This is a genomic window from Idiomarina loihiensis (assembly GCF_024584785.1).
Classification (GTDB): Bacteria; Pseudomonadota; Gammaproteobacteria; order Enterobacterales; family Alteromonadaceae; genus Pseudidiomarina; species Pseudidiomarina fusca.
On sequence record NZ_CP074112.1, the window covers coordinates 748,717 to 979,402 of the forward strand.

The following is a 230,686-nucleotide window of genomic DNA, read 5'->3' on the forward strand; positions in this document are numbered from 1 at the left end:
GGAGATTAACGAAGCTTTTGCGATGGTGACCATGTTAGCCATCCAGCAAATGCAGTTAGACCCTGCCAAGGTTAACGTGAATGGCGGCGCCTGTGCGCTTGGGCATCCGATTGGTGCCAGTGGCGCACGCTTACTGGTTACCTTGATCCATGCCTTGAAGCAGCGCCAGTTGTCAAAAGGGATAACGTCACTCTGTATTGGTGGCGGAGAAGCTGTCGCAGTGGCGGTTGAAGTATTCTAACCGCCACCATGGATTAGTTGGATGGGGTTGGCCTTGGCGACGAGGCCAACCAGACTGCGAGTGCTAATACCGCAGCTCCGATGATGAGTCGTGGCCAAACCACAGCTTGCTGCCAGAATAGATAATTAATCAGCAGCCCAGCGGGTATCAGCATATTGTTCATGGTCGCAAGCTGCGCCACATTTACTCGTTTGGCAGCGATGTTCCAGGCCCAATAACCGAGGCCTGAAGCAACTAAACCAAGCCAGGCTAGGATAAACCATTGTAGCGGTTGTTGCGGTATTAGCTGAAAGTTAGCAAAGCTAAGCATCGCAAGGCCGGTAACTAAGGTTGCACCGAAGAAAAATAGAGCAAACAGGTGCAACTGATTACGCTCATCGCCAAGTTCTAAACGCTTGTAGAAAACTTGGCCAGCGGCAAAGCAAAGGTTAGCGGCTTGGATGAGTAAAAAGCCATACCAAAAAGAATCACTTAAGTCGTCGAAACGAATAATGGCAGCGCCAACTACTGCTATTGCGGTAGCAAGCCACCAACGCAGCGGTAACCGACGTCGTTGGTAGAGAAGCTCATCCAGTAAGGTAATATAGAGCGGCGTAAATATAGTAAACAGCAGTACTTCAGGCACGCTTAAGTACAGAAAGGCATGATACAGAAAGAGGTACATCACGCCTATTTGCAAGGCTCCGATAGCCGCTAGTTGACATTGCTTAACTAGATTAATGCGGCGGGGGCGCCATAGTGGAATAAATAATAAAAAGGCTAAGACCATGCGGATAAATACCGCAATATAACCATCAACTTGGCCAGCAAGGAATTCACCAATGAGTGAGAAACTTGCAGCCCATAATAGGGTGACAGCCCAAAGAATCCACATAGTTAACGACCTTGTTGTGGGTTGAGTAAGTTGGTTTGAGAATGAGTCATGTGACTACTCTCGCGATAGTATTGGGGTGAAATCCCCATGGTTTTTTTGAATAATCGTGAAAAATAATAGGGATCATCAAATCCTAACTGTTGACCAATTTGGCGAATAGAATAGGTGGTAGTATCCAGTAATTGGCAGGCTAATTTTACTTTTATTTGGTTGAAAAATCGCATCGGGCTGCTGCCAGTAATTTGTTTGAACTTTTTACTAAAATGATAACGAGATAAGCCCGCAAACTCGGCAAATTCATCCAAACTGATATCCCGATGCGAGTTGTCGTACATGAATCGCTCAAGGGCGCGTAGATCAAAGCCCGCGGGTATCTGCATGGCAGACGTGAGTCGCGGTAACTCGGCGATAATACGTTGTAATAAGCTTGCGGCAACGATCGCCGCAGAGAATTGATAGCGTTGTGTTTGTAAATTGAGCAAATCAGTAACGACAGGAATAAGCTGGCGCCAGCGACTCAAAGTTAGTACCGGTGATTGGGCTGAAAGCGATAGAAAATCAGAGCATTGGACGGCCGCAGAACCGCGAAAATGAGCCCAGTAAATGCTCCATGGTTGCTCATGGTCTGCAGCATAAGCATGCGCTTGCCCCGCTGGTAATAGCAGTAATTGGCCGGCTTCTAAGCTACCAGTGGCATTATGAGTACGGAACCAACCGCGACCGCGATGACAAAATATCAGCAGGTGATCGGTATGCTGCTGGCGTTCAACTTGATGCCCCAAGGCGTCAACGTAATGGCCATAAGCAACGGGATACAAATGTTTCGTCAGTGGATGTTGATCAAGTTGACGAGTCAGTTGCAAGGGTAACACTACCCGCGAACTTCCCGCTGGGAGTGGCCAGGTTGAAGGTTGGCTCATGATAAACTCCATAAATGACAATTTTGTCCATTATTGTGGCAAGATAGTCGATGTTAAAGCAACAAAAAAACCGCCAGAATGGAGTCATTAACCCCATTCCGCAGATTGCGAACAACGAGGTATGAACCATGTCGAAGAAAGTTCCTTTATATATTGATGGTGAATTTGTGCAATCACAAAGTAGCCAGTGGATTGATGTCACTAACCCAGCCACGCAGGAAGTGATTGCTCAAGCACCTTGCGCAACCCAAACCGAGATGGCTCAAGCTGTGGCTAGTGCCCAACAAGCTTTTCTAACGTGGAAAGAAGTTGCCGTGTCTGAGCGGGCCCGGGTGATGATGCGCTATCAGGCGTTACTGAAAGAACATCATGATGAAATTGCAGAGATTTTAGCAAGTGAAACAGGTAAAACCTTTGAAGATGCTAAAGGCGATGTGTGGCGAGGCATCGAAGTGGTTGAGCATGCAGCTAATATTCCATCGTTGCTGATGGGAGAGACCGTAGAGAATGTCGCACGCGGTATTGATACTTATAGCTTTACCCAACCTTTAGGGGTGTGTGCAGGTATCACGCCGTTTAACTTCCCAGCAATGATTCCGTTATGGATGTTTCCGTTAGCTATCGCTTGTGGTAACACGTTTATTTTGAAGCCATCTGAGCAAGATCCGTTAACCCCAACCCGACTTGTTGAATTGTTTGAGCAAGCTGGCGCTCCAAAAGGCGTATTGCAAGTTATCCATGGTGGTAAGGAGCAAGTAGATTTCTTACTTGATGAGCCGGCGGTGAAAGCTATTTCATTTGTAGGGTCGGTTGCTGTAGGACAGTATATCTATCGCCGTGGTACTGAAAACATGAAGCGCGTGCAGGCCTTTGCCGGTGCCAAAAATCACTGCGTAATTATGCCTGATGCTAATAAATCACAAGTGATTAGCAACCTTGTAGGAGCCTCAGTGGGCGCAGCTGGACAACGCTGCATGGCTATCTCGGTGGCTGTATTTGTAGGTTCTGCGCGTGAGTGGATACCTGAAATTGCGGCTGAGTTAGCTAAAGTGAAACCCGGCGGTTGGGATGATCCAGATGCCGCTTATGGTCCGTTAATTAGCCCACAAGCGAAGCAGCGAGTAGAAAATTTCATTACCCAAGGGGTGAATGAAGGTGCCGAATTATTGGTTGATGGACGTAACTGTGACGTTGCTGGTTATCCACATGGTAACTGGGTAGGGCCAACGATGTTTGGCAAAGTCACCACGGACATGGAAATCTATAAGAACGAAATTTTTGGTCCGGTATTATGTGCAACGGAAGTAGACAGCTTGGATGAAGCTTTAGCTATGGTCAATGCCAACCCATACGGTAATGGAACGTCAATCTTTACCGCCAGTGGTGCCGCAGCGCGTAAATATCAACACAATGTTGAAGTAGGGCAAGTAGGTATTAATATTCCAATTCCAGTGCCATTACCCTTCTTCTCGTTTACTGGTTGGAAAGGTTCGTTCTTCGGTGATTTGCACGCTTATGGTAAACAGGGTGTTCGCTTCTATAGCGAAACTAAAACCATTACGGCGCGCTGGTTTGAGAGCGATATCGCCGACGTGAATGGCCCCAATATGACGATTAACTTGAAGTAACAGGACAACGCCATGAATTTTAATTTAACCGACGATCAACAAGCTTTCGTTGATACGGCTAAAGCTTTTGCAGAAAATGAGTTAGCACCTTATGCAGCTCAGTGGGATGAAGAATCCCACTTTCCTGTTGAGGTTTTTCGTAAGGCCGGCGAGATGGGTTTCATGGGCATGTATACCCCAGAAGCAGCCGGTGGTTTTGGCATGAGTCGGTTAGACTCTGCGTTAATTTTTGAACAGCTGAGCATGGGCTGTACTGCAACTACGGCCATGATGACCATTCACAATATGGTGACATGGATGATCGGCTCTTTTGCACAACCTGAAGTGATTGAGCAATGGGTACCGGAGCTAGTAATGGGCCATAAGCTAGGTTCTTATTGTTTGACTGAACCAGGTGCCGGCTCTGATGCCGCAAGTTTACGCACAACTGCCAAGAAGGACGGTGATGAATACGTTCTCAACGGTTCAAAAATGTTCATTTCTGGTGCTGGCAGTACGGATGTGTTGGTGGTGATGGCGCGTACTGGCGAAGCTGGGCCCAAAGGTATCTCGGCTTTTGTAGTACCAGCCGATGCAGCAGGTATAAGCTACGGTAAAAAAGAAGCCAAAATGGGATGGAATGCCCAGCCTACGCGTCTTGTTAGTTTTGAAGATGTACGGATCCCGGCGGCGAATTTGCTCGGCGCTGAGGGTGAAGGCTTCAAGTTTGCCATGATGGGGCTAGATGGTGGTCGTATTAATATCGCGGTATGTTCAGTGGGTACTGCCCAAGCGGCGTTAAATACGGCGACAGCCTATATGCATGAACGCACTCAGTTTGGTAAAGAGCTTGGACATTTTCAGGCGCTGCAGTTTAAGTTAGCGGATATGGCTACTGAATTAGTAGCCGCTCGACAAATGGTGCGTTTGGCAGCCTTTAAAGTTGATGCTAATGATGCTGATAAAACGACCTATTGTGCGATGGCTAAGCGCTTTGCCACGGATGTTGGCTTCCAGGTTTGCAACGAAGCTCTGCAAATTCATGGTGGCTATGGCTACATTAAAGAATACCCTTTAGAGCGGCATGTCAGGGATGTACGGGTGCATCAGATTCTTGAAGGTACCAATGAAATTATGCGAGTGATCATTGCTCGACGATTATTAGCCGATCTAGACCGAGCCATCCTTTAAGGGTGGCTTTGTTGTCTTAGAGGAGAGTGACATGAATTCAGTTGTCTTATTCGAGACGTTACCAGGACAAAACGGCAAGTCTATTGGCGTTGCGACATTAAATTCAGAAAAATCATTAAATGCCCTTAGCTTAGCGATGATTCAGTTGTTAATGCCACAACTCCAGCAGTGGGCTGACGATGATAGCATCGCTTGTGTGGTCTTACAGGGGGCCGGTGATAAAGCCTTTTGTGCCGGTGGCGACATCGTTGCAATGTATCATGCGATGCAGGCGAGTCCTGGAGTTTTGGTTGATGAAATTGCTGATTTCTTTAGTCAAGAATACCGTTTAGATTATGCTTTGCATACTTTTCCTAAGCCGCTTGTAGTATGGGGACACGGTATTGTCATGGGTGGTGGTATGGGGCTGATGAATGGTGCGAGCCATCGTATTGTAACCGAACGGTCGTTGTTAGCGATGCCAGAGGTCACCATCGGTCTTTATCCAGATGTGGGTGCCACACACTTTTTAAATCAGATGCCAGCGGGCTGTGGTTTGTTTTTGGGGCTGACAGGCGCACACATGAATGCGACCGATGCTCTTTATTTAAATTTAGCGGATCATTTTATTGCTAGTGAGCATTATCCGCAGGTATTGACGCAATTACAGAGCATAAAGTGGGGTGACACCGCTGCTTTAAATCAGCAAAAAGTTACCGACGTGCTCTCTCAATTAGCCAAAGCCGATGCAGTGTTGCGCCCAGCCGGACAGGTTGAAAAGCATCAGTTACATCTGCAAAAGCTAACCCAAGGCAATGATATAACCGCCATTGTGGCTGCTATTTTGTCCGATAACAACGATGATAAGTGGTTAACTCGGGCGCGTCAAAATTTAGCAGCGGGTTGTCCGATGACCGCCCATTTAGTATGGAATCAGTTACAACATGGGGTTGATTTAAGCTTAGCTGATTGCTTCCGTCTCGAATTAACCTTGTCGGTGCGGTGTGCCTTACAAGGTGATTTTGCCGAAGGCATTCGAGCCCTATTAATCGATAAAGATAAGCAGCCAAAATGGCGCCATGCAAGTGTTGCAGACGTGCCTGCTGAAGCAGTTGATGAGATGTTTACTGCGCCATGGCAAGGCCATCCGCATCCGTTGGCAGATCTTGGTTAAATAAGATAAAAATGATAAGAACGAGGTTGTTATGGCAACAGTAGGATTTATTGGTTTAGGCAATATGGGTGGCCCGATGGCTGCCAATCTAGTGAAGGGTGGCCATCAGGTTACTGTCTTTGATTTATCAGCAGCAGCTTTAACTGCAGCGGCCGCAGCCGGTTGTGCAACGGCTAGCAGTGCAAGCCAAGCAGCAGAGCAGGCTGAGTTTGTGATTACTATGCTGCCTGCAGACGCTCATGTAAAAGGCGTTTATTTAGGCGAGCAAGGCTTAATTAACCAGTTACCGGAAAATACGTTAGTCATTGATTGTAGTACTATAAGTGCTGCTACTGCGGTAGAAGTTGGAACTGCGCTTCAGCAGCGCGGTATCGAATTTATTGATGCTCCCGTATCTGGTGGCGTAGGCGGTGCTAAAGCTGGCACCCTGACCTTTATTTGTGGTGGTAGTGAAGCAGCAGTGACACGTGCACAGGCAGTTTTACAGCCGATGGGTAAAAATATTTTTCGAGCTGGTGAACTAGGCGCCGGACAGATTGCCAAGATCTGTAACAATATGCTGCTGTCAGTTTTAATGGTAGGTACCTCAGAAGCGCTACAATTGGGCATCGCACACGGTTTGGATGCCGCGGTTCTCTCCGAAATCATGTCGAAGAGCTCCGGCAGTAACTGGACTTTAGATGTATATAATCCATGCCCCGGAGTGATGGATAATGTGCCTTCTAGTCATGATTATCAGGGTGGCTTCTTAGTAGACTTGATGAGCAAAGACCTAGGTTTGGCGCAACAAGCTGCACTAGCCAGTGGTGCTGCTACGCCGATGGGTGCCTTAACCCATAATTTATATCGTAGCTGGTCTCAATTAGGCCACGGTCGTGAAGACTTCTCGAGTATCTTTAATTTTGTAAAAGCCAATAAAAAGTAATGGGAAAAGCATGAATATTTCTGCAAGTACAATTGTGATTACTGGTGGTGCCCAGGGGCTTGGCCGAGCTATGGCCGAGCATTTTGCGGCAGCTGGTGCCAAACTAGCGTTAATTGATATGAACGCTGAAACCTTGGCTGAAGCTTGTGAGCTTTGCACTGCAAAAGGTGCGATGCAAGCGCAAGGCTACGTGGTTAACGTTACCGACGAAGCAGCTGTTGAACAAGCCTTCGAGCAGATTGTCGCAGACTTTGGCGAGTTGAATGTGCTAGTTAACAATGCCGGTATTTTACGCGATGGTATGTTGGTTAAGTGCAAAGATGGCGAAATCACCCACAAAATGCCACTGCAACAGTTTCAATCGGTATTAGATGTCAATCTTACTGGTAGCTTCCTCTGTGGACGTGAAGCCGCTGCCCATATGGCAAAGGCCGGCAACGGTGGGGTTATCATTAATATTTCAAGTGTGGCACGCTCTGGCAATATTGGACAGACCAACTACGCTGCAACTAAAGCTGGCGTCGTGGCGATGACAGTGACTTGGGCTCGTGAATTAGGTCGCTTTGGCATTCGCTGTGGTGCTATTGCTCCTGGCTTTATTGAAACGCCAATGACGGCACAAATGAAACCAGAAGCTATTGAACGCGCTCTGAGTATGGTACCTTTGCGCCGCTGGGGTCAGCCAGACGAGATTGCTCACAGTGCGCGGTATATTATAGAGAATGACTTTTTTAGCGGTCGTGTGATAGAAATAGACGGCGGAGTCAGATTATAAACGAGAAAAAATGCGAAAATTACCCCCATTAAATGCTCTAAAAGCTTTTGAAGCTGCAGCTCGGCACTTGAGTTTTACCCGCGCTGCGGATGAATTATTTGTTACCCAAGCTGCGGTGAGTCATCAGGTGAAAGCGCTTGAAGAGTTTCTGGGGGTACAGCTTTTTCTTAGGCGTAATCGGGCGTTATTACTAACGCCCGAGGGCCAAACTTATTATTTAGAACTAAAAGAACTCTTTGATCATTTAGTTCAAGCTACAGAGCGGGTCAAGTTCGCCAGTCAACGAGGCTCGCTAACGATCTCGTTGCCGCCAAGTTTTGCCATCCTCTGGTTCGTTCCTCGGTTAAGTCGTTTTCGTGAGGCTTATCCTGATATTGATGTTCGTATTCGGGCCGTGGATGAAGTTGATGGCAGCCTGACTGATGACGTGGACGTGGCGATTTACTATGGTGCTGGGAAATGGCCAGGCCTACGTGCTTATAAACTTCATAATGAATATTTAATTCCGGTTTGTTCGCCGCTATTACTCACCGGCACCAAGCCATTGCGTGAGCCGCGCGATCTGCTTAACCATACTCTCTTGCACGACGAAACTCGTAACGCATGGAAAGACTGGTTTAAATTAGTGGGTATTGACAAGAACAAAGGCGACAACGGTCCGATCTTTAGTCATTCTAATTTAGCGTTAAAGGCTGCGGTTCATGGGCAAGGCATTGCTTTGGCTAACAATGTTCTGGTGAAGCCAGAGATAGATGCAGGCCATCTTATTCAAATTTTCCCGGAAGCCTTACCCCGACAGAAATCATTTTACTTAGTTTGTCGTGACTCTCAGGCAGAAGTAGGTAAAATCGCCACCTTCCGTAACTGGTTATTGCAAGTTGTCGAAGAAGAAGAGGATAGTTATGAATAAAGCGCAGCGAGTGGCCGTGCAGCGAGATAACCCGCATGGACACACCCGCATCGTTTTTGCTCATGGCGCAGGCGCCGGATTACAAAGTGATTTTATGCAATTTATGGCTCTAGGGCTGGCGTTGCAGGGCTTTGATGTGGTGCGCTTTAATTTTCCTTACTGGCAGCAGTTTATGGAGTCAGGGCGGCGTCGCCCCCCGAATCCTATGGCCGTGTTAGAGCATACAATGACGACAGTCATTGAACAGTTTGATGATGCTAAGCCATTGTTAGTGTTGGGGAAATCGATGGGAGCACGAGTGGCCTTTCGAATCGCCGATCAGGTTGCAGCGAAACATGCTGTTGCCCTTGGTTTTCCGTTTCATCCGGTGGGTAAGCCGGACCAGTTACGAGTGACAGATTTAGCTAATCATTGTGCCAGCAATCTCATTGTGCAGGGGACGCGTGATAGCTTTGGCAAGCCAGACGAGGTTGCAGGCTATTCTTTACCCGACAATGTCCAGATGCGCTGGATTGATGGTGGTGACCATAGCTTTGAAGCAACCAAACGCAGTGGTCTGGTGCGTGAGCACATGTGGCAACAAGCCATTGATGCAATTATAGAGAGTATTTGAGGTTTTTCATGACAGGAATTGTGGCTTATTGTCGGCCCGGATTTGAGAACGATTGTGCTGCAGAGCTGCAAGATAAAACAGCGATGCTCGGTATCTATGGCTATTGCCAAACACAACCTCAGCAAGGTTATGTGCTGTATGTTTGCCAACCCGAAGAAGCAGATCATCTAGCTAAAAAATTAAACCTAAAAGAATTGATGTTCACTCGTCAGTTTTTTGTGGTGTTGGTGCAGTTAAACGAACTACCTCTGCAAGATCGAGTCGGCGCTATTCAGGTGGCCTTGCTGGATGATGAACTGAGTGAAAAATTCCCAGGGGTAAAACCTGCGGGCGACATCCGAGTAGAAACGCCAGATACCAATGACGGCAAAGAACTATCTAAGTTTTGTCGTAAATTTACCGTGCCGTTGCGACAAGGATTACGCAAAATCGACTGGTTAACGGTTAAAGAAAGTGACCGCCGACCTACCTTGCACGCTTTCTTTTTAAGCAATCAGCAAGTACTTATAGGATATTCATACTCTTTTAATCAGTCGCCTTGGTTGATGGGAATTCCTCGATTACGCTCACCGAGCGATGCGCCGAGTCGTTCAACCCTCAAACTAGACGAAGCTTTTCAAGTTTTTGTGCCAGAGCATGAGCGTGAAGAGCGCATCAGCTCCGGAATGAATGCAGTTGATCTAGGCGCTTCACCTGGCGGCTGGACCTACCAATTGGTGCGGCGCGGAATGATGGTTCAGGCAGTTGATAATGGGCCGATGGCACCGAGCTTATTGGAAACGGGACAAGTAAAACATATTCAAGAAGATGGCTTTAAGTACCGTCCGAAAAAGAAGAATGTAACTTGGCTTGTTTGTGATATGGTCGAGAAACCTGCGCGAGTAGGTGAGTTGATGACCAGTTGGTTGATTGATGGTGACTGTAAAGAGACCATCTTCAATTTGAAGCTCCCGATGAAAAAGCGTTATGCCGCTGTTGCTGAATATCTGACACAGATAAAGCAAGCTTTGGTTGAGCAGGGCAGTGGTAAATTTGAACTACAAGCCAAACAACTGTATCACGATCGCGAAGAAGTGACGGTTCATATCCGTTGGCTATAACAGCTTAGTAAACAGGCTTTAGCAAGAAAAAAGGCGAGGATAAGACCTCGCCTTTTGTGATCCTAAGCGAATGTGCTTACAGACGCTCAATAACCGCTTGAGTAAAGTCCGTAGTACCACCGTTACCGCCTAAATCACGGGTAGTGCGGTCACCACTTGCAATCACGTCTGTAACAGCCGCTAGAATACGCTTCGCTTTATCTTGCATACCTAGGTATTCAAGCATTTGAATAGCCGCAAGAATAACAGAAGTAGGGTTAGCTAGGTTTTGGCCGGCAATATCTGGTGCTGAACCATGCACGGCTTCAAAAATAGCCGAGTTTTCGCCGATGTTGGCACCTGGTGCCATCCCTAAGCCACCCACTAAACCAGCACACAAATCAGACAAGATGTCGCCAAATAAATTGGTTGTTACAATCACGTCAAACTGCTCTGGGTTCATGACCAACTTCATACATACTGCATCAACAATCATCTCGTCAGTTTGAATGCTTGGATATTGCGCCGCTACTTCGCGGGCAACTTTTAAAAACAAACCAGAGGTTGATTTCAAAATATTAGCTTTATGCACGATAGTGACTTTTTTGCGGCCTTCGCGTTGTGCTAACTCATAGGCAAAGCGAACAATACGTTCGGCACCAGTACGAGTGATTTTACTCATAGCTTGGGCTTCGCTACCATCATCGCTTACGACCTGGCCAAGGCCCGAATACATGCCTTCGGTATTTTCACGAACCGTAATGATGTCGATATTCTCGTAGCGAGCTTTCGTACCTTTAAATGAGATTACCGGACGAACATTAGCATACAGATTAAATTGCTTACGCAAGCTTACGTTAATGGATGTAAAGCCTTCACCGACAGGTGTAGTCAGTGGCCCTTTCAAGGTCGCCTTATTGCGAGCAATGGCATCAAGCGTTGCCTGTGGTAATAACTCGCCGGTCTTCTCTAAGGCCGCTAAGCCGGCATCAGCAAACTCATAGGTAAAGTCACAACCAGCTTGGTCGAGGATTTTCAGGGTTGCATCAATAATGTCTGGACCGATTCCATCGCCAGGAATCACAGTAATGGTGGTGCTCATTGGGGGTACCTTCTAAAAACTTTCGGTGAAACTTCTAAGACTAATACGCTTGATTAAATTGGCGGGCATTATAGCAGAAGTACTATGACACTGCGGTGGGGTAGATCATTAAAACGATTGATACTCACTATAAGCGTCAGCTCCCCATGCGATTAAAGCATCGTCCTTGAATAATAACGGAGTACATTCGTCACGGGTGGTAATGCCATCTGATTTAACGTGATGAGTTCGGTAAAAGAGTACCAAGACTTCGCCATCAGCAGTGGCCTTTGCTTCGCTAATATCTGGTGAACCTAACAGCCTGATCACATCACCTTTATCTGCGCCTAAATCTAAGCGACCAATTTGTTTTAGATTAAAAGTCTCACGTTCTTGCCAACTCATATTTTCAGGGTCAGCTTGATATAGATTTAACAGCAAGGCAGCTGCCGCAACATAAATGGCAAAGCCAATTAAAACCACTTTGAGCATTTTTGACACGAGCAGACTCCCTTGGTGTTAAGATATGAAACAGTTAGTACTTAATCAGTAACAACTCGATAGCAAGGATGATACACCGAACCCGGTAGCTTCATCCGGCTTTGCTCGACAAATGCTTGTAATAATACGTCGAGTTTCTTCATCATTTCTTTTTCGCCGTGAATTTCGAACACCCCATGTTGACGAATAGCCCGAATGCCTTCGTCTTTGACGTTACCAGCTACAATGGCTGAGAATGCACGACGTAAGTCCGCAGCTAAGGCTTGCGGTTCTTGATCCGTATGAAGATTCAAGTTACGCACATTATCGTGATTAGGCACGAACGGACGTTGAAATGCTTCATCAATGTGGAGCGTCCAGTTGAAGCAGTACGAATCGCCAGTTTCGCGACGATACTGTTTCACCGCCTGCGCACCTTGCGTCATCGCTTTAGCTACAGCGGCTGGGTCAGCAACGATAATCTGATAAAGCTTGCGTGCTTCATCGCCCAAAGTTGCCGCAACAAAGTCGTCAATAGCTTCGAAGTAGCCACGGCTACTCTCTGGACCGGTAAGCACCAGCGGGAATACCTGACGCTCGTTTTGCGGATGCATCAGAATACCTAGAATATAGAGAAGTTCTTCAGCAGTGCCGGCTCCACCTGGGAAAATAACGATACCATGAGCACAACGTACAAAGGCTTCTAAACGTTTTTCAATATCAGGTAGAATCACCAATTCGTTGACAATCGGGTTAGGTGGCTCAGCTGCAATAATGCCTGGCTCGGTGAAACCTAAATAACGACCATCAGCAATACGTTGCTTAGCATGGCCGATTGTGGCGCCTTTCATCGGGCCCTTCATGGCACCTGGGCCACAGCCGGTACAAATATTCAAACTACGCAGGCCAAGCTCGTAACCTACTTCTTTGGTATATTTATATTCTACTTCGTTAATGGAGTGGCCACCCCAGCAAACAATCACATTTGGATCTAAGTTGGGCTGCACCATTTGCGCATTACGCAAAATATCAAAGACCACGTGCGTTAGCGTATGGGTGTCGGCAGAGTCTAGAGTTTGGGCGTTGTAGCGTTCACCAGTGAAGAGAATATCTCGTAAGACAGCTTCTACCAACTCCTGCATACCGATAATCAATTTGCCATCAACAAAAGCTTCAGCGGGTGGGTTTACTAACTCAAGTTGTACACCACGCTCACACTTGATCACATTGACATCAAAGTCTTTATATTTTTCAAAAATCTCTTCGCTACTATCAGTCGTACTTCCCGCATTTAATACAGCTAAACAACAATTACGAAAAAGTTTATATAATTGTTCGTCACTGGTTTGTTGTAAGCGGTTGATTTCTAGCTGTGACAGTAAGCTCATACTGCCACGGGGTGATATGGTAAATTTCATTCCTTTTCCTTTTCCTTTTTCGTTCTTATCATTACTGCCGGCTCAGGCGGACTGATGTTGGTGTGGTTTCGAAGTCGGATCGAAACGGATTAATGTCGAGTCCACCACGCCGGGTATAACGTGCATACACGGTTAATTGTTCGGGTTGTAGCTGCCGTTTAATGTCCATGAATATACGCTCAACACACTGTTCATGAAATTCATTGTGGTGCCGAAATGACACCAGATAACGGAGCAGCGCAGCTTGGTCGATTTGACGACCGCGATAGCTGATTAACACCGAACCCCAATCGGGTTGATTGGTAATCAAACAGTTCGATTTTAACAGGTGACTGTGTAAGATTTCTGACACCTGCTGCGTTTGTGCGTTCGGCTGCAATAATTCCGGGGCATAGTTGTAGGTATCGATAGTTATATCTTGGTTATCAATACATTGGCCGGGTAAATCGGCAAATGCCTGTTGCTGTGCTTGTTGCACCGTCATTAGTTTTACCTTGACTGGCGCTTGTGCGCAAGCCGATAAATCATGACTAAGCTGAGTTTCCACCTGTTGCCAACTGGCAAAACGACTATCGTTAAAGCTATTTAGATAGAGCTTGAACGATTTTGACTCAATTAAATTTGGACTATTACAAGCTACCCTGAATTCGGCTAAAGCTACCTGTGGCAGCCCCTGTTGATTTAGCCATGACAGTTCATAGCCATGCCAAATGTCGTCACCATGAAAGGGTAACGGCTGGGCTTCTGGTAAGCCGATTGGAGTACGGTTTAGCTGCCTTGGTACCGCTTGCAATAAGCTGGCATCGTAGGCGGTTGGGTACTGAGTGGGTTGCCCGAGATTTAAATGAGCTAGTGGTTGATTCATCGAATTAAATTACCTGTTACACTACTGTTTTTAACGCAGTCGGCCATTGTAGCCTTGGCGGTTGCTAGATGCTAGCAAAATCATTTACCGATAAAACTGATAGAGGGATCATTTGCCATGTTAATGACTACCGCGCTGGATAACTTGTTAGCGCAATATCAAAGTGCCTATGCACAGGCTGGACAACCGCTAGTGGTTGAAGCTAACCCAGATTGGCAGGCACCTATTTATCAGCAACCGCTACAGCAGGATTGGGTGCATTGGGTACCGGTAAAACAAACGCAGCCACTACTCTTTACTGATCTAGCCAATGCGCTGGAGCAGCCGCTGCATGACTCGGTAGAAGCCTTTTACAGCCATTGGTATGCGGCCGATTTAGCCGTCACCTTTGCGGAACACCCGTTACAGCTGCTGCAGAATCATGGCCCAGAAGATGCCGAGCGATTGCAAGCGAATTTAGCCGGACATGTATTGATGAAACGTCGGTTGAAGCAACCCATTACACTTTTCATTGGTTTAGCAGAAGAGTCCGATGATTTATTAATTACGGTAGATAATGATAGCGGTGTGGTTGGGTTGGAGTTTGTTGGGCAACCACAACATCAACAGCTTGCGCCATCTTTGCAAGAATTTATTCAACAATTATCGCCGCGAGTTGTAGACCAATTGATCTGAATCAAGTAATTTGGTGGTTGAAATTTATCCATAAAACGCATGGGGTTTTTCAATGAATCAAACTTATGACTCAGACAAGGTTAATCCAGCGCAATTACGTGATGGACAATTAACTTATTTGGTCGCCGAAGATTTAAAACTCGCAGCGTCATTGTTGTATCAAGCCTATTTTAATGACAGCTTGTTAATGTCGTTATTTCAAGCCGATAAGCCGGATTATGAGAAACGCTTGCGCGCAGCCATTCGCGAAGAGCTCACTGCCTTTTGGGAAGCTAAGCAGCCGATGGTAGGCGTCTTTGATGGCGAATCTTTAATTGGCGTGGCCTGTTTAACCCAGCCAGGGAAAAGTTTTGGTCCCGGTCGTTATTGGCATTGGCGGTTAAAGATGTTGTTGACAGCAGGCTATGTCAGTACCAAACAGCTGATAGAAAAAGAAACCATCATTCAACAACATATTGAAGGTGATGATTATCATATGCTGGCATTTATTGCTGTTAGTCCGCGTTATCAACAGCAAGGATGGGGGGATTTACTCGTGCGAGCGGCGCAATCGATGTTAGCGGACGAGCCGCAGTCACGCGGGATTGCCGTGTACGTGACCCAGCCTCAGCATCTCGCTCTGTTTTATCAGCATGGCTATCAAGACATTACCGAGCTAACGATAGGCAATGTGGTTGGTACTTTGCTGTTTCAGCCGCGAGCTGTCATTACAGAAACTGAACAAGAGGTTAGTCGTGCAGTTTAAAACGTTTGCTGAATTTTATCCCTATTATTTAGCTGAGCATGCCAATCCCAAATGTCGAGCTATGCATTATATTGGCAGTAGCCTGGTGTTGGCGGTGTTGGCTTATGTTTTAATTACCCAGCAGTGGTGGGGATTAGTACTGGTGCCAGTAATAGGCTACGGCTTTGCTTGGCTTGGGCATTTTGTGTTTGAACACAATAAGCCGGCTACTTTCAAATATCCGGCTTACTCATTATTGGGTGACTGGGTTATGTACGGTCAGTTTTTGCAACGATTAGTAGGACTAAAACGCCAGTCAAGCTAATCGGGTAGACGGTAAGCTGGGGTGTTGACCTCAAGTAGGCGCAAGTTCAACATCACCAGTTCGCCTTCATAGCGGCTTTCGCCATCGCTGCTAAATGCAAACTGATAACTACTGCGCCACCCCCAATGGCGTTCAAACCGTGCTGGTCGTCCGGCCTGCCACGCAATATCTAGCAGTTGAAGTTGATGATTTTTACAATAGGCAGCGGCGTAACGTCGGGCCTGTTCAGCTTGGCGTCTCCCTTGCCAAAAGAGAAAAATAATAAACCCAATAAAAATCAGTAGCATGGCATCACTTAACTGCATAACAAGCTTTCCTTGACGCGAATATTCATGAACGAGATTGCTTGATAATAAACTGCTGCCAGGCCGCAGCTACAGGAGCTGGCAACTCAGGTTGCTGCAGTAGCATCAATAGCTGCGTTCTGGTGCTAGGTACTCGTAATAAATCGCTGACGATACCAGCGAACAGCTCGCTAGGCTGGCTCACCGCCAGACGTTGCATAAACTCAAGTAACAGCTCACCTTGGAGTAGGGGCCATAGCCGTGTCGCAAGAATAACCAACTCATCTGCGCTAGCGTGCGGTAGTAATTCAGTCAGGGCCGCCACTAAAGGTAACTCGTTATCGAGAGCAGCGTCTGCCTTATGCGCAACACCAGCCAATGCCCGTAACGTCTGCAATCGCTGCGAGTTTGAAACATCGGTTAGCTTTGGTATCAACTGTTGATACAAGTAAACAGGTGCTTGGCAATGCTCGAGTGCTTCGGCGAGGGCCTTTTGTAAAGGTTCCGGATAATCTAGCCATTGCGCAGCAATGCTGGTGGTTAGATATTGGTCGCTTTCTAGACGCTGACAGACATCGTGGATGCCTTGCAAGCCAAGTTGCTGCCAACCCTCGCTGCTAGGGCTTAATAACTCGCTTTGGGCATGCTCATAATAAATTGAAGGAGGGCGCTGCCAGCGCTTACTTAATTGCGCATGTAGGGCTGCCCGTTTTACTTCAGCTGGAGTAAACAAATAGGCCGATTGCTGCAGTTGTTGTTGCTGCTGCTCAGTTAATGCTCCGCTAATTTGCTGCCCCAACAAAGTAATGACTTGAGTCATAAAGTCTTGTTGTGCAGTTAAGCTGAGCAAACCTCGTTCATCGAGTGGCATACGTAAAAACCACAAGTAAGGCTCAACCTTGCTGGTCGCTAATTTAGGCCAAAACACCACAGCAAACCAAGCCTGATGTTGGGTTGGAAATGGGTAGGGCTGATGCTGTGCACAAATCGCTGTGAATTGTTCGGCGCCCATGGGCACCACCCGCCGTCCCATATCGTACACCACGAAATCACTTTGGCTTTGCTCAAGTAGGTCAGATAGGTAATTGATGGTCATTAAACTTGCAACCTAATCGTTTTTGCTGAAAGATGTCGCCATTATAACGATAAATCAGGTCGTGGAGGTAGTCATGGACCAACGTCAACGCGCTGCGCGCTTATTAGAACGAGTTGAAGCTGAGTTAAACTGTTTAGGATTATGGCAAAATCATCATCCACCTGCGCAAGATTTGGCGAGTACCGAGCCTTTTGCTATGGATACGCTAGATTTTCATCAGTGGCTGCAGTTTATTATGTTACCGCGGATGTGGGCTATTTTAGACTCTGAACATCCATTGCCGCAGAACATTGCCGTGAGCCCGATGGCGACGCATGTTTATCGTGATGAGTTAGACCACCATGATAGTTTAATCACGCTGTTGCGCGAGTTTGATGTGCTTTTAAGTGGTACTGACCCGCTTGCGGATGATGTTTGATGAGCCAAGCTGTTTTACCGTTACCGGTATTATTCGAGGATGACGAGCTCATCGCTATTGATAAGCCTAGTGGGTTGTTAGTGCATCGCAGTTGGATTGCGAAAGAGGCAACAGAGTTTGCGTTGCAGCGGGTTCGTGATCAAATTGGCCAGCGAGTTTATCCGGTTCATCGTTTGGACCGGCCAACCTCAGGTATTTTATTATTCGCTAAATCAGCCGCTAGTGCTCGCGTGATGACTGAGATCTTCAGTCAGCGTCAGATTCAAAAAGGGTATCATGCAGTAGTGCGTGGCTATTTAGGAGATGGCATTCTTGATTATCCACTCAAAGAAGAGCTGGATAAAATAGCGGATGCCCAAGCTGATCCGAACAAAGCAGCACAGGCGGCGGTGACGGCGTACCGTTGCCTACGTCAGGTAGAATTACCATTTGCGGTAAGCAAACGTCATTCGACCACTCGCTATTCGTTGATGCATTTATTACCGCAAACGGGCAGAAAGCATCAGTTGCGCCGGCATATGTCCCATCTGCGACATCCGATTATTGGAGATTCAAATCACGGTGATGGGCGGCATAACAGATTTTTTCGTGAGCAATTTGGTCTGTCACGATTAATGCTTGCAGCCACCTCACTGCAGTTTCCGCACCCAATTACGGAACAGCCAGTTGTTATTGAGTTGGCTGTTCCGAAAGAGTTTGAGCTGATTTTTAATCAGCCGCCCGCAATAGCTCGTTAATACTTACCTTAGCGCGGGTTTGTGCATCGACTTTTTTCACGATGATGGCGGCATACAACCCATGAGTGCCGTCTTTACTTGGTAGTGTACCAGGCACTACCACCGCACCAGCAGGAACCCGACCATAATGAATCTCACCGGTTTCACGATCGTAAATACGGGTGCTTTGGCTGATGTAAACACCCATGGAGATAACGGCTCCAGTCTCTACAATAACGCCCTCGACAATCTCTGAGCGAGCCCCAATAAAACAGTTATCTTCAATAATTGTTGGATTAGCTTGCAATGGTTCAAGCACACCACCAATTCCTACGCCACCTGACAAATGCACATTTTTACCAATTTGCGCACACGAACCTACGGTTGCCCAAGTGTCTACCATGGTTCCGCTATCAACGTAAGCACCGATATTTACGTAAGAAGGCATTAACACTACGTTACGGCCGATGTAAGCGCCTTTACGAACTTGTGCCGGAGGCACTACACGCATGCCTTCAGCACGAAAACGAGCTTCATCGTAACTGGCAAATTTGCTTGGTACTTTATCAAAGAACCGTGTTTCTCCGCCTTCCATGAGACCATTGTCGTTGGTGCGAAATGATAATAATACGGCTTTTTTCAACCATTGATGAACAACCCATTGGTTATCGATTTTTTCTGCAACTCGTAATTCACCCTTATCAATACTGTCAATCACGTGTGCTAGGTCATCGGCTAGGCCGGCGGGCATGTCGGTCGGGCTGATGTTAGCACGTTGCTCAAATGCAGCTTCAATGCGTTGTTGTATGTCTTGCATGGTTTATTCCTTTCTTAGTTAATCATCTAAAGCAGTAATAATTTGTTCTCGTAACTGTTGCTTTTGTTCGTGAGTCAGCGCTTGGTTGCGGCGCGAGGTAACAATAAAAAGGTCTTCAGCTTGTTCGCCAACGGTGGTGATTTTAGCGGCCAAGATATTTAAATCTAGTGTTTGCATAACTTTTGCTACGCGCGCAACTAGGCCGGGTCGGTCGAGCGCAACTAATTCAAACGCTGTACGGCGTGGATTGCGCTCACTGACAAAATCAACTTTGGTAACCACATTAAAATTGCGCAAGCGCCGGGGCAATCGACGTTGGCCGCTAGGTACTGGCTGGCGTTTGCGCAGCACATCGTGTAGTTGTTGTTTCAATGACTCGATATGGCGGCTATCGGTTAATGGTTGGCCATCATGTTGTAACACCACAAAGGTATCCATCACATAACCATCCCGAGTAGCTAAGATTTGGGCGTCGTGGATGCTTAAATTTTGGCTATCAAGCACGGCTGCAACTGCGGCAAAAAGGTGTTCATGTTCCAAATGATAAATGAACAATTCGGTGGTGCCTTGATTGTTCTCGTCACCTAACAAAATGAGAGGTAACTGTTCATCGGACTGCACCAACAAGATGTGCTGTGAATGCCAGGCAATTTGTTCTGGTTGATGACGTAAAAAATAGTCCGCGGTAAAACGTCCCCACAACTCTTGGATTGCTTGTGCTTGAAATCCTGCACTAAGTAGCAGCCCCATAGCATGGGCTTGATGCTGGTGAATGCGGTGACGCATTTCGGTGGCTGCATTAGGTTTATTTTGCGCTAAAAATTGTTTGGTTGCGTGATATAGATTCTCTAGTAGGGTTGCTTTCCAGTTGTTCCACAAGGTGCTATTGGTGGCACGAATATCGGCTACTGTAAGACAATACAAGTAATCTAAACGGGTACTGGTTTGCACCACTTCAGCAAATTGTTTCACCACCTCAGGATCATGGATATCACGTTTCTGCGCAGTTACAGACATCAACAAATGATGGCGAACCAACCATGCAACTAGGGCTCCATCATCAGGCGGGAGCTCGTGTTGTTGGGCGAAATTTAGAGCGTCGCGCTCACCTAATTCTGAGTGATCACCGCCACGCCCTTTGGCAATATCATGAAAAATAGCCGCTAAAAATAATAGCTCTGGCTTATCCATAGCCGCCATTCGTTCTGCACATAAAGGAAATTCATGTTGATACTCTGCATCACGATAGCGATGGATATTTCTCACCAAGCGATAGGTGTGTTCATCAACAGTATAGGCGTGAAATAAATCAAACTGCATTTGCCCGACAATTTGTTGCCAAGGTGGCAAATAATGCGCCATCAACTGATGTTGATGCATCAGTCGAAAGGCAGTTCCAGCGCCATGTGGATGGCGTAATAGTGCTAGGAACAACTGGCGACATTGAGGGTCGCTGCTTAGCGGTTGGCGCAATTGCGTTCGCGCATGCCGAAGCAAGCGTACCGTATGAGCTTGAATATGAGTAATACTTGGATGGTTGGCGATCACTAATAAAAATTCAAGTAAATGCCAAGGGGTATTAAATACGTGATCCTGGATAGCCGCAATACTTTGTCCAATTTGCTCAAACATGGGTTCAGGCTTAGTTAAGCCTTGCTGCTGAGCCTTCTCTTGGGCCCATCGAGAGCAGGGTAAAGGTTGTCGCTGTAATTGCGCATGACTAGCTAAGATATCCTGCTCAAAAAACTGCAAGAGCATATTGTTGAGCTCATTAACCCCGACGACAGCGTTAAAGTAGTCTTTCATCATGGCTTCAACGCTGCGTTTGCCTGGCTCACCATATCCTAGCCGTGCTGCCACCCCTGGTTGATAGTCGAACAGTAATCGATCTTCAGCTTTGCCTGCCTCTAAATGCAAGGCAAAACGGATGCGGGCTAGTAAGTCGTGGTACTCGCGTAGCTCTAGAAGTTCTGCCGCCGTAATGTAGCCATGCTGTACTAAGCTCTCATCGGATTGGGTTTGAAAATGGCGTTTAGCGATCCAACCAATGGTTTGAATATCACGCAACCCACCTGGGCTACTTTTAACATTAGGCTCGAGATTATAAGAAGTGCCATGATAGTGCTGATGACGACTTTGTTGTTCAGTGAGTTTGGCTTGATAAAAAGCGCGACTAGTCCATGGGAATTGCTGTTGAATAAGTAGATTAAATTGCTGTGCGATAGGCTCATCGCCAGCGATCAAACGTTGTTCTAACAGGCTGGTTGCAACGGTAACATCAGCTTCTGCTTGAGTAAGGCACTCGGCGGTGTTACGCACACTGTGGCCAACTTCTAAGCGCAGATCCCACAGTAATTGAATGAGTTCACGTACGGCTTGCTGTTGGGCATCCGTCAAAGGTGATTGGTACAGAATAAGTAGGTCGATATCAGAATAGGGGTGTAACACTCCGCGACCATACCCGCCTACCGCGAAGAGGCACAACTGATCACTGGCGAGACCAAATTGCTGCCAAAGCTGCTGTAGCATAGCATCCATAAATTGGCTGCGATGCTGCAGCAAAAAATCAATGTCGGCAGTAATGAAAGCTTCAGCTGACCAATGTTGGTAGCGTTCTAAGCAATCACGCCCGCTGGCAAGAGTAATAGTGGCGGGCCACTGAGGTGCTGGTGCAGGCGTCATCGCTGTATCTCGCGTTAGGTTATTGCCAATCTTATTTAGTTGGCATGTTTGATCACTCGGGGGAGGTCTTCATCACTGCGCAAGGTCAATACTTCAACTCCATCCTCGGTAACCAGCAAGGTGTGTTCCCACTGTGCACTTAAACTGCGATCTTTAGTGAGTACTGTCCAGCCGTCACGCATCAATTTGGTGTGGCGTTTACCCGCATTCACCATAGGTTCAATGGTAAAGCACATGCCTGGTTGTAAAACATCACCCGTACCGGCGGTACCATAGTGCAAGATTTGTGGTTCTTCATGAAACACGGCGCCAATACCATGGCCGCAGTACTCACGCACAATAGAATAACCATGCTGCTCGGCATGTTTTTGAATGACTGCAGCGAAATCACCTGTCCGCAGACCAGGTTTCACCATGTGAATGGCTTGATAGAGACATTCTTGCGTCACGCGCATCAAGCGCTCAGCCAAAATACTTGGTTTACCTATCACAAACATCTTTGAGGTATCACCATGATAGCCATCTAACTTGACGGTGACATCTAAGTTCATGATGTCGCCGTCTTTGAGAGGCTTCTCGTTTGGAATGCCATGGCACACCACATGATTCAGTGAGGTGCATACCGATTTCGGAAAGCCATGATAGTTTAGCGGAGCTGGAATTGCCCCATGCGCAATGATGTAGTCGTGGCAAATTTGATCGATTTCTGCGGTGGTTACCCCGGCTTTGATGTGGGGTTCAATCATTTCTAATACGGCTGCTGCCAAACGACCTGCAGCGCGCATTTTCTCGATTTCTTCAGGGGTTTTAATTGAAATGCTCATGCTCATGTTTCAGTTAGCAAATGTGGACGATATTCTAGCAGTTTGTAGCGCTTCGGTGAAGCCTAAAACAGCCCTTAAATTGTTGCTAAATGGGGCTGCTTATGTTATAAAGCGCCCGCAATTTCGAATTGCATAACCATTAACTTAAACACACACATACATCGACACATAGCTCGGGGTGCTCGATGCAGCGATAAGACGTTAGCTGCGGATGAGTCGAACTATGGGATGTATGGAGGCATAACCCCTTACAAAGGAAAATAATCATGGCAAACGTGTCTATGCGTGACATGCTGAAAGCTGGTGTACACTTCGGTCACCAAACTCGCTTCTGGAACCCAAAAATGAAGCCGTTCATTTTTGGCGCTCGTAACAAGATTCATATCATCAACTTAGAAAAAACTGTGCCTATGTTCAACGACGCGTTGAACTTTTTACAGCACGTTGCTAGCAACAAAGGCAAAGTGTTGTTTGTTGGTACCAAGCGCGCTGCTTCTGAATCAGTACAAGAAGCCGCGATTAGCTGCAAACAGTTTTACGTAAATCACCGTTGGTTAGGTGGTATGTTGACGAACTGGAAAACCGTACGTCAATCAATCAAGCGTTTAAAAGAGCTTGAAACCATGAGCCAAGACGGTACTTTCGACAAGTTGACCAAAAAAGAAGCGTTGGTTAACACCCGTGAAATGGAAAAACTAGAGAAGAGCTTAGGCGGTATTAAAGATATGGCTGGCTTGCCAGACGTATTGTTTGTTATCGATGCAGATCACGAACACATCGCGATCAAAGAAGCTAACAACCTAGGTATTCCAGTTATCTCTGTGGTTGATACCAACTCAAACCCTGATGGCGTTGATTATGTCATTCCAGGTAACGACGACGCGATTCGTGCAGTACAACTGTACTTGAACGCTGCTGCAGCTGCTATCAACGATGCTCGTGGCGTTGTTGTTGAAGGTTCTGCAGACGATTTCGTTGAAGCTGAAACTGAATAATTTTAAGTCATCTGATTAGAGGACAAGTACATGGCTATTACAGCAGCTCTGGTTAAAGAACTGCGCGAGCGCACTGGCGCTGGCATGATGGATTGCAAAAAAGCATTGGAAGAGACCGGCGGCGATATCGAAGCGGCGATCGAAAACATGCGTAAAAGTGGTCAAGCGAAAGCTGCTAAAAAAGCAGGTCGCGTAGCCGCTGAAGGTGTAATCCTGACCAAAACTGAAGGCAACACCGGTACTTTGGTTGAGCTTAACTGCGAAACTGACTTCGTTGCACGTGACGAAAGCTTCTTAGCTTTCGGTGATAAAGTTATCAACGCGGCTTTTGCTAATAAAGAAACTGATGTTGATGCGCTTAAGGCTACAGCAATCGAAGGCGGCACCGTAGAAGAAGTACGTGAAGCTTTAGTTGCTAAAATTGGCGAGAACATGAACGTTCGCCGCGTGATGACCATCTCTGGTGCTGACGTGGTAGAAAGCTATGTTCACGGCGGCCGTATTGGTGTACTAGTTGCACTTACCGGTGGCGACAATGAGTTAGCTAAAGACATCGCTATGCATGTTGCAGCCAGCGCTCCACAGTTTGTGAAGCCTGAAGATGTATCAGCAGAAGTGGTTGAGAAAGAGCGCGCAATTCAACTAGATATCGCAATGCAAAGTGGTAAGCCACAAGACATCGCTGAGAAAATGGTTGAAGGCCGTATGCGTAAGTTCACTGGCGAGATCAGCTTAACTGGTCAGGCGTTCGTGAAAGATCCAGCGATTACTGTTGCTGATTTGCTGAAATCTAAAGGTGCCGACGTAGTTACTTTCGTACGTTACGAAGTAGGTGAAGGCATTGAGAAGAAATCAGAAGATTTCGCAGCTGAAGTACAAGCACAAATGGCAGCAGCAGCGAACAAGGCGTAATGCTAAGTTCTGTGGCTAAACTGCTAAGTTGTTAATGAAAACCGCATCATGGTTGGCATGATGCGGTTTTTTTATGAGTAACCTAGTTTGGTTGATAAACTAGATTCAGAATATCCAGTTAAAGTAGCAAAAAGCGCTGGACCTAAGGCTGGAATAGCACAACAATAAACACCAATAAGATGGCTGATGAGTAGTACCTAGGCCTATCTCGCAGCTAACTTTAAGTATCTGTTAGTATAACGACCTGAACATGGAGCGAACCTATGACACCAAGTAGCAAACCGAGCTATCGCCGCGTTTTATTAAAATTGAGCGGTGAAGCCTTAATGGGAGATGAGTCTTTTGGTATTGATGCCAAAGTACTTGATCGCATGGCTCAGGAAATTAAAGAATTAGTAGAGCTTGGGGTGCAAGTTGGCTTGGTCATTGGTGGTGGCAACCTATTTCGTGGTGAAGGTTTAGCAAAGGCCGGAATGAATCGAGTTGTGGGCGACCACATGGGTATGTTAGCAACCGTAATGAATGGTTTAGCAATGCGTGATGCGTTGCATCGTGCTTTTGTTAATGCTCGCCTAATGTCGGCAATAGAGCTTAACGGTGTGTGCGATAGCTACAACTGGGCCGATGCTATTAGTTTGCTCAAGTCTGGCCGTGTGGTGATTTTCTCTGCGGGTACCGGTAATCCATTCTTTACTACAGACTCGGCCGCTTGTTTACGAGGTATTGAGATCGAAGCAGATTTAGTGCTTAAAGGAACTAAAGTGGATGGTGTCTACTCGGCAGACCCGGTTAAAGACCCCAATGCGCAACTGTACCGCCAGATCAGTTACGATGAAGTGCTACAAAAACAACTTAAAGTAATGGATTTAGCGGCATTTACGCTAGCCCGTGACCACAATCTTCCTATTCGTGTCTTTAATATGAATAAGCCAGGTGCATTAAGAGCCGTGATTATGGGCGAAGAAGAAGGTACACTTATTGCTAGTGAAAGCATGCTTAACCCCGCATAATCAAGCGTACGAGCAAGACATAAGGAAACTACAACGTGATTAATGACATTAAGCAAGACGCTAAACAGCGTATGGAAAAAAGCGTAGATGCGCTACGTTCACAAATTTCAAAAGTGCGCACTGGGCGTGCTCATCCAAGTATTTTAGATGGTGTGATGGTACCTTACTACGGGGTAGATACTCCGTTAAAGCAATTGGCAAACATCACGGTAGAAGATTCACGTACGTTAGCTTTGACAGTGTTTGATAAGTCATCAGCAGGTGCGGTTGAAAAAGCCATCATGACCTCAGATTTAGGCCTAAACCCAGCTTCTGCTGGTACTGTCATTCGGGTGCCATTACCACCGTTAACCGAAGAGCGTCGTCGCGATTTAGTTAAAGTGGTTCGTAATGAAGCAGAGCAAGGGCGAGTTGCCATTCGTAACATTCGTCGTGATGCTAACAGCGATTTGAAAGACCTACTTAAAGAAAAAGAAATTAGCGAAGACGAAGAACGTCGCGCTACTGAAGAAATTCAAAAGTTGACAGATACTTATATCGCTAAAATTGATGAAGCCTTAGCGGAAAAAGAAAAAGATCTGATGGAAGTTTAAACTGTTGTTTCTATTCCACATTGGTGGAAAGCGCCGTGTCAGGTATACTCACACGGCGTTTTTTCTTGTATGGCGTTATTTATGACAATCACGGACGTTTCGAGTATTCAAATGCCTAAGCACGTGGCAATCATCATGGATGGTAACGGGCGTTGGGCGAAGTTGCGCGGCAAACACCGCACCTTTGGCCATAAAGCTGGGGCTGAAGCGGTGCGGCAAGCGGTGCAGTTTGCACGTAAAAAAGGTATTCAATCGTTAACTTTGTTTGCCTTCAGTAGTGAAAACTGGAATCGCCCGCAACAAGAGGTTTCAGTGTTAATGGAACTCTTTATGACGGTACTAAAACGTGAAGTAAAGAAGTTACATAAACATAATGTACGCCTACGTATTATTGGCGACAAAAGTGCGTTTAGTGAGCGGTTACAGAAACAAATGGCGACAGCAGAAGCCATGACCGCAAATAATACCGCTTTGAATTTAAATATTGCAGCCAACTATGGCGGCCGTTGGGATATTACTGCGGCGGCAAGACAATTGGCGAGTAAGGTGCGTGATGGTGAATTGGATGCTGAGCAAATCACAACTGATTTATTAGCTGAGCAGTTACAATTAGCAGACCAACCTGAGCCAGATTTATTAATAAGAACAGGTGGCGAACACCGAATTAGCAATTTTCTGCTATGGCAATTAGCTTATGCGGAATTTTATTTTAGCCAAGTATTGTGGCCCGACTTTGATGATAAAGAATTTGCAGCAGCAATCGCTGACTTTAGTTGTCGCGAGCGTCGCTTTGGTATGACCAGCGAGCAACTGCAACGGGCTATTTTAGATACTGATGTGACAACCGGGGACAACCTTGCTTAAACAACGTTTACTGACTGCGCTGGTGCTTATACCTGTCGCCCTTTATGCGGTGTTTGCACTGCCATTAACAGGCTTTGCTGTGGCGGTGCTGATATTGATGACAGCTGGGGCGTGGGAATGGGCGCCATTGATGGGGGTCACCAAACGCCTAGGTCGTATCGCTTATACGCTCAGCGTGAGTGTTATTCTGGCGGCCTTGATGTGGTGGGTGCCGGTTGATCAAGTATGGCAGCAAGGCGAGTTAGCGCAGCCACTATACATCCTGATCGTGCTGGGCTGTGCTTGGTGGGTGTTGGCTTTAGTGTTGATATTAAATTATCCACGTAGTCGGCGAGTGTGGTCGCGTACGCGCTCTATCGTGGGCGTATTTGGTTGGTTAACACTGGTGCCTGCTTGGGCTGGCATGCTGGCTATTCGCTCTTTGAATTATGCTGAGCAGCCGTTGTTTGGCGGCTTTGCTGTACTGTTTGTATTGTTACTGGTATGGGCCGCCGATGTTGGAGCCTATTTTGCTGGGGTTCGTTATGGGCGCAATAAACTGATGCCAGCGGTCAGCCCAGGTAAAACCATGGAAGGGCTTCTAGGTGGTATCACCTTGGCTTTTGTGGTGATGATGGTAGTAGCCCATTGGTTAAAGGTACCTGCCGAGCAATTCGCTGGTTATTATCTAGCTGGGTTAGTCACTGTCGTTGCATCGGTGTTTGGTGATTTAAACGAAAGCATGTTTAAGCGCTGTGCAGGAGTAAAAGACAGCGGCAGTTTGTTGCCAGGGCACGGTGGTATTTTAGATCGCATTGATAGTTTAACAGCTGCGTTACCCGTCTTTGCTTTAGCTTACTTATTGTTATTGGCCTAGTATGCAATCTATTACGATTTTAGGTGCCACAGGCTCGATTGGTAAAAGTACCTTAGCTGTTATCAACGAGCATCCACAACGCTTTAATCTCTTTGCGGTGACCGCACATGCTAATGTTGCGGAGATGCTAAGTATTTGTGCACGTTTTAACCCAACCTACGCGGTTATGGTCGATGAGCAGGCTGGTTTAGCGCTACGGCAGCAGCTGTTAGAACAACGTAGCAGCACGGAAGTACTTATCGGCCCTGCAGCCTTGCTTGATGTTGCTTCAGCTAGTGAAGTAGATACGGTGATGGCAGCTATTGTAGGTGCCGCCGGGCTATTGCCAACCTTGGCAGCGGTTAACGCGGGCAAACGTATTTTGCTGGCTAACAAAGAAGCCTTAGTGATGTCAGGGCAGCTGTTTATGGATGCTGTAGCTCGTTCTGGCGCAGAGTTGCTGCCCATCGATAGCGAACATAATGCAATCTTTCAGTGTTTGCCGACAGCAGCACAACAAGCTTTAGGTCAAGCTGATTTAGCCGCTCATGGGGTCAATAAAATCTTGCTTACCGGCTCAGGTGGCCCCTTTAGAGAGCTACCCTTAGCCGAATTAGCCCAACAAACCCCAGCTGCAGCCTGTGCCCATCCCAATTGGAGTATGGGGCAGAAGATTTCTGTAGACTCCGCCACCATGCTCAATAAAGGATTAGAGTATATTGAAGCGCGCTGGTTGTTTAATTGTCAACGCGAGCAATTAGAAGTGGTGGTACATCCTCAGAGTGTTATTCATTCTATGGTAAGTTTTACCGACGGTTCAGTGATTGCACAACTAGGACAGCCGGATATGCGTACGCCAATTGCTTATGGTTTAAGTTATCCTGCACGTATCAGCAGCGGTGTTGCAGCACTTGATTTCTCCCAATTAAGCCAATTAACGTTCAGTACTGCCGAGGCCGCTCGTTATCCTTGTTTAGCCTTGGCTATTGAGGCTTGCTGGCAAGGGCAAGCCGCCACCACCATGCTTAATGCAGCAAACGAAATCGCAGTTGAAGCCTTCTTAGGTACTCAAATTGGCTTTACCGCTATTGCTGAGATTTGTGATAGGGTATTGAACGAAATAGCAGTGATTCCGGTTAGCTCAATTGACGATGTCATTGCCATAGATCAACAAGCGCGACAGGTTGCCCAGCGTTGGGTGGAGCATTATCGGTTATGTTAACAGTGGTTTGGTCGTTAGCAGCGTTTGTAGTAACGCTGGGTATCTTAGTTACTTTCCATGAATTTGGACATTTTTGGGTTGCACGACGTTGTGGGGTGAAAGTCTTAACCTTTTCGGTGGGGTTTGGTAAGCCACTATGGCAGCGGCAGGCTGCTGACGGTACTGTTTATCAAATCGGTGCTATTCCACTAGGTGGCTATGTACGAATGCTTGATGGGCGCGTTGATGAGGTGCCAGAGCACCAGCGTCATTTAAGTTTCAATGCTAAATCAGTACCACAACGAGCTGCCATCATAGCTGCAGGGCCATTAGCTAATTTCATCTTAGCTATCGTGGTGTTGTGGGTGATGTTTTTGCTGGGTGTGCAATCGGTCAAGCCCATTATTGGTGATGTACGTGAGCAGTCAATTGCAAGCCAAGTATCAATTCCGGTGCCAAGTGAAATTATTGCAGTTGATGGTCGCCGTACGGAAGATTGGCAACAAGTTAATTTAGCCTTCGCTAGTGCTTTAGGGCAGCAACAGGTGACTCTAACAGTGCAAGATGAGCGCTTGCGCGAGCGAGACTATGTATTGGATATTGCGGATTGGCGATTATCTGACCAACAAACGCCAACCTTTGTTGATTTAGGTTTGCAGCCGTACCAGCAACGTGTATCGTTAGTACTGAGTTATGTGGCAGAAGAATCACCTGCAGCACAAGCTGATTTGCGCGTTGGTGATAAAATTGTCGAGTTTGATGGAACTCCTGTAGTAGATTGGTCTCAAACCAGACAGCTGATTATGAGTTCGGCCGGGCAGCAAGTAACCCTAAGCGTTGAACGCAATGGGCAACTACTCGCGTTGCCGGTTACCATAGGCAGCCGCGAACTAGAACAAGAAAGTATTGGTTTTCTAGGAGTAGAGCCGACCGTTGCACCTTATCCCGAAGAATATCGGTTTGTGCAACAGTATGGTTTCATAGATGGATTAGTAAAAGGCACCGAACGAACTTGGGAGCTCATTGTACTCAGTGTAAAAATGCTGGGTAAATTGGTTACCGGAGTAGTGTCAGTAAGCAACCTGAGCGGTCCAGTTGCGATCGCAGAGGGGGCAGGGACTTCGGCCAGTTATGGTCTGGTCTACTTTTTAGGGTTTCTTGCGCTTATTAGCGTTAACCTTGGGGTGATAAACTTAGTGCCATTACCCGTTTTAGACGGTGGGCACTTAGTGTTTCTTGCAGTAGAAGGAGTACGCGGTAAGCCCGTCTCTGAACGCGTGCAAGAAGTTTTTTACCGCATCGGTGGCGCGCTTATATTCGCGTTAATGGCAATTGCTATCAGTAATGATATTCTGCGATTGTCGCAATGAAACGACATGTACAACACAACAATTAAGTAGCACAGAATGACGTTGAAACAGCTGTTCTTGAGCGCCCTGGTAGCAGCGGCGGCTCTTCCTGCACATACTGCATACGCACAAAGTGCAACCCAAGGTTCTGAACCCAATGCTTCCGAGCAGAGTGCCAACAAAAATACCGAAACATTTGTCGTTGAAGATATCCGCGTAAGAGGATTACAACGAGTGGCCCTAGGTGCCGCGCTAACTTATATTCCTATTCGTTTAGGTGACACTGTTGATGCGAACGCAGTTCGTAACAGTATCCGCTCTCTTTATTCATCCACCCACTTTGATTACATTGAAGCGAAACGCGAAAATAACACGCTTATTTTTGAGGTGGTGGAGCGCCCAACCATCAGCTCGATAGAGTTTGAGGGAAACAAAGATATCAAGGATGAGCAGCTCACTCAGAGTCTTACTGATAGCGGGATTGTCGAGGGCGAGCAACTAGATCGTACCGTCATCGCAAGCATCGAAACAGGCCTTGAAGATTTCTTTCATAGTGTAGGTAAATACAACGCTAAGGTTGATGTAGAACTGGTAGAGCTTACCCGTAATCGAGTAAGCGTGCGGTTGAACTTTGATGAAGGCGAATCGGCCGAAATTAAACAAATCAATTTAGTGGGTAATAAAAGTTTTACTGATGAAGAGATACTCAATCAATTTGAGTTGAAAGACAGCTTGCCTTGGTGGAATTTTATCGGTGAAAACCGTTATCAAAAACAACAGTTATCAGGTGATTTAGAAGCACTAGAGAGTTTCTATAAAAACCGTGGTTATTTGGGCTTTCAGGTTAAGTCCGTTCAAGTAACGTTAACGCCAGATCGTAAAGGCGTGTATATCACTATGAACCTTGAAGAAGGTGAGGTATACAGCATTAACGAAGTACGAGTGATTGGTGACTTGAAAGGCCATGACGAGATGGTTGAAGCTTTCACCACCATCAAATCAGGTACGACTTATAATGCAGCACAAATAACAGCCCTAGAAGAGGCTATTGCTCGTTTCTATGGTCGTTTCGGCTATGCGTATCCTGAAGTTCGCGCTATTCCTGAAATTCAAGAGGGTAGCAACGAAGTTGACTTGATTTTCTCCGTCAACCCTGGCAAACGCGTCTACGTGAATAGAATTAACTTTATCGGTAACAATGTAACTGCGGATCAAGTTTTACGCCGAGAGATGCGTCAACTTGAAGGGGCTCCACTTAATGAGGCCCAAGTAGAGCAAAGTAAGGTTCGGTTAGAGCGTTTAGGCTTTTTTGAAACCGTAGAAACCAATACTACCAAAGTAGATGGTAGTGATGAGCGTGTAGATATTGATTTTGTGGTTAAAGAGCAGCCGTCAGGTTCATTTAACTTTAGCTTTGGTTACGGTGACTACTCAGGTCTACAAATCGGTGTTGGTGCGTCGCAAGAAAACTTCTTGGGCTCGGGTAACCGCGCTGCGATCAACGTAAACACTAATAAATATAATCGTACTGCAAGTGTTGCTTATACCGACCGCTACTTTACTAAAGATGGCGTGAGCTTAACCGGTAGCGTGTACATGAGCGAGTTTGATGCTGGTAAGTTAGATAACTACATTCGCTACAACAAGAAGCAATACGGTATTAGCGCTAACGTGGGCTTCCCCATTAGCGAAATCCAAAGTTTAAGCTTTGGTGCAACCTATCGTAGCGAAGAAATTAATGATGTTGAAAGTTACGAGCAGATCACGCGGTTTTATAAACCATATGTTGACAAACGTACTCCAAACGATGGGGTGGCTTTTGACATCTACGAACTTACCGCAGCTTGGAACCGTGTGACTTTAAACCGTGGTATGTTCCCGACAGCTGGGTCATCTAACTCGGTGTCAGTTGGCATATCGGCGCCTTTGAGCGATGTTAATTACTTCCGTGTAAACTACGATTATCGCCAGTATTTCCCATTAACTGATACTCATAGTTTTGTGTTTATGACCCGGATGCGGTTAGGCTATGGTAACGGTTATGGTAAAGATGATAACGGTAACGAATATCTGTATCCATTCTATGAGAACTTCCGCGTTGGTGGACGCGATAATTTACGCGGTTTTGAAGCTAACACCATTGGTCCGAAAGCAGTCTATCGTTATACTCAATCCATTCCTGGCTTGCCGCCGGTAGATGGTGGTCCAGTAACGAGTCCGCTGCCCGAATACACGGATACCTTGGCTGTAAGCCAATACTCGGTGGGCGGTAATGCATTGTTCGTGGGTGGATTAGAATTAATTGTACCAACACCGTTTATTTCTGAAGAGAATAAGAATACAGTTCGTACAAGTTTCTACGTAGATGTGGGTAACGTATGGGATACCGAGTTTAATTACGACGATTATGCCAAATTGCAGCTTAATCCTAACTCGTACCCATTAGAGGATTTTAGTAAGCCTAACTCGTTCCGCGCATCTGCAGGTATTTCTGTGCAGTGGATTTCACCGATGGGGCCGTTGACCTTCTCTTTAGGGCGCCCACTGAAGTCAGAAGATGGTGATAAAACCCAGGTCTTCAGCTTTAATATCGGTACCACCTTCTAATTTGAAAAATTATAAAATATATCAAGGAGTTTTATTGTGAATACTTTAATGAAAACAGGTGTTGCAGCAGCGTTACTAGCTACCGCAGTTTTTGCTAATGCAGCAGAAGCACAACAGAAAGTTGGCGTGATTAACGTGCAAGAAGTATTGCAGAACCTGCCACAAGCTCGTGAACTTGAAACCCAAGTTCAAACTGAGTTTAAGAGCCGTATTGACGAAGTTTCTAAACTTGAAAATCAAATGCGCGAGCTACAAGAAAAAGCGCAACGTGATGCATCTATCATGTCTAATCAAGAACGCTTGAACATGCAGCGTGAAATGGAGATGTTAGAAACCACCTATCAGCTTAAAGTAAAAGCGGTACGTGAAGATATGGGTCGTCGTCAAAACGAATTACGCGACCAACTATTGATGGATATCATGCGCAACACTCAAGACGTAGCTACTGCGCAACAGTTTGATCTTGTTCTGCAGCGTTCAGCGTTAGCTTATGCTACTGAAGCATCTGACCTCACTGATGCTGTGATTAAAAAAATGACTGGTGGCAACTAAGGCTATGACGAATCAGACATTGCTGTTACAGCAATTGGCTGAGGCGATTGAAGCTGAAGTACACGGTGATGGTGAAATCACCATCACTGGTGTCGCAACCCTTGCCTCGGCTAAGCCGGGGCAAATTGCCTTTTTAGCCAATGAAAAATATCGCTCGCAGCTAGACACTACCCAAGCCAGTGCCGTGATTGTGGCACCTAATGTGGAGTTACCAGCTGGTTTGGCGGCCCTGCGTACCCGTAATCCTTATGCTGGCTTTGCTAAAGTAGCGCAACTTTTAGATACCACACCAAAACCAGCTGACCATATTCATGCCTCTGCACAAATTCATCCAACCGCAAAGATTGGAGCAAATGTTGCTATTGGTGCTAACACCGTTATCGCTGAGCATGCGGTTATCGCAGATGATGTGGTGATTGGCGTGGGCTGCTATATTGGACCAAGAGTTGAAATTGGTCGGGCAACCCAATTATGGCAACACGTGGTGGTTTACCATGGCTGTGTGATTGGGGAGCATTGTCTCGTGCATGCAGGCACCATCATAGGTGCTGACGGTTTTGGCTGGGCCAATGAGCAGGGTAAATGGGTTAAGATCCCGCAACTAGGACGTGTAGTTATCGGTAACCGGGTAGATATTGGCGCTAGCACTACCATCGATCGCGGTGCGCTAGACGACACTATTATTAGTGATGGCTGTATTATCGATAATCAGTGCCAAATAGCGCACAATGTATTTATTGATGAAGACACAGCCATTGCAGGTTGTACTGTGTTGGCAGGGAGCTGCCGCATTGGTAAGCGTTGCTTAATTGGCGGTGCAACAGCCATCAATGGCCACATTGAAATTTGTGATGACGTGCAAATAAGTGGCTTCTCGATGGTGATTAAAGGTATTTCTGAGCCCGGCGTTTACGCCTCGGGTATCCCTGCTGCGCCTCATCGCGAGTGGCGCCGGAACGGTGCTCGTTACCGTCAACTTGACGAGCTCTTTCAGCGGGTGAAGAAGTTAGAAAATCAGCTAGCTAGTGCTAGCGAGTAAGAGGACCTTGTTTTGTCAGCAGATGGCGCTTTTGATATTAAAGAAATTTTAAGCTTGTTACCGCATCGGTATCCTTTTTTGTTGGTTGATAAAGTATTAGCTTGTGACCATCAAACTCGGATTCATGCGGTAAAAAACGTGAGTGTTAACGAGCCGATATTTACTGGACACTTTCCTGAAAATCCAATTTTTCCTGGGGTACTTATTTTAGAAGCCTTAGCCCAAGCGGCTGGATTACTTGGATTTAAGATAACGGCAAGCACGCCGGGCGCAAAAGATCTATACTTATTTGCTGGGGTGGATAACGCTCGTTTTAAAAAGCAGGTTCTGCCTGGTGACACTATGCATCTGCATGTTACCTTTGAGAAAGAACGCCGCGGTATTTGGGTGTTTAAAGGACGCGCCGAAGTTGACGGTGAGTTAGCCTGTAGTTGCGATATTATTTGTGCAAGAAGAGAAGTTTAAGTGATTCATTCGACTGCGATTGTTGATAAAAGTGCAAAGCTTGGGGCCAATGTAGAAATTGGCCCTTACAGTATTATTGGTGCCGATGTAGAGATAGGTGATGGCACTGTGATTGGGCCCCATGTGGTAGTTAAAGGGCCAACCACTCTTGGTAAAAACAATCGCATTTTTCAATTCTCTTCGGTTGGTGAAGACTGCCAAGATAAAAAATATGCGGGCGAGCCAACTCGCTTAGTGATAGGTGATAACAACATTATTCGCGAATGTGTGACCATCCATCGCGGCACGGTGCAAGATCAAGGGTTAACCCAAATTGGTGATGACAATCTCTTAATGGCGTACGTTCATGTTGCTCATGATTGCATGGTTGGTGATCATGTTATTTTAGCTAATAACACCTCGTTAGCAGGCCATGTTCATGTGGGTGACTGGGCCATTTTAGGTGGCTTTACTGGAGTTCATCAGTTTTGCCATATTGGGGCCCATGCTTTTACCGCAGTAAATTCTGTGGTGGTGCAGGATGTTCCGCCCTACGTGATGGCGCAGGGTCACAATGCTGTTCCTCGTACCATTAATAGCGAAGGATTAAAACGGCGTGGTTTCACCAGTGAACAAATTTTGAATATCAAACGTGCCTTTAAACTACTGTATCGACAGGGGCTCACCGTAACCGAGGCGGTTTCCCAGATGCAAGAATTGAATGCGGCAGAATTAGGTCCACTTATTGAATTTGTGCAACAAAGCCGCCGTGGCATTATTCGCTAACCTAATCAGCATGTTTCGATGATGAGTGAAATGGAAGTGACACAGTCAGCTCCTCTAATTGCAGTGATAGCAGGTGAGCATTCGGGCGATTTATTAGGTGCCGGAATGCTTGCAGAGTTGCGCGTTAAGTATCCTAACGCTGAATTTATTGGGGTAGGTGGTCCGTTAATGCAAGCGCAAGGGCTCACCAGTTTAGTACCCATGGATGATTTAGCTGTGATGGGAATCGCAGAAGTTCTGGGGCGTCTATGGACCCTACTAAAGCATCGCAAACTGCTGGTTCAGACCATGTTAGCACGACGCCCAGACGTGTTTATTGGGATTGACGCCCCTGATTTTAATCTCCCTATAGCTAAACAGTTAAAGCGCCACGGCATCGCCACTGTACATTATGTTAGCCCAAGTGTTTGGGCGTGGCGCCAAGGGCGAATTAAAGGAATTAAAGCGGCGGTAGACCATGTTTTGTGCCTTTTACCGTTTGAAAAGCAGTTTTATGATCAGCACCAGTTAGCTGCTACTTTTGTTGGTCATCCACTTGCTGATAGTATTGCGCTGCATTCGGATAAGCAGCAAGCAAGAGCCGATTTAGATTTGCCTGAGCAAACTCGCATTATCGGGTTGCTACCAGGTAGTCGGAAAGGTGAGATAGCCAGATTAGGGCCACTGTTTTTGCAAACTGCGCAGCAGTTGCAGGAGCAACATCCGAATTGGTTGTTCATTGCTCCGATGATAAGTTCTGCGCGAGCCGAACAATTTAGTCAGCTCATTGCTCGTTATTCACCACAGTTACGCATCCAACTGATTGATGGCCAAGCCCGTACCGCCATGGCGGCTGCTGACGGCTTGTTACTCACCTCAGGCACAGTCACCCTTGAAGCCATGCTTATTAAGCGTCCGATGGTGGTGGCCTATCGGTTTAATTGGTTAAGTTATCAGTTAATTAAACGCTTATTTAAAGCTAAGTATTTTAGCCTACCAAATCTCTTGGCGGATCAAGCTTTGGTCCCTGAGTTTGCTCAACAACAAGCAACCGTAGATAACTTAGCGCAAGCACTAGAGCGGCAGTTAGATCCTGCCAATCAAGCTATGTTGGCGCAAGAATTTACCCAGTTGCATCAACAGTTACAACAGCGGGCAAATCAAATCAGTGCTGCTGTGGTAGCAGATTTAATAGCACAGTCCCCCAAATACCTTTCTAATAAATAGAAAGGTTTGCTGATTAAATTCCGATTATTATTCGATTAGTTGCCAGCTATACTTACTCCGTTATTAACTGTTAAAGCGGAGGATAAGCAGATGGGCTTATTAGTAGATGGAAGATGGCAAGATAAGTGGTACGACACTGATAGCCATGAAGGCGCTTTCGAGCGCAGTGCAGCGCTATTTAGAAATTGGATCAGTAACGATCAGGATGCTGAATTTAAACCCGAGTCAGGTCGCTACCACTTATACGTATCCTACGCTTGTCCGTGGGCACATCGAACCTTAATCTTTCGAAAGTTAAAGGGCTTAGAAGATCATATTAGCGTATCTGCGGTGCATCCATTGATGCTTGAAAATGGTTGGGAATTTAGCTCACAAGGGTTTGGCGATAATCCGTCCGAATCTTTACAAGATCCTTTATATCAACATAACTACCTGTATCAATTGTATCTACAAGCTAACCCGAACTACAGTGGTAGAGTCACAGTGCCGGTATTGTGGGATAAGCAACGTAAAACGATAGTCAGTAATGAGTCTGCGGATATTATTCGGATGTTTAACTCTGCGTTTAATGAACTCACAGGAAATCAAGTAGATTTTTATCCAGATGAGTTAGCTGAGCCGATTGATAGCATCAATGAACGGGTCTACGATCGTATCAACAATGGCGTGTATAAATGTGGTTTTGCGACTAAGGCTCCCGCATACCAGCGTGCTTACCGAGAGCTTTTTGATGAACTTGATACGGTCGAGGGCATTTTAGCGCAACAACCTTTTCTAGCTGGTGACCAAATTACGGAAGCCGATTGGCGTTTGTTTACCACCTTAATTAGATTTGATGCTGTGTATTACAGTCACTTCAAAACCAACCGGCAGCGGCTTATTGATTATCCTAATCTGTGGGACTATGTACGGCAACTTTATCAAGTACCAGGGATTGCCGAGACGGTCTTAATGGATCATATCAAAACTCATTACTACAGCAGTCATACCATGATCAACCCAACCGGCATTGTGCCTGAAGGTCCGGAATTAGACTTTAATCAACCACATTCACGTGGTTCTGTGTTAGGAGCTTAACTATGGCGCACGTTATTACGGGTCGCTACCGCGGTATCCCAGCTCAAGACGGAGCTGGGGTTAAACTAACGCGGGTCATTAATCAGCCGCAACTACGGCATCAGGATCCTTTTTTAATGTTGGATGAGTTTCGTTCTGATAATCCCAATGATTATATTGCGGGATTTCCACCGCATCCGCATCGTGGCTTTGTTACCCTCACTTACATGTTAGCAGGGCGGATGGAGCACAAGGATTCAAATGGCAACACAGGCGTGGTTGAAGCCGGCGGAGCCCAATGGATGAAGGCAGCACGCGGGATCATTCACGCCGAAATGCCAAAGCAAGAAGACGGCCTGATGTGGGGCTTTCAGTTATGGCTTAATCTACCCGCAGCACGTAAAATGGAGGCGGCTGATTGGGCTGATTACCCGCAACATAAGCTGGGCCTAATCGAGCGAGATAACTATGAAATTCGCGTGATTGCAGGTTCATATGAAGATGCTGTAGGGCCCATTCAACAGCCGGAGCAAGAATTTTTGATGCTGGATGTACGCCTACAGCCGAAAGCGGAATTAGAGTTATCCTCGCAGCAGCAACAGACTCGACTCTTGTATGTCTACCAAGGGCAAGTTAGTCTGAATGGCTCGCAGCTAGAGCGCGGTGAGTTGGTCCGCTTGAATGCCACTGATAATCTACAGTTGCAGAGCTCTGAGTTAGCGGGTGTTGTTCTCTTAGCGGGCCAACCCATTGGTGAACCTATCAGCCAATATGGGCCTTTCGTGATGAATTCGCCGGCCGAAATTGAACAAGCGATTCGAGATTACCAAGCTGGACGTTTAACTGGTTAAGCTAGTATTGCCCGGCTATTGCTAAGGAGTAGAAAGCAAGATGATGCGAGTGATTGTACCTAACGCTGCGGGCGAACCCGAGATGATTCACCAGCAACGGCCCCAAGCTGGCGCCAACGAGGTGGTGATCAAGGTTGCCTACAGTGGCATGAACCGTGCTGATGTGATGCAGCTTGCAGGGCATTATCCACCGCCAGCTGGTGCTTCAGAGGTGTTGGGGTTGGAAGTTAGCGGCTGGATTGCTGAAGTTGGAGCCGATGTTCAGCACTTTCAGCGCGGTCAATCGGTGTGCGCATTACTTAGTGGCGGCGGTTATGCCGAGTACGTGGCGGTGCCGGCTAATCAAGTACTACCTCTGCCAGCTGGGATGCAATTACCAGCGGCTGCTGGTATCTGTGAAGTTTTTGCCACCGCTTTCTACAATTTATACATGCTAGCAGCGGCGCAGCCAGGCGAGCATATTTTATTACATGCCGGTGCCAGCGCAGTGGGGCAGGCAGGATTGCAACTAGCCCGTGAGTTTGGTAACCCGACGTTTGTTACTGTTAGCAGTCAAGCAAAGTTAGACCATTGTAAAGGTCTGGGGGCGGCACAAGGCTGGTTGCGCGGTGCTGGAGATTTTACCGAGGCGGTAAAAGCTTGGGGGGGCGCTGATATTATTTTAGACCCGGTGGTTGGTGATTATTTACCAGCCAATCAACGAGTGCTGCGTCAAGATGGTCGATTAGTGGTGATAGGGCTTATGGGCGGACGTTTGGCAGAGTTAGATGCCGCAAGGCTATTAATGAAACGCCAGCGGCTTATTGGCAGCACTTTAAGAAATCAGCCCAATCAAGTGAAAGCAAGAATTATGGCCGCCTTGTTTGACCACGTATGGCCGCTATTTGAAGCAGAAAAACTAACCGCCAATATTGATTCGATACTTCCTGTGGCACAGGTAGGCGAAGCCATCCAACGACTTAAGCATAATGACACTATGGGTAAGTTGGTGTTGGTTTGGTAGTTAATAATTGTTTGATGAAACCAGAAAGGAAAGTGGTGGAGGGGGCAGGATTCGAACCTGCGAAGGCTGAGCCGTCAGATTTACAGTCTGATCCCTTTGACCGCTCGGGAACCCCTCCACACGAGCGCTGCATGATAGCAGATTGAGCCTGCGTGTAAACCGTTAATAGGGTAAAATCTCTATACCTGTCTACAAATGAGCCTTAGTATTCATGATTCCAGCCGCAACAGAAGAACTAATAGAACAATTTTTAGACCGTTTATGGTTGCAGCAGGGCATTAGTAAACACACACGTGCAGCTTATCGCTCAGATATCGTGAATTGCTATAAATTTGTCCGCACTCGGCAGCGCAAAGATTTACTCACGTTGAGCGCTGTCGATCTCGAAGACTTTCTGTTGTGGCGACGCCAGCAAGGTTTTTCACCACGTAGCACTTCTCGTCTTCTGAGCGCTTTGAAGAAATTTTTTCAGTGGGCGGTGCAGCAGCAGCTATGTAGCACTGACCCAACTGCAAAGTTACAACGCCCAAAGCAACCTCAGGCTATCCCCCACAGCCTCTCAGAGCTTGAGGTTGAAGATCTGTTAAATGCTCCCGATACTAGTGATGTGATTCAACTGCGCGATAAGGCGATGCTAGAAATACTTTATGCTACTGGCTTACGCGTAACTGAATTGGTACAGTTAAATGTCGACCAAATAAGCCTGCAGCAAGAGCTAGTAAGAGTGATAGGTAAAGGTAACAAAGAACGTTTAGTGCCCCTTGGAGAAGTTGCGTTAGAATGGTTACAACGCTATTTTGCTGAGGCGCGTCCGGTGCTGTGTAAGCAACCCCATGATTGGGTTTTTGTTACGCGCCGAGGAGGGCCGTTAACGCGGCAGGCTTTCTGGTATCGAATTAAGTATTATGCGCAACAAGCAGAGATTCGGTCGCATTTATCGCCACATACGTTGCGCCATGCGTTTGCAACCCATTTACTTAATCACGGAGCTGACTTGCGCGTGTTGCAAATGTTACTGGGCCATAGTGACTTATCTACCACCCAAATTTATACGCATGTAGCACGCGAGCGATTGCAACAACTACATGCAACCCATCATCCACGAGCTTAATATTTATGAAATTATCTTTTTCTTTGGTAAAACAGCTAGCTGTTCCTGTTGTTGCTGCGGCTTTAATAGCCTGTCAACCCGCTTCTAAAGCTACGTTAGCTGATGGTCAAGAGACCGAATTTAACACGGCCTATCTGGAGCAAATGGGGTTTGTTGTCGAGTCTTATCAAGCAGCACCCATGGGGGGACTAATCGAGGTCATTACCAATCAAGGATTGGTTTATACCAATGCCGATGGGAGCCAATTAATTAGTGGTCGTATTTATGATATTACCGCTGCTGAGCCAGTTAACTTGAGTGATTTGTCACTCAATGCCATGCGCCAACGCGATGTGGCCGCATGGGCTGATTCCACCATAGAATATGCAGCACCGGACGTTAAACATGTGGTGTACGTTTTTACCGATCCTAGTTGTGGTTATTGCCGGCAGTTGCATGAGCGACTTGAAGACTATCTAGCCTTGGGGATTAGTGTACGTTATTTGGCTTGGCCACGGACTGGTTTAACCGGCTCCGCGGCAAAGTTGTTGGAACAAGCTTGGTGTGCAGACGATCAGCGCCAAGCGTTAACGGCGATTAAACAAGATCAAGCTTTGCCCGCAGCTAATTGCGAGGCGCCGATTGCCGATCACTATGCTCTAGGACACAAATTTGGCGTGCGTGGCACACCAGCTTTTGTGCTGCCATCTGGGCAATTAGTGCCAGGGTTGTTGCCGCCACAGCAATTATTAGCGGAGCTAGAACGTTAAGATGCAAGTGCAAATTAAACGTCACCCTGATTTTGACGCTGGAGAACTTAACGCACAGCTACCGCCTTTACTGGCGCAAATTTTGGCGCGGCGGGGCATCACGAACCTAGCCGAGTTAGAATTAAGTGCTAAGCGACTACCTCATTATCGATTGTTAAAAGGGGCAGAAGCCGCAGCCAAGCATTTAGCTGATGCGTTAGAGCAACAACAACGAATTTGTATTTGTGGTGACTTTGATGCTGACGGAGCTACCTCCACAGCGTTGATGGTGTCTGTGCTGCAGGCGTTAGGGGCTGAGCAGGTCTTCTATTTAGTGCCGAACAGATTCGCAGATGGTTATGGTTTATCAGTATCGGTGGTTGAACAAGCTCGGCAGCAAGGCGCTGAACTGATTGTAACGGTCGATAGCGGAATATCCTGCCACGCAGGCATCACTGCGGCAAACCAGTACGGGATTCCTGTGTTAGTGACAGATCACCATTTACCTGGTGACAGCTTGCCAGCTGCTCAGGTGATTGTTAATCCTAATCAGCCCAATTGTGCTTTTCCGAGTAAAAATATTGCTGGGGTAGGGGTGGCATTTTATGTGCTGCTGGCATTACGTGCTGAGTTACGCCAACGTCAATGGCCAGCCGAAATAAATTTAGCCGCTTGGCTAGACTTGGTTGCCGTGGGTACCGTTGCCGATGTGGTTAAACTCGACGGCGTTAATCGAATATTAGTACAGCAAGGTTTGCAGCGAATAAAAGCAGGGCATTGTCGTCCTGGTATTGCTGCTCTTCTGAGCGTAGCTGGACGTGATCAAACCCGGTTACAGGCGAGCGATTTAGGTTTTGCAATCGGGCCTCGAATTAATGCTGCCGGACGACTGGATGACATGGCAGCTGGTATTGAGTGCTTGCTGGCAGCTACCGACACCGCCGCACAATCTTTAGCCCAGCAGCTGGATAGTCTGAATCGAGAGCGACGAAGCATTGAAACAGAAATGCGGGAAGAGGCCGAGCACTATGTAGCTGAATTGGCAACCGATAATACTGAGCTACCATCGTTGTTAGTGTTATTTCAAGCGTCTTGGCATCAGGGAGTCATTGGAATAGTGGCGGGACGCGTCAAAGAGCAGTGTCATCGTCCAGTTATTGCCTTTGCACAAGCTGAAGATGGTTTACTTAAAGGATCAGCTCGGTCTATTGCAGGGCTGCATATAAGAGATTTACTGGAACGGGTACATACCCGTTATCCAGGCCTTATTGAACGTTTTGGTGGGCACGCAATGGCAGCTGGCTTGAGCATTCAGCAACAGCAGTTAGATGCGTTCACTAAGGCTGTAACTGAAGTGGCTTCTGAGTGGCTACAACCGCATCAATTACAAAGAGTTATCTGGTCTGATGGTGAGCTTGATGCAAGCTGCTTACAGCTTCCTTTTGTCCAGCAACTAGAGCAACTAGGGCCCTGGGGGCAAGGCTTCGCAGAGCCTTTATTCGATGGTGAATTTAAAGTGGTTAAACAGTACTTAGTAGGACAAAAACACCTAAAGTTAGTGCTGGAATCACCGCAACGAGTGATCATTGATGCGATAGCATTTCAAGTTGATACTAACCTGTGGCCAAATCCTGCGATTGAGCATATTCATGCTGCCTATCGTATTCAGCTGAATCATTTTCGTGGACAAACTTCGGTACAACTGCAACTAGAGCATTTTACTGCTTTACGGTAGAATATGCGCCCTTTGTTTATATTGATAAGTTTGGATTGCTGCACATGTTTGAAACAAATGCTACTTATGTTGCCATAAAAGATCTGCGCAAACGCAGTGAGTTGCTTCGGGGGTACCTTTGACTACGCTCATAAAGTAGAGCGTTTAGAAGAGGTAAGTCGCGAGTTAGAAGACCCAAACGTGTGGAGCAATCAAGAGCGAGCGCAAGCTCTGGGCAAAGAGCGTGCTAGCTTAGAACAGGTAGTTACAACGCTACAACGGCTTGCACAAGGGTTAGAAGACGTAGAGGGCTTGGTTGACCTAGCGGTTGAAGCTGATGACGAAGAAACCTATCAAGAAGCAGTTGCTGAACTTGAGCAATTAGAACAACAATTAGCGACGTTAGAGTTTCGACGCATGTTTTCGGGTGAACAAGATACCGCCGATTGCTATGTGGATATTCAAGCAGGATCAGGCGGCACAGAAGCCCAAGATTGGGCGAATATGCTGTTACGAATGTATTTGCGTTGGGCTGAGTCGCATCAGTTTAAAACAGAAATCACCGAGCTCTCGGAAGGAGAGGTGGCTGGCATAAAATCAGCAACGGTGCGTATTCAGGGAGAGTATGCCTACGGTTGGTTACGAACTGAAACCGGTGTTCATCGGTTAGTTCGTAAATCGCCATTTGACTCTGGTAATCGTCGCCATACCTCGTTCGCATCAGTGTTTGTGTATCCAGAAATTGATGATTCAATAGAAATTGAGATTAACCCAGCAGATTTGCGTATCGATACTTATCGAGCATCTGGCGCAGGTGGACAACACGTTAACCGAACCGATTCGGCAATTCGTATTACCCATGAGCCATCAGGTATTGTGGTGCAGTGTCAAAGCGATAGGTCGCAACATAAAAACCGTGATGCTGCAATGAAACAGTTGCGAGCAAAGTTATACGAGATGGAACTGCAAAAGCAGTTGGCTGAAAAGCAAGCCCTTGAAGATACCAAATCAGATATAGGTTGGGGCAGTCAGATTCGTTCTTATGTGCTCGATGATGCTCGTATCAAAGATTTGCGTACAGGCATTGAGAACCGAAATACTCAAGCAGTACTAGATGGAGCTTTAGATCCATTTATTGAAGCCAGTTTAAAATCTGGTTTATAACAACGATTCACTTTTAACGCTTTAGAATTCTATTGATTAGTTACAGGAAAAATAACCATGAACGATAAAACGCAGCAAGCACCTGAAGTTGATGTTAATGAACAGATTGCTCAGCGAAAGGCGAAATTAGCTGCTCTGCGTGAACAAGGTGTAGCGTTTCCTAATGATTTTCGTCGTGACAGTTTAGCGGCGGATTTACACGCGAACTATGATCACGTTGAAAAAGAGCAACTTGCTGCGCAAGGAGTTCGTGTGAGTATTGCTGGCCGGATGATGACTCGGCGGATTATGGGCAAGGCGAGCTTTGCCACTTTGCAAGACATGTCAGGCCAAATTCAAATTTATGTAGCGCGGGATAACTTGCCAGAAGGTTTCTATAACGAGCAATTCAAAAAGTGGGATCTTGGTGACATTATTGGAGCCACCGGTACCTTATTTATCACTGGAACCGGCGAGTTAAGTGTTCAGGTTGATGATGTGCGTTTATTAACCAAAGCACTACGACCATTACCCGATAAATTTCATGGTTTAGCTGATCAAGAAATGCGTTATCGTCAGCGCTATCTTGATTTGATTACTAATCAGGAATCGCGTAGAACTTTTATTATTCGCTCCAAAGTAGTGGACTACATTCGTCGTTATTTAAGCGAACGCCAATTCTTAGAAGTTGAAACGCCGATGATGCAAACAATCCCTGGCGGGGCGGCGGCACGTCCGTTTGTAACTCATCATAACGCCTTAGATATGCAACTGTATTTGCGTATAGCACCAGAGCTTTATTTGAAGCGGTTGGTTGTCGGTGGCTTTGAAAAGGTTTTTGAAATCAATCGTAATTTCCGTAATGAAGGGCTATCTACGCGGCATAATCCAGAGTTTACCATGCTTGAGTTTTACTGGGCCTACGCCGATTATCAAGATTTGATGAACCTAACGGAAGACATGCTGCGTGGTATGGCAACTGATATCTTAGGTTCAGCGCAATTTGAAAGCGAAGGCGAGATGTATGATTTCAGCAAGCCATTTGCACGCATGACAGTTAAAGAGGCTATTTTGGCCTATTTACCAGAAGCCTCTGAGCAACAACTTGATTCTTTAGAGCAAGCAACGCAGCTGGCGGAATCCCTCGGTATTAAAGTCAAATCGAACTGGGGCCTTGGTAAAGTTCAAATTGAGATTTTTGAAGAAGTAGCTGAACATCGTTTATTGCAGCCAACATTTATCACAGCCTACCCAGCTGAGGTATCGCCTCTGGCACGTCGTAATGATGCGGATCCATTCATTACGGATCGGTTCGAATTTTTTGTTGGTGGACGCGAATTAGCCAATGGATTTTCCGAGTTGAATGATGCTGAAGACCAAGCTGAGCGTTTCCGGGAGCAAGTTCAACAAAAAGAAGCCGGTGATGATGAAGCGATGTTCTATGATGAGGACTACGTTACTGCATTAGAGCATGGTTTGCCACCAACGGCAGGTGAGGGTATCGGCATTGATCGGTTAGTTATGCTGCTAACTAATTCAGCTTCTATCCGTGATGTATTACTGTTCCCTCACATGCGCCCACGCAAAGGCTAAGAATTAAGTGAATATGCTGTACGTTGTTAGCCCTTCGAAGGGCTAACAACGCAACTTACTCTAACTAACGACTTGGCAGTGCCTGCAACAAATCTGCTAATAGTTCATGTTTGTCCTCAATCCCCGCCGATAGTCGTAATAAATCCGAAGGACAAGGAGTACCAGCGCCTTCAACACTGGCTCGGTGCTCAATTAAACTCTCTACGCCGCCTAAGGATGTTGCACGCTTCCATAACTTGGTATTGGCGGCAACGTGAATAGCAGCGGCTTCACCGCCCACTACCTGTATAGAAAGCATCCCACCAAAGCCGCCAGACATTTGTTTACAGGCAACTTCGTAGCCTGCAAAATTCGGTAATCCTGGATAAAGCACAGCTTTGATTTGTGGGTGTTGTTGTAATTGTTCGGCTAAGAATAAGGCATTCTCACAGGCGGCTTTTACTCGTAGATGTAGCGTACGCATACCGCGCAACAGTTGTGCAGCATCATACGGGCTAGGAACAGCTCCTAGTTGCGCTCGAATACTCCGAATACGTTGCCAATAGGGATGATCAGCAGCTGTAATCAGTGCTCCAGCAATAACATCTGAATGACCATTTAAGTATTTGGTAGCTGAATGCATGACAATGTCAGCACCTAGTGCTAGGGGCTGACTAAGAATAGGCGTCGCACAAGTTGAATCTACTGCAACCCAAGCGTCAGCCTGATGAGCCAAGGCCACAATTTCAGTAATATCGGAGATGGTCCAAAGTGGATTTCCCGGTGTTTCAAGCCATACTAATTTGGTTTTTCCCGGTTGCATAGCTTGCTTGACTAAGTGTAATTGGGTCATATCTACAAAGCTGAATTGTAATCCCCAATCTTTAGCAAAGTTCAGTAACCAATGACGCAAAGCCCAGTACATAATGTGTGGGACTATAACATGGTCACCTGGTTGTAAGGCCAGAAAAACTGAAGTAGCAGCCGCCATACCCGAACTAAACAGCAGCGCTTGTTCACCTTGCTCTAATTGGCAAAGTAGCTGTTCAACCGGCTTATAGGTCGGGTTGTCAGCACGCGAATAAACATTACCAGTAGGGTAACTGTTATCAACGCCACGAATATAGGTTGTCGCTACGTGGATAGGAAGCACCACTCCTTGGCTTTCTTTATCAATAGTACCGAGAGCTTGGGCAACGGCGGTAGCCGAGCTATAGGGATATGAAAAACTGGTCGTTTTAATCGTCACTGGGTTACCTATGAGTCGTCATTTATTAACCAACCATAGCTTATCTGACTCTGTTTAATTCGGCTATATGAATCACTCACTCGTTGCTATATCTAAAGCCACCGGGCAGCCCGGTGGCACGAGCTATACCTACGACGGCCACAACCGCCGTGTTAAGGTGGCGGGCGATGGTGATACCCGCTACTATCTCTACAGCCAGTCGGGGCAGCTGTTATTGAGTGAAGACAACGGCGTTCAAACGAACTACATTTACCTTGGCAATAGGCTTATCGCTGAAGACCGCCAGGCAACAACCACCTTTATCCATACAGATAGGTTGGGCAGCCCGGTGGCACGAACCAACAGCACAGGAGCGGTAGAGAGTCGCCGGCATTACCAACCTTTTGGTGACACTTACGAAGCGCCAAGCGACGACATCGGCTACACTGGCCATAAGTACGATAATGACTTAGGCCTGAGTTATATGCAGGCACGATACTATGATCCAGTTATCGGGCGGTTTTACTCGAATGATCCTGTTGATTTCCTAGGACATGTGCAACACGGTAATCCGACGATGGGATTCAACCGTTATGCGTATGCCTATAATAATCCCTATAAGTACAAAGATCCGACTGGTAAAATTCCATTACTAATTCCTGTTATAATGTTTGTTGCTAAAGAAATTGCGGCAGAGGCAGCTAGTCAAGCAACAGGTGGTGCAACTGACTTTCTTTCTACAAGGCGTATGGCAACAAAGGGGCCAAGAAGCTATATCTGACCTATACCAAAACTAATAAAAGAACTGGTGAAGTTTACTCAGGTAGAACAAGTGGTACTGGCGACCCTATGGAAATTTTGAAAAAAAGGGATGGTAACCATCACAAAAACAAAGATGGATTTGGACCAGCTGAACCGGATAAAGTATCTGAAAATAAAGATGCTATCCGAGGCAGAGAGCAGCAATTGATAGAGGGTAATGGTGGTGCTAAGTCTCAAGATGGTACATCAGGAAATGCTATTAACGGAATTTCAGATAAAAATCCGAACAAGCAAGAATATATAGAAGCAGCGAAAAAAGAGTTTAACTAATTATGGCCAAAAAATTTAAAGAAGGGGATATTTTTGTTATTCCTATGAAAGGTGGTAATTACTGCTTCGGGAAAGTGTTAGCGAATACATGGGGCTTTTTCGATTTTTGTTCAAAAGAACCTATTTTTGACGAAGAGAAATTAAAGTCATCAAGTTATGCATTCCAGATATCCGTAGTTGACGCACCTTTAAAAAATGGACAGTGGAAAATTATCGCTAACATGGATTTAACCGAAGAAGAACGAGTTAAGAAATATTTCTATAAAATGGATAAGCTTAGTCATAAAGTATGGAAGACCCTTACTGGCATTGAAGAGATTCCGACTACTATTGAAGAGTGTTTATCCCTTGAGCTTTGCGCTGTTTATGATCCTGTTCATGTGCTTGAACGGCTTGAGTATTATTTTTCAGGCGAGGATGATCCTAGTATATTATATGATACCAAAATGCTAGAAGAGAAAGGCATATCTACTATGTAAACCTAAGCCTGTCCCTCAATAAAAAAGGACAGCAAAAATTGTTTCAATAAAGCTCTAAATCCAAGCCCCTCCCTCACCATTAACTCGGTGTCGGCGGGGCTTTGGAGAGTGTAAAAATATCTGTGTAAATGGCATTCTTAACAATATCGAAGAAGGATATCAGAATGCCAATATCAGACAAACTCATCGACCAGCTGCTTGACGGCTGTGATTCCCCAGAAGACATCTTAGGCGAAGCCGGCCTACTCAAACAGCTTACCAAGAAGGTGGCAGAGCGGGTGCTAGAGGCTGAAATGGAAGCTCATTTAGGCTACGCACCAAATGTCTCAGCCGGCAACAACAGCGGCAACTCTCGTAATGGTAAAACCAAGAAAACTGTTCGTAGCATCAATGGCGATGTCGAACTAGATATTCCTCGTGACCGTAACGGTAGTTTTGAGCCCAAGTTAGTTCGCAAAGGCGAACGCCAGCTGAATGGATTTGATGAGCGCATCATAGCATTGTATGCGCGTGGCATGACTACTCGTGACATTCAAGCATACCTTGAAGAAGCCTATGGTGTTGAAGTCTCGCCGACGTTCATTTCTCAGGTGACCAACGCCGTCATGGACGAGGTCAAGGCCTGGCAGCATCGTCCGTTGGCAAAGCTGTACCCAGTTGTTTACCTTGATTGTCTAGTCGTTCGCAGCCGTGATTCTGGTGTTGTACAGAATAAGTCAGTGTACCTAGCGCTTGGCATCAACACTGACGGTGAAAAAGAGCTGCTCGGGCTGTGGATGGCCCAAACTGAAGGCGCTAAATTCTGGCTATCGGTAATGAACGAGCTGAAAAACCGTGGTGTAGACGATATCTTCATTGCCTGCTGCGATGGCCTTAAAGGCTTCCCAGAAGCCATTGAGGCGGTTTACCCGAAGACTCAAGTGCAACTTGTGCATTGTGCACCAAATTCGCCACTCTCTGCGGTACGTAAACTGGAAACAGCGCAAGACTATTGCCGCTGATTTAAAACTCATTTATGGCGCGGCTACTCGCGCTGAAGCCGAGCAGGCACTAGAAAATTTCGCCTCGACATGGGACTCTGAGCATCCCACCATCAGTCGCTCATGGCGGGCAAACTGGGAGCGCTTAAGTGTGTTCTTCGACTACCCAGTTGAGATACGCAAGGCCATTTATACCACCAATGCCATTGAGTCGCTGAATGTGTCACTGCGCAAAATCACCAAAACTCGCCGGTCGTTCCCTAACGACGAAGCCGTCATGAAGGTGCTGTACTTGGCCTTGCATCAGGCTTCAAAAAAGTGGACTATGCCCATACGCAACTGGAAGCCAGCGATGGCACAGTTCGAGATTATATATCAGGATCGGATTTAACAGTGAAACCAGCCATTTACACAAAATCTTTTACAGTCTCTATGACAAAAAAGCAACTAATTCTCCAATATGTTTTTTATATTCCCATAGCAAGTGTTCTGGGGGTTGGGGCGATTACTTTACTATTTTATTATAGCTATGGCTGGAGCCTTGAATATGCATTTTCTTGGTTTAAAGTAGCTTCTGTTTTTATAGTTATTTTATTTTACATATTAAATCTAAATGTTCTGATTAAAGTCTTGAAAAAGAAAAATGGCATGTAGCTTAATATATTGAAGGCATAAACCTTTAAATCCAAAGCCTCGCACTCGCGGGGCTTTGTTTTTTCTGGCTCTGGTGGATTTAATTTTGTTTTCAAGGCTGCTGAGCGACTCAGTGAAAAAATCCGTTTGGTGCCAAATTCAATTGGGTGATCTGCTCAGGTGAAAAGCCGTGCCGAAGGAGTTCGAAGTCAATTATTTGCACTTGAGCCTTTTGGCCTTCGCCAATCAATTTATAGCAACTGCCACTCGCTGTAATGATTAATCTTTTGTTTGGAAAAATCTTTTCAACCTTTGAGGTACTGATATAGCTGCCCGGTGAAGGTAGTGTTCAGAATTCTGTGTCATTTCGATAATCTAAGCAAAAAGGACAACACTGCACTGAATCGCTTAACCAGCGTCAACGGCTCAGGTGCTGCGGCAAAGAGTTATGGCTCCTTTGATTACGACACACGAGGCAACATCACCGACAACAGCCATGTTGAGATGAGTTACAACCTAGCCAACCAGATGACCGCAGCGCTTGGCAAGAGTTACAGCTACGACGGTTACAACCGCCGCGTTAAGGTGGCAGGCGATGGAGATACCCGCTATTATCTTTACAGCCAGTCGGGGCAGCTGTTATTGAGTGAAGACAACGGCGTTCAAACGAACTACATTTACCTTGGTAGCAAGCTTATTGCTGAGGAGCGCCAGTCAACAACCACCTTTATCCATTCAGACATGTTGGGCAGCCCGGTGGCACGAACCAACAGCACAGGAAGGGTAGAGAGTCGCCGGCATTACCAACCTTTTGGTGACACTTACGAAGCGCCAAGCGACGACATCGGCTACACTGGCCATAAGTACGATAATGACTTAGGCCTGAGTTATATGCAGCAGCGGTATTATGACCCAGTGATTGGCAGATTCTATTCGAATGACCCGGTTGATATGTTGGGGCATATGCAGCGTGGCAATAATCCAGCGAATGGTTTTAACCGATATGCGTATGCTAATAACAATCCATACAAGTATGTAGATCCTGATGGTGAATTTGGAGTTTTAGGTGTAATAGCTGGTGCAGGGTTTGAAGTATTTTCTCAAGTAACTTCCTCGATGAGTAAAGGTAGTAGCTTTTCTGAGTCCATGTCTAATTTGAATTTAGGTAAAGTAGCTGCCGCTAGAGGAAATATGACTGCAGGTTTTGGTGCTGCAAAAGTAAGCTTGGAATTAGGCTCGAAAACAGAAAGAGCAATAGTTGGTGCAAATGGGGCGGCAATTGCGGGTACTGCTGGTGCCGCTACTGCTGGTATGCGAGAAACTGATATGACAAATGCTGGCGTAGCTAAAGTTGTCGATGGTTTAACCGCTCCGATTCCAGCGGGAAGTATGATAAATGGTGCTTTAGAAAATCCTGATGCGGTTAGCAATGCTTTTGATAAGGCTAAACAAGTTATTGATGATATTAAAAAATAGTGAGCGTGATCTAATTTAGAAGACATGAAAGTTATGAAATATCTAAAAAATTGTGTTTTTAACCCAACGGTGTTGTTATATGCAATGTGCCAGATAATTAGAAAGGGTTATATTACGTTTCTGATTATAGCTGTGCCTGCCTATTTCATGGCGCCGGAAATTGAATTTAAAATTATGTATTTCTTGATTGCCTCTTTCGTTATTCTTGTATTTACATTGCTTGTTTGTTTTATATTAAAGCTGTATGACTTGTCTTCAACTGGTGAATGGAAAAGCTTTTATGCGCTGCCACCCAAAGAAAGAGGAATTGCAATTGGCGACGTAATTTGACAATGAAACTTTGGTGTCAAGTCTTGAATTTTGCCCCTGTATATTAAACAAAAAGGGCACCCATTAAACGGTGTTCTTTTTATCCCCAAACCGCGCAAAACCACCAACAGCCCGATCAGTCACTGCCAGTAGAAGTGATCAGTGTTCACCAGCAGGGCTGTCATTTTGCTGCAGCGCCTACAGGTGGCGGTGCTGCATAAATTGATCTTTTCTGCTGGCAGTGACTGATCAGTTCTGCTGCTCAATACTGCTCAGTCTGCTGTTAGTTTTTGAGCAGGGTACGCTCAAATATAAGATGTTTTAAGTCACGGAAATTATCTGGGATTGGTCCGTCTTGATAGAGAATGTCTGATAGCGGTTGTATCTCGGTGTGCCAGATAAAAGTAACCGTAACTAGAACCAGACACCGACCAAGTAATTGTCGCTGAGGTAGACCTGCTTTTATTCCGTTGCCGCCGTATTATTAAAGCTTAATGCAATATTCCAAGGTAGCAGATGGTCAAGATCATCGCCATCGTTTATCAGTGGCAGTTGCTTGAACAGAGCGATGAGGTAATCCGCCGGCATGAGGCCGTTGGCTTTGGCGGTCTCAACCATACTGTAGAGTATGGCACTTGCTTGTGCACCGCCGCGTGACTTTGAGAACAGCCAGGCTTTGCGCCCGACAACCAGCAAGCTGTGCATCAGTTTTCTCATAGCCTTGATAGCCGTCCACCTGCAATGGCCCCTGATAGCCTTGCAAAAAGTGAACGGGATGTGAGCTACCACGTCCGTCTTGATAGTCGTATAAAACGATATTGGGCGACCTGTCGGGTTTAGGCTTGTCGGTGCCACAACCATACACCCACATGTAGCACTTGGATTTATCCACATCGAGCACATTAACGGTGGTCTCATCGGCCCACAGCGTTGGTTGCTCAAGCAATATCTCATGCATTCGCTGATACAACGGCCTGAGCTTATCACTGACCTTCAACAACCAACGGCTCATGGTTTGACGATTCAGTTCAATACCGAACTGCTTAAATAAGGCTTCTTGACGATAAAGCGGCAAGCCAAACTGGAACTTGGCGCTGATAATTTGCGCAAGCAAGCTTGGGCTGGCTATGCTCTTGGGTAAAATGCTTAGCGGTACCGGTGCGATTTTAATGGTCGTTTCAGTGCCGTGTTTTTCACAAGCACGACAGCTGTATTTAGGTCGCACGTGGCGCAGTACTTTAATGGTTGCAGGAATGAACTCAAGCTCTTCGCTAGTTTCCTCGCCCATACGGTGCAAGTCATGACCACAGCAGTCACAGACTTTATCTTCGTCGCTAATATCGTGCAGCACGTCTTCACGCGGCAATGAAGCATCAATGCTCGGGCGACGTGTTTTTTTACGGGTATAAGTAATGGTTTCGTCGGCAGCGACTTCATCCGCTTCAGGTTCAAGCGATGCTTCAAGTTCGTTAAACAATGAACCTTGGCCGGGCAAGCCTTCCGTACTCGCGGCAAAGCGTTTTTGCAACGATAATTGCCATTGCTCCATCACGTGGCGCAGTTTTTGCTGCAACCCTTGATTTTCAGATTGCAGTTTGAGAACCATCTTTTTCAGGCTCTCAATATCATCTGGAAGTGGCTTGTTATCGTGTGTTTTCATGGGGCGCATTATACCCCATTTATATGCTGTAAACCGCTATTTCAAGGGGTTCTCTTAGACCGATTGGTGATCAATAATCAGCTCTTATGCAGGATCCTTATAAGGCCTTTTAGGATCATGTTGTGCTGCTAAAATGCAGCGGTTGATGGCCTTTCATTAGCGTAATATCAAGGCCTTCGAGTAGCCATTGCCACTGCTGTGGTGACAGGTTTAATACACTGCCGTTGAGCTTGCGTGGCCACTTAAACTTGTTCTTTTCAAGGCGTTTGTACCACAAGCAAAAGCCAGTTTTATCCCAGTACAGTGCTTTGACTTTATCGCGTTGACGATTGCAAAATACAAAGAGCGCACCGCTAAACACTGGGAGCGCCATTTCAGCTTCGACAATGGCACTGAGACCATTAATGCTTTTGCGAAAATCCACCGGCTGTTTGTACAAATAAATGGCTGCAGGCTCGACAAACATCTTCATGCGCCGAGCGACTTCACCAGTTGAGCCAACCACTGCGGCTCAATATGCAGCGGCAATGTCAGTTCAAGCTGACCGTAACGCAACGTCAAAGCCCGATTGCTGTCGTACACAACTTGTTGCGCTTGAACAAAACCGTTATCGTGCTCCTCAAGCAGTTCGCGCCGGCGCTTACAAAAGTACCCGGGGTTTAATGCTCGTTCGGCACAAAATGCTGCTTGAGTTTGGCCACTTTGCTCAAATGCCTCGAACAGCTCAAGCCACTGAGCATGGCTGCGATGGGTACGACTCATAAATCACCTCGTTAGTTGAAACGTGGCGATAAACTAGGCCATCTGCAAGAACATGCCTAGGTGTGGTTGCTGTTACGTGTATGGACTCCTCCTCTTTTGCAAGCATTTTGTTCAATTGCGAGTAGGTACGACTGCCTACGTGTATTCGGTCTCTAAAAAGATGCTGCATCGGTAGGCATCGGACCTTAATGGGCTATTCGCGCACTGATTTCCAAACGCTTACACGAGCTCAAGGCTCTTCGTAACACAAGGAGTTTCTCAGTGCCGGTTCGACCTGTTCGCCATCAAGCAAAAGCTTTGCAATCGTGGTGTTGAGTTTATCCTATTAAAATTTATTTGTTACTTTAGCATCAGATTATCTACTTGCAGCTGCAAGTGTTTCATCATAAACCGTCTCATTGGCGACTAACGCCCAGGCAATTCGGGCCGTTTTGTTAGCCAACGCAACGGTTGCTACGTTAATGTGCTTACGGTTGACCAGACATTTTAACCAATGACTCAGCCCATCACTTTTTCCATCAACATGGCGTAGTACCGATCGTGCACCATGGACAAGCAACTTGCGGAGGTAGCCATCACCGCGCTTGCTAATTCCGAGTAATCGCTCCCGGCCGCCGGTGCTGTGCTGTCTGGGTGTTAATCCTAAAGACGCTGCAAAATCACGTCCTTTTCGAAAAGCTTTGCCGTCACCCAGCGCCCCGGAAAGTGCACTTGCGGTTAATGGCCCAACACCACGCAACGTCATCAAGCGACGCGCAACGGGATCCTTTTGGACATTCTCAGTAATTTTCTCATCAAGACTTTTGATACGGTCATCGAGGTAACGAAGATCCTCCGCCAAACTATTAAGAAGCGTGCGGAAAGTATTACTCAGCCCGTTTTCAGCATCCTCAAGCCATTTTGGTAAAGCCCTTCTCAGTTGATGGATGCCAACTGGCGAAATAACACCATATTCGCCTACCAAACCGCGGATCTGGTTAGCTTTGGCGGTACGTTGCCCCACCAATTCTTCGCGGATGCGATGAGCAGCCTGGATATCTTGCTGCTCTGCTGTTTTGAGGGCTACAAAGCGCATGTTGGGCCGGCTCATTGCCTCACAAATCGCTTCAGCATCAACTTTGTCGTTCTTATTACTCTTTACGTAAGGTTTAACAAACTGAGCAGGAACCAAACGAACATGATAGCCAAGCTTCTGAAGCTCTCGTCCCCAATGATGGGCTGATGCACACGCTTCGATACCGACTGTGCAGCCTACCGGGACCTTGCGGCTCAGCGCGTTTAACCATTTTGTGCGAGTATACTTGGCCTGCCATACAGTTTTACCATAGCGATCTACACCGTGGACGTGAAAAACTGATTTGGCAATATCGACTCCAACACGGATAATATTCATTTGGGCTTCTCCTCATCTCAGTGATGTTTGACTCACTCACCATTTTGGCACATCGACGCCGGTTAGGTGAGGAGGAGTCCATCCCATTGCTTACAAACTATTCGCAATAGTATGATACGCCAGGGCCTTGTACCTAAGGCTGCACGTAAATTTAAGGTCACCACGGACAGTAAGCACAATCAGCCTGTGGCGCCAAACTTGCTGGAGCAAGATTCTACGGCAAGTGCTCCGAATCAAAAGTGAGTTGGCGATATCACGTATTTATTCACTAGTGAGGGCTGGCTGTACCTAGCGGTAATCATCGATTTATATTCACGCTCGGTTGTTGGCTGGTCGATGAGTAACCGAAAGACCGCAACGTTGGTGTGTGATGCTCTGAAAATGGCTTTATTTCGCAGAGGTTTTCCCGAAGGGATCATTGTTCACAGCGACCGAGGTAGTCAATATTGTTCAAACGATTATCGAGATTTAATTAAAAAACATAGACTTACTCAGAGTATGAGCCGAAAAGGAAATTGTTGGGATAATGCCTGTGCCGAAAGCTTCTTTCACTCATTAAAGGTCGAAGCCTTGCAGGACGAGCCCATCATGGATCGAGAAAATATGCGCCGAGCAGTCTTTGAGTACATCGAAGTTGATTACAACAAGACAAGAAGGCATAGTGCTATTGGCTATCTCAGCCCAGAGAACTTTGAATTAAAAAATAGTGCTTAGCAAAGTGTCCACTTTTAGTGGTACGGATCAAAGCACAAGTTTCTCAGGTTATTCCTAGTAGCGGTGGTTGTAGTGGCCCTTCTGACGTGATCGTCATTTGTTAAATTTTTAGTGGAGGGGTACCCCCTCCACTCTTTTTGTGACATTGAGCTTATGAATCATTCTTTTAAGTCTATTTTTACTTTAATGACTATCCTAGTCATTGGGGGGTGTTCGTCTACTGTGGTACCTACACCTAAAGGTTATGAAACAATATATCACGTTGTGGATTTTAAAAATGGGGATGTCGTTGTCACTTCAGCCTTTCAGTCCGAGTCAAGAATGGAAATGACAGGTACAGTAGATCAAAGCTTAGACTTTGTTAAGTTACACTCTTTTAAAAACGATTGGGCAAACATAACATTCACTGTACATAAAGAAAATAGTCATTGCTCTTCTGATTATAGTGCGCTGAGCGGGAACTTGACGAAGACATTCTACAAAGGAATATTAAAGGCTGAAAATCTGGATATAACTATTAATTTCATGCCGTTGAAAAACTTTCTGATTGAAGAGCGCTTTTCGCCTGAAGATGCCTATAATTTCTATTATCCTGTTGATTTCTGCGATCCTGCTGTTTTTCCGAGAGGCGCTATTTACGCCGCCGGAAAAGTAGTTCATGAAGTTTTTCATATTATAGCTTTTCATAATAAAAATATGCATATATCTAGTGAGGACGAAGAAGAAAGAGCAAATATTTTGCAATTTTGTAATGGGGTTCTTTCCGAACATCATGTAGAGTTTTCAGAAGACTATTTTTCTTTGGATTTCGAATTAGAAAGATCGTCTATTATGGCTAATAATTTTAGTAGAACCTACAGAGATTCGGCAATTGGCCGCTTAAGTGCGATGGAGAAAGTACGAAATCATTTGACCTCTGACGTTTCTGATGTTGATTTTTGTGAGAAAGAAGTCAGTAGGATTTTGGTTGATATTTAAGAGCAATATGTTGTTTGGCACAATCAGAAAGCTGCGCACGATAAGGTCTGAGCATTCTAGACACCTTTTATTCTCAAGGAGAAGCTAGGCCCTCTAAAGTAGCTAAGAAAGCTGACTGGGGTCTGTCGGTTTACAACGATTAGCTGAGAAAAACTTCATGGTATTTTCTCTCGACATTCGCGACTTTGACAGGCCCCCATCATTAAAACCACTCGCTGAATGAATTGAGCTGTTCAATTTCCAACGGATGCCACAAACTGCGAGGGTGGCAGATTATTTGAAGCCCGGTGAGGGCAACTCTTGTTATAGTCATCCCGCCAAGCTTCGATTTTTAATTTAGCATCGGTTAGTGATTCGAAACAGAGGCAGTTAAGACATTCATCACGAAAACTTCCGTTTAGTGACACGATATACGCATTGTCAGTCGGCTTGCCTAGACGCGAGAAGGCTAGCTTCACTTTGTTCGCATAAGCCCAGAGGGCTATCATTTGGCCTGCAAACTCGCCGCCGTTTATGCAATAAATACGTGCTGGAGCGCCTCGCTGACGACAAAGTTGGATTAGTGTAGCGACTACATTTCCTAAACGTAATCGAGCCCCAATATCGGCTGCCACACATTCTCGTGGGTATGTATCAACAACGGTCAGGATTGGGAACTTGTTACCGTGAGGAGAAATTTGTGGTTAGACTAATCTTACTGATTTTTTTACTATCGTCGTCTACGGTCAAAGCTGACAATGTTGAAGTGTTTTATAACGGGTTTTGGTCTCATAGCCCTTTTCCAACAACTTTAGAGCGTTTGCGTAAGACTTATTCTTTGCATTTTTCTATACATAGATATTCGATACCCGAAGAGTATTTAGATATTTTAGAAAAAGGCTTCCAACCTAACGAAGATAAATCTCTCTCTGTGGATTATGTATTCTACTTAATCGAGACTAATGACAGTGGTGAGATAGTGAAAGAATTGGCTGGTGGAAATAATATTTTATTTAATTTAACCAACAGTACTTTTAAGCGTTTAAGCGAAGTGGAGAAGAAGAAATTAAATAATTATATTAAGGATATAAGCTGCGACGATTCGGACTTCTTACCATACAAAAAGCTGTAAATATATTGTGAGTCGAAAGCCAGGGTAACCGCATGAGTGTACATTAATTCATCATCTCGTTGAAGCCCGCAGATAATACAGCCTCCAGATATTCGGCTTTCATCCATGCTCGCTTTTGTTTGGCCGGGATACTGCCTTTTGATGATTCTGCGCGCAGCATGTTTGTGATCGTAACTAGAACCACACACCGGCCAAGTAATTGTCGCTGAGGTGGATCAGTTTTATTCCGTTGCCGCCATATTCATGCTCAGTGAGATATTCCACGGCAGTAAATGGTCTAGATCATCGCCATCGCTTATCAGTGGCAATTGCTTAAACAGAGCCATGAGGCAGGGCAAGATCGCAGTTAATCCAGCTAACGGCTCAAATTTTGGCAATGTTCCAAAAACTGAGCAGCGAGCGCGAAGTCACATTGAATTAGAGAATTAAAATTATGGATATAGCACTGCTAGCTCTAGCCAATAAAAGGGCAAATGATCATCTTCTTAAGTGTCAGTTGGATAGGTTGATTGTTTCAAGTATCGAGTTGCGCCTATGCTTCTTGACAGAATCATTTCCAAAAAAAGAAATTTGGTTAACTGTTTCAGGTGCTGCATGGGTCGATGATCAATCAGAAAAAGAGGGTGACTTTTTTTTGCAGCGAGGTCGGTTTTTATCCCAAATTTATATGCTTATGGGGGAAGGTGTAACAAGTGTAGAAGTTCACAAAGACGGACAGCTTTCGCTATCAGTTGGGCAGCAAAATCTCGTTGTAGAACCTGATGAAGAAAGCTTTGAAAAGGTTTGGTCAATTACTCCAGATAACAGTTCTCAGTTCGCCGAGTTTGACTGGTATGTAACTTACACAGACAGTCGTGAGCTACATGTTAAATAGACAACGTTTGAATCCAAAGCAGACAAAGCTCTTCAGCAAATTCACCATCTTTACAGTGGCCAAGTGACTTTTTACCGTCGGGCGTGGTTCGAACAAGGTGATCTGGGTAATCTGCCATTTTGCCATATCGCGTCTGCCCCTGAGCCAGCAACTCACTGCTTAACTTCCCAGATTGGCTATCGCGCTCGACTTCCTCAGACAGGGCGAGCACATCAAGATAAGTCATAACTATTCACTATTCAGATGAGACGGTGCAAGGTTTCGTGTCAATGCGATGCTTGGTGGCAAAAGCCATCAGTTTTGCAGTAAGGCATGAACACACCGCAACGTTGGTGTGTGATGCTCCGAAAAGTAAATTATTGTGACAAAGCCTGTGCCGAAAGCTTCTTTCACTCATTAAAAGTGGAAGCGCTTCAGGACGATCCCATCATAAATAAAAAAGCACAGCTCAGATAGAGTTGTGCCTTTTATCATTATTAAGTCGATGTGGTTAGTTAGCCGTGCTGGTGATTACCGTCAGCATGAACGTGACCATGGTCAAGTTCACTCGGATCTGCATCACGAACTTCCACTACTTCAACGTTAAAGGTTAGTTCAACGCCAGCTAGCGGATGGTTACCGTCAACAGTAACTTCTTCGTCAGCTACGTCGACAATCATTACTGATTGCTCACCGTGGTCAGTACTTGCACGGAATTGCATACCAACGGCAACTTCATTATCACCAAACAGGCTCCGTGGAACTGTCTGAATAAGACCTTCGTGGCGTTCGCCATAAGCGTCAGCAGGGGCAATTTCTGCATCAAACTTATCACCAGAAACTTTGCCGGCTAAAGCGTCTTCTAGTCCTTTAATTAACATGCCACGGCCAAAGATAAACTGGAGTGGTTGACCTTCTTTTGATTGGTCTAGTACGTTTCCTTCTTTGGTTTTCACGGTGTAGTGAATACCAACAACTTTGTCCTGGCTAATTGATTGAGTCATGATTCATCCAAGTTATAAGGCAGTGGGTAAATTTCCAAAAGACTCGCGTCATCATCCTTCAGTCGTAATCGCGTAGATGCTTCAATATCATTGGGCAACACTGCTAATACGTCGAGTTGATGCTTGGCATGGCTCACTGCATTAATTACCGTGCCGGCACGCCGCCAATTGTCGCCAAGCTGCTGTTCTATGGTTGCTCCTGGAGCTGCCATTTCAGCTTGGCCACGAAGACGAAAAAGTGCACGCTTCTGCTTACCCAGATATTTCATCCGGGCTATGGTCTCTTGGCCGATATAACACCCCTTCGTAAAACTAATGCCATTTAATGCTTGAACATTAAGCATTTGGGGTACGTATTCCTGTATTGTACCTGAAAGTAGGGTAGCTCGGCCACGCTCTATTTCCAGGGTATGCCATAGTTTGCTTTCAGAGTTAGTAGGTAAGTCATCTTGCTTACTAACAATCAGAAACTGGTCTGGCTGGGAGCCTAATTGTAATGCCACCGCAGTTTCTGTAGGTGTAGCTGCTTGTAGCGAGTTACTACATAACGGATGTTGGAGCTGTTCCGCTAACCGCGCTGGTGCGGCAGTACCAAATAAACCATAAACACTTAGGTTAGTAGACTCATCGACAATGGTAGTTTGGCTAAACACGCCAAATTTCTGCAATTGAGCTAAAGAGGCCTGAAGTGCAGGTAACGTCGTAATAAGCAGTACACTTTCGTGCCAACGCGTCACGAATAAAGTACTAAGTGCTTTTCCTTTATTGTCACAATGAGCTGCGTATAACCAATTAGAGTCTCCAAGTTGGTTCATGTCACAGGTAAGCTGTCCCTGTAAAAACGTATCCGTTTGTGGTCCAGTTAGAGATACTACACCGTATTCTGGCAATGAAACCGTTACGTATTCTGGGGGAGCTTTGGTAAACTCTGTTGTTAACACGCTAATCACCTCGTTTTCCGCTATTAATGTCAAAGGTGGGGACGAATTATGATTATACAAGTACTTTTTATGGGTCAGAAGGAATCATCATGCAAAAACTTCAACAAAACGCCGAATCTTTAAAAAATAAAAACCGATTACGGTGGGCTTGTCGCCGAGGAATGCTAGAGCTTGATGTGCTATTTATGCCATTTGTAGAAGATGCTTACGATGACTTAGACGCTGCTCAGCAAGAAGCCTTTCGGCGTCTACTAACGTGCGATGATCCGGATCTCTTTGCTTGGTTTATGGGGCATCAAGAGTGTGAAGATAAAGAGTTAGCCGGCATGGTGGAGTTTATTCTGAGCCGAGTAAAAGTTTAGTGGCGCTGCTGCGGCTAGCCCTACAGCCTTGGCGTCGGTTTGCTGTGTCGACTCAGATTTGGGGAGTCGACACAGAGACCGGTAACTGGATGCAACTGGATGATTTAGATCAACGTCAGTGGCAGGCAGCAGCATTGAGTTGGGTCACACCTTGGTTTTTGCTAGTACGGCTACACCAAAGTGACCAGCCGCACCAGCACCGATGGTGGTGGTGCTGGCAAGGCTGGGTCAGCGAGGCTGATTATCGACGATTATCGAGATGGCTGTTGCGGCGGCGTGAGTACAGTGGGTTGGGCATTCGGAAGTAACTCAGGATAGTCTAAGTTGTAATGCAAACCCCGGCTTTCATGACGTGCCATGGCGCAGCGCACGATGAGTTCTGCCACGGTAACCAAATTTCGCAATTCGAGTAGGTTATTACTAACTTTACAGTGGCTATAATATTCGTGAATTTCTTGCTGTAATAACTCAATTCGCCGCAATGCACGCTCTAAGCGCTTATTAGTGCGAACAATACCAACGTAATCCCACATAAATAGGCGCAATTCATGCCAGTTGTGTTGAATAATCACTTCTTCATCAGAATCACTGACTTTACTTTCATCCCAAGCAGGAAGTTGTGTTAATAATTCCATTTGATTAACACGTGCGGAAATGTCTTGTGCTGCCGAACGGGCGAAGACCAAGCATTCTAACAACGAATTACTAGCCATGCGGTTCGCACCATGAAGACCTGTGTAGGCGACTTCGCCGATAGCATATAAGTTATGGATATCAGTACGCGCATTTAAATCAGTCTTTACGCCACCACAGGTATAGTGTGCCGCTGGTACCACTGGCATCGGTTGCTGGGTAATATCAATCCCGAGGCTTAGACACTTTTCATAAATATTCGGGAAGTGTTCGCGTATAAAAGCAGCTGGTTTGTGCGATATATCTAGATACATGCAATCTGCTCCGAGACGCTTCATTTCATAATCGATGGCTCTCGCCACCACATCGCGCGGCGCTAGTTCTGCGGCTTCATGAAAATCAGGCATGAACCTACTACCATCAGGGCGTTTTAGTACAGCGCCTTCGCCTCGTAAGGCTTCTGTCAGCAAGAAAGTCTGCGCGTTAGGGTGAAACAAGCAGGTTGGATGAAACTGATTGAATTCCATATTAGCGACTCGGCAGCCAGCTCGCCACGCCATAGCAATACCATCACCGCTAGCGATATCCGGATTACTGGTGTATTGATACACTTTGGAGGCACCGCCCGTAGCCAATGCCACAAACTTTGCGGCTATGGTTTCCACCTGTTCGGTAACTCGATTCCAGATATAGGCGCCATAACAGCGACCACTGCTACCACCGATATGCTTATCGGTAATTAAATCGATCGCATTGACGCGCTCGACGACCTGAATATTGGGATGTTTTTTAACTTCATCTACTAGGGTGGTTTGAACTGCTTTACCAGTTGCATCAGCAGCATGCAAAATACGGCGATGACTATGACCGCCTTCTTGGGTTAAATGAAAACGAGGTTGGCCTTGCTCATCAGCAACGCGGTCGAATCCGACTCCAAGTTCAATCAGCCACTGTAAACTTTGCTTCGCATGGCGAGTGGTAAACTCTACAGCTGCCGGTTCACATAAACCGGCGCCCGCAATCAACGTATCCTCAATGTGGCTTTCAATGCTATCATTCTCGTCAAAGACGGCAGCAATGCCTCCTTGCGCGTAATAGGTTGAACCTTCAGTGAGAGGGCCTTTAGATAAAACGATAACGCGAGTTTGAGCGGCTAACTGTAAAGCTAAAGTTAAACCTGCAGCACCGCTGCCAATAACTAGCACATCGCATTGATAATGAGCGTGTTGTTCCATAAAGTATGTTGGATATCCGCGTGCAAGACGCTGTGTTGCCAAATAGATAAACCCGATTTTACTCTTTTGAATTTTTTTTGCGAACTTTTTACTCGGTGATAGGTCATAGCTACAGATAAGAAAAACGGGGCCTATCATCTGACGTACCAAGGGGTTGAGGAGAACAAGCTCGGATGAGCGATTTAGATACAGATAAAGCCCTGGTAGAACGAGTTCAACAAGGTGATCAACGAGCGTTTGATTTACTTGTTAAAAAATATCAGCACAAAGTGATGAGCCTAATAGCGCGGTACGTGAAGCAGCCTGCGGATGTGCCAGACGTAGCTCAAGAAACTTTTGTGAAAGCTTACCGAGCTTTGGCAAACTTTAGAGGTGATAGTGCTTTTTATACTTGGCTCTATCGAATTGCTGTAAACACCGCCAAAAATTATTTGGTATCGCAAGGGCGAAAACCTCCTGCGAGTGATGTAGATGCAGAAGAAGCAGAATATTATGAAGGAGCTGGTGCTCTCAAAGACGGAGCATCGCCCGAAAGTTTATTACTGACCGATGAGATTCGTGATGTGGTGATGCGGACCATCGATGGATTACCAGAGGACTTACGCCAAGCGATTCTCCTTCGTGAGATAGAAGGTTTAGGTTACGAAGAAATAGCGATTGAAATGGATTGCCCCATTGGTACTGTGCGGTCTCGAATTTTTCGGGCTCGTGAAGCAATAGACCAGCAGTTGCGGCCATTATTAGAGCGTTAAATATAAGTGCGCAAAATTACTGAGGAATAACTATGTCAGAGCGTCGTTTACAAACTACTTCAGCATTGTTAGATGGTCACACGAGTGATCTTGATGATGAAGTTAGTCCGTTCAGCGCTAATTTCGATGAGGTGTTAGGTGATCCAGAAGCTCATCGAGCATGGCAACGTTATGCCTTTATTGGGCAAGTCATTCGACACCAACAAAGCGACTGTTGGCAAGTAGATATTAGTGCCAAGGTGGCAAGTGCAGTCGCTGCAGAAACTACAGTGAATGTTGAGAAAAAATTAATAGAGCCGAACCTAACTCAAGGTGGTGCATCTGCCAAAGCAGCTATGCGCTGGTTAAAGCCAGCAGCAAGTGTTGCGATTGCGGCAAGTGTTGCGATTGTTGCGGTATTATCGGTACAGCAAACCGGTATCAATGGTCAACTTGAAGCAGAGATACTTGAGCCGACGACACCGGCTTTAGTAACTAACCCCTTTGGCGGTCGTAACCCAGTAAGTTTTAATACTGTGGTACCTAATCAACAGCCGAGTGCGGCAGAAGTTGCTGAGCAGCGCATGCTGTTAGAGGCTTATATGCTAGATCATCAACGACAGTTGAATATTTCGTTACAAGAACAGACGAAAAAAGCTGCGATTACAGAGACCCAACAACCTGAGCCACAAGCGCCACAGAATGATTAAACATGCCTTTGCTGTTGCTCTGCTTAGCGGAGCAACACTTTTGTTTATGCCCGCCGCGGCAATGGAACAACCTAACTTAAACTCAAACGAAGATGCAGTAACTCAAGCTGAGAATATAGGGCAGCACTGGTTTAATCGCATGGCGTCTGCATTACGCGAGTTAAATTTTCAGGCTACGTTAGTGCGTAGTCAGGGACAACGCATGCAGCCTTTACAATGGTCTCATGGTGTTTTAGAAGACGGTCTTGAAGTTGAGTTACTGCAACACCTCAATGGGGCAGACGTCAGAATTTTAAGGTTAGGTAATCAAACCTCTTATTATTTTCAGCCATCAGATCGCTCTTATTTTGTGCAAACAGATATCACACCGGGACTGTTGCCTCGAGCTTTTTATCAATCTTTTTCTCACATCAATGATCACTATCAAGTTGTTGCCGTTGAAGGACACCGAATTGTCGGCCGTATGGCTCAATATCTTCGTCTGGTGAGTAGAGACAACTATCGTTATCACTACGATTTATGGGTAGACAGTGAAACCGGTATGCTACTGCGTTTGCAAATGCTTACGCCACAACGCGAAGTCTTAGAAGAATTGCAACTGACTTCTATCGATCTTCCCGCCGCATCGCCGATTGCATTGCAAGCATTAGAGGGCGTTCAGCGGCCCCCCAGACTATATCACCACCAACAACAAGAGCCCTTACAATTCGGCCTCTATCCACAATGGTTACCTAGTGGCTTTAGCCATCAAGCTCAACATCATCGTCGTCTTTCCAACACCGGATTAGCTACCGATTACTTTCTGTTTAGCGATGGCTTAACTGAGGTATCGATTTATGTTACCGATGGCGATAGTCAGCGTTTACCGGGATTGGCGTTAGAGGGAGTCGACTCGCTCTTTAATACGCAAACGAATGGTTATGCGATAACGGTAGTGGGCAAGTTGCCGGTTGCAACTCTGCAGCGAATTGGCGAGAATATGGCTTTGGGTCAGCCTGATTAATGTAGGTATAAAACATGATTCGTGAACTAGCTGAAGTTATTGCAGTGGATGATACGAGCCTGTTAGTAGCTACCCAACTCAAAACCGGCTGCAGTGGTTGTGCACAACAAAACACCTGCGGTGCTGGAGTGATATCTAAAGCCTTTGCGGACCGCCGAGCGCAGTTTCGGGTGGCTAAACCGATGGGCGATTTTCGTGTTGGCGAACAGTTAGAACTGCTCTTGCCAGAGCAAACCTTAACGCACTTTTCATTACTTATGTACGGTCTACCTATCGTTGTGTTAACTCTACTAGCAATGCTGCTAACTAAGTTTACCAGTTGGCCTGAAGGCTGGATCATTTTGACGGCATTTGCTGGGTTTGGATTGAGTTTTATCAGTCTTAAAAAATGGCTATCACAACGCGATATTCAGATTAACAAGCAGCTAAAAGTAGAACAAATCAGCTGATTTCTCCGAAAATCCTTTGTTACTCGCCGTATTATCAGTATGATCAGCGGTTAATTCGTATTCCTATTTTGTTTTTGCGGGGGCATTAATGCCAGATAAGGCGTTTAAGCAAGCAAATATTCGCAATTTTTCAATTATTGCGCACATTGACCACGGTAAATCAACGTTGTCTGACCGTCTCATCCAGCATTGTGGAGGCCTAACTGATCGTGAAATGGCCGCTCAAGTATTAGACTCGATGGACCTAGAACGAGAGCGTGGCATTACTATTAAAGCACAGAGTGTAACGTTACATTACACGGCACAAGATGGTGAAACCTATCAGTTAAACTTCATTGATACACCAGGACACGTAGATTTCACCTATGAGGTGTCGCGTAGCTTGGCTGGTTGTGAGGGTGCTTTGCTAGTGGTTGATGCAGCGCAGGGTGTAGAAGCGCAAACATTAGCAAACTGCTATACCGCAATTGAAATGGATCTTGAAGTTGTGCCGATTTTGAACAAGATCGATTTACCGCAAGCGGATCCACTGCGGGTAGCTGAAGAAATTGAAGATATTGTGGGTATCGAAGCGATTGATGCGGTGCAATGCTCCGCAAAAACTGGGATTGGTATTGAAGAAGTCCTTGAGCGAATTGTTCGTCAAATACCGCCACCACAAGGAGATCCAGATGCTCCGTTACAAGCGCTCATCATTGATTCATGGTTTGATAATTATCAAGGAGTAGTGTCTCTCGTTCGGGTGAAGAACGGGACGCTGCGGGCCGGTGATAAGATGAAAGTGATGTCTACCGGACAATCCTACCAGATCGATAAAGTTGGCTTTTTCTCACCTAAACCTACAGAAACAGGTATTCTACGCTGTGGTGAAGTAGGCTTTGTGATTGCCGGTATTAAGGAAATTCTTGGGGCGCCGGTGGGCGATACCTTAACCCTTACTAAGCAACCAGCCGATGCAGCACTCCCAGGCTTTAAGAAAGTTAAGCCACAGGTGTACGCGGGCATGTTCCCCATTTCTTCAGATGACTACGAAAACTTTCGAGATGCTCTAGCAAAACTATCTCTCAACGATGCTTCGTTGTTTTATGAACCGGAGAACTCGGCTGCGCTTGGTTTTGGTTTTAGGATAGGTTTCTTGGGCATGCTGCACATGGAAATTATCCAGGAGCGGCTAGAGCGAGAGTATGACATAGATCTTATTACCACTGCACCGACGGTGGTTTACAAGGTTCTAAAAAAAGACGGCAAAGAAGTTAACGTGGATAACCCAGCAAATTTGCCAGCGCTTAACGATATTGACATCATTTATGAACCCATTGTAGAAGCAAATATCTTGGTGCCTCAGGACTATTTAGGCAACGTGATTACTTTGTGTGTCGACAAGCGCGGCGTGCAAACGAAAATGGCCTACCATGGCAAACAAGTTGCAGTAACCTACGAGTTACCTATGGCTGAAGTTGTAATGGACTTTTTTGACCGCTTAAAATCAACAAGCCGTGGGTACGCCTCACTCGATTATCAGTTTAAGCGCTTTCAAGAAGCCGATATGGTGCGAGTGGATGTGTTAATTAACGGTGACAAGGTTGACGCTTTAGCGATGATTACTCATCGCGATAATGCGCAAGGTCGTGGCCGTGAGTTAGTCGATAAGATGCGGGAACTGATTCCGCGCCAGATGTTTGATATTGCGATTCAGGCAGTTATTGGTACGCATGTTATCGCGCGCTCGACGGTAAAACAGTTACGTAAAAACGTTATCGCTAAGTGTTATGGCGGGGATGTTAGTCGTAAGAAAAAATTACTGCAGAAGCAAAAAGAAGGTAAAAAACGGATGAAGCAACTAGGTAATGTTGAAGTTCCGCAAGAAGCTTTCTTAGCTGTACTCAAGGTTGGTAAATAAGACGACATTGGCGTCACGATAAGGAAAAAGCACGAATGGCCAATTTTTATTCGGTGTTGTTGACAATTGTCACCTTGGTGGCAGGTGCGCTCTGGTGGTATGACGCACGTTACAAAAAGCCAGTGCGCTTGCAACGTATTCAAGCTGAAGAGCAACGTTTGCAACAACAGTTGGATGAAGAGGCGCGAGCTCGGATTGCCCCTCAAGGGCGCTTAGCCGAGTTTGCGCAGTCGGTGTTTCCGGTGTTGTTCGTGATACTTATTCTACGTTCATTTATTTTTGAGCCGTTCAGAATACCTTCAGCGTCGATGATGCCAACCATGTTGGCCGGTGACTTTATCTTGGTACAAAAGTTTAGTTACAGCTTACGAGATCCTATTTTTCGCACCGAATTGATGAAAACTGGTACCCCACAACGGGGTGATATTGCGGTCTTTAAATACCCAGGTAACCCGCAACTGGATTACATTAAACGAATCATTGGTACGCCTGGCGACCGGATAATATATCGTAATAAAACGTTATATTTAGAGCCTGCATGTGTTGAGCAATCCAGTGAATGTCCACAAATGCAGGTGATTGAACGGGATGTGACGGCTCAGGATGAAGTTTATTTTAGCCGGTCTACTCCTTTGGTGCGCTACCAAGAGCAGTTGGGTAATGTGACCCACGAAATTCTTATTGATCCAACTATTGCACCACGCACTCCGTATTTTTATCAGCAAGAAGGCACGGCTCCTGATGAATGGATAGTACCCGAAGGACACTATTTCTTTATGGGTGATAACCGTGATAATTCTGAAGATAGTAGATACTGGGGCTTTGTACCAGAGCATTATCTGGTAGGTCGTGCTACTTTTATTTGGATGAGTTTTGAAATGGACCGTAGCCGGAATAGCTGGCTACCGCAATGGGTTCCTACTGGCGTTCGCTGGCACAGACTCGGAACCGTGGAGTAATAAGTGAGTTTACCAAAACCACCTATTCATAAGTTAGAACAAGCGTTTGGTTATCGTTTTAATAATCGTGATCAGTTAGCGCAAGCCTTAACTCACCGTAGTGCGGCGGCGCAACACAACGAACGCCTGGAGTTTTTAGGCGACTCGGTGTTAGGAATTATTATTTCCGAGGCCCTGTTTGAACGCTTTCCGAAAATAGATGAAGGCGATTTAAGCCGAATGCGCGCCACTTTAGTTTGTGGTCGCTCATTAGCTAAGCTTGCCCAGCAATTTGAGCTTGGTAAATATCTGGTGCTGGGGCCAGGAGAAATGAAGAGCGGCGGCCATCGGCGTGAATCTATTCTTGCTGATGCAGTGGAGGCTTTGCTCGGTGCCATGTACCTAGAAAGCGATTTAGTGACCTGTCGTCAAGTCGTGCTGCGTTGGTTTGCTCCTCACTTAGCTGCGATAAAACCTGGCGTCAGCCATAAAGATCCCAAAACGCGATTACAAGAATTTTTACAGGGTCGGCAATGTGCATTGCCGCTTTACGAAGTTGTGGCGACCCAAGGCCAGGCGCACAATCAACAGTTTACCGTGAGTTGCCAAGTAGACGGTTTGGCAGAAGTGGTGCTTGGTACTGGTACCAGTAGACGCAAAGCTGAACAGAAGGCCGCGGCAGCAACGTTAGAGTTGCTACAACACCAGCAGGAACCTGTGTAATGGATGTGACTGAATATCAATCAGAGTCAGCTTTTGTCGCGATTGTAGGGCGTCCCAATGTGGGCAAATCTACCTTACTGAATCGTATTCTTGGACAAAAAATTAGTATCACCTCGAACAAGCCACAAACCACTCGACATCGAATTTTGGGTATCGAAACTGAAGGTGATAGACAAATAGTCTATGTTGACACGCCAGGATTGCATCAAGACGAGAAAAAGGCGATTAATCGACTCATGAATCGCGCTGCTGCAAGTTCTATGAGTGGTGTTGAAGTGGTTTTATTTGTGGTGGAAGCAAATCGCTGGACCACAGATGATGAGATGGTACTTAACAAACTTAAGAAATCTCAACGTCCTGTTATTTTGGTTGTGAACAAGATCGATCAGATAAAGGATAAAAGTAGTTTATTGCCACAGCTGCAACAATTAGCAGCGCGACATACATTTGCCGAGATTGTGCCTCTGTCTGCCGCTACTGGCGATCAAGTTGAGGCTTTACGTAGTTTAGTTCATCAATATGCCAAACCAGGTGTGCATCACTTTCCTGAAGATTATGTTACCGATCGATCATTGCGTTTTATGACCGCTGAAATAGTGCGTGAAAAACTCATGCGTTTTACCGGCGATGAATTGCCATACAGTACGACCGTTGAGATTGAACAATTTCGCACTGCAGATAATGGTACCACCCATATTCATGCGTTGATTTTGGTCGAACGAGAGGGACAAAAGCGGATGATTATTGGCGCTGGTGGCAGTAAGTTAAAAACCATTGGTACTGAAGCGCGAAAAGATCTCGAGCCATTGATTGGTGGCAAAGTCCATTTGCAGCTCTGGGTTAAAGTAAAATCCGGCTGGGCTGATGATGAACGAGCACTCCGCAGCTTAGGGTATGGTGAGGATTAAGCCATGCAACCGGCATATGTGCTGCATCGCTGGCCTTATCAGGATAGCAGCCTACTGGTTGAATTATTTACTCTGCAGCACGGGCGATTTCGGGTTATTGCGAAGGGAGCTAAGCGGCCCAAAAGCCGCTGGCGAAGTATCCTTCAGCCCTTTACACCGTTGCTGGTTGAAACTCGCGGTAAACACGAATTACAAACGCTTGTTGATGCCGAAGCCAGTGCACCAGCCTTTGCGCTGCAGGGGGTTAACCTCTACAGCGGTTTTTACCTTAACGAGCTATTACAACGTCTGACATCAATCTATCAGCCGTTAGATGGGGTGTTTGATGACTATCAGCAAGCACTGCAGCTGTTAACGCAGATGGCCCAAATAGAACCTGTCTTACGTCGTTTTGAATGGCAACTACTGTGTCATTTAGGGCACGGTTTTGATTGGTTTTATGATACTCAGCAACAGCCTGTAGTAGCGAACAGCCATTACTTATTTGTGCCAGAAGCTGGTTTCAGTGCTGTCAGCGCAACACCTCACTCCTATGCCGGTAGCGATTTACTTAAATTAGCTGCTTTCGAATTAAACGATAGTAGGCTACTTAACGTATTCAAACGTTTAATGCGAGAAGCGCTCGCACCCTATTTAGGGCCCGCACCGCTTCGTAGTCGCGAATTATTCATACAGTTGCAAGTAGCGTCAAGCACGGCTAACCAGCCAGTGGTGGCGCCGCTGAGCACAGAAACACCCAAAGGATACACATCATGAGCTTGCAGCAATTTCCCATTTTGTTAGGGGTCAATATTGATCATGTCGCTACACTACGAAATGCTCGTGGCGTCAGCTATCCGGATCCGGTAACAGCAGCTGCGTTAGCAGAACAGGCTGGAGCCGATGGTATAACTATTCACTTGCGTGAAGATCGTCGTCATATCCATGATCGCGATGTTGAATTGCTCGCCCATACTCTGCAAACCAGAATGAACCTAGAAATGGCGATAACTGATGAAATGCTAGCCATTGCTGCAAAAGTTAAGCCGGCTTATAGCTGTTTAGTGCCCGAAAAACGTGCTGAGCTTACTACTGAGGGTGGTTTAGATGTAGCTGGCCAGCTTGCACGAGTAACTGATGCAGTAGCAAGTTTAGCAAGTCATGGCACTATTGCTTCTTTGTTTATTGATGCCGATAAAAAGCAAATTGATGCGGCCAAAGCCAGTGGTACTCAAGTGATAGAGCTGCATACCGGGCATTACGCTGAACAAACGACTGAAGCAGGGCAACAACAAACGCTTCAGCAACTAAGAGACGCAGCTGATTATGCGCATGGTCTTGGTTTACAAGTAAACGCAGGTCATGGTTTGCATTATCATAATAGCGCTGCAATAGCGGCAATTTTACCGTTAGTAGAGTTGAATATTGGGCATGCCATCATAGCTCGCGCGGTGCTGGTAGGATTGGATCAAGCCGTGCGTGACATGAAGCAGCTGTTGCAGCAAGCTCGCATGCAAGCTATCGCAGAGCTGAACTAAAGGATGGCGCAGTTTTATCGGCCTGGTCAAGGGCCGCAGCAGCGAAAACGCAAAGCTAAGCCAAAACCTGCAACTATTGCAGCAGCAGATGTGGTTGGGCTGGATCATTTTGGTCGCGGTGTCGTGCGAAGTGCGCAAGGGGTTAAATTTGTGGCTGGGGCCTTACCTGGCGAAGTTATCGACTACGTTGAGAGTAGCAAGTACGAGGCGGAACTTTTAGCGGTACAGCAATCTAGCCCTGAGCGGCAGCAACCGGCCTGTGAATTCTATCGGCAGTGCGGTGGTTGTGACTTGCAGCATTTGAATGTAGCAGCACAACAGCAGCATAAGCAGCAAGTAGTCACTGAGTTATTGCATAAGTTTGCTGGAATTGATGTCACTGCACAGGCGTCACTGTGGCAACCGACACTTAGCGGCAGCCCGTGGAACTACCGTCGACGGGCTCGCTTAGCAGCTCATTATGATAAAAGTAAACGGCAGCTCACGTTGGGGTTTCGGGCCAGAAAAAGTAAAACCATCGTGCCGATTTCTGAGTGTGCTACGTTAGCGCTAGCGTTAAATAACTTGTTGGCTCCGTTGCGTGCATGCTTAGCTGAGCTCAAACTGGTGCCGTTTTTGGGGCATGTAGAACTCCTTGAAACCACAGCTGAGCCGCTAGTGGTGTTGCGTTTAACTCGTTCGTTGGCAGCCGCCGATAGAGCACGTTTAGTGGCATTTTCAGAACACCATCAAGTGCGCATCGCATGGCAGGATGAGCAGCAGGTACATTTGTTAGATACTGGGCCGCTTCCTCAATACGCAACTTGGCAGGCTAAACTGCAGTTTAACCCAGGAGACTTTTTACAAACTCACCGTGATTTAGCTGAGGCTATGGTCGCCCAAGCTCTGCAATGGCTTGAGCCAGAATCTGGTGATACTATTTTGGAGTTATTTGCCGGTAGTGGCCATTTTACTATTCCGTTTGCTCGCAGTGGGGCTCAGGTAACGGCAATAGAGGGTGTACCTAGTATGGTCCGGCAATTACAGCACAACGCCCACCTGCATGGCGTAGCTGTGACTGCGGCGTGCAGCAACTTAGCCCAGCCCTGGGCGCAAAGTGCAGCAGCAAAGCTATTGCAAGGGCCATTCAACAAGGTGCTGCTGGACCCAGCTAGAGCTGGTGCCGCGCAAGCAGTACAAGAGTTAGTGCGGATGCAACCAGCGCAAATTCTGTATATTTCTTGTGCTCCGGATACCTTAGCGAGGGATGCCGCGACGCTGGTGCAAGGCGGTTATCACTTAAAACAAGCACAACTGGTTGACATGTTTCCGCAGACCCATCACATTGAGGTTATGACACTATTCGAAAGGGAGTAAAGCCGTGGTTTTTGTGCGCAGTACCCATGTTGACAAACCGAGTCAAACGGGCGGGGATTGGTTAGCTCACGTTGACTCTAAGCAGCGTAAGCAAGTGTTAACTGAGCTTAGTCAACAGTTACAACAGCTGTTAGTGAAACAACCTAAAGCTGCGCACATTGAACTGAAAGGTCAAGAAATGGTGGAAATCCTAGCTGGTTTAGGATTGGACCAAGAGACCCTAGTAGCGGCCTTACTCAGCCCTGCCTACGAACTGAAGCTACTGACACCGGAGCAAGTGACGGCGTGGGGTGGTGAGTCCTTATTGCAGCTGATGCAAGCAGTACAGCAGATGCAGAGCATTAGCGCCTTGCAACATTTTCAGCATGGTAAACCTAACGATGCGCAAATAGATAATGTACGTCGCATGTTGCTGGCGATGGTGGCAGACGTACGAGCAGTGTTAATTAAACTAGCTGAGCGTATTTGTTTTTTGAGAGAAGTCAAAGGATTAGACGAAGAAACACGAGTTCTTGCCGCCAAGGAATGCCATGAAATTTACGCGCCACTAGCTAATCGGTTAGGCATTGGTCAACTCAAGTGGGAACTAGAAGATCTCGCATTCAGGTACTTGCATCCAAACACCTACAAAGCTATTGCCAAACAGCTCTTAGAACGACGTATTGATCGTGAAACATATATTCATGATTTTGTGCATCAACTACAGCAGGCACTGCATGATGAATGCGTAGAAGCTACCGTTTACGGACGGCCTAAGCATATCTACTCGATTTGGCGAAAAATGCAGAAAAAGCATCTTAACTTTACCGAGTTGTATGACATCCGTGCAGTTAGAATCATTACCACATCGCTAAAAGACTGCTATGCCGCGTTGGGCGTAGTTCATAGTTTATGGCGTCATATTGGCTCTGAGTTTGATGATTATATTGCCACTCCTAAGGCTAACGGGTATCAATCGATTCACACCGTGGTGCTTGGGCCTGCTGATAAACATGTAGAAATACAAATTCGTACCCAAACCATGCATGATGATGCTGAACTTGGGGTTGCAGCCCACTGGATGTACAAAGAGGGGGCGGCAGTTAGTAAAGGGCAAGGCCTAGAAGAAAAGATCGCGTGGCTGCGCAAATTGTTAGCTTGGCATGATGATATGGCGGGCAACGATGAATTAGTGGCAGAAATTCGCTCTCAAGTATTTGAAGATAGGGTGTATGTATTTACTCCAAAAGGAGAAGTCATAGATTTACCTAACGGCGCAACGCCTTTAGATTTTGCCTATTACATCCATTCACAAGTTGGGCATCGCTGTGTTGGAGCCAAAGTGGATGGCCATATTGTACCTTTTACTTATGCGTTAAAAAATGGCGAGCGGGTAGAAATTCTTACGCAAAAGAATGCGCAACCGCGCCGCGATTGGCTCAATCCTACCAGTGGTTATCTACAAACCTCGCGTGCCCGGGCTAAAGTAGCCACTTATTTCAAAAAGCTTGATCGTGATAAAAATATTAAAGCAGGTAAAGAGCTACTCGAGCCAGAGCTAGCAAAACATGGCATTCCTCTGAGTGCTGCCGAGCAGGTTCTTGAGCGCTTTAATATGACGCACTTAGATGACTTAATTGCCGGCATCGGTGCGGGTGATGTGCGCTTGCAGCATGTGGTAAACCAACTTAAACCAGCCACAGATACAGCGGCCGAGCGCATCGAGCGACTCACAGCCAAACCTGTCAAGCAGCGCACTGGTAAACAGAGCGATGTCACTGTTGAAGGGATTGGTAATCTCCTCGTGCAATTTGCCAAATGCTGTCAACCGGTGCCAGGTGATAGTATTTTAGGCTTTGTAACTCAGGGGCGGGGCGTTTCAGTACACCGCAAGGATTGTGAGCAGTTGCAGCATCTTTTAGACCAACATCCTGAGCGTGCATTGGCGGTAAGCTGGAGTGAACAAAAGCAAGCTAACTATCGAGTTGATTTGCGCCTTATCGCAAATGATCGTCAAGGATTATTGCATGACATTACCAGCGTCTTAGCCAATGAACGTGCTAGCGTGGCGCAACTTGATTCGAAACGAGATGAAGCTAGTGCTTTAGCCAGTATTCGGGTTGGCGTGATGGTAGCGGACCAAGCAGGTTTGCAGCGCTTAGTCAGTCGTCTAAGCCAACTCAAAGGTGTGCATGAAGTGGTGCGAGTGCCAGCTTGATAGGTAAGGAATAACATGAATTCATTTACAGGTGTGCAAGCCTTGGTAACCGTTATGCAACGGTTGCGAGATCCGGTTGGCGGGTGCCCATGGGATTTGCAGCAATCCATGGCCAGCCTCATTCCTTATACTTTGGAAGAAGCATACGAAGTTGCCGCCGCAATTACCGCAGGTGAACCAGCAGCGATAAAAGATGAACTAGGTGATTTATTGTTCCAGGTGGTGTTTTATGCACAGCTTGGCAAGGAGCAGGAACTATTTGATTTAGACGCCATTGCTAAAGCTACAGCAGAGAAGCTCATGCGGCGACATCCGCACGTGTTTGGTGAGCAACAAGCCCTCAGTGATGCCGAGATAAAAGCACAGTGGGAGCAGATAAAAAGTGAGGAGCGTGCTGAGCAAGGCCAAAGCGATAGTGTGTTTGATGGTATTGCAAATAATTTACCAAGTATTTTAATGGCTCAAAAACTGCAAAAACGGGCTGCGACTGTGGGTTTTGATTGGTCTGAGATGGCTCCCGTGATTGCTAAAATAAGGGAAGAATTAGCGGAAGTTGAAGACGAAATTAGAGCTAACGATAACGCAAAAATAGCTGCTGAGATTGGCGATTTGTTGTTTGCGGTGGTGAATTTGGCCCGCCACGCTCAGGTTAATCCTGAGCACGCATTACGCCTGACCAATCACAAGTTTAAACAGCGTTTTCAATGGATAGAAACGCAATTAGCCCAACAGCAAAGACGTCCTGAAGAGTTGAGTTTAGACGAGTTAGAAACCTATTGGCAACAAGCTAAACAACAGTTAAATCACGTTGAAAGTAAGAAATAATTTGTCGGCTATGGGCTACTCGGGTATACTGTTTTCCCGTCTTGAAGCATTTCCCTATCAACCTGACGACTTAGGTTTCGCATGACAACTAATTATATTTTCGTCACCGGCGGTGTTGTATCTTCGCTGGGCAAAGGTATTGCTGCAGCTTCATTGGCGGCAATTCTCGAAGCACGTGGCCTAAAGGTTACGATTCTTAAACTGGATCCTTACATTAATGTGGATCCTGGTACCATGAGTCCCATTCAGCACGGCGAAGTGTTTGTGACCGAAGACGGTGCCGAAACCGATCTGGATTTGGGACATTACGAACGATTTATTCGTACCCGAATGACCAAGAAAAACAACTTTACTGCTGGGCGCGTATACGAAGATATCATTCGACGCGAACGTCGCGGTGAATTTCTTGGCGCTACCATTCAGGTCATTCCTCATATTACCAACGAAATCAAACGTCGTATTGTTGATGGAAGCAGCGATTATGATATCGCTATCATTGAAATCGGCGGCACCGTAGGTGATATTGAATCACAACCTTTTCTTGAAGCTATTCGCCAATTAGCCACTGAAGTGGGTCGCGATCGTACGTTATTTATGCACCTCACCTTGGTACCGTTTTTAGGTGCTGCTGGCGAAGTAAAAACTAAACCAACCCAACACTCGGTAAAAGAACTTCGCTCGATTGGTATTCAGCCGGACATTTTGGTGTGTCGTTCAGACCGTGCGTTACCTGCTACGGAACGGGCTAAAATTGCGCTATTTACCAATGTTGAAGAACGCGCGGTCATTGGCTTGAAAGATGTCGATAGCATTTATAAAATTCCGGCTATTCTGAAGTCGCAAGGCCTTGATGAAATCGTGACCCACAGGTTCCGATTAGACTGCCCAGAAGCAGATTTAGCTGAGTGGGAACAGGTGCTCTATCAAGAATCGAATCCTAGCGGTGAAGTAACCATTGGTTTTGTTGGAAAGTACATTGAGTTGCCTGACGCTTATAAATCGGTGAATGAAGCTTTAGCCCATGCCGGCTTAAAGAATCGTTTAACCGTGAACTTACGCTACATTGATGCGCAAGATATTGAAACTAAAGGTGTTGCTAAACTTGCTGATGTAGATGCCATCATTGTTCCAGGCGGTTTTGGTGAACGCGGAATACTAGGTAAGATCATGGCGGCCCAATACGCTCGTGAGCACAATATTCCTTATCTAGGCATTTGTTTGGGGATGCAGATTGCGCTGATTGAATACGCACGTAACGTTGCGGGTTTAACAGGCGCCAATAGCACTGAATTTGAAGCCGATGCAAAACATCCGGTGGTAGGATTGATCACCGAGTGGATGGATGCCAAAGGTCAGAAAGAATTACGCAATAACAGTTCTGATTTAGGCGGTACTATGCGTTTGGGTGCGCAACCATGTAATTTAGTGCAGGGCACTAAGGCGCGGACATTATACGGTGCCGATGTGATTCAAGAGCGGCATCGCCATCGCTATGAAGTCAACGGTCATTATATCGAGCAATTAGAAGCGGCAGGCTTGAAAATATCAGGTTGGTCACATGATAATCGCTTAGTAGAAATTATTGAAATTCCTACCCATCGCTGGTTTGTGGCAGCGCAATTCCATCCGGAATTCAACTCTACTCCACGTGATGGGCATCCATTATTCCGCGGTTTTATTGAAGCCGCAGGACAGTATCAAAAAGAGCGTCGCGCTTAAGCGTCGCGTGTTATGGCAAAGGAGTATTAAAGATCATGGCAGCAATTAGTCGTATTGTAGCTCGTGAAATCATGGACTCACGCGGCAACCCAACTATTGAAGCAGATGTTTATCTAGACAATGGTCATTGGGGGCGCGCCGCTGCCCCTAGTGGTGCATCAACTGGCTCTCGTGAAGCACTAGAGTTACGTGATGGTGACGCTCACAGATATTTAGGCAAAGGTGTGCAAACGGCCGTGCGAAACGTGGTGGAGCTTATAGCGCCAGCGTTACAAGGCATTGATGCAACGGAGCAAGCTCAAGTTGACCAAATCATGTTAGATTTGGATGGTACTGAGAACAAAGAAAAATTGGGTGCGAACGCTATTTTGGCCGTATCGCTAGCTGTTGCAAAGGCTGCTGCTAGTGCCAAGGGAATACCCTTGTATGCTCATATTGCTGAACTCAATGGTACTGCCGGCAAGTACAGCATGCCATTGCCGATGATGAATATTCTTAATGGCGGCGAACACGCTGATAACAATGTAGATATTCAAGAATTTATGATTCAGCCCGTAGGTGCGAAGAATTTTGCTGAAGGGTTACGTATGGGAGCGGAGATCTTTCATGCGTTGAAAAAAGTCTTGCAGCAACGTGGCTTAAGCACAGCCGTGGGCGATGAGGGTGGTTTTGCGCCAAACTTGGCGTCTAACGAAGAAGCTTTAGCGGTGATTGTTGAAGCTGTTGCCAATGCTGGCTACGAGATGGGGCGTGATATCACCTTAGCCCTTGATTGTGCTGCATCAGAATTCTATCGCGATGGCCAGTATCATCTAAGCGGCGAGGGTAAATCATTCGATGCCGCTGGTTTTGCTGAGTATCTTGATGGCTTGTGTCAACGCTATCCGATTATTTCAATTGAGGATGGCTTGGATGAAAGCGATTGGGCTGGCTGGAAAATCTTGACCGAACGTTTGGGCAGTAAAGTGCAGTTGGTAGGTGATGATTTGTTTGTAACTAACACCCGTATTCTTAAGCGTGGTATTGATGAACAGATCGCAAACTCAATTTTGATTAAGTTTAATCAAATTGGTAGTTTGACTGAAACCTTAGCGGCCATTCGAATGGCACATGAAGCTGGTTTCACCGCAGTTATTTCACATCGTTCAGGTGAAACTGAAGATGCTACTATTGCTGATTTGGCGGTGGGTACAGCGGCAGGGCAAATCAAAACAGGTTCGCTCTGTCGTTCAGACCGAGTGGCTAAGTACAACCAGTTGTTACGTATCGAGGCTGAGTTAGACGGTCAGGCTGCGTATCGTGGTCGTGCCGAAGTAAACGCAAGCTAGCGCATGGGTTGTGGTCAGCGTTTAACTGTCGCAAGCTTGTGAACTCTGCCGATGAGCAATATGAACGAGAATCAACAAGCTGACATTTTCCAGGCGTTGCACGGTGGTTATGTTAATAGCCCCCAAGCCACGCCTGATAAATGGCCTGCGGCAGCTTTCGCTGAACTTTGTAACGCCTTGTACGAACGTGAATTGCAACAACTTGCACAGCAGTTGGGGCTAACGGTTCAGGGGTTACAAAAGCGTTTACGAAGTTTGCCTTACTACATTCAACAAGCGGCGCGTGGCATGTTACAGTGCGGCGCGCCGTTTGTGTTAGATCTCCAAAACGCCTCCTGGCAGGCGCCACAAAAAACAAAGCTGCAGACCGCGGCCAAGCAAACGACTAAACTTAGCAACTGGTTACACAAGCACGCCAAATTAGGCGATGCTGTGGTGATTCATGTGCAAACCCAACATCTACAGAAAGCTGTCTTAGATTCGCTTGATCGTCTTGATCTAGCTCAACAGCGGGTACATTGTAATCATTGGGGATGGTTTGATTTGCAGGGGCAATGGCTGGATCGATTGCCAGCGCATGAAGCGGCTGCAACGGCAATGCAGGCGGTATTAGTCTTGCCTGATAAGTATCATTTAGGGGCAGCTATGGGGGGCCATCAATGGGGCCATAAAGGCAAGTTAGATCCCCGCCCCTTGAGCTTACGTGAGGTACTGCTTGCCACCCGCATTCAGTGGCGGTAACAGCAGTTAGAATGCGCCCCAAAAGGCAACCACACCCGCAATCATCACAATCACTAAACTTAATTTGCGAAACAAAGATTCGGATAAGCGGCTACTGATACGGTGCCCTAGCCAAGAACCACTAATAGCACCAGCCAACAAACAGAGTAAAATAGGCCATTGCTCTAATTGATAGCGTTGTTGCCAGCTAAAGCCAATCACATTAGTTAATGCAAGCAGTAAAAAGAATAAGGTTAGGGTGGCACGAAACGATACCCGGGCGAGACCGTAACTTGTAAGAAATAGCACCACGGGTGGTCCGCCTAAGGTTAAAGCGCCATTACTAAAACCACCGATGGTACCAGCTAATATTTGTTGCCATGGGGCTCCGTTACTTTGCCAGCGTAGGTTAAACCAAAACAACAGGGCGACCAGAATAACTCCACCAGCCATGATCTGTTGTAACAACTGCAAGTTGATTGCGGCTAATAGGTATTGTCCAGCAAGGCTTCCAAGCACGCCGCAGCCAAGCAGCCAAGGCCACTGGCGCCAGGCAATAGCATGTCGTAGCAGCCAGCCTAAATAAAGTGCCATGGCTAGGTTAACTACCGACAGTAGTGGCGTGAGGGTAGAAAGCGGCAGCCAAAGCACCAATAAGGGCACGGCAATCAGGCCGGAGCCAAAGCCAGAAATGCCTTGCAAACAGGCTGCAACAAACATAATCATTAGGATTATCAGATATTCCATAGCTTTTTCATTGGGGTTAGCCGTAAAGGTCGATATACTACCAGAAATTATCTGACAACCTACTAGTTCTAACGGGTTATTCACGTTGCAGGTGGAGGCGAGGATGCGATTGCTAAAACTCACGTTTCTAGTGATTTTAATTGCGCTGCAATATCGTTTATGGTTTGGCAAAAACAGCCTGCCAGATTATTGGAATATGCAAGCAGATGTGCAACGACAGGCCGCTGCCAATGATAAGTTGCGGCAACGCAATCAATTGGTCGCAGCTGATATTGAAGACTTACGTGAAGGCCAAGTAGCGCTAGAAGAGCGCGCTCGCAACGAACTAGGACTGATAAAAAGCGATGAAACATTTTTCCGTTTGGTGCCAGTAAAAACACAACCATGATAGATCACATTCCAAGTATTGCTGCGATTGTTCCAGCGGCCGGTACGGGCCAGCGGATGGCAAGCAAGATCCCTAAACAGTATCTGCAATTAGCTGGCAAAACGGTGCTAGAGCATAGTTTACATGCACTCACACAAGACTCACGGATCTCGAAGATCTATCTTGCTTTAAGTGCAGAGGATACATTTTTCAGTGCACTTCAGTTGCAGTTACCCATTCCAGTCGTACCCGTCGTAGGGGGAGCTAGTCGAGCAGCCTCGGTATTAGCGGGGGTAGAACAAGCACGTCTCGATGGTGTGGCCTATGTGGTGGTGCACGATGCGGCTCGACCATGTTTGCAAGCTGATGAATTATCCAAAGTTATCGATGTGGCGTTAACCCATCCTCAAGGCGCGCTGTTGGCATTGCCCGTAGCCGATACGATGAAGCGAAGTGATGCACAAAACGCGGTGAGGCATTCAGTAAAACGAGAGCATTTGTGGCATGCACTGACACCACAGGTGTTTGCTTTGCAACCTTTACTCAATGCCTTAGTTAGTTTAGGGGTGGATCACCCAGAGCTTACTGACGAGGCCTCAGCGATCGAATTATCGGGTGGCAAGCCGCAGTTAGTGGCCGGTAGGCGCACCAATATTAAGGTGACGCAACCGGGTGATGAGCAGCTTGCCGACATGTATTTAAAGTTTTTTGCGACAGAACGTCAGGGGTAACTATGGGATTAAGTTCTATCCGCATTGGGCACGGTTATGATGTGCATAAATTTGGTGGCAGCGGACCATTAACATTGGGTGGTATTCAAGTACCATACGAACAGGGTCTACTCGCACATTCTGACGGTGATGTGTTACTTCATGCGATTGCTGATGCATTATTAGGAGCGGCTGCTTTGGGCGATATTGGTCAGCATTTTCCTGATACTGATGCCGCTTATGCGGGCGCTGATAGTGCGGGGCTTTTAAGCCAAGTTCTGCAACTGGTTAAACAGCAGGGCTATGGTGTGGGTAACCTTGATGTGACCGTGGTTGCTCAAGCACCTAAATTAGCTGATTATATCAGCGCAATGCGTCAGCGCATTGCTGCTTTGTTAGAAGTCTCCGTAGGCGCGGTAAATGTGAAGGCAACCACCACCGAGAAGCTTGGTTTTGTTGGCCGTAAAGAGGGCATTGGCTGCCATGCAGTGGTGTTGCTACAAGGCCAAATTAATGACTGAGACTAGCTATGATTCATTACTAGGCCCTTATTTACACGGCGTGCCTAACAGCGGTGGGGTGATTAAAGCCGAACCCGAGCATTTTCAGGTGGTTGAAGAGCTCGAACTACCGCAGCAAGATCCACAGTTACAGCAAGGTGAACATCAGTGGCTATGGGTGCGTAAACGTGGCGCAAATACCCCTTATGTAGCGGCCCAATTGGCTAAGTTTGCCGGCGTTAAAGAACGTGATGTGAGTTATTCAGGTCTAAAAGATCGACAAGCCATCACCGAGCAATGGTTTTCTATCCAATTGCCAGGCCAACAACTGTTACCCTGGCATGAGCTCGAGCATCCCGAATTTAGTGTGCTGCAGGCGGTATTACAGCCGCGCAAACTTAAAACCGGTACTCATAAACGCAATCGTTTTACGATTCGAATCGAAGCTATCACGGATGCTGATGCCTTTAACCAACGTTGGCAACAGGTGTGTACGCAAGGGGTGCCTAACTACTATGGGCTGCAACGCTTTGGCAAAGATGGGCAAAACATCAGTAACGCAGTTGAGTGGTTAAGTGGGCGGTTACGCCGGCGCTTAAATAGAACTCAAATAGGTTTGTATCTATCTGCAGCTCGATCATTTTTGTTTAATCAAGTGCTGGCAGAGCGAATTCGACACAACCTTCTGACTCCGTTAGAAGGTGAACCTATGCTCCTCAGCGGTAGTCAGTCATTTTTTATTGCCGAGCAGATTGATGCAGCTTTGTTAGAACGGTTGGCGTCCGGTGACATTGAACTCAGTGGTCCGCTAATGGGCAGTGGCGAGCGTCAACAGATTAGTCAGGCGCAGGCAGCTGAGCTTGAACAGCGAGTCTTTGCACAGTATCCAGAACTTCTTCAAGGTCTTGCGAAGCAACGTTTGGATGGTGGCCGCCGAGCATTGTTGTTGCGCCCACAGCAAGCACAATTAAATTGGTTAAGTGATACGGTGGCAGAAATTAGTTTTGCCTTACCTAAAGGATGCTTTGCAACTGCTCTAATACGCGAATTAGTTACAACGGAATAATTGGTAGGTACCTTAGTTATGATGAAATTATTAGTCAGTAATGACGATGGCGTCCATGCTCCTGGCATTCACGCCTTGCATGAGCGTTTAAAAGACATTGCCCAATGTCGCGTGATAGCTCCAGACCGCAACTGTAGTGGTGCTAGTAACTCTCTGACGTTGCATAATCCGCTGCGTATGCAACAGCTTGCTAATGGCTTCTATTCGCTTAATGGCACGCCAACGGATTGTGTCCATTTGGGCACGAATTCACCGCTAGCCGACGATGTCGACATCGTGGTATCGGGGATTAATGATGGCCCTAATATGGGTGATGACGTACTCTATTCGGGAACCGTAGCTGCTGCAATGGAAGGACGTTTTATGGGATTGCCAGCCATTGCTGTGTCGATGGGCTCGCGTAGTGATGATTATTATGACACCGCAGCACGAGTGGTGGCAGATATCGTCAATCAAATGGCGGATGAACCCCTAAGGTTGGATACCATTTTAAATATTAATGTGCCAGCAGTACCTTATGAGCAATTAAAAGGCATTAAAGTAACGCGGTTGGGGCGTCGTCATCGCGCTGAAACCATGGTGCAAAGTAAAGATCCATTTGGCCGTGATATCTTTTGGTATGGCCCTATTGGTGGTCATCAAGACGATGCGGAAGGCACTGATTTTCATGCCGTGCGTGAGGGTTACGTCTCTATTACCCCATTAAGTTTAGATATGACGGCGCGCAGCCACCAAACCACACTGTCAGATTGGTTAACTAAAACAAGCTCATGATTCAAAATTTTCAAGGGATGGCGCGCCGCTTGGTGGCCCAGCTAGAACGTGAAGGGATTCGTAGTAAACCGGTGTTGGAGGTGATTGAAAAGACGCCTCGTCATCTGTTTATGCCGCAATCGTTGGCGCACAAAGCATATGAAAACACGGCGCTACCGATTGGCAAGGGACAAACGATTTCGCAGCCACTGATGGTTGCATCGATGACCCAGCTACTGATGCAGCATGATTGTAAAAAGGTGTTAGAAATAGGCACAGGGAGTGGCTACCAAACGGCAATCTTGGCCCAATTGGTGGCACAGGTTTGTTCAGTAGAACGCATCGCTGAATTGCAATACCAAGCGAAACGACGGCTCAAGCAACTGGAGCTACATAACGTGAGTATGCGCCATGGTGATGGCTGGTTAGGCTGGCGCAGTAAAGCGCCGTTTGATGGCATTATTGTTACTGCGGCAGCAAGTGAGTTACCGCAACAGTTAATGGCCCAATTATCCGATGGTGGGGTGATGATTATTCCGGTTGGAACGGATAAACAACGGCTAATTGTGGTGCGTCGATTTGGCGATGTTTTTGAGCACAAGGAGTTAGGCGAAGTGAAATTTGTTCCCTTAGTACCAGGAGAACCAGTATGAGGATTTTTGGCTGGCTGTACGACAAGGTATTAAGTTGGTCTCAGCATCGTCGAGCCCCAGCTATCTTAGCGGCTTTGAGTTTTTCTGAATCAGTGGTGTTTCCGATCCCGCCGGATGTGATGTTAGCACCGATGGCGATGACCCAACCTAAGCGCGCTTGGTTTTTTGCTGGGCTAACCACCATCGCCTCCGTTTTAGGCGGGATTGCTGGCTACTGGTTGGGTTATTGGGCGTTTGAGCCGCTGGTGATGCCGCTGGTGGAATGGGCTGGTTATCAAGATAAGTTAGCGAGGGTCACCGCCTGGTTTACCGAATATGGCTTTTGGATTATTTTCATTGCTGGATTCTCGCCCTTGCCGTATAAATTGTTTACGGTAACAGGGGGAATGCTACAAGTGATGTTTATTCCTTTTGTGTTGGGGTCGTTGATTAGTCGTGGCTTGCGATTTTATTTGGTTGCTGCCTTGTTACGTACTGGTGGACCAACAATGGCGCTAAAACTGCGCACTTATGTAGACCGAATCGGTTGGGGAATGGTGTTAGTTGCCATCGCTGCGTATGTGTGGACACGTTAAACAGATCATTGGTTTAAGTGCCTTGGTGGTGCTATTTGGCTGCGCTGAGCCGCCACCACCAGCGCCCGTCAAGAAGCTTTATCATGGCCGCACTGTGCATGATTTTGAAGCGGCTAGTTTGGCTGCTGCTAGCTATCAAGTAGAGCGTGGTGACACGCTTTATTCTATCGCTTTTAGAGCTAACGTGGATGTGCGTGAGCTTGCTCAACTTAATAACATCAGTGAACCTTATCTCATTTTCCCTGGCCAAAGGCTACGTTTAAAAGCCGTTGAAAAAAGTAGCAAAAGCGTTGCTAAGACATCACAGACAGGGTATCGTGATACTAAATTAGAACAAAAACAAAGCAAGCCTGTAACAGCTAAAACTGCGGCAACGCCGGTTGCGAGCAAGCCTCCAGCTACCGTCATAAGTAGCCCAAGTAAAGAGCCCTTTGCGAAAGAGGTTCAATGGCGCTGGCCCGCGACAGGAAAAGTGATTCGTGACTTTTCGACCGCTGAGGCTGGTAACAAAGGGCTAGACATTGGTGGTGATAGAGGTGCTCCTATTTATGCTGCTGCAGCGGGTAAAGTGGTGTACGCAGGCAATGCACTGAAAGGGTATGGGCAATTAATCATAGTGAAACATAACGATGATTATATTAGTGCCTATGCTCACAATCAGACCTTATTAGTACAAGAACAACAATGGGTCAAACAAGGTGAAGTGATTGCCGAGATGGGGGACACTGATGCCGCGCAAGTGATGTTGCATTTTGAAATTCGCTTTCGGGGTAAGTCAGTTAACCCTCGGCACTATTTGCCGCGGGGGTAATAATGAGTCGAAGCCAGGATGAGATTGATGACATTGACGAGCAAGAGCTTGCTGCAATGCAACAATCTGAGCAGGAAGATAACGACGATACGGAATTTGAAGAGATTATTGCAAACCGGTCTCATTATCTGAAAAAAATGGACGCAACTCAGATGTATCTGAGTGAGATCGGCTATTCGCCGTTGTTAACAGCCGAAGAAGAAGTGTATTTTTCGCGGCTAGCACGCAAGGGTGATGCCAAGGCTCGCTGTCGTATGATCGAGAGTAATCTGCGCTTAGTCGTCAAAATTGCACGACGCTATACGAATCGCGGACTAGCTTTACTCGACCTCGTTGAGGAAGGTAATTTAGGTTTGATCCGCGCGGTCGAAAAGTTTGATCCAGAGCGAGGCTTTCGTTTTTCTACCTACGCCACGTGGTGGATTCGACAAACAATCGAACGCGCCATCATGAACCAAACTCGTACCATTCGCCTACCCATTCATGTTGTGAAAGAACTAAACAGCTACTTGCGCGCCTCGCGCGAGTTAGCACAAAGTTTAGATCATGAACCTACGGCAGAAGAAATTGCCGAAAAAATGAATGTTGATGTGGCTGATGTGAACCGGATGTTTCGCTTAAATGAGCGGATAGCTTCGGTTGATACCCCAATGGGGGGCAGCGATAACGATAAGTCTTTGGTTGAAATGCTAACGGCTGATGATGATCATGGCCCAGAAGGGTCATTGCAGGATGATGATACCAAACAACATATTTTAGCTTGGTTAGAAACCCTAAACGAAAAACAACGTGAGGTTCTGGCTCGACGCTTTGGCTTATTGGGTCACGAGCCGGCAACCCTTGAAGATGTTGGCCGTGAAATTGGCCTTACCCGCGAGCGGGTAAGACAAATTCAGGTAGAAGCCTTGCGCCGTTTGCGTGATATGTTGCGCCAGCAGGGCTTAAGTTTAGATTCGTTATTTCATCGAGAGTAACCGTTGTTGCCATTGCGCCAACCAGGTTAAGGCAGCAAGCGGAGTTAACTGATTCACATCTAAGTCACGTAGCGCTTGCTCGAATTCACTAGGTGTCGACGAGCTTGCCTGTGCTGTTTTGATCTCGCGTTCCATCTGCGCAAATAAATCGGCTTGCTCGGTGTTACTTAAAGATTCGTTTACCATACTCTGTTGCAGCTGCTGACGAGCTTCTAGTTGTTGCAAATGCAACCGAGCTTGCTTTAATACGCTAGTGGGCAGGCCTGCTAACTGGGCAACTTGCACGCCAAAACTGCGACTCGCCGCACCTTCACTTACTTTGTGCTGAAACACAATATGCTCGTCATGTTCCGTCGCCTCAACATGCACATTAACGCACCCTGATTGCTGTCCAATGGTTTGAGTTAATTCAAAATAATGGGTAGCAAACAAGGTTAACGAACGGTTGTTATCAGCGAGAGCTTCAGCGCAGGCCCAGGCTAAGGCTAAACCATCATAAGTAGAAGTACCGCGGCCTATTTCATCCATCAACACTAAACTTTGTGCTGTAGCATTGTGTAAAATATTAGCAGCTTCAGTCATTTCGACCATAAAGGTCGAACGGCCTGAAGCAAGATCGTCAGAGGCTCCAATTCGGGTGAAGATCCTATCGATAGGGCCAAAAACAGCTTCTTTAGCAGGCACAAAACAACCGCAATGAGCCATGATGGCTAAGAGTGCTGTTTGACGCATGTAGGTGGATTTACCACCCATGTTGGGCCCGGTAATGAGCAGTAGACGCCGCTCAGGATTGAGTTCAACGTCATTCGCAATAAAAGGCTCTGTTTGCATGCGCTCAATCACTGGATGCCGTGCTTGTTGCAATCTAATTTGAGTTTGTTCTGATAATTGCGGACGTTGGTAGTTATGCGTCAATGCATGTTCAGCAAAGCCACGCAATACGTCTACTTCAGCGACACTTTGCGCTGTTTTTTGTAACGTCACCAAGTGCTCAGCTAGCTGCTCTAATAACTGTTCATAGAGCCATTTTTCACGTGCCAAAGCACGACTTTGACTATTAAGGACCTTGTCTTCGTAGGTTTTTAGTTCAGGAATGATGTACCGCTCGACATTTTTAAGGGTTTGCCGCCGTTGGTATTCTGCTGGGATCTGATTGCTGGCGGCGCGGCTAGCTTCGAGGTAATACCCATGAACCTTGTTAAAGCCAATCTTCAACGTATGAATGCCGGTACGCTGACGCTCTCGCGTTTCGATATGCTGCAAGACATCGGTAGCACCTTCAGCTAACTGACGATAATCATCGAGTTCGTCATCAAAATGGGGCGCAATAACGCCGCCATCTCGTATCAGAAGAGGTGGCGTAGCTACAATCGCGCGTTCTAGTAATGCCGTTAATTCCGGTAGTTCAGCTACGGCTTGTTGCCAGTGGGCTAACGCAGGTGCATCCAGCAATTGCTTTAATTCGGGCAAGCTTTGCAATGCTTGCCGCAATCGAGCGAGATCACGCGGGCGTGCGCTACGCAAGGCAATACGAGTGATGATCCGTTCAAGGTCACCAACCTGGCGTAAGACATGCTTCAGTTCAGCTAATTCGCTATGTTGTAAGCTAGCCACTGCGTCATAGCGCTGTTGCAAGAGTTGATGTTGTCGTAACGGCCGTTGCAGCCACCGTTGCAGCAATCGGCTGCCCATAGCAGTACTGGTATTATCTAAAACATGATAGAGCGATGTTTTCTGTCCACTAAACGAGCGCACCAGTTCTAAATTTCGACGAGTGGCGGCATCTAACATAATCGCATCAGCTTGGCGCTCAGCCACAATCGCAGTAATGTGAGGAAGCGCTGCGCGTTGGGTGCTGCGCACATAACTTAAGATTGCACCGGCAGCCCCGATAGCAGCGGGTAGGTGGCTTACCCCAAAACCATCTAAGTGAGCCACTTGAAATTGACGCAAGAGTTGTTCGATAGCACTGGTGGTTTCAAATTCCCAATCGGGGCGGCGGCGAATGCAACTGCAGGCCAGCTCTCGTTGGCTGAACTCATGGGTGTCTGGATACAGTACTTCAGCTGGTTGCAGTCGTTCTAATTCAGCTTGAAGCTGCTCACGGTCGGCGACCTCCAAAATGCTAAAACGACCGCTCGCCATATCTAAACAAGCAATTCCAATAGGTTCAGCCGGATGGATGGCAACCAGTAACTGCTCAGCATGATCCTTGAGCAGAGCCTCATCAGTAATGGTACCTGGAGTTAGTACTCTGACCACTTGACGCTCGACCGGACCTTTGCTGGTCGCAGGGTCTCCGACTTGCTCGCAAATTGCGACGGACTCGCCTAGTTCGATAAGCCGAGCAAGATAACCTTCAGCGGCATGATAAGGTACCCCTGCCATCGGGATAGGTTGGCCATTGCTGGCACCGCGCTGGGTAAGAGAAATGTCGAGTAGTTCAGCCGCACGTTTGGCATCGGTGTAGAATAACTCGTAAAAATCCCCCATCCGATAGAATAATAAGCAATCGGTATGTTCTGCCTTAATGCGCAGATATTGCTGCATCATAGGCGTGTGTGCGGCGAGATCTTTTGTTATATTTTGGGCATCCGACATGCTTGTTATAATCCGTTCTAAAGTCGTGGTTAGCTGGCGTTTAAACTGAATATGTGTAGCCGCTTTGCGGCCCTCAAGGATAACTAAATGGTACCACAAAGCACAGTTAATTTAGCAGTAGAATTGGGCGCTTGGTTAGAGCAGCGTGGTTGGCGTTGTGTCACCGCTGAGTCGTGCACGGCCGGCGGAATTGGGTATGCTATTAGCACTGTTGCTGGTAGCTCAGCATGGTATGAAGGCGGCTTTATCACTTACAGCAATGCGATGAAGCAAAGCCAGTTAGGGGTAACTTCCTACACCTTAGCAAAATACGGTGCGGTGTCTGCCGAAACTGCAGCAGCAATGGCTCGCGGTGCTTTGACAACCAGTGGGGCAGAGATGGCGGTAGCAGTAACAGGGGTCGCAGGGCCCGGTGGTGGGAGTACCGAAAAACCCGTAGGTTTGGTTTGGTTTGGCTTAGCTTGGCAGGGGGAATGTATTACTTGGCAACAGGTCTTTCCTGGCGATCGGCAAGCGGTGCGATTAGCTACCATTAACGAAGCATTATTAAGTATTAAAAAAATAACTTGATACTGTATAAATTTACAGTACAATCATTTTAAAGCGATTAACAAACGGACACTAGCATGAGCAACGATAAACAAAAAGCACTCGACGCCGCCCTTGGTCAAATTGAACGCCAGTTTGGTAAAGGCTCTATTATGCGCCTTGGCGATAACCACGCGATGGATATTGAATCGGTTTCAACGGGTTCATTAACTCTAGATATTGCCTTGGGTATTGGTGGTTTACCGTATGGTCGTGTCGTAGAGATTTACGGACCAGAATCAAGTGGTAAAACGACATTAACTCTACAAGTAATTGCGGAAGCGCAAAAGCAAGGCAAAACCTGTGCGTTTGTTGATGCTGAACATGCGCTTGACCCCGTTTACGCTGGCAAGCTGGGCGTGAAGGTTGATGAATTACTCGTATCGCAACCTGATACGGGCGAACAAGCCCTAGAAATTTGTGACATGTTAGTCCGTTCAGGTGCGGTGGATGTGGTGATTGTAGACTCGGTAGCAGCGCTAACACCAAAAGCTGAGATTGAAGGTGAAATGGGTGACAGTCATATGGGCTTGCAAGCCCGGTTGATGTCGCAGGCGTTACGTAAACTCACAGCCAACATCAAGAAATCGAATAGTTTATGTATTTTCATTAACCAGATTCGAATGAAGATTGGGGTTATGTTTGGTAATCCAGAAACCACCACGGGCGGTAACGCACTTAAATTCTATGCATCGGTTCGATTAGATATTCGTCGTACGGGTTCGGTGAAAGAGGGCGATGAAGTTGTTGGTAACGAAACGCGCGTGAAGGTTGTAAAAAATAAAGTAGCGCCGCCATTTAAAGAAGCTAACTTCCAGATCATGTACGGCAGCGGTATTTCTAAAGAAGGCGAGTTGATTGATCTTGGCGTGAAACAGAAGATTGTTGATAAAGCAGGAGCTTGGTACAGCTACAAGGGCGATAAGATTGGTCAGGGTAAAGCTAATGCCATGAAGTTCTTGATAGAAAACAAAGCGATTGCTGAAGATATTGAACAACAGATTCGTGAACAATTGTTAGCCAAGCCAGTTAAAGGTGAAAAGCCAGCAAAAGCCGATGATGCTGTTGACGTTATGCTGGATGATGATTTAATTTAAGGTTTTAGCAATAAAATTAGGAATAGCGTCATGAGTTATGCACAAGTTGCGTTAGCACTTGGCTCAGGTGCTGCACGAGGTTGGTCGCACATTGGTGTGATTAAAGCGCTGCAGGACATGGGAGTAGAAATAAACATGGTCGCAGGCACTTCAATCGGCTCCCTTGTGGGGGCCGGTTTTGCTTCTGGTCGCTTAACTGAGCTAGAAGAATGGGTGCGCGGCATGGGGCGTTGGCAAGTTTTTAATCTCCTAGACTATGGGCTAAGTAACGGCGGCATTATTCATGGTGAAAAAGTTTTCAGCCATGCCCGTGAACGCTTTGGCGCAATAGATATTGAAGACATGCCGATTACTTACGGCGCAGTTGCTACCGATTTGTATACTGGAAGAGAGATTTGGTTACGCAAAGGTGACGTGTATGCAGCATCCCGAGCTTCTTGCGCTATGCCAGGTATGTTGGCCCCTTCTGCGGTTAATGGACGTTGGTTAGTTGATGGTGGGTTAGTGAATCCTGTACCAGTATCCTTGTGCCGTGCGCTTGGTGCTGACTTTGTCATTGCAGTGAATTTAAATTCACAACTGAACACCAGCGCCATCGAAGCAAGATCCAAGTATGTAGCGCCTCCTAAAGATGGTGTTGAGCCGCAAGCGGATGTGCATGGGCATAATACCCCGGCCACGACTGAGGCAAGTCATGTCAAGCAGCCATCGGAACAAGACGAAGGTGAGGGGTTTTTCAATAGTTTTCTTTCCACTAGTCAGCACTATTGGGATGCGGTTAAAGAAAAGTTTACCGGTCCTTCGTACAAAGCTCCTGGTATGTTTGGGGTGATGGCAGGCTCTATCGATATCATGCAAGAGCGAATTACTAAAGCACGTTTGGCTGGTGATCCGCCCGATATCCTGATTCAGCCCAAATTAGGGCATATTGGTTTAATGCAGTTTGAAAGTGGTAACGATGCGATCGATATTGGCTATGAAACCACGATTAGAATGAAAGATTACATCATGTCTGAGTTGGAGCTTTTTGCCCAGCGACGCGGTTAGCGGTTCAAGTTTTTAAACAGTTATAAAAAAGCCAGCGTTTTAACGCTGGCTTTTTAGATTTGGAACCTTAGGTTCTATTATTTGTGTTCAGTAATGACGGCTTCCATTTTAGCGAAGGTTTGCTGTAAATCAGCACTTGGCTCAGCTGTCATTGAGCTAACAATCCATACCGCTAACGAGCTTAGGATAAAGCCAGGGATAATTTCGTAAACAAGGCTACTAAGCGTTGCTCCGTCAGCTAATACCGGTGCGTAAATCCAGAATAAGACAGTACCAGCACCCACCAGCATGCCGGCTAGGGCACCATGACGATTCATTCTGCGCCAGAACAAGCTCATAATAATGACTGGACCAAAGGCCGCGCCAAATCCTGCCCAAGCGTTAGCAACGAGACCTAGAATGGTATTTTCAGGATCCCATGCTAGCGCAATAGCCACCAATGAGACTAACAACACCGAAATACGGCCTACGGTTACTAGTTCTTTGTCACTGGCATCGCGGCGCAAGAAAGCTTTGTAAAAGTCTTCTGTAAGCGAGCTTGAGGTAACCAGCAGTTGCGATGAAATGGTACTCATAATAGCTGCAAGAATTGCAGCCAATAAGAAACCCGAAATTAATGGATGGAACAAGAATTGCGAGAAGATAATAAATATAGTCTCAGCGTCATTAAGTACCATTTTAGTTTCAGTAACATAGGCAATACCTACAAAGCCGGTAACCATAGCACCAATGATAGAAACAAACATCCAGCTGATACCAATTCGGCGTGCGGTAGGAATATCCTTCACTGAGCGGATTGCCATAAAACGGACGATGATGTGCGGTTGACCAAAATAGCCTAAGCCCCATGCTAGCAATGAGATGATACCCAGCCAGCTGAGCTGATTCACCAACGGGTCTTTTGCGGCATCTTTAAATAGTTCAAGGTAGTCAGGATTCATCGATTCGACGGTGTGGGTCACAGCGGTCATACCACCTAAATCGAAGATTGCCACGATTGGCACCAGTACCAAGGCGACAAACATGATGCACCCTTGTACAAAGTCAGTCATGGAAACCGCTAAAAACCCACCGAACAGGGTGTAGGCACAAACCACGCCGGCTGTTACCCATAAGCCTAAACTGTAGTCCAAGCCAAATGCGGCACTGGCAAAAAGTTTACCGCCAGCAACTAAGCTAGCCGAGGTATATAAGGTAAAGAAAACAATGATGACAATCGAAGAAAACACCCTTAAAAAGCGTTTTCGGTCGTCAAAGCGATTGGCAAAGTAGTCCGGAATAGTGATGGAGTCGTTAGCAACTTCAGTGTAAGTGCGCAATCGCGGTGCCACGACAATGTAGTTTAAGTAGGCACCAATAAGTAAGCCTACGGCAATCCATAGTTGCGATACCCCAGACACATAGATAGCGCCTGGCAAACCCATCAGCATCCAGCCACTCATGTCTGAAGCACCAGCAGATAAAGCTGTTACTCCTGGGCCTAAACTGCGCCCCCCCAACATGTAGCCGGAAACATCGGCCGTCGATTTTTTATAGGCATAAACACCTATGCCCAACATAACGATGAAGTAGAGCGCTAGAGATATTAGCGTACCTGTTTCCAAAGTTTTACTCCTGTGTTGTTGTGTGTTTAAGCGCTTTGTTTAATAGTTCTGACTGCAACAGCATACGCGTTAGCTGATGTTGCGGATTATGGATAAGCGCTTCTGTCGTTCCAAACTCAATCATTTTACCACGATGCATTATTAAGATCTTGTCTGCAACATGTTTCACGATCTCCGGCGAATGAGAGACGAAAATGAATGAAATACCCATGTCTTCTTGAAGATCTAGGATAAGGTTAATGATTTGAGCTCTAATCGATGGGTCCAGTGCTACGAAGGCTTCATCAGCCACAATGATCTGTGGTTCGAGAATTATTGCTCGGGCAATGCACACCCGCTGTTGCTGCCCCGTGGATAGCATGTGCGGATAAAAATGATAATGATCGGGCAATAAGCCGACTTTGCTTAAGGTTTGTAGCACGTGTTCGGTTTGTTGTGCGAGGTTCCAATTGGTGTTGAATTTAAGTGCTTCTGAAAGCTGCTTACCTATGGTTAACTGCGGATTTAACGATCGCATCGAATCTTGAAAAATCATTCGAATATCGCGGCAGCGCTGGCGGTAGTTATGGGGATCAAGACGTTTGCCGTGCAGCCAAATTTCGCCATTAGAGGGCACGTCCGCACCAGCAATCAGTTTTGCGATCGTCGATTTGCCAGAGCCTGTTTCTCCCATAATAGCAAGCGTCTCGCCTTTGTTGAGGCTAAAACTAATAGGCTCAAGAGCACAAATCCTGCGACCTGGTAGCCACCCTTGCTTTTGCTGGTAATACTTACAAATAGCATGTACCTCAAGCAATTTAGTCATCGCGATTGCCCTCAATTAACGGAAAGTGGCAGGCGTATTGATGTTGTCTACTTTTTTCTAAGCGCGGCTGATGAATACAAGCTTTACGAGCATACGGACAACGCGGGCCTAGGCGACAACCGATCGGCATGTGTTGTAAGGTTGGGATGGCGCCTGAAAGCGTTGGTAACCGTGTCTTTGCTGCGGAGGTTTGGTTGTAAAGACTCATCTCAAGCATAGCTCGAGTATAAGGATGGTAGGGTTCAGTCATCAATTTTTCTGTTGGCCCCGTTTCCATCAATTGCCCGCAGTAAACTAAACTCATACGCTTACTTTCTGGAATAATCGAGGTTAAATCTTGAGTTATCATAAGAATCGACATGCCTTGTGAACTCAATTTGGCTAGCAAGCGATAAATCTGATTGCGAGTACCTGGCTCCATCGCGGTAGTGGGCTCGTCTGCAATAAGTAGTTTAGGATTGTAGGCGATAGCCATGGCAATACTCACTTTTTGAGCGATGCCATCGGATAATTCAAAAGGATAGCTGTTCATCACCGCAGCGTGATCCTTGATACCAACGCGATGCAGTAAGCGTTCTGCGCGCACGGTGCGGGAAGCTTTGCGGCGCAAATAGATACCTTTTAGCTCGCTGGCGGGGATGGTTTCACGCAGTTGGTCACCCACCTTACTGTTGGGATCTAAATAGCTGCTGGGATTTTGGAAAATCATCGCCATATCCCGCCCAGTTACTAGCCGGCGCAGGCTAGGGCTTAGCGCCAGCAGATCGTAATGACGCCACCAAAGACGGTCGGCGGTAATTTTCCAGCGCGGATTAATAAACCCCATAACGGCTTTAGCCAAGAGACTTTTACCAGAACCAGATTCGCCTACAAGGGTATGAATTTCGCCTTCAGCAACTTGCAGGCTAAATTTATCCAGCACTTTAACCAAGCCGGAGCTGGTCTGTAACTCAATGGTTAAGTTGCGAATATCAAGTAACGTTTGGCTCATGAATTACGTATCCGTTCTTGAATGGCGGCTCGCACACTATCTCCTAGTACATTGATAGAGAGCACGGTTAAAAACAAGGCTAAGCCGGGCAATACCATGGTCCAAGGCGATAAATAAACTTGATCTAAGCTACGTGCCAGCATGGTACCCCATTCTGGCGCCGGTGCCTGCACGCCAAGCCCCAAAAAGCCTAATGCCGCAATATCTAGTATAGCGGTAGAGAGTGCAAAGGTGATTTGCATCACCACCACCGAGGTAATATTCGGAAAAATCACTCGAGTAAGCAGGTACCAGCGTGTGCAGCCATTGAGTTTTGACGCAACCACGTACTCTTTGTTGCGCTCTTCATAAAAGGCATTGTGCACGCTATGAATAAATTGCGGAATCAACACTAAGGTGATAGCTATCATAACGTTATGTAGAGCAGGGCCTAGAATGGCAATAATCACTAGCGCTAACAGTAACGATGGAATGGATAGCAGGACATCTAATAAATGATTGAGGGTAGAAGATTGCACACCTTGGCTCATGCCAGCCCAAGCACCGATACTGATGCCAATCACTGCTGCCAATAAGGTAGCTAACAGGGGATAACCAAGGCTGTAAACAGAACCATGTAGCACTCGGGAAAGTAAATCTCGACCCAAGTCGTCGGTACCAAACAGAAATCGAATCTGTCCCTCGGCGTGCCAAGCAGGAGGTTGCAGCACATGATCTGAAAATTGAGTTTCAGAACTGAATGGACTGACCAGAGGCGACAACACCATCAGCACCATGATGCCGGCAAAAATATAAAAAGCTACCATCGCAAAGGGATTAGCAGTGATGTGTAGCCATAATTGCCGCAGTGGACTAGGCTCGCGGTGTTGATAATAAATACTAGTGTTCGGCATGTTGTTCTTTCCTTACTTGCGGATACCGCCATGCATGCAATAGCTCAACCAGCACATTAACTAGCAGAATTAAGCTTGCTAACACTAAAATACCTGCCTGCATAACCGGGTAATCGCGCTCATAAATGCTTTTGACTAACCAACTGCCGAGGCCCGGCCAATTAAAAATAACTTCAGTAATAATGATGTTTGTCATTAACACACTAAATTGCAGGCCCAATTGACGCACTACTGGTTGCAGGGCATTAGGAATAATGTGTCGGAATAAAATACGGCTATCAGCTAAACCACGAGCTCGTGCCGCTTTAATGTAATTTTGTTGCAGCACATCGAGCATGGCATTGCGCATAATACGAATGAGCATAGTCATCGGCATTAACGACAATACCAAGACCGGCAACCACAAGTGGGCTAGGGCATCAATAAATGCTGCTGGGCGGTAGGGCATATCACTGCGCCAGATATCCCAAAGAATCGAGCCACTCTGTAATTCAATATTATAAAGTGGATTAATTTGTCCTGAGATGGGACTCCAGCCCAGCTTGACAGCAAACAACAGAATAAAAAGTTGTGCTAACCAAAAGACCGGAATGGAATAAGTACTTAAACTCAATCCCATAATCACGCGATCGAGAGGTCCTCGTTGCTGTAATGCCGCATATATGCCGAGTGGCAAGCCTAGTAATAATGCCAGCGCCATGGCTAATAAGCCAAGCTCAAGGGTTGCGCCAAACAGCGGTTGTAATTGAGCAAAAACGTCTGTTTGACTGGCTAGGGAGTTGCCCCATTGCCCGGCCAAAAGATGGTCAATAAACCCCACATATTGCTGCAAAATACCGCTATCAAAACCACGTGCGTCAACCGCTTGCTGGTAGGCGTAGCTGCTCTGATCACGGATTCCGGTCATGTTGGTGAGGGGATCACCAGGAAACCAATAATTCAGTGCAAACACAAATAGGCTTAACAGCCACAGCGTAATGATAAAAAGAATGAGTCGGCGTAAACTATAACGGAGCATCGGTTAGCCTCCGTGCCTTGCGAAAACTGAGGCCGCCATACGGGGGTAACTCAACTCCTTGAATATCAGCGCGATGGGCTTGAAACCGCAATGAATTGGCAATGGGCACCAGCGGGGCTTGTTGCATCACGTAATTTTCAATCTGTTGGTAGAGTTGTTTACGTTGCTGCGGTTCAGTCTCAGTGATGGCTTCGACCAAGAGCTGATCAAATTCAGGATCGCACCATTGGGTCCGATTGTTACCACTGCGGGTTGCCGCACAACTCAAGATGGGGCGGAAAAAGTTATCCGGATCGGCATTGTCAGCCACCCAGCCAATCAAAACGCTATCATGCTCTCCGCGAGCCAGCCGTTGCCGAAAGGTATTCCATTCGTAACTGATAATATCTGCCTGCACACCAATACGAGCTAAATCTGCTTGCATAAGTTCGCTCATACGCTGTGCATTAGGGTTGTAAGCACGTTGTACCGGCATCGCCCAAATATTCATGCTAAATCCGTTGGGGTAGCCCGCTTGTTGTAGTAGTTCAATGGCTTTAGCTGGATCGTAAGGATAGGCTTGGGGTTCAGCGCTATAAGCCCAAGACGTCTCTGGTAGCATGCCACTGGCGAGCCGGGCTTTACCGCCGTAGATGTTCTGGATAATGGCAGGACGATTAATCGCATGAGCTAAGGCTTGACGCACCAAAGGATTATCAAAAGGGGGGCGCTTGGTATTAAAGGCCCAAAACGACAAACTTGGGTTCACTGCGCTAGCTACTTCAATTTCAGCTTGCGTATCAAGCTGAGCTAATTCGTCAATCAGTGGATAAGGAATGACGTCACATTCGCCGGTCAGGAGTTTCAACATCCGCTTATTGGCGTTGGGAGTAATCACATACACTAACTGAGTGATATGCGGCTGCGAGCGCCAATAGTCGGGATGGTTACGATAGCGAATAACAAAATCTTTACGAAATTCATCAAACACAAAGGGACCGGTGCCGATAGGAAGCCTATCGATATCGCTTGGTGTTCCTTGAGCGAGCAGCTGAGCACCGTATTCGGCTGCTAAGATCACATTAAAATCAGTAGCTAAGTTGGCTAAAAATGAACTATCCGCTTGGTTCAACCAGAAATCAACGGTGTGATCATCGACGCGTTCTACTCGTTTAATTAAGCGCATTAAACCGCTGGAGCGAAAAAATGGGTACCGGCCGCCGCCAACGTCATGATAGGGATGTTGTTCGTTGAGCCAACGGTTGAAACTAAAAAGTACATCATCAGCGTTAAACGGACGACTGGGCTGGAACCATGCAGTTTGATGAAAAGCTACCTGCTGTCTGAGCTTAAAACGATACCTGGTACCTTGGTCGAAGGCTTGCCATTGGGTTGCTAACGCGGGAATAAATTGCTGTTGCTCAGCGTCATAATCAATCAGCCGATCGTAGAGTTGCGCCGAGGTTGCATCAACGGTGGTGCCGGAAGTACCTAACTGTGGATTAAAGCTCTCTGGATTACCCTCAGAACAATACACCAAGCCCTCACTTAACGGGGCCGGTAGTTGGTTATTGTCATTACATGCGCTTAAAATTAAAACGCTAGTAACTGCGGTAAGCAAACATACCGGTTTAAGGAACACGCTAACCTCAACTTTCTAGTAGTTGGTACTTTTTTAAGTAGCCACGTAATTGATGATAGGTTAAACCGAGCAATTCTGCGGTTTTCTTTTGATTAAATTGCGATTGCTGTAGCGCATGCTGCAATAGACTGACCTCAAAGTCAGCACTAACCTGTTTAAAATCGATGTTGCCGCAGTTAAAGTCGGGCAGGTTAGAGTCGGACATGTCTTTACTGCTAGGCGGCTCGGCGGTAGTGTCTGTAACATAGTCAGTGCTTGCTGGTGGTTGCTTATCCGTTGCTGATGGCGACGCCCCGGGATTTGTTCGATGGGCGGCAGCTTGCGGTCGATAAGGACTGGCAAAGGGATCAATAATAATCTGCTGTACAGGAATCTGGCCGCTGCCGAGCCGATATACCGAGCGCTCCACCACATTCTTAAGTTCACGCACATTACCAGGCCAATGGTAATCGAGTAGCGTTCTGCGAGCTTGTTCAGTAAACCCACTGAACAACTCATAACCCAACTCGCGCGCCATTTGAATGGCAAAATGCTCAGCTAGCTGCAAAATATCTTCACGTCGCTCACGCAGCGGTGGCAGGGTAATCACGTCAAAAGCTAAGCGGTCGAGTAGGTCGGCGCGAAACTTACCTTGTGCAGCCAATGTTGGCAAATCTTCATTAGTGGCAGCGATGAGCCGAGCATCAACGCGCACTGTTTTACTGCCGCCAACCCGTTCAAATTCTCCATATTCAATCACCCGAAGTAACTTTTCTTGCACTAACGTGGAGGTGTTGGCTAACTCATCAAGGAATAGGCTACCCCCATCGGCGCGTTCAAAGCGGCCTTCGTGGCGCTTTTGTGCACCCGTAAAGGCGCCTACTTCGTGTCCGAATAATTCACTTTCGAGCAGACTTTCACTCAGCGCGGCACAATTAAGCTTGATGTAGTTTTGTTGCCAGCGTTTGGAGAGGTAATGCAGTCGCGCTGCTATCAGTTCTTTACCGGTACCGCGTTCACCAATGATGAGAACGGGCTTATCTAACGGCGCAACTTGCGATACATGTTCTAATACCGCAAGAAAACTATTGGCTTGGCCGAGTAAATTATCGGCATCGCGAAACCGGCTCATATCAGGCACCACTCATTATTGTTGTTATTGGTGAAATTCACTAATTATTAGTGTATTTGATAAATGCTGCAGGTCAAATTTAATTGATGTCAGAATGTTTTATCATTACTAATCAATGTGTTACTTGAAATATAAAAAGTTGGCACGGTATCTGCATTACTTTTTACTGAGTAGACAAACTGACAATCCCACACTGATTTAACTAGTGATGAGTATTTTCGACAATTAATGAGGAATTAACAATGGGTATCTTTTCACGTTTTACAGATATCGTAAATTCAAACTTAAACGCATTACTGGATAAAGCTGAAGATCCGGAAAAAATGGTACGTTTAATCATCCAAGAAATGGAAGACACCTTAGTTGAGGTGCGTTCAACTTCAGCCCGCTTAATTGCGGAAAAGAAAGACAGCGAGCGACAGTTGGCGCGTGTTCAAAATGAAGTCAACGAGTGGCAAAACAAAGCTGAATTGGCGTTAAGCAAAGATCGTGAAGATTTGGCTCGATTAGCGCTAACCGAGAAGCAAAAGGCCAGTGCTGAGGCGGCAAGTTTGCAAGGCGATGTGAATCGTGTTGAAGAACACTTGCAACGCCTGAGCGAAGAAGTTGGCCAACTGCAAGAAAAACTAGCCGATGCCAAAGCTCGGCAGAAAACCATTATCATGCGGCAACGAGCGGCGAGCAGTCGCTTGGAAGTAAAAAAACGTATTGATAGCGGTAAAATCGATGATGCAATGCTACGCTTTGAGCGCTATGAAAGTAAAATCGATGACCTAGAATCGCAAGTTGAAGCTTATGATTTAGGTAAGAAAACGCTTCGTGATGAGTTTGCTCAATTAGAAGCAGATGACAAAATCACTGATGAGCTAGAAGCCCTAAAAGCAAAAGTAAAAGAACAAAAATCAGCGGACTAAGAGAGCCCGTTGATGCCTTTAGCTGGGCCGGGCTGGTGCGACAATAACGCATCTAACGGTTCAGCTTATTAACCAAATAAAACGAGATCAGACACAATGGATTTATTAGCTTCTTTAATTTCTGCGCCAATTATTATTTTTATGGTGATAGTGGCGCCTTTGTGGATCATCATGCACTATCGCAGCCAGCGTAAATTGAACGAAGGCCTATCGCAGCAGGAATTACTGCAATTGCAAGAATTGGCCCATCAGGCCGAGCGTATGCAAGAGCGTATTAAAACGCTTGAAGCTATTCTTGATGCCGAGGCACCTCAGTGGAGAAACCGAGTATGAGTGACCTAAGCAAACGGGGACCCTTAGCGCGCAGCAAAAAGGACGCCAAAATCTCGGGCGTTTGCGCAGGTATTGCCGAGTACTTCAACATTGAAGTCTGGTTGGTGCGGCTGGTTGCAGCTTCCTTCCTGATTTTCAGTGGTACGTTAGCGGTTATCGTCTATTTTGTGGCCTATTTTATTATGGACGAGAAAAAAGCGGACGATAAAGCGGCCCATACTGTTGAAATAAAAACTAAGGTTTGGCAAGGAGGACAACCTCCGCAGCGAGCTTTTCATGAAATCGCAAAAGAGTTTAATGAACTTGAGCAAAGCTTGCAGCGGCTAGAGGGTTATGTCACCTCTAATGCTTACAAAATCGACCGCGAATTAAAGCAGCTGTAAGTTTTTCGTTACGCCTGAGTTTGATCCACATCAAAGTTCAGGATTGCCATAAGGCAGCCTCGCATGCACTCTTGTGGGCAACAACAAGAGGATGTTCTGCTTTATGTGCACCAATAATAAACACAAGCACTGGCAGCCAGCGACGGTCACTATCCATGGTGGTAAAGCCAAGGATGAACACGGTGCGCTGGTCAGCCCTTTATATCAAACAGCGACTTTTGCCTTTGCCAATACTGCGCAGGGGTCAGCACGCTTTGCTGGTGAAGAGCCAGGTTATATTTACAGCCGTTTAGGCAATCCAACCATTACTGAACTAGAACAGCGAGTGGCAGCGCTAGAGGACTATCCTGCTGCCGCGGCAACAGCAACGGGAATGGGGGCAGTATCAGCGGCGATGCTGGCGTTTTTGCAACAGGGCGATCATGTGCTGGTATCCGATGCTATCTACGGCTGCAGTTTTGCCTTGTTCTCGCATCTGTTTACCCGCTTCGGTATCGAGGTGAGCTTTGTTGACATGGCCGATTTAGAGCAGACGGCGGCAGCCATGCAAACGAACACCAAATTGGTCTTTCTCGAGTCGCCGGTTAATCCTCATCTGAAAGTGATTGATATTGCAGCGGTGGCAGCGATTGCCCATGCTGGCGATGCTAAGTTAGTGGTCGACAATACTTTTATGACCCCGTTACTGCAGCAACCACGTCGACAAGGTGCTGATTTAGTCTTACATAGCGCCACTAAGTATTTGAATGGCCATGGCGATGTCGTGGCGGGCATCGTTTGTGGTAGTGCTGAAGATATTGAATTAATCAAACTAACCACCTTAAAAGATATGGGCGCGACCATGAGTCCGCACGATGCTTGGTTAATTTTGCGTGGTTTAAAAACCTTAGATGTGCGGATGCAACGTCACTGCGAAAATGCACAGCAGGTTGCTGAGTATCTGCGTGATCATGCTCAAGTGCGTGAGGTTTACTATCCTGGATTTGCTGATCATCCAGCTCAGCAACTGATGGGGACACAAATGCATGGTGCCGGGGCGGTGATCGCATTTGAATTATGCGGTGATATCAACACGGCACGACAATTTTTAGATAGCTTACAGCTGATTACAATCGCGGTGAGTTTAGGTGATGCAGAAACCCTCATTCAGCATCCCGCCTCAATGACCCATTCGCCCTATACACCAGAGGCAAGAGCGGCGGCCGGTATCACCGATACCTTAGTGCGGATATCCGTTGGATTAGAAGCTGTTAGCGATATTTTGTCTGACCTAGAGCAGGCGTTCACACAGTTAACTACAGGGGAGCACCAACATGGGTAAAACCAGTCAGTACGTGTCGCGGCAACCTGATGAGCACGGCATCATTGCGTGGAGCGATGAAGATAATGCGGTTTGGCATGATTTGGTTAAACGCCAATTAGAGATCATTCCAGGCAAAGCTTGCGATGAATTCATGCATGGTCTTGATTTATTGCAGTTGCCGCAAGATCGGATCCCACAATTGCACGAAATAAACCAAGTTTTAGAGGCAACAACCGGCTGGCAGGTAGCACAAGTACCAGCATTGATTCCTTTCGATGAGTTTTTTCGGTTATTAGCCAATAAACAATTTCCGGTAGCCACTTTTATTCGTACCCGCGAAGAGTTCGACTACTTACAAGAGCCTGATATCTTTCACGAGATTTTTGGCCATTGTCCGCTGTTAACAAATCCAGCGTTTGCTCACTTTACCCATCAATACGGAAAACTTGGCCTTCATGCTAGCCCCAAAGAGCGGGTTTATTTAGCAAGGCTCTATTGGTTTACGGTAGAATTTGGATTGCTCAATACCGCTGATGGCTTACGTATTTATGGTGGTGGCATTTTATCGTCACCAGGTGAAACCGAATATGCGTTGTACAGTGACCAACCAGAGCGTAAGCCTTTGGCACCGCTAGATGCGTTACGGACACCGTATCGTATTGATATCATGCAACCTATTTATTACACCTTGGAATCCACTCAACAGCTGTTTGATATTGCGCAGTTAGACATCATGGCATTGGTGCAAGAAGCGATGGAGCTTGGTTTGTTTGAGCCTAAATTTCCGCCTAAGCCAAAAACTGAAGTGGCCTAAGTTGTTTTAAGAATTATTTTATTAATACAGTGAATTGAGGAAGTTATGTCTGATTTACACCAGCAAAAATGTGAAGCCTGTAACGCCAATGCACCTAAAGTTAGCGATGCAGAATTAGCCGAATTAATGCGTGCAATTCCTGATTGGACACCGGTAGTTCGAGATGGCGTGATGCAATTAGAGCGGCAGTTTAAGTTTAAGAACTTTAAACTGGCGTTAGCCTTTACCAATCGGGTTGCTGATATTGCCGAAGCAGAGTTTCACCACCCAACCTTAATTACCGAATGGGGTAAAGTAACCGTGGTATGGTGGACTCATGCCATTCAAGGCTTACACAAAAACGACTTTATTATGGCTGCCCGTACCGATACGGTCTTAGCCGAGTAAACCAGCCCAGCAGTCTTATTGTTGCGGCAGTACGCATATTTTAAAGCTTGGTACTTATAGGGTACCAAGCTTTTTTTGTGTATACTTTGCTTTACATTTGCTCTAACGGTCGGCTTGCCACTATCGGGTTGCTGATCCTAGATCCACTGCGCATGGGTACATGCATTCATTGCAGTGACATTATCGCAACAACCATTACTACAACAGCGGGTAAATGATGCGGCTAGAAATTACGTGTGATGATCGCCTGGGTATTGCACAAGATGTGTTAGAAATATTGCGCAATTATGAAATTGATTTGCGTGGTATTGAGGTGGATCCGAAAGGTAAGATCTTTCTAAACTTTCCGGAATTAGAGTTTAAAGATTTTCAGCATCTGATGCCTGAAATAAGGCGTATCGCTAATGTGAAAGATGTTAAAACAGTCGCCTTTATGCCCTCCGAGCGCGAACATTATGAGTTCAAGCTGTTACTGAATACGCTGCCGGATCCTATTTTGTCACTCGATAGTCGCGGCGATATTGATATTGCGAATGACGCCGCGCAGCGGATTTTGGGTGATAGTGGTAAGACGCTGTTAGGAAGTAATATTAGTCATTGGATCAGCGGCTTTAACCTGCTGCGTTGGCTAGAGAAGCAACCGCAACAAGCCACGGTGCAGCAAATCAGTGTCAGTGGCGCAAAATATTTTGCCGATTTATTACCCATCTGGATCAGCGACGAGCAAGCCAAACAAAACTTTGCTGGCGCTGTGATGACCTGCAAACCACAGCCACTCGCCGAGCAATGGCAGCGTAATGTATCAGCGGACGCATTTAGTCAGCTGTTAGGCGAACACAGCAGTATGAAACGACTGATCAAAGAAGCGTCTCGGATGGCTGAATTAAATGTGCCTTTGCTGATCCAAGGCGAAACTGGGGTGGGCAAAGAGTTGTTGGCTCGTGCCTGTCATCAGGCCAGCAAACGTGCTGAGCAACCCTTCTTGGCGATTAATTGTGCCGCGTTACCTGACAATGTCGCTGAAAGCGAACTCTTTGGTCACGGCAAGGGGAGCTTGGGGCCTTATACCGAAGCTAAGAAGGGTATTTTTGAGCAAGCCAACGGCGGTACTGTGCTGCTAGATGCAGTAAGTGAAATGTCCAATGGACTGCAGGCTAAACTGCTGCGCTTTATTCAAGATGGACGTTTTCGTCGAATTGGTGAAGAACAAGAAGTGACCGTAGATGTACGGATAATTTGTTCAGCCCAAGATGACTTGCTAGAGCAAGTAGAAAACGGTCGTTTTCGTGAAGACCTGTTTTATCGCCTTAATGTTTTGTCGTTGCACGTGCCCCCGTTACGAGAACGCAAAACAGATATTCCGTTATTAGCTGACCAATTTACCGTACAAGCATGTCAACGTTTGGGGCGAAGTTTGATTATGGTAAGCCGAGCGGCTCGGGAGCGACTGCAACAATATGCATGGCCAGGTAATGTACGCCAACTAGAGAATGTGCTGTTCCGTTCGATCTCGATGGCAGAGGGAGACAGCCTTGATGCTGATGATTTGCAATTGCCGAGTACCAGTAACTTGGCTGATGCGGTCACGGTAGATTTAGAAGAGGGTAGTTTAGATGAAGCGGTGAAAAAATTTGAAAGTACGATTTTGCGCCGACTTTATCCAAGCTATCCCAGCACCCGTCAATTAGCCAAAAAAGTAGGCCTTTCGCATACGGCGGTAGCGAATAAATTACGCGAATACGGGATCGGAAAAAACCGTAAAAAGAAACCGTTGTAAATAAATCTTTACTTGGGATGTCGGGTTTTGTATCAGAATGCTGACAGCAAGCCCGATAAAGCTATCTATTCTTTGATCTGTATCAATAACTTTACAAAACTATCGGGTTGCTGCGTCGCAGCTAATATCACCTCGCTGCTAGCGTAAGTAGCTATTGTTGCGCATAGTAAAGACCTAATAAAAGCACGCTATGGCATAGTTAGTGATGCTTTATCTTCGAAACTCTAGAACAACAATCAAGGAACTAGCATGAGCGATATTCATTATAATCCACTGCAAACTGACGGCTTCGAATTCGTGGAGTACACAGCCCCTGATGCTGAAGGCATTGCTGCTTTAAAAGACCTGTTTGGCAAGTTGGGTTTTACTGAAGTTGCTAAACACAAACGCAAGCAAGTATGGTTGTTTAAGCAAAACGACATCAACTTTTTAATCAACGCTGAGCCAGGCGGTCAAGCGGAAGAGTTTGCCAAAGCGCACGGTCCGAGTGTGTGCGGCATGGCGTGGCGAGTTAAAGACGCAGAACATGCAGTTGCCCATGCGGTAGCCAATGGTGCGAAGCCATTCCAACGTAATCTAGCAGCCGGAGAAGAAGACTTCCCAGCAGTTTATGGCATTGGTGCTAGCGTCTTATATTTTGTTGATAAATTTGGCGAAGACAGCATCTATGCCACAGATTTTGATTTCTATGATAACTGGCAAGCGCAAATGCAAGAGCACGCTGCAGGCCTTTATGAAGTTGATCACCTAACTCACAACGTGTTCCGTGGCAATATGGATACTTGGGCTGGTTTCTATGAGCGGATCGGTAACTTCCGTGAAATCCGTTATTTCGATATCGAAGGCAAGCTAACGGGTCTCTTGAGCCGTGCGATGACAGCACCTTGCGGTAAAATCCGGATTCCAATCAACGAATCACATGATGATAAATCACAAATTGAAGAATACTTGCGCGAATACAAAGGCGAAGGTATTCAGCATATTGCGTTAACCTCAGATAATATCTACAAGACAGTACGTGATCTGCGTGCCATTGGTATGGACTTTATGCCAACGCCAGATACCTACTATGCGAAAATTGATGAGCGCGTAGAAGGTCACGAAGAAAATGTTGATGAGTTGCACGAGCTGCAAATTCTCATTGATGGCGCGCCAATGAAAGACGGTATCTTGCTGCAGATTTTCACTCAAACAGTAATTGGTCCGGTATTCTTTGAGATTATTCAACGTAAAGGTAACGAAGGCTTTGGTGAAGGTAACTTCAAAGCTTTGTTTGAATCTATCGAAGAAGATCAAATTCGTCGTGGGGTATTAAGCGATGCGTAAATGGATCAGCTTTCCGAAACAAGTAGGTACGGCTTCTAAGCAAGCTCATGCAGACTTTCCGGAGCAAGCGATCTATGAACGCGAAGTAGGGCGCAGTGGGTTCTTTGGACCCGCTACGCACTTTCATCATCGCCATGCGCCAACCGGTTGGAGTGAGTGGACCGGCGAGCTGCGCCCACGCAACTTTGATTTTAATCAATTAACCCAAGTAGCCACTGAATCGCCGTGGCAGGTGCCCTTATTGTTACACAATGCGCAATGCAAATTCCGTATTTGGCACTGTTCTCAAAAGATGCCATTTTTAGTGCGTAACGCAGATGGTGATGAACTTTTGTTTATCCATGAAGGGCGCGGTGAATTATTTTGTGATTACGGCCATATCACTTTAGAAAAAGGTGATTACTTCTCGATTCCACGATCAACCTCATGGCGGTTAGAGCCCTTAGAACCCATGCAAATAGTGATGATTGAGGCGACTAACAGTTCCTATCAATTGCCTGAGAAAGGTTTGGTGGGTAATCACGCTATTTTTGATCCTGCTTGCTTGGATACGCCTGATATTGATGCGCAATTTAAAGCGCAATACAGCGAAGATAGCTGGCAAGTGCAAGTCAAAAGACACGAGCAAATCTCAGTCATTACCTATCCATTTAATCCGTTAGATGCAATTGGTTGGCATGGTGATTTGGCTCCAGTCAGAATTAACTGGCGTGATATTCGACCTTTAATGAGCCATCGCTATCACTTACCGCCATCAGCACATACCACTTTTGTCGCCGATGGTTTTGTGGTCTGTACTTTTGTGCCACGGCCGATTGAATCCGATCCGGGCGCATTAAAAGTACCGTTTTATCATAACAATGATGATTACGACGAAGTGCTCTTTTATCATGAAGGAGACTTCTTTAGTCGCGACAACATTGATAAAGGCATGGTGACTTTTCACCCCGCCGGGTTTACCCACGGTCCACATCCAAAAGCGTTTCAGGCCGGCTTAGAATATCGTAAGAAATTTACTGATGAAGTAGCCGTGATGCTAGATACTCGTAACCCATTACAGATGGGCGATGTGTGCGCAAGTGTGGAAAACCCAGATTACGTATATAGCTGGAAAGCTAAAGACGAGCAAAAGGCAACTTAGACGATGAAATTTGCAACTTATAGAAATGGAACTCGCGATGGCCAATTGATGTTGGTTAGCCGCGACTTGAGCAAAGCCGTAGCAGTACCCGCGCTTGCTGCAACCTTACAAGAAGTGTTGGACGACTGGGATGGCATTGCACCGCAATTAGAGAAGGTATATCAGGCATTAAATGCCGGCGAGCTGAGTGATGCGCAAGCCTTTGATGAACACTTATGTGAATCGCCATTGCCACGTGCTTACCAATGGGCTGATGGTAGTGCTTATGTGAATCATGTGGAGTTGGTACGTAAGGCTAGAAATGCTGAAATGCCACCAAGCTTTTGGACTGATCCTTTAATGTATCAAGGGGGCTCTGATGACTTCTTGGGCCCTAAAGACGAGATCAGCATGGCTGATACTGCTTGGGGAATAGATTTTGAAGGTGAAGTTGCGGTTATCACCGACGATGTCCCTATGGGAGTTAGTGCAACCGAAGCAGGCGAATACATTCGCTTGTTAATGCTAGTGAATGATGTCTCGTTGCGTGGCTTGATTCCGAATGAACTGGGCAAAGGTTTTGGCTTTTTTCAATCGAAGCCATCATCAGCTTTTTCGCCAGTTGCCGTAACTCCCGATGAATTGGGCGCAAATTGGCGTGACAATAAGGTGCATTTGCCATTGTTGAGCTACTATAACAACAAGCCATTTGGTAAACCGAATGCCGGTGTCGACATGACCTTTGATTTCGCTCAGTTAGTTGCCCATGCAGCGAAAACTCGTCATCTCGGAGCTGGTGCTATTATCGGATCTGGAACTGTGTCTAATAAGCAGGGTACTGATCACGGTAGCGCAATCGATGAAGGTGGTGTGGGCTACAGCTGTATCGCTGAAGTACGCATGATAGAAACCATTCGCGATGGCCAGCCTAGTACCGGGTTTATGCAATTTGGTGACACCATCAAAATTGAAATGATTGATGCAGATGGGCACAGCATTTTTGGTAGTATCGACCAAGTTGTAGTGCAATACGACCCAGCTGCAGAATAACAGCGGAGTTAAGCATGGAACTCTACGGCTACTGGCGCTCAAGCGCCAGTTACCGGGCGCGGATTGCGCTCAACTACAAGCAAATTGACTATCATTATATTCCAGTGCATTTAATTAAAGAGGGTGGTCAGCAACACAAACAAGCTTACCGCCAGCTTAATCCTAATGGCTTGGTGCCTACCTTAGTCGATGGCAAGGTGATTTTGCATCAGTCGTTGGCGATCATGGAATATCTTGAAGATACTCATCCACAGCCTTCATTGTTGCCAGGTAATGCGCAGCAGCGGGGTGCTATTCGAGCACTAGCACTGGATATTGCAAGTGAGTTGCAGCCGCTCATTAATCTGCGTGTTCAGCAGTATTTGAGCCAGCAATTAGAGGTTTCAGATAACGCTAAGCAAGCTTGGTTACAGCACTGGTTTAAACAAAGTTTTCAGGCGTTTGAACGGAACCTAGAAGAGGTCGCCGGTGTTTATTGTGTGGGCGACCAGTTCTCTATGGCTGATGTGTGTTTGGTACCGCAGGTGTATAGCGCCCAGCGGTTTGGCATAGCGTTAGATGATTATCCCATCATGATGGGAATTTATCAGCGTTTGCTTGAGTTACCGTGTGTTGCAGCGGCACATCCAAGTAAACAGCCAGACGCCGAAGTTTAACTGATACTGTAACAGTTTTATCGCATCTTATTTATGCCCAGCTCGTATCTTGCTGGGCATTTTGCTTTAATGGGCTGATAACTCAGGTTTCATTCCCAATGGCTAGGTTAACAAGGAAACAATAATGAAAACAAAAGTAGCAATTGCTATTGCCGCAGCCTTGCTTTCGGCTGCTTGTGCAACCACCACTCCTACATCCTCTACAGCTGCGACGCAGGTCACTCCAGCGGTGTTAGCAACAGCACCTAATAGCCAAGCTCAAGTAGGGCAAGAGCTTACTTTAAAGCAGATTATGGCGGACCAAGATTGGGTGGCGCGGTCACCAGAAAGTGCCTATTGGATGCTAGATGGCAGCGGTGTGCTGTATCAGCAAAAACGTGCCGGCTCACAGCTACGCGATTGGTTTCATCAGCCGCTAACTAAAGCTGCTCATCAAGTACCTCTTGAGCGTCTCCATAACTATGCCTATAACGGTGGCGTTTATAATCAGGATCGTTCCCTGATTGCCTATACGTTTGAAGGTAATATCTTTGTTAAGCAGGTAGTTAACGGTGAAACCAGCCAGTTAACTCGTGATGAAGCGAGACAAAGCCAATTACAGTTTCTAACGGACGGCCGGCTAGCTTATCGCCAAGGTAATGACTTTTTTGTGGTGGATGTTAATACCGGCAAAACTGAGCAAATTGCGAGCTTAGTTAGTCAAGATAAACCACAAGCGAATCACGCACCAAAAGATTTTATTGCACGCGAGCAACAGCAACTGATCGAGTTCGTCCAAGTAGAACGTCAGCAGCGCGCTGAGCGTTTTGCCCAGCAACAAGAGTTACAACAAAAAAATCCTTCGTTGGCGCCCGAATCCTTTTATCTGGGCAAAGGTAAGCAACTGGTAGCAGCGAGCTTGTCGCCAGCCGGTGATAAAATGATCGTAGCTATTAGCGATCCGCAGCAATGGCGGGCTGATGGCGATATTATGCCAAACTATGTGACCGAAGACGGACGTGTGGCAGCAGAGTCGGTGCGTGCACGGGTAGCCGATGCTAAGCCGGTAGAGCATCAGTTGTTGGTGTTAGATTTAACCAGCGGTGAGCAAACCCAGTTAACTTATAATTCGTTGCCCGGTTGGAACGAGGATGTGTTGGCGGCAGTGCGAAAAGAAAACTATGCCGCTGAAGGAAAAACCTATACGTCTAAAGAACAACCACGACCGATTACTTTAATGCAAGATTGGGGGTGGCAAGCTGGCGCCGTTCGTTGGACCCAAGATGGGCAGCATGCGGCAGTGATGCTAGAAGCTTGGGATAACAAGGACCGCTGGATTGCTAGCATTGATTTTGCTGGTAAAAAACTAGTGAATCAAGAACGCTTGCATGATGAAGCTTGGATTAACTACACCCATAATGAGTTTGGTTTCTTACCCAATAGCGATACCTTGTGGTTCCAGTCTGAAGCAGATGGTTATGCACATTTATACGTCAAACCTTTAACTGGTAAGATCAAGCAGTTAACTCAAGGTAGCTTTGTGACGGAAGACCCAACGGTGAGTCACACGGGTGATTATATTTATTTTAGTGCCAACCAACCGCACCCAGGCAACTACGAAGTTTTTCGGGTGAATACAGCAACCGCAGAACTTGAGCAGCTAACTCGCTTAGGTGGTATCAATAATTATGAATTAAGCCCCCAAGAAGATAAGTTACTAATCAAACACTCATCGGCCCTGCAGCCAGAAGAGCTCTATGTGCAAACATTAGACGACGCGGCCCAGCCAGAGCGATTGACGACAACGGTCACTGATAGTTTTATGGCCTTTGATTGGGTTGCTCCAGAAATTGTGCCGATACCATCGAGTCATGTTGATCATCCTATCTATACCCGGGTGTATTACCCCAAAGATTATGATGCAAATCGTGCTGAAAAATACCCGGCCGTAGTCTTTATTCACGGCGCCGGCTATTTACAAAATGCCCATGCTGGCTGGTCAGGTTATCAACGTGAATTTATGTTCCATACCTTTTTAACCCAGCAAGGGTATGTGGTATTGGATTTAGATTATCGTGGTTCTAAAGGATATGGTCGTGATTGGCGTACAGCCATCTATCGGCAGATGGGAACACCTGAAGTAGAAGATTTGGTAGATGTTGTGAATTGGGCTGGTGCTAATACTAATGTTGATGTTGAACGCATGGGTACCTACGGCGGCTCTTACGGTGGCTTTTTAACTTTCATGGCACTGTTTAAAGAGCCAGGGTTATTCAAAGCCGGTTCAGCGTTACGACCTGTCAGTGATTGGGCTCATTACAACACAGGTTATACCTCGAACATTTTGAATTTACCGGATGATGATCCTATTGCGTATCGTCGTAGCTCGCCGCTTTATTTTACTGAGGGGCTTCAAGATGCATTATTAATCAACTCACCTATGGTAGATGATAATGTCTTCTTTCAGGATAGCGTGCGCGTAGTTCAGCGCTTAATTGAGCATGAAAAAGAAAACTTTGAAACCGCTATTTTTCCGGTCGAGCCTCATGGTTTTCGTCAGCCTTCAAGCTGGTTAGATGAATACCGCCGGATCTTTAAGTTGTTTGAAGACAACTTAAAATGATTGAAGCAGGGCTAACCTAATGCGTTAGCCCGCTAGCTAAATCAAGAAAGCCAACAAAAAAGCCGCAATCGATGATGATTGCGGCTTTTTTTAGGCCTGAGCGAACTCGCTCTTAATGAGTGTGTTCGCTACAGCCTTGTGACTTACTGTGTTTTACTCATTGGCGCAGTAATCACACTTTTAGCTTCTGCAAAACTCGCAACTCGAGCATCTTTCGTAAAAGCTACACGATGGCTGTTATCTGACGCCTTTAATGGCTGATAATCACCATCACGAGCTACCGCAGCAGCTTTCGCCATAGCAGCGCTCGTCATCTTGCCTCGCACAGCGGTAGCTACAGGTGCTTCTGGTGCAGCCGGAGCTTCTACTTCAGCTTTAGCCGCTGCCTCTGCTTCAACTTGAGCTGGTGCTTCAACAGTTTTTGCTTCAGCAGGAGCTTCTACTTCAGCTTTGACCGGTACTTCTGTTTCCGCAGGAGCTTCTACTTCGGTTGTAGCCGGAGCCTCTGTTTCAGCAGGTGCTGCTACTTCAGCTTTGACCGGAGCCTCTGTTTCAGCAGGAGCTGCTACTTCAGCTTTGACCGGTACTTCTGTTTCAGCAGGTGCTTCTGCTTCAACAGGAGTTTCTACTTCTGTTTTAACCTGTGCTTCTGTCTCAGCTGGTGCCGATTCTACAGGAGTTTCTGCTTCGGTTTCAGCCACAGCTTCTGCTTTAGCAGGAGCTTGTTCTTCTGTTGCAGCCGGTGTTTCTGTCTCAGCAACTGCTGCTTCCGCAGGAGCTTTTACTTCAGCTGTAGCTGCTTCTACAGGAGCCTTTTCTTCGCTCGGAGCCGCTGCTTCAACGTGAGCTGTAGCTGCTTGCGCTTCTGCTGCAACCGCTGCTTCTGCGGTAGAATCAGTACCGTTTTCTGTTTGCTGGGCTTGTTCGGCTTTACGACGTTGGCCCGCTGCGCGTTGATGACGCGGTGAACGACGGCTGCGATTGCGCGGCGCGCGTTCGGTTTCAGTCGCTTCGCTATCGCTAGCATCAGTTGTAGAGGTCGCTGACGGATCCGTTGTTTCAGCTGGGGTTGCAACATGGCCGTCATCAGCTGTTGCTGTGTCGGTTGCAGTCTTAGTGCCACTGTCATGAGCTTGGTTATCGCCACTAGGACTGGTCACGCTCGCTGTTGCTAGTTCAGCGTTTTGCGCTGTGGCAGCTTGAGTCGTGGTCGCTGCACCATCAACATCGCCAGTACTAATACGTACAGAACGCTCTAACTTACGGCGCTGACGGCGTTGTTTTGGTGCTGCCGGCTTAGCTTCTGTTGGCGCTTCGTCATGATTAACAGCTTCTGCGGTAACCGCTTTGTTGACGTCAGTATTTGCCTGGTCGTTGTTTTTATTGCGATTACGACCACCACGACTGCGACGATTACTACGCTCTTTTTGACCATCACTGGCTTTACCATCATTTGCTTTAGCGGCATCAGCTGGCTTATTGTCTTTGCTTTGCGTGGTTTTTGCCGCCGCATCTTTGTGCTCATCATCGGTGTCGCGTGAACGTGAGCGGTTATTGCGACGACGGTTATTGTTACCGCGATTATTACGACGGTTATTATTAGGACGGCGCTGTTGCTGTTGCTGCTGCTTTTGCTCAGCTTCGTCCGAGTCGCTGCTAAACAAACTAGCCAACCACTTACCTAATCGTGACAATAAACTTGGGCCCGCAGCTTCCGCTACTGGGGCTGGGCTGGCAGCTGCAACTGTTGGTGCTGGTGCTGCCGGTGCCTGTAAGCCTTTTAAGGCAGGCTCTTCAAAGCTTGGCTTGTCTTTATTCAAGACAACTTCGGTGGTGGTGTGGTCTGGCTTCTCGATTAAAGTGAAGCTATTAGCTTCATCTACTTCATCATTACGTAAACGCTTCACATCAAAATGGGGCGTTTCTAAATGAGGGTTAGGAATAACGAGCACAGAAACGGTATGGCGTTTTTCGATATCTACGATAGATTGACGTTTTTCATTCAATAAATAAGTAGCTACTGTAACAGGCACCTGAGCTTGGATCTGAATGGTATTATCTTTCAGAGCTTCTTCTTCAATCAAGCGAAGAATAGATAATGCCAAGGATTCGGCCGAACGAATCGTGCCATGACCACTACAACGCGGACAAACATGGTTAGACGCTTCACCAAGTGATGGGCGCAAACGTTGCCGTGACATTTCTAACAAACCAAAGCGCGAAATTCGAGTCACTTGGATACGAGCGCGGTCTTGCTTTAAGCTATCGCGCAAACGATTTTCAACTTCACGTTGATGACGAGTAGGGGTCATATCAATAAAATCAATGACAACCAAACCACCGACATCGCGTAAACGCAGTTGTCGTGCAATTTCTTCGGCCGCTTCTAAGTTGGTTTGAAAAGCCGTTTCTTCAATATCGCCACCTTTAGTAGCGCGAGCAGAGTTGATATCAATCGAGGTAAGTGCTTCAGTTGGATCAATGACGATTGAACCGCCCGATGGCAACCGCACTTCGCGCTGGAAAGCTGATTCTATTTGGCTTTCAATCTGATAATGATTGAATAGCGGCACGTCACCTTGATACATTTTAACGCGGCTGACGAAATCAGGACGGATTAAAGTGACATGATCACGAACCATATCGAAGACTTTCTGATTATCAATCAGAACTTCACCGATATCACGGCGCAGATAGTCGCGAATCGCACGGAAGACAACATTGCTTTCTTGGTGAATAAGGAACGGAGCAGGGCGCGCATTGGCTGCTTTTTCAATAGCATCCCAATGGTGTAGCAACACGTTAAGGTCCCACTCAAGTTCTTCTTGCGACTTGCCAACGCCCGCAGTACGTACAATTAACCCCATGGATTCAGGTAAGTTTAGGGCATCCAATGTGGCTTTTAATTCTGACCGTTCTTCACCTTCAATACGGCGCGAAATACCACCAGCACGTGGGTTGTTTGGCATTAACACCAGATAGCTACCGGCTAATGAGATAAAGGTCGTTAGAGCTGCGCCTTTTTGCCCGCGCTCTTCTTTATCTATCTGCACAATAACTTCTTGGCCTTCTTTAATAACATCTTTGATGTTAGGGCGGCCAGAGAAAGAGTAACCACTAGGAAAGTAGGTTTTGGCAATTTCTTTAAGGGGGAGGAAGCCGTGGCGCTCGGCACCATAATCTACAAAGGCGGCTTCTAAACTGGGTTCAATTCGGGTAATTTTACCCTTATAAATATTAGCTTTCTTTTGTTCGTGACCAGGGCTTTCGATATCTAAATCGTACAAGCGTTGGCCATCAACGAGGGCAACACGCAATTCTTCTTGCTGTGTTGCATTGATCAGCATTCTTTTCATTAGTTGTGACTCTTTATAAGGCCACAACCCAGCACGACTGGCCTAAGCCATCGCCATTTCAGGTTTGAATTGTAGTTTGCCAAACTCATAACATATTGAGTTCTGGCTACTCCCGTTGTGTTGTTACATCAACACCAACGTGAGTTTTGCAATTGGTTACCAAGCCGAAATGCGCTTGTTATAAGTCGTACTGCGTTGCAGCACTGGTGTTACTAAAGTGATTCGATTCAGGGGCGGGCGCGCTGGTTTCAGCCTTTCGCTATAAATCAAAAAGGAGGACTAACCTATCTTCCGTGCCGCCAACTTCTCGAAACCCAATTGACCGATTTTCTTTATCGGATGCAATCTGGACTAAATCGTAAGCTGGGGTGGACTCGTTAGTACTAACGCAGCTCCGCTCAAATCACGCGTAAAAATATGTTTGCCTGTTTTACGAGCCATCAGAATTCAGCATGATGACCACGTACCGCGCTCAATCAACCGGTGCGGATTTTTCCGGTATCCGATTGTCGCATAAAAATTGGTGCAAATACAAGATGAACATTGTCAAGGGTTAGTGCTAAAATCCGCATCCTATGACAGAGACAAACCAAACTTCGCAGGTGCGCCTGCAAACAATCGATGCCGACTATGCCGGTCAGCGAATTGATAATTATCTTATTGCGCAGTTAAAAGGGGTGCCCAAATCGTTGGTGTACCGAATTTTGCGCAAGGGAGAAGTGCGGGTAAATAAAAAACGAGCCAAGCCAGAATATAAGCTTCAAGCTGGGGATATCGTAAGGATTCCGCCTGTTCGAGTGGCTGAAGCAAACCCGTTACCATCAGTTCATTTAGACCGCGTGCAAGCATTGCAAGAACAGATCTTGTATGAGGACGATATTTTGTTGGTGATTAATAAGCCAGCAGGATTAGCCGTTCATGGTGGCTCGGGGTTGCAGTTTGGCCTGATTGAAAGTTTGCGGGCCTTGCGTCCTCAAGCTAAACAGCTAGAACTCGTACACCGGTTAGATCGTGATACCAGCGGCTGCATACTTATCGCTAAGCGCCGCTCGGCACTGCGCCATTTGCATGAACAATTGCGCAGCAAAACCATGGATAAACAATATTTAGCGCTGGTGCGCGGGCAATGGCAAGAGCATGTTAAGTTTATTGCTGCCCCCTTGCAGAAAAACACCCTCAAGTCTGGTGAGCGAGTAGTTCGGGTTGACGCCGAAGGTAAGCCTTCGGAAACTCGATTTCGGGTGATCGAGCGCTTTGGGCAGAAAGTTAAAGCTCAAGTGCAGGCGAGTTGCACCTTGGTTGAGGCGTCACCTATCACCGGCCGTACCCACCAAATTCGGGTGCATGCTCTGCAAGCAGGCCACCCCATCGCCTACGATGATAAGTACGGTGATCGTGAATTTGATCAGCAACTGCAAGGCTGCGGGTTGAAACGATTATTTTTGCATGCCCATCAGCTTAGTTTTCAGCATCCACAAACACTTAAAACGATCACAGTGAATGCGCCGTTGGATCATCAGTTGACGCAAACCTTGCGTGCCCTAGGTGGAACCAAATTCGTATGAAGTATCCGTTAATCATAGTGGACTGGGACGGTACCGTAATGGACTCCGTTGCTCGTATCGTCGCCTCGATGCAAGCCAGCGCCAGAATTCTCGAATTACCGGTGCCGTCAGTGGCCGCGGTCAAAGATATTATTGGTATTAGTTTACAGCCAGCCATCGAAAAGCTATTTGGCCGTTTTACTACGGAGCAAATGGTGCGTTTTACCGATGTTTATCGGCAACAGTACGTGGTCGATTGCCAAACCCCGTCGCCACTTTTTGCGGGAGCATTAGCCACTTTGCAGCAGTTACGGGAGCAAGGCTATCAACTTGCGGTAGCAACCGGTAAAGCTCGTCAGGGCTTGGAACGGGCTTGGGATGAAACAGCTACGCGGCAATTATTTGATTTTTCGCGCTGTGCTGACGAAGCTAAATCCAAACCCGACCCAACCATGCTGGTTGATATTTTAACTGCCGCCAAACGTCAGCCTCACGAAGCCGTAATGATTGGGGATTCTATTCACGATATGCGCATGGCTGCTGCTGTTAATATGCCACGTATTGGGGTGGGCTTTGGCGTGCATGATGCCGCTCAGTTACAACCTTATCAACCGCTCGCCATCATTTCGCAGTGGCCGGATTTGTTAGCGCACGTGTAAGGCAGTCAGACTGCAAGATCATCAAGCAAGTTTAAGTGAGACCCGATATGAACCTAGTCTTAGCCTCCACCTCACCTTTTAGAAAAGCACTCTTAGAAAAAATCATTCCTACCTTTACGGTTGCCGCACCAGAGGTGGATGAAACGCCGCTAGCCGGCGAAACAGCACCGGCGTTAGTAGAGCGCTTAGCCCAAGCAAAAGCCAAAGCGTTGGCGTCTCAGTATCCTCAGCATTGGTTGATTGGTTCTGATCAGGTCGCGGTGGTCAATGGTGAGATTGTTGGCAAACCTCACACGGTGGCTAATGCAATAAAACAGCTTCAAGCCGCGCAGGGTAAATCAGTAACTTTTTATACTGGGCTAGCTCTTTATGATAGCCATACCGGCGCTATGCAAAGTTGCGTAGAACCTTTTGTAGTTCACTTTCGCGAGTTAAGTTTAGCTGAAATTGAGGGCTATATTGCGCTGGAGCAGCCATTGCGCTGTGCCGGTAGCTTTAAAAGCGAAGGCTTAGGTATTAGCTTGTTTGAACGCTTAGAAGGGGATGACCCTAATAGTTTGATTGGTTTGCCATTACTGCGCTTGCTGCAGATGTTACGGCAGTGGGGTTATAATCCATTGACCAGTACATTTTAAAAATGCGAAAATCACTTGTGTTCACTAGGCGAATCCTTTAACATTCGCGCCCTATGCAGAAGGTTCGAGTACCGATTACGGTCGATCCGGTTAAAAGTGCCGGCAAACAAGTTTCTTATATCGGATTAGTTCCGGGGAAGAGTCTTGCGCGTTTGCAAGAGCTGTTATTAGAGCCGATGTCTGATGTTGATGTATCATTAAGTTTTGATACGGATGCACAAGGCATCAAACGGTTAACGGGTCATGCTGAAGTTACTGTGTGTGTTGCTTGTGAACGTTGTTCAGATGCAATGCAATGGCCAATTTCATGTGATTTTGTTTATGCTCCGATAACGAAGCGGCAAAAGGCCACCGAGATGCCGGAAGAGTACGAACCGATTGAGCTTGACGAGCTGGGCGAAATTAATCTGCATGCCTTGGTCGAAGATGAATTGATGTTGGCGTTACCCGTGGTCATTAAGCACGATGAGCGCGAATGTCGGGTAGATAGTAAAGCAATGCAATGGGGCAAGATTGATGATGCTCCAGCAGCAAAAGATAATCCTTTTGCGGTATTGCAGGAATTAAAGCGTAAATAAACTTAGGAGATAGCGTAAATGGCTGTACAACAGAATCGGAAAAGTCGTTCGAAGCGCGACATGCGTCGTTCTCACGATGCACTGAGCGGCCCTACACTGTCGGTTGATTCTACCTCTGGTGAAACGCATCGTCGTCACCATGTAACAGCTGATGGTTTCTACAAAGGCCGTAAAGTAATTAACAAGTAATAGTGACGGAAGTGAGGCTATGGCCACACTGACACTAGCACTTGATGCAATGGGGGGCGATCATGGCCCCTCAGTTGTTATTAGCGCGCTTGCACAGGCGCTAACAACATTTCCTGAGGTTCACTTTATTGTCGTTGGCGATGAAGCAGAACTGACGCCTTTATTGCAACAGCAACAGCTGCTGCAACACCCTCAAATTACTCTCAAGCATGCCAGCCAAACGGTCACTATGACCGACAAGCCGGGCTACTCTCTGCGTGCTAAACCAGATTCATCCATGCGCGTAGCACTCGAATTAGTTGCTAATGAAACAGCGGCAGCCTGTGTGAGTGCCGGAAATACCGGCGCCTTGATGACCAAAGCCTACTTTACCTTAAAGACCTTGCCAGGCATTTTAAGGCCAGCCTTGATGTCGGCGATTCCTCAACAGCAGGGTAAATTAGCTTTTATGCTTGATTTAGGTGCCAATCCTGTATGTGATTCAGACACCTTGTTTCAGTTTGGGGTGATGGGTGCCGAAGCCGCGCACCAGGTCTTAAAAATCGAGCGCCCACGGGTAGCTTTACTGAATATGGGTGAAGAAGAAATCAAAGGTAATGACGTGGTAAAAGCAACGGCTGCCTTGTTACAAGCTTCTGAACACATCGACTACATAGGTTTCATTGAAGGCGATGATTTATTTTCTGGCAAAGCAGATGTGATTGTTTGTGATGGTTTTGTCGGCAATATCGCTTTAAAAAGCTGTGAAGGCTTAGCTGATTTATTGCTCGATAATATCAAATCAAACATTAATGCTCACTGGTTAACTCGTTGGTTTGTTAAGCTTTTTTACCAGCGCCTGCAAAAATCATGGGATTGGCTGAAGCCCGACCACTATAATGGTGCAAGTCTGATAGGATTACGTGGCGTTGTGATTAAAAGCCACGGTGATGCCAATGCTCGTGCATTTTTTAGTGCCATTGAGCAAGCTGTGGAAGAAGCACAACGGGATCTACCTGGGCGAATTCGCGACCGAGTAGAGCAAGTTCTGTTAGCACAGGAATAAATGTTACATGCATGCAAAGATTGTAGGCACTGGGCATTATTTACCAGCTCAGCGTCTCACTAATGCAATGCTGGAAGAACGTGTGGACACCAGCCATGATTGGATTGTTGAGCGTACCGGTATTCATGAACGGCGCGTAGCTACTACCGCAGAGAGTGTGGTAACCATGGGGGCAGCCGCCGCTCGATCGGCTCTTCAACAAGCTCAAATGAGCGCCGATGATTTAGATCTTATCGTGGTGGCCACCACCTCTGGTGAACGAGCATTTCCTAGCGTAGGCTGTGAAATCCAAGCAGCACTCACGCACCGTAACGTACCCGCTTTTGATGTGGCTGCGGCTTGTTCAGGCTTTATTTTCGCCTTAAGTGTGGCGGATCAGTACATTCGTGCCGGTACTTATCAGCGCGTTTTAGTGATTGGTGCTGACGTGTTATCACGCTTGTGCGATCCTGATGACCGCAATACTATTGTGCTGTTCGGTGATGGTGCCGGCGCCGTCGTGTTGCAAGCTAGCGATAGCGCTGGGATTGTGTCGACCCATTTACATAGTGCCGGTGAATTTGCAGACTTACTTGGTGCCAACCATCCGCGCCGTCATCAGCCAGAGGCGTTAAGCGAAGCCTGGATGTACATGAAAGGCAATGAAGTCTTTAAAGTAGCGGTAAACAAATTAAGTGAGCTGGTTGGCGAGACGCTAGCAGCGAATCAATTAACGGCTAGCCAATTAGACTGGTTAGTTCCTCATCAAGCCAATATGCGCATTATTAAAGCTACCGCAAAGAAGCTACAGATGCCCATGGAACAAGTGGTAACGACCTTAAGTTACACCGGTAATACGTCGGCGGCATCGGTGCCAATAGCGCTGGATGTAGCAGTTCGCGATGGTCGTATCCAACGTGGGCAACGGCTACTGCTAGAAGCTTTTGGTGGCGGTTTTGCTTGGGGCTCAGCGTTAGTTGTGTATTGATTATCATCAGAATGAAATAAAAGGATAGCATGATGCGTGCTTATGTTTTTCCCGGTCAGGGGTCGCAAACTGTAGGTATGTTAGCAGAGCTTGCGGCTGAGTTTCCGCAGGTCGAGCAGACCTTTGCTGAAGCCAGTGACGTGCTTGGCTATGATTTGTGGCAGTTAACCCAGCATGGTCCGGCCGAGCAACTGAATGAAACGCAGCGCACTCAACCAGCGCTGTTGGCTGCTAGTGTGGCTTTGTATCGGGTGCTGGTAGCCCAAGGTGTGGCGGTGCCAGAATTCATGGCCGGACATAGTTTAGGTGAATACTCAGCGCTGGTTTGTGCTGGGGTGATAGAGTTTACTGATGCGGTGCAATTGGTGGCTCATCGTGGCGAGTACATGCAGCAAGCAGTGCCAGCTGGGGTAGGTGGCATGGCAGCGATCATCGGGTTAGATGATGCCGCTGTAATAGCTGCCTGCCAAGAAGCAGCCGGAGACGAGGTGGTGGCCGCAGTTAACTTTAACTCGCCAGGCCAGGTGGTTATTGCCGGCCATGCTGCGGCCGTAGAGCGTGCCTCGGCAGCCTGTAAAGAAGCAGGAGCAAAGCGAGCGTTACCGTTGCCCGTCAGTGTGCCATCCCATTGTCAGCTGATGCAGCCGGCCGCCGAGCGTTTGGCAGTGGATTTAGCAGCGCTGACGCTGCATCAGCCGCAAGTACCGGTCATCAACAACGTTGACGTGGTAGCTCCGCGTGAACCCGATGCTATTCGTGATGCCTTAATTAGACAGCTGTATTCGCCCGTACGCTGGACTGAGACTATCGAAAGTTTAGCAGCGCAAGGCGTGACTGAAGTGTACGAAGTGGGTCCAGGTAAAGTTTTAACGGGCTTGATCAAACGCATTGATAAAAATCTGCAGACAGACGCGCTCAATACCATCGATAGTATGCAAAGCGTCATAAAAGGAAGCAACCATGAGTGAATTATTTAAATTAACGGGACAAGTGGCGTTAGTCACCGGCGCGAGTCGCGGTATTGGTAAGGCGATTGCTGAGCAATTAGTGGCGCAAGGTGTAACTGTGGTAGGTACAGCAACGACTACGGCCGGTGCAGAAGCTATTTCTAGTTATTTAGGTGAGCACGGGGTTGGCGTCGCATTAGATGTCACCGCAGATGAAAGCGTGGCTAGTATCTTAGCTTTCATTGATGAAACCTATGGTCAACTTGATATCTTAGTTAATAACGCCGGCATTACCAAAGATAATCTGCTGATGCGAATGAAAGAAGATGACTGGGATAGCGTTTTAGACACCAACTTAAAGTCTGTGTTCAGACTCAGTAAAGGGGTGCTACGCGGTATGATGAAGCGTCGCCATGGTCGTATTATCAATATTTCTTCGGTGGTGGGTACCACGGGTAATCCGGGCCAGGTGAATTACTGTGCAGCCAAAGCTGGAGTCGTCGGCTTTACTAAATCATTAGCGCAAGAAATTGCGGCTCGCGGAATTACAGTAAATTGCGTGGCGCCAGGTTTTATTGATACTGATATGACAAAAGCGCTGACAGAAGATCAAAAACAAGCTATTTTTAGCAATATACCAGCAGCAAGACTGGGTAAACCAGAAGAAATAGCTGCAGCCGTGGTGTTCTTAGCATCACCGGGTGCAGCCTACATCACCGGTGAAACAATTCATGTTAACGGTGGCATGGCGATGGTGTAACAAGCCAGTTAGTTCAAGTAAAGTTGTGCTTAAGGGGTACGACCTCTCGGGTAAAGCGCAATTTTTGCTTTATTAATGGCGATGCATTCACTACACTAAGCCCAATTTTGAACGGGTGACCTAAATTTCAAGGGACATACAATGAGTAATATCGAAGATCGCGTAAAGAAAATTATTGTTGAACAACTAGGTGTTAAAGAAGAAGAAGTGAAACCAGAAGCTTCTTTTGAAAATGACCTAGGTGCTGACTCACTAGATATCGTTGAGTTAGTTATGGCTTTAGAAGAAGAGTTTGGTACTGAAATTCCAGACGAAGAAGCTGAAAAGCTGAAAACTGTGCAAGCAGCAATCGATTACGTGAACAATCACGCAAACGACTAAGTTCTAAGCAAGCGCAGAGGCGGAATGAAAATTCCGCCTTTTTTTTGCATGTGGATGAATGGCCAGCCCCTTACTCAAACTTCTCTAGACCGTGGTCTACAATTTGGCGACGGACACTTCACTACGTTAGTTATTCAGGCCGGTACGATCCAGGCTTGGTCGTCTCATTGGCAACGCCTTCAGTACGCCAGTCAGCAGTTACGGATGCAACTACCCAGCGCCGATGAAGTGCTGCACTTACTGCAGCAGATTGCCCAACAACATCCTCAGAGTGTCATCAAAATTATTATAACTCGTGGCGCAAGTGCTCGCGGTTATCGCTTAGATCACCAAGCTAGGGGCCACTGGTACGTGCAGCGCTCAGATCTACCACCTTGGTCAGCACGCCCGTTACGAGTGGCGTTAGCGCATTTTAAGTTAGCGCAGCAGCCTATGTTAGCTGGTTTAAAAAGCTTAAACAGATTAGAGCAGGTGTTGCTTAGCGATGAATGTGAACAACGTGGTTTTGATGATTTATTAGTCACAGACACACAAGCGAACATTATTGAAGCAACCAGTAGTAATATCTTTTGGTATGATGGTAAGCAATGGTGCACACCGCGCTTAGAGCAAGCTGGAATTGCCGGTGTGGTAAGAAAACAATTGATTGATAAGCAAATCATTGGCAAGGTAAAGCTTACTAAACTAAGGCCCGCAGAATTAGCGCAAGTAGAACAAATGTTCGTGTGTAATTGTGTGTTAGGGCCGCGGCCAATAGCCGCTATTGATGGCCGAATGCTAGCCATGCCAGAGTTACCAAAGGAACTTAATCAGTGGGATGTAAACGCCTCGTTATTGCTAGCTTAATTGCTTGCCTGCTTGTGCTTGCTGGGGGCATTGGTGCCTTTGGTTATGGTACTTGGTTGCTTAAACAACCCTTAGGTTTAGCAGATGACGTGTTGCTGGAAGTTAAGCCAGGTACCCATGCGCGTAGTCTGTTGCATCAGTTACAACAACAAGGTGCGCAGCTTGAAGTCACTCCAAGTTATCTAGCAAGTCGCATCTTGGTTACTCCGCATCATTTACAAGCTGGGGTTTATGCGATTACGCCAACACATACCTTGCAGCAAGTATGGCAAGAGTTGCAAGCCGGTAAACAACATCAATTTCAAGTGAGTTTGATCGAGGGGATGACGTTGCAGCAAGTGTTGGCTCGGTTGCAAGCAAGTCCATATTTAGCCAGTGAGCCGTTGCAGCAATTGGCCGCGAACGACGGTGAGGCTTTGTTAGCTTTGCTAGGACGTGAGCTTGGCCGCGATTATCAGCACCTGTTTGATGAGATTCCGGCAACGTTGGAAGGCTTGTTTTTTCCGGAAACCTACCATTATCGCGCCTATACCTCTGCGCTTGATATTTTGCGGGCTGCGTACGATAAAATGCAGCAGCAATTAGCACAAATTTGGCAGCAACGAGACGCTGATTTGCCCTATGCAAATGCTTATGATTTGCTTATCATGGCATCCATTATTGAAAAAGAAACAGGGATCACTGGCGAGCGAGCTACTGTTGCTTCGGTGTTTGTAAACCGTTTGCGTTCCGGCATGCGGCTGCAATCGGATCCAACAACAATCTACGGCATCACTGAGTTTGATGGTAATTTAACCCGAGCTCATTTGCGCGAACACACAGCTTATAACACCTATCGGATTAAACGTTTACCACCAACGCCAATTGCTATGCCAAGTCGGGCGAGTTTGTTAGCAGCGGCCCATCCCGCCTCAACGGATTATTTTTACTTTGTTGCGGACGGCTCTGGCGGGCATGTTTTTTCCAAAACCTTAGCCGAGCACAACGCCGCGGTAAATCGCTATCAACGCCAACAACCCTAGGCTATAACGGAAAGCTATGAACGGAAAATTTATTGTAATTGAGGGCCTAGAAGGGGCCGGTAAGAGTACCGCAATAGCTTGTGTGATGGCTTATCTACAGCAACACAAGCTGCAACCTGTAACGGTACGCGAGCCCGGTGGCACCCCGCTAGCTGAGGCGATTCGAGATTTAGTGAAGCAGCAGTGGCAAGAACAACTCACTGCAGAAACAGAATTATTACTGATGTATGCCAGTCGTTCGCAGTTGGTGGCCAATGTGATCAAACCGGCGCTAGCGCAACAACAATGGGTCGTTGCTGATCGCCATGATCTGTCCTCACGGGCTTACCAAGGGGGTGGGCGCCAGCTAGGTGATGCTAAGCTTCAAGCATTAAAAACCCTTGTCTTAGGTGACTTTGCGCCAGACCTAACATTACTCCTAGATATCGACCCTCAGGTGGGACTGCAGCGAGCGCGCAGTCGTGGTGATTTAGATCGCATCGAGCAAGAGCATGTTAGTTTCTTCGAGCGAACGCGGCAACGCTATCTGGAGATAGCTGCAGCAGATCCTTCTATTAAGGTGATTGCTGCAGAGCAATCCATCGAGCAAGTGCAACAGCAAATCATTGCTGTACTTGATGAGTATCTTGTTCAGTTGGGGTTACGCTAGATGAGTGCGCCTTGGCTACGTATACCTTGGCAGGAGCTGGTGCAGGCTCAACGCCAACAACAATTGAGTCATGCTCATTGCATTCCGTGGCAGCCAGCGTTAGGCACGGACGTGTTTATCGATGCCTTTATTGCGTTGCTACTATGCCAGCAGCCAAGCGGTAAGGCCTGTGGTACCTGTAAAAGTTGTTTGTTATACAAAGCTCATACTCATCCCGATTACCATCAGGTAGACGTTGCCGAAGGTAAAACGACCATCGGCGTTGATGCTATCAGAGCGCTGACCGAAGCGCTGCAAGGCACAGCAACCCAGCAAGGCAACAAGGTTGCTTGGATTCAGCATGCCGACAGGATGACTGTAGCGGCGGCGAATGCGTTGTTAAAAACCTTAGAAGAGCCAACTGCCAACACCTATTTGATTTTGAGCCCAGAACGCACCAGTCAGTTATTACCGACGTTACGTAGCCGGATGCGACTTCATCGCTTTTCTTCACCGGCGCTGGCAGATTTACAAGCGTGGCTTGAACACCAATTACAGCAACCCTTGAGCAAGGCGCAGCAGCAATTGATGCAGCGTTATGCGCAGGCACCCTACACAGCATTGGCAAAGGTGCAAGCAGGCAACGATGACAGCGTAGCTGAGCTTGAACTCCTGCTACAAGTACTGGCGGGTCAGGGCAGTTGGCCGCTACTTACCAAGGGCAATTGGCTGGGCTATCTAGATGCCAGTGCCAAGCTGTTACAAGAGCTTATTCGAGTAAGCCAAAGATTACCTGAACAACGTTTGAACTATCCAGAGCTGCAGCAACAGCTAACCAGCTTATTGGGCGTAAAGGGCTACTCGGTTAGTCAGCTAAACCAGTGGCTGCACCTATGCTATACTTTGCGTCAGCAAACAGAGCAGCAACCAGGCTTGAATGGCCCGTTATTATTACAACAACAGTGGTTATTATGGACTTAGAGCAGCGACCGATAGAATCACCTTTGGTGAAAAAACGCATTGTGTTGAATTCAGAGGCACAACTGCGCCGTTACTATATGCCTTTTATCAAAGGCGGAGGCATGTTTCTTAATACCGATGAGCCACTCGGTATAGGCGATGAGTTTTTGCTCGAAGTTCGCCTGTTCGGTGAGCACAACTCAGTGCTAGTTAAAAGCAAAGTTATATGGTTGGCGCCCTCTAAGCCTAGCCGCCCTGAACAACAAGGGGTAGGGGTGCAATTTGTTGACGATAAAGCCATGTTAAAAAACATGATTGAGTCAAAGTTAGCTGCCATCAGTGATACTGCACTAGCCACTGCTACCATGTAGCCCTTGTAGCTGATGGCTATTTGATTAAATAATAAACACACCGTTATAGGAGTCCTTGTGTTTATCGATTCACACTGTCATTTAGACAAAATTGATTTAGCCGACTTTGGTGGCGATTTCGCGCAACTAATAGACACGGCTCGCGCCGCCCAAGTTGAACGTATGTTGTGTATTGGCGTTACTCTCGAAGAGTTTCCCGCTATGGCTGAGCTGGTGGCCGATTATGAAGATATTTACCTAAGTTGTGGTGTGCATCCCTTGTATGTCGCTAAACACCCCTTGCAGCAGCATCTACTGCGTGATTTAGCCAAACACGAACGAGTTGTAGCTATTGGTGAAACCGGCTTGGATTACTATTACGATGCCGACAGTAAAAAGGTACAGCAAGAGAGCTTTGCTTATCACATTGAGTTAGCTAACGAACTTCACAAGCCATTAATTATCCACACCCGCGATGCTCGTGAGGACACTTTAAGTATGTTAAAAGAGGGCGGTGCTGAGCGTTGTGGAGGTGTGCTGCATTGCTTTACTGAATCGTTAGAAATGGCGCAGCGAGCCATTGATGAACTGGGCTTTTACATTTCAATTTCAGGCATCGCATCGTTTCGTAGTGCGACTGAGTTGCGTGAAGTGGTTCAAGCTATTCCGTTGCAACATCTATTAATAGAAACCGATAGCCCTTGGTTAGCGCCGGTACCACATCGGGGTAAACAGAATCATCCTGCGCTAGTTGCGGATGTGGCAAAATGTGTTGCCGACATCAAAGGTTGCAGTTTAGCTGAAGTTGCGGCAGTGACTAAGAATAATTTTTTCAAGTTATTTCAAGGTGCTAATTAAGGATTGTGTAAAAATCCAGCTAAAAGTTAGCAAATGTAGAAAATTTGTCTACACTCAAATCATGAGTTCCTTTTAGTTTTAGCGCACGGCTCAATCCCTTGAGCCATTCCCCTTGCTCGGGACAACCTTGGATTGGTCCCGAGCATTTTTTTGTCTGCAATCTACTGCTTGCAAATCGAATTAAGCGGTTAATTCACCGCGTAAATTAGTTTCTAGTAGGGTATTAATCTGAGTCTGACTTAAGTTTTGCGATAACAAATAATGTAACTTCGTCAGTGCTGCTTCAATGGTCATATCATGGCCACTGACCACTCCCACTTGGGCTAAGGCATTGCCCGTCGCGTAACCCCCCATGTTCACCTTACCTTTAAAGCATTGGGTACAATTAAGTACTACAGTACCAGCCGCAATAGCGCGCTCTAAACTAGCCAGTAAAGCTGGATCTTGTGGCGCATTGCCAACCCCATAACTTTGCATGATAAGAGCCTTTACGGGCTGCTGAAGCATGTTGTCAAAGATCGCAGCCGATATGCCTGGGTAAAGGGTAACCACGCCAACTGGCTGAGGCGTTACTGCGGTTAAGCGCAACGGCTCATTCCCTAAGGCTTGGATTTTGCCCTCTTGCAGGGTGATTTGAATGCCGGCCTTTAATAACGGCGAAAAGTTGGGTGAGGCAAATGCGTTAAAGCCATTCGCATCGGCTTTGGTTGCTCGATTACCTCTGAACAGGGTGTTGTTAAAAAATAAACCAACTTCATGAATGGGATAATTAGCTGCTATGTACAAAGCATTTAATAAGTTGGTTTGACCATCTGAGCGCAACGCCGCGAGCGGTATTTGCGAACCGGTAATAATCACCGGTTTAGCCAAATTTTCGAACATGAAGGAGAGGGCTGATGCGGTGTAGGCCATGGTATCGGTGCCATGGAGGATCACAAAGCCATCGTAAGCTTGGTAGTTGCGTTGAATGTCCTCAGCAATATGAAGCCAATCAGCGGGCGACATGTCAGACGAGTCCATGAGCGGCTGGTATTCGTGAATGGTGAAATTGGGCATTTCGTCACGAAAGAATTCCGGCATATTGTGTACGCATTCTGTTAAAAAGCCAGCCGCAGGGACGTATCCCTGGGCTGACTTTTGCATACCTATCGTGCCGCCGGTATAGGCAACATAAATATTTTTTTTAGTCATTTAGTTTAGTTTGCATAACTCACACAAAGCATACACACCGTTCGGGTCATTGAATTTAGAGGTTACTTCAACTTCTTCCCATAAGCTGTATAGCTGCGCTTTAAGTGGATTCTGCTCGGTGCTGCGAAGTTCGCTAGGAACTAACAAACTAGCTTGACCAAACAACTCTTGCATAAATTGCTCACGTGGACTCAGATCATTGCTCACGGTCACCACGTCGTAGTCACTGACACCCGCTCGGGTGGCCGCAGCGCTAATGGCATCATCAAGTTCACCTAATTGGTCAACTAAACCCAACTCTTTGGCTTTGCGCCCGGTCCAAATCCGCCCCTGAGCCACCTCGTGCACGGCATCGTAACTCATGTTGCGACTTTCGGCTACCATCCCAACAAAATCACGGTAGAACTTTTCGATGGAAACTTGCACTAGATAGCGGCCGTTATCATCGATACCACGAGTAATATCTAATACCGGCAAATCTGTGGTGTGGTAACCATCGTTGTACACGCCAAATTCGTTTAGCGCTTTTTCGATGGTAAAGAACATACCAAAAACGCCAATCGAACCAGTAATGGTGGTAGGAGTGGCCCAAATCTCATCGGCGCTAGCGGCAATCCAATAACCACCTGATGCAGCAACCGAGCTCATTGAGGCAATCACTGGGATGCCTGCTTTTTTCAGTTCTAGCACCTCTTGGCGAATCACTTCTGAGGCAAAGCCACTGCCGCCTGGGCTATCAATACGCAACACCACAGCTTTGGTATCTTCGTCTAGGCGTGCTTTACGCAGTAGGGCAGCGGTACTATCTCCGCCAATACTACCAGGTTTGGCTTGGCCATCAGAAATAACACCACGAGCTACAACAATGGCAATTTCTGCCTTGTCTTTATGTTCGCTGCTGTCCTCTAACTGCTCCGCTTGACCGTTAAGAGCAGCTAAATATTGTTCGTGGTTGATTTGACGCCAGCTCTTTTCATCGTCATCAAGGCCGGTAATTCCAATCATTTCAGCACGGAATTGTTCACGACTGTAGAGAGCGTCAACTAATCCAGTATTCAGGGCTAGTTGCGCCATATCATTGTCATACTGAGTCAGAGCTTGACGGAAATCATCCATCTTGCCACTTAGCATCAATGGGCTGATTGAACGTAATTGGCTTAGGTCATCCATGTAGGTGTCCCACAACTCGTCATACAACTCTTTGTTCGCGGCTAGCGCTTCATCAGACATATCGTTGCGGGTGTAGGGTTCTACCGCCGACTTAAAGGCACCCACTTTAAAGACATGAGCAGTAATGTTGAACTTCTCTAAGAAATCTTTGAAGTAGAGATTGTAGCCACCAAAACCTTCGAACATCATCGACCCGAGTGGGTTCAAATAAATGGTATCCGCATGGGCTGCCACATAATATTGGTTTTGAGTGTAATTATCGGCATAAGTTACTACAGGTTTACCAGCACTGCGAAAATCAAGTAAGGCCTGGCCCAAGGCTTGCATTTTGTTACTGCCGCCACCAGCGAAGTTACTCAGATTTAACTGAATACCACTGATGCGATCATCAGTTTTAGCCTGTTCGATGCTTTCTAACACGTCAACGAGTAAGACTTCAGGAAGTTGACTCCCGCCACCGAAGGCTTCATTAAAAAACTGGTCAACGGGGTCGACCCAAGTTTCTTCTTCAACCAAGATACCATTCAGTTGCAGCACCAACATGCCATTTTCAGGTACCTTAACTTGTTCTTCCTCAGCGACAAGTAGCCCTAAAACTAAAATTAAAACAAGAAAAAATACCGCATTGACAATCAACTTTCGGAAAAAGTTGATCAATCCAAATAGCTTTTTAAAGACTGAAGCAATCCCGCTCATATAAAATGTTCCTACTCTAAATTAAGACTTACTACGAAGATTACAGCAGATTTTTTAGAGAAACTAGTCAGACAATGTAACAGAGCATGATCATTTGTTAAGCTATGCATTATTTAGCGCTGCAGCAGCACATTATTAGTTGAATCTAGGAGTCCGAGGACACCATGCAAGCCATTGAATTATTAACGACTCGTTCATCTATGCCTCGGTTAGTTGCACCTGGGCCAACTCATGAACAATTACAATTGATGTTTCAGGCCGCTTGCAGAGCACCTGATCACATGGCCTTGATGCCGTATTCTTTTACGCTTTATCAAGAGCAGGGGCGCGCTAAGTTGGGCACAATATTTGCCAGTGCCGCAAAGGCTCGCGAGCTTAATGAAACGCAAGTGGCACAAGCCCAAGAACTGCCTTTGCGAGCACCTGCAGTGATTATGGTAGCAATGCGGGCACAGCAACACGACAAAGTACCGCGCGATGAGCAACTGGCCTGCGCTGCCTGCGCCACCTTATTGCTGCAGCAAGCTGCGTTCGCACAAGGGTTAGGGGCCATCTGGCGTACTGGATGGTTAGCCGAAGATGAGGTGGTTAAAGCTCAACTTGGCTTAGCGCCAGCCGATGCTATCGTTGGCTTTTTATACGTTGGTACGCCAGCGGTCGCTACGCCCATCAAGCCTGATAAAGATTGGCAGAGTAAAGTTGAGATAGTGGAGTAATAACTTAGGCTCACAACGAACAACGCCGAGGGGTTACTCGGCGTTGTGACAGCAGCAGCTACTTAAACGGGTAGCCCAATAGCGTCTTAGAAATCAGCGTTTTTCGGAGCCCGCGGGAACGGGATCACATCACGGATGTTACCCATTCCAGTAACATAGGTGACCAAGCGCTCAAAGCCCAAGCCAAAGCCGGCATGAGGAACTGTGCCGTAACGGCGTAAATCACGGTACCAACCGTAGTGCTCAATCGGCAAGCCCATCTCTTGCATGCGCGTATCAAGGCGATCTAAGCGCTCTTCACGGGCGCTACCACCTATAATTTCACCAATACCTGGCGCTAACACGTCCATGGCTGCGACGGTTTTGCCGTCATCATTTTGGCGCATGTAGAATGCTTTGATGTCCTTCGGATAGTTCTTCAGAATAATAGGCGCACCTACATGTTCTTCAGCTAAATAACGTTCGTGCTCAGATTGTAAATCCATGCCCCATTCAACGGCGTACTCAAACTTCTTGCCACAATTTTGCAAGATTTCGACCGCAGTGGTGTAATCCATGTGCACGAACTTATTGCTCACCACATGCTGTAAGCGATTAAGGACATCCTTATCCACCCGTTGCTGGAAGAAGGCCATGTCATCGGCTCGTTCGCTCAATACCGCATTGATACAGTATTTCAGCATATCTTCAGCTAAGTCTGCGATCTCGTTAAGATCGGCAAAGGCTAGCTCTGGCTCAACCATCCAGAATTCCGCCAAGTGCCGGCTGGTGTTTGAGTTCTCGGCACGGAATGTGGGGCCGAAGGTGTAGATTTTAGATAGTGCACAGGCGTATGTTTCACCGTTAAGCTGCCCTGATACTGTCAAAAAGGTTTCTTTACCAAAAAAATCCTTACTGAAATCAACATCACCTTGTTCAGTGCGTGGTAAGTTGAGTAAATCTAAGGTAGATACTCGAAACATCTCGCCAGCGCCTTCGGCATCTGAGGCGGTGATGATTGGCGTGGCAACCCATAGGTACCCACGTTCATGAAAGAAACGATGAATTGCTTGCGCTAAACAGTTGCGAACACGCATCACTGCACCGGTGATATTAGTACGTGGGCGTAAGTGAGCAAATTCACGCAAATATTCCATCGAGTGCGGTTTGGGCGACATCGGATAGGTGTCAGGATCTTCAACAAAGCCAAATACTTGTACGGCTGTAGCTTGCAACTCGAAAGATTGACCTTTGCCCGCAGATTCAGCCACCGTACCTGTCACCGCAACACTACAACCGGTCGTGAGTTTTAACACGTCATTGTCGTAATTATCGAGTTGATTTGGAACTACAGCCTGAATTGGATCAAAACAAGAACCGTCATGCACATTGATAAAAGAAATTCCTGCTTTTGAATCGCGGCGGGTACGAACCCAACCACGAACAGTAACTTCTTCACCAACGGCAATTTTCCCCGATAAAACATCGACAATGGTAGCGCAGGACATGGGCCTAAAAACTCCGTTTGTTGAACAAATAAAAAGATAGTGAGTTAACACATCACAAATAGACCGTTATGTTACCTTGCTTTGCGTCAGACTCAAGCGAAAATCAACGCCTTTCTACCTGTTTCACGATTTCTTGCATGGCAAGGGTTAAACAAGCAAGTTGTTCGGGGCTAATAATGAAGGGTGGCATGATGTACAGCAATTTACCAAAGGGTCGGATCCAAGCCCCATGAGCAACGGCAATACGCTGGGCTTCAGCAACATCTAAGGGGGCTTGCATCTCAACCACACCAATAGCTCCGAATACTCTGACCTCAGCAACGCAGGCATATTGTACGAGATGCGCTAATTGTTGCTGCAGCGATTGCTCTATTTGAGCTATTTGTTGCTGCCATGGCGACGCCAATAGGAGTTCAATGCTGGCACAAGCGACCGCACAGGCGAGTGGGTTAGCCATAAACGTCGGGCCGTGCATAAAGGTACCGCCTGCGGGTCCATGGCTGATGGTGGTAGCAATGTCAGTAGTGGTTAATACGGCTGCAAGCGTCATGTAACCACCGGTTAAGGCCTTCCCTAAGCACATAATATCGGGGCTGATTGCAGCATGTTCACAAGCAAACAGGGTGCCAGTGCGGCCAAATCCGGTAGCAATTTCATCGGCAATCAACAACACCTGATAGTGGTCACAGAGTTCTCGGATTTTGCGCAAATAGTTTGGATGATAAAAACGCATACCGCCAGCTCCTTGCACTATCGGTTCGAGGATAACCGCGGCCAGTTCCTGCTGATGTTGCTGTAACAGGTGCTCGATGGCGTCGGTTGCCGAGTCTTGCCACTGCTGCGTAGGGGTGATCTCAGGGCGGGGGGCAAATAATTGCTGACGTACACTATTTTGAAAGAGCCCATGCATACCATTTACCGGATCGCACACCGACATCGCCGCAAAGGTATCGCCATGGTAACCACCACGGATGGTAGCTAAACGATTTTTCTGTGGCTGTTGCCGTGCCACCCAATATTGCACAGCCATTTTGATCGCAACCTCCACCGCAACTGAGCCTGAATCAGCAAGAAAAACCTGTTGCAATGGTGCTGGGGTAAGTTCCACTAGTTGTTTACAGAGAGCAATGGCTGGGGCGTGGGTAATACCCCCAAACATCACATGGCTCATGTGCTGCAATTGGTCACTGACGGCCTGATTGAGCCGTGGATGATTGTAGCCATGAATTGCTGCCCACCACGAAGACATGCCATCAACCAAATGACGGCCGTCGCTGAGGATTAGCTCGCAGCCTGTCGCTGCTTCCACAGGATAGGTAGGCAGCGGCTTGGCAAATGAGGTGTAGGGATGCCAGATATGTTGCTGGTCAAAAAGTAAATCCGCCTGACTAATTTTGGTCATTAATTCATCACTTGTTATTTTAACGGTAATTATTAAGTTGACAGTTTAAAATGTCGAAGTAGGCTATGCAATAAGTGAATGAGCTATTGGATATTAGAGCGAGAGTTATGGCAGCTAGTGATGCAGTTAGGCACGATTGGAGTGCAACCGAGTTAGAGCAGTTATTTGAATTGCCTTTTAATGATTTGCTGTTTCAAGCACAGCAAGTTCATCGGCGTCATTTTGACGCTAATGCGGTGCAGGTTAGTACCCTGTTATCGATCAAAACAGGCGCCTGTCCGGAAGATTGCAAATACTGTCCGCAAAGCGCCCATTACCGCACTGATGTCGACAAAGAACGGTTGTTGGCAGTGAAAAAGGTTTTAGCAGAGGCAGAGGCAGCAAAAGCAGCTGGAGCCAGCCGTTTTTGCATGGGAGCCGCTTGGCGTAATCCCAAAGATCGTGACATGCCATACTTAATTGAGATGATTCAAGGAGTGAAACAGCTTGGGTTAGAAACCTGCATGACGCTGGGGATGTTAACGCCCCTGCAAGCTAAATCGTTACAACAAGCAGGGCTGGATTATTACAATCATAATTTAGATACCTCACCAGAATTCTACGGTGAAATTATAACGACACGAACCTATCAAGACCGCTTGGCTACGCTACAACATGTTCGTGATGCCGGCATGAAAGTCTGTGCCGGCGGCATTGTTGGCATGGGTGAGAGTCGGCATGATCGCGCTAGTCTTATTAGCCAGTTGGCACAGTTACCACAGCATCCTGAAAGCGTACCTATCAATATGTTGGTGAAAGTTAAGGGAACGCCTTTTGCTGAGCTGGAAGATCTTGATCCTTTTGAATTTGTGCGCACCATTGCGGTTGCTCGAATTGCTTTACCCACCTCCTTTGTGCGTTTATCAGCTGGCCGGGAGTCGATGCCCGATACCATGCAAGCTTTATGTTTTATGGCTGGTGCTAACTCTATTTTTTATGGCGAGCGGTTATTGACTACGGCCAATCCGGGTACTGATAGCGATCAGGCCTTGTTTCAACGGCTTGGCATCAAACCGCTACAACATACCGATTATGCGGATGAAGTACACCAAAGCGTGATAGCCGATGCGATTCAAGAGCAACGCCAACCTACACTCTATTATCCGGCTAAATAGGAGCAGGTGGCAAGATGCATCGGCAGGTAACTGATGCGCTGCAACACGCAGCATGGCAGCGCCAACAGCAACAACGTTGGCGTCAACCGCAAGTGCGACCTCAAGGGGTGTTGCTCGCTAGTAATGATTATCTAGGTTTGAGCGAACACCCCCAAGTTATTGCTGCCTACCAGCAAGCGTTGCAGCAATATGGTACGGGTAGTGGTGGTTCGGCGTTAGTGTGCGGCACCCAATCGCCGCATCTTTACTTGCAGCAACAATTAGCTGACTGGTTGGAGCGCGATAATGTCTTACTGTTTAGCAGTGGCTTCGCGGCCAATTTTAGTACCTTGCTGCAGCTTGGCAAACTCTACCACAAAATCCATGCCGACCGCTTAGCGCATGCCTCCCTCATTGATGGCATGCGCGCAAGTGGGGTGCGCTGGCAGCGTTTTGCTCATAATCAGTTGGCGCCTTTGCTGCCTGAATTAACGGCGACAGATCAAGCGCACTTAGTCGTTACCGAGAGTGTCTTTAGTATGGACGGCGACAGTCCCTGTTTAGCACAACTGCGGCAAGTGGCGGAACATGCTGATCTTTATGTCGACGATGCGCATGGTCTCGGCGTGGTTGGTGCCGATGGTCGCAGCATTGGTGGGGTGATGAATCAACGCCAATTGCCGCTGCTGATGCTGACCTTTGGTAAGGCGCTGGGGGTAGGCGGTGCAGCAGTGTTAGCGCCCACAGCTGTGATTGACTATCTTCATAATCATGCCCGAGAGTACATTTATTCGACGGCAATAAGTGCGGCGCAAGCAGCAGCGGTGAGTGCCGCAATTAAGCTGGTGCAAGCGTCAGAAGGAAGTTCGTTGCGCCAGCGCTTGCAAGAAAATATCGCCCATGTCTCTCGGCTCGCAGCTGAGTACGGCATCCCCCTTATGGCTGCCCCCAATACGGCCATTCAACTGGTGCCGGTGGGGACCGATAGCAAAGCATTGCAGCTGCAACAACACTTACGCAATCGAGGTTTTGTCGTGGCGGCGATTCGTCCGCCCACGGTGCCGCCAGGGCAAGCTCGGCTAAGACTAACCCTAAGTGCCAGCCATACACCGGCGGTGCTGACGCAATTGATGCAGGAGCTAGCCCAATGTCTGCAGCATTAACGCCCTTGCCGAGCCTGGCTCTAACGGCGGGTAAGCAGCAAGTAGCGCAACGTTTTGGTCGAGCGGCTAAGTCGTATCAACAGCATAACGAGTTACAACAACGTTGTGCGCAGCAGTTACTTCAGTTGCTGCCAGCCAAGGTAGGACAAGTGATTGATTTAGGCTGCGGTCCCGCGGTAAACACCATGGCTTTGGTGGCCCTGAGCACCGGTTATCTTGGCGTAGATATTGCCCCAGAGATGATTGCAGAAGCGCAACGCCAGGTTCGCAGCGTTGAGCATCAACACACCGCAGTTAATTGGCTGATCGCCGACGCTGAATCTTTACCCTTGCCTGCTGCCAGTGTGGATACTATTTTTGCCAATTTATCGTTGCAGTGGGTTGGCGATTTGGTAGCCACCATCAATCAATTTCATGCTCTGCTGCGTGCGCAAGGCTGTTTAGTCTTCAGTACCTTACTAGAGGGCTCGATGCAGCCCCTTGGAGCAGAGCTACAAGTCTTGCAAGGTGGGCAATGGAGCCACCGGCAATTCTATAGTGAAACCGAATTGCAGCAATTATTAGCCGCTTTACCCGGTTGGCAGCTTGAGTTTAAACGACTCCCAGTGACGATCATGAATGATTCGGTGCTGGCTATGTTGAAAGACTTACAGGGGATAGGGGCCACCTACCGTGGCGACGTCAATAGGTGGCAGCACCAGGCGCAGTTGCCGTCCGTGCTAAGTAAGTCTAAGTTACAGGCCCTGCAGGTTAACATGGCTAAGTATCGCAATGAGCAAGGCCGGTTGCCTCTACACTGGCAAGTGGCGCTAGTGAAAATGACCAAACAGACAGATTGATAAGAGCCAACCATGGATAAATTGTTTATCGCAGGAACCGATACTGACGCTGGTAAAACTGTGGTTAGCGTGACCTTGTTGCATGCACTACAAGCACAGGGCCGGCGTTGTCTCGCACTAAAACCGGTAGCCGCTGGTGCTACCTGGCGGCTGCATGAAGGCCAAGAGCGTTGGATGAATGATGATGCCGAAGCTTTGCAGCAAGCGCTGGCAACAACCTCTCATCAGCAAACCTACGACCAAGTTAACCCTTATTGTTTTGCAGATCCTATCGCCCCCCATATCGCTGCCGAGCATGCGGAACAAGAGTTAGTGTTGGCTGATATTTTGCAGCATATCAGAACATTAGAACAGCTGCCGGCTGAAATCCTAGTGATTGAGGGGGCCGGTGGTTGGCTCGTTCCTCTTAATGCGCAGCAGAGCATGGCCGATATAGCGGTGCAGTCTGGTGCCCAAGTGATATTGGTGGTCGGGTTAAAGCTGGGCTGTATCAATCACGCGCTACTTACAGCTGCGGCCATTAGCGCCAGTGGTGCTCATCTGGTTGGCTGGGTGGCCAACCAACCGCAACCGCAGCCGATGGTAGAACAAGCCGCAAATATCGCCAGCTTAGAGCAGCGCCTATCAGCACCTTGTTTAGGCGTTTTGCCCTATTGTCCGACTTGGCGCCAAGGGCACTTGGTTGATTACTTAGCAACGAGCCAATTACTGCAGTCGCTGTTGGCCGCCAATTCAAGCTTGTCGCCTGCTAAGAAGGCATAGCCAGGATGCGGTCCTAACAGTTGCATGGTGTCGCCAGTAACTTTCAAGGCAGTGCCTTCTTTGATCGCCAATACCGGTGTTGCAGGATCAACCAGCATAAATTCAGCCAAGCGTTGATCACGGGTTTCACCATGAAAGCCAGGGGCTTGATAGTCACTGTAATGAGGGTTTAATTGAAAAGGTACCAACTGCAGGGCCTTAAACGATGGCGGCTCGATGATCGGCATATCGTTGGTGGTACGAATAGTAAGCCCGGCAATGTTGGCGCCAGCACTCCAACCTGCATAAGGCATACCGGCAGCTACTTTATTAGCAATAAGCTTGAGTAAGTCATGTTGATAGAGCCGATTGAGCAACTGAAAGGTGTTACCACCGCCAATCATGATGGCACTGGCTTCATACACGGCTTGTTGTGGATGACTAAAGCTCTCAATGCCTTCTAGGGTAAAGGGTAAGTCCGCCAAGGCTGCCGCTACTTTGGCCGTGTAGGCGGTATCACCCAAGCCAACCCCCGCATAGGGTATAAACAACACTTTACTGGCGCTGGCAAAATGTTCGCGTAGCCAAGCTTTGCTGTGTTCTAGATAATCCGTTTGGCCAGCTTTTGAGCTACTCATTAATAAAAGTTTTGAGTGATTTGCCATGTGAGTACTCCGACAGCGTTAAAAGATACGCTATAAGCTAACAGAATTGACTGAAAAAAGCAGTTAAAGACCTTGTTTTTAGATACTTTTAACCCTATAACAAGGCTACGCTCAGGCAATTTTGTACGGGTGTTCCGTAGGATTTTATTAGAGGTAAATTCAGTATGTTGCGGATTGCATTATTTCTAGCCACTAACCTTGCCATTTTGTTGGTTTTGGGTGTGGTCATGAATGTTCTTATGCCAGCTTTAGGTGTTGATACCTCGGGTTACAGCGGTTTGTTGATCTTTGCTGCGGTCTTCGGCTTTGGTGGCGCCTTTATCTCATTGGCTATGTCAAAGTGGATGGCGAAACGCGCTGTCGGTGCACAGGTGATTAGTCAGCCTCGCAATCAAACAGAGCAATGGTTATTACGAACCGTACAACGGCAAAGTCAACAGGCCGGAATTCCGATGCCAGAGGTGGCCATCTATGATTCGCCTGAGCCTAATGCATTCGCAACCGGAGCCAGTAAAAAAAGCTCGCTCGTTGCGGTAAGTACCGGGCTTATGCGCAATATGACCCAAGCCGAAGTGGAAGCCGTACTAGCCCATGAGATCAGTCATATCGCCAATGGCGATATGGTTACTTTGACCCTCATTCAAGGGGTGGTAAACACCTTTGTTATTTTCTTTGCACGGGTAATTGCGGGCGTGATTGATAATGCAACTCGCAGTAATTCTCAGAATGGTCAAGGTTTAGGTGGTATTGCCTACTTTGCTATTGTGATGGTGTTAGAATTGGTCTTCGGTATTTTGGCCAGTATCATTGTCATGTGGTTTTCACGTCAGCGCGAATTTCGGGCCGACGCTGGCGCTGCCAAACTCGTCGGTGCGCATAACATGGTGGCAGCGCTGCGCCGCCTACAAGGTGCCCCAGAGTCAACTCTGGATGGTTCTATGATGGCGTTCGGTATTCAAACCAAACGCAGCTTTAGTGAATTATTTATGAGCCATCCACCGTTAGCAAAACGTATTCAAGCCTTACAACAAGGCCGTTAATCATTAATAGGAAAGAGAATGACGCATTGGAGTGCCCGTAGCTGGCGGGATAAACCAATTCAGCAGCAACCGCAGTATCCTTCGGCGCAACAATTGCAGCAGGTAGAACAGCAATTAAAAAGTTTTCCGCCGTTGGTCTTTGCCGAAGAAATTCGAGCCCTACGCAAACAGTTGGCCCAAGTGAGCTTGGGCCAGGGCTTTTTGCTGCAAGGTGGCGATTGTGCCGAGAGTTTCAGTGATTTCACTGCGCCGAAAATCCGCGATACCTTCAAGGTGATTCTACAGATGGCGATCGTCATGACCTTTGCTGGCTCATGCCCGGTTACCAAGGTTGCTCGTATGGCTGGCCAATATGCCAAACCGCGCTCTAGCGACACCGAGATCCAAGACGGCGTAGAGCTGCCGATTTATCGCGGTGATATTATTAATGGGGTTGATTTTAACGAGGACCAACGAATTGCTGATCCGCAACGGATGTTGCAGGCTTATCATCATTCAGCTGCAACTTTGAATTTATTGCGTGCTTTTGCGCAGGGTGGTCTTGCTGATTTGCACAAGGTGCATAAATGGAATATGAGCTTTGTGGCAGCTAATCCACTGAAAGAACAATATTTACAAGTAGCGGAACAAATTCAATCAGCGCTGAAGTTTATGGAAGTGTTGGGGATCACCTCGGCTACTAATGCCACCATTCACGAAACCCAGCTGTTCACTTCGCATGAGGCTTTGTTATTGCCGTACGAAGAAGCCTTAACCCGTACCGACACGCTTACTGGGTTGCCCTATGATTGCTCGGCTCACATGGTTTGGATTGGCGAGCGCACGCGTCAATTAGATCACGCTCACGTAGAGTTTATGCGTGGCATTCATAACCCAGTCGGTGTTAAAATAGGTCCAACTACCAAGCCTGATGATGTGATCCGATTGTTGGATGTGCTTAATCCAGAGAATGAAGCCGGCCGGATGACTTTGATCACCCGGATGGGGGCGAATAATCTGGCCGAAGCATTGCCGCATCTGGTGCGCAAAGTGAAAGCCGAAGGCCGTCATGTGGTGTGGTCGAGCGATCCTATGCATGGCAATACGGTGAAGGCTGATAACGGTTTAAAAACTCGTAACTTTGATGCGATTCACCAAGAGTTGCGACAGTTTTTTGCCGTGCATCAGGCGGAAGGCACTTACCCAGGCGGGGTGCATTTAGAAATGACGGGCGAAGACGTTACCGAGTGTACCGGCGGCGCTTATCAAATCAGTGAAAAAGACTTAACACAGCGCTATCGCACCCAGTGCGACCCGCGGTTAAATGCGGATCAAGTGTTAGAGTTAGCCTTTTTAGTCGCTGATTCATTGAAAGAAGCGCGCCAAGGTCGCGGTTAAATTTTTTGACATTTTCGAGGTTAAAGCAGTATATGTCACAGGCACAGGTTGAAACTACAGAGCAAGTTACTGAATTTTTTAATAACTTATGGCAAGACTATATTAAGTTAACGCCATCTGCAGCAAAGGTTCATGAAGTACTGGGCAAAGGTCGTGAAATTATTAATGACCATGTTGCCTTTCGTACCTTTAATATCGCACCAGTACGCTTAGCAACGTTGGCTCAGCACTTTGAGGCAATGGGCTATCAAGCTTGTGAAGATTATCATTTTGAGGCCAAGAAGTTGGTTGCTAAGCATTACGAGCATAGCAATCCGGCGCTACCTAAGATCTTCATTTCAGAGTTGTTAGTGGAAGAATTCTCTGACTCGCTGCAAACCATTGTGCGCAATCTGGTTGCGCAAATTGATCCGGCAGCCGTGGCCAGCCCAGACTTCTTGTATTCGGGTGCCCATTGGCAAATCAGCAGTGCTGACTACGAACAGCTCTTAGCTGAGAGTGAATATGCAGCTTGGATGGCGGCCTTTGGTTATCGCGCCAATCATTTCACCGTAAATGTGAATGAGTTACCTGATTATCAATCGCTCGAGCAAGTTAACCAAACTTTGAAAGAAGCGGGATTTAAATTGAATACTTCAGGCGGCGAAATCAAAGGCTCAAAAGAAGTGTTTTTAGAGCAGTCGTCAACGCTAGCAGACCATACGTTAGTGCGCTTTAGCGATATGGAAAAAACCATTCCTAGTTGCTTTTACGAGTTTGCTAAACGCTACGAAATAGCTCCCAACCGCCTTTATACCGGCTTTGTTGCTGCTTCTGCAGATAAAATCTTTGAAAGTACCAACGCGCGTACCGAACAAGAAATGTAAAGCGTCATAAATAGCAAGACACCGGGTTAAAACCGGTGTCTTTCTATATTGGTCTCGGCCAAAATTTTAGCGGCGATCTCTTCTACCGAAAAGCGCGTTGAATCCAAAAATGGAATGGCTTCACGGCGGTACATTTTTTCTACTTCCTGCAATTCAAATCGACACTGCGGCAATGACGCATAGGTGCTTCCTTCACGGCGCTTGCTGCGTATTTCGTGTAACCGTTGTGGGTCTAAGGTTAAACCAAATATTTTATGACGATGGGGTTTTAACACCTTAGGCAGTTGCAAGTTTTCCATATTGTCATCTTCGGTTAACGGATAGTTCGCCGCTTTAATGCCATAATGCAGGGCTAAGTATAGGCTGGTAGGGGTTTTACCGGTACGAGAAACGCCCAGCAGAATGATATCAGCCTCGTCGTAATTCGCGACGTTACTACCATCATCGTTAGCTAGACTATAATTCACCGCATCAATCCGAAAATCGTAGTTTTCGCGCACGCCTGTGTCCTCTTGAATACCATGGGTGCGATGGGTTTTGGGTTGGGCTGGAATACCAAGCTCTTTACTGAGGGGCGCCACAAAATAATCTAGGAAGTCGTAGCAGCTGCCTTGGCTCGACATGATGATACGTTTAATGTCGATACTGACAAAGGTGTGAAAGATGACAGGACGTTCGCCAGAGTCGGCGTAAGCCTGATTAATTTTATTGACCGCAGCCGTAGCTTTCGCTTCTGTATCAATAAAAGCAAGGGTCTTATGAACCACTTTTAAAGGAAACATCGACAGCATAGCGCGACCAAAAGCCTCAGCGGTTAGCGCCGTACCGTCTGAGATGTAAAAGATTGTGCGCATAAAGGGCAAATTCCTAGCAGATAAAAGTACATAAGATGTTAACTTGTTGCCCCCCAGTGTGTAAAATATAAAGCCATTCGGACAGTTACAAAAATGTAACTGTGTCACGCCTAAAACCTCACGAGGAACTCAACGTGCAGAACAACGTACAAGACTATGTGCTTTGGTATGATCAGCTAGGAATGAATGATGTCGGCCGTGTTGGCGGTAAAAACGCTTCTTTAGGTGAAATGATTAGTCACCTAGCCGGAGCCGGGGTCGATGTGCCAAACGGATTTGCAACCACAGCAGAAGCTTTTAACGAGTTTCTCGAGCAAAGTGGGGTAAACGAACGTATTCACGCAATTTTAGATACGCTCGATACCGATGATGTTAAAGCCTTAGCTGAGGCGGGCAAGCAAATTCGCCAATGGGTGATTGAAACGCCATTTCAGCCTGAGTTAGACCAAGCGATTCGAGCTGCCTATCAGGATCTGAGTGGTGGCAACGCTGAAGTTAGTTTCGCGGTGCGTAGCTCAGCTACGGCTGAAGATATGCCGGATGCCTCGTTTGCCGGCCAACAAGAAACCTTTCTAAACGTACGTGGTATTGATGCCATCATGGAAGCCATCAAACACGTATTTGCATCGTTATTCAATGACCGCGCTATTTCTTATCGCGTACACCAAGGCTATGACCACCGCGGCGTTGCTCTGTCAGCCGGGATTCAACGTATGGTGCGCAGTGATATCGCTGCCTCTGGGGTGATGTTCTCGATTGATACTGAATCAGGTTTTGATCAAGTGGTCTTTATTACCTCCTCTTATGGTTTGGGCGAAATGGTTGTGCAAGGTGCAGTCAACCCAGATGAGTTTTATGTGCATAAGCCTACGCTGAAAGCGGGCCGCAAAGCAGTGCTGCGCCGTAACCTTGGCAGCAAAAAAGTGCAGATGATTTACTCAGATGCAACCGCTCACGGTAAACAAGTGAGTATCGTTGACGTAGCACCTCAGCAAGCCCAACAATTTTCGATTAGCGATGCCGAAGTTGAAGCCCTTGCAAGACAAGCCGTTATTATCGAGCAGCATTACGGCCGTCCAATGGATATCGAATGGGCTAAAGATGGTATTGATGGCAAACTCTATATCGTTCAAGCACGCCCAGAAACGGTGCAGTCGAATAAAACCGGTCAAGCACTAGAGCGTTACGCGCTGAAAACTAAGAGTAGCGTTGTGGCCGAAGGTCGTGCCATTGGTCAAAAAATTGGCGCTGGTGTGGCTCGCGTGCTCACCGATATTTCCGAAATGGATAAAGTACAACCTGGTGATGTTTTAGTAACCGACATGACTGACCCAGATTGGGAACCTATTATGAAGCGGGCGGCGGCGATTGTAACCAATCGTGGTGGCCGTACCTGTCACGCAGCTATTATTGCGCGCGAGCTAGGTATTCCGGCAGTGGTGGGTTGTGGTGATGCCACCGATCGCATTGCCGCTGGTAGCGAAGTCACTGTGTCCTGTGCCGAAGGTGATACCGGTTACATTTATTCAGGCGCGTTAGATTTTGCCGTAACTACATCTGATGTAGGTGATATGCCAGCGTTGCCATTAAAAATCATGATGAACGTGGGTAACCCAGACCGCGCCTTTGACTTTGCTAGCTTGCCGCATGCGGGCGTTGGCTTGGCACGGTTAGAATTCATCATCAATCGAATGATTGGTGTGCATCCTAAAGCCTTGCTGAATTTTGATCAGCAAACGCCTGAATTACAAGAGCAAATTCGCGGCTATATGGCTGGTTACGAGAGCCCTCGTGAGTACTACGTGGGTAAGCTTACTGAAGGTATTGCGACCTTGGCGGCGGCATTCTCACCTGAGCGGGTGATTGTTCGCATGTCTGATTTTAAATCTAATGAATACGCTAATCTCGTTGGCGGCCGCCAGTATGAACCGCACGAAGAAAACCCCATGCTTGGTTTCCGCGGGGCATCACGCTATATCTCAACGGAATTCCGTGAGTGTTTTGCGATGGAGTGTGAAGCGATCAAACGAGTGCGCGATGAAATGGGCCTTACTAACGTTGAGGTGATGATCCCGTTTGTGCGTACCTTAGAGGAAGGCCGTAAAGTCATTGAACTCTTAGCCGAGCAAGGACTGGTGCAAGGTGAGCGTGGCTTACGAGTGATCATGATGTGTGAATTACCATCAAATGCCTTACTAGCGGATCAGTTCTTGGATATTTTTGATGGTTTCTCTATCGGTTCTAATGATTTAACTCAGTTAACTTTGGGCTTAGACCGAGATTCTGGCGTGATTGCTCATCTTTTTGATGAGCGCGATGAAGCGGTAAAAGCCATGCTAGCTATGGCTATTCAAGCGGCTAAGCGTAAAGGCAAATACGTGGGGATCTGTGGCCAAGGCCCTTCGGATCATGCGGATTTTGCTGCTTGGTTGGTTGAGCAGGGGATAGATTCAGTGTCATTGAATCCTGATACTGTTGTTGAAACTTGGTTGTATTTAGCGGAACACCACGGTTAAGCAGGCTTCAATAGCCTCAATAAAGGAACAGTGCGCGTTATGGTTCAAGTAGTTAACGAGTTACCTAGTTATGCAGCCTATGAACGGCGTCAACAACGCATACAAAGTGTTTATCAGGCCTACTTATTAGAACTAGAACGCGCCCAGTTTGACGGCGATATAGATGGTTCCTACAGTGGCCGCTTAATTGCGGCTACTGATAACAGCGTCTATCAACAATTGCCGCAAGCGGTGCTGTATCCTCGGACGCAAGCAGCACTGCAACAAGCCTTTCAACTGGCGCAGCAAGCTGCGTTCAGAAGTATTCAATTTACGCCTCGAGGCGGCGGTACTGGTACCAACGGGCAGTCGTTAACGGCTGGCATTGTTATCGATTTAAGCCGCTACTTTAATCAGGTGTTAGAGATTGACCCAGAACGAGCCTGGGTACGCTGCCAAAGCGGTGTGGTTAAAGATGCGTTAAACGACGCAGTGCGACCCCACGGGTTTTTTTTCAGTCCTGACTTATCCACCAGTAATCGCGCCACGATTGGCGGCATGATCAATACCGATGCCTCCGGACAAGGCTCATTAGTGTATGGTAAAACCAGTGATCACATCTTAGAGTTGCGTGCAGTTTTACTTAATGGCGAGGTGCTACACACAGCGCCAATAAGCCTGCAACAAGCGCAAGAAAAGGCTCGTGGAGAGAGCTTAGAAGCTGCCATTTATCGCCAAGTTCTAGCGACTTGCGTTGATAAACGAGCTGCTATATGTGCAAAATTCCCGCCTTTAAATCGATTTTTAACCGGCTACGATCTCAAGCATTGCTATGATGAAGATCGCCAACTCATTGACCTTTCCAGGCTTTTAGCCGGCTCTGAAGGAACGCTTGCGATCATCGTTGAGGCTAAACTGAACTTAACCTTGATTCCGCAGCACAAGGTGTTGGTTAATGTTAAGTATGATGATTTTCAATCGGCTCTGCGGCATGCCCCAGCCTTAGTGCAGGCACGTGCTACTTCAGTGGAAACCATTGATAGCAACGTTTTAGATTTAGCCCGCAATGATATTATTTGGCATCAAGTTGCTAGCCAATTAGAAGATGTTGCCGATAAGCCGATGCGCGGCATTAATATGGTTGAATTTACTGCGGTTGCGAAAGCGGATATCGATGACAAAGTAGCGTCTCTTTGCCAGCAGCTTGAGCACTTGATCGCTAACCAAGCAGAGCGGGGCATTATTGGTTATCAGGTTTGTGCCGATGGCAAGAGTATTCAAAATATTTATGCCATGCGCAAGAAAGCAGTCGGTTTGTTAGGGGCTACCAAAGGTCGCCGTAAACCCGTTGCTTTCGCGGAAGATACGGCAGTCCCGCCCGAGCATTTGGCTGACTTTATTTTAGAGTTTCGTGCCATTCTCGATCGCGAGCAATTGCATTACGGCATGTTTGGCCACGTCGATGCGGGAGTGTTGCATGTGCGTCCAGCGCTCGACATGACCAATCCTGATGACGAGCAGCTACTAAGAAAAATCAGTGATCAAGTAGCCGCACTAACCGCCAAGTACGGTGGCTTGATGTGGGGCGAACACGGTAAAGGCTACCGCTCTGAGTATGCGCCAAAGTTCTTTGGGGATGAACTCTATCAAGAACTACAGAAGCTCAAAGCTGTATTCGACCCTGATAATCGTCTTAATCCAGGCAAAATTTGTACCCCGTGGGGAACCTCAGCGAGTTTAGTATCCGTCGATGCTACCAAACGTGGTTTTTATGATCGGCAAATTCCCATTCATGTGCAGGAGAGTTATCAGCCGGCGCTGAACTGTAATGGCAACGGCTTATGTTTTAACTACGATGCCGATTCAGCCATGTGTCCGTCATTTAAAGCCACCGGCGATAGACGTTTTTCACCTAAGGGTCGTGCCACGTTAATTCGTGAATGGCTGCGACTTAACGCCGAACACGGGTTTGATGCAAGCCAACCACCAGCTGCCAAATGGCATCCCATGAAAGCTGTTACAGGGGCCTTTGCGGATGATTTTAATCACGAAGTAAAAGCTGCGATGGATAGCTGTCTAGCCTGTAAAGCTTGTGCTAGTCAGTGTCCGGTAAAAGTTGATGTGCCAGCGTTTCGGGCGCGGTTTCTAGAGTGGTATCACCATAAATATCGGCGTCCAGCTAAAGACTTCTTAGTGAAACAAGTCGAGACGTTGGCCAGTGGCTTAGCGCGAGCGCCGCGGTTAGCAAATTGGCTGACTCACAATGGTTTCAGCAGATGGGTAACTAAGCGTTGGTTTGGCTATGTGGACGCACCTAAATTGTCGGTACCTACGCTCCATAAGCGTTGGCAACAACGCCAATGGTTGAGCATGGATGAGCAGCAATTGACCGCGCATGTGACTACCTTGACCAGCGCACAGCGCGACAACATTGTGGTTGTGGTGCAAGACCCTTTTACTAGTTTTTATGAAGCAGAACTGGTGGAGGCATTTGGTACGTTAGCCAGCCATCTTGGCTTTCAGCCGATCTTGTTGCGCTTTGCCGGTAACGGTAAGGCCCAGCATGTAAAAGGCTATTTAAAAGATTTTGCTAAAACTGCAAACCGTGTAGCAAAACAGCTTAATCACGTTAGTCAACTGCAGTTACCCATGGTAGGTTTAGATGCATCTACCGTACTTTGTTTACACGACGAATACCGTAGCGTGCTCACTGAGCCGCTAAACTATCAGGTGCAATTGAGTCAAACTTGGTTGCTTGATGTGCTGCCCAGTAGGGTGGAGCGGGTAGCAGTGGCTACGCCTAACTTAGATTTGCAATTGCTCACCCATTGTACCGAGCAAACCGCCATGCCTAAGGCTGCTAGTGAATGGCAACAAATTTTTGCGCTATGGCAGATACCTTTAGCGATGGCTAACACGGGGTGTTGTGGTATGGCCGGAACCTTTGGCCATGAAAGCAATAATCAAGCTATTAGTACCAAGCTGTACGATTTGAGTTGGCGTAACAAGGTTGAGCGAGAGGTGGTAACTTTGGCGACGGGTTTTTCTTGTCGTAGTCAAGTAGAACGCCACAGCCCCAGCAAGCGGGCATTACACCCGCTGCAGTGGCTAGCAGCAAACTGCAGGTAATTAACCTGCAGTTTTAGCGGCTTTCGCGTTAGCGATAATTTCTTGTGCCATTTGATCTGCGATTTGTCCAGTTGGACGCTTCTCAGCTGCTGAACGGGCAAAGATCTTATCTAGCGTATCGTAGATGTCACGCACACGCTGGTCGGTTTCAGCGCGGCTCATGTTAGCAGCTTCGCTACAAACGTGAATCACACCACCGGCGTTAATAACGTAATCTGGTGCATACAGAATGCCCATATCCATCACCACCTGGTCGTGGGCTGGCGTTGCTAACTGGTTGTTGGCGCTGCCAGCAATAACCTTGGCTTTGATTTGTTTCAGAGTATCGTCATTTACGGTGGCACCTAGGGCACAAGGTGAATAGACATCAACATCTAATCCATAAATTTCGTCTAAACCAACAACAGTGGCATTCAGCTCTTGCGCTGCACGGGCACATGCTTCTTCATTAATATCGGTAACGAACAGCTGTGCGCCTTCTTTATGGCAATATTCAGCGAAATCGTAGCCTACCGCGCCCAAGCCTTGCACAGCAATTTTTAAGCCTTGTAGATTATCACTACCGAATTTATGTTTAGCTGCCGCTTTAAGGCCTAAATAGGTACCTAGTGCAGTGTGAGGTGATGGATCACCGGCTTTCTCTGCGGTTCCTGCGACAAAGTTAGTTTCTTCAGCAACGTAGGCAATATCGCTGGTACGGATATTAACATCCTCAGCAGTGATATAGCGGCCACTTAAAGAATTAACGAAACGACCATAGGCACGCATTAACTCAGGCGTTTTAATGGTTTTAGCATCACCAATAATAACTGCTTTACCGCCGCCTAATGGCAACCCGGCCATCGCACTTTTATAAGTCATACCGCGCGATAAGCGCAGCACGTCGGTTAATGCTTCAGCTGACGAGGCGTAGTTCCACAAACGGGTACCGCCCAAGCTTGGGCCTAAGGTGGTGTCGTGGATAGCAATAATCGCTTTTAAGCCGGTTTCTTTATCATGACAAAACACGACTTGTTCGTGTTGGTCGAACTCTTTGTGTTCGAATAGAGACATTCTAGGTAATCCTCGTTCATCCCAAAAATTGCGCGAACAATATCACTTTGCTAGGTATTTCACCAGTGAATTGCGGAAATAAAACGTTAACGTAAACGTAAACTTTTGCAACCAAATATTACCCAGTTGAAATGATTGCGTTTGTAACAAATCTGCGTAGTATTGTTAGGGTAGGTAGCCAGCACAACTCCGATCAGTGATAATCTGAGTTGCTAGTTCACCTAGTGAACGTCTAACAACAAATTGATAAAAACAGACAAAAGGACCAAGCAGTATGGCCGAACCATCAACCCCACAATCTCCGGATCAGTTAACCGACGAGCAACGTACCACTTGGGTACGTGAACACTTTCAAGCGGCCAATAAATTTCTTGCGGAACAAGGCATCATTACTGAGCGCGTGCTAACCAAAGAAAGTCGTTACATTGCCCCTATTGTGGCCGTGTGGAAATTCCAAACCCAAGACAAAAAAGAAGTTTGGGTGATTAATGGTGACGTACCCACGGATTTAGCCGCTGGCAAAAATGCCAAAGACGCGCGCGATGCAACGCGTCATTTTTCGTTACAATGGCAAGTAAAAGCGGAAGTTGTAGCTCATCAAGCGCAAGGCGACCGGCAACAACTTAACTATGCTAACTACTTAGTGAACCGCGCTGAGCAGTTGTATGATGTGTTTGAAGACGAAAAATTATGGCAACAGCACGCTTAAGCGTGCTGTTCGTCGGTATCTTCGTCGCTCGCATCAACTAAGTAAAATACGCCCATCTGTACAAGCTCACTCAGTAGCTGTAAGGCTGCTGGGTGTTGCCAATCCAAGTCACTGGTTGTTGTTAACTCAGTTAATTCTAAATCTTGCCACTGTCCCGCTAAATATTCAGCAAAAGGCCGGTTGGCATCGGTTAAGGCAAGTTGCTCGCCGTTGCTGTAACAATGCCCATCGGGACCCAACAGAATACGAGCACCTGGCGTGCGACACAGCAGCAGGGGTTCTTGGTTAGCCAAGCAAAACTGTAATTCCTCTTCGCTCGGGGCAGCTTCTGGTTGAGGTAACGGACGCTTGCTGGTGGATAATACCGCCATCAATGCGCTATCCCATTCCAACTGGGTGAGTTGGCTGAGGGTAAATTCACGTAAATGGTCTAAGCGACTTTGGCTCACTTGATAGGGAGCTCCGTAATCATCGCTGTGGGGATCACGGTAACGAGCTAATTTGGCTGAACTATTTAAGAGATGATCACAGACTGCAGTGGTTAATTCAGCGCTATTTTGTGCCCGAAATCCAACCGAGTAATTTAGACTAGGTTCCAGAGCAATGCCTTCATGCGGGCAACCCGCAGGAATATAAAGCATATCACCCGGTTCTAAGACAACATCAATGACCGCCGTAAAAGGCTGTGCGAGCTGTTTTAAATCTGGATGAGGGCAATGTTCTGTGGCGCCAATAACGCGCTCGCCAACACGCCAATGGCGACGACCTTGCCCTTGAATGATGAAAACATCGTACTGGTCTAGATGTGGACCAACACCGCCACCTTCAGTAGCGAAACTAATCATCACATCGTCAATGCGCCAATCCGGTAAAAACCGAAACGGAGCTATCAGCTGTTGCACTTCAGGAATCCATTCATTTACGGATTGCACCAGTAAGGTCCAACCCGATTCACCAAACGCATCATAAGCCTCGAAAGGACCATGAACCACATTCCAGTTACCTTGGTGATTCTCAATGATGCGCGAATCAACCGCTTCTTCGCAGGCTAAACCGGCTAGTATTTCTGCTTCCACCAAATCTTCAAAGTCAGCAAAAGCCGCGCGAAATAAACGCGGCCGTTGTTGCCAATCTTGCTGTAAGAATTCAGTTTTATTCAGATTTAACGTGAGTGCAGCGACATCACTCATGCGTCTAACTCGTCAACGAAAGCAATCGCACGACCAATGTAATTGGCCGGACTGAGTAATTTAAGTTCTGCTTTGACCTGCTCAGGCAAGGCTAAAGAGTCGATAAATGCGGCCATAGCAACTTGATCCACACGCTTACCGCGAGTGAGTTCTTTGAGTTTTTCGTACGGCTTTTCAATACCATAACGACGCATCACGGTTTGAATAGGTTCGGCTAGAAGCTCCCAGTTTTGATCTAATTCAGCAGCTAGTTGCGCCGTATTAACTTCTAGTTTGCTGATGCCTTTCAAGCTCGCTTGATAAGCAATAAGTGCGTAGGCAAACCCAACCCCAAGGTTACGTAACACGGTAGAGTCGGTAAGATCACGTTGCCAACGGCTGATTGGAAGTTTAGCGGCTAAGTGTTGGAACACGGCATTGGCTAAGCCCAAGTTACCCTCGGAGTTTTCAAAATCAATGGGATTCACTTTGTGCGGCATGGTTGATGAACCCACTTCGCCAGCAATAGTGCGCTGTTTAAAGTGGTTAAGAGCAATGTAACCCCAAACATCACGATCAAAATCAATCACAATGGTATTGAAGCGCGCTACGCAATCAAACAATTCAGCAATGTAATCGTGCGGTTCAATTTGGGTGGTATAAGCGTTAAAGGTTAAGCCAAGTGAGGTCACAAACTGTGCTGCAACTTGATGCCAATCAACATCCGGATAGGCCGCCAAATGAGCATTGTAATTACCTACCGCACCATTGATTTTGCCGAGTAATGGCACTTGTTGAAGCTGTACCAGCTGACGTTGTAAGCGCACATACACATTGGCCATTTCTTTACCCAAGGTGGTTGGGGTGGCTGGTTGACCGTGGGTACGCGCCATCATGGGAACACTTTTATGCTGCTGTGCTAACCCTTTAATGGCCTGAGTTAGTTCAGTCATAGCCGGCACCATCACAGTCGTTAGCGCATCTTTAAGCATTAACGCGTGAGATAAGTTATTGATGTCCTCAGAGGTGCAGGCAAAGTGAATAAATTCACTGACCGCTGCTAGTTCAGCGTGGTCCGCCACTTGCTCTTTAAGGAAGTACTCGACCGCTTTTACATCATGATTGGTGGTACGTTCGATTTCTTTGACACGTTCGGCATGCTGTTCGTTGAAGTTTGCTAACAACTGTTCTAGGAATTCGTTGGCACTAGCAGATAGCGCAGGGACTTCGGCAATGGCTGGGATAGCGGCTAACTGCTGCAACCAACGAACTTCTACAATCACACGTTGGCGAATTAAACCGTATTCACTAAAGATGGGACGTAACGCAGCGGCTTTGCTGCCATAGCGACCATCTACGGGTGATAGGGCAGTTAATGCAGTTAAATTCATCATGCTTGGGGCTCCGAATGCTCACGAATATCGCGAAGTAATTGTTGGGCAACGCGAACCATACGCTGCCGCGAGAAAATAAATTGTCGACGTTTACCACCGTATTGACGCCATAATACTGTATTGCGAATAGCAGCCAACAGCAGGGCTCGGATCATGTGTTGGGCGCTAGGTTGTTGTAGTACATCCTGCTTGCCACTGATTTTTAATGGCGGCCCAAGAGGCGAGATAACATCGCTGTAAGTACCAGCCATACTGGTAATCACTGTATCGTCAGAGAACTGGAACTGATGCCGTTGGCGACCAATATGGGCTAAGCGCTCGCCTAAGGTCTTCAATGCTGCTGGATTTTTGTTGAGCTTGCGCTCCAGCGCTAGCACTCCTACCATGTAGCGGGTAAGTTCTACATCTTTATTCCGACTAGGCCCAATTTGCAGCAGCAGATACTCAAGTCCCAACTGCAAATCAGCCGGTTGCGGATACAAGTCAGTGAAGTCGGTAGGGTTTTGATTGAGTACGCTATCTAGCACGGTTTTGGCGAAATGGGGCTGGCGAAAACTACCAAACCGTGCCATTTGTTTCACTAACGCAATCGCTTGCGCAATGGCTGCAAGAGCAAGTACTCGGTGTTGCCATGCATTCACAGCAACACCTCGTGGTCAGCTAAACGAGCTTCAATAATGCCACCACCTAAACAAACCTCATCAGCATAAAATACGGCTGATTGGCCAGGGGTAACCGCTGCTACCGGTTGGTCAAATACCACTTGCATCCGGCCATCAGGAAGAGGCGTTACAGTACAAGGAATATCTTGCTGGCGATAACGGGTCTTCACCACACAGGTGAACGGCTGTTGCCGCTGCTCGCGGTCAACCCAATGCAGTTGCCCGGCAACTAAGCCTGTTGAATACAAGCGCGGATGATGTTTACCTTGGGCTACGACCAAGATGTTACGCTGCACATCTTTATCAACCACGTACCAAGGCTCGTCGCCAGCATCTGCTAACCCACCTATGTGTAAGCCTTTACGCTGCCCTAAGGTGTGATACATCAAGCCTTCGTGCTGCCCTAAATGGTGCCCATCAACAGATTCAATGGGGCCGGGTTGAGCCGGTAAATACTGCTGCAAAAAATCTTTGAATTTGCGCTCGCCAATAAAACAAATTCCGGTAGAGTCTTTTTTGTCTGCGGTTACTAAGCCTTGTTGTTCCGCAATTTTGCGTACTTCCGGCTTTTCTAGTTCCCCCACCGGAAACAGCGTTTGTGCAACATGGCTGTGGGCAAGAGTGTACAAAAAGTAACTTTGGTCTTTGTTGCTATCGAGCCCGCGTAACAGCTGAAATTTACCTTCATGTTCCCGGCGCCGCACATAGTGCCCAGTAGCAATGTAATCAGCATCCAACGCAACCGCAGCAAATTCTAAAAAGGCTTTGAATTTGATTTCTTTGTTGCACATGATGTCCGGGTTAGGGGTGCGGCCGGCACGATATTCCGCCAAAAAATACTCAAACACATTATCCCAGTATTCAGCGGCAAAATTAACGGTATGTAACGGTATGCCTAAGGTTGCACATACAGCTTCAGCATCGGCAAGATCACTGGCGGCGGCACAATACTCGTCGGTATCGTCTTCTTCCCAGTTTTTCATAAACAAGCCTTCTACCTGATAGCCTTGCTGCATTAGCAAGTAGGCAGAAACAGACGAATCCACACCGCCGGACATTCCGACGATAACTTTGTTACCGGCTGCAGGGTTTGCAGGGCTGGTAGGGGCATGCAGGCTAGCTGACATCGTGGTGTTAGATCCTAACGTTATACAAGAAAATTAATGGTGCTATTTTACCACACCGGAGGCTCTTCACGCCACTCACCTGGCTGCATTTGACGGAGCAAGAAGGGGCCAATACCGGCGCGAATAAGACGTAAGGTTGGCAAGCCCACGGCTGCAGTCATGCGGCGTACTTGGCGGTTGCGGCCTTCGGTGATTTTTAGGCACAACCAACTATCAGGTACACTCAGGCGTTCGCGCACAGGTGGGTTGCGCGGCCATAGGTTTTGCGGCTCTGGCATGACCATGACTTCTGCCGGCAAGGTTATCCCATCATTTAATTCTACGCCTTGGCGCAGTTGTTGTAACGCTTCAGCCGTTGGTTCGCCTTCTACCTGTACCCAATAGGTTTTCTGGAGTTTCTGGCTAGGGTGGCTTATCTTATGCTGTAACACGCCGTCATTAGTTAGTAACAATAGGCCTTCACTATCCTTGTCTAAGCGTCCAGCCGGATAGACATCGTTATGGGGGATTAAGCCCTTTAAGGTTTGTTCATCGGCGCTACCGGAAAATTGGGAAAGCACCCCGTAAGGCTTGTTTAAAAGCACTAGTTTCGGGTTGGCGGTGCGCGGTCGAGCCGCAGCGCCTGAGTTGGGACTGCGCTTGCGTGAACGTCGACGAAAGGTTGCCGAAGCGGGTTTTGCGGTTGCCATAGGAATATCCATTACAGTACTTAAGGCTGATTATCGATATGGATTATCGCACATTTGCTAACAATTAGGCAGGTGGTTCGGCTATGGTATGGTGAGTTCTATTCACCTATAATGCATGCTTGATTCGAACAACAGGATCATTTCAGCACTTACAAGGAGAAAAATAACGTGGCTGATTACCCCAAAAATCCAAATTATGATGTTCCCCCTGGTGATTTTGCTGCGGCGCTACGCGGTGAAAAAAGCTTTGCGATAGGTCAATTATTGCAACGTGCGTGGGATATCACTTTACGCTCATTACCGATGTTATTGATAGCAGGGGTGGTGGTTATTTTAATTAGTATGGTTGTTGGTAGCTTGGTGGAAGCACTGTTACCTACTAGCGATGTTGTGGTTGACGATTCTGGCGAAGTGAATTGGGCCAGTATTAGCTGGACCAACATCGTACTTTCAAACTTGATCAACCAAGCCATTCTAGCTCCTTTTGTTGCTATGCTAGTGCTTATTGGCTTACGTAACGGTGCTGATTTAAAAACGAACTTTGGCCAACTGAAGCAAGTTTTCGCGTCTACTCCACAATTGGTTTTGATTGTTATAGTGACCACTGCGATCATGGTAGTAGCGGCTGCTACTTTGGTCTTTTTAGGTTCATTCGTGAGTATGGTGCTAGGCTTTACGCTGATGGCATTAGTTTTGATCTATTTTCAAATCGCCTTTACCTTGGCCGTACCTTTGGTATTAGACCGCGGATTAAGCGCATGGCGAGCCATCATTGCATCGCTACTGGTGATCAATAAGCAAATGTGGCGCGTATTAGGTTTATATTTGGTGATGTGGATTATTATGTTTATCTCTGCGTTACCGTTGGGCCTAGGCTTATTATTTACTATTCCTATGTTGTACAACCTAAATGGCGTGTTGTATCACACCCTGATTGGTTGTGCGGCAGCAGAAGGACAAGCTGAAGTGGTAGTGAATGACCATCAATAATGCTTGATCAACCACTTATGTTGGTTTTACGACAGCCCCATCTGCAGCGCCGGTGGGGCTTTTGTTTAACAGACTGATAAACCTAAACATGGAGTTTTCATGCGCAAGTTATTTTGGATCTTAGTTGCAGTTGTGATAGCTGTCGCAGTGTGGTTGCCAACACAATTACATCAAGTTACATCAAGCGAACAACTAAGCAAGACAACAGCAGGGCAGGCGCTGTTAAATGTGCCTGTAGTCACCCAAGTACCAGATTTTAGTGGGTACGCAGATGTACGCGACAAGAAAAAAGCTTTTTTTGCCTTTTTAGCACCTTTGGTACAGGCAGAAAATGCCCAAATAGAACTCGACCGCGAGCGTATCTTGGCTTTGCAACAAAAATCCCAATGGAGCGCAAAAGAACAAGCTTGGTTGTTAAAAATAGCTGATGACTATGGTATTGATGGCGATATTGAACAGGCCAACGAATTATTTGAGCTGTTATTGCGCCGTGTCGATTTGGTACCTGAAACACTGGTGTTAGTTCAAGCTGCAAATGAATCCGGTTGGGGAGCTTCTCGATTTGCGCAGGATGCTTTGAATTTATTCGGTCAATGGTGTTTTACCAAGGGCTGTGGCTTGGTGCCCGATGCCCGTGCCGATGAAGCCCGGCATGAAGTTCGCAAGTTTGCTTCAGTGAATGCCTCGGTGCGCAGTTATTTGCGCAATATCAACACTCATCCAGCGTACTTTGATTTACGCTCACTACGCGCTGAGCGACGTGCGCAAGGCCGCGATGTACGAGCTTTAGATTTAACGCCAGGGTTACTGAGCTATTCAGAACGCGGGGAAGAGTATATCGCTGAGTTGAACGCCATGATTCGGGTTAATCGGCCAATCATTATGGATGTGTTAGCTAGTGGCAACGCCGCCGTAAACGACGACGCTGCCCCTCAGAATACGGATACTGTTAGTTCACCATCCGCACCTGAATAACACCAAGACTACTGGCCGCATCGTTAGCATCGCTAGCGCGGTCAGTGGTTTCGCTATCATCGCTATCGCCACGGTAATTTAGAAAGGTTGTTGGAGTACTGTGATCAAAGGCAGTATCACCATCTTGATTAGCTTCGCCGGTGGCAACAATATTTTTAAAGTCATGCAGCTTAGCATCGGCTAAATGAGATGGCACCACGTTCTGTAACGCACTGAACATACTTTCAATTCGGCCTGGGTACTGTTTATCCCAGCTCTTAAGTAATTCTTTAATGACTTTACGCTGCAGGTTTTCTTGGCTGCCACACAAATTGCACGGAATAATCGGAAAGGCCATCTGCTCAGCATATTTGCTGATATCTTTTTCGCTGGCATAAGCTAATGGACGAATCACCACGTGCTGACCATTGTCGCTGACTAACTTAGGTGGCATTGATTTCATGGTGCCGCCATAAAACATATTGAGCATCATGGTTTCTAGCATATCATCACGGTGATGCCCCAGTGCAATCTTGGTAGCACCTAACTCTGAGGCTACCCGATACAAAATACCGCGACGTAGACGCGAGCAAAGCGAACAGGTGGTTTTGCCGGCCGGGATTTTTTCTTTTACGATACTGTAGGTATCTTCTTCAATGATGCGAAAATCCACGCCTTCGTTAGCTAAATACTCGGGTAAAATATGCTCAGGGAACCCCGGTTGCTTTTGGTCTAAATTCACCGCAATGATGTCAAACTTGATAGGAGCAATACGCTGCAAAAAGCGCAAAATATCGAGCAAGGTGTAGCTATCTTTACCACCCGATAAGCACACCATAACGCGATCGCCATCTTCGATCATATTAAAGTCGCTAATAGCTTCGCCCACTTTGCGACGTAAACGTTTTTGCAATTTGTTGAAGTTATACTGCTGCTTTTTCTCTTTGGCAGTATTGCTTGCTGCGCTCATAAGTACCCTGTGTTGCATTGGCCTAACAAAAATTGGCGGCGATTATACCTCAACTGGCGACACAAATCCTTCCGGTTTTACTGCCAACAAATCACAATTAATGGTTTGAATAACATGTTCAGCAGTATTACCAAGTAGAGCGGCTCTAAAACCGGTACGGCCAATGGTTCCAAGTACCACCAGTTCGGCATCTAGCTGCTCTGCAAGTTCTGGAATAACCTGTTCGGGCAAGCCCTCTAAGACATGTTGCGCGCTTTCAGGAATACCATAAGCACGAGCGTGCTCAGCTAATGCGAGACGGTGATTTTCTTCAATAGCTTGCCGGTAGTTGGTGGTGTCAAATTCGGGAATTTCTGCGGCAATAGTGATGGGCGCGCCAGGGTAAGCATTGACCAAGTGAACTTCACTAGATAAACAGCCGGCAAACTTTTGTGCTGCTTCAGTTACCCGTTGATTCAGCGACTGATGATGTTGATGTTCACCGGTGGTGTGGATAGCGGCCAGTACTTTGCCTTGCTCTGGCCAGTCATGTTCTTTTACCAGCAGCACGTGGCAAGGTGCTTTACGTAACAAATGCCAATCCGTAGGGGTAAAAAATAAGGTAGCGAAGCCGTCCCGCACATGGGTTGCTTTTACAATCACATCATGTTGCCCCTGGATGGCGGTTTCGATAATGGCTTCAAAGGGACGGTTATGCCAGACTACTTTGATTTCGATCGCGATATCGCGAGTATTATAGTCTTCGAGCAAATCAGCTATCCAAGCTTTACGATCCGCAATCAAACTATCTCGCATCACATTGCGTTCATCAGCTGCAAGCATCGTGGTCATTTCATAGGAGAAATCATAAATGGATAGCATGATAGTCATGCGGGCACCACTTATTCGAGCAAGCTGTAGGGCTCGATTGAGGGCCTTTTGTTGTTGATGTTCAGGATCTAACACCACCAGAATATTAGCAACGCAACTCATAGCACTATCTCCAAGCTGTCATGGCGAGTTGGAACTCGGTATTTTTAACTTGCTTTGAGTTTAGCTAACAATAACTTAAACATCCATGTCATAACGCATGCTAATGCAATATTCCCAGTTGCCGTAGCGCAATGATGGCAGTCCAAGCTGCGTATAGGATCATAATGATCCCCATCAGTTGTTTGAAACCTTGTGATTTAAGAAACGCCTGCACCGCTTGACTGAACCAACCAAACGCAACCATCGCAGGCAAGGTGCCTAGGCCAAATAGCGCCATATAGAGTGCACCTTGGCTGGCAGATCCGCTTAAGGCTGCCCAACTGAGGGCGCTGTAAACTAACCCACAAGGTAACCAGCCCCAAAGCATGCCGGCCAAATAGAGTGCAGGCATGGATTGAGCTTGGCGAAATTTGACGGCAACCGGTTGTAACGCACGCCACAAGGGTATTCCTAGCTTTTCTAGGCGTTGCAAGCCAAGCCACCATCCGCCTAAATAAAGGCCCAAAACCAATAAAAAGAAGGCAGCAAGCAAGCGTAAGTAGACCAGTCCGTCGGGCATATTTTGCATGATTTGGCTGGCAGCCGCACCGATGATAGCTCCAGCGATAGTGTAGGAGCTAATACGCCCAGCATTGTAGGCTAACAGTCTAGGTAGGGAGGCGTTGCCACTGAGCGCTCCGGCAAGCCCGCCACACATCATTAAACAATGCCCGGCACCAGCTAAGCCCATCAGCAATGCTGCAACAGCATCAATCTGCATCTGGCTTATCCGATGGCTGTTGAGGCTTGGCAGCAGACGCAGCTTTGGGGCCGTCATCATCAAGCAAAACATTCATGCCTTGGCGCTCGAGATCTTCGAATTGGTCACTGCGCACAGCCCATAAGAAGATCCCGACGGCAATGATGACAAATAAAATCGCGATGGGAATAAGTACGTATAAACTATCCATAATTATCGATACAGCCTTAATGAATTAAGCAACACAATAAGCGAGCTAACCGACATACCAATGGCGGCGATGTAGGGGGTTACCAGACCAAACATAGCAACTGGCAATATACCGACATTATAAACCAACGCCCAGATGATATTTTGTCGCAGGATGGTCCGGCTCTTGGCCGCTATGTCAACAAAGCTTAACACCGCACTAAATTGATTACGCATCAGTACCACATCAGCTGCCGTTCGCGCTAAATCAGCGGCATGGCCAAAGGTGACTGAAATATCAGCTTGGGCTAAAACTGGCCCATCATTGATGCCATCACCAATCATCATGACCGGATGCTGCTGTTGCGCCTCACTCACATAGGCGAGTTTATCTGCGGGTAGACAGTTAGCTTGTACTTCTGTGATTCCTAATTGTTGTGCTATGGGTTGTGCCAGCTCTAATCGATCACCGGTTAACATCACTACCTTGAAGCCGGCTTGTTGCAGACGGGCAACACCTATTTGTGCATCGCTGCGAAGCTGATCGCCAACCTGATACTCGGCCCACACCCCAGCCACACTGGCTAAGAACACCTGCGCCTGAGGTAAATGAGGCTGATACTCGGGGTGCCACTGCTGAATAAAAGCTAAGCTGCCCAAACGTACCGATTGGTTCTGCCAAATACCTTGCAAGCCAGCACCAGTGATGGTTTCTACTTGGCTAACTTGGCATTTCGTAGTGGTTAACTGGCGTAACGGTTGTGCTAAAGGATGTTCACTGTAGTGCTCTAACGCCTGGGTTATGGCATGCAGCTGATCACTCGCATAGGGGCTACAAGGAGCAACATAGCTCTGTTGTAGTTTAAACTCACCGCTAGTTAAGGTGCCGGTTTTATCAACAAACACAGTTTTGACTTGCTGCAGTACTTGCAATACATCGGCGTTGCGTAACAGCACGCCGGATTTATTTAATTTATGAATGGCTCCAGTTACAGCGGTTGGTGCGGCCAAGGCTAGGGCGCAAGGGCAGGTGGCAACTAACACCGCTAGGGTTACCCAAAAGGCTTCAGCCGGATCAATCCAGGTCCATATAAGAAACGTAAGTGCCGCCATAATAAGTACCTGTACGACAAACTGATTGGCCAGGCGTTCAGCTACTTGGGCTAGTTTAGGTTTGCGTGACAGCGCTAAATCTTGTAGGGCGATAATACTAGCCAACACGGTATCTTGTTGGATCGCAGTTACTTGTAATCTAGCCGTCTGCTGCTGGTTGATGCTGCCAGCCAGCATGGTCTCACCCCTGTGCTTTTGTACCGGTCGACTTTCGCCCGTAAGCACACTTTCGTTCACTAATGCGGTGCCGTCCAACAGGGTACCATCAGCCGGTAGTGTATGGCCCGAGAGTACGCGAATCACATCACCCGGGTGTAACTGACTGACTGGAACGGTCTCAATCTCACCATCAGCGCCTTCACGGTCCGCCACTGCTGGCAGTAATTTAATTAAATTGGCAGCAGCGCTGAGCGCTTTTTGTTTGGCTAATAATTCTAAATAGCGTCCAACCAATAAGAAGAAGGTGAACATGGCTACGGATTCAAAATACACCTCACCTTGATGAGTGATGGTGGCATAAGCACTGGCCCCATAAGCACCAAGCAGAGCAATACTAACGGGAACGTCCATGTTGGGCCGCTGGGCTTGAATACTGCGCAGCGCGCTTAAATAGAAAGGTTGGGCGCTGTAGAGCAATACAGGCGTGGCGAATAACAAACTAATCCACCACATAAATTGCTTCAAGTTTTCGTCAAATTCCGACAGCACCCCGAAATACAAGGCAACTGCTATCATCATCACTTGCATGGTGGCTAAACCAGCCACTCCAAGCCGATTAATAAAATAGCGGCGTTTACGTTTGAAATCTTGCTCTTGGGTGGCGGATTGAAAGGGTAGAGCGCGGTACCCTAATTGCGCAATTGCTTGTAGCAAGGTACTTAATTTAACCTGTGCTGGCACCCAAGTAATATGCACACGTTCAGTGGTTGCGTTCACTTGTGCTTGCACAACGCCGGCGATTCGAGCTAAGTGCTGTTCGATAAGCCAAGCACAAGCCGAGCAGGTCATACCTTCTACAGACAGTGTCATGCTGCGCGATTGATCATCATGAGTGCGAGTAAATTGTTGTTGTAATTGCTCGTCATCATAAGCGCTAAGTTGCTGCAGTTCTTCTGGCACCAATGGAATAGCGAGGGGATTACTGGTATCACGATATTGATAAAAGTGCAGTAGGTTTTGCTGCGCAATGGTCTCTGCGACCGCCTGACAGCCATAACAACATACGGGACGTTGTTGATCAGCGATAACCACTTGATAGCCACCATCATCAGGAAGTGGCTGCAAGCAGTGAAAACAAAGCCCCGGAGGGGCTTCGGGAAGCACTTTGCTCATGCGGTTAGACGCCGTAAGTTAAGGGTTCAAGCACGATGGTGCGATAGGCTGGTAGATTTAATGATTGCGATAAACGCCAGCTATCATCAAATGGCGTGATGGTGATGGTCCATTTACCGGCTTCAGTTGCGGGTAAATCACCTTTAAATACGCCTTGAGCGTCGGCTGTTAACACTTGCGAAAAGTCTTTATCTGATTGCGTACTATGATAAAAATTAACCGTGAGTGCGGTTAATTGCTGCGGCTTATCGCCACGGTAGCGCAGGGTGAATTGCTGATCCACCTGATTAAAATCAAATTCAATTCCTAATGCTTGAGCAGCTTGTACACGCTCTACTTCAGCGTTAATGCCTCGTCCTTTCTTATAATAATCATCCACCACCATAGGATTGTCGCCATATCGAGCGGCAATGGTCAGGGTGATAATCATTGCAATAATCACTGAAAATGGCAGTGACATCAGAAACCAGGGCCAGAACTGCTTGTACCAAGGTTTTTCCATAGGTTAGACACCTCCACAAGGTGGTTAAAATAAAAAACCCCGCAGGAGCGGGGTTTTTCGATTAGTCCTGCGACAGCCCGTAAACGTACGCGCTAATAACGTGTATCTTATCCTCTCCTAGAATATCTTTCCAGGCAGGCATCACACCGTTACGACCGTGACGTAAGGTTTCTTCGATAGTTTCTTGTGAATTACCGTACAACCAAATGTTGTCAGTCAGGTTAGGTGCGCCTAAGGCGTAGTTACCTTTACCATCTTGACCATGACATGCGGAACAAATCACAAAGTTTGCTTTACCTGCCGCAGCAAGTTCTGGGTCAACTTTACGACCACTTAAACTTAATACGTAGTTGGCTAATTCTGTAATTTGTTTATCGCTAAACTGGCCTGCGTAAGCTGGCATAGCACCACGGCGGCCAGCAATCAAAGAATGCTTGATGGCATCTGGTGAACCGCCATATAACCAATCATCGTCCGTTAGGTTAGGGAAGCCTTTGCCACCCATCGCGTTAGAACCATGACATTGTGCGCAGTTTTGTAAAAACAAGCGCTGGCCAATCTCGGTTGCTTCCTCATCTTGCGCTAGCTCTTCAATTGGACGAGCTGATAATGCCGCAAAAATTGGTCCGTAGGTTTCATCTGCGTAATCCACTTCACGGTCATACTGTACGATTAGACCTGCTTCGCGATTAGCCTTGGTGGCTGCTCGAGACTCTTCTAATGACAATACTTCTTGGTTAGAGCTGGTCCAACCCAGTAAGCCGGCAAAGTTACCCAAACCTGGATACAACGCTAGGTAAACAAAACCCCACACGATAGTGATCCAGAACAGAATCATCCACCAGCGCGGTAGTGGGTTATTGATCTCCACAATACCGTCGAACTCGTGGTCCATCAGTTCGCCTTCTTTGATGTGGGTATAATTTGACATGTTCCAACGCAACAGCCAGATAATACCAACCAAGAAGGCCAGTGTTAGCACGATTATCCATGCACTCCAGAAGCTACTCATTATTCTTAGACTCCTGTTTAGTACTCTTATTGGTTGTGGTTAATTCATCTTCGTCAAAGATTGAATTGGCAGCCTCATCAAAGCGCTTCTTGCTACCTTTGCTATAAGCCCACCAAACCACACCGATAAACAGTACGAAAACTAAAACGGTGTAAAAACTACGCCAAGTGATGTAATCCATCTTACTTAGCCTGTGTCAAGCCAGTTCCTAGTACCTGCAAATATGCAATCAAGGCTTCCATTTCTGTTTTACCTTCAACTGCAGCTTTGGCACCGGCGATATCTTCGTCGGTATAAGGCACGCCGAACGAGCGGAATGTTTCAAGTTTCTTCGCAGTTAACTCACCGTCTAAGGTGTTTTCTGCTAACCACGGGAATGCAGGCATATTTGACTCAGGCACCACATCGCGAGGATTCATCAAGTGAACATAGTGCCACTCATCACTGTAACGTCCACCAACTCGCGCTAAGTCTGGACCAGTACGCTTAGAACCCCACAAATGCGGATGCTCCCAAACGTGCTCACCAGCAAGTGAGTAGTGACCGTAACGTTCAGTTTCGGCACGGAAAGGACGAATCATTTGGCTATGGCAGTTGTTACAGCCTTCGCGAATATAAATGTCACGACCTTCCATTTCTAACGCGGTGTAGGGCTGAAGACCTAACACTGGCTCGTTAGTTTGCTTTTGAAACAGCAACGGGGTGATCTCCACTAAGCCACCGATAGAGATGGCAATAGTCATGAGAACGGCTAACCAGCCAACGCGCTTTTCAACAAATTCGTGTTTTACGTTCTTGCTCATAAGTCGACTCCTTACGCTGACTGAGGTGCAGTGTGTGCTGGAGCTGGCTCAACATCGAGAGTCTCGACGGTTGGAGAACCGGCACGGATGGTGCGATAGCAGTTAACTGCCATCAAGATCATCCCAGCAACAATGAACAGGCCACCGACAAAGCGAATGAACCAGAACGGATAAGAGGCTTCTACGCTCTCTACGAAGCTGTAGGTAAGAGTACCATCAGCTGCGTTTACTGCACGCCACATCAAGCCTTGCATCACCCCTGAAATCCATAGCGCAACAATGTAGAGAACCACACCAATGGTATGCAACCAGAAGTGTACGTTAATCCATTTTACGCTGTGCATTTGGGTTTGGCTCCAAAGGCGTGGAATCAGGTAATACAATGAACCGATAGTGATCATCGCTACCCAGCCTAAAGCACCAGAGTGTACGTGGCCTACCGTCCAGTCAGTGTAATGCGATAGGGCATTTACTGATTTGATTGCCATCATCGGACCTTCGAAGGTCGACATGCCGTAGAATGACAAAGAGACGATCAGGAAGCGCAAGATTGGATCGGTTTTCAGCTTATGCCAAGCACCTGACAAGGTCATGATACCGTTGATCATACCGCCCCAAGAAGGCACGAACAGAATCACCGACATCACCATACCTAACGACTGTGCCCAATCTGGCAACGCAGTGTAGTGTAAGTGGTGCGGGCCGGCCCAGATGTACAAAGAGATAAGGGCCCAGAAATGAACCACCGACAACCGGTACGAATACACCGGACGCTCAGCTTGTTTAGGAACGAAGTAGTACATCATACCTAAGAAGCCAGCCGTCAATAAAAAGCCTACCGCGTTGTGGCCATACCACCATTGCACCATCGCATCCACAGCACCTGAATAGAGGCTGTAAGATTTGGTTAGTGACACTGGTACTGCCATGCTGTTCACAATATGTAACACAGCGATAGTTACGATAAAGCCACCGTAGAACCAGTTAGCTACATAAATGTGCGAGGTACGGCGTTTTACCAAAGTACCAAAGAACACAATGATGTAGGCTACCCAAGAGAGGGCGATCAGAATGTCGATTGGCCATTCTAATTCAGCGTACTCTTTAGTAGAGGTTAGGCCTAGTGGTAACGTAATAACCGCCAAAACAATAACGGTTTGCCATGACCAAAATACAAAGGAAGCTAGCTTGTTCGAAAATAAAGCTGTCTTACAAGTCTTCTGGACAATGTAGAACGATGTTCCCATCAGGGCCGAAGTACCGAATGCGAAAATAACCGCATTAGTGTGCAACGGACGAAGACGAGAATACGTTAGCCAAGGGGTATCAAAATTTAGTTCAGGCCAGATCAGCTGAGCGGCAATAAATACGCCCAGTGACATGCCAATGATTCCCCAAATTACAGTCATCACAGCAAACTGCCGGACGACCTTTAGGTTATATTCAATTTGTTGTGGATTCGTATGGCTCATTTTTGGATTCCGCGTTGATGCTCTGATTTAAGGAGACAGAGTAACGTGATAATAATTAGTTGCTAGCAAGCTACTGAGTAAGTAGTTTGAGTAGCGATGCCATTTTACGGTCATTAACCAAAAAAATACAGGTCAAAACCGAGAAAAAATCAAGCCTTTCGGGCGCTTGGTGGAAATTTGACCAGTTAAAAATACCCTTTAACCAAGGTAGATTATACCCGTATGAAAACTAAGGTCTTTATTTTCGTGGTTTGCAGCATGGTGTTCTTGTATGGCTGCAGCGACAAAGTGCCACAGGTTCAGCATAGCGCAGATACAAAAATCTTCCATCAAATTGATCCAGATCAACCTATGGTAGAGCAGCCTATCCTTATCCAGTTGACCTTGCCAGAGCAGGTACAGCCGCAATTAAGTAAAGTTACGGGAGTGAATATGTATATGGGAGCGATTCCATTAGTTTGGCAGCAACAAACGCAGACTCGCTGGCAGGCCGAGCTGTTATTGGGCGCTTGTGCTGAACCTCTGATGCAATGGCGGGTGACGGTACCGCTAATAAATGGCGAACAACAGCTATCACCTTACGTATTCGAATTCAGCACCAAGCAGCATTAATGCGCGACACAAGCACAAGTTATTTTTAAGACACTAATTGAAACAATTAAGCGATTCATAGCCAGCTTTTGCATGCTATATTGGCTTAGTGATAACGCAATAATCAAAGGATTAGACCTATGTCCATAGCCTTAGTTTGGATAATCATTGGAGTTATTCTCATTCTATCAGAACTCATGCTAACCAGCGTCATTGCAGTGTTTCTGGGGATTGGGGCGATAGTTACTGGGCTACTTTTGCATTGGGGTTTGATTGATCAAATCGCAACGCAGTTTGCAGTTTTCGGAATCGTGAGCTTGGCTCTTTTATGGTTGGCGCGAGGCCGGATAAAACAGTGGTTTTCCGGTTATACGGCAGATGAGGACGAATCCAAACCGAATTTTCAACGCGATATCGGTGCTCGGGTTACGGTTGTGAAAGGGTTTCGTCATGGTGCTGGCCGGGTAACTCTTAATGGGGTGCAGTGGGATGCTTTTTCTGAAGATGAATTAGAAGCAGGTGATACCGCATGGGTGGTAGCCAATGAAGGTATCCAGTTGACGGTACAAAAAGAAAAGCTAAAACGAGCTGCAGCAGCTAACACTCATGGCGAACAATAAAAACCGAAAAACAAAAGCCTAGTGATAAGAAAGTTTGCGGCGGTAAATCGATACTAGAATTAAAATTAACGAGCGAGATAACTACATGAACGAATCTATTATAAACGTCAATTCGGTACTAGCGCTTGGTTTTGCGCTGGCCGCCATCATCATTATTCTGAAATCGGCGCGCATTGTGCCGCAACGTTCTAATTTTGTCATTGAGCGCTTAGGGAAATACAACCGAACTTTAGATTCTGGTTTCCACTTCCTTATTCCTTTTATCGACAAAGTAGCCTACCAGCACACGTTAAAAGAAGAAGTGATTGACGTAGAACGCCAAGCCTGTGTTACCCGCGATAACATCCAAGTAGGCATTAATGGTGTCCTTTATATCCAAGTGGTTGATGCGCACAAGGCAAGTTATGGCATTAACGATTACCGTTATGCGGCGTCTCAGCTAGCACAAACGACCATGCGTTCTGTAATTGGCCAGACGGATCTTGATAAAACCTTTGAAGAGCGAGCGCAAATTAACGAAGTGGTAGTGCAAGCATTAGATGAAGCGGCCGCGCCATGGGGTATCAAAGTCTTAAGATATGAGATTTCTGATATTGAGTTGCCGATGAGTATTAAAGATGCATTAGAACAACAAATGCGGGCTGAACGAGAACGTCGAGCCGCTATTGCGAAATCTGAGGGTGAACGCCAGGCGATGATTAACGTTTCAGAAGGTCACAAGCAAGAAGTGATCAATTTGTCTGAGGCGGAAAAACAAAAGCAAATCAACGAAGCCGAAGGTCGTGCGCAAGAAATCGAGCTGATTGCCACTGCTACTGCGGAAGGTCTACGTAAAATTGCCGCAGCAATCCAAGAGCCAGGTGGGCAGGATGCGGTTAGCTTGCGGGTTGCTGAACAATATGTGAAAGAGTTCGGTAATTTAGCGAAAGAAACAAACACCTTAATCTTGCCGGCACAGCTTGCAGATATTGGTGGTGCGGTGGCTGGATTAACTGAAATCATCAAGAAAAAATAATTAGTTACACTTATAAAACTTTGGGCGTAAAGAAAAGGCCGTTCATCGAACATGAGCGGCCTTTTTTGATCAAATTTGTTCAAATAAGACTATTCGTAAACTGACACAATTTTGTAAAGGACACAGGGAATGCGGTTGTTAACCAAAACCAGCTTAATAGTAAGCACCATTTTACTCTTGCAGGGGCTACCAGCTCAGGTACAAGCCCAGCAATGGGGTGGTGATCGTGCTGCAGTTGTATTAACGGAATCGATTGGTTTTGAACGCATTCAACGTCGTGTTGACGCCGTCGGTTATGCTGAAGCAGTGCGCTCAGTGGCGTTGTATCCCGCGGTTACCGATGAAGTTAAGGCGGTCAATTTCAAGCCTGGCGATCGGGTAGAACAGGGTGCTGTGTTGGTTCAACTAGACGATAGCCGTGAACAAATCGCCTTACAGCGAACGCAGATTCAGTTAGCGGATGCTGAACGCACCGTAGAACGGCTGCAAAAAAGCCGCGCGCAAGGAGCCGTGCCGCAGAGTGAACTTGATGATGCTATCACAGCCCGCGACCTGCTTGAGATTACCTTGAAAGAAATTGCCGACGAAATTAACGACCGCCGCGTGATTGCTCCTTTTAGTGGCGTTGTTGGTATCACTGACGTTGAAGTTGGCGATCGCATAAATCCACAGACCTTAATCACCACCATTGATCAGCGTGATCGGCTGTTTGTTGATTTTCGCGCGCCTGAAGCAGCCATGGAAATGCTCATGAACCAGGCAGAATTGTTCGTGCGCCCATGGAATGCCCGAGAAGCCGCTTATCCGGCTGACATCGTAGAGATTGATTCTCGGATCGATGCCACCAACCGAACTTTGCGGGTTCGGGCGGTGATGGATAACAGTAACGATCAGTTCCGGCCGGGTATGAGCTTTCGAGTGGCGCTAGAAATGCAAGGCGACAGTTATGCTGTGGTACCAGAAGCTGCGCTGATGTGGAGTGCCGACGGCGCCTATGTGTGGCTGAACAAAGATGGCAAGGCCACTCGCGTTGATGTGGATATTCGGCAGCGTCTCGCTGGCCGAGCCTTAGTTGATGGAGCGTTACAGTTAGGTGACGAACTGGTGGTTGAGGGCGTTCAGGCATTACGTCCAGGCCAAGCCTTAAACCCACTGAATAAAGAGGCGGCACAGCCATGAAATGGACCCCGCAACTCAATGATCTCCCGTCGTTATCAATCCGCCGGCCGATTTTAGTTATTGTTCTTAATTTACTTATCATCATTGCGGGCTATGCAGCTATTAATGGCGTTGAAGTTCGCGAACTTCCTGATGTAGACCGACCGTTATTGACCGTTTCGGCAAGTTTCCCAGGTGCTGCACCAGAAACTGTCGATACTGAAGTTACCAGTCAGCTTGAGGGCGCTGTCGCTCGAGTGAGCGGCGTGAAGTCGATACGAGCGTCGAGCGAAGAGGGTAGCTCACGCATTGTGGTTGAATTCAGACCCGGTGTGGATCTTGATGATGCCGCCAACGAAACCCGTGAATCTGTGAGTCGAGTACAGCGGATGTTGCCGGAAGAAGTTGAGAATGTTGCCATTATTAAAGCTGATAATGATTCTCAAGCTGTGGTAAACCTCTCCGTTTCTAGCTCGACGCTGGATCTTGAAACCCTCACGGAACGCGTCGAGACTGACATAGCTCCAGCTTTTTTAGGGGTTCCTGGTGTTGCCGATGTGCGCCTTAACGGCGATCGGGCGCGGGTGTTACGGGTTATTTTAGATCCGTTACGTTTAGCTAGTTATAACCTTGCCGTTACCGATGTTTCGCAAGTTTTACGACAAGCTCCGTTTGATGTACCCGCGGGTAGCTTAAAATCGACGGATCAACAACTTATCGTGCGAGCAGATGCTAGCTCAGTTACTGTTAAAGATGTTGAAGATATCGTTGTTCGTGGCGATACCCGAGTTGGTGATGTTGCTACGGTTTATTTTGGCCCCGCGGATGCAGGTAGCATGGTGCGCCTTGATGGTAAGCCTGTGCTTGGGGTTGGTATTATTCGGCAGGCTCGCTCTAACACCATTGAGATCTCTGATGAAGTGTTGGCTCTCGTCGAAAAACTCAAGGTTCAGTTTCCTGAACTCGAAATTGAAGTCACCTCAGATGACGCCAAGTTTATCCGCAGCTCAGTAGAAGAAGTCTTTGTTTCTCTTGCTTTAACTATCTTACTAGTGGTTGCCACCTTGTGGGTGTTCATCGGTTCAGGCCGAGCAACCATTGTGCCTTCTTTAGCTATTCCGGTGGGCCTCATTGGTTCTATCGCAGTGATTTGGGCACTAGGTTTCTCCATCAATATTTTGACCTTGTTGGCGTTGGTGTTGGCAACGGGCTTGATTGTCGATGATGCCATCGTGGTATCCGAGAATATTCAACGACGCCGCACCATGGGGCTGGGCGCTCGCGCTGCCGCAGTGGTTGGTACTCGTGAAGTGTTCTTTGCGGTTATCGCTACGACTGCAGTGTTAGTAGCGGTGTTCGTTCCTATTGCTTTTTTACCTTCGACAGCGGGGCGCCTATTCCGTGAATTTGGCGGGGTGTTAGCAGCCGCAGTCATTATCTCATCGTTTGTGGCGCTATCATTAGTACCAGCTTTGACCGCCCGGTTACCGCTTAAAGAAGAAAAACAAGCGAATAAGTTGCAGCAATGGGGCGGGAAGCTTCGTGATGGCTATGCCAAAACCCTTCATTTTGCATTAGATAAGGCTTGGTGGGTGTTCATTGCTTGTACTTTGATTGCAATTTCAGCGGTATGGTCGTACAGCAATGTAGATAGTGAATTAATGCCATCAGAAGACCGTGGCACCATTCGTATCTTCGCCCGTGGCCCTGATGGTGTTGGGATTGATTTTATGGACCGCCAAGCGCGGCAAATGGAAGAAATTCTATTGCCATACGTCAACGGTGGCGATGTCGATAGTATCAATACAACCGTAGGGCAGTGGGATCCAAACCTAGTGTTCATCACCGTACGGTTAACGGATTGGGAGCAGCGCGAGCGTTCGCAACAAGATATCATTAATGAAATAAACGGGCCGCTGACCAATATTCCTGGGGCTCCAGCTCGCGCCTTCGGTTCTAATAGCCTTAACCTGCGTGGCCAAGGTGGTGGTTTACAAGTGGCGTTAACGGGTGAGGACTACCAAACCATTTTTGCAGCTGCGAAGAAATATACCGCACGCATTCAAAAAGATTTACCAGAGGTTGGTTTTCCGCGAATTTCGTATCAGCCTACGCAGCCGCAGTTACGGGTCAATATTGATCGCAAACGCGCAGAAGAGCTCGGGGTGCCGCTGAGTGACATCTCGACGACATTACGCGCCGCGATTAATGGCGATAATGTTGCCGATTTGAACGTGGGCGATCAGTCCGTGCGGATCATTCTGCAAGCACAACGCAGCCTGATTAATGATCCTTCCGATTTAATGAATCTTTATGTGGGGTCATCAGCGTCAGGTTTAGTGCCTCTTTCAAGTATTGCGACCATTTCAGAAGAAGGTGTTGCCGCAGACCTTGGCCGACGCGCACAACGGCGTGCTATCGAGATTGACATGCAGTTACCAGAATCCATGCCGATCGAAGATGTGGTTGATAAACTAAGACAATTAGCAGCTGAAGAATTGCCGAGTGGGATTGGTTTAGTGATGTTAGGTGAGGCGGAAGCTTACGAAGAAACCGAACGGGAAGTAGCCTTAACTTACATCTTGGCCTTTGTTATCGTCTTTCTAGTACTAGCAGCGCAGTTTGAAAGTGTGAATAGTGCCGTAGTTGTCATGGCCACAGTACCTTTTGGCATAGCTGCAGCCTTGTTTGCGTTGTTTGTGACGGGTACCTCAATCAATATTTTCTCGCAAATCGGTTTAGTTATGTTGATTGGCTTAATCGCGAAAAACTCCATTTTGCTAGTTGAGTTTGCGGACCAACTGCGCGACCACGGACAATCCGTACGTGAGGCAGTCGAAAATGCTGCGGCAATTCGTTTGCGGCCGATTATGATGACCTTGGTATCTACCTTGCTAGGCGCATTACCACTGATCCTTTCCATGGGTGCAGGGGCTGAGGCCCGTAATGCTATTGGTTGGGTCGTCTTTGGTGGCTTGGCTTTTGCTGTGGTATTCACTTTATATTTAACGCCGGTTATGTACCTAGCTATTGCACGTTTCACCAAACCACGTGCTGATGAAAGTGATCGTCTGGCTGATGAAATGGAAAAAGCCGGGGAGTTGTAATCACTTAACGGCTCACTATCGAAAGTTTATAAAAGCCTCGCATTGATGCGGGGCTTTTTTTTGAATAGCGAAAACAAATCGATGAACACTAAGAAGCGCCCACCAAGAAACCCAAATAACGCTACCGGTGCTAGATGAATTTTAGTTGCAGGGAGATAAGTTACAGAGAGGTGAGTTGCTATCATTAAGTTTAATGAAGCTAAGGATGAGAGTTTTAATTAGCTACATTTGCCAGGCCTGCAAACTAATCTGAAAAGCTATGAACTCTATGTGGAGTAAAGCGGATTTAAATTCAGAACTAGCTAAGAATCTTGTAGAAATGTAAGTCATCACATCTTGTTAAAGATAATAATAATCGTTGATTTAACATAATATACATTATACGCAATCATATAATCATGAAGATGGCGGTAGATTTCTTTCCTTTGGCATTACCGCCTTATTCGGCGTTCAACAAGCTGAATAAGGCCAAGTTAGAAACCTTTGGTTACGGTTTTTCGGTAGCTTGCTGCTTGTTGGTTTTAGCTCTCTCACCTAGTATTCGTTATTGAAAATTTAACGACATCTCAATTTAAGGACGATTCATGAAAGCTTGGTTTAAGAATGTGATTGGCGTTGCTATGGCAGTGACTTGTAGCTCTAGCTTGTTGTTTGCGCCTAGCGCTCAGGCTGATTTGTTTTATCAAATTAGTGGCAAGGATTTGACTCAACCATCTTATTTGTATGGCACCATGCATATGCTCTGTCAGGATGACTTCTACATAGATCCAAGCGTGACTGAAGCTTTTGCTAAAACTGAGCAACTGGTGCTAGAAATTGATTTAACGGATCCAGCCTTGGCGCAGGTCTTTCAACAGCATTCTGCGCAGCCCGATGCACAGTACTTAAGAAAGTTTTTGAATGCTGAACAGCATCAACAGATGAATCAATACTTTGTTGATAATTTAGGCGCTGATTTAACTCAGGTTGGCCATTTACGGCCGTTTATTTTAACCAGCTTGCTCTTACCTATGCAGTTGAACTGTCAGCAACAGGCATCCTATGACGGTTATTTCGCTGAACAAGCTCAACTTGGTGGGCATACCATTGCTGAGCTAGAAACACCTTTGTTTCAATTAGATCTATTTAACCAAGTACCTGTTGCTGAACAAGTTAACTGGTTGTGGGACATGATTTCAGACCCTGCAAGCTCGCAAGCCGAGATGCAGAAACTTAACCAGCTTTATATCCAAGGTGACGCTGACAAATTATATGCCTATACCGTGGCTCAGCCTGAATTTGCTGAATATGAAGCGCTATTACTGAGTGACAGAAACCGTGACTGGGTGGTAAAACTACCGCAAATGATGGCTACTAAGCCAAGTTTCATCGCGGTAGGTGCGGGTCATTTAGGCGGTGATCAGGGTGTGGTTGCCTTGTTGCGCGAGGCTGGTTATCAAGTGCAGGCAATCAAAGTTGAACGCCCTACTACTAACTAACACTTAAAGTCTCTACAAATGCGTCGCAAACGCTAACAAACATGGTCAGTTACCCCTTATTTCGGCTATCATAGCTGTCTATAAAAGGAGAACGGCAAATTATGCGGATTGCGGCGCAAGCTTTACAACCAAATCTCACCGAATGGGCGGCACAACGTCCGGTCACTTCAGCTCCTAACCCTCTCATTGGGCAACAGCGAGCGCTTCATGCGATTGAGCAAGCGTTAAGTATTTGCGGTCGTTACGCCCATGGTTTTATTGTGACGCCAGCTGGCTTACGGGCCTTAGATGTGTTGGCCGAGTTACCTACGCAACAAGGCTGGCAAAGCGCTCATAGTCAACGCGATTGGCTCTATGTGGCTAATCCGGATTCAGCTAACCAGCCATTATGTATCGACGTAAATGCCGGCCAAGCAGATAGCTTTGTCATCAAGCTATGGGAATTTCTACAAGCCGCCGTGAATGTTCGACAACCGTTGCTTGAATATATGCTGGAAACCTTTACCAGTGCGCGGGTAAAGCACTATTTAGAGCTCATTTCAGACAAAACTTTTGACGATCTGCCCGGTGCTGAACTTGCTACTATATTAGTACGACAGCCGGCCCAGCCAGAGCCTTTTACTTATTGCGACAGAGTTACCGATGCGAGTTTGTTTGGTAGTATTCGGCTTCAATCCGTTGAAGGAACCATTTCTTCTGATCTGCATTTAATTGAGCCCGGCGCCTTGCTGCGTGCTAATGGTGGCGTGCTGGCCATTGATGCCGAAGAGCTGTTCTTGCAGCCCGGCTTGTGGCGCAAATTAAAATACGTTCTGCGCACCAGTATGATGCATTGGCAAGCACCAGGCGAAGCTCACATTGCAGCTTATTACCAGCCAGAACCTATTCCTGTGCAGCTGAAAGTATTGTTATTAGGGGATCGTGATATTTACGCCCAATTACGCGAAGTAGACCGTGATTTTGATAACCTATTCCCTTATTTAGCGGACTTTTCATCTCATTATTCGCTAGCTCAAGCTCCCCTAGCCCCTTATTTTGACTATTTAGCTTATGTTGAGCGTGAGGCTGCGGTACGTCCATTAGCGCCTGATGCTATTGCGCCCTTGTTAAAGTTTGCGACTCGTCTGACTGATTTTCAAACAGAGTTAACACTAGACACTATCGCCTTAATGCAATTTTTGCGTGAAGCCAATGGCATTGCCGCCCAACAACAGCAGCAACAGATTAGTGCAGCACACCTTGAACAAGTGCTTGAACAACGCAAGCAGCGTGATGGCTACATCGCTGAGTTGAGTCGCCGCGCTATCTTAGAAGGTCAAGTCTACATTGAAACCAGTGGTCAGGTTATCGGCCAGATCAATGGATTAACCGTGGTTACTGCGGGTGGGTCTGAATTTGGTGAGCCAAGCCGGATTACGGCAACCGTGCATTACGGTGACGGCGATATTATTGACATCGACCGAAAATCAGAGCTCAGTGGTAGTATTCATACCAAAGGGGTGATGATTTTAAGTGCCTATATAGCCAATGTATTCGCTCGCAATGATGCTATGAGTCTGTCGGCTACCATTGTATTTGAGCAGTCTTATCACGAAGTTGATGGCGATAGTGCCTCTTTGGCTGAGCTTTGCTGTCTGCTGTCGGCACTAGCTGAGGCTCCTATTGAGCAAGGCTTAGCTATTACCGGCGCAGTCGATCAATTTGGTCGAGTACAAGCCATCGGCGCCGTCAACGAAAAGATAGAAGGTTATTTTGCGCTTTGCCAAGCGCGTGGACTAACCGGCAAGCAAGGCGTCATCATTCCTCAAGCCAATTTAAGCCAGCTTAATCTTGATCATGAAGTGATTGCTGCGGTAGCTGCCGAAAAGTTTCATATTTATGCCGTTGAACACGTTACTGCAGCCTTAGAGTTATTGACCAACGAGCCGCAGAAACAACTATACGCTAAGATAGAACAACGACTTAGCGAACTACAGCATATAGAAAAACCCACGTCATGGTGGCAACGCTGGTTTTAAATAAAGAACAAATCGGACTTGTTAAGCGTACAAGTGTTCGCTAATCTGAGCGGGTATTTGCGAACACTTATTCTTTAGCTGTAATAAAGGTCTTTATGAAACAGTCTAGCTTCACCCGCGAAGAACTTCTGGCATGCGCTCGTGGCGAAATGTTTGGTCCCGGCAATAGTCAGCTCCCTGCCCCGAATATGTTGATGATGGATCGGGTTTTAGAAATTACTGAAACCGGCGGTGCCTACAACAAAGGCTACATTCATGCCGAGTTAGATATCAACCCAGATCTATGGTTTTTTGATTGCCATTTTATTGGTGATCCTGTCATGCCTGGTTGCTTAGGTTTGGATGCCATGTGGCAACTTACTGGCTTTTTCTTGGCCTGTTTAGGTGGCCCCGGTCGTGGTCGCGCGTTAGGCGTTGGCGAAGTGAAGTTTACCGGTCAGATTCTACCTACGGCGAAAAAAGTCACCTATCACATCGATATGAAGCGTGTGTTGAAACGTTCATTGTACATGGGTATTGCTGATGGTCGCGTCGAAGTGGATGGCAAAACTATCTATACTGCAAAAGATTTGAAAGTAGGTTTATTTACAGACACTTCCACCTTTTAAAAGGTTAGTGTCTCGTCCTGCTAAAAGAAAGCCCGCTCTTATGCGGGCTTATTTCATTCGGCTTTATTGTAGCTGTTTCTGATGAGGACGCATCAGCGGAACAGACCAACGCCACGAGCTTCCATCGCATCGCGCCAACCGCCTAGCCACTGAGATCGAACATCCTGGTTTTGATAAGGACACAGTTCCTTAGAACGACCAGATACTCCGGCTTTGAACCCCTGTGCGTGAGCACGTTCGAGGCGATCGCGTTTTTGTCGTTTCATATTTACCTTCCTCGTCCAATTGTCGTTTTTGATTTATGACAAGAGCATGACGTTTTTTTGACTGCTCTCCCTTTAATAGATAGCAACTTAATCAGGGAGTTCAAGCTAAAAAAATGGCGTAATATCATCGTTACCGTTAAGTTGATGATATTACGCCAGTTTGTCAGAAGGCTTTACTTAGAAGATTATTGCCAGTTAAACCTTGATTAAGCGACGAATAGTAATAAGGCCACCAATCAAGAACATAGCAATCAAGCCAAAAGGAGATGTGGCAGCGCCTTCACGTGTAATTATCTCATCCTCAGTAGAGCAACCTGTAACCTCGCCTGCGGCTGTATCCAGCTTCAGCGTCGCATAGACATTACGAGTGTAGGTATCACCCTCTTCTGTGGTTTCTTCGATGGTCGTTAACGCGGTGGCCAAGATTTGATTATCTTCGTTGATATCGTCTGCCGACACTATGTAATAGTCCGCACTGCAACCAATAGCATCATTGAGGTTGATAAAACCAACATCTGGTTTATTTAAGTCATAAACAAAACCAACTCGACGGCGTTCGGCGTTCAGGGTGTAATCGATTTCACCTGAGCCCACCACTAAGCCTTGATTGTTGATGGCATTGGGATAGGTGCTTGAACCCTCGAAAAAGCCTGGTAACTCAGCGAAAGTTTCAGCTTCTACATCATAGATAAAGCCAATAGCGCGACGTACCCCTTGGATGGTACGAATCACAAAACCCGTTGCCTGATCTTCATCGTTGATGGCAGTCGCCGAGCCCCAAATGTATTCCTCATCTGTCGTGATCGCTTTAGTTTCGCCATTTTGGTAAACCACTGGCATTTTAATCCGGTTGCCCGGTTGTTCTACGTCGTTGTAGTAAGTCCAGCTTTGGCCTACCGCAATGCCGTTGTTGTTGACTGCATAAGCATAAGCAGACCAGTAGGCTCCATCATCTTCTGAACGCTCACGCAATGGCGGATACAGAGTTTCTGAAATAACCTGGCCTTGGTCATCAAGTTGCCACACGGCTGCATGCATATCGTAAAGAGAGCCATTAGCAGTAAAAGAGCCGCCTAAGGCTGCTTCGCGCTGAAAACCGTACCAAAGATTCCAAATACAGGTATAAACGGCGCGATTGGACGCTGGGGTAAAGTCTTCAATACAAGCATCTACTCGCTCTTGAGCAGCTGGGAATAACGCCACACTAGCGTTACCTACGGCTAAATTGGTGTCATTGATGGCAAAGATTTGTGCTTCACCACCTAAGTATTCCTGCTCTGGCGGCGCAATTAAGCTGTAATTAGTGCCATCAAACCACAAACCACGACTGATGTACTCACGCTCAGCAAAGTTTAACGTGATGGGGTCTGGCATCTCGCCACCCTCTTCAGCTGGTTCAGGTTGATACGTGTGATCAAAGCGAGTGTAAGGCGCAGATGCCCAACCTACTCTCACGTTATTGTTATTCAAACCTAAAAAGGCATGATCCGCTGATTTTTCTTGGCTTGATACGGCCCCGTCGGTACCGTTGAGTAAGCCATGAAACAGGATATCTTGACCGTTATAAGTTCCAGCAAAATCAGTAGCAATACGCAACTCAGCACTATTTGCATTCTCTCGATCAGCCAGCACTTGAACGAGTCCCCAATATTGGGCCTCAGTTAAGCTATCGGTGGCAGGATCAAAATCTTCATCTAAACCGATATAGCCTTTTAAGTTATCGGTCATAAGATCAAAATCAATCTCGGTGTTAGCAGAAAAGCGACCATGTAAGGTGATCAACCCACTATCGTTGATATTGCGCGGAAAACTAGCCCGAACTTGACTGTGCGTTTCTGGGAGTACGGTAAAGGTGTAGCTATCGGCCATAGCTGCGGCACTAAAACTACTGCTTAATAAACCGGCTACTGCCAGCGTAAGTGCTTTGGTTTTAAACTGTTTCATAAGGAATTCAATGACTCTCTTGTTGTAAATTTTCTAATTCGTCCCAGCGCTCTAGCGCGGCCATAAGTTCTTGTTCTAATTCGCCTAATCGCTCTAATACCGGCGCAGTAACTGAATGCGGCTGAGTAAAAAAATCAGCCTGACTGGTTTGTTGTTGCAAGTGCTCTTGCTCCTGCTCTAACGCTTCAATCCGTTGCGGTAATTGTTCTAATTCACGTTGCAGCTTGTAGGATAACTTTTTACGCGGCGCAGCTGAACCCTTGTTAGCAGATTCTTTACTTGCCGCAGTGCTGCTACTACTTGCAGATGCTGCAGGCTGTGACTTGCTGGCAGCCGAATTAGTTCCCGCAGTTTGGCTTAAATAATGATTTACTTCGGTAAAGCCACCCACGATTTCGGTTACTTTACCCTCACCTTCAAATAACAGCACGCTTGTCGCCGTATTATCCACAAATTCACGATCGTGGCTGACCAAGATTACCGTCCCCTGATAATCTGCCACAATTTGCTCTAACAGCTCTAAGGTGTCGATATCAAGGTCGTTGGTAGGTTCATCCAAGATCAAGAAATTACTTGGGGTTAAAAACAGTTTGGCTAATAAAGCTCGGTTACGCTCTCCGCCAGATAAAGCTCTTACCGGCGTTCTGGCTTGTTTAGGTGAGAATAAGAAATCTTGTAAGTAGCTCAGAATATGTCGAGTTTTACCATTGTAGGTAACATCCTGCTTACCATCACCTACGTTTTCAGCAATGGTTAGATTAGGATCTAGTTGCGCTCGATGCTGATCAAAATAAGCGACTTGTAAGTGAGTCCCTAGCTTGATCTGCCCGGAATCTGCCGCTTGTTGTCCCAGCAAAACTTTGATCAACGTACTCTTGCCGCAACCATTCGGTCCTACCAAGGCAACCTTGTCACCGCGTTGTAAGGTAAACTCAAACTGGCGTAGGATGGTTTTATCACCGAACGCTAAATTAACATCACTGCCATCAAACACCAGCTTGCCTGATTTACTGGCTTCCTGCACAGCTAACTTGGCCGAACCTTGCTGTTCGCGGCGTTGCGCACGTTGTTTTCGGAGCTCTTTTAACGCCCTGACGCGGCCTTCATTGCGAGTCCGCCGTGCTTTAATGCCCTGACGGATCCAGGTCTCTTCTTGAGCCAGTTTTTTATCAAACTCAGCGTTGTGAGTCTCTTCAACTTCCAACTGATGTTGCTTGAGCTCTAAGTAGGCATCGTAACTACCGGGATAACTATTTAATTGGCCCCGATCTAAATCAATAATACGAGTTGCTAGATGACGAATAAAGGCCCGGTCGTGGCTGATAAATAGCACCGCACCACGAAAGTCTTTAACCCGCTCTTCTAACCACCGCACCATTTCTACGTCGAGGTGGTTAGTAGGCTCATCTAACAGCAACAAATCAGGATTGACCACCAGTGCACGGGCTAATGCTACCCGTCGTAGCCAACCGCCCGAGAGCGCCGCCATGGTGCTATCGGCAGGTAGTGCTAGCTGCGTTAACACTTGTTCTATGCGGGTTTGTAACTGCCAGCCATCGGCCGCTTCTAAAGCGGTCTGTAAGCGCGCCAAATCATTCATGATTTGGTCACTATCATGCTCCTGTTCGAGCTGTTGCAGGGTATGGTGATAATCTTTAAGTAAATCGCCCACCTCAGCTAAACCTTCAGCAACATAATCGTATACCGACTGCTCTGAGTTTGCTGGTGGATCTTGCGGCAATCTAGCAACAACCGTATCACCGACCAATTGCACTGCCCCGTCATCGAGCTGCACTTCGCCGTCGATAACCTTGAGTAGCGTCGATTTACCGGCACCGTTACGGCCCACTAAACAGACCCGCTCGCCTGCTTCAATGGTTAGGTCAACATGGTCTAAAATGGCATCGTTGCCAAAGGCTAATTGCGCATTCTGAATTCTTACAATATTCATGCTATTAAAAAATCCTCAAGTGCTGTTGCAAACGGCCAACGTAACTCGGCATCGTCGCTAGCGCGCACTAATACAGGGATCAACCAAGCGTACTCTGCTAGTAGCTCGGGTTGTTGGGTAATATCAACCACATGCAGACGCCAGCCCGTTGCTGGTGACTGAACCGCTTGCTGCATGGCTTGTTCAACGAGCAGCTTAGCTTGGTCACACAAAGGACAATGAGGTTTGCTAAGCAGATAATAGTCAGCCACTGTGGCGTACCTTGAACAAATGGTGAATGCCTTTGTGGCGCTCAAAATCAGCAGAAATAGAGCGCTTGGTTAGGTCTTCTGCAACCAAAAAGGCTTCAGCTAAAGCCTCGTTATCAAGCTTGAATTTGCGTTTGTTGTTGGAAAACAAAATCACCCCGTCGTCTTTCAACAACCGTGCTGCTAGTTTTAACAATTGCACGTGGTCACGTTGAACATCTAAAACATCATCCATCCGCTTAGAGTTTGAAAACGTGGGCGGATCGAGGAAAATCACGTCGTAGCGCTGCTGTGGCCGTTGTTCTCTAAGCCATGCAATACAATCAGCTTGAATAAACTGATGGGCGCGCGTGTTGAGCTTGTTGAGGTGGAAATTGCGTTCGCCCCAGGCCAAATAAGTTTTAGATAAATCGACTGAAACCACCTCTTTAGCACCGCCCATTGCGGCATGCACCGATGCCGAACAGGTGTAGGCAAACAAATTCAGAACACTCTTATCCGCACTGATTTTACCTAATTCTCGGCGTGCCCAACGATGATCTAAAAATAGCCCTGTGTCTAAATAGTCACTCAGATTCACCTCAAACTGCACGCCGTATTCATGCACTATCCGAACTAAGCCACGCGGGGTCTGTTTTTGATATTGCTGTTTACCAGCCTGCCGTTGCCGCACCTTTAAGGTCATGTTTTCAGCTTTAAAAGGCAACTCAGAGGCTAAGGTATCGATTAAAAACCATAATCTATCTTTAGCTACCGCCGGCGGAATGTCTTTCGGCGCTGCATATTCTTGAATCACAATACAATCATCGTAGACATCAACGGCTGCATTGTATTCTGGAAGGTCGGCATCATACAGACGCCATGCGTTAACCCCTTCTTTTGCCGCCCATTTTTCTAATTTTTGGTAGTTTTTCCGTAATCTGTTGGCAAGGTCGTTTGATTGCGTTTGGGTAAATTCAGGTTGCTCTACGGTTAAGTCGTAAGTAGCCAATAAAGTCTCAATGGCACCGTTAAACAACTTGTATTTGCGTTGACTACGTAACTTAAGACGTTTTAAGAGAGTTTCATCACCGGCTAGAACCGCCACTTGCCAACCGGAAAACTGTTGCCGTAATTGCTGACCAAAACGACGATACAACAGCAGCGTTTCAACTTCTTCGCCAAGCCGCTCACCATAGGGTGGATTACAAATAAGCAAAGGTGCGGTGTGTTGTTCTGCCGCATTTACGGCCGGTTCTGCATGCTCCGCATCCCCTACTTGCCAGTCACATACATGGCTTAATCCCAACCGTTCGGCATTTTGTCGGGCAATCCCCAGCATGCGTGGATCATTGTCGCGTCCGTAAAACCTAGCGCTAGGCTCGGCGATAGCTTCGGCAAAACGCTGCTCTGCTTGCTCACGCACTTGTAACCACAAGCTGTGTTGGTGCCCCATCCATGCTTGAAAGCCCCAATAGCTGCGCTGTAAGCCAGGCGCTAACTGATAACGAATCATTGCTGCTTCAAGTAGTAAGGTGCCCGAACCACAGAATGGGTCCATGACTACTTCAGTTGTGGTATCAACACCCGCACGAATCACCACCGCCGCCGCTAAGGTTTCACGTAACGGTGCAGCACCCTGCTGTTGCCGATAGCCACGTTTATGCAGGCTCTCACCCGCTAAATCTAAATACCAAGTAAGCTTATCTTTATGTAAGTGAGCATTAATACGAACGTCAGGCTCTTTGCTAACTGAAGGTCGTTGGTTTAATTGTTCTCTAAAGCGATCCACAATACCGTCTTTGACTAGCTGCGCACCAAATTGCGTGTGGCGGATATCTGGATGACGACCGCTGAAATCAATTAAGAACGTATCTTCAGGCGCAAAAACCTGTTCCCATTCAGTTTGGGCAACGGCCAATGGAATGTCTTGGGCTTGCTTGACGAAGCATTCGCCCAATTTTAATAACACTCGATTCGCTAACCGAGTCCACAGGCACACTTGATAGGCCTGCTCTAAGGAGCAGTCGAACCAGCAGCCGCCAGCTGTTTGGCGCACTTGGGTAATACCCAACTGGTTCAGTTCATCAAACAATAAAGGCTCGAGACCTTTGGCGCAGGTTGCAAAAAGTTGCAGAGTTGCCGACATGAAAATAATCACTTATTAAGAAAGATAGAAACAGATTATACCGAAAGATGAGGCTGCTGTATTGCTCGATATGGACGTAAAAGCAGCAATCAAATCAATATCGGTTAATAACTAAGCGAACGATTCAACGGGGGCTTGCGTTTGCAGAACTAACTCTATACTATGCACTTCATCGGACGCGGGGTGGAGCAGTCTGGTAGCTCGTCGGGCTCATAACCCGAAGGTCGTAGGTTCAAATCCTGCCCCCGCAACCAATTCCTTACTTGATTTTTCCGACTATTCCCGGTCAACAATAATCCAATTCTTATCCAGCTGTTGCCCTGCTAAATAGGGTTGTGGTAACTGTTTCAGATACTCGATAAGAATATGCTGAATTTGATCTGGGCTGCTAAACACTATCTGACTGCCATCTAATCCGGCAAAATCACCACCGCCATTAGCGCGATAATTATTGGTTACGACCAAGACTTCTTCCGTTGCTATCTGATCGAGGATGGTGATGCGCTGACCTATGGGTTGACTCACATTAATCTGGTACTTGATGCCGGCAATCGTATCAAAATTATAAGAAGGCACTTGGCTCTCAACCCAACTGTATGGCTCTTCGTTACTGCCTACTTTAAGCGCGGCCGCGCTGATTTCTAACCATTGCTGTAGTTGTGCCACCGATATTTTGACAACGTCCAAAGTATTGGGATATCGATATAAATTACCCACATCGCCGATGGTAACTGGGCCTGCATTGATAAAAGTAAACTGCTGTTGCGCGGCCTCCTCTGCTGAGGTTGCGGCAAAAAAAGGAGCCGCAGCACTCAGTAATGGCAACCGTTGCCATGATTGTTCGGTGCTAGTGGAAGACTCATCGGCCAAACCATCTAGATAACGCTCCACATACCACCGCTGAGCATCATGCAAGAGTTGCATGGCGGTCGTGGGCTGTAACCGTGATAATTGATGTGATAATGCTACCTCTGTATGCCCAATGGGTTGCTTCATATAAGCCAAAGTAGCTTGATCAGCCTCTGCTAATAACGCCTGAATATTTGTGTCTGGAGTTGCCGCCGCAGCTCGTAAATGACTCTTACTGCGACTAACTTGCCAACCTTGTTGCTGCCACTGTAAATAGAGATCTATCACGCCAAGGTACTCGCCTTGTGCACCAGGCTGCGATGCTGCAACACCATGAATGGTGCCGGCTTCGCTATCTACGTCAGGATTTAATTGGTAAGCATCAGTACCGGGGAATAACTCATGCTGATGGCCAAATGCGATTGCATCTACGCCGTCAATTTGCGCAAGCGACCAAACATCTTGCTCACTGCTATGGGTCTCGCGAGAATTTTTCGGCAACCCCGTATGAGCTGCGATAATGATCACCTCGGCTCCTTGTTGTTGGGCCTCTTGCACACTTCGCTGGGCTGCTTCATACATCCCCTCTACCGCAACTTGATGCTGTAAATAATGGGCATCCCACTGCATGATTTGCGGCGGTAGTACCCCAATCACTGCAACTTTAACAGCTGGTAACGATGCCTGTGCAGGCTGCTTTTCTAACATCACCCAAGGCGCAATCTTTAATTTATTCTTGGCCGCTTCGGTCAAGGGTTTAAGATTGGCGCTAAGCAGCGGAAAATTTGCACCAGCATAGGCTTGGGCAAGGTAATCTAGACCGTAATTAAATTCATGATTGCCTAAGTTGGCCACATCAAACTGCAGGGCATTCATCACTTGAGTGAGTGGCAACGGCTGTTCGCTAGCTGCTGCGGTTACCATCCAGTCCGTCATAGGACTACCTTGGATGAGATCACCGTTATCAATTAACACATGCAAGTCTGCTTCCGCCCGGGCTTCTTCGATGACCTTGGCTAAGTGTGCATAACCTGCTGCTACTGGTTGTTCGGTAAAGTAATTTTTCCCGATAAATTGGCCATGAACATCGCTGGTACTGAGAATACGTAAATGGAGGCTAGGTGCAGCAGCACTGCTGGTAGCTGGTAGTGTTGGTGTGGCTAACGCATGGCTCGGGGTTAACACCAGACTGATTGCACTGGCTAACAAAGTAACAGTTGCAGCAATATGACCGGGTAATTTCATAGGTTACAGACTCAACTAGCTTAACAACAGGAGTAAGATGACGCCTTTAGGCTAACCGCAGAGTAGGACTACCGTCAGCATGAGTTTCATGAGGGCCTCGTTGTAAACGATTAATCATGACCTTGAACACATCAAACTGGCGTAATGTTTTCACATCGGATAACACAAATTCTGCTCCCAACACCATGCATTCAGCAAATTCACCATCTTGCTGCAACACCACACAGAGCCCTTGTTGCAGCCCCGAATTAAGCTGTACTAGGGCCCCGAGTTTTAGTTCTTGTTGGGTTTGTTCGGCGATTAAAGCTTCTTGAAAATACCAACTCTGAGGCAATTGTGGCCGCCCAAAACGCTGGATAATCAGTAAATTCAGCCCTGCGGCCTGTACCCAGTCTGAGTTACAAGGTTGCTGAATGCTTGTCTCAATAAGTGGGCTAACTTCTTCTAAACATTCAGTAAACTCTTGAAACAACTGAGCTTCATCGGTTGTTAGGCTCGCTTGCAAGGGGTACAAAGGAATCAGTCTACTGGCTTTATAAGGGCATAGGTGTGCTGTGCCAGACTCAAGCTGGATACCGAGATGCTTTGTTGCTGGCTCACAGAACCATTGCCACTGGATATTTACGTGCACGTTCAACCTTGTCGTTATCGTTATTGCGAGTGAACTTTGACTATGCTTTATACCATAAAGAAATCTGAGATTGTTTACAAGTCGTTTACGATAGTGCGGATCAACTGCGGTCCATGGTAAATGAAGCCGGTGTACACTTGCACCAAGCTTGCTCCTGCGGCTAGTTTTGCTTGAGCTGCGGCCGCGCTATCGATGCCACCAACGGCAATGATAGGTAGTTTACCCTGAAGATGTTCTGCTAGTTGCTTAACTACGGCCGTGCTCGCATCAAATAGCACTTTGCCACTCAAGCCCCCTGCCTCATCGGCATGCTTACAGCCGACTACCGCGTCCCTACTGAGAGTTGTGTTGGTCGCTATAACAGCATCTATCTGATGTTCTATTAAGGCAGCCGCCATCGCTGCAATGCCGTCGTTATCAAGGTCAGGCGCAATTTTTACTGCCAGTGGCACATAACGGCCGTGTTCGGTGGCGAGTTCTGCTTGAGTTTGTTTCAAGCTGGCCAGCAGTTGATGCAGCGCATCGCCATGCTGATAGGCGCGTAAGCCGGGCGTGTTTGGCGAGGATATATTGACCGTAATGTAGCTCGCAAAAGCGTAAACTTTGCGCATGCAATGCACATAATCGTGCACGGCATCAGCTTCTGCTGTAGCTTTATTCTTGCCTATATTAATCCCCAGCACCCCCTTGAACTTCGCTTTTTGCACTTGCTCAACCAAGTAATCAACGCCAAGGTTATTAAAACCCATGCGGTTGATAATGGCCTCACGTTCAGGGATCCGAAACAGACGTGGCTTGGGATTGCCTTCTTGCGGTTTTGGGGTAACTGTACCGACCTCGATAAAACCAAATCCCATTTGTGCAAAAGCATCAATGCACTCGGCGTTTTTATCAAGACCTGCCGCTAAACCTACAGGATTAGGAAATTCGATGCCCATCACTGTTACAGGTTTAGCTTCAACTTGTTGTCGCCAAAACCACGCCAACGGAGTGTTGGCGTAGCGTTTAAGTAACCCCAAGGTCAAATCATGTGACTGTTCAGCATCTTTGCTGAACAGCCACTTACGCAAGATCCCGTACATAGGCTTAAGCTGCCGACGTACAGTTTTGATTGAGTAACATCAGCTCTCGTAAGGCGACGGAGAACTTAGCAAACTCATGAGTTTTGGTGGTACGGAAATCTGATAGCATCACTAACCAACGGTCTACAAAGACTTTATTGGCATCTAACCAAGCCGCTAACACATCAAGGCTATCTTGCGCTTCGTCACTACCGTTCAAGACGCTCATGGTTAATGAACGCTGTTGCCAATCCAACTCTTCGCGGAACGCAGCACGAGCTAGAGCTTGCCAGTGGTTATCAACCGGCTGACTGTTAATTTGCTCCAAGAACCAATGCAAGGACACTTGCGAGCCTAAATTAAAGTAGGCTTTCGCTACGCTAGCTTCACTGCGTCCTGTTTGTTTAGCCACGTCGGCAATATCCAGCGCCGAGAACAAGGTGGACAGAATAGCAACTTGTTTAGCAAGATCTGCTGGTACGCCTTGCGCTTGTAGCTTATCAATGTCTTTCTGAATAGCATCACGCTCTGCTGGAATAACGTAATCCAGCACATTCTCCCGCAAGTCATTAAAGCTGTCTTGATAGAAATCAATGTGCGCTTGAATGTTACCTAGTTCAGGATTTGGATGGCGCAAGAACCAACGTGTAGCACGACGCACAACCCGACGGATCTGGAATAACATGCTGTTCTGCACATCGGCAGGAATTTGGTTGTTACCTGCTTCAATGGCTTCCATTAGACCACGCAAATTAAAGCATTCACGCGCAATCACGTAGGCGTTTGCTACTTCAGCAACAGTAGCCCCGGTCGCGTCTGCTTTGCGATAAACAAAGTTCGGTCCCATATCGTTAACGATATTATTGGCTAAACGCGTAGCAATAATCTGCGCCCGTAATGGGTGATTTTGCATTGCCTCAGCATAGGTTTCTTGCAACGGCTTAGGAAACGCATTAATCAGTGAACGCGCATGGAAAGGGTCATCCATAATAGCGTCATCGACCAATTGATCTTTCAATACCATCTTGCCATAGGCAGTGATCACGGCTAATTCAGGACGGGTTAAGCCCTTATTGAGCGCCTGACGTTCTGCCAATTCATCATCATCCGGTAAAAACTCAAGTGCACGGTTAAGTTGCCCTTCACGTTCTAGGTGATAAATAAAGCGCTGCAATTCTTTAATCTGATCGGCACCACGAATGGCTGTAACGGAAATTGATTGCGATTGACGGAAGCAATCTTTAATCACGATTTGCGCCACTTCGTCGGTCATGTCGTATAGCAACTGATCGCGTTGTTTTCGGGTCAAATCGCCGTTGGCAACCAAACCATTCAACAAGATCTTGATATTAACTTCGTTATCCGAACAATCAACGCCACCTACGTTGTCAATCGCATCAGTATTGATACGACCGCCGTTACGAGCGTATTCGATACGTCCTAATTGGGTGAAACCTAGGTTACCGCCCTCGCCGACAATCTTAGTGCGCAGTTCACCACCGTTCACCCGTACCGCGTCGTTAGCACGATCACCAACATCACTGTCGCTTTCTTTGCTGCTCTTAACGTAAGTACCAATACCACCGTTCCAAAGTAAGTCGACGGGCAAAGTTAAGATGGTTTTAATCATCTCAGTTGGCGTCAACGACTTTTTCTGAGTGTTAAATAATTTTTTCATTTCTGGCGTTAATTCAATGGCTTTCGCACTGCGCAAGAAAATACCACCACCAGAAGAAATTAACGAACTATCGTAATCGGCCCAGCTTGAACGCGGTAACTTGAACAGGCGCTCACGCTCGGCGTAGCTGCTTGCCGCATCCGGATTTGGATCCACAAAAATGTGCATGTGGTTAAAGGCTGCAACTAAGCGCGTATGTTTGGATAACAACATACCGTTACCGAACACATCGCCAGCCATATCGCCGATACCTACTGCGGTAAAATCAGTGGTTTGGCAATCAACCCCAAGTTCACGGAAATGACGTTTCACAGATTCCCATGCACCACGGGCTGTGATCCCCATTTTCTTGTGGTCATAACCTACAGAGCCACCAGAGGCAAAGGCGTCACCCAACCAAAAGTTGTATTCCGCTGAAATACTGTTAGCAATGTCAGAGAAAGTCGCGGTTCCTTTATCGGCCGCAACCACTAAATAAATGTCGTCTTCATCATGACGAACTACGTCTTGTGGTGGTACAACTTCACCGTTAACAATGTTGTCCGTGATATCCAACAAGGCACGAATAAAGGTGCGGTAACAAGCCTTACCCTCTTCGAAAAAGGCTTCCCGCTCTTCTGGTAAGTTTTTACAGAAGAAACCACCTTTGGCGCCAACCGGAACTATCACAGTGTTCTTAACTTGCTGCGCTTTCACCAAGCCGAGAACTTCTGTACGGAAATCTTCACGGCGATCTGACCAGCGCAAGCCACCACGAGCTACTTTGCCACCACGTAAATGCACCCCTTCTACGCGAGGTGAATACACAAAAATTTCGTACTTAGGTAGCGGCAATGGCATTTCAGGAATAAGTTCAGGCATAAACTTAACCGAAATGTAGGGTTTTTCGTTGCCAGAGGCATCAGCTTGGAAGAAGTTGGTTCGCAGTGCAGCCAAAATCAGCTCAACGTAACGACGAATAATACGGTCGTCATCGAGGTTGGCTACGTTTTCTAGCTCAGAAGCAATACGCGTTTCTAAGGCTTCGATTTTCTTCGCGCGGCTCTTCTCTTTCGGTTCAAACTTTGTATAGAACAGCTTAATGATCAATTTGGCAATCAGTGGGTATTTCCCAAAGGTACTTTCAATGTAGCTCTGGCTGAAGGTCGTACCAATTTGACGCATGTATTTAGCAAACATACGTAAAATAATCACTTGGCGACCTGTTAGACCTGCGCTTAGTACCAAACGGTTAAAACCATCATCTTCATAGTGACCGTCCCAAACCTTCGCAAAGGCGTCTTGGAACAAATCACGACTGGCTTCAAGGTCGAGCTTGACGTTGTTGTGCAACATCTGGAAGTCTAACACCCAGAATAGATTGCCGTCGGTCGTTTTAATCTGGTACGGGCTCTCACCAATGATCCGCAAGCCGAAGTTTTCTAACATCGGCAACACATCAGACAAATGAATCGGCTCGTCTTTATGGAACAGTTTTAAGCGAATTTTTTTACTGGTTTCGTTCTCTTCGCGTGAACGATAAAACAGCATGCCTAGTTTGTGTTCGTCGTCTAGGGCTTCAATCTGCTGTAAATCGGCAATAGCAACCGATGGCAAGACGTCCTCTTTATAGGCCCGCGGGAACGCATTGGCATATTTTTTATTCAGCTCGTTAGCGCGACCTTCACCGAAGGTGCTACTTAAAATGCGCTCGAAGTTATCTTCCCAAGTGCGCGCTGCTTCAACTAAGTTTTGCTCAAGTTCTTTCACATCAATGTCCTGTACGTGCTCGCCAATGCGCACGGTATAATGAGTTCTAGCTAGGGAGGACTCAGAAAAATAGGTGGTAAAGTCAACTTCCGCAGTGCTGTGCAACGAGGTTGCTAAAATCTGCTGGGTCTTTTGACGTAATAAGGTGTTGTAGCGTTCTTTCGGTACAAACACCATGCACGATGCAAAGCGACCAAAAATATCTCGACGGACAAACAACCGCGTCATATCGCGCTCTTGCATCTGCAACACGCCCAGCCCTACTTCAAGCAGGTCGTCTTCATTTGCTTGTACAATCTCATCGCGCGGATAGGTTTCAAGAATATTCAATAACGCTTTGGCTGCGTGTGAGTTAGGTGCGAAACCTGAGGCTTCCATCACGCGTTTAATCTTATCGCCAACTAATGGAACATCACGCGCGCTGTTGTTATAGAAACTGCTAGAGTACAGACCAATAAAACGATCTTCACCAATCACTTTGCCGTTGTCATCAAAGCGCTTAATGCCAATGTAGTCATTGTAAGCTGGACGGTGAACCTTAGACTTGGTATTGGTCTTAGTTACCAATAACAAACTATCGTCAAAAGTCATGTCACGCGCTACTTCTGGTAAAGATGATACCAAGCGTTCTTTGTTAGTGGCGCTTTTGCGCATCAAGCCAAGGCTGGATTCAGTTTGTTGGCGAATGATGTAGTCACCTTCAATCGGCACTAAGTCGTAACGACGATAGCCCATTAAGGTAAAGTTATCTTTGGCTAACCAACTTAAAAACCGCTGTGCTTCTTGCAGTTCTTGTTGACTACCAGGGTAATTAATCTTGCTTAAGTCTGCGGCCAGTTCGGTCAGTTTGTTACGCATTGGCAACCAATCACCTACCGATACCGTCACTTCTTCCATTACTGCAGCTAATTCTTTTTTCAGCGTTTTGATAGCGTCGGCAGAGGCTTGACGATCCACTTCAATCAGAAATACCGTATCGACTTCGTTATCATCGTTACGAGTACCAGCCTTAAGCAGTTCGTTGATTTGGTTTTGCTCATTTCGTTTATGGCTAATTGGCAAATGCAGTAGCAAATGCGAGGTGATACCCAAGCGCGTTAAAGCCATGCGAATGGAATCAACCATAAACGGCATATCTGATTGAATGATTTCAATAATGGTATGCGCAGATTCCCAGCCGTGGCGCGCCACTTCTGGGTTATAGATTTTAATTAAGGCTTTTTTACCGGGCGTGTATTCGTTGAAGCTGTGCCACAATCCCATCACCGCGCCGTACATGTCGCTGTCATTTCGCAGCGCCAGATCATCCGGTGAGATATTTCTATATAACCTCAACGCAAAATCTTTGATTAAGTCGGCTCGATCGGTAGCTCTGTGTTCAATCAGATCGGCCACCTTCTGCAAAATAACGGGGATCTGGCCTTCGCCAAACGCATTCATGCTAGTGTCCTTTTAACGTGATGAGATATAACGATGTGGTTCTACCCTCTGGCACCGCCAGCCGGTAAAATCACACAGCGAAATAATTCATATTATTGTCGGACATTTAGCTAGGTTATTCAATCATTATAAAGCACAAAAAACAGTGTTCAGACCACGAATTTCGCGGTCTGAACATGTTTATCCAAAAGCTTTGCATGATTATTACAAAGGCTGCGGCTAGGCCTGCATATCAGGAGCCAAACTACTGCTAATTTTCTCGGCCAAATCAGGCGCTAAATTTGGCAATTGTTGCAGCTCTTGCAGATGACCAAGCAGCAGCTTTTGACGTTGCTTATCGAACCGTCGCCATTGAGTGAATGGCGTGATCAGCCGCGCTGCCACTTGAGGGTTTTTACTGTTCAAGTAACGGATCATGCTCGCAACCACTTGGTACCCTGCTCCATCAGCTTGATGAAAAGCCAGCAGATTGCGACTGAAAGTAGCTAACAACGCATAGACACGATTCGGGTTATTTCGATTAAAACGCGGATGATCAACCAGCTCAGCTACCCGTGCAACAGTGCCCGCCACAGGTGCACTAGCTTGCACCGCGAACCATTTATCTAAGACCAAAGGATCATGTTGCCAGCGCAACTCAAATTGCTCTAATAAGTCGCTGGCACAAGCTAATTCTAAGTGCGTTGCAATTTGCAGTAACGCCTGCTGACTCGTCATATTGTCGGCATGGCAAAAAGCTTGGCTAATCTCATTATTGAAAGCTTCAGGATCGTTCAATGCCAAATAGTAGGCAGCTAGATGCGTGAGGCTGCGCTGCGCTATAGCCTCGGCGGTTAGTTCATAGGGTTGACCTTGCTGTTGTTGCCACCAGGTGGCTAATTGCTCCGCCAAGGCTGCCGCAATCGCTCGTTTTAATTGCTCACAAGCCAACCCAATCAAGGCAAGCGGAATATCCTGCGGATAATGCTCGGCTAATTCTTCCGCGGCCGGCGGGGTCAAAGCTAAGGCTTTTAGCGCGGGGTCGAGTGGTGCTGCCAGAAGCTCTTGTAAGGCCTGACTTACTTCCGGTGGCAAGCTGACTAGCCCATCTTTAGCTACTGCTGCTGTGAGCAAATCTAGATACATCTGTTGGGCGGCTTCCCAGCGCGTTACTTCTTGTTCTGCAGACCCCAACAGTACCGCTTTGTCAGCAAAGCTTTGGTTGTATTCTAAGCGCACCGGCGCACTGAAGTTCTCTAATAAAGCCAGTATGGGGCGCTCGTGTAATCCGGTTATCGTCAATTCTGCCGTGGCCTCGGTGAGCTCAAATAAATAACTGCCCGATTCGTGCAGTTGCAGCTCAGGATGGGTTAAGTTAAGACGTTCGCCGCGGCTTGAATAGGCACTTAACAATACCGGGATATGTACCGGTTGTTTGCTAGTTTGCCCCGGCGTAGCTGGTGTGTGTTGCGCGAACGTAAGCCGAAGCTGCCCCGCCGCCTGAGCGCTCGCTGGAGTATAGTTTTCTGTTACTCTAACAACTGGAGTACCAGCTTGACTGTACCAGTTTTTAAACCGAGTTAAATCGCACTGATTAGCCGCAGCCATCGCCGCAATAAAATCATCACAGGTCACGGCTTGGCCATCGTGGCGCTCAATATAGCACTGCATGCCCGCTTGAAATCCCGTTTCACCAAGCAAGGTGTGTAGCATCCGGATAACCTCGGCCCCTTTGTTGTACACAGTAACTGTGTAAAAGTTATTCATTTCAATAACTTTGTCAGGCCGAATCGGATGCGCCATAGGGCTAGCATCTTCATTGAACTGATGACTACGCATCACTCGGATAGCTTGGATCCGATTAACCGCCCGCGAGCCTAAATCGGAGCTAAACTCTTGGTCACGAAAAACCGTTAAGCCTTCTTTTAAGCTCAGCTGAAACCAGTCTCGACAGGTAATTCGATTACCGGTCCAGTTATGAAAATATTCATGGCCAATAACCGATTCAACATTCAAAAAGTCTTGGTCAGTTGCAGTTGCAGCATCAGCTAACACATAACGTGAATTGAACACGTTAAGGCCTTTATTCTCCATTGCCCCCATGTTGAAAAAGTCCACGGCGACAATCATGTAAATATCTAGATCGTACTCAAGCCCAAAGCGTTGTTCGTCCCACGCCATGGAGTTTTTCAAGGCCTGCATCGCATAATGAGCCCGCGCTAAATTGCCGGGGTCGACAAAGAGCTGCAACAACACTTGCTTACCAGAACGAGTGGTAAAATGGTCTTCCAGTAACTCAAAGTTGCCAGCCACCAAGGCAAACAAATAAGCTGGTTTAGGAAAGGGATCGTGCCAGGTAACCCACTGCTGGCCTGCGGCAGTGGTACCTGAGGCCTGAGGATTACCGTTACTTAAGAGATAAGGATACTGTTGCTGATCGGCGTAAATGGTGGTAGTAAAAATCGCCAGCACATCTGGCCGGTCAAGATAATAAGTAATACGCCGAAAACCTTCCGCTTCGCATTGAGTACAAAAACTACCATTGGTCTGATACAAACCTTCAAGCGCAGTATTATTAGCAGGGTCAATTTCAGTGACCACCTCCAGTTCAAACGCTTGTTCTGGAACCTTTGTTAGCACCAGTTGCTGGGCGTCAAGTTGATAATCGTTGGCGTCTAAAAGTTCACCGTTAATACTCACTTCAAGTAGCTTTAATTGTTCGCCATCAAGGCATAGTGGCTGCTGTTGGCGCTGCGGATGAACTTGCATGCGGTTATGCACGCGGGTGTGATGAGGGTCGAGATAAAAGGTTAGTTCAACAGTACTGATAGAAAAGTCCGGAGCACGATAATCGCTCCGGAACTTAGCTTGTTTCTCACTCATAGGGAGTACACACCTCGTTAGGCTGTGGTTGGCTTGGCCGTTTGCTCTAGGCGCAAAATTTTAATACCGGTGTAACCGTAGAATAGCGCAATCAATGGGGTTATCCAGTTAAAGAACGCAAACGGGGCGTAAATCCATGGGCTGACACCTAGAGCACCCATCATGAAGGCACCACAAGTGTTCCACGGGATTAATGCAGAGGTTAAAGTGGCGCTGTCTTCTAAAGTACGAGACAACACTCGTGGGTCAAGCCCACGCCGCTCAAATTCTTCGCGGTACATGCGCCCGGGTAAGACAATCGCCATGTATTGGTCTGCGGTGAGTACATTGGCGCCAAAACAAGTAAATAGCGTAGCTCCAATCAGGCTTCCTACCGACTTCACATACCCTAAAATACCAGCAACTAGGCGTTGCAATAGGCCTAGTTTCTCCATAATGGCACCGAAGGTCATGGCACTTAAAATCAACCATACGGTATTTAGCATGCTTGACATGCCGCCACCGCTAAGAAGATCGTTCAGATCAGCTGAGCTGGTTTCAATTTTCACCCCATCAGTAAGTGCAAGCCAAACAATTTTCAGGGTCGCAACATAAGAATCGTCCCCTTCTGCGAGCTTACTGATCATTTCTGGTTGAAAAATAACCGCCCAAAGGCCGCCTAACAAGGCACCAAAAAATACCGTGGGTAACGCTGGCTTGCGGGTGGCTGCTAGATATAACAAAACTAGCAAAGGCACTAACATTAACCAACCAATGTTAAAGGTGTTTTGCAGTTCTAGCTGCATTCTTTCTAGCTGGAGTAAGCTCACTGAAGTATCAGCGTTGAAGCCTAAGATTAAGAAAATAACCAAGGTAATGGCAAAGCCAGGGCCCGCCGTAAGCGCCATGTACCGAATGTGCACAAACAATTCAGTGCCAGCCACAGCTGGCGCTAGATTAGTGGTATCTGACAAAGGTGACATTTTGTCACCGAAATAGGCACCAGAAACAACAGCACCAGCGGTAATAGCTGGTGATAGGCCCATACCTGCCGCAACCCCCATTAAGGCTACCCCGATAGTGGCTGCGGTCGTCCATGAGCTGCCTATTGCTAACGAAATAATGCCACACATCAACGCACTAGCAGCATAAAACCAACTAGGATCAAGCAGCTCTAAGCCGTAATAAATCATGCTAGGCACGGTGCCGGCTAAAAGCCAAGTACCAATAAGCGAACCCACGGCCAGAATAATCAAGAGCGCGCCAAGGGCTACCGAAATCCCCTCTTTGATGCCATCTTCGATTTGTTCCCAGCTAAAATGGTTGTAAAAACCGATGGCAATAGCAACGCCGGCAGCTATCCAGAGTGCAATTTGGTTTGGTCCATAAGATGAATCTTCGCCAAAAAGATACACTGAACTGGCTAGCATGATAATCAATACCACGAGCGGCGTGGCAGCTTGCAGAACACTCGGCGAACGGGTTCCGTTAGATGGGGTGTGTTGCATAAATATTCTCTATTATTTTTATCGTCTACTCACGATTGCGTGAGCTAGGCTTATGTTCTAGTCAGACTAATGATAAACCAGCTCGGACTAAGATCATATTCTTGTGTGCTGTCATCAGGCACAATCAAGCTACCATTCACCTATTTCTAGCCTCGGTCACTGCCCATTAAAAAAGCCGCAAAAAGCGGCTTTCTATGGGGATATCAATATATTAGCTAGTTTAGTTAGCAGCCATCTTCGCTTGATCTACTAACCTAAACGCCAATTCGACTGTCTCTTCTAAGTAAGGATCTGGCGCCTCTAAATCGGTCGGAATTTCGTCAATTTTCTCAACCGGCTCCTGTCCTAAACGCTGTAAACGTTCATTAGCACGGGCAAGGTTTCGAGCTTTGTCGGCCGCTTCTTCCGCTTTCCTTTCCGCCAGTACCAAGCTTACCCAAGTTTTTTCTTTCTCTTGTTGATAGCGTTCGATATCAGCAAAAATATAATTAAACTCTGGGTTTCCTTGAATCTGTTCATCGAGTTGTTGCTGCAGCGTTTTAAAATCATAACCACGAATGCTATGGGTAGTTTGATATTTAGCTGGGGTAATTTGATCCCACGGCAATGCGTTTTCTTGCGAACTCTCACCAAACTCTTCAGCATCAATGATGGATGGATACTCTAAATCAGGTTGTACCCCTCGTAATTGCGTGCTGCCACCATTAATTCGATAAAACTTAGCCATGGTGTATTGAACGCTACCTAAAGGCTCGTCATAAAAATCAAACGGCCGTGCAATCCCACGATGTTGTTGTACTGTGCCTTTACCGTAGGTATTTTCACCCACAATCACCGCTCGGTTATAATCTTGCAGAGCGGCGGCAAAAATTTCCGAGGCAGACGCACTGTAGCGATCAACCATCACTACCATAGGACCATTGTAGAAAGTTTTACCATCGCGGTCGCCGTTGACTTCTTTCCGACCGCTACCATCGGCAACTTGTACCACAGGACCTTGGTCAATGAATAGTCCCGTCAAACTGATAGCTTCAGCTAACGAACCGCCCCCATTGCCACGCAAATCGATGATTAAGCTTTCCACATTCGCTGCGGCAGCTTCCTCTAATAACGCCACTACATCAGTGGTGAGGTTATTGTAAAAGCCCGGAATGGTAATCAGCGCGGTGGCCCGACCATCGTACTTATCATCCGTAGATTGCTTGATCTCAATCTTGGCAGCACGGTCTTCAAGTTTTACCTTATCGCGCACAATCATCACTTCTTTGGGCGTGGCACTGGCGCTTTGGTTCGCTTTAAGTACTTGTAGTTTAACCGTAGTACCTTTGGGCCCTTTAATCAGCTCCACCACATCGTCAAGCCGCCAGCCAATCACGTCGACAAAGTCAGCATCGTCATCATCACCCTGAGCCACGCCAACGATCTTATCATCTACGGCCACTTGCCCGCTCTTATCAGCGGGTCCACCAGGAACTAAACTGCGGATCACCGTGTAATCGTAATCCGCTTGCAGTACGGCCCCTATTCCCTCTAGGGAAAGGTTCATGTTCTGCTCAAACCGCTCTGAATTTACCGGTGACAAATAGCTGGTGTGCGCCTCGACACTGCGTGCAAAGGCATTCATTACCGTTTGGAAGACATCTTCACTTTTGGTTTGAGTTAAGCGTTTTAGGGCGTTGTTGTAGCGTTTACCAAGCGTTTCAACAACTTCAGGCCATTCTTTACCCGCCATGGTTAAGTTGAGCGCATCGTATTTAACCCGCTGACGCCACAGTTCATCCAACTCAGTTGCTGCTGCAGGCCAATCCGCATCTTCACGCTGAAAATGATACTTGTCACCCGTTTCAGTGAAATCAAAGGGGTGTTCTTCGTCTAACAAGGATAACGCATGGGAGTAGCGTTCAAAGCGCCGCTGCAAAGACTTCTGATAGAGCGAAAATGCTGGGCTAAGTTTGCCTGAATCGATCATGTCATCAAACAGCAACCGATATTCTTGGGCCTGTTCAATATCGGTAGCCAGTAAAAACATTTTATTGTAATCAAGCATTTCTAAATAACGCTCAAGAATTTGCTCTGAGAGTTCGTTATCCAGTTCCATTTGCTTGAAGTGATAGCGCGTAAAAAAGTTTTTCACACGTTGGCTAGCTACGCCATGCTGAGCTGCTGGTGCTAACTCAGGCAGTTCGTCCAGTTGATGTGCCGGTGGTAAGGCAAGCGCTACATGGCTTAACGATAAACCAATAAATACTGCAATCGCCTTTCGTGTGAACCCTTTTTTACTCATACTTACTACTCCTGCTTGGCAACAAATACTGCGGCAACGTTAACTTTGACCGTTAAGCCGTTTTGAAGTTGCACATGCACATCGTTTTTGTCTAGTTCAGTAATACTGCCTGGAATAGGTGCAACGCCGGCTTTTACATGCACAGCTTGACCTACTTTAAGTGCAGCTACTGTCGTTGCCGCTAACTGCGGTTGTGCTGCTTTAGCCGTGTTACTTGCGTTGGTGCTGCTGGCACTTGCTGCAGCCGGCTTCCGAGCTGGACGCTTAGCCCGTGCCTGCCGTGCAGCATTTGCTGGTGCGGCTTTTGGTGCTCGGCTACGAGGCTTTTTGTCTGCCTCTACTTTACGTTTCGCCGCTGCACGCTCTGCTGCTGCCGCTTTGGATGCCGCTAACGTTTCTTCGGCATGTTGTTGATGCTGCTCTTCTACAATACCCGCTGGCTTTCCATCTAGATCAACCCGTTCAACGCCAGCTTTTACGGTACGTAGGTAACGCCAGCTGTTGGTATAGTGGCGTAAGGCAATACGCAAACGCGTTTTGCTTACCGTCTCATCATCATCTAAACGTGCGGCAAGGTCATCAAACACTCCAATTTTTAGAGGTTTTGCATCTCCTTCCGCGTAAAAGCAGGCCGGAAACTTTGCCGCTAAATAAGCGATCACGTCTTTAGTTTTGGATAACTTACTTGCGGTTTGGTTTTCTTCAATATGGGTCATCTTCGTCAATATCCTGCTGGCGTACGTCCGCCAGTTGCTCCGTTATATAAGCCTGCATTTCTTCACTGTCTAGCTCCAGCAAGGCTGGGTTTTCTATCCATTCAAAAAGTACACGGCGTACGACTTCTTCAAGCTGCGCTAAAGTGTCGGTTTCTTCACTAAAGTCGACAATATAGTGCAGCATTTCGTTTAATTGATCCGTTGCAGTTTCTTCGTCACCTTCAAAAAACTGCATATCCTGTTGACTAACTAAATACGCATAAATATCAAATTCGTTATACATGGTTAGCCTTATGTTTTCGTAACCTAGGCGCTAGGCTGCAACTGTGACCAGTCTAAACTCTCAATAAATCGGCCTAACTCGGTTAATCCAGCCGCATCAGCTGGACTGAAACGAGCCACACTAGGGCTATCAATATCCAACACCCCTACCACCTGATCCGCTACGATTAAAGGCACTACTACTTCTGAATTAGAAGCAGCATCACAAGCGATATGTCCAGCGAACTGGTGAACATCTTCTACCAGTTGGGTTTGCCGCGTTGCTGCGGCAGCTCCACAAACGCCCTTACCAAAGGCAATACGTAAGCAAGCTACTTTACCTTGAAATGGCCCCAACACCAACAACTCAGGCGCCCGCGTTAAATAAAAGCCGACCCAATTAACATCGGCTAAGGTCTCGTTAATAAGGGCTGACAGGTTGCTCAAGTTGGCAATCAGGTCGGGTTCATCAGCGGTAATGGCTTTAGCTTGCTCAATTAACAGCTGATAGTCTACAAGGGTTTGACTCATAACAGTGTTATTGCCTTAGTTATCATTGAGTGAAAAGCTCGCAATGGTGCCAGCTCCAGTTAAATCGGCCTTCATCTCGCGCTTACTGCGTGTGACTAATTGCCCATCTGAGCCAATCCGAAATGGCTCATCCGATGGCCGGTAGCGCGCCTGATAGGCCATCACGAGTTGAATAGAATTAGCACGTTGCTCTTCTGAAAGCTTAGCACCATCGGGCCAACGGCCTAATTCAACGGCTTGCAACAAACGCTCAAAAGTTTCCGGGGTAATACTGGCGAGAAGTTCGTCAAACTGCATGACTAACGCTTCCTTTTCAAGAACAATAATCGAACGCGGTTAAGCACAAACCACACCAAGCCAACAATCATAGCACCATATGCTGCGCTCGACTGCCAACTCTCGGGATGAGGTTGCTGAATGAAAAAATACGTAAAGGCAGCAATTGCGATCAATAACGCAAGCATAGACTGGCCTAATATTTTATCTTTTTTAGCTTGTAATAAGCGCTCTAGCTCGCGATTACGTTGCTCCGGAGTTGCACCTGCCACCCGAAAATCACAATGGGGACAAGTGTCTGCTTTGTCGGACATGCGTTTGTTACATGACGGGCATTCTATTAACGCCATGGGTACCTCAATTTTCAGCAATCTAAGTAGGCAATATAAGGGATCTCAGAGTAAATTCAAGCATTCCCCAGAGTTTGCGGACAAATAAAAACCCGCCGCAGCGGGTTTTTACTCAATCAATGGTTACTTGTCAGATTGACTGCCATTTTTTTCGGCTTCAAAATCCTGCCAGTAAGCCTTCACCGTATCTTTCATCTCGCGTCTGAGTAACACCAAACCAAATAAGTTAGGTAGGGTCATCAACACAATTGCGACGTATGAAAGTGTCCACACCAAGGTGGTATCGGCAAACGAGGCGACAAAGAAGCCAGCCACGTACAGAATCCGATAAGGCATGACACCACGCTGTCCAACCAGGTAGACCACCGCCCTATCACCGTAATAGGACCAAGCAATGGCAGTAGAAAACGCAAACAGCAGCAAACTGATAGGCACAATGTATTCACCTGCATCACCTAAGAAGCCACGCCCAAAGGCCTTGGCGGTAAGTGCTGCTGAGTGAATCAATGAATCACCAAAAATTTGGATATCTTGTTTGCGTAAGGCGCCATTATCGATTCTAAGGACACCCGTGTAGGGGTCTTCACCAGCTACAATAAAGCGCACGTTTTCTGCAACCGAGCGCGCATGCAAAATGGTAAAGCCATTACTCACAGGTTTACCATTAGCGACTTCAATCGTACCTGTGTACTTCTCAATAGTATTTTCAGAGGTACCATTTAAGTAATGGTATAAGGCTTGGCGATCCGCTTGAGTGGTATCGTCATAGTGGCCGGCCACGATTTCAAGGTCAGTACGAGAGAACTCATTTGTATGCTTCTCTGACCAAACCCCGGACGACAAGATCACCAAACCGGTTAAGGTACAGATAACTATGGTGTCGATAAAAGGTTCTAAAATGGACACCATGCCCTCAGATACAGGTTCGTCGGCGCGCGCTGCTGCGTGGGCAATCGGAGCTGAACCTTGACCTGCCTCGTTTGAGAACAAGCCTCGGTTTACCCCGCGATTAAAGGCGTAAGCAAAGGTCGCACCTAAGAAGCCGCCAGTAGCTGCTGAGCCAGTAAAGGCATCGCTGAAAATGGCTGCAAACGAAGGCCCAATCTGGTCTAAGTTAAATAAAATAACACTTAGTGAACCTATGATATAAAGCACGCCCATGATGGGCACAATTTTTGAGGTCACTGCAGCGATACGTTTAATGCCACCGATGATAACCATGGCTAACATGATGGCCAAAATACCACCCGTTAACATAGGTTCGATACCAAACGAGGCTTGCATGCTTTGCGCAATGTTATTTACTTGCGGCATGTTGCCAGTACCGAAAGAGCTGATAATGGTGGCTATCGCAAAAATCACGGCCAACCACTTCATGTTCAAGCGACGGTCCATAAAATACATAGGGCCGCCAGCCATGGTGCCATCTTCAGTTTGTACCCGGTATTTGTGCGATAAAGTTACCTCAACAAATTTAGTGGTCATCCCCAAAAAGGCAGTGATCCACATCCAGAACAAAGCTGCTGGACCACCTAAAAAGATAGCTAGGGCCACACCACCGATATTACCAGTACCGACCGTACCCGATAACGCGGTTGATAAAGCTTGAAAGTGCGTGGTATCGCCTTGTGCACCCTTTTTATCAAATTTTCCCGTGACCACTTTCCAGGCATGCCCGAAAAAACGGATTTGTGGAAAGCCCAAGTAGAGCGTAAAAAACAAACCTACACCCAACAGAATATATGGGAAATAGGCTGCCGAACCTAGATAGCTATCTAGTAGCAGTAAGAAATTATTAATTGCTTCCAAGGTGTCCCCCTAGCGTTATTATTGTTGTTGTTCGCTTTTAAGCTAGCTTGCGCGACTTAGTCGCGCAAGTTATTTGCGATTGAATAAATCGCACTTAATACATCGGCACCTAACTGCTGGCTACGATTAGCAGACCAACCGAAATCAGCATCAGGTAAATCAGCATTATCTTTAAATGGCATTTCTAAGGTAAAAGCTAAACAGTTAAAGCGTTCTGCCACCGCATTACTCGCTACGGTTAAGTTAGCTTCACCTGGTTTATCCACCTCATAGCCAAATTTAGTTTGAAACTCTGGCGTAATGTTCAGTAAGGTTTGCTTAAATTGCTCACCTAATTTATCCATCTGCTCATTATAGCTTGGGATGCCTTCTGAACCGGCCAAAAAGTTATAGGGTAGATTTTCATCACCATGAATATCCAAATACAAGTCTACCCCACTTGCTGCCATAGCTTGTAGTACCAAATAAACCTCAGGGCTACGCTCTAGGCTTGGCTCTGCCCACTCACGGTTTAAGTTTACGCCGACGGCATTGGTACGCAAATGACCACGCACACTACCATCTGGGTTCATGTTAGGCACAACATAAAAGACGTTGTCTTCTAATAACCGTCGCGCGGTTCCATCTTCATCATCCAGTAAGCGACTTAGCAGGCCTTCTACGAACCACTCGGCCATAGACTCACCAGGATGCTGACGTGCGGTAATCCAGATAGCCTTTTTATGGTCGTCCGGTTCGCCAATCACCAGCAGATTCATATCACGACCATCAAGGGTTTGGCCTAACAGCACGTGTTGGCATTCAATACTTTGTTGCGCCCACTGTACCAAGTCTTGGTGACGCTCATAGGAGTATGGTGTGAAGTATGCAAAATAAACGCTTTCTTGGTCCGGCGCGAAGCGGATCACCAGTTCTTTGCCGTTGTATTCGGTAGGTACCCGGAACCAGTTTTCGCGATCGTAGGATGCGACGGCACCGTAATCTTTCCAGCCATCAGGGTAAGCTGAAGTACCGGCGTTGGTGATGGTCATCACATGCTCAACACCGGGTTCACCGTAGAGCTTAAAATGGAACCATTGATAAAAATCTGATTGGTTATCTTTGCGAATCGCTAACTGAATATTGTCTACTGAATTAGCTTCGATAACCTCGATATTACCGCTATCAAATTGGGCCGTAATGAACATCGCGTTCCCCTTTTTTATAATGATTAGAGTCGCCACAACCTGGGTTTCATCGGTTGCGGACAAAATAAAAAGCGCCTATCGGAAGGCGCTTTTGCATGGATGTATTGCTATTTAGGTAAGTTCAGCAGTTGCTGACCAGCCATTTGCTCAGCTACACGAACAACCTGACAGCTGTAGCCAAACTCATTGTCATACCAGACGTACAGAACCGCACGGTCTTGGTCAACAATGGTCGCTTGTGAATCAACCACACCTGCGTAACGAGAGCCAACTAAATCGGTCGAAACAATCTCAGTTGAAGCGGTGAAATCGATTTGCGCTTGCAACTCTGAATGCAATGCTTGGTCACGCAAGAAGGCATTCATTTCGTCTTTGCTGGTCGACTTGTTTAAGTTCAAGTTCATGATCGCCATAGATACGTTTGGCGTTGGCACTCGAATCGCATTCCCGGTTAATTTACCGGCTAATTCTGGCAGCGCTTTAGCAACAGCTTTGGCCGCACCGGTTTCGGTCAACACCATGTTTAATGGCGCTGAACGACCACGACGGTCAGCTTTATGATAGTTATCAATAAGGTTTTGGTCGTTGGTATATGAGTGCACTGTTTCAACGTGACCATTGCGAATACCAAACTCATCATTAACGACCTTCAATACTGGCGTAATGGCGTTTGTCGTACAGCTGGCAGCGCTAACAATTAGATCTTCTGGCAAAATGTCGTCATGGTTCACACCATAGACCACATTCTTGATGCCGCCTTTGGCTGGTGCTGTTAACAAGACTTTTTTCACACCTTTTGATTTCAAGTGCAAGCCTAGGCCAGCTTCATCTTTCCAAATGCCGGTATTGTCGATCACGATGGCGTTATCGATTCCGTATTGGGTGTAATCAATTTGGTCTGGACCGTCTGAGTAAATCACTTTAATGCTGGTGCCGTTGGCTTTGATGGCACTGTTTTCGTGATCAACAGTAATAGAACCATTAAATGGACCGTGAATAGAATCGCGACGCAATAAACTGGCACGTTTTTCTAAATCACCGTCACGCCCGCCACGCACAACAATAGCGCGTAAACGCATTTTATTATTGCTGCCGTTACGCTCAATTAATAACCGTGCTAGCAGGCGACCAATCCGGCCAAAGCCATACAGCACCACGTCTTGCGCTGTAATTTCATCAGCTTTGTCGATGATGTCTGCGAGTTCGCGTTGCAGGTAGGCTTCAATGCTGTCGCCCTTTCCCGCATCTTTGTGCAAATAATTGTAAGCTAACTTACCCAAATCAACGCGCGCTGGCGCCAATTGCATTTTGCTTAAAGCTTCAATGAATGGAAAGCTTTCGCGCAACCGTACTTTCACCCCTTCGTGGCGACGAATTAACCGATGCGCTTTGATGATGTTAATGGTGTCAACGTTTAATAACGAGCGGCCATAGACTAAGATCTCCACCCCGTAATTACGGTATAGACGACCAATTAAAGGCTGCATCATTTCTGCGTATTCTTGGCGTTCCTGCCAGCTCTGTAAAGTCAGATCCTGTTGCTGATCACTCATGAGGTTACCTTTATGTTGAGTAAATTTGACGGTTGCGTGAAAAATTGCTGGCTATTGTACTTAAAACCTGCGCCAAGCGCCAGAATCTATGTTACCTAAGGTTTAACGTGATATAATTCTTAAGCTTATCACTAAGGAGTACTGTCATGTTACGTCGTACTAAGATCGTTACCACGCTCGGTCCTGCCACCGATTCCCCTCACGTTTTAGAGTCTCTGATTAAAGCTGGCGCTAATGTGGTGCGTTTAAACTTTTCTCACGGTAACGCGGCTGATCATCAGCAACGTGCTGCGCAAGTTCGTGAGATTGCACAAAGCCTGGGCGTTCATGTGGCCATTTTAGGCGATCTACAAGGCCCGAAAATTCGTGTCGCAAAATTTGCAGATGGTGCGATTACGCTAGATGAAGGTGATGTTTTTGTACTGGATGCCGAACTCGACAAAAACGCTGGCACCCATCAGCGGGTTGGCATTGATTATAAACAACTCCCTGCAGATGTAGATGTTGGCGATATTTTGCTGCTCGACGATGGTCGTGTTCGGTTACAAGTTGAAGATGTTTCTGGCAATCAGGTCACCACCACTGTCTTGGTGGGTGGCAAATTATCGAATAATAAAGGCATCAACCGCTTAGGTGGAGGCCTGTCGGCAGCAGCACTGACTGATAAAGATTTAGAAGATATTAAAACCGCGGCAGCCATAGGGGTAGATTATCTTGCGGTGTCCTTCCCTCGTACCGGCGCCGACATCAATCAAGCGCGCACACTATTGCGCGATGCCGGTGGTGATGGCTTAATTTGTGCCAAAATTGAACGAGCTGAAGCCGTGGCTTCCGATGCTGCATTAGATGACATTATTCGCGCTTCTGATGCCGTGATGGTGGCCCGTGGTGATTTAGGCGTTGAAATTGGCGATGCTCAATTAGTGGGTAAACAAAAGCGCATCATTGAGCGTTCACGCCAACTCAATAAAGTGGTGATTACAGCTACGCAAATGATGGAATCGATGATAGAAAACCCGATGCCAACGCGAGCTGAAGTAATGGACGTAGCTAACGCGGTGTTAGACGGCACCGATGCAGTGATGCTATCTGCCGAAACTGCCGCCGGTAAGCACCCAGTCGCTACGGTCAAGGCGATGGCAGAAATTTGCTTGGGCGCTGAAACTCACCCAAGTGTGGTGATTGACAATACTGATTTAGAAGAAACCTTTTCCAGCATCCAAGAAGCGACCGCCATCACCGCCATGTATGCGGCTACTCACTTAACTGGAGTCAAGGCGATTATTGCGCTTACAGAATCAGGCTCAACGGCAAAATTGATGTCACGTATCAATACCGCTCTGCCGATCTTTTCACTATCTCGGCATGCCAGCAGTCGAGCCCGTTGTGCGCTTTATCGTGGGGTCTACCCGATTAACTTTGACTCAACCCAAAGTGAACCCCATGAGTTAGTGCATGACGCGATTGAACAGGTGAAAAAGCGTGGCCATTTAGTCAGTGGTGATTTGGTTATTTTAACCCACGGTGATGTGATGGAATCCGTGGGCTCTACCAATACCTGTAAAATTATCGAAGTACGCTAACGCGGCGCTTGGTTTGGTATTAAATAGCGTCGCTGCTAACCTCAGCGGCGCTATTGGTAATAGCGGACAATGCCATCAATATCATCCAAATAGCCATCTATTTTTCTTAATAAATGACGTTTTTGCTTAGCATCCATGCTAGCGTAAATAGCTAGCACCAAATCCGTAGTTAACACCCTGTTGGCCTCAATACTTTGCTGCAACTCGTCACTACGTAATTCATGTGGTGAAAACATCAGTAACTTTAACTGTTGCTCAAAGTCTTGCTGTTGTGGGTAGTCGACTAACAGCAAAAACTGTGCTTGCCACTGCATGCTATAAAGCAGCCATTGTTGTTGATTATCCACCCGTTGCGCTAGCCATTGACGCAATAACTGTCGCTGCTCGCTATTGACTGACCCCAGCCAGGTTTTGATATTTTTCTCAGCCCGCTGTAAGCGTCGTTGCGGTTGGTCTTCTTGTTGACGCTCCTTAAACTCCTCTATTTGCTGCTGCTGACGTTGCTCCAAACTTTCTCGTAGTTGAGCTCGTTCAGCATCATTAAGGCGAGGTAGGAGTGACTGAGCATGCGGTTCTAATTGCTCTAAAATACGTTGCCAAGCTTGCCACACAGCCTCATAGCTGGTGTCTAAAAAGGCCGCATCCACTTCATCGTTGGCAATAGCGGTACGAATTTTTGTTAATTCTTGGTGATAACGAGGCATTTCTTCACGGGCGTGCCATTGATGCAAATCAGTAATCACCTGATCCACATCACGTTGCAATTCTGGCCGCAGTTCGACAATGCTACTCAATTGCCATTCGATGATGGTATCGGCGAAGCGGTAACCTAACTGAGTTGAACAGCCTACCAAGAACGTCAGCATGGCTAGTAGGGTAAGCTTTTTCAACATAGGTTTTCAGCCTCAGGGGTTAAGAATGAGTTTTTTTATTCTATCCTTATAACTACGACTTACTTTCAGCTCTTTACCATTACGTAAAACGATGTGGTATTCGCCATTTTGACGACTACAGAGCTTTTCTACGTGTTCCATATTAACAATGGCCGAGCGATGAATCCGTTGAAACCGTTGCGGGTTTAATTCTTCTTCAAGCTCTTTCATGGTGCGTCGTAGAATATGGGTTTCATTGCTAGCGTGAATACACATGTAATCCCCCGCCGCATCTACCCACTCGATTGAGTTGATGGCTACGCGAGTTATTTCACCACTTTCTTTGATCGCAATATGCTCAGGATAGCGAGCCACGTTAACGTCATCACCACTGGCTAGACGTTTAAGAATATCTTCACAATCTTCGCCGGTAGCATCAGCTAACAAATTAAGAATACGCTGCTGTTGCTGTTCTTGTTCACGTTGCTCGAGATTTTTTTCAATCCGTTTAATACTTTGTTCTAAGCGCTCGTGGTCAACAGGCTTTAACAGATAATCGATGGCTCGCACTTCAAAAGCTTTAATCGCGTATTGATCGTAGGCTGTGACAAACACCACTAAGGGCATCTTAAAACCACTAGCTTTAACCTCACGCAATAACTCAAAGCCATTCATACTCGGCATTTGAATATCTAAAAAGACCAAGTCAGGTTGTTCTTCGCCAATCATGGCCAGCGCTTGCCGTGCACTTTGGCACTCGGCTAACAATTCAATCTGGTCAAAGGCCTGTAATCGCACCACCAGCCCGCGGCGGGCCAACGACTCGTCATCAACTACCAAGGTGCGGATTTTTTGCGTCATGATTCAACCTGCTCAAATGGAATACGAATTTCTACGCGTAAGCCCTGCGGCTTATTCTCTGCTAATGTAAAGGAGTAATTCTTTCCATACAAGGCCTGTAAGCGTTCACGAGTATTGACTAACCCCACCCCGCCTTGTTTCATCATGTCTTTAATGGGCTTTTTACTTCCCGGTCCGTTATCTGCAACGCTAATCAGTAAATCCTCACTAAACCTTTGTGCCTTAACGATAATTTCACCGCCATCTTCCATTTTGCCAATGGCGTATTTAATCGAATTCTCAATTAAAGGTTGTAACATTAAACTAGGCACCAGCGCCTGTTTAACTTCGTCATCAATGTCTAAAGATACTTTTAGACGCTCATCAAAACGCACCTTCTCAATATCCAAATACAGCATCAAAGCCTCAATTTCGCGCTCGAGTGGTATTTTCTTAATGGGTTCGTTATCTAAGCTAAACCGAAGAAACAAACTTAGCTTTGACATCATCCGGTTAGCTAGCTCATTCTCTTTCACCAAAATGAGCGTGGAGATAGCGTTTAAGGTATTAAACAAAAAATGCGGATTTAATTGGTAGCGCAACATCTTTAACTGCGCTTGGTGCGCCATTGAAGTGGCTAATAACGCCTTTTGTTTTTCTTCTTGCAGCATTTGGTAATACTTGATGCCAAAATACAGGCCGCTCCAACTCAACATAATGTAAAATTTAGCGATGGTATTTTTAAAGTAAAACCAAGGGCTATCAGGCCTAAAACCAAACTTATAGATTTCCCAGTAAGTCGCGTTATCAATCACAGCCCACAAAGCCGCTGAAACATAGGAAGCAGCTAGCACCACCACGATCAACAGCCAGGGCGTAGCATCCCAAATACGTCGGTACAAATAACGTAACGGAACCGTAATCAGAAACCCCGCGTAAGCACCTAATAATAATATCAGGACGTAAATGTCGCGCATTTCATGCATTAACGAGCCAATATAATGCACTAAAGCATAACCACTCCAACCGGCTGCTTGTAGCACCCAGAAAAAGCGATTACGATCTTCAAGTAGCGATTTCCAAGTCTGGTTCATAACGCCCCTGTCACTGTATGTCATTGCCTCAATTATACCTATTTAGCAAGATAAAGCGGTGCTATTTATCGCACTGCGAGAGCTATATAGCGCCTATCCCTCGTGTTACTATAACGTCATTCATAGTTGGCTAGGCGTTGGCCCTGCTATTGTTGGCAATTCATGAGGTGTGTATGTTGCAGTACCGAATTTGTGTAGATAATGCCGCCGCTCATCAATTTCGAGTGGCGCTAGATATTCCTGTCACTGGCCCGGGCGCCCTAACCTTGCGTCTACCGGCATGGATACCTGGCAGCTACATGATTCGCGACTTTGCCCGCAATCTAAGTAAAGTGACTGCGCATCAGGCCGGTCACGCCGTTGCCATCGACTTAGTGGATAAACAAAGCTGGCGTATTTTTCCGCAACAAGCTGGCACGGTAACCGTTGAATATCAGGTCTATGCTTTTGATTTATCCGTTCGCAGTGCTTACCTAGACCAATTTTTTGGGTTCTACAATCACTCAAGTTTATGCCTAGAAGTGGTCGAACTGTCCGAAGAGCCCTGCCAGGTGGCAGTATCTGTGCCTGCGGGTTGGCGCCTTGCAACCGGTATGCCACGCCTGTCTGGTAGCCATTTTGCTGCGGGTGAATTTCGCGCCGAAAATTATCAGGCACTGATAGACTATCCGGTGTTGATGGGCCCGCTTAATATTCATGAATTTATCGCCGGCGGCGTGAAGCACGCACTCGTCTTGGCCGGGCGTGAATTCGCCGATAGTGAACGTATTTGCGCAGATTTAGCCGCGATCTGTGAATATCAAATCGCCATGTTTGGCCATCAACCGCCGTTCCAACAATACCTCTTTTTAACCATGGTGGTCGGGAAAGGTTTTGGCGGCCTCGAGCACAGTAACTCCACCGCCCTGCTCTGCAGCCGTAAAGACTTAGCCAAACCCAACAAAGCTGTAATTGATAACGATTACCGCACCTTTTTAAGTTTATGCAGCCATGAATACTTTCATAGCTGGAACGTAAAAACTCTGAAGCCGCGCGAATTTCTGCCTTATCAATTGCAGCAAGAGCAATACACTAAGCAGCTTTGGTTCTACGAAGGGATCACTTCGTATTATGACGACTATGTTTTGCACCAAGCAGGTTTAATCGATCAAGCGACTTATCTCGCTCTACTAGGTGACACCATTGCACGTGTTTATCGTGCTGCCGGAGTGACCAAACAGTCGGTTGCAGAGTCCAGTTTTTATGCTTGGACTAAGTTTTACAAACAAGATGAGAACTCGCCCAATAGCATCGTCAGCTACTATGCTAAAGGGGCATTAATAGCCTTATGCTTGGATCTTAAGATCCGCTTAGCTAGCCAACATCAACTTAACCTAGGCTTGGTGCTGAAGGATTTTTGGCAAGCCTATGGGGCCACCTCACTAGGTACAGAAGAAACAACCTTTGTTGATTTTGTAAATCAGCAGTACGCCATTCAGTTGGCGGGGTTTATCGATGCTGCTGTGTATGGCACCAGTGAACTACCTCTAGCCGAATTACTGGCGGAGTTTGGTGTGAGCCTGCTTACAGCCGCCAGCGCCGATGACAATAGTGTGGTCGGTAAGGCCGTTACGCCAACACACTCAGTGTCTTTAGGCGCCAAGTACAAAGCCACTAGCGCCGGCTTAGAACTGCAAACAGTGTATGAGCATGAGGCAGCTCAGCAAGCAGGTTTAAGTGCCTTAGACAGGATTATTGCGATAGATAACTTGCAGGTCACTGATGCCACCCTAAAAGAGATGTTCGAGCGCTACCAACCAGGACAAACAGTAACGGTGCATGCTTTTCGGCGCGATGAGTTATTCAGTACTGAATTAACTTGGCAAGCGCCATTGCAATGCAACAAGGTACTCAAGGTAACCAACCCACAGTTATTACAGGGGTGGTTACGCTGAAAAGCGCAGATGAACCATCACTCTGCTTGAAAATGCTCAAGGGCCAGGGCTGGATCTAAACGCTCATGGCCCCAGTTAATTCGCCAATCGAGGTGAGGGCCAGTAACCCGGCCGGTGGCACCAATATCAGCAATATGCTGGCCCTGCTCGATGTTATCACCCACTTTGACATGCAATTGATTGAGATGGATGTAAGTGCTGGTGATGCCAAATCCGTGATCAATAATCAGGGTACCGCCAGAATAAAATAAATCGGGCTCAGCTAATACCACCTTGCCTGGCCAAGGCGCTTGCACCGGGGTGCCGGTGGGCGCGGCAATATCTAACCCATAATGCGGGTTGCGTGGCGTTCCGTTAAATATTCGCTGGCTACCATAAACGCCGCTAATCCGTCCTTGTGCTGGCATTATCAGCGGCTGTAAATAATCTTCACGGGTACTGCTTACGGTACGCGCCAACCAGACTTTCTCGGCTTCTTTACGAGTACGCTGTTGCTGCTCTGGGTTAGGAGTAACCGTGCGTTGGGGAACGCCGTCAACGCGATCAATCTCATAGTCGCGCGCGCTTATCTGTAACTCTAAGACATGCTGCTCACCGTTAGCATGTTGTACGGTAAGGGTTTGAGAGCCGTTTGTATCACGACCAAAACCAAACACCACATGGCCACTGTTACTGACACTTAGCACTTGTTGATTTAACCAGACCTGACTAGTCGGTTGAGTTTTGCCTATGATGAGACCACCCGAGCGAAGGGCTCCGCGTAGTTGAATGCCCTTGCTGCTGGCTTGTCCTTTATTACTGTCACTGATCACCAGCACCGCATGACTGCTGTTGAGCCCGGCTAGGTTTGTCGAGCTAGCAGCAACCGGCTGCGTTGCTGCCAAAGCGAACATGGAAGCTAGCGTCGCTAACGCCAGTAACAGCGGCTGCCGACCGAACTTAGGCATAACCAATTGCTCCTTTGCCAACCCCTTCGAATCCAGTCACTTTAACTGCACAATCGGGATGTTGCTGTTTTACCGCTTGGGCTAAATAGGTGGCAATACACTCGACCGTCGAATCCGTTGGGATCAGATAATTTTCCGCTACCGGCACGACGAGTTCAAACAGCCCTTGATCAGCCGTGTAGCTGTAGCCGATATGGGAAGCTGGAGTCACGTCCGTAGCGCTTGGTGATAACTGTAACTGCGCAAGCTCAACCACATCTTCAGTCGAGCCTAAGTAGATATCTTGCCATTTGGCTGCCCATTGCTGTTCTAGCGCTTCATCACGGTTGCCATCAAGGGCAATAAAGAGCCGCGAGCGGTGGCCATGAGCAATCCTTTGGCAATTGCCGTCATGCTTTTTTAACCCGTGGGTGTAATGATAAAACGCCCCTTCGATTTGTTCTGGTCTCAGCAATAATTCTAAACCTTGCACATTATCGGGTAATTCACGCTTAATCACCGCGCGTAAATAATCGGTAACAGTGGCCATGGTAACAGCTTCAGCGTCAATAAAAGCAAAAGCATCAGCAGGACAAAACAAATGAATTGAAGCTTGTTGCGGGCGCAAAAAATCAACCCAATAACTATTACCATCGGCGTGATGATGTACACGGGTAAACGAATGCTCAGCAGGCACAGCTAACTTATGATCAACAGCACCATCTATAATGCGTTTGATCTGTTTCTTTACCCGTCCAAAATCTAATACCATGGATTGCTCGTTAAGCGAGCCATCTAGAATAATATCAACAATCCAACTTTCTCCCACCATTCCCCGCTCTGGGCACAGGTAAGAAAAATCAATCACGGTCAGATCGTTTACAAATAACTGCATATAGACATCAACTCTTAAAAATAGTGAGCTTAAGTTAGGCGAAAAACGCCATGCTACTAAGCTTAGTAAGGAATAATTTGGTTACTCGCAATGATATCATAGCTGGCTGTTAAGCCTTATAAAAATAGTGCAAATTAAAGCTGCCACCAATCCCAAATTAGCTTCAGGCTCAATAATACTAGCGCTAAGCCCATGAGCCTATCGAGCCAATGGCTGTATCGCCAAAGCTTGCGGTAGAAAGGTCCCCAGGTAATCGCGGTGGCTAACGCCATAAACCATAAACCAGTAGCTATGGCCATATAACCGCCGTACCCGATTTTTACCCAAGTTGGTGTGGCTGGATCGATCACGGTCGAGAATAACGCTAAAAAAAACAGCGTGGCTTTAACATTCAAGCCATTGGTTAAAAAGCCTACCCGAAAAGCTTTACTTGCACTGACTTGGCTGGCCCTGCTGGTAAACTCTTCGGTACTTGGCATAGCGCCGCGAGGCTTAGCTTGTAACGCTTGCCATCCTAACCAACCTAAATAAATGGCACCCACCCACAATAAGGTTGCGTACAGCCATTGGTATCGATGAATTAATAACGCCACCCCTAACACTGAATAAGCAATATGCAACAGAATGCCGGTACCTATACCGACAGCGACCCAACGGCCAATACGGCCACCAAAACTAATACTGTAGCGAGTGACGACTGCAAAATCAGGCCCTGGGCTAGCTACCGCCAGAAAATGTAACACTGCAATAAGCAAAAACTCATTCCAATAGATTGCTATTTGATTCATTATGATTTACTTTTAGTTAATTGAATAATAACTCTGGCATGCTTATGAAATCGCAAAAACAGCCTTCTCTCAATGCGTTACGTGTATTTGCTGTGGCAGCTACGGCTCCATCATTCAAGCATGCAGCGCAGCAACTTAATGTTTCTCAATCCAATATAACTCGACAGATACAGGCACTGGAAGAGCAGCTTGGCACACGTTTGTTTCAACGTGATAATCGCGTGCATGCGTTAACTGCTGCTGGGCAAGCAATTGCGGCAGATGTTAGCCAGTTATTTAATGAGCTTGACCGCATCATTGAGCGCGCCCGTAACTTAAGCTATACCGAGCATACGACCCTAAAACTTGCCGTGCCAGAGAGCTTTTTGCGGTGGTGGCTATCGGCCCGCCTGGCTGAGTTTTATAGTCTTTACCCTCACGTGCAATTGCATTTTACTACCATCCCTTTGTTTCCGGAACCGGGCAGTAGAGCTCATGTTATTGCCGAGTTACAACATGAGTCCTTAGATATAGCCATTCATTACGGTCCGTTAAAAGATAAGACCATTCAACAACAGGCCCTGTATCAACCTACTTATCGCGCTGTAAGTGCCATCGACAGTAGCACCGCTTGGGCCTCACGGTTATGGCATATTGATGTAAATGCGCCTTATTGGGCGCTATTTAAACGCCAACAACCCGCTTTAACCAAACAACTGCAGTTGCGCCCCGTAGGAAACAGTAACATCGCTATTGATTTAATGGCTGGTAGTGATCAAGTAACCCTACTAGATAGCTTGTATTTGCAACATCCCCAGTTGCAGGAGTTTAGCCAAGCGCCGGAACTAAGCGTGCAATTACCTGATGCTCTCCAACTGGCGGTGAAACAACGTCAACGCCAGCCGGTCGCTGTGATTGCCTTTACTAAGTGGCTCCAAAGCCGATTACACAAAGGTTAACCCTAACCTTGTGTAGGTGGATAACGCTCTGCCAAGCTAATACTATCGCCGGTGTGGGTAACGACACGGGCATGGCGCCGAGTGAGTTCTCGAGGGTCAGCAACACCACAAGAGTGCGCGATGATATTAACGCCGTATTCAAGATATTTGTGGTAATTCGCAACTCGGACGCTTTTATCGGTTGGATCTAGGCCCTTCTGCAAGCTCTTATTGTGAGTGGTGATGCCGGTCGGACAGGTATTTTTATTGCACTGCATCGCTTGAATACAACCCAGCGAAAACATAAAGCCGCGAGCTGAGACAATAAAATCCGCACCAATGGCAAGCGCCCAAGCAACATCGGCGGGCGTGATCATTTTTCCAGAAGCGACCACTTTAATCCGATCTTTGAGCCCTGCTGCCATTAACTTATCAACTAAAATCGGTAAACTTTCAGAGAGTTTTAATCCGACATAGTCCATCAAAGGTTGTGGTGCAGAACCAGTACCGCCATCAGCACTGTCAAGCGTAATAAAGTCAGGTGCAGAGGCTGCTCCGCGGGCATGAATAGCGGCAATCAATTCATCGATCCAAGTCGGGTCGCCCATCACAAACTTAATCCCCGTTGGCTTACCGGTGATGTCACGAACGCGCGCGATAAAGTCCAGTAATTCTTCGTTATTACTAATTTCAGGATGACGATTGGGACTAATTGAATCTTGGCCAACAGGAATACCGCGGATGTCTGCAATTTCTTGATTGACCTTAACCCCCGGCAAAATACCACCTTTACCAGGTTTAGCGCCTTGGCTGAGCTTAATCTCAAACATTTTAACTAGGTCATGGTCGGCAATCTGCTTGAGACGTTGCTTACACAATTCTCCTTGCTCAGTGCGAACGCCATATTTTGCGGTACCTATCTGAAATACTACATCGGCTCCGCCAACTAAGTGATAAGGGCTCAGCCCTCCTTCACCGGTATTAATCCAGCAGCCTGCTAATTTGGCACCTTTTGATAACGCCGTAACCGCAACCGGTGATAGCGCCCCATAGCTCATCCCTGAAATATGAAAATAGCTGGTTGGCGAGTAAGGATGAGGGCATTCTGCGCCAATAGTCACCGCCATGGGCTGTGTTTTCTCTTCTTGCTGCCGCGGGTAGGCACTATTGGCAAAAATGATGGTGCTCTGCTTGGTTAAGTCTCGGGTAGAGCCAAAGGCGAGCGTTCTATCAGCATTTTTAGCGGCTCGATAAACCCAGCTACGTTGGGCTCGATTAAACGGCATTTCTTCTCTATCCATGGCATAAAAATACTGGCGAAAGAATTCACCTAAGTGTTCAAACAGGTAGCGAAACCTGCCAATAACCGGGAAATTTCTGCGAATGGTGTGTCTGGTTTGGGTCTTATCAATAATGTAGAGAACGAGTAACCACAACGCGCCTAATATAAGCACCAGGACAAATCCGGCTACCAGCCATTGGGCTATCATTAACAGCGTGTCGAGGCCGTTATAGGTTGTTTCAGTCGTGGCTGGCGTCACCGTTTGCAGGGTTAATAACATAGTTCACCTAATGCGTTCGTAGAAGATGCTATAACCATATAAAAAGCCCTCGTATTTAGCGAGGGCTTTTTACTCAACTAGACCGGATATTTCGCTCGTTTGTGGTGCAGAGCTTGAAAAACATCAGCAAAGGTATTTACTTGTGGATACAGCCTTACCGATTCTCCCGTCGCCGCCATGATGTGCAGCGAGGTAATCACTCCAGAAAAAGTCTGGGCGTCGGCATCACCGACCCACAGTACATCGCGTCCTGATGCTTGCATCGTGGCAGCTAGATCGCCGATGCGTGCGCTGGCTAAATCTTGCGGCTGAATCACGGGCAACAAGTCAGCTGGTTGCATCACATAGCCTACTTGTAATTCGTGCCAAGGCAACTGTAATAAGTTTGCAATAGCTAGGGTTTGCCTGCTACGCAAATCGCTGCTCATGATAATACCACTCACCTGGTTATCGGTACCTAGCACTACTGCATACCGCGATGCCTGCTTGCTCAACAAAGCTTCAGCTTCGGGTAACAACAAAGACTCGTTAATTCGTAACACCGATGGCGCTTGCCACTGCTCAACCACAGCCGTTGCTGGCTGATGCCAATCTAGCACCGCCGGCGCTGCGTAAACTGCGGCTGGTAAAAATGTCGCGCTGGTGGCTGTAGCCCAGCGTAATGCATGAAAATCTGCCATAACTAACCTCGTTGCTGATAACAGCACTTATTGAATTGAATGTTTTTATGGTGCGAATAAAAAGTCAACCAACAACGGGCGGAGCTCTGGCTTTATAGGTTTGGTAGGTTTTTTGGTAGGTAGTAACAATGACAGGGGTAAGTTGAACTGCCCCAGTCGGGACCAGGGTTGGCCGAATAACGTTCGGTAACGCCGGGTCGGGCTCGTCTAACGACAGCAGCTCTTGATGAACACTGGTCGAATTAACATGGCTAGCAATGGCCTGAGACTCAAGTTGATAGCCGTCAGCGGTCTGTACTTGCGCATGTGGCGCAAACCAGAGCAAGCTCACGATGAGGGCTAAACTGAGTAATCGAATGGCGACCATGGGGTTCCTAAGTTGGACAAACTGCATCTTAACTTAAGATAAGGTCGATTGGATCAATAAACAAGATATATTTCAAAAAAAGAAGTGGTGCCCGGGGCCGGACTTGAACCGGCACGCTGTTACCAGCGAGGGATTTTAAACCATGCTGCACAATCAATTAAAACAATGACTTGCGCATTTTATTTGGAAGATGTTTGCAAATAATTGACTTTTAATGTGTTGATATATAACGAGCCAGTAAGTCTATCTTCCATCAATTTTAGCTTAAATTTTGAACAAAAAAAGGCCGACCGAAGTCGGCACTTTACTCTCGCAAAGGACGTGGCTCGCCCTGGTTAAATACTGCAGCTAAACGCCCTTTTGCGCAATCCTAAAAAGTTGTGCGAAATATCTTACACTGACGGCCAATGCGCATCATCCGTATAATTCACATCCAACAGGTCGCTACGCTCAAGAAGTAAGTTGCAGGCGCTTCGGTGTGCATTGATGCAATCAATGCAATCCTGGGCTTCTGCGGCGCTATAAATACCCAATGCGGCATTGATTTGGCCAATAGGGCTCCAGTGCTTTGTGATGCGCTTTTCGCACTCATCGCGCACGCCGGCATTGGCTCGCTCTAGTTCGTATTCCTTTTGACTATGCACGGCCTCAATCGCTTCGTCGTCCATGCCTAAGTTGCGCATATAGGCGATATCGGTGTTGGTATAGGTATTGCCTTGGTAGATGTAGGTAAACATGGTTATGTCCTCACAGTGTTAATTCAGGGTGTTCGCGCTTGAATACGGCCTTGCCTAATACAAGCCGGCGAATGGTGTATGACTCAGCGTGCTGCGCGTGGCCTAGCCAACTGGCAATGCGGCGCTGAATATCAGGGTGGTTGATTTCCCCGCGTGCGTACTGTTTGCGCATCTGCTCCATGCGTTTGGCCATGCGCTTCACTGACTCACGCCGTAGGCGTCGGTGTGTGGTCCACTTGCTGTTGCGATATGGGTTGTTGCTGCACGTTATACCTCATTGTTCGTTAAGCTGCGCTCTCGCGCAGCCCACAGGATTCAAGACCAAGACATCAAGCGACAAAAGCGGGGCGCAACCCGACGTAGCTGATCGTTTGCGAGCGCAAAAGGCCCAGATAGCGCGCGGCGAGGCCAGCACTGCTGCCACTGTACCAACCGCCGCCACGAAACGGGAAACGCTCGCCATAGTTACGTATGTAGAAATAGCCTTGCGGGCTGATTCCGGCGGGCTCAATCATAAGGCGCTTCATCAGCTCATTACTCACGTAAGCGCCAGAGGTCGCCATGCTCGACCATGGGTTGATTGAGTTGTACGCTTTGTTAGCGTCTGTATCAGGGTCTGCATCGCCGTAGTTCGTCACTGCATCCGCCAATTTAGGCTCGCCAACATTGGAGCTTGTGCCAGTGCCAGTGCTTGGTGAATCGAAAAACGCCTGTTGCGCGACCCAGTTGGCCTCGCCGAGGTCGAAGTCGTTATCTGGTGCGCAAATGACTTGGCCGCGCACGATTTTGAGCAAGTCCGTCCACTCCCACACATTACCAACAAGGTCAGCAATGCCAAATGGTGAGCCGTCATGTCGCCATGCGTCGGGGCCAGAGCCGTTTAAGATGCGAGCAGTGCCAGAGGTATCACCCGCAATGCCACCATCTTGGCGGCGGCCTACTTCATGCGTTGCATCGTGTGCACGGCCATAATTGGTGTTGCCGCGCGGTTGGTAGCCGTTCGCCATGCACCAAAGGGTGATAGCAGCCCATTCGTGCTCGCTCTTTAAGTGCCAGCCTGGGCCATTGGCCATGCACGCCGCTTTGGCGTTGTCATAGTTTATGCTAGTGGTTGGGTCGAGTCCTGGTAATGACACGACTTGCCCGTTGTGTACGCGACCTTGGAAGCAGCCGATAAAGATTTCAGATTTTTCGACACCTCCTTTCAGGAATGCAGTGGCCACACCGGTGCCGAATGGGTTCCCGGCAAAGCCAAGGTCTTCGTAGCGGAACTTGTACACTGGGAACATGATGCTTGGGTCGCCATTAGCGTTGTACAGCACCGTGTTCTTGCCTTGGGTAGCGAGCTCAACTTGCTTGCGCAGCGTGTCCGGAATGAAGTTCAAGCTGCTTAAGCCGGCTACCTTTTTAATGAGCGTTGAGTCAGTGCCTAAGACAGCTTTTAAGCGGGCGTTATCGACTAGGCTTGCGTCAGCTTCACCGACGGCTTTTGTCGCTGCGCTGCCAAGGCCCAGTTTGGTTCGCCATGCGGCCGCGTCAGCACTGCCCAAGGCTTCGGCTGAAAACTGGCTCACGCCCTGTAAAAATGTCTCGATGCTCTCACCGGCGGCACTGGTTGCGTCCGTGGCGGCATTGAGTGCATCCACGGCGGCATCAAACTCGGCAGCTGTCTTAGCGATGATAGCGCGACGGCCATTGTCGGTGACGTTTGGCCAAGGCTCCATCAACTCAATTTGCGTGGCGGTAGCGCGCTTGACCACTACGGGTAAATAGCCGGCTACGAATAGCAAGCTTAGCGGACGGATTAGCGACAGGTCATCGCCGGTGGTAACGTCAACAAACGCATTGTTGGCTGTGACGTTGATGGATGTTGCAGTCCAGTACATGGTTTATGCCTCTTCGGTTATAAGTGATAAACGCTGATTGCCGTTCGGCAGCAATGGCGTGGTGTTATTAGTTACTTCGAGCCGGTAGGTTCGAGAGCTTGTTGTTTGTAGATTGTCGGTATAGGTAAAGCTGCCGTTTAGGCTCCAGCTTTCTATTTTTTCAGGGCCTTCCTGTATGCATCTGTATGAACCTGAGACTGCTTGCGTGGCCACGAGAATCTCTCCACCAGACGTGGCTCGATAGAGCTTAAGCGTTGCTGATGGGTTTGGCGGTGCTGGGTTCGGGCACAGGCCTGATGTTAGACCTGTTGAGCGTGACGCACTTAGTGAGCATTTAATTTCAATGATGCCGCCGTTCGAGCCAAATGGCCCAACGGTAACGTCGGTGTTGCCGAGCTGTGATGATTGCACCGCGTTCTTGAGTGTGCCGGCAGTGATTGAGCCGCCGAAATAAGCTTGGCCGGTTGCGCTCAAGTACGTGATAGCGTTGGCTTTAGTGAGTCCGTCAAACTTCACCGTGCCGTTGCTGCTGTTGTAGGTGTAGGTGTTTTTTGGTCCGTACCACTCAATCAGGTCATTCGGTCCAAATGGCGTGGCCGTCGTAATCTTCATGTGGCTTGCGCCCACCATTTGGATTTGCCCAGACATGATGACCGGAGCGTTGAGTGATGTGCCGGCAATGAGCTTATCGCCTGCAATGGTGTCCGTAGCAATAAGTGAGCCGTGGAGCATAATTGCAGGCGCGACCCAGTTGCTACCATTGTATTGTCGGGCTTGTGAGTCAGTTCCATCCGTGCGAGTTTGCACGAATATATCCAGTGGCACAGGGGCTCGTCCGACAAGGGTGGTAAATCGGCTGTTGGCCGTTGCAGTTACCCAAGAGATTGAGCTATAGGTTTGGCCGTACATGCCCGCGCCCGGGAGGCCATTTGTACCATCAGTGCCAACATGCTTAACAAATATACCTGTGACCGGCAATGTAGGCTGCGTCTGACTTTCGTAGAAAGTAACCCAAGTTTTACCAGTAGCATCAAAGCTTTGATTTGATCCAGATGAATCAGTTGCGTATATGGGCCAGATGCTTTGACCCGGAGAGCCGTCGTTACCGATGAACTGCACGAATGTTGCACTTATTGGTAGTGTAGGTACTGCCCCAGTGTACTCGTAATAATTGATAAACTTACGAGTGCCTGCCGTCAGTGATTGGTTATTACCCGCAGCATCATCTGCGTAGACAACAAGGACAGACACACCATTATTACCGTTATCGCCAACGTGTTTAACGAAAGTCGCTGTAACAGGCAATGTAGGCTGATTAACAGACTCATAGAAAGTAACCCAAGTTTTACCTGATGGGTTAAAAGATTGGTTAGCTCCAGTTTCTGTGTCTGCATATATAGGCCAGATGCTTTGAGCAGGTTGACCATCTTCACCAATAAAACGAACAAAATCAGCAGTAACAGGCAATGTAGGAGCAGTAGATGTATATTCGTAGTAATTAACAAACTTACGGCTTCCTTGAATAAACGATTGGTCTGTTCCAGAGCTATCCATTGCATAAATAACAGCTACTGAATTACCATCCTGACCACGAATATCATCAAGCGTATTCACCTGGTGGCCATCACCGAGAATCAGTCGTGCTTTGATTGCCAGAACGCCGGCGGCAGCATCGAGCCAGAATAACGGGATGAAAGCCCCCTCGCTGTCCACATCACCAATACGAGTTTGACCGGCTATAAAGTCGAGTGAGCTTTCAAGGCCTGTGTTGCGGTTGAGCATGCCGCTAATGCGACCTGCGTTGTCGGTCAGCATTGAGCCGATAGCGGTGAGTTGGCCATCATCATCGACGAACGCCTGGGCCAGTTGTGACACGCGCGCATAGCTGCCATCTTCGGTTTGCACTTGCACGTTGCGTAACGCTTCAGCAAGTGGTGCTGTTATCCATGTGCCGCCGGCATCTTCGCAGGCTTCACGGGTTTCGTGACCCGTTGGTGAGTCGTTTAATTCGCAATATCCAATCCGGGCGTTGAGCAGGTCAAGCGCATTGGCTGTTGCTTTACGTGTGGCGTCGGTACCAGCGCCTAAGATTTGCGATTGCAGTGATATACGAGCCTGTGTGAGCGCAGCTTCAGCATTACTGATAGCGGTAAATGCTTGGTCTACGCGCGCCTCTAGTGCTTCAGCTTCTTGCGCAGTGACGGCCAGCAGTTTAAGCGTTTCATTGGCAAAGGCTGACAGCTCAGTACTTTGCGCCTGCAGGTCGCGTCGAGCGGATGCCAGGCTGATACGGGTATTGGCAAGCTCTTGACCTTGTAAGAATCCTTGATACGCCTCAAGCACGGCGGCAACCGCGTTTTCAGCATCAGCGATAGCATTTTGCGTGGTCGAAATCACCTGATTACGAATGCGGCCATTGGCGGTATCCACTTCACTCATTGCTTGGTTTGCTGTTTGCGCAGCATCTTGCGCTTGACCCTCAACGTCATCAACACGGTTGTTAATCGTCTGCACGATTTGCGTAATAGTGCCCGTTTGGCCATCGATGAACACAGCGGCCGCGTTCGCTTTGGCAATGGTGCCATCTTCGGTCAGCGTCGTGTAAGTCGCCTTGATTTGTGCGTATGACTCAATCGCGTCGAGGGTCTGCTCAACATTGCCGAACGTGACTGTATTCTCGTTGTAGTGCTCTGAGGTTACGCGCAGGTTAATTTGCGCCTCAAGGCCATCAATCGCGATGAACGCATCGTTGACGCGGTATTCGACTTGTTCAAGTTGCTGCATGGCCGCATCGGGCTTGCCGATGGTGAGCGACTTCACACGGAACTCATCCGCAGCGGATGCGCCAAGCTCAATGCGCATGCCGTTAATCATGCCGGCATAGGTTTCAAGACCTCGGAAGTCCACGTTGCGCACGACCAGCTCGCCGGCTTCGACTGCATCAATGATGCCAGGGTAAGATTGAGAGCCGCCACCATCGAAATAGACAATGACTGTACCGCTCCAGCCGGTTCCAGCTAAGCGCTCAACCTCAACGCGCAATACTGGATTCTCTGCTGCATCATAGAAAAGGCGCGTATTCTCAATGTCGCCGTGGGTCAGCTCAATGGCGTTATTCACTGGCGCAATGGTGCCTGTGACTGCTTCCCAATGTTGCGTCGAGTCAAAGAAGTTAAACGCGTGCGCAGGCTGCAATGCACTAATGGAGCTTGCGACAATAGCTGTCGCACGAGCCTCAATCAGACCAGGTAATAACGTCAGTTCGCTCGATAAATTCTCAACAGCGCCCTCATTCAGTGAAATGCGCTCAACGGCCGCATTGATTGAGCCGTCAATGCCATCCATTCGCAATACCGCTTGCGTAAATGCGCTGTCGGTATAGCTGTACGCGAGATTAGTGATTTCGCCCGTCTCTGGGTTGACCTCAACCACGGCGCCAATCAGGCGTTCGCCACTGCGTTGCCGACGCTCCATTTCGAGGCGCGCGGCTGACTGGTTCGCGATGGCCAACATGGCCTGCATGTCGCTCGCTGTGCGGTCAATACCCTCGGCGTTGAGCATGTAGCCAATGTTGCGCGTTGACGCCACTAGCTCATCAATGCTTTCTTCGGTGCTATCGATACGGCCCGCTTCTTCATCAATGCGCTGATCAATGCCGGTCAGCGTGTCATTGATGCCCTGGATGACTTGAGATTCAGGCAGGAGTGGGTCGATTTGCTCCGGCACTTTCGTTGTGGTGAATGTTTGTGACACCCAAGCAGACTGGCCAAGCGGGTTGATTGTGCGAGCATAAAACGTGTACTGGGTTTCTGGTACCAGACCAGGTTGCGATATGGACGCGCCCCGCCCGATGACATTGGTCGTATCACCAAAAGCGAACTCGAACATGGTGCCAAGACCGATGCCGGCAAGCACGGGTTTACAGGTCGCTTCCCAGTTGCCGGCAGTGATCAACAATTGGGTTGGTGCAGACGGCTGATTTAACGTGATGGATACCGTTGCTGGCGCGCTTAAACGCTCAAAACGGTTCTTTGCGTATATCTCAATGGAGTACTGCCCTGCATCAAGTCCGTTGATATCTTGGCGCATCTGCACGCTTGAGCTCGCCACACTCGAGTATTCAACCACAGTGGCGCTATCTTTGACCAATCGTATGATGTATTCGCTCACTGCGCGCGGCACAGGGTGCGACCATTCCACGAAGCCTTGACGGTGCACGCTCACCGCATCAAGTGTAAAAGCAACCGATTCTGGCGGCTCCGGCACGTTAAAATCGGGCAAGTTTGTGTTTGGTGTGATATCACCCTCGTTGGGCACCGTGCTATCTGAATAGAGTAGTGGCGATTCTTCTTCAAGCAGTAAGTTCGTTATTTTCTTGCGGCGGTCAAAATCCCATTCAGCAACGATAAACTCTTTATCAATACCCTCATTTGGCAAGCTGATGCGCACCGTTTTGCCCGCAAGCGCTGACAACCCTTTACCCTTACACGGAAACTCAATGCGCATACCTGCGCGGTTACGCTCCATGTGGTACTTCATGAGGCGCTGCGCCATAGTGCTTGAGTTAGTAAAGCTCAGCTGCAGGTCATCTTCGAGCTCCATGCCGTCTGATGCAATGTAACCAGCATTCTTGTGCACTGGCGCATCGGTCGGTTGATATCCCTTTTTAGGGTCAACAAAGCTAGCGCGCACTAAGTTGACGCGGTCCCGCAACTCACGGTGTGGTGAGATTTTAATAATGTCAGCGGCATCATTCTCGGTCAGCGTGAGCGTGGCCAGACCGTGGTAGCTCGCTGTCTGCAAATAGATTTTACCGCCGCGTCGATACGGCTTGCCGCCGCACGACATGAGTAATCGCTGCAGTACGCTTGGTGGGCTTTCGTCATACATCCATGTGCCGTTGGCGGTGAAGCGTCTCTCGTAATGTGAGGCGCCGCCTGCGTCTTGGTATTCGACCTCTTCGTCACAGATGTTTGCCTGCTCAACAATGTGAGCCAAGTCGAATTTGTTCAGTGACAGCTTTTGAAAGCCTTTGAAGCGCACATAATCAAGCGCGCACAGAATGCTGTTGTTACTCCATTCCCACGTCAATGGGTCATCAGCTCGATGTGGGCCATCACCGCCAACTGTGGTGTCTTTGCGTGGGTCGTAAACCTTGGCGCCTTTCACCTTGAATGTGACGTTTTGCAGGCCACCAGACATGGCGTCAGGGTCAATCGGGATATAAACAACCGCATAGGCCACACCATGCCCAATATGGTCATCGGTCCACCCTTCGCAATGAGATTTGGCATGCGCTGATGCAACAGTTTGCGTGCCATCATAGATATGAGCAACGCAGCCAGAATGCGGTGGGTTCCCGTTGATTTCATAAAGCGAGGCCGACTCAATATTGTGGCCCGCCAGTGTAATGACGCACACGTGCACGTCTTTATCACCCTGCTTCGTGCGTCCATAGCCTACCAATGAACCAGAAACAACCTGCTCACCGTAAACACCACGCCTTGGCTGCAGCGGTTGCGTTGTCATCGTTTGAGCTGCAGTTATATTCTCTTCGACACTTGGCATTTCTGGCTTGATAGCGTTTTGCAAGGCGAGCACGCCAATGCCAACGATGATGCCGACTGTTACGCCATATACCACACCTGCTGCAACACCAACGGCTACCGCCGCTATGACCATAGGCATTATTTAGTACTCCATGCTTTCACAATCCACGATGGCGGCGCTTGAACAAGGCCGTTCTCACCGACCACCCAAGCAGCGTTAAAATGAACGCCTGCGGTTAGCTGGCCTTCGTAGTCAATCAATAGGATGTCACCACGCTCAGGCAGCTTGGTCGCTTTGGGCTCACCTAGCTTGGCGCTAAGCACATCATCAACGCTTTCATAGCCAAGGCGTTTAAGCGCTCGATAAGCACCAAGCTCAGTTTTGTAGCGACCACGAAACTCGCTCGCCAAATCTTTATCACAAAGCGCTATATAGGCATCTGCTGCAAATAAACAGCAATCGTGCTTACCCCACTCGAACGGCATGAGACGCCGCTCTTGTAGTAAGCCAATTAAGCGTGTTGACCAGTCACGTACTCGCATTACTTCATTTTCCTCGCATCAGGTGGGTGCTTTGAGCCACCGCCGCTACCACCGCCGCCAACTTTATTGCCAGGCACTTCGCTATCAATGCCTTTAGCGATGATTTCGACTTGGTTAAAAAACTTATCGCCTGGGTGTAGGGATTGCTGCGCTTCATCCGTCATTCGGGCGTTCTGAACTGGTTGGCTCCATCGTTCCCACCAGTCCGACAAGCGCAAGTTCACGGTGAATGGCTTGCCCTTCATGACGTGGGCGTTAGCGATGAGGCCATCAAATAGGAGCGCTCCGCCGGCAATGCGTCGGTCTTCGTCAAGGGCTACTAGGTGAATGCGCGCATCACCGCCTATTGGGTCCTCGTGAACCACATCTGCAAACAAAGTGATGTCATCAATGCGCATGGTTAAATCGAGCGTATTCGCACCGCGTGAGGCGTTTTCTTTGAAGCGACCGATTTGCGCAAGCTCACCAATACCCTTGTAGGTTTGACCGTTGTAAATTCTGTCGCCCACGCCCGTATGGGCACGCACCCACCCGCTTGGAAATTCCAGCTCACCGAATAGCAACAAGCGCTTTTCTGGTGTGGTTTCAATTAACTCACTGATGCTTGGGTCTTCAAATCTCATACGTTCAAGGCCTCAATGAATTCAAGCTGAATGCCGCGCACAATCTTCTTGTTACCTGCCCAGGTTGGCAGGCTGTTTGGGTTCTCAATGCGAAAAGCGCCGCGCGGGTTCGTTGTGATAAGTGGCTCACCAAAATCAATGGGTTTTCTGATTTCTGGTTGCACGCGCAAGGTTGCGCGGCCAGTTGCGTCCGCGGTGGCATCCTCGGTGAGCTTTAAGAGTTGATTGCCGATTTGAAAGCGGTCACCGGCCTTAGCGAATAGTGCGTTAACCGGTGCGCCATTGATGGGCAATGCGTTGCCGTAAGCGTTATCCTGGTCGCACGCAAGACTGGATGAGTTGAGTAGCGCGTTTTCGTGCGCGGTGTCACGGATCATGGTGACGCCAACATGGCCGCGCAGTGATGCTAAGTAAGCATCAAGAACGCGAAACTCTTCGCGCGTGAGAAAGTTAAAGGCTAGCGTACAGCGCCACTTATCGCCGGGCTCCTCCCACACTTCTTCAACCTTGTTATAAGGCGAAAATAGCAGCTCGGTCGCAGTCATTATTTGGAAGCCGGAACGAGACACCGGCAATTCAGGAAACTGGGTAATCATTGGCATCCCTCAACATCATGTATGGGGATTGTGTATGGCACGGGCAGAATCAACCACCCGTGTTTTTTCCGATGCTTACCCGCCCTTCGCTCTTAAGGTCTGGTAAATCCGACCGCCAGATGAGAAGTCATCAATCAATTCGGCTTTAAAGCGCTCATTTGCGGCAGTTACAGCTTGCTCGACTTCCTCACGATTGCCGCCGGCTCCGCCCTCGAATTTGAACTCATTGAATATCTCAATCCTTGTTCCGCCACTGCCACCTGAGGCAACACTGCTTCCCTGTTGATTTTGTCGTTTAATGTGATCAACTAGGAATTCAAAATTC

General features: G+C 47.2%; 216 protein-coding genes, 2 tRNA genes and 4 pseudogenes (2 of these 222 running past the window's edge). 130 read left to right on the forward strand and 92 right to left on the reverse strand.

Going from position 1 to position 230,686, the window contains the following annotated elements; translation table 11 throughout:
• Positions 1–241, forward strand: partial view of a thiolase family protein gene (locus tag KGF88_RS03440; protein ID WP_153826103.1) — the end only. The gene continues 938 nt to the left of window position 1, outside the view; 241 of the gene's 1,179 nt are visible here — the last part of the coding sequence; the start codon falls outside the window, past its left edge; it ends in the stop codon at positions 239–241.
• A gap of 13 nt (positions 242–254) precedes the next feature.
• Here KGF88_RS03440 and KGF88_RS03445 read toward each other — a convergent pair whose 3' ends face one another.
• The gene (locus tag KGF88_RS03445) at positions 255–1,115 is read right to left on the reverse strand and encodes an EamA family transporter (protein WP_153826104.1); all 861 of its coding nucleotides are present in this window, start codon (positions 1,113–1,115) and stop codon (positions 255–257) included.
• Between the two features lie 2 nt (positions 1,116–1,117).
• On the reverse strand, positions 1,118–2,035 hold the full coding sequence (locus KGF88_RS03450) for an AraC family transcriptional regulator (RefSeq protein ID WP_153826105.1): 918 nt from the start codon (positions 2,033–2,035) through the stop codon (positions 1,118–1,120).
• 128 nt (positions 2,036–2,163) lie between these two features.
• Here KGF88_RS03450 and KGF88_RS03455 point away from each other — a divergent pair, with 128 nt between their 5' ends.
• The 8 genes from KGF88_RS03455 to rlmM are packed head-to-tail and all read left to right on the forward strand — an operon-like array spanning position 2,164 to position 10,309.
• Positions 2,164–3,663, forward strand: coding sequence for a CoA-acylating methylmalonate-semialdehyde dehydrogenase (locus KGF88_RS03455; RefSeq protein ID WP_153826106.1), 1,500 nt, complete (start codon positions 2,164–2,166; stop codon positions 3,661–3,663).
• 12 nt (positions 3,664–3,675) lie between these two features.
• Positions 3,676–4,833, forward strand: coding sequence for an acyl-CoA dehydrogenase family protein (locus KGF88_RS03460; RefSeq protein WP_153826107.1), 1,158 nt, complete (start codon positions 3,676–3,678; stop codon positions 4,831–4,833).
• Positions 4,834–4,864: 31 nt separating this feature from the next.
• A complete protein-coding gene (locus KGF88_RS03465) occupies positions 4,865–5,986 on the forward strand; it encodes an enoyl-CoA hydratase/isomerase family protein (RefSeq protein ID WP_153826108.1) in 1,122 nt (373 codons plus the stop codon).
• Between the two features lie 31 nt (positions 5,987–6,017).
• Entirely contained in the window at positions 6,018–6,911 is an 894-nt protein-coding gene (gene mmsB, locus KGF88_RS03470; RefSeq protein WP_153826109.1) for a 3-hydroxyisobutyrate dehydrogenase, read from the forward strand.
• Between the two features lie 10 nt (positions 6,912–6,921).
• Complete coding sequence (locus KGF88_RS03475; protein ID WP_153826110.1) at positions 6,922–7,686, forward strand: SDR family oxidoreductase; 765 nt, start codon at positions 6,922–6,924, stop codon at positions 7,684–7,686.
• 10 nt (positions 7,687–7,696) lie between these two features.
• Positions 7,697–8,596 carry a transcriptional regulator GcvA gene (locus KGF88_RS03480; RefSeq protein ID WP_110075252.1) on the forward strand — a complete coding sequence of 300 codons (900 nt, stop codon included), beginning with the start codon at positions 7,697–7,699 and terminating at the stop codon, positions 8,594–8,596.
• Positions 8,589–9,209: an alpha/beta fold hydrolase gene (locus tag KGF88_RS03485; RefSeq protein WP_153826111.1), complete on the forward strand. Its 621-nt coding sequence runs from the start codon at positions 8,589–8,591 to the stop codon at positions 9,207–9,209. The genes KGF88_RS03480 and KGF88_RS03485 overlap by 8 nt, the downstream gene beginning before the upstream one ends.
• A gap of 8 nt (positions 9,210–9,217) precedes the next feature.
• Positions 9,218–10,309 (forward strand): 23S rRNA (cytidine(2498)-2'-O)-methyltransferase RlmM, encoded by a 1,092-nt coding sequence (gene rlmM, locus KGF88_RS03490; protein ID WP_110075250.1) that lies wholly within the window; start codon positions 9,218–9,220, stop codon positions 10,307–10,309.
• A gap of 76 nt (positions 10,310–10,385) precedes the next feature.
• Here rlmM and KGF88_RS03495 read toward each other — a convergent pair whose 3' ends face one another.
• The 4 genes from KGF88_RS03495 to queF form a co-directional block, all read right to left on the reverse strand.
• Positions 10,386–11,390 carry an isocitrate dehydrogenase gene (locus KGF88_RS03495; protein ID WP_110075249.1) on the reverse strand — a complete coding sequence of 335 codons (1,005 nt, stop codon included), beginning with the start codon at positions 11,388–11,390 and terminating at the stop codon, positions 10,386–10,388.
• 108 nt (positions 11,391–11,498) lie between these two features.
• The gene (locus KGF88_RS03500; RefSeq protein WP_110075248.1) at positions 11,499–11,861 is read right to left on the reverse strand and encodes a DUF3192 domain-containing protein; all 363 of its coding nucleotides are present in this window, start codon (positions 11,859–11,861) and stop codon (positions 11,499–11,501) included.
• Between the two features lie 50 nt (positions 11,862–11,911).
• Positions 11,912–13,267: a nucleotide 5'-monophosphate nucleosidase PpnN gene (gene ppnN / locus KGF88_RS03505; RefSeq protein WP_153826112.1), complete on the reverse strand. Its 1,356-nt coding sequence runs from the start codon at positions 13,265–13,267 to the stop codon at positions 11,912–11,914.
• Between the two features lie 31 nt (positions 13,268–13,298).
• Positions 13,299–14,132 carry an NADPH-dependent 7-cyano-7-deazaguanine reductase QueF gene (gene queF / locus KGF88_RS03510; protein WP_110075246.1) on the reverse strand — a complete coding sequence of 278 codons (834 nt, stop codon included), beginning with the start codon at positions 14,130–14,132 and terminating at the stop codon, positions 13,299–13,301.
• Between the two features lie 117 nt (positions 14,133–14,249).
• On the opposite strand from queF, the gene syd reads away from it, so the two are divergent.
• The 3 genes from syd to KGF88_RS03525 are packed head-to-tail and all read left to right on the forward strand — an operon-like array spanning position 14,250 to position 15,856.
• On the forward strand, positions 14,250–14,807 hold the full coding sequence (syd, locus tag KGF88_RS03515) for a SecY-interacting protein (RefSeq protein WP_110075245.1): 558 nt from the start codon (positions 14,250–14,252) through the stop codon (positions 14,805–14,807).
• Positions 14,808–14,859: 52 nt separating this feature from the next.
• On the forward strand, positions 14,860–15,552 hold the full coding sequence (locus tag KGF88_RS03520) for a GNAT family N-acetyltransferase (protein WP_153826113.1): 693 nt from the start codon (positions 14,860–14,862) through the stop codon (positions 15,550–15,552).
• Entirely contained in the window at positions 15,476–15,856 is a 381-nt protein-coding gene (locus tag KGF88_RS03525; protein WP_153826114.1) for a DUF962 domain-containing protein, read from the forward strand. Before KGF88_RS03520 ends, KGF88_RS03525 begins: the two co-directional genes overlap by 77 nt.
• Here the strand turns inward: KGF88_RS03525 and KGF88_RS03530 are convergent.
• Together KGF88_RS03530 and KGF88_RS03535 are read right to left on the reverse strand one after the other, a co-directional pair.
• On the reverse strand, positions 15,853–16,161 hold the full coding sequence (locus KGF88_RS03530; protein ID WP_110075242.1) for a DUF3301 domain-containing protein: 309 nt from the start codon (positions 16,159–16,161) through the stop codon (positions 15,853–15,855). The genes KGF88_RS03525 and KGF88_RS03530 overlap by 4 nt on opposite strands.
• A gap of 25 nt (positions 16,162–16,186) precedes the next feature.
• On the reverse strand, positions 16,187–17,236 hold the full coding sequence (locus KGF88_RS03535; protein WP_153826115.1) for a DUF3549 family protein: 1,050 nt from the start codon (positions 17,234–17,236) through the stop codon (positions 16,187–16,189).
• Positions 17,237–17,309: 73 nt separating this feature from the next.
• Between KGF88_RS03535 and KGF88_RS03540 the strand changes: the two genes are divergently transcribed.
• Together KGF88_RS03540 and truC are read left to right on the forward strand one after the other, a co-directional pair.
• A complete protein-coding gene (locus KGF88_RS03540) occupies positions 17,310–17,654 on the forward strand; it encodes a YqcC family protein (RefSeq protein WP_110075240.1) in 345 nt (114 codons plus the stop codon).
• Positions 17,654–18,391 carry a tRNA pseudouridine(65) synthase TruC gene (gene truC / locus KGF88_RS03545; protein WP_153826116.1) on the forward strand — a complete coding sequence of 246 codons (738 nt, stop codon included), beginning with the start codon at positions 17,654–17,656 and terminating at the stop codon, positions 18,389–18,391. Before KGF88_RS03540 ends, truC begins: the two co-directional genes overlap by 1 nt.
• Here truC and dapD read toward each other — a convergent pair.
• Genes dapD through map form a run of 3 tightly spaced genes read right to left on the reverse strand, consistent with a single transcriptional unit; the run spans position 18,363 to position 22,693 of the window.
• Positions 18,363–19,187, reverse strand: coding sequence for a 2,3,4,5-tetrahydropyridine-2,6-dicarboxylate N-succinyltransferase (dapD, locus tag KGF88_RS03550; RefSeq protein ID WP_153826117.1), 825 nt, complete (start codon positions 19,185–19,187; stop codon positions 18,363–18,365). The genes truC and dapD overlap by 29 nt on opposite strands.
• 18 nt (positions 19,188–19,205) lie before the next feature.
• The gene (glnD, locus tag KGF88_RS03555) at positions 19,206–21,869 is read right to left on the reverse strand and encodes a [protein-PII] uridylyltransferase (RefSeq protein ID WP_153826118.1); all 2,664 of its coding nucleotides are present in this window, start codon (positions 21,867–21,869) and stop codon (positions 19,206–19,208) included.
• A 35-nt stretch (positions 21,870–21,904) separates the two neighbouring features.
• A complete protein-coding gene (map, locus tag KGF88_RS03560; protein ID WP_153826119.1) occupies positions 21,905–22,693 on the reverse strand; it encodes a type I methionyl aminopeptidase in 789 nt (262 codons plus the stop codon).
• Positions 22,694–22,959: 266 nt separating this feature from the next.
• Between map and rpsB the strand changes: the two genes are divergently transcribed.
• From rpsB to KGF88_RS03645, 17 genes are all read left to right on the forward strand, one after another.
• Positions 22,960–23,688 (forward strand): 30S ribosomal protein S2, encoded by a 729-nt coding sequence (gene rpsB / locus KGF88_RS03565; protein WP_110075235.1) that lies wholly within the window; start codon positions 22,960–22,962, stop codon positions 23,686–23,688.
• A 30-nt stretch (positions 23,689–23,718) separates the two neighbouring features.
• On the forward strand, positions 23,719–24,600 hold the full coding sequence (gene tsf, locus KGF88_RS03570) for a translation elongation factor Ts (RefSeq protein WP_110075234.1): 882 nt from the start codon (positions 23,719–23,721) through the stop codon (positions 24,598–24,600).
• A gap of 263 nt (positions 24,601–24,863) precedes the next feature.
• On the forward strand, positions 24,864–25,610 hold the full coding sequence (pyrH, locus tag KGF88_RS03575) for a UMP kinase (RefSeq protein WP_153826120.1): 747 nt from the start codon (positions 24,864–24,866) through the stop codon (positions 25,608–25,610).
• Between the two features lie 71 nt (positions 25,611–25,681).
• On the forward strand, positions 25,682–26,203 hold the full coding sequence (gene frr, locus KGF88_RS03580) for a ribosome recycling factor (RefSeq protein ID WP_153826139.1): 522 nt from the start codon (positions 25,682–25,684) through the stop codon (positions 26,201–26,203).
• An 81-nt stretch (positions 26,204–26,284) separates the two neighbouring features.
• Positions 26,285–27,067 carry a polyprenyl diphosphate synthase gene (gene uppS, locus KGF88_RS03585; protein WP_202912495.1) on the forward strand — a complete coding sequence of 261 codons (783 nt, stop codon included), beginning with the start codon at positions 26,285–26,287 and terminating at the stop codon, positions 27,065–27,067.
• Positions 27,060–27,923: a phosphatidate cytidylyltransferase gene (locus KGF88_RS03590; RefSeq protein WP_153826121.1), complete on the forward strand. Its 864-nt coding sequence runs from the start codon at positions 27,060–27,062 to the stop codon at positions 27,921–27,923. Before uppS ends, KGF88_RS03590 begins: the two co-directional genes overlap by 8 nt.
• Position 27,924: 1 nt before the next feature.
• Positions 27,925–29,124 carry a 1-deoxy-D-xylulose-5-phosphate reductoisomerase gene (gene ispC, locus KGF88_RS03595; RefSeq protein ID WP_153826122.1) on the forward strand — a complete coding sequence of 400 codons (1,200 nt, stop codon included), beginning with the start codon at positions 27,925–27,927 and terminating at the stop codon, positions 29,122–29,124.
• On the forward strand, positions 29,118–30,473 hold the full coding sequence (gene rseP / locus KGF88_RS03600; RefSeq protein ID WP_153826123.1) for a sigma E protease regulator RseP: 1,356 nt from the start codon (positions 29,118–29,120) through the stop codon (positions 30,471–30,473). The genes ispC and rseP overlap by 7 nt, the downstream gene beginning before the upstream one ends.
• Before the next feature lie 36 nt (positions 30,474–30,509).
• On the forward strand, positions 30,510–33,059 hold the full coding sequence (gene bamA / locus KGF88_RS03605; RefSeq protein ID WP_110075227.1) for an outer membrane protein assembly factor BamA: 2,550 nt from the start codon (positions 30,510–30,512) through the stop codon (positions 33,057–33,059).
• Between the two features lie 36 nt (positions 33,060–33,095).
• Positions 33,096–33,611, forward strand: a complete 516-nt coding sequence (locus tag KGF88_RS03610; RefSeq protein ID WP_153826124.1) for an OmpH family outer membrane protein — start codon at positions 33,096–33,098, stop codon at positions 33,609–33,611.
• Between the two features lie 4 nt (positions 33,612–33,615).
• Positions 33,616–34,650: a UDP-3-O-(3-hydroxymyristoyl)glucosamine N-acyltransferase gene (gene lpxD, locus KGF88_RS03615; RefSeq protein ID WP_110075225.1), complete on the forward strand. Its 1,035-nt coding sequence runs from the start codon at positions 33,616–33,618 to the stop codon at positions 34,648–34,650.
• 12 nt (positions 34,651–34,662) lie between these two features.
• Entirely contained in the window at positions 34,663–35,115 is a 453-nt protein-coding gene (gene fabZ / locus KGF88_RS03620; RefSeq protein WP_110075224.1) for a 3-hydroxyacyl-ACP dehydratase FabZ, read from the forward strand.
• A complete protein-coding gene (lpxA, locus tag KGF88_RS03625; RefSeq protein WP_110075223.1) occupies positions 35,116–35,880 on the forward strand; it encodes an acyl-ACP--UDP-N-acetylglucosamine O-acyltransferase in 765 nt (254 codons plus the stop codon).
• Positions 35,881–35,910: 30 nt separating this feature from the next.
• On the forward strand, positions 35,911–37,086 hold the full coding sequence (lpxB, locus tag KGF88_RS03630) for a lipid-A-disaccharide synthase (protein ID WP_153826125.1): 1,176 nt from the start codon (positions 35,911–35,913) through the stop codon (positions 37,084–37,086).
• Between the two features lie 90 nt (positions 37,087–37,176).
• Positions 37,177–38,163: a glutathione S-transferase family protein gene (locus tag KGF88_RS03635; RefSeq protein WP_153826126.1), complete on the forward strand. Its 987-nt coding sequence runs from the start codon at positions 37,177–37,179 to the stop codon at positions 38,161–38,163.
• 2 nt (positions 38,164–38,165) lie between these two features.
• Positions 38,166–38,993: a pirin family protein gene (locus KGF88_RS03640; protein ID WP_153826127.1), complete on the forward strand. Its 828-nt coding sequence runs from the start codon at positions 38,166–38,168 to the stop codon at positions 38,991–38,993.
• Positions 38,994–39,033: 40 nt separating this feature from the next.
• A complete protein-coding gene (locus tag KGF88_RS03645; protein WP_202912496.1) occupies positions 39,034–39,996 on the forward strand; it encodes an NAD(P)H-quinone oxidoreductase in 963 nt (320 codons plus the stop codon).
• Positions 39,997–40,029: 33 nt separating this feature from the next.
• Here KGF88_RS03645 and KGF88_RS03650 read toward each other — a convergent pair.
• Positions 40,030–40,114: transfer RNA gene (locus tag KGF88_RS03650), tRNA-Tyr, on the reverse strand.
• Positions 40,115–40,207: 93 nt separating this feature from the next.
• Between KGF88_RS03650 and xerD the strand changes: the two genes are divergently transcribed.
• The 5 genes from xerD (at position 40,208) to lysS (ending at position 46,285) form a co-directional block, all read left to right on the forward strand.
• Complete coding sequence (gene xerD, locus KGF88_RS03655) at positions 40,208–41,107, forward strand: site-specific tyrosine recombinase XerD (RefSeq protein WP_110075220.1); 900 nt, start codon at positions 40,208–40,210, stop codon at positions 41,105–41,107.
• 5 nt (positions 41,108–41,112) lie between these two features.
• A complete protein-coding gene (locus tag KGF88_RS03660) occupies positions 41,113–41,856 on the forward strand; it encodes a thioredoxin fold domain-containing protein (protein WP_153826128.1) in 744 nt (247 codons plus the stop codon).
• A gap of 1 nt (position 41,857) precedes the next feature.
• Complete coding sequence (recJ, locus tag KGF88_RS03665; protein WP_153826129.1) at positions 41,858–43,570, forward strand: single-stranded-DNA-specific exonuclease RecJ; 1,713 nt, start codon at positions 41,858–41,860, stop codon at positions 43,568–43,570.
• A gap of 44 nt (positions 43,571–43,614) precedes the next feature.
• Positions 43,615–44,713 (forward strand): peptide chain release factor 2 gene (gene prfB / locus KGF88_RS03670; RefSeq protein ID WP_110075217.1). Its coding sequence is split into 2 segments (ribosomal slippage): positions 43,615–43,689 and positions 43,691–44,713, totalling 1,098 coding nucleotides; the frame shifts between segments, so codons are not numbered across the junction.
• A 57-nt stretch (positions 44,714–44,770) separates the two neighbouring features.
• Entirely contained in the window at positions 44,771–46,285 is a 1,515-nt protein-coding gene (lysS, locus tag KGF88_RS03675) for a lysine--tRNA ligase (RefSeq protein WP_153826130.1), read from the forward strand.
• 64 nt (positions 46,286–46,349) lie between these two features.
• Here lysS and KGF88_RS03680 read toward each other — a convergent pair whose 3' ends face one another.
• Entirely contained in the window at positions 46,350–47,513 is a 1,164-nt protein-coding gene (locus tag KGF88_RS03680; RefSeq protein WP_257119963.1) for a trans-sulfuration enzyme family protein, read from the reverse strand.
• Positions 47,514–47,580: 67 nt separating this feature from the next.
• Between KGF88_RS03680 and KGF88_RS03685 the strand changes: the two genes are divergently transcribed.
• The 7 genes and pseudogenes from KGF88_RS03685 to KGF88_RS03715 all read left to right on the forward strand — a co-directional run bounded on the left by KGF88_RS03685 (position 47,581) and on the right by KGF88_RS03715 (position 52,482).
• Positions 47,581–48,273, forward strand: coding sequence for an RHS repeat-associated core domain-containing protein (locus tag KGF88_RS03685; protein ID WP_153826131.1), 693 nt, complete (start codon positions 47,581–47,583; stop codon positions 48,271–48,273).
• A 68-nt stretch (positions 48,274–48,341) separates the two neighbouring features.
• Positions 48,342–48,584: a hypothetical protein gene (locus KGF88_RS03690; RefSeq protein ID WP_153826132.1), complete on the forward strand. Its 243-nt coding sequence runs from the start codon at positions 48,342–48,344 to the stop codon at positions 48,582–48,584.
• A 2-nt stretch (positions 48,585–48,586) separates the two neighbouring features.
• A complete protein-coding gene (locus tag KGF88_RS03695) occupies positions 48,587–49,063 on the forward strand; it encodes an immunity 26/phosphotriesterase HocA family protein (RefSeq protein WP_153826133.1) in 477 nt (158 codons plus the stop codon).
• A 164-nt stretch (positions 49,064–49,227) separates the two neighbouring features.
• Positions 49,228–50,434: pseudogene (locus KGF88_RS03700) on the forward strand (IS256 family transposase).
• Positions 50,435–50,436: 2 nt separating this feature from the next.
• Positions 50,437–50,697, forward strand: a complete 261-nt coding sequence (locus KGF88_RS03705; RefSeq protein WP_153827389.1) for a hypothetical protein — start codon at positions 50,437–50,439, stop codon at positions 50,695–50,697.
• A gap of 324 nt (positions 50,698–51,021) precedes the next feature.
• A complete protein-coding gene (locus KGF88_RS03710) occupies positions 51,022–52,152 on the forward strand; it encodes an RHS repeat domain-containing protein (protein ID WP_153827388.1) in 1,131 nt (376 codons plus the stop codon).
• 33 nt (positions 52,153–52,185) lie between these two features.
• On the forward strand, positions 52,186–52,482 hold the full coding sequence (locus KGF88_RS03715; RefSeq protein ID WP_153827387.1) for a hypothetical protein: 297 nt from the start codon (positions 52,186–52,188) through the stop codon (positions 52,480–52,482).
• Between the two features lie 441 nt (positions 52,483–52,923).
• Here the strand turns inward: KGF88_RS03715 and tnpC are convergent.
• The 4 genes and pseudogenes from tnpC to KGF88_RS03735 all read right to left on the reverse strand — a co-directional run bounded on the left by tnpC (position 52,924) and on the right by KGF88_RS03735 (position 56,276).
• A pseudogene (gene tnpC, locus KGF88_RS03720) lies at positions 52,924–54,121 on the reverse strand (IS66 family transposase).
• Positions 54,122–54,236: 115 nt separating this feature from the next.
• Entirely contained in the window at positions 54,237–54,593 is a 357-nt protein-coding gene (gene tnpB / locus KGF88_RS03725; RefSeq protein ID WP_153827386.1) for an IS66 family insertion sequence element accessory protein TnpB, read from the reverse strand.
• Positions 54,590–54,883 carry an IS66 family insertion sequence element accessory protein TnpA gene (gene tnpA / locus KGF88_RS03730; protein WP_153827385.1) on the reverse strand — a complete coding sequence of 98 codons (294 nt, stop codon included), beginning with the start codon at positions 54,881–54,883 and terminating at the stop codon, positions 54,590–54,592. The genes tnpB and tnpA overlap by 4 nt, the downstream gene beginning before the upstream one ends.
• A gap of 355 nt (positions 54,884–55,238) precedes the next feature.
• Complete coding sequence (locus tag KGF88_RS03735; RefSeq protein WP_153827384.1) at positions 55,239–56,276, reverse strand: IS110 family transposase; 1,038 nt, start codon at positions 56,274–56,276, stop codon at positions 55,239–55,241.
• A 93-nt stretch (positions 56,277–56,369) separates the two neighbouring features.
• On the opposite strand from KGF88_RS03735, the pseudogene KGF88_RS03740 reads away from it, so the two are divergent.
• Positions 56,370–56,990 (forward strand): annotated as a pseudogene (locus KGF88_RS03740) (IS3 family transposase); the annotation flags it as partial.
• A gap of 153 nt (positions 56,991–57,143) precedes the next feature.
• Positions 57,144–57,968: a hypothetical protein gene (locus tag KGF88_RS03745; protein WP_162014477.1), complete on the forward strand. Its 825-nt coding sequence runs from the start codon at positions 57,144–57,146 to the stop codon at positions 57,966–57,968.
• A 233-nt stretch (positions 57,969–58,201) separates the two neighbouring features.
• On the opposite strand, the gene KGF88_RS13910 is transcribed toward KGF88_RS03745, so the two are convergent.
• Positions 58,202–58,645 (reverse strand): integrase core domain-containing protein, encoded by a 444-nt coding sequence (locus tag KGF88_RS13910; protein ID WP_162014484.1) that lies wholly within the window; start codon positions 58,643–58,645, stop codon positions 58,202–58,204.
• Between the two features lie 2 nt (positions 58,646–58,647).
• Here KGF88_RS13910 and KGF88_RS03750 point away from each other — a divergent pair, with 2 nt between their 5' ends.
• A complete protein-coding gene (locus KGF88_RS03750; protein ID WP_146204116.1) occupies positions 58,648–59,079 on the forward strand; it encodes a hypothetical protein in 432 nt (143 codons plus the stop codon).
• A 43-nt stretch (positions 59,080–59,122) separates the two neighbouring features.
• Here KGF88_RS03750 and KGF88_RS13915 read toward each other — a convergent pair.
• Positions 59,123–59,242, reverse strand: a pseudogene (locus KGF88_RS13915) (ISAs1 family transposase); the annotation flags it as partial.
• Between the two features lie 270 nt (positions 59,243–59,512).
• Between KGF88_RS13915 and KGF88_RS03755 the strand changes: the two are divergent.
• A complete protein-coding gene (locus KGF88_RS03755) occupies positions 59,513–59,953 on the forward strand; it encodes a hypothetical protein (RefSeq protein WP_153825719.1) in 441 nt (146 codons plus the stop codon).
• Here the strand turns inward: KGF88_RS03755 and KGF88_RS03760 are convergent.
• The 3 genes from KGF88_RS03760 to ygfZ form a co-directional block, all read right to left on the reverse strand.
• On the reverse strand, positions 59,946–60,179 hold the full coding sequence (locus tag KGF88_RS03760; protein ID WP_153825718.1) for a hypothetical protein: 234 nt from the start codon (positions 60,177–60,179) through the stop codon (positions 59,946–59,948). The two genes, KGF88_RS03755 and KGF88_RS03760, sit on opposite strands and share 8 nt — an antisense overlap.
• 268 nt (positions 60,180–60,447) lie before the next feature.
• Positions 60,448–60,936: an FKBP-type peptidyl-prolyl cis-trans isomerase gene (locus tag KGF88_RS03765; protein ID WP_110075195.1), complete on the reverse strand. Its 489-nt coding sequence runs from the start codon at positions 60,934–60,936 to the stop codon at positions 60,448–60,450.
• Positions 60,933–61,877: a tRNA-modifying protein YgfZ gene (ygfZ, locus tag KGF88_RS03770; RefSeq protein WP_257119964.1), complete on the reverse strand. Its 945-nt coding sequence runs from the start codon at positions 61,875–61,877 to the stop codon at positions 60,933–60,935. The genes KGF88_RS03765 and ygfZ overlap by 4 nt, the downstream gene beginning before the upstream one ends.
• 89 nt (positions 61,878–61,966) lie before the next feature.
• Here ygfZ and KGF88_RS03775 point away from each other — a divergent pair, with 89 nt between their 5' ends.
• Entirely contained in the window at positions 61,967–62,239 is a 273-nt protein-coding gene (locus KGF88_RS03775) for a succinate dehydrogenase assembly factor 2 (protein WP_110075194.1), read from the forward strand.
• Between the two features lie 44 nt (positions 62,240–62,283).
• Positions 62,284–62,547, forward strand: coding sequence for a hypothetical protein (locus tag KGF88_RS03780; protein ID WP_153825716.1), 264 nt, complete (start codon positions 62,284–62,286; stop codon positions 62,545–62,547).
• Here KGF88_RS03780 and nadB read toward each other — a convergent pair.
• Entirely contained in the window at positions 62,491–64,107 is a 1,617-nt protein-coding gene (gene nadB, locus KGF88_RS03785; protein WP_153825715.1) for an L-aspartate oxidase, read from the reverse strand. The two genes, KGF88_RS03780 and nadB, sit on opposite strands and share 57 nt — an antisense overlap.
• 173 nt (positions 64,108–64,280) lie before the next feature.
• Here nadB and rpoE point away from each other — a divergent pair, with 173 nt between their 5' ends.
• From rpoE to KGF88_RS03865, 16 genes are all read left to right on the forward strand, one after another.
• On the forward strand, positions 64,281–64,859 hold the full coding sequence (rpoE, locus tag KGF88_RS03790) for an RNA polymerase sigma factor RpoE (RefSeq protein ID WP_153825714.1): 579 nt from the start codon (positions 64,281–64,283) through the stop codon (positions 64,857–64,859).
• 32 nt (positions 64,860–64,891) lie between these two features.
• On the forward strand, positions 64,892–65,548 hold the full coding sequence (locus KGF88_RS03795) for an RseA family anti-sigma factor (protein ID WP_110075191.1): 657 nt from the start codon (positions 64,892–64,894) through the stop codon (positions 65,546–65,548).
• Entirely contained in the window at positions 65,541–66,551 is a 1,011-nt protein-coding gene (locus KGF88_RS03800) for a MucB/RseB C-terminal domain-containing protein (protein ID WP_153825713.1), read from the forward strand. The genes KGF88_RS03795 and KGF88_RS03800 overlap by 8 nt, the downstream gene beginning before the upstream one ends.
• A gap of 14 nt (positions 66,552–66,565) precedes the next feature.
• Positions 66,566–67,000 carry a SoxR reducing system RseC family protein gene (locus KGF88_RS03805; RefSeq protein WP_153825712.1) on the forward strand — a complete coding sequence of 145 codons (435 nt, stop codon included), beginning with the start codon at positions 66,566–66,568 and terminating at the stop codon, positions 66,998–67,000.
• An 88-nt stretch (positions 67,001–67,088) separates the two neighbouring features.
• Positions 67,089–68,900 (forward strand): translation elongation factor 4, encoded by a 1,812-nt coding sequence (gene lepA, locus KGF88_RS03810; protein WP_153825711.1) that lies wholly within the window; start codon positions 67,089–67,091, stop codon positions 68,898–68,900.
• Positions 68,901–68,935: 35 nt separating this feature from the next.
• A complete protein-coding gene (gene lepB / locus KGF88_RS03815) occupies positions 68,936–69,859 on the forward strand; it encodes a signal peptidase I (protein WP_110075188.1) in 924 nt (307 codons plus the stop codon).
• A 3-nt stretch (positions 69,860–69,862) separates the two neighbouring features.
• Positions 69,863–70,561 (forward strand): ribonuclease III, encoded by a 699-nt coding sequence (rnc, locus tag KGF88_RS03820; protein WP_110075187.1) that lies wholly within the window; start codon positions 69,863–69,865, stop codon positions 70,559–70,561.
• Positions 70,561–71,469 carry a GTPase Era gene (gene era, locus KGF88_RS03825; RefSeq protein ID WP_110075186.1) on the forward strand — a complete coding sequence of 303 codons (909 nt, stop codon included), beginning with the start codon at positions 70,561–70,563 and terminating at the stop codon, positions 71,467–71,469. The genes rnc and era overlap by 1 nt, the downstream gene beginning before the upstream one ends.
• Positions 71,470–71,472: 3 nt before the next feature.
• Positions 71,473–72,225 carry a DNA repair protein RecO gene (gene recO / locus KGF88_RS03830; RefSeq protein ID WP_153825710.1) on the forward strand — a complete coding sequence of 251 codons (753 nt, stop codon included), beginning with the start codon at positions 71,473–71,475 and terminating at the stop codon, positions 72,223–72,225.
• Positions 72,222–72,986, forward strand: coding sequence for a pyridoxine 5'-phosphate synthase (gene pdxJ, locus KGF88_RS03835; RefSeq protein ID WP_153825709.1), 765 nt, complete (start codon positions 72,222–72,224; stop codon positions 72,984–72,986). The genes recO and pdxJ overlap by 4 nt, the downstream gene beginning before the upstream one ends.
• Before the next feature lie 3 nt (positions 72,987–72,989).
• A complete protein-coding gene (locus KGF88_RS03840; RefSeq protein ID WP_153825708.1) occupies positions 72,990–74,342 on the forward strand; it encodes an rRNA adenine N-6-methyltransferase family protein in 1,353 nt (450 codons plus the stop codon).
• Positions 74,343–74,346: 4 nt separating this feature from the next.
• Positions 74,347–76,539, forward strand: a complete 2,193-nt coding sequence (gene relA / locus KGF88_RS03845) for a GTP diphosphokinase (RefSeq protein WP_162014476.1) — start codon at positions 74,347–74,349, stop codon at positions 76,537–76,539.
• Positions 76,540–76,554: 15 nt separating this feature from the next.
• The gene (gene mazG / locus KGF88_RS03850; RefSeq protein WP_153825707.1) at positions 76,555–77,364 is read left to right on the forward strand and encodes a nucleoside triphosphate pyrophosphohydrolase; all 810 of its coding nucleotides are present in this window, start codon (positions 76,555–76,557) and stop codon (positions 77,362–77,364) included.
• Positions 77,365–77,445: 81 nt separating this feature from the next.
• Complete coding sequence (locus tag KGF88_RS03855) at positions 77,446–79,083, forward strand: CTP synthase (RefSeq protein ID WP_110075180.1); 1,638 nt, start codon at positions 77,446–77,448, stop codon at positions 79,081–79,083.
• A gap of 35 nt (positions 79,084–79,118) precedes the next feature.
• The gene (gene eno, locus KGF88_RS03860) at positions 79,119–80,411 is read left to right on the forward strand and encodes a phosphopyruvate hydratase (protein ID WP_153825706.1); all 1,293 of its coding nucleotides are present in this window, start codon (positions 79,119–79,121) and stop codon (positions 80,409–80,411) included.
• 60 nt (positions 80,412–80,471) lie between these two features.
• Entirely contained in the window at positions 80,472–81,152 is a 681-nt protein-coding gene (locus tag KGF88_RS03865; RefSeq protein WP_153825705.1) for a hypothetical protein, read from the forward strand.
• A gap of 6 nt (positions 81,153–81,158) precedes the next feature.
• On the opposite strand, the gene KGF88_RS03870 is transcribed toward KGF88_RS03865, so the two are convergent.
• Positions 81,159–81,878 (reverse strand): sulfite exporter TauE/SafE family protein, encoded by a 720-nt coding sequence (locus KGF88_RS03870; protein WP_153825704.1) that lies wholly within the window; start codon positions 81,876–81,878, stop codon positions 81,159–81,161.
• A gap of 103 nt (positions 81,879–81,981) precedes the next feature.
• Here KGF88_RS03870 and ftsB point away from each other — a divergent pair, with 103 nt between their 5' ends.
• Genes ftsB through rpoS form a run of 9 tightly spaced genes read left to right on the forward strand, consistent with a single transcriptional unit; the run spans position 81,982 to position 88,287 of the window.
• On the forward strand, positions 81,982–82,266 hold the full coding sequence (ftsB, locus tag KGF88_RS03875; RefSeq protein ID WP_110075176.1) for a cell division protein FtsB: 285 nt from the start codon (positions 81,982–81,984) through the stop codon (positions 82,264–82,266).
• A complete protein-coding gene (ispD, locus tag KGF88_RS03880; protein WP_153825703.1) occupies positions 82,263–82,976 on the forward strand; it encodes a 2-C-methyl-D-erythritol 4-phosphate cytidylyltransferase in 714 nt (237 codons plus the stop codon). Before ftsB ends, ispD begins: the two co-directional genes overlap by 4 nt.
• Positions 82,977–82,978: 2 nt before the next feature.
• Complete coding sequence (gene ispF, locus KGF88_RS03885) at positions 82,979–83,476, forward strand: 2-C-methyl-D-erythritol 2,4-cyclodiphosphate synthase (RefSeq protein WP_110075174.1); 498 nt, start codon at positions 82,979–82,981, stop codon at positions 83,474–83,476.
• Positions 83,469–84,521, forward strand: a complete 1,053-nt coding sequence (truD, locus tag KGF88_RS03890) for a tRNA pseudouridine(13) synthase TruD (RefSeq protein WP_162014475.1) — start codon at positions 83,469–83,471, stop codon at positions 84,519–84,521. The genes ispF and truD overlap by 8 nt, the downstream gene beginning before the upstream one ends.
• Positions 84,522–84,539: 18 nt before the next feature.
• Entirely contained in the window at positions 84,540–85,295 is a 756-nt protein-coding gene (gene surE, locus KGF88_RS03895) for a 5'/3'-nucleotidase SurE (RefSeq protein ID WP_153825701.1), read from the forward strand.
• The gene (locus KGF88_RS03900) at positions 85,292–85,927 is read left to right on the forward strand and encodes a protein-L-isoaspartate(D-aspartate) O-methyltransferase (RefSeq protein WP_153825700.1); all 636 of its coding nucleotides are present in this window, start codon (positions 85,292–85,294) and stop codon (positions 85,925–85,927) included. Before surE ends, KGF88_RS03900 begins: the two co-directional genes overlap by 4 nt.
• Complete coding sequence (locus tag KGF88_RS03905; RefSeq protein WP_153825699.1) at positions 85,924–86,502, forward strand: YqaA family protein; 579 nt, start codon at positions 85,924–85,926, stop codon at positions 86,500–86,502. Before KGF88_RS03900 ends, KGF88_RS03905 begins: the two co-directional genes overlap by 4 nt.
• Complete coding sequence (locus tag KGF88_RS03910; protein ID WP_228759431.1) at positions 86,471–87,313, forward strand: peptidoglycan DD-metalloendopeptidase family protein; 843 nt, start codon at positions 86,471–86,473, stop codon at positions 87,311–87,313. Before KGF88_RS03905 ends, KGF88_RS03910 begins: the two co-directional genes overlap by 32 nt.
• A 2-nt stretch (positions 87,314–87,315) precedes the next feature.
• Positions 87,316–88,287 carry an RNA polymerase sigma factor RpoS gene (gene rpoS, locus KGF88_RS03915; protein WP_110075168.1) on the forward strand — a complete coding sequence of 324 codons (972 nt, stop codon included), beginning with the start codon at positions 87,316–87,318 and terminating at the stop codon, positions 88,285–88,287.
• Here rpoS and mutS read toward each other — a convergent pair.
• Positions 88,270–90,888 (reverse strand): DNA mismatch repair protein MutS, encoded by a 2,619-nt coding sequence (gene mutS / locus KGF88_RS03920; RefSeq protein WP_153825698.1) that lies wholly within the window; start codon positions 90,886–90,888, stop codon positions 88,270–88,272. The two genes, rpoS and mutS, sit on opposite strands and share 18 nt — an antisense overlap.
• Before the next feature lie 87 nt (positions 90,889–90,975).
• Here mutS and KGF88_RS03925 point away from each other — a divergent pair, with 87 nt between their 5' ends.
• From KGF88_RS03925 to KGF88_RS03935, 3 genes are read left to right on the forward strand one after another with little or no spacing between them, the layout of a single operon-like run.
• Complete coding sequence (locus tag KGF88_RS03925) at positions 90,976–91,458, forward strand: CinA family protein (protein ID WP_162034525.1); 483 nt, start codon at positions 90,976–90,978, stop codon at positions 91,456–91,458.
• A 56-nt stretch (positions 91,459–91,514) separates the two neighbouring features.
• Complete coding sequence (gene recA / locus KGF88_RS03930) at positions 91,515–92,573, forward strand: recombinase RecA (protein WP_110075165.1); 1,059 nt, start codon at positions 91,515–91,517, stop codon at positions 92,571–92,573.
• Between the two features lie 30 nt (positions 92,574–92,603).
• Entirely contained in the window at positions 92,604–93,620 is a 1,017-nt protein-coding gene (locus tag KGF88_RS03935; protein ID WP_153825696.1) for a patatin-like phospholipase family protein, read from the forward strand.
• 77 nt (positions 93,621–93,697) lie between these two features.
• On the opposite strand, the gene putP is transcribed toward KGF88_RS03935, so the two are convergent.
• Genes putP through pspF form a run of 7 tightly spaced genes read right to left on the reverse strand, consistent with a single transcriptional unit; the run spans position 93,698 to position 101,663 of the window.
• Positions 93,698–95,224: a sodium/proline symporter PutP gene (putP, locus tag KGF88_RS03940; RefSeq protein ID WP_153825695.1), complete on the reverse strand. Its 1,527-nt coding sequence runs from the start codon at positions 95,222–95,224 to the stop codon at positions 93,698–93,700.
• Between the two features lie 4 nt (positions 95,225–95,228).
• Positions 95,229–96,029 (reverse strand): ATP-binding cassette domain-containing protein, encoded by an 801-nt coding sequence (locus tag KGF88_RS03945; RefSeq protein WP_110075162.1) that lies wholly within the window; start codon positions 96,027–96,029, stop codon positions 95,229–95,231.
• Positions 96,022–97,020, reverse strand: a complete 999-nt coding sequence (locus KGF88_RS03950; protein ID WP_110075161.1) for an oligopeptide/dipeptide ABC transporter ATP-binding protein — start codon at positions 97,018–97,020, stop codon at positions 96,022–96,024. The genes KGF88_RS03945 and KGF88_RS03950 overlap by 8 nt, the downstream gene beginning before the upstream one ends.
• Entirely contained in the window at positions 97,017–97,913 is an 897-nt protein-coding gene (locus KGF88_RS03955) for an ABC transporter permease subunit (protein ID WP_110075160.1), read from the reverse strand. The genes KGF88_RS03950 and KGF88_RS03955 overlap by 4 nt, the downstream gene beginning before the upstream one ends.
• On the reverse strand, positions 97,900–98,931 hold the full coding sequence (locus KGF88_RS03960; protein WP_153825694.1) for an ABC transporter permease: 1,032 nt from the start codon (positions 98,929–98,931) through the stop codon (positions 97,900–97,902). The genes KGF88_RS03955 and KGF88_RS03960 overlap by 14 nt, the downstream gene beginning before the upstream one ends.
• Positions 98,918–100,552, reverse strand: coding sequence for an ABC transporter substrate-binding protein (locus KGF88_RS03965; RefSeq protein ID WP_257119965.1), 1,635 nt, complete (start codon positions 100,550–100,552; stop codon positions 98,918–98,920). Before KGF88_RS03965 ends, KGF88_RS03960 begins: the two co-directional genes overlap by 14 nt.
• A 7-nt stretch (positions 100,553–100,559) precedes the next feature.
• Positions 100,560–101,663 (reverse strand): phage shock protein operon transcriptional activator, encoded by a 1,104-nt coding sequence (gene pspF, locus KGF88_RS03970; protein ID WP_153825693.1) that lies wholly within the window; start codon positions 101,661–101,663, stop codon positions 100,560–100,562.
• 242 nt (positions 101,664–101,905) lie between these two features.
• Here pspF and pspA point away from each other — a divergent pair, with 242 nt between their 5' ends.
• The 12 genes from pspA (at position 101,906) to KGF88_RS04030 (ending at position 114,328) form a co-directional block, all read left to right on the forward strand.
• A complete protein-coding gene (pspA, locus tag KGF88_RS03975; protein WP_153825692.1) occupies positions 101,906–102,577 on the forward strand; it encodes a phage shock protein PspA in 672 nt (223 codons plus the stop codon).
• Positions 102,578–102,673: 96 nt separating this feature from the next.
• Positions 102,674–102,910 (forward strand): envelope stress response membrane protein PspB, encoded by a 237-nt coding sequence (gene pspB, locus KGF88_RS03980; protein ID WP_110075156.1) that lies wholly within the window; start codon positions 102,674–102,676, stop codon positions 102,908–102,910.
• Positions 102,907–103,293, forward strand: a complete 387-nt coding sequence (pspC, locus tag KGF88_RS03985) for an envelope stress response membrane protein PspC (RefSeq protein WP_153825691.1) — start codon at positions 102,907–102,909, stop codon at positions 103,291–103,293. Before pspB ends, pspC begins: the two co-directional genes overlap by 4 nt.
• A gap of 103 nt (positions 103,294–103,396) precedes the next feature.
• Positions 103,397–104,614 (forward strand): methionine gamma-lyase, encoded by a 1,218-nt coding sequence (gene megL, locus KGF88_RS03990; RefSeq protein ID WP_153825690.1) that lies wholly within the window; start codon positions 103,397–103,399, stop codon positions 104,612–104,614.
• Positions 104,607–105,410 (forward strand): phenylalanine 4-monooxygenase, encoded by an 804-nt coding sequence (gene phhA / locus KGF88_RS03995; RefSeq protein ID WP_153825689.1) that lies wholly within the window; start codon positions 104,607–104,609, stop codon positions 105,408–105,410. The genes megL and phhA overlap by 8 nt, the downstream gene beginning before the upstream one ends.
• Before the next feature lie 45 nt (positions 105,411–105,455).
• Positions 105,456–105,797 (forward strand): 4a-hydroxytetrahydrobiopterin dehydratase, encoded by a 342-nt coding sequence (locus KGF88_RS04000; protein ID WP_110075152.1) that lies wholly within the window; start codon positions 105,456–105,458, stop codon positions 105,795–105,797.
• A gap of 217 nt (positions 105,798–106,014) precedes the next feature.
• Positions 106,015–107,574: a transcriptional regulator TyrR gene (gene tyrR, locus KGF88_RS04005; RefSeq protein ID WP_153825734.1), complete on the forward strand. Its 1,560-nt coding sequence runs from the start codon at positions 106,015–106,017 to the stop codon at positions 107,572–107,574.
• Positions 107,575–107,823: 249 nt separating this feature from the next.
• Positions 107,824–108,900, forward strand: a complete 1,077-nt coding sequence (gene hppD / locus KGF88_RS04010; RefSeq protein ID WP_153825688.1) for a 4-hydroxyphenylpyruvate dioxygenase — start codon at positions 107,824–107,826, stop codon at positions 108,898–108,900.
• Positions 108,893–110,041 carry a homogentisate 1,2-dioxygenase gene (locus tag KGF88_RS04015; RefSeq protein WP_153825687.1) on the forward strand — a complete coding sequence of 383 codons (1,149 nt, stop codon included), beginning with the start codon at positions 108,893–108,895 and terminating at the stop codon, positions 110,039–110,041. Before hppD ends, KGF88_RS04015 begins: the two co-directional genes overlap by 8 nt.
• A 3-nt stretch (positions 110,042–110,044) precedes the next feature.
• Positions 110,045–111,070, forward strand: coding sequence for a fumarylacetoacetate hydrolase family protein (locus KGF88_RS04020; RefSeq protein ID WP_153825686.1), 1,026 nt, complete (start codon positions 110,045–110,047; stop codon positions 111,068–111,070).
• Positions 111,071–111,084: 14 nt separating this feature from the next.
• Positions 111,085–111,726: a maleylacetoacetate isomerase gene (maiA, locus tag KGF88_RS04025; RefSeq protein ID WP_153825685.1), complete on the forward strand. Its 642-nt coding sequence runs from the start codon at positions 111,085–111,087 to the stop codon at positions 111,724–111,726.
• 124 nt (positions 111,727–111,850) lie between these two features.
• Positions 111,851–114,328 carry a S9 family peptidase gene (locus tag KGF88_RS04030; RefSeq protein WP_153825684.1) on the forward strand — a complete coding sequence of 826 codons (2,478 nt, stop codon included), beginning with the start codon at positions 111,851–111,853 and terminating at the stop codon, positions 114,326–114,328.
• Between the two features lie 143 nt (positions 114,329–114,471).
• On the opposite strand, the gene rne is transcribed toward KGF88_RS04030, so the two are convergent.
• On the reverse strand, positions 114,472–117,684 hold the full coding sequence (gene rne, locus KGF88_RS04035; RefSeq protein WP_202912494.1) for a ribonuclease E: 3,213 nt from the start codon (positions 117,682–117,684) through the stop codon (positions 114,472–114,474).
• A 575-nt stretch (positions 117,685–118,259) separates the two neighbouring features.
• Between rne and rluC the strand changes: the two genes are divergently transcribed.
• The 16 genes from rluC (at position 118,260) to KGF88_RS04115 (ending at position 130,053) form a co-directional block, all read left to right on the forward strand.
• Positions 118,260–119,249: a 23S rRNA pseudouridine(955/2504/2580) synthase RluC gene (gene rluC, locus KGF88_RS04040; protein ID WP_153825682.1), complete on the forward strand. Its 990-nt coding sequence runs from the start codon at positions 118,260–118,262 to the stop codon at positions 119,247–119,249.
• Positions 119,246–119,887, forward strand: a complete 642-nt coding sequence (locus tag KGF88_RS04045) for an HAD family hydrolase (RefSeq protein ID WP_153825681.1) — start codon at positions 119,246–119,248, stop codon at positions 119,885–119,887. The genes rluC and KGF88_RS04045 overlap by 4 nt, the downstream gene beginning before the upstream one ends.
• Positions 119,888–119,934: 47 nt before the next feature.
• Entirely contained in the window at positions 119,935–120,522 is a 588-nt protein-coding gene (locus KGF88_RS04050; protein WP_153825680.1) for a Maf family protein, read from the forward strand.
• Positions 120,523–120,575: 53 nt separating this feature from the next.
• Positions 120,576–121,100: a 23S rRNA accumulation protein YceD gene (yceD, locus tag KGF88_RS04055; protein ID WP_153825679.1), complete on the forward strand. Its 525-nt coding sequence runs from the start codon at positions 120,576–120,578 to the stop codon at positions 121,098–121,100.
• Between the two features lie 18 nt (positions 121,101–121,118).
• Entirely contained in the window at positions 121,119–121,289 is a 171-nt protein-coding gene (gene rpmF / locus KGF88_RS04060; RefSeq protein ID WP_026862145.1) for a 50S ribosomal protein L32, read from the forward strand.
• 19 nt (positions 121,290–121,308) lie between these two features.
• Positions 121,309–122,334, forward strand: coding sequence for a phosphate acyltransferase PlsX (gene plsX / locus KGF88_RS04065; RefSeq protein WP_110075141.1), 1,026 nt, complete (start codon positions 121,309–121,311; stop codon positions 122,332–122,334).
• Positions 122,335–122,341: 7 nt separating this feature from the next.
• Positions 122,342–123,301, forward strand: coding sequence for a beta-ketoacyl-ACP synthase III (locus tag KGF88_RS04070; RefSeq protein WP_153825678.1), 960 nt, complete (start codon positions 122,342–122,344; stop codon positions 123,299–123,301).
• A gap of 29 nt (positions 123,302–123,330) precedes the next feature.
• Complete coding sequence (fabD, locus tag KGF88_RS04075; protein ID WP_110075139.1) at positions 123,331–124,269, forward strand: ACP S-malonyltransferase; 939 nt, start codon at positions 123,331–123,333, stop codon at positions 124,267–124,269.
• A complete protein-coding gene (gene fabG, locus KGF88_RS04080) occupies positions 124,262–125,008 on the forward strand; it encodes a 3-oxoacyl-ACP reductase FabG (protein WP_110075138.1) in 747 nt (248 codons plus the stop codon). Before fabD ends, fabG begins: the two co-directional genes overlap by 8 nt.
• A gap of 141 nt (positions 125,009–125,149) precedes the next feature.
• Positions 125,150–125,389 carry an acyl carrier protein gene (gene acpP / locus KGF88_RS04085; RefSeq protein ID WP_110075137.1) on the forward strand — a complete coding sequence of 80 codons (240 nt, stop codon included), beginning with the start codon at positions 125,150–125,152 and terminating at the stop codon, positions 125,387–125,389.
• A gap of 24 nt (positions 125,390–125,413) precedes the next feature.
• Positions 125,414–126,235, forward strand: coding sequence for an aminodeoxychorismate lyase (pabC, locus tag KGF88_RS04090; protein ID WP_153825677.1), 822 nt, complete (start codon positions 125,414–125,416; stop codon positions 126,233–126,235).
• Positions 126,202–127,257, forward strand: coding sequence for an endolytic transglycosylase MltG (mltG, locus tag KGF88_RS04095; RefSeq protein ID WP_162014473.1), 1,056 nt, complete (start codon positions 126,202–126,204; stop codon positions 127,255–127,257). The genes pabC and mltG overlap by 34 nt, the downstream gene beginning before the upstream one ends.
• Before the next feature lie 16 nt (positions 127,258–127,273).
• A complete protein-coding gene (tmk, locus tag KGF88_RS04100; protein ID WP_153825676.1) occupies positions 127,274–127,906 on the forward strand; it encodes a dTMP kinase in 633 nt (210 codons plus the stop codon).
• The gene (locus KGF88_RS04105; RefSeq protein WP_153825675.1) at positions 127,907–128,866 is read left to right on the forward strand and encodes a hypothetical protein; all 960 of its coding nucleotides are present in this window, start codon (positions 127,907–127,909) and stop codon (positions 128,864–128,866) included. It begins immediately after the preceding gene.
• Positions 128,857–129,216 carry a PilZ domain-containing protein gene (locus KGF88_RS04110; protein ID WP_162014472.1) on the forward strand — a complete coding sequence of 120 codons (360 nt, stop codon included), beginning with the start codon at positions 128,857–128,859 and terminating at the stop codon, positions 129,214–129,216. The genes KGF88_RS04105 and KGF88_RS04110 overlap by 10 nt, the downstream gene beginning before the upstream one ends.
• 57 nt (positions 129,217–129,273) lie before the next feature.
• Positions 129,274–130,053, forward strand: a complete 780-nt coding sequence (locus KGF88_RS04115; protein ID WP_162014471.1) for a TatD family hydrolase — start codon at positions 129,274–129,276, stop codon at positions 130,051–130,053.
• A 180-nt stretch (positions 130,054–130,233) separates the two neighbouring features.
• Here KGF88_RS04115 and ansA read toward each other — a convergent pair whose 3' ends face one another.
• Together ansA and sppA are read right to left on the reverse strand one after the other, a co-directional pair.
• Complete coding sequence (ansA, locus tag KGF88_RS04120; RefSeq protein ID WP_153825673.1) at positions 130,234–131,244, reverse strand: asparaginase; 1,011 nt, start codon at positions 131,242–131,244, stop codon at positions 130,234–130,236.
• Positions 131,245–133,110, reverse strand: coding sequence for a signal peptide peptidase SppA (gene sppA, locus KGF88_RS04125; protein WP_153825672.1), 1,866 nt, complete (start codon positions 133,108–133,110; stop codon positions 131,245–131,247).
• A 164-nt stretch (positions 133,111–133,274) separates the two neighbouring features.
• Between sppA and KGF88_RS04130 the strand changes: the two genes are divergently transcribed.
• On the forward strand, positions 133,275–133,826 hold the full coding sequence (locus KGF88_RS04130; RefSeq protein WP_153825671.1) for a nitroreductase family protein: 552 nt from the start codon (positions 133,275–133,277) through the stop codon (positions 133,824–133,826).
• 86 nt (positions 133,827–133,912) lie between these two features.
• On the opposite strand, the gene asnS is transcribed toward KGF88_RS04130, so the two are convergent.
• Both asnS and bioA read right to left on the reverse strand, forming a co-directional pair.
• Positions 133,913–135,313: an asparagine--tRNA ligase gene (gene asnS / locus KGF88_RS04135; protein ID WP_153825670.1), complete on the reverse strand. Its 1,401-nt coding sequence runs from the start codon at positions 135,311–135,313 to the stop codon at positions 133,913–133,915.
• A gap of 103 nt (positions 135,314–135,416) precedes the next feature.
• On the reverse strand, positions 135,417–136,715 hold the full coding sequence (bioA, locus tag KGF88_RS04140; protein ID WP_153825669.1) for an adenosylmethionine--8-amino-7-oxononanoate transaminase: 1,299 nt from the start codon (positions 136,713–136,715) through the stop codon (positions 135,417–135,419).
• A gap of 107 nt (positions 136,716–136,822) precedes the next feature.
• Here bioA and bioB point away from each other — a divergent pair, with 107 nt between their 5' ends.
• From bioB to bioD, 4 genes are read left to right on the forward strand one after another with little or no spacing between them, the layout of a single operon-like run.
• Entirely contained in the window at positions 136,823–137,869 is a 1,047-nt protein-coding gene (gene bioB / locus KGF88_RS04145) for a biotin synthase BioB (RefSeq protein WP_153825668.1), read from the forward strand.
• A gap of 14 nt (positions 137,870–137,883) precedes the next feature.
• Complete coding sequence (locus tag KGF88_RS04150) at positions 137,884–139,011, forward strand: aminotransferase class I/II-fold pyridoxal phosphate-dependent enzyme (RefSeq protein WP_153825667.1); 1,128 nt, start codon at positions 137,884–137,886, stop codon at positions 139,009–139,011.
• On the forward strand, positions 138,996–139,850 hold the full coding sequence (locus KGF88_RS04155) for a methyltransferase domain-containing protein (RefSeq protein WP_153825666.1): 855 nt from the start codon (positions 138,996–138,998) through the stop codon (positions 139,848–139,850). The genes KGF88_RS04150 and KGF88_RS04155 overlap by 16 nt, the downstream gene beginning before the upstream one ends.
• 12 nt (positions 139,851–139,862) lie before the next feature.
• Entirely contained in the window at positions 139,863–140,612 is a 750-nt protein-coding gene (bioD, locus tag KGF88_RS04160; RefSeq protein WP_153825665.1) for a dethiobiotin synthase, read from the forward strand.
• On the opposite strand, the gene pepE is transcribed toward bioD, so the two are convergent.
• Positions 140,537–141,256: a dipeptidase PepE gene (pepE, locus tag KGF88_RS04165; RefSeq protein ID WP_153825664.1), complete on the reverse strand. Its 720-nt coding sequence runs from the start codon at positions 141,254–141,256 to the stop codon at positions 140,537–140,539. The two genes, bioD and pepE, sit on opposite strands and share 76 nt — an antisense overlap.
• 164 nt (positions 141,257–141,420) lie before the next feature.
• Here pepE and htpX point away from each other — a divergent pair, with 164 nt between their 5' ends.
• Genes htpX through KGF88_RS04180 form a run of 3 tightly spaced genes read left to right on the forward strand, consistent with a single transcriptional unit; the run spans position 141,421 to position 144,539 of the window.
• Positions 141,421–142,296 (forward strand): protease HtpX, encoded by an 876-nt coding sequence (gene htpX, locus KGF88_RS04170; protein WP_153825663.1) that lies wholly within the window; start codon positions 141,421–141,423, stop codon positions 142,294–142,296.
• 18 nt (positions 142,297–142,314) lie between these two features.
• Entirely contained in the window at positions 142,315–143,673 is a 1,359-nt protein-coding gene (locus tag KGF88_RS04175) for a class II 3-deoxy-7-phosphoheptulonate synthase (protein WP_153825662.1), read from the forward strand.
• 32 nt (positions 143,674–143,705) lie between these two features.
• The gene (locus tag KGF88_RS04180) at positions 143,706–144,539 is read left to right on the forward strand and encodes a DUF1338 domain-containing protein (RefSeq protein ID WP_153825661.1); all 834 of its coding nucleotides are present in this window, start codon (positions 143,706–143,708) and stop codon (positions 144,537–144,539) included.
• Between the two features lie 26 nt (positions 144,540–144,565).
• Here the strand turns inward: KGF88_RS04180 and ppsR are convergent, their stop codons facing one another.
• On the reverse strand, positions 144,566–145,393 hold the full coding sequence (gene ppsR, locus KGF88_RS04185; RefSeq protein ID WP_153825660.1) for a posphoenolpyruvate synthetase regulatory kinase/phosphorylase PpsR: 828 nt from the start codon (positions 145,391–145,393) through the stop codon (positions 144,566–144,568).
• Between the two features lie 134 nt (positions 145,394–145,527).
• Between ppsR and ppsA the strand changes: the two genes are divergently transcribed.
• Both ppsA and ydiJ read left to right on the forward strand, forming a co-directional pair.
• Positions 145,528–147,909 carry a phosphoenolpyruvate synthase gene (gene ppsA / locus KGF88_RS04190; RefSeq protein WP_257119966.1) on the forward strand — a complete coding sequence of 794 codons (2,382 nt, stop codon included), beginning with the start codon at positions 145,528–145,530 and terminating at the stop codon, positions 147,907–147,909.
• 39 nt (positions 147,910–147,948) lie between these two features.
• Positions 147,949–151,017: a D-2-hydroxyglutarate dehydrogenase YdiJ gene (gene ydiJ / locus KGF88_RS04195; RefSeq protein WP_153825659.1), complete on the forward strand. Its 3,069-nt coding sequence runs from the start codon at positions 147,949–147,951 to the stop codon at positions 151,015–151,017.
• On the opposite strand, the gene KGF88_RS04200 is transcribed toward ydiJ, so the two are convergent.
• Positions 151,018–152,070 (reverse strand): Glu/Leu/Phe/Val dehydrogenase dimerization domain-containing protein, encoded by a 1,053-nt coding sequence (locus KGF88_RS04200; RefSeq protein ID WP_110075118.1) that lies wholly within the window; start codon positions 152,068–152,070, stop codon positions 151,018–151,020. It lies immediately after the preceding gene.
• A gap of 274 nt (positions 152,071–152,344) precedes the next feature.
• Here KGF88_RS04200 and KGF88_RS04205 point away from each other — a divergent pair, with 274 nt between their 5' ends.
• Entirely contained in the window at positions 152,345–152,779 is a 435-nt protein-coding gene (locus KGF88_RS04205) for a DUF4826 family protein (RefSeq protein ID WP_110075117.1), read from the forward strand.
• Here KGF88_RS04205 and KGF88_RS04210 read toward each other — a convergent pair.
• Genes KGF88_RS04210 through KGF88_RS04230 form a run of 5 tightly spaced genes read right to left on the reverse strand, consistent with a single transcriptional unit; the run spans position 152,776 to position 157,820 of the window.
• Complete coding sequence (locus KGF88_RS04210) at positions 152,776–153,969, reverse strand: cupin domain-containing protein (protein ID WP_153825658.1); 1,194 nt, start codon at positions 153,967–153,969, stop codon at positions 152,776–152,778. The two genes, KGF88_RS04205 and KGF88_RS04210, sit on opposite strands and share 4 nt — an antisense overlap.
• Positions 153,966–155,339: an adenylosuccinate lyase gene (purB, locus tag KGF88_RS04215; protein ID WP_153825731.1), complete on the reverse strand. Its 1,374-nt coding sequence runs from the start codon at positions 155,337–155,339 to the stop codon at positions 153,966–153,968. The genes KGF88_RS04210 and purB overlap by 4 nt, the downstream gene beginning before the upstream one ends.
• Positions 155,339–155,983, reverse strand: a complete 645-nt coding sequence (gene hflD / locus KGF88_RS04220; protein ID WP_153825657.1) for a high frequency lysogenization protein HflD — start codon at positions 155,981–155,983, stop codon at positions 155,339–155,341. Before hflD ends, purB begins: the two co-directional genes overlap by 1 nt.
• Positions 155,980–157,131: a tRNA 2-thiouridine(34) synthase MnmA gene (mnmA, locus tag KGF88_RS04225; protein WP_153825656.1), complete on the reverse strand. Its 1,152-nt coding sequence runs from the start codon at positions 157,129–157,131 to the stop codon at positions 155,980–155,982. Before mnmA ends, hflD begins: the two co-directional genes overlap by 4 nt.
• A 47-nt stretch (positions 157,132–157,178) precedes the next feature.
• Positions 157,179–157,820: a pseudouridine synthase gene (locus KGF88_RS04230; RefSeq protein WP_153825655.1), complete on the reverse strand. Its 642-nt coding sequence runs from the start codon at positions 157,818–157,820 to the stop codon at positions 157,179–157,181.
• A 168-nt stretch (positions 157,821–157,988) separates the two neighbouring features.
• On the opposite strand from KGF88_RS04230, the gene KGF88_RS04235 reads away from it, so the two are divergent.
• On the forward strand, positions 157,989–158,810 hold the full coding sequence (locus KGF88_RS04235; protein WP_110075113.1) for a hypothetical protein: 822 nt from the start codon (positions 157,989–157,991) through the stop codon (positions 158,808–158,810).
• Between the two features lie 99 nt (positions 158,811–158,909).
• A complete protein-coding gene (locus KGF88_RS04240) occupies positions 158,910–159,785 on the forward strand; it encodes a glucosaminidase domain-containing protein (protein ID WP_110075112.1) in 876 nt (291 codons plus the stop codon).
• On the opposite strand, the gene ttcA is transcribed toward KGF88_RS04240, so the two are convergent.
• From ttcA to ccoN, 10 genes are all read right to left on the reverse strand, one after another.
• Positions 159,760–160,734, reverse strand: a complete 975-nt coding sequence (gene ttcA, locus KGF88_RS04245) for a tRNA 2-thiocytidine(32) synthetase TtcA (protein WP_110075111.1) — start codon at positions 160,732–160,734, stop codon at positions 159,760–159,762. The genes KGF88_RS04240 and ttcA overlap by 26 nt on opposite strands.
• A gap of 42 nt (positions 160,735–160,776) precedes the next feature.
• Positions 160,777–161,706 (reverse strand): universal stress protein UspE, encoded by a 930-nt coding sequence (gene uspE, locus KGF88_RS04250; RefSeq protein ID WP_153825654.1) that lies wholly within the window; start codon positions 161,704–161,706, stop codon positions 160,777–160,779.
• A gap of 100 nt (positions 161,707–161,806) precedes the next feature.
• The gene (locus KGF88_RS04255) at positions 161,807–162,466 is read right to left on the reverse strand and encodes a sulfite exporter TauE/SafE family protein (RefSeq protein ID WP_228759430.1); all 660 of its coding nucleotides are present in this window, start codon (positions 162,464–162,466) and stop codon (positions 161,807–161,809) included.
• Positions 162,456–162,656, reverse strand: a complete 201-nt coding sequence (gene ccoS / locus KGF88_RS04260; protein WP_110075109.1) for a cbb3-type cytochrome oxidase assembly protein CcoS — start codon at positions 162,654–162,656, stop codon at positions 162,456–162,458. Before ccoS ends, KGF88_RS04255 begins: the two co-directional genes overlap by 11 nt.
• A gap of 2 nt (positions 162,657–162,658) precedes the next feature.
• Entirely contained in the window at positions 162,659–165,079 is a 2,421-nt protein-coding gene (locus KGF88_RS04265; protein WP_153825653.1) for a heavy metal translocating P-type ATPase, read from the reverse strand.
• A 4-nt stretch (positions 165,080–165,083) separates the two neighbouring features.
• Positions 165,084–165,581, reverse strand: coding sequence for a FixH family protein (locus tag KGF88_RS04270; RefSeq protein ID WP_110075107.1), 498 nt, complete (start codon positions 165,579–165,581; stop codon positions 165,084–165,086).
• A gap of 61 nt (positions 165,582–165,642) precedes the next feature.
• Complete coding sequence (gene ccoP, locus KGF88_RS04275) at positions 165,643–166,593, reverse strand: cytochrome-c oxidase, cbb3-type subunit III (RefSeq protein WP_153825652.1); 951 nt, start codon at positions 166,591–166,593, stop codon at positions 165,643–165,645.
• On the reverse strand, positions 166,586–166,774 hold the full coding sequence (locus KGF88_RS04280; RefSeq protein ID WP_110075105.1) for a cbb3-type cytochrome oxidase subunit 3: 189 nt from the start codon (positions 166,772–166,774) through the stop codon (positions 166,586–166,588). Before KGF88_RS04280 ends, ccoP begins: the two co-directional genes overlap by 8 nt.
• Position 166,775: 1 nt before the next feature.
• Positions 166,776–167,396 carry a cytochrome-c oxidase, cbb3-type subunit II gene (ccoO, locus tag KGF88_RS04285; RefSeq protein ID WP_153825651.1) on the reverse strand — a complete coding sequence of 207 codons (621 nt, stop codon included), beginning with the start codon at positions 167,394–167,396 and terminating at the stop codon, positions 166,776–166,778.
• An 11-nt stretch (positions 167,397–167,407) separates the two neighbouring features.
• On the reverse strand, positions 167,408–168,868 hold the full coding sequence (ccoN, locus tag KGF88_RS04290) for a cytochrome-c oxidase, cbb3-type subunit I (RefSeq protein ID WP_110075103.1): 1,461 nt from the start codon (positions 168,866–168,868) through the stop codon (positions 167,408–167,410).
• A 222-nt stretch (positions 168,869–169,090) separates the two neighbouring features.
• Here ccoN and KGF88_RS04295 point away from each other — a divergent pair, with 222 nt between their 5' ends.
• The 8 genes from KGF88_RS04295 (at position 169,091) to fabA (ending at position 179,463) form a co-directional block, all read left to right on the forward strand.
• Positions 169,091–169,480, forward strand: a complete 390-nt coding sequence (locus tag KGF88_RS04295) for a hypothetical protein (RefSeq protein ID WP_153825650.1) — start codon at positions 169,091–169,093, stop codon at positions 169,478–169,480.
• A 119-nt stretch (positions 169,481–169,599) separates the two neighbouring features.
• Positions 169,600–170,079 (forward strand): NfeD family protein, encoded by a 480-nt coding sequence (locus KGF88_RS04300; protein ID WP_153825649.1) that lies wholly within the window; start codon positions 169,600–169,602, stop codon positions 170,077–170,079.
• 85 nt (positions 170,080–170,164) lie between these two features.
• On the forward strand, positions 170,165–171,094 hold the full coding sequence (locus tag KGF88_RS04305; RefSeq protein ID WP_110075100.1) for an SPFH domain-containing protein: 930 nt from the start codon (positions 170,165–170,167) through the stop codon (positions 171,092–171,094).
• Positions 171,095–171,223: 129 nt separating this feature from the next.
• The gene (locus KGF88_RS04310; protein ID WP_110075099.1) at positions 171,224–172,273 is read left to right on the forward strand and encodes an efflux RND transporter periplasmic adaptor subunit; all 1,050 of its coding nucleotides are present in this window, start codon (positions 171,224–171,226) and stop codon (positions 172,271–172,273) included.
• Complete coding sequence (locus tag KGF88_RS04315; RefSeq protein ID WP_153825648.1) at positions 172,270–175,359, forward strand: efflux RND transporter permease subunit; 3,090 nt, start codon at positions 172,270–172,272, stop codon at positions 175,357–175,359. The genes KGF88_RS04310 and KGF88_RS04315 overlap by 4 nt, the downstream gene beginning before the upstream one ends.
• A gap of 584 nt (positions 175,360–175,943) precedes the next feature.
• The gene (locus KGF88_RS04320) at positions 175,944–176,837 is read left to right on the forward strand and encodes a TraB/GumN family protein (RefSeq protein WP_153825647.1); all 894 of its coding nucleotides are present in this window, start codon (positions 175,944–175,946) and stop codon (positions 176,835–176,837) included.
• Between the two features lie 101 nt (positions 176,838–176,938).
• A complete protein-coding gene (locus KGF88_RS04325; RefSeq protein WP_153825646.1) occupies positions 176,939–178,855 on the forward strand; it encodes an AAA family ATPase in 1,917 nt (638 codons plus the stop codon).
• A 95-nt stretch (positions 178,856–178,950) separates the two neighbouring features.
• Complete coding sequence (fabA, locus tag KGF88_RS04330) at positions 178,951–179,463, forward strand: 3-hydroxyacyl-[acyl-carrier-protein] dehydratase FabA (protein WP_153825645.1); 513 nt, start codon at positions 178,951–178,953, stop codon at positions 179,461–179,463.
• Between the two features lie 92 nt (positions 179,464–179,555).
• Here the strand turns inward: fabA and rmf are convergent, their stop codons facing one another.
• The 5 genes from rmf to rlmKL form a co-directional block, all read right to left on the reverse strand.
• Complete coding sequence (rmf, locus tag KGF88_RS04335; RefSeq protein WP_153825644.1) at positions 179,556–179,729, reverse strand: ribosome modulation factor; 174 nt, start codon at positions 179,727–179,729, stop codon at positions 179,556–179,558.
• Between the two features lie 195 nt (positions 179,730–179,924).
• Positions 179,925–181,673, reverse strand: a complete 1,749-nt coding sequence (locus KGF88_RS04340; protein WP_153825643.1) for a DUF3466 family protein — start codon at positions 181,671–181,673, stop codon at positions 179,925–179,927.
• 7 nt (positions 181,674–181,680) lie between these two features.
• The gene (gene uup / locus KGF88_RS04345) at positions 181,681–183,624 is read right to left on the reverse strand and encodes an ATP-binding cassette ATPase Uup (protein ID WP_153825642.1); all 1,944 of its coding nucleotides are present in this window, start codon (positions 183,622–183,624) and stop codon (positions 181,681–181,683) included.
• The gene (locus KGF88_RS04350) at positions 183,621–183,875 is read right to left on the reverse strand and encodes a glutaredoxin family protein (RefSeq protein WP_110075078.1); all 255 of its coding nucleotides are present in this window, start codon (positions 183,873–183,875) and stop codon (positions 183,621–183,623) included. The genes uup and KGF88_RS04350 overlap by 4 nt, the downstream gene beginning before the upstream one ends.
• Positions 183,868–186,000 carry a bifunctional 23S rRNA (guanine(2069)-N(7))-methyltransferase RlmK/23S rRNA (guanine(2445)-N(2))-methyltransferase RlmL gene (gene rlmKL, locus KGF88_RS04355; protein WP_153825640.1) on the reverse strand — a complete coding sequence of 711 codons (2,133 nt, stop codon included), beginning with the start codon at positions 185,998–186,000 and terminating at the stop codon, positions 183,868–183,870. Before rlmKL ends, KGF88_RS04350 begins: the two co-directional genes overlap by 8 nt.
• 177 nt (positions 186,001–186,177) lie before the next feature.
• Here rlmKL and KGF88_RS04360 point away from each other — a divergent pair.
• A tRNA-Met gene (locus KGF88_RS04360) sits at positions 186,178–186,254 on the forward strand.
• Between the two features lie 22 nt (positions 186,255–186,276).
• Here KGF88_RS04360 and KGF88_RS04365 read toward each other — a convergent pair.
• The 15 genes from KGF88_RS04365 to KGF88_RS04435 all read right to left on the reverse strand — a co-directional run bounded on the left by KGF88_RS04365 (position 186,277) and on the right by KGF88_RS04435 (position 207,969).
• Positions 186,277–188,094 carry a 5'-nucleotidase C-terminal domain-containing protein gene (locus KGF88_RS04365; RefSeq protein ID WP_153825639.1) on the reverse strand — a complete coding sequence of 606 codons (1,818 nt, stop codon included), beginning with the start codon at positions 188,092–188,094 and terminating at the stop codon, positions 186,277–186,279.
• A gap of 46 nt (positions 188,095–188,140) precedes the next feature.
• Entirely contained in the window at positions 188,141–188,725 is a 585-nt protein-coding gene (locus tag KGF88_RS04370; RefSeq protein ID WP_162014470.1) for a cell division protein ZapC domain-containing protein, read from the reverse strand.
• Between the two features lie 74 nt (positions 188,726–188,799).
• Entirely contained in the window at positions 188,800–189,807 is a 1,008-nt protein-coding gene (gene pyrD, locus KGF88_RS04375) for a quinone-dependent dihydroorotate dehydrogenase (protein ID WP_153825637.1), read from the reverse strand.
• 4 nt (positions 189,808–189,811) lie between these two features.
• Entirely contained in the window at positions 189,812–194,653 is a 4,842-nt protein-coding gene (locus KGF88_RS04380) for an NAD-glutamate dehydrogenase (RefSeq protein WP_162014469.1), read from the reverse strand.
• 219 nt (positions 194,654–194,872) lie between these two features.
• Positions 194,873–197,515: an aminopeptidase N gene (gene pepN, locus KGF88_RS04385; RefSeq protein ID WP_153825635.1), complete on the reverse strand. Its 2,643-nt coding sequence runs from the start codon at positions 197,513–197,515 to the stop codon at positions 194,873–194,875.
• A gap of 17 nt (positions 197,516–197,532) precedes the next feature.
• On the reverse strand, positions 197,533–199,002 hold the full coding sequence (gene nhaC / locus KGF88_RS04390) for a Na+/H+ antiporter NhaC (RefSeq protein ID WP_153825634.1): 1,470 nt from the start codon (positions 199,000–199,002) through the stop codon (positions 197,533–197,535).
• 220 nt (positions 199,003–199,222) lie between these two features.
• On the reverse strand, positions 199,223–201,286 hold the full coding sequence (gene prc, locus KGF88_RS04395) for a carboxy terminal-processing peptidase (RefSeq protein WP_153825633.1): 2,064 nt from the start codon (positions 201,284–201,286) through the stop codon (positions 199,223–199,225).
• Between the two features lie 5 nt (positions 201,287–201,291).
• Positions 201,292–202,002, reverse strand: a complete 711-nt coding sequence (gene proQ / locus KGF88_RS04400) for an RNA chaperone ProQ (RefSeq protein WP_153825632.1) — start codon at positions 202,000–202,002, stop codon at positions 201,292–201,294.
• Entirely contained in the window at positions 201,989–202,285 is a 297-nt protein-coding gene (locus KGF88_RS04405) for a hypothetical protein (protein WP_110075068.1), read from the reverse strand. Before KGF88_RS04405 ends, proQ begins: the two co-directional genes overlap by 14 nt.
• 23 nt (positions 202,286–202,308) lie before the next feature.
• Positions 202,309–202,794 carry a GAF domain-containing protein gene (locus KGF88_RS04410; RefSeq protein ID WP_153825631.1) on the reverse strand — a complete coding sequence of 162 codons (486 nt, stop codon included), beginning with the start codon at positions 202,792–202,794 and terminating at the stop codon, positions 202,309–202,311.
• Positions 202,795–202,809: 15 nt separating this feature from the next.
• The gene (locus KGF88_RS04415) at positions 202,810–203,091 is read right to left on the reverse strand and encodes a YeaC family protein (protein ID WP_110075066.1); all 282 of its coding nucleotides are present in this window, start codon (positions 203,089–203,091) and stop codon (positions 202,810–202,812) included.
• A gap of 2 nt (positions 203,092–203,093) precedes the next feature.
• Positions 203,094–203,420: a hypothetical protein gene (locus KGF88_RS04420; RefSeq protein WP_110075065.1), complete on the reverse strand. Its 327-nt coding sequence runs from the start codon at positions 203,418–203,420 to the stop codon at positions 203,094–203,096.
• A 123-nt stretch (positions 203,421–203,543) separates the two neighbouring features.
• On the reverse strand, positions 203,544–205,229 hold the full coding sequence (locus KGF88_RS04425) for an alanine/glycine:cation symporter family protein (protein WP_153825630.1): 1,686 nt from the start codon (positions 205,227–205,229) through the stop codon (positions 203,544–203,546).
• A gap of 56 nt (positions 205,230–205,285) precedes the next feature.
• Positions 205,286–206,416 (reverse strand): M14 family metallopeptidase, encoded by a 1,131-nt coding sequence (locus KGF88_RS04430; protein WP_153825629.1) that lies wholly within the window; start codon positions 206,414–206,416, stop codon positions 205,286–205,288.
• A gap of 107 nt (positions 206,417–206,523) precedes the next feature.
• The gene (locus KGF88_RS04435) at positions 206,524–207,969 is read right to left on the reverse strand and encodes a glyceraldehyde-3-phosphate dehydrogenase (protein ID WP_110075062.1); all 1,446 of its coding nucleotides are present in this window, start codon (positions 207,967–207,969) and stop codon (positions 206,524–206,526) included.
• A 146-nt stretch (positions 207,970–208,115) separates the two neighbouring features.
• Between KGF88_RS04435 and pyk the strand changes: the two genes are divergently transcribed.
• The gene (gene pyk / locus KGF88_RS04440) at positions 208,116–209,552 is read left to right on the forward strand and encodes a pyruvate kinase (RefSeq protein ID WP_153825628.1); all 1,437 of its coding nucleotides are present in this window, start codon (positions 208,116–208,118) and stop codon (positions 209,550–209,552) included.
• A gap of 50 nt (positions 209,553–209,602) precedes the next feature.
• Here pyk and KGF88_RS04445 read toward each other — a convergent pair whose 3' ends face one another.
• Genes KGF88_RS04445 through KGF88_RS04455 form a run of 3 tightly spaced genes read right to left on the reverse strand, consistent with a single transcriptional unit; the run spans position 209,603 to position 212,358 of the window.
• Complete coding sequence (locus tag KGF88_RS04445; RefSeq protein ID WP_153825627.1) at positions 209,603–210,445, reverse strand: DUF6279 family lipoprotein; 843 nt, start codon at positions 210,443–210,445, stop codon at positions 209,603–209,605.
• 12 nt (positions 210,446–210,457) lie between these two features.
• Positions 210,458–211,285, reverse strand: a complete 828-nt coding sequence (locus KGF88_RS04450; protein ID WP_110075059.1) for a LytR/AlgR family response regulator transcription factor — start codon at positions 211,283–211,285, stop codon at positions 210,458–210,460.
• Positions 211,282–212,358, reverse strand: a complete 1,077-nt coding sequence (locus KGF88_RS04455) for a sensor histidine kinase (RefSeq protein WP_153825626.1) — start codon at positions 212,356–212,358, stop codon at positions 211,282–211,284. Before KGF88_RS04455 ends, KGF88_RS04450 begins: the two co-directional genes overlap by 4 nt.
• Positions 212,359–212,531: 173 nt before the next feature.
• Between KGF88_RS04455 and KGF88_RS04460 the strand changes: the two genes are divergently transcribed.
• Positions 212,532–214,292, forward strand: a complete 1,761-nt coding sequence (locus KGF88_RS04460; protein ID WP_153825625.1) for a M61 family metallopeptidase — start codon at positions 212,532–212,534, stop codon at positions 214,290–214,292.
• A gap of 17 nt (positions 214,293–214,309) precedes the next feature.
• On the opposite strand, the gene KGF88_RS04465 is transcribed toward KGF88_RS04460, so the two are convergent.
• From KGF88_RS04465 to KGF88_RS04475, 3 genes are all read right to left on the reverse strand, one after another.
• The gene (locus KGF88_RS04465; RefSeq protein ID WP_228759428.1) at positions 214,310–215,239 is read right to left on the reverse strand and encodes a M23 family metallopeptidase; all 930 of its coding nucleotides are present in this window, start codon (positions 215,237–215,239) and stop codon (positions 214,310–214,312) included.
• Complete coding sequence (locus KGF88_RS04470; protein ID WP_153825624.1) at positions 215,232–216,113, reverse strand: 6-carboxytetrahydropterin synthase; 882 nt, start codon at positions 216,111–216,113, stop codon at positions 215,232–215,234. Before KGF88_RS04470 ends, KGF88_RS04465 begins: the two co-directional genes overlap by 8 nt.
• 134 nt (positions 216,114–216,247) lie before the next feature.
• Positions 216,248–216,901, reverse strand: coding sequence for a LysE family translocator (locus tag KGF88_RS04475; RefSeq protein WP_153825623.1), 654 nt, complete (start codon positions 216,899–216,901; stop codon positions 216,248–216,250).
• Between the two features lie 44 nt (positions 216,902–216,945).
• Between KGF88_RS04475 and KGF88_RS04480 the strand changes: the two genes are divergently transcribed.
• A complete protein-coding gene (locus tag KGF88_RS04480) occupies positions 216,946–217,839 on the forward strand; it encodes a LysR family transcriptional regulator (RefSeq protein WP_162014468.1) in 894 nt (297 codons plus the stop codon).
• A 2-nt stretch (positions 217,840–217,841) separates the two neighbouring features.
• On the opposite strand, the gene KGF88_RS04485 is transcribed toward KGF88_RS04480, so the two are convergent.
• The 11 genes from KGF88_RS04485 to KGF88_RS04535 all read right to left on the reverse strand — a co-directional run.
• Positions 217,842–219,308, reverse strand: coding sequence for an FMN-binding glutamate synthase family protein (locus KGF88_RS04485; RefSeq protein WP_153825729.1), 1,467 nt, complete (start codon positions 219,306–219,308; stop codon positions 217,842–217,844).
• A 149-nt stretch (positions 219,309–219,457) separates the two neighbouring features.
• On the reverse strand, positions 219,458–220,060 hold the full coding sequence (locus KGF88_RS04490) for a hypothetical protein (protein ID WP_153825621.1): 603 nt from the start codon (positions 220,058–220,060) through the stop codon (positions 219,458–219,460).
• A 64-nt stretch (positions 220,061–220,124) separates the two neighbouring features.
• Positions 220,125–220,427 (reverse strand): hypothetical protein, encoded by a 303-nt coding sequence (locus KGF88_RS04495; RefSeq protein ID WP_153825620.1) that lies wholly within the window; start codon positions 220,425–220,427, stop codon positions 220,125–220,127.
• A 392-nt stretch (positions 220,428–220,819) separates the two neighbouring features.
• Positions 220,820–221,164, reverse strand: coding sequence for a hypothetical protein (locus KGF88_RS04500; RefSeq protein WP_153825619.1), 345 nt, complete (start codon positions 221,162–221,164; stop codon positions 220,820–220,822).
• 10 nt (positions 221,165–221,174) lie between these two features.
• Positions 221,175–221,357: a hypothetical protein gene (locus KGF88_RS04505; protein ID WP_153825618.1), complete on the reverse strand. Its 183-nt coding sequence runs from the start codon at positions 221,355–221,357 to the stop codon at positions 221,175–221,177.
• A gap of 136 nt (positions 221,358–221,493) precedes the next feature.
• Entirely contained in the window at positions 221,494–223,050 is a 1,557-nt protein-coding gene (locus tag KGF88_RS04510; protein ID WP_153825617.1) for an SUMF1/EgtB/PvdO family nonheme iron enzyme, read from the reverse strand.
• A gap of 3 nt (positions 223,051–223,053) precedes the next feature.
• A complete protein-coding gene (locus KGF88_RS04515; protein ID WP_153825616.1) occupies positions 223,054–228,738 on the reverse strand; it encodes a hypothetical protein in 5,685 nt (1,894 codons plus the stop codon).
• The gene (locus KGF88_RS04520; protein ID WP_153825615.1) at positions 228,738–229,142 is read right to left on the reverse strand and encodes a DUF6950 family protein; all 405 of its coding nucleotides are present in this window, start codon (positions 229,140–229,142) and stop codon (positions 228,738–228,740) included. The genes KGF88_RS04515 and KGF88_RS04520 overlap by 1 nt, the downstream gene beginning before the upstream one ends.
• Positions 229,142–229,765, reverse strand: a complete 624-nt coding sequence (locus KGF88_RS04525) for a hypothetical protein (RefSeq protein ID WP_153825614.1) — start codon at positions 229,763–229,765, stop codon at positions 229,142–229,144. The genes KGF88_RS04520 and KGF88_RS04525 overlap by 1 nt, the downstream gene beginning before the upstream one ends.
• Positions 229,762–230,367 carry a hypothetical protein gene (locus tag KGF88_RS04530; RefSeq protein ID WP_153825613.1) on the reverse strand — a complete coding sequence of 202 codons (606 nt, stop codon included), beginning with the start codon at positions 230,365–230,367 and terminating at the stop codon, positions 229,762–229,764. The genes KGF88_RS04525 and KGF88_RS04530 overlap by 4 nt, the downstream gene beginning before the upstream one ends.
• A gap of 69 nt (positions 230,368–230,436) precedes the next feature.
• Positions 230,437–230,686, reverse strand: partial view of a hypothetical protein gene (locus tag KGF88_RS04535; protein ID WP_153825612.1) — the end only. The gene runs 2,372 nt beyond the window's last position; only the last 250 of its 2,622 coding nucleotides appear in the window; the start codon falls outside the window, past its right edge; the stop codon is at positions 230,437–230,439.

Coding starts and splice junctions, on each gene's coding strand:
- KGF88_RS03445 (WP_153826104.1), bottom strand. CDS start 1,115: ATGTGGATTCTTTGGGCTGTCACCCTATTATGGGCTGCAAGTTTCTCA.
- KGF88_RS03450 (WP_153826105.1), bottom strand. CDS start 2,035: ATGAGCCAACCTTCAACCTGGCCACTCCCAGCGGGAAGTTCGCGGGTA.
- KGF88_RS03455 (WP_153826106.1), top strand. CDS start 2,164: ATGTCGAAGAAAGTTCCTTTATATATTGATGGTGAATTTGTGCAATCA.
- KGF88_RS03460 (WP_153826107.1), top strand. CDS start 3,676: ATGAATTTTAATTTAACCGACGATCAACAAGCTTTCGTTGATACGGCT.
- KGF88_RS03465 (WP_153826108.1), top strand. CDS start 4,865: ATGAATTCAGTTGTCTTATTCGAGACGTTACCAGGACAAAACGGCAAG.
- mmsB (WP_153826109.1), top strand. CDS start 6,018: ATGGCAACAGTAGGATTTATTGGTTTAGGCAATATGGGTGGCCCGATG.
- KGF88_RS03475 (WP_153826110.1), top strand. CDS start 6,922: ATGAATATTTCTGCAAGTACAATTGTGATTACTGGTGGTGCCCAGGGG.
- KGF88_RS03480 (WP_110075252.1), top strand. CDS start 7,697: ATGCGAAAATTACCCCCATTAAATGCTCTAAAAGCTTTTGAAGCTGCA.
- KGF88_RS03485 (WP_153826111.1), top strand. CDS start 8,589: ATGAATAAAGCGCAGCGAGTGGCCGTGCAGCGAGATAACCCGCATGGA.
- rlmM (WP_110075250.1), top strand. CDS start 9,218: ATGACAGGAATTGTGGCTTATTGTCGGCCCGGATTTGAGAACGATTGT.
- KGF88_RS03495 (WP_110075249.1), bottom strand. CDS start 11,390: ATGAGCACCACCATTACTGTGATTCCTGGCGATGGAATCGGTCCAGAC.
- KGF88_RS03500 (WP_110075248.1), bottom strand. CDS start 11,861: ATGCTCAAAGTGGTTTTAATTGGCTTTGCCATTTATGTTGCGGCAGCT.
- ppnN (WP_153826112.1), bottom strand. CDS start 13,267: ATGAAATTTACCATATCACCCCGTGGCAGTATGAGCTTACTGTCACAG.
- queF (WP_110075246.1), bottom strand. CDS start 14,132: ATGAATCAACCACTAGCTCATTTAAATCTCGGGCAACCCACTCAGTAC.
- syd (WP_110075245.1), top strand. CDS start 14,250: ATGTTAATGACTACCGCGCTGGATAACTTGTTAGCGCAATATCAAAGT.
- KGF88_RS03520 (WP_153826113.1), top strand. CDS start 14,860: ATGAATCAAACTTATGACTCAGACAAGGTTAATCCAGCGCAATTACGT.
- KGF88_RS03525 (WP_153826114.1), top strand. CDS start 15,476: ATGTGGTTGGTACTTTGCTGTTTCAGCCGCGAGCTGTCATTACAGAAA.
- KGF88_RS03530 (WP_110075242.1), bottom strand. CDS start 16,161: ATGCAGTTAAGTGATGCCATGCTACTGATTTTTATTGGGTTTATTATT.
- KGF88_RS03535 (WP_153826115.1), bottom strand. CDS start 17,236: ATGACCATCAATTACCTATCTGACCTACTTGAGCAAAGCCAAAGTGAT.
- KGF88_RS03540 (WP_110075240.1), top strand. CDS start 17,310: ATGGACCAACGTCAACGCGCTGCGCGCTTATTAGAACGAGTTGAAGCT.
- truC (WP_153826116.1), top strand. CDS start 17,654: ATGAGCCAAGCTGTTTTACCGTTACCGGTATTATTCGAGGATGACGAG.
- dapD (WP_153826117.1), bottom strand. CDS start 19,187: ATGCAAGACATACAACAACGCATTGAAGCTGCATTTGAGCAACGTGCT.
- glnD (WP_153826118.1), bottom strand. CDS start 21,869: ATGACGCCTGCACCAGCACCTCAGTGGCCCGCCACTATTACTCTTGCC.
- map (WP_153826119.1), bottom strand. CDS start 22,693: ATGAGCATTTCAATTAAAACCCCTGAAGAAATCGAGAAAATGCGCGCT.
- rpsB (WP_110075235.1), top strand. CDS start 22,960: ATGGCAAACGTGTCTATGCGTGACATGCTGAAAGCTGGTGTACACTTC.
- tsf (WP_110075234.1), top strand. CDS start 23,719: ATGGCTATTACAGCAGCTCTGGTTAAAGAACTGCGCGAGCGCACTGGC.
- pyrH (WP_153826120.1), top strand. CDS start 24,864: ATGACACCAAGTAGCAAACCGAGCTATCGCCGCGTTTTATTAAAATTG.
- frr (WP_153826139.1), top strand. CDS start 25,682: ATGGAAAAAAGCGTAGATGCGCTACGTTCACAAATTTCAAAAGTGCGC.
- uppS (WP_202912495.1), top strand. CDS start 26,285: ATGACAATCACGGACGTTTCGAGTATTCAAATGCCTAAGCACGTGGCA.
- ispC (WP_153826122.1), top strand. CDS start 27,925: ATGCAATCTATTACGATTTTAGGTGCCACAGGCTCGATTGGTAAAAGT.
- rseP (WP_153826123.1), top strand. CDS start 29,118: ATGTTAACAGTGGTTTGGTCGTTAGCAGCGTTTGTAGTAACGCTGGGT.
- bamA (WP_110075227.1), top strand. CDS start 30,510: ATGACGTTGAAACAGCTGTTCTTGAGCGCCCTGGTAGCAGCGGCGGCT.
- lpxD (WP_110075225.1), top strand. CDS start 33,616: ATGACGAATCAGACATTGCTGTTACAGCAATTGGCTGAGGCGATTGAA.
- lpxB (WP_153826125.1), top strand. CDS start 35,911: ATGGAAGTGACACAGTCAGCTCCTCTAATTGCAGTGATAGCAGGTGAG.
- KGF88_RS03635 (WP_153826126.1), top strand. CDS start 37,177: ATGGGCTTATTAGTAGATGGAAGATGGCAAGATAAGTGGTACGACACT.
- KGF88_RS03640 (WP_153826127.1), top strand. CDS start 38,166: ATGGCGCACGTTATTACGGGTCGCTACCGCGGTATCCCAGCTCAAGAC.
- KGF88_RS03645 (WP_202912496.1), top strand. CDS start 39,034: ATGATGCGAGTGATTGTACCTAACGCTGCGGGCGAACCCGAGATGATT.
- xerD (WP_110075220.1), top strand. CDS start 40,208: ATGATTCCAGCCGCAACAGAAGAACTAATAGAACAATTTTTAGACCGT.
- KGF88_RS03660 (WP_153826128.1), top strand. CDS start 41,113: ATGAAATTATCTTTTTCTTTGGTAAAACAGCTAGCTGTTCCTGTTGTT.
- recJ (WP_153826129.1), top strand. CDS start 41,858: ATGCAAGTGCAAATTAAACGTCACCCTGATTTTGACGCTGGAGAACTT.
- lysS (WP_153826130.1), top strand. CDS start 44,771: ATGAACGATAAAACGCAGCAAGCACCTGAAGTTGATGTTAATGAACAG.
- KGF88_RS03685 (WP_153826131.1), top strand. CDS start 47,581: ATGAATCACTCACTCGTTGCTATATCTAAAGCCACCGGGCAGCCCGGT.
- KGF88_RS03690 (WP_153826132.1), top strand. CDS start 48,342: ATGGAAATTTTGAAAAAAAGGGATGGTAACCATCACAAAAACAAAGAT.
- KGF88_RS03695 (WP_153826133.1), top strand. CDS start 48,587: ATGGCCAAAAAATTTAAAGAAGGGGATATTTTTGTTATTCCTATGAAA.
- KGF88_RS03715 (WP_153827387.1), top strand. CDS start 52,186: ATGAAATATCTAAAAAATTGTGTTTTTAACCCAACGGTGTTGTTATAT.
- tnpB (WP_153827386.1), bottom strand. CDS start 54,593: ATGAAGATGTTTGTCGAGCCTGCAGCCATTTATTTGTACAAACAGCCG.
- tnpA (WP_153827385.1), bottom strand. CDS start 54,883: ATGAGTCGTACCCATCGCAGCCATGCTCAGTGGCTTGAGCTGTTCGAG.
- KGF88_RS03735 (WP_153827384.1), bottom strand. CDS start 56,276: ATGAATATTATCCGTGTTGGAGTCGATATTGCCAAATCAGTTTTTCAC.
- KGF88_RS03745 (WP_162014477.1), top strand. CDS start 57,144: ATGAATCATTCTTTTAAGTCTATTTTTACTTTAATGACTATCCTAGTC.
- KGF88_RS03755 (WP_153825719.1), top strand. CDS start 59,513: ATGGATATAGCACTGCTAGCTCTAGCCAATAAAAGGGCAAATGATCAT.
- KGF88_RS03760 (WP_153825718.1), bottom strand. CDS start 60,179: ATGACTTATCTTGATGTGCTCGCCCTGTCTGAGGAAGTCGAGCGCGAT.
- KGF88_RS03765 (WP_110075195.1), bottom strand. CDS start 60,936: ATGACTCAATCAATTAGCCAGGACAAAGTTGTTGGTATTCACTACACC.
- KGF88_RS03775 (WP_110075194.1), top strand. CDS start 61,967: ATGCAAAAACTTCAACAAAACGCCGAATCTTTAAAAAATAAAAACCGA.
- nadB (WP_153825715.1), bottom strand. CDS start 64,107: ATGGAACAACACGCTCATTATCAATGCGATGTGCTAGTTATTGGCAGC.
- rpoE (WP_153825714.1), top strand. CDS start 64,281: ATGAGCGATTTAGATACAGATAAAGCCCTGGTAGAACGAGTTCAACAA.
- KGF88_RS03795 (WP_110075191.1), top strand. CDS start 64,892: ATGTCAGAGCGTCGTTTACAAACTACTTCAGCATTGTTAGATGGTCAC.
- KGF88_RS03800 (WP_153825713.1), top strand. CDS start 65,541: ATGATTAAACATGCCTTTGCTGTTGCTCTGCTTAGCGGAGCAACACTT.
- KGF88_RS03805 (WP_153825712.1), top strand. CDS start 66,566: ATGATTCGTGAACTAGCTGAAGTTATTGCAGTGGATGATACGAGCCTG.
- lepA (WP_153825711.1), top strand. CDS start 67,089: ATGCCAGATAAGGCGTTTAAGCAAGCAAATATTCGCAATTTTTCAATT.
- lepB (WP_110075188.1), top strand. CDS start 68,936: ATGGCCAATTTTTATTCGGTGTTGTTGACAATTGTCACCTTGGTGGCA.
- era (WP_110075186.1), top strand. CDS start 70,561: ATGGATGTGACTGAATATCAATCAGAGTCAGCTTTTGTCGCGATTGTA.
- recO (WP_153825710.1), top strand. CDS start 71,473: ATGCAACCGGCATATGTGCTGCATCGCTGGCCTTATCAGGATAGCAGC.
- pdxJ (WP_153825709.1), top strand. CDS start 72,222: ATGAGCTTGCAGCAATTTCCCATTTTGTTAGGGGTCAATATTGATCAT.
- KGF88_RS03840 (WP_153825708.1), top strand. CDS start 72,990: ATGGCGCAGTTTTATCGGCCTGGTCAAGGGCCGCAGCAGCGAAAACGC.
- mazG (WP_153825707.1), top strand. CDS start 76,555: ATGAATTCATTTACAGGTGTGCAAGCCTTGGTAACCGTTATGCAACGG.
- KGF88_RS03855 (WP_110075180.1), top strand. CDS start 77,446: ATGACAACTAATTATATTTTCGTCACCGGCGGTGTTGTATCTTCGCTG.
- eno (WP_153825706.1), top strand. CDS start 79,119: ATGGCAGCAATTAGTCGTATTGTAGCTCGTGAAATCATGGACTCACGC.
- KGF88_RS03865 (WP_153825705.1), top strand. CDS start 80,472: ATGAACGAGAATCAACAAGCTGACATTTTCCAGGCGTTGCACGGTGGT.
- KGF88_RS03870 (WP_153825704.1), bottom strand. CDS start 81,878: ATGGAATATCTGATAATCCTAATGATTATGTTTGTTGCAGCCTGTTTG.
- ftsB (WP_110075176.1), top strand. CDS start 81,982: ATGCGATTGCTAAAACTCACGTTTCTAGTGATTTTAATTGCGCTGCAA.
- ispD (WP_153825703.1), top strand. CDS start 82,263: ATGATAGATCACATTCCAAGTATTGCTGCGATTGTTCCAGCGGCCGGT.
- ispF (WP_110075174.1), top strand. CDS start 82,979: ATGGGATTAAGTTCTATCCGCATTGGGCACGGTTATGATGTGCATAAA.
- truD (WP_162014475.1), top strand. CDS start 83,469: ATGACTGAGACTAGCTATGATTCATTACTAGGCCCTTATTTACACGGC.
- surE (WP_153825701.1), top strand. CDS start 84,540: ATGATGAAATTATTAGTCAGTAATGACGATGGCGTCCATGCTCCTGGC.
- KGF88_RS03900 (WP_153825700.1), top strand. CDS start 85,292: ATGATTCAAAATTTTCAAGGGATGGCGCGCCGCTTGGTGGCCCAGCTA.
- KGF88_RS03905 (WP_153825699.1), top strand. CDS start 85,924: ATGAGGATTTTTGGCTGGCTGTACGACAAGGTATTAAGTTGGTCTCAG.
- rpoS (WP_110075168.1), top strand. CDS start 87,316: ATGAGTCGAAGCCAGGATGAGATTGATGACATTGACGAGCAAGAGCTT.
- mutS (WP_153825698.1), bottom strand. CDS start 90,888: ATGTCGGATGCCCAAAATATAACAAAAGATCTCGCCGCACACACGCCT.
- KGF88_RS03925 (WP_162034525.1), top strand. CDS start 90,976: ATGGTACCACAAAGCACAGTTAATTTAGCAGTAGAATTGGGCGCTTGG.
- recA (WP_110075165.1), top strand. CDS start 91,515: ATGAGCAACGATAAACAAAAAGCACTCGACGCCGCCCTTGGTCAAATT.
- KGF88_RS03935 (WP_153825696.1), top strand. CDS start 92,604: ATGAGTTATGCACAAGTTGCGTTAGCACTTGGCTCAGGTGCTGCACGA.
- KGF88_RS03945 (WP_110075162.1), bottom strand. CDS start 96,029: ATGACTAAATTGCTTGAGGTACATGCTATTTGTAAGTATTACCAGCAA.
- KGF88_RS03950 (WP_110075161.1), bottom strand. CDS start 97,020: ATGAGCCAAACGTTACTTGATATTCGCAACTTAACCATTGAGTTACAG.
- KGF88_RS03955 (WP_110075160.1), bottom strand. CDS start 97,913: ATGCCGAACACTAGTATTTATTATCAACACCGCGAGCCTAGTCCACTG.
- KGF88_RS03960 (WP_153825694.1), bottom strand. CDS start 98,931: ATGCTCCGTTATAGTTTACGCCGACTCATTCTTTTTATCATTACGCTG.
- pspF (WP_153825693.1), bottom strand. CDS start 101,663: ATGAGCCGGTTTCGCGATGCCGATAATTTACTCGGCCAAGCCAATAGT.
- pspA (WP_153825692.1), top strand. CDS start 101,906: ATGGGTATCTTTTCACGTTTTACAGATATCGTAAATTCAAACTTAAAC.
- pspB (WP_110075156.1), top strand. CDS start 102,674: ATGGATTTATTAGCTTCTTTAATTTCTGCGCCAATTATTATTTTTATG.
- pspC (WP_153825691.1), top strand. CDS start 102,907: ATGAGTGACCTAAGCAAACGGGGACCCTTAGCGCGCAGCAAAAAGGAC.
- megL (WP_153825690.1), top strand. CDS start 103,397: ATGTGCACCAATAATAAACACAAGCACTGGCAGCCAGCGACGGTCACT.
- phhA (WP_153825689.1), top strand. CDS start 104,607: ATGGGTAAAACCAGTCAGTACGTGTCGCGGCAACCTGATGAGCACGGC.
- KGF88_RS04000 (WP_110075152.1), top strand. CDS start 105,456: ATGTCTGATTTACACCAGCAAAAATGTGAAGCCTGTAACGCCAATGCA.
- tyrR (WP_153825734.1), top strand. CDS start 106,015: ATGCGGCTAGAAATTACGTGTGATGATCGCCTGGGTATTGCACAAGAT.
- hppD (WP_153825688.1), top strand. CDS start 107,824: ATGAGCGATATTCATTATAATCCACTGCAAACTGACGGCTTCGAATTC.
- KGF88_RS04015 (WP_153825687.1), top strand. CDS start 108,893: ATGCGTAAATGGATCAGCTTTCCGAAACAAGTAGGTACGGCTTCTAAG.
- KGF88_RS04020 (WP_153825686.1), top strand. CDS start 110,045: ATGAAATTTGCAACTTATAGAAATGGAACTCGCGATGGCCAATTGATG.
- maiA (WP_153825685.1), top strand. CDS start 111,085: ATGGAACTCTACGGCTACTGGCGCTCAAGCGCCAGTTACCGGGCGCGG.
- KGF88_RS04030 (WP_153825684.1), top strand. CDS start 111,851: ATGAAAACAAAAGTAGCAATTGCTATTGCCGCAGCCTTGCTTTCGGCT.
- rne (WP_202912494.1), bottom strand. CDS start 117,684: ATGAAAAGAATGCTGATCAATGCAACACAGCAAGAAGAATTGCGTGTT.
- rluC (WP_153825682.1), top strand. CDS start 118,260: ATGACAGAGACAAACCAAACTTCGCAGGTGCGCCTGCAAACAATCGAT.
- KGF88_RS04045 (WP_153825681.1), top strand. CDS start 119,246: ATGAAGTATCCGTTAATCATAGTGGACTGGGACGGTACCGTAATGGAC.
- KGF88_RS04050 (WP_153825680.1), top strand. CDS start 119,935: ATGAACCTAGTCTTAGCCTCCACCTCACCTTTTAGAAAAGCACTCTTA.
- yceD (WP_153825679.1), top strand. CDS start 120,576: ATGCAGAAGGTTCGAGTACCGATTACGGTCGATCCGGTTAAAAGTGCC.
- rpmF (WP_026862145.1), top strand. CDS start 121,119: ATGGCTGTACAACAGAATCGGAAAAGTCGTTCGAAGCGCGACATGCGT.
- plsX (WP_110075141.1), top strand. CDS start 121,309: ATGGCCACACTGACACTAGCACTTGATGCAATGGGGGGCGATCATGGC.
- KGF88_RS04070 (WP_153825678.1), top strand. CDS start 122,342: ATGCATGCAAAGATTGTAGGCACTGGGCATTATTTACCAGCTCAGCGT.
- fabD (WP_110075139.1), top strand. CDS start 123,331: ATGATGCGTGCTTATGTTTTTCCCGGTCAGGGGTCGCAAACTGTAGGT.
- fabG (WP_110075138.1), top strand. CDS start 124,262: ATGAGTGAATTATTTAAATTAACGGGACAAGTGGCGTTAGTCACCGGC.
- acpP (WP_110075137.1), top strand. CDS start 125,150: ATGAGTAATATCGAAGATCGCGTAAAGAAAATTATTGTTGAACAACTA.
- pabC (WP_153825677.1), top strand. CDS start 125,414: ATGAAAATTCCGCCTTTTTTTTGCATGTGGATGAATGGCCAGCCCCTT.
- tmk (WP_153825676.1), top strand. CDS start 127,274: ATGAACGGAAAATTTATTGTAATTGAGGGCCTAGAAGGGGCCGGTAAG.
- KGF88_RS04105 (WP_153825675.1), top strand. CDS start 127,907: ATGAGTGCGCCTTGGCTACGTATACCTTGGCAGGAGCTGGTGCAGGCT.
- KGF88_RS04110 (WP_162014472.1), top strand. CDS start 128,857: ATGGACTTAGAGCAGCGACCGATAGAATCACCTTTGGTGAAAAAACGC.
- ansA (WP_153825673.1), bottom strand. CDS start 131,244: ATGACTAAAAAAAATATTTATGTTGCCTATACCGGCGGCACGATAGGT.
- sppA (WP_153825672.1), bottom strand. CDS start 133,110: ATGAGCGGGATTGCTTCAGTCTTTAAAAAGCTATTTGGATTGATCAAC.
- KGF88_RS04130 (WP_153825671.1), top strand. CDS start 133,275: ATGCAAGCCATTGAATTATTAACGACTCGTTCATCTATGCCTCGGTTA.
- asnS (WP_153825670.1), bottom strand. CDS start 135,313: ATGTCCTGCGCTACCATTGTCGATGTTTTATCGGGGAAAATTGCCGTT.
- bioA (WP_153825669.1), bottom strand. CDS start 136,715: ATGACCAAAATTAGTCAGGCGGATTTACTTTTTGACCAGCAACATATC.
- bioB (WP_153825668.1), top strand. CDS start 136,823: ATGGCAGCTAGTGATGCAGTTAGGCACGATTGGAGTGCAACCGAGTTA.
- KGF88_RS04150 (WP_153825667.1), top strand. CDS start 137,884: ATGCATCGGCAGGTAACTGATGCGCTGCAACACGCAGCATGGCAGCGC.
- KGF88_RS04155 (WP_153825666.1), top strand. CDS start 138,996: ATGTCTGCAGCATTAACGCCCTTGCCGAGCCTGGCTCTAACGGCGGGT.
- bioD (WP_153825665.1), top strand. CDS start 139,863: ATGGATAAATTGTTTATCGCAGGAACCGATACTGACGCTGGTAAAACT.
- pepE (WP_153825664.1), bottom strand. CDS start 141,256: ATGGCAAATCACTCAAAACTTTTATTAATGAGTAGCTCAAAAGCTGGC.
- htpX (WP_153825663.1), top strand. CDS start 141,421: ATGTTGCGGATTGCATTATTTCTAGCCACTAACCTTGCCATTTTGTTG.
- KGF88_RS04175 (WP_153825662.1), top strand. CDS start 142,315: ATGACGCATTGGAGTGCCCGTAGCTGGCGGGATAAACCAATTCAGCAG.
- KGF88_RS04180 (WP_153825661.1), top strand. CDS start 143,706: ATGTCACAGGCACAGGTTGAAACTACAGAGCAAGTTACTGAATTTTTT.
- ppsR (WP_153825660.1), bottom strand. CDS start 145,393: ATGCGCACAATCTTTTACATCTCAGACGGTACGGCGCTAACCGCTGAG.
- ydiJ (WP_153825659.1), top strand. CDS start 147,949: ATGGTTCAAGTAGTTAACGAGTTACCTAGTTATGCAGCCTATGAACGG.
- KGF88_RS04200 (WP_110075118.1), bottom strand. CDS start 152,070: ATGTCTCTATTCGAACACAAAGAGTTCGACCAACACGAACAAGTCGTG.
- KGF88_RS04205 (WP_110075117.1), top strand. CDS start 152,345: ATGGCCGAACCATCAACCCCACAATCTCCGGATCAGTTAACCGACGAG.
- KGF88_RS04210 (WP_153825658.1), bottom strand. CDS start 153,969: ATGAGTGATGTCGCTGCACTCACGTTAAATCTGAATAAAACTGAATTC.
- purB (WP_153825731.1), bottom strand. CDS start 155,339: ATGAATTTAACTGCATTAACTGCCCTATCACCCGTAGATGGTCGCTAT.
- mnmA (WP_153825656.1), bottom strand. CDS start 157,131: ATGTCAGCTAGCCTGCATGCCCCTACCAGCCCTGCAAACCCTGCAGCC.
- KGF88_RS04230 (WP_153825655.1), bottom strand. CDS start 157,820: ATGGCAACCGCAAAACCCGCTTCGGCAACCTTTCGTCGACGTTCACGC.
- KGF88_RS04240 (WP_110075112.1), top strand. CDS start 158,910: ATGCGCAAGTTATTTTGGATCTTAGTTGCAGTTGTGATAGCTGTCGCA.
- ttcA (WP_110075111.1), bottom strand. CDS start 160,734: ATGAGCGCAGCAAGCAATACTGCCAAAGAGAAAAAGCAGCAGTATAAC.
- uspE (WP_153825654.1), bottom strand. CDS start 161,706: ATGAGTTGCGTTGCTAATATTCTGGTGGTGTTAGATCCTGAACATCAA.
- KGF88_RS04255 (WP_228759430.1), bottom strand. CDS start 162,466: ATGCAGATTGATGCTGTTGCAGCATTGCTGATGGGCTTAGCTGGTGCC.
- ccoS (WP_110075109.1), bottom strand. CDS start 162,656: ATGGATAGTTTATACGTACTTATTCCCATCGCGATTTTATTTGTCATC.
- KGF88_RS04265 (WP_153825653.1), bottom strand. CDS start 165,079: ATGAGCAAAGTGCTTCCCGAAGCCCCTCCGGGGCTTTGTTTTCACTGC.
- KGF88_RS04270 (WP_110075107.1), bottom strand. CDS start 165,581: ATGGAAAAACCTTGGTACAAGCAGTTCTGGCCCTGGTTTCTGATGTCA.
- ccoP (WP_153825652.1), bottom strand. CDS start 166,593: ATGAGTAGCTTCTGGAGTGCATGGATAATCGTGCTAACACTGGCCTTC.
- KGF88_RS04280 (WP_110075105.1), bottom strand. CDS start 166,774: ATGGATTACATCACTTGGCGTAGTTTTTACACCGTTTTAGTTTTCGTA.
- ccoO (WP_153825651.1), bottom strand. CDS start 167,396: ATGAGCAAGAACGTAAAACACGAATTTGTTGAAAAGCGCGTTGGCTGG.
- ccoN (WP_110075103.1), bottom strand. CDS start 168,868: ATGAGCCATACGAATCCACAACAAATTGAATATAACCTAAAGGTCGTC.
- KGF88_RS04295 (WP_153825650.1), top strand. CDS start 169,091: ATGAAAACTAAGGTCTTTATTTTCGTGGTTTGCAGCATGGTGTTCTTG.
- KGF88_RS04300 (WP_153825649.1), top strand. CDS start 169,600: ATGTCCATAGCCTTAGTTTGGATAATCATTGGAGTTATTCTCATTCTA.
- KGF88_RS04305 (WP_110075100.1), top strand. CDS start 170,165: ATGAACGAATCTATTATAAACGTCAATTCGGTACTAGCGCTTGGTTTT.
- KGF88_RS04310 (WP_110075099.1), top strand. CDS start 171,224: ATGCGGTTGTTAACCAAAACCAGCTTAATAGTAAGCACCATTTTACTC.
- KGF88_RS04315 (WP_153825648.1), top strand. CDS start 172,270: ATGAAATGGACCCCGCAACTCAATGATCTCCCGTCGTTATCAATCCGC.
- KGF88_RS04320 (WP_153825647.1), top strand. CDS start 175,944: ATGAAAGCTTGGTTTAAGAATGTGATTGGCGTTGCTATGGCAGTGACT.
- KGF88_RS04325 (WP_153825646.1), top strand. CDS start 176,939: ATGCGGATTGCGGCGCAAGCTTTACAACCAAATCTCACCGAATGGGCG.
- fabA (WP_153825645.1), top strand. CDS start 178,951: ATGAAACAGTCTAGCTTCACCCGCGAAGAACTTCTGGCATGCGCTCGT.
- rmf (WP_153825644.1), bottom strand. CDS start 179,729: ATGAAACGACAAAAACGCGATCGCCTCGAACGTGCTCACGCACAGGGG.
- KGF88_RS04340 (WP_153825643.1), bottom strand. CDS start 181,673: ATGAAACAGTTTAAAACCAAAGCACTTACGCTGGCAGTAGCCGGTTTA.
- uup (WP_153825642.1), bottom strand. CDS start 183,624: ATGAATATTGTAAGAATTCAGAATGCGCAATTAGCCTTTGGCAACGAT.
- rlmKL (WP_153825640.1), bottom strand. CDS start 186,000: ATGTCGGCAACTCTGCAACTTTTTGCAACCTGCGCCAAAGGTCTCGAG.
- KGF88_RS04365 (WP_153825639.1), bottom strand. CDS start 188,094: ATGAAATTACCCGGTCATATTGCTGCAACTGTTACTTTGTTAGCCAGT.
- pyrD (WP_153825637.1), bottom strand. CDS start 189,807: ATGTACGGGATCTTGCGTAAGTGGCTGTTCAGCAAAGATGCTGAACAG.
- KGF88_RS04380 (WP_162014469.1), bottom strand. CDS start 194,653: ATGAATGCGTTTGGCGAAGGCCAGATCCCCGTTATTTTGCAGAAGGTG.
- pepN (WP_153825635.1), bottom strand. CDS start 197,515: ATGAGTGAGAAACAAGCTAAGTTCCGGAGCGATTATCGTGCTCCGGAC.
- nhaC (WP_153825634.1), bottom strand. CDS start 199,002: ATGCAACACACCCCATCTAACGGAACCCGTTCGCCGAGTGTTCTGCAA.
- prc (WP_153825633.1), bottom strand. CDS start 201,286: ATGAGTAAAAAAGGGTTCACACGAAAGGCGATTGCAGTATTTATTGGT.
- proQ (WP_153825632.1), bottom strand. CDS start 202,002: ATGACCCATATTGAAGAAAACCAAACCGCAAGTAAGTTATCCAAAACT.
- KGF88_RS04405 (WP_110075068.1), bottom strand. CDS start 202,285: ATGTATAACGAATTTGATATTTATGCGTATTTAGTTAGTCAACAGGAT.
- KGF88_RS04410 (WP_153825631.1), bottom strand. CDS start 202,794: ATGAGTCAAACCCTTGTAGACTATCAGCTGTTAATTGAGCAAGCTAAA.
- KGF88_RS04415 (WP_110075066.1), bottom strand. CDS start 203,091: ATGCAGTTTGACGAACTTCTCGCCAGTATTACCCCGGAAACTTTTGAG.
- KGF88_RS04420 (WP_110075065.1), bottom strand. CDS start 203,420: ATGGCGTTAATAGAATGCCCGTCATGTAACAAACGCATGTCCGACAAA.
- KGF88_RS04430 (WP_153825629.1), bottom strand. CDS start 206,416: ATGTTCATTACGGCCCAATTTGATAGCGGTAATATCGAGGTTATCGAA.
- KGF88_RS04435 (WP_110075062.1), bottom strand. CDS start 207,969: ATGAGTGATCAGCAACAGGATCTGACTTTACAGAGCTGGCAGGAACGC.
- pyk (WP_153825628.1), top strand. CDS start 208,116: ATGTTACGTCGTACTAAGATCGTTACCACGCTCGGTCCTGCCACCGAT.
- KGF88_RS04445 (WP_153825627.1), bottom strand. CDS start 210,445: ATGTTGAAAAAGCTTACCCTACTAGCCATGCTGACGTTCTTGGTAGGC.
- KGF88_RS04450 (WP_110075059.1), bottom strand. CDS start 211,285: ATGACGCAAAAAATCCGCACCTTGGTAGTTGATGACGAGTCGTTGGCC.
- KGF88_RS04455 (WP_153825626.1), bottom strand. CDS start 212,358: ATGAACCAGACTTGGAAATCGCTACTTGAAGATCGTAATCGCTTTTTC.
- KGF88_RS04460 (WP_153825625.1), top strand. CDS start 212,532: ATGTTGCAGTACCGAATTTGTGTAGATAATGCCGCCGCTCATCAATTT.
- KGF88_RS04465 (WP_228759428.1), bottom strand. CDS start 215,239: ATGCCTAAGTTCGGTCGGCAGCCGCTGTTACTGGCGTTAGCGACGCTA.
- KGF88_RS04470 (WP_153825624.1), bottom strand. CDS start 216,113: ATGCAGTTATTTGTAAACGATCTGACCGTGATTGATTTTTCTTACCTG.
- KGF88_RS04475 (WP_153825623.1), bottom strand. CDS start 216,901: ATGAATCAAATAGCAATCTATTGGAATGAGTTTTTGCTTATTGCAGTG.
- KGF88_RS04480 (WP_162014468.1), top strand. CDS start 216,946: ATGAAATCGCAAAAACAGCCTTCTCTCAATGCGTTACGTGTATTTGCT.
- KGF88_RS04485 (WP_153825729.1), bottom strand. CDS start 219,308: ATGATAGCCCAATGGCTGGTAGCCGGATTTGTCCTGGTGCTTATATTA.
- KGF88_RS04490 (WP_153825621.1), bottom strand. CDS start 220,060: ATGGCAGATTTTCATGCATTACGCTGGGCTACAGCCACCAGCGCGACA.
- KGF88_RS04495 (WP_153825620.1), bottom strand. CDS start 220,427: ATGGTCGCCATTCGATTACTCAGTTTAGCCCTCATCGTGAGCTTGCTC.
- KGF88_RS04500 (WP_153825619.1), bottom strand. CDS start 221,164: ATGTTTACCTACATCTACCAAGGCAATACCTATACCAACACCGATATC.
- KGF88_RS04505 (WP_153825618.1), bottom strand. CDS start 221,357: ATGGCCAAACGCATGGAGCAGATGCGCAAACAGTACGCACGCGGGGAA.
- KGF88_RS04510 (WP_153825617.1), bottom strand. CDS start 223,050: ATGTACTGGACTGCAACATCCATCAACGTCACAGCCAACAATGCGTTT.
- KGF88_RS04515 (WP_153825616.1), bottom strand. CDS start 228,738: ATGCCTATGGTCATAGCGGCGGTAGCCGTTGGTGTTGCAGCAGGTGTG.
- KGF88_RS04520 (WP_153825615.1), bottom strand. CDS start 229,142: ATGCGAGTACGTGACTGGTCAACACGCTTAATTGGCTTACTACAAGAG.
- KGF88_RS04525 (WP_153825614.1), bottom strand. CDS start 229,765: ATGAGATTTGAAGACCCAAGCATCAGTGAGTTAATTGAAACCACACCA.
- KGF88_RS04530 (WP_153825613.1), bottom strand. CDS start 230,367: ATGCCAATGATTACCCAGTTTCCTGAATTGCCGGTGTCTCGTTCCGGC.